Below are 221278 nucleotides of genomic sequence, written 5' to 3' on the forward strand. Positions count from 1 at the left end.
TGAGTCAAAGGGACTCAAGGAGCAGTTCTGGGACCCGATCGCGGGCTTCGGGGTGACCTTCCGGACCATGTTCAAGAAGGTCGTCACCGAGCAGTACCCCTTCGAGAAGGTGCCGACGGCGCCGCGCTTCCACGGCCGGCACCAGCTCAACCGCTGGCCCGACGGCCTGGAGAAGTGCATCGGCTGCGAGCTGTGCGCCTGGGCCTGCCCCGCCGACGCGATCTACGTCGAGGGCGCCTCGAACTCCGAGGACGAGCGGTTCAGCCCCGGTGAGCGCTACGGCCGCGTCTACCAGATCAACTACCTGCGCTGCATCCTGTGCGGGCTGTGCATCGAGGCCTGCCCGACCCGGGCGCTGACGATGACCAACGAGTACGAGCTGGCCGACGACAACCGGGCGGACCTCATCTACGAGAAGTCCGACCTGCTGGCGCCGCTGCTGCCCGGCATGGAGCAGCCTCCGCACGCGATGCTGCTCGGCGACGACGAGGGCGACTACTACCGCGGCACGTTCCGCACCGCCGACGCGGCTCCCGAGCCGGGCGCCGGCAGTCCCAACCTGAGCAAGGAGGCCGGTCGGTGACCGCTTTCTGGATCCTGGCCCCGGTCATGGTGATCGCGGCGCTGGCCATCCTCTTCGTGCGCAAGGCGGTCCACGCGGCCCTCCTGCTCGCGGTGGTGATGATCAGCCTCGCGGTGCTGTACCTGGTGCTCGAGGCGCCGTTCCTGTTCGCGGTGCAGATCATCGTCTACACCGGCGCCATCCTGATGCTCTTCCTGTTCGTGGTGATGCTGGTCGGCGTGGACGCCTCCGACTCGGTCGTGGAGACCATCCGGGGCCAGCGCGTGGTCGCCATCATCGGCGGGCTGCTGCTCGGCTCGGTGCTCGCGATCGGGCTCGCCCAGGTCTCGCTCGGCACCGCGGTCGGCCTCGAGGAGGCCAACGGCGCCGGCAACGTCCAGGCGCTGGCCAACATCCTGTTCTCCCGCTGGGTCTTCATCTTCGAGACCAGCTCGGCCCTGCTGATCACCGCCGCCGTCGGCGCCATGGTGCTCGCGCACCGCGAGCGCCTCTCGCCGAAGGAGGGGCAGATGGCGCTGGCCGCCGAGCGGATCCGCGCGTACGGCGAGAGCGGCAAGCACCCCGGTCCGCTGCCCGCGCCGGGTGTCTACGCCCGCCACAACGCGGTGGACACCCCGGCCCTGCTGCCCGACGGCAGCACCGCGCCGACGTCCATCTCGCGGGTGCTCGCCGCCCGTGGGTCGGTGCGCACGGCGCCGGCCGCCGCCGCAGAGATCGAGACCATCGAGCGCCAGCTCAAGGGCGGCTTCTCGGGCAACCCGAAGATCACCGGCCACACCGGCCCGGCCTCGGGCGAGGAGACCCCGATGAGCGCACCGCCCCAGGCCGCAGGCGCCACCGGCGACACCGCCGGCAGCATGAAGGAGGACGGTCGATGAGTGTCACGCCCTACATCGTCCTCTCGGGGATCCTGTTCACCATCGGCTGCGTCGGGGTGCTCACCCGGCGCAACGCGATCGTGGTGTTCATGTGCATCGAGCTGATGCTGAACTCCTGCAACCTCGCGCTGGTCACCTTCGCCAAGCAGCACGGCAACCTCGACGGACAGCTGGCGGCCTTCTTCGTGATGGTCGTCGCCGCCGCCGAGGTCGTGATCGGTCTCGCCATCATCATGACCATCTTCCGCACCCGCCGCTCGGCCTCGGTCGACGACGCCAGTCTGCTGAAGTACTAAAGGGAGACGGACCTTGTCGAACCTTTTCACCGAGGGCGGCCATGCCCTCGTACCGGTGATCGCACCGGGCGACCCCGAGGGCGTGCTCTCACTGATCTGGCTGGTGATCGCGCTGCCGCTGGCGGGTGCGGCGATCCTGCTGCTCGGCGGACGGCTCACCGACCGCTGGGGCCACCTGCTCGGCACGGCCACCGCGGTCGGCTCGTTCGCGGTCAGCCTCGCCATGTTCGTCGAGCTCCTCGGCCGTGACGGCGCCGACCGCCAGGTCGAGCAGCACCTGTTCACCTGGTTCGAGGCCGGCGGCCTCGAGGTGGGCATGGACCTGCTCTACGACCCGCTGGCGGCGCTGTTCCTGCTGCTGATCACCGGGGTCGGCTCGCTGATCCACGTGTACTCGATCGGGTACATGGCCCACGACCCGCGCCGGCGCCGGTTCTTCGCCTACCTGAACCTGTTCGTCGCGGCGATGCTGACGCTGGTCCTGGCGGCCAACTACCTGGTGCTGTTCCTCGGCTGGGAGGGCGTCGGCCTCGCGTCGTACCTGCTGATCGGCTTCTGGCAGCACAAGCCGTCCGCGGCCGCCGCCTCGATCAAGGCGTTCGTGATCAACCGGGTCGGCGACATGGGCATGGTGCTGGCGATCTCGCTGCTGTTCGTCACCTTCGGCACGGTCTCCTTCGCCGGCATCAGCGCGGTCTCCGCGGAGGCCTCGGAGAACACGATGACCGCGATCGGCCTGCTGCTGCTGCTGGGTGCCTGCGCCAAGTCCGCGCAGGTCCCGCTGCAGGCCTGGCTGCTCGACGCGATGGAGGGCCCGACCCCCGTCTCGGCGCTGATCCACGCCGCGACGATGGTCACCGCGGGCGTCTACCTGGTCACCCGCTCCAACTTCATCTTCGACCAGGCGCCGATCGCCCAGACCGCCGTGGTCATCGTGGGTTGCGTGACGCTGCTGTGGGGTGCGGTCATCGGCTGCGCCAAGGACGACATCAAGAAGGCGCTGGCCGGCTCGACGATGAGCCAGATCGGCTACATGATGCTCGCCGCCGGCCTCGGCCCGGCCGGCTACGCGTTCGCGATCTTCCACCTGCTCACGCACGGCTTCTTCAAGGCCAACATGTTCCTCGGTGCCGGCTCGGTCATGCACGCGATGGACGACGACGTCGACATGCGCCACTACGGCGCGCTGCGCAAGGCGCTGCCGGTCACCTTCGCGACCTTCGCGATGGGCTACCTGGCGATCATCGGCTTCCCGGGCTTCGCCGGCTTCTGGTCCAAGGACAAGATCATCGAGACCGCCTTCGCCGAGAACACCGTGGTCGGCCTGGCCGCGCTGCTCGGTGCCGGCGTCACCGCGTTCTACATGACCCGGCTGATGCTGATGACGTTCTTCACCGACAAGCGCTGGGCGCCCGAGACGCACCCGCACGAGTCGCCCAAGCTGATGACGTTCCCGCTGATCGTGCTCGCGGCGCTCTCGGTGTTCGGCGGCTTCCTGCTGCTCGGCAACTGGATCGTCGACTGGCTCTCCCCGGTCGTCGGCTCCGCGCCGCACCATGAGCCTCCGCTGCCGGCCATCGTGATGACCCTGATCGTGACCCTGGTGGTCGCGGTGGGCGTGGCCGTCGCCTGGATCCTCGTCGGGCGCCGTCCGGTGCCCCGTGAGGCTCCCCGCGACGTCTCCTTCGCGACCCGGGCGGCTCGCGCCGACCTGTACGGCGACGCCATCAACAACGGGCTGGTGGTCCAGCCGGGCCTCGCCCTGACCAGTGGCCTCGCGGTGATGGACCGCACCGTGGTCGACGGGGTCGTCGAAGGCGGCTCCGCGGCCGTCGGCGGCGTGTCCCAGCGACTGCGCCGGATCCAGAACGGCTTCGTCCGCTCCTATGCCCTCTCCCTCCTCGGCGGCGTGCTGCTCGTCGTCATGGCCCTGCTGGCGGTGACCCTCGCATGAACGACTTCCCCTGGCTCACCGCGATGATCGTGGTGCCGCTCGTCGGCGCCGGCGTCGTCGCCGTGCTGCCCCGCAAGCCGGGCGCGGCGCTGACCAAGTGGGTGGCGCTCGGCTTCTCGCTGGCCACGCTGGTCGTGGCCGCGCTGCTCACCTCGGTCTACGACGTCGGTGGGGGCATGCAGCTCACCGAGACCCACGAGTGGATCGGCGCCCTGGGCGTCCACTACGCGGTGGGTGTCGACGGCCTCGGCCTGGTGATGCTGCTGCTGACCGCGGTGCTCGTGCCGATCGTGATCGGCGCCTCGTGGAACGACGCGGACGGGCCGGTCGCCGGCCTGAGCGGCGCACGTAGCACCAACACGTTCTTCGCCTGGGTCCTCGGCCTCGAGGCGGCCGCCGTCGCGGTGTTCGCCGCGACCGACGTCTTCATGTTCTACGTCGTCTTCGAGGCGACGCTGATCCCGGCCTACTTCCTGGTGGGCGGCTTCGGAGGCGCGGGCCGGGCCCGCGCCGCGGTGAAGTTCCTGGTCTTCCAGCTCGCCGGCGGGCTGATCATGCTGGCCTCGGTGATCGGGCTCTACGTCCTCTCCGCCGACGCCGGCACCCCGTCGTACCTGCTCAGTGACCTGGCGGCGCTCGACATCGGCGTCACCGAGGGCCGCTGGCTCTTCCTCGGCTTCTTCATCGCCTTCGCGGTCAAGGCGCCGCTGTTCCCGGTGCACACCTGGCTGGCCGACACCACGGCCGCGGCGACCCCGGGCACCAGCGTGCTGCTGGTCTCGATCCTCGACAAGATCGGCACCTTCGGGATGATCCGGTTCTGCCTGGGCCTCTTCCCGGAGGCCTCGCAGTGGGCCACCCCGGTGGTCGTGGTGATCGCGCTGGTCTCGATCGTCTACGGCGCGCTGGTCGCGATCGGCCAGGACGACATGCTGCGCCTGATCGGTCTGACCTCGCTCTCGCACTTCGGGTTCATCGTGCTGGGCATCTTCGTCTTCAGCACCCAGGGCGGCTCCGGCGCGATCCTCTACATGGTCAACCACGGGCTCGGCACCGCCGCGCTCTTCCTGGCGGCCGGCTACCTGATCCGCCGTCGTGGCACCGCCTCGATCCGGGCGATCTCGGGGGTGGAGAAGACCGCTCCGGTCCTCGCCGGCCTGTTCCTGGTCGCGGGTCTGGCGACGCTGGGCCTGCCCGGCCTCTCGCCGTTCGTCTCCGAGTTCATGGTCCTGCTGTCGGCGTTCAGCTACGCCTGGTGGGCCGGCGCGATCGCGGTCACCGGCATCGTGCTGGCGGCTATCTACATCCTGTGGATGTACCAGCGCACGATGACCGGCCCCGAGCGCCCGGAGAACGTCGGGATGCCCGACCTGAACCGTCGCGAGATCGGCGCGATGGCGCCGCTGGTGGCCGCGCTGCTCGTGCTCGGCTTCTACCCGATGCCGCTGCTCGACGTGATCAACCCGGTCGTCGAGACCACCCTGGAGCACGTCGGGGTGACCGACGACGATCCGACCGTCCCCGCCGCCGACCCCTCGGTGGACAGCGGGCACAGCAAGGCTGAGGAAGGCGCTCACTGATGGAGTTCATCAAGCCCACGATCGAGTACGCCGAGCTCTGGCCGCTGCTGGTCGTCCTCGGCGCCGCCTGCCTCGGTGTCGTGGTCGAGGCGTTCCTGCCCCGGGCGCGTCGCTTCCTGGTGCAGACCCTGCTGGCCGGCGCCAGCCTCGTCGTCGCTTTCGTCGGCGTCGTGATGATCGCCGGGGACGTCGAGGAGCACGCCGACGGCGCCGCCCGGGGGATCCTCGGTGCCGGTGGCTCGCTGGTCGTCGACGGGCCCACCCTGTTCCTGTGGGGCCTGATCCTGCTGCTCGCCATCGGCGGGGTGCTGCTCTTCGCCGAGCGTCGTCTCGAGGGCGGCCTGACCGCGTTCGCCGGTCAGGCGGCCGCGCTGCCGGGCAGCGACGCGGAGCGCGAGGCGTCGGCGCGCGGCATCGAGCACACCGAGGTCTACCCGCTGCTGATGTTCTCGGTGGCCGGCATGCTGCTCTTCCCGGCCTCGGGCGACCTGGTCACGATGTTCGTGGCCCTCGAGGTCCTCTCGCTGCCGCTCTACCTGCTGACCGGGCTGGCGCGACGTCGCCGGCTGCTCAGCCAGGAGGCGGCCCTGAAGTACTTCCTGCTCGGCGCCTTCTCCTCGGCGTTCTTCCTCTACGGCGTCGCGCTGGTCTACGGCTACGCCGGGACGATGGACTTCGCCGGCATCGACGCCGCCGTGCGCGGCGGCGGGGAGAACGAGGTCCTGCTGCTGATCGGCATGGGCATGCTGGCCGTCGGCCTGCTGTTCAAGGTCGGTGCGGCCCCGTTCCACTCCTGGACCCCCGACGTCTACCAGGGTGCGCCGACGGCGCTGACGGCGTTCATGTCGGCCGGCACCAAGGTGGCCGCCTTCGGGGCGATGCTGCGCCTGTTCTACGTGGCCTTCGGGTCCGACCGCTGGAGCTGGCAGCCGATGATGTGGGTCATCGCGATCCTCACCATGGTGGTCGGCGCGGTGCTGGCGATCACCCAGAGCGACATCAAGCGGATGCTGGCCTACTCGTCGGTGGCGCACACCGGCTTCCTGCTCGCCGGCGTGCTCGGCGTGCGCGGGGCCAGCGAGATCGGCGACGGGTCGATCACCTCGCTGCAGGCGGTGCTGTTCTACCTGGTGACCTACGGCTTCGCGGTGCTCGGTGCGTTCGCGGTCGTCACGCTGGTGCGTGACGGCGGCGGCGAGACCACCCACACCGACCGCTGGGCGGGGCTGGGCAAGGAGGCTCCGGTGGTCGCCGGTGTCTTCGCGGTCTTCCTGCTCGCGATGGCGGGCATCCCGCTCACCTCGGGCTTCGTCGGCAAGTGGGCGGTCTTCGCGGCCGCCGGCTCCGCCGGCGCCTGGCCGGTCGTCATCGCCGGTGTGCTGACCAGCGCGGTGGCCGCGTTCTTCTACATCCGGGTGATCGTGCTGATGTACTTCGCCGACCCGATCGGCGACGGCCCCGCGGTCGCCGTGCCCTCCGTGCTCACCGCGGTGACCATCGGTGTCGCTGTGGCGGTCACCATCGTCCTGGGCGTGCTGCCCGGCCCGGTGTTGGATCTCGCCGGGCATGCGGGAGGATTCATCAGGTGACCGCAGATTCTGCCCTCAGTGGGACCACGTCCGGACTCGCCCTTCCTGTCGTCGACGAGGCGCTGGCCGACCGGCTGCGCGCCCGGATGGCGCAGGTCGAGAAGGCCCTCGACGCCCACGTCAACAGCCGCGCCCGGTTCGTCAGCGAGGCGGCCGGGCATCTGATGCACGCCGGCGGCAAGCGGTTCCGGCCGCTGCTGGTCCTGCTGGCCGCGGAGACCGGGGAGCACGCCGACAGCCCCGAGGTGCTGCAGGCGGCGTGCGTCGTCGAGCTGACCCACCTGGCGTCGCTCTACCACGACGACGTGATGGACGAGGCCGCGCTGCGTCGCGGTGCGGACTCGGCAAACGCCCGCTGGGACAACCACGTGGCGATCCTGACCGGCGACTTCCTCTTCGGCCGCTCCTCCGAGCTGACCGCGGGCCTGGGCCCGGAGGCCGTGCTGATCCAGGCGCAGACGTTCATGCGGCTGGTCGAGGGCCAGATCATGGAGACCGTGGAGCCCGCCCCCGGCGAGGACCCGCTGGCCCACTACCTCGACGTGGTGGCCGGCAAGACGGGCTCCCTGATCGCCACCTCCGCGCGCTACGGCGCGATGTTCGGCGGCGCGTCCGCCGAGGTCGTGCAGGCGCTGACCGAGTACGGCGAGATCGTCGGCGCCGCCTTCCAGCTCTCCGACGACATCCTCGACATCGCCTCGGAGTCCGACGAGTCGGGCAAGACCCCGGGCACCGACCTGCGCGAGGGCGTCCCGACGCTGCCGGTGCTGATGGCCAAGGCCTCCGGCGACCCGGCGGACGCCCGGCTCCTCGAGCTGCTGGACTCCGACCTCAGCGACGACGCCCGCCACGCCGAGACCCTCGGGCTGCTGCGACGCCACCCGGCGATGGCGCAGGCCCGCGAGTACGTGGTCGGCCAGGCCCAGGAGGCCAAGCGCCGCCTGGAGGTCCTCGCGCCGGGCCCGGTGCGCACCGCCCTGGAGGCGTTCGCCGACGTGGTGGCCAACCGCTCCTCCTGAGGCGGGCGCTCCGCCCGCCGTACGGGTGGGGCTGGGGGGTGGTGCGGGCTGTCGATTGGTCAGAGACGGCAGGTCGCGGGCCGGTATGGCCCCCGTTGGGGACCAAACGGTGATGGTGTCGCCCGCCGTACGTTTCGCCGGTCGGCCGCCTCGCCCGAGCGCGGTGGGGCGCTGCTCCCGGGATGGGGCGTGGTGGGTCGCCGATTGGTCAGAAACGGCATGTCCTAGGCCGGAATCGCGCCCGTTGGGGACCAAACGGCAAGCCTGGGCGCCCACCGACGCCCCACGCCCGCCGCCCACGCCCCCGGGCGCCCCCTCAGAGCGCGCTGGCCTGGGCGGCGAGGCGGAGCTGGCGGCGGCGGTGGTTGATCGCCTCCACGGTGAAGACGGCCAGCGCGACCCAGACCAGGCCGAAGCCGACCCAGCGGCCGGCGGGCATCGGCTCGTGGAAGATCAGCACCCCGAGCGCGAACTGGAGGATCGGGGCGAGGTACTGCAGCAGCCCGAGCGTCACCATGGACACCCGGGTCGCGGCCGCGCCGAAGCAGATCAGGGGTACGGCGGTGACGATGCCGGTCGAGGCCAGCAGCAGCGCGTGGCCGACTCCGTGGTTGCCGAAGGTGGAGGCGCCGGTGGCGACGAGGAACCCGATGTACGCCGCGGCGAGGGGCGAGAGCACCGCGGTCTCCACGGCCAGGCTCTCCACGGCTCCGGCGTTCGCGATCTTCTTCATCAGCCCGTAGACGCCGAAGGAGCAGGCGAGGACGAGGGCGACGTAGGGCAGCCGGCCGTAGTCGAGGGTCAGCACCACCACCGCCACGCCCGCGAGCGCGAGAGCGGCCCACTGCAGGCGGCGCAGCCGCTCGCCGAGGATCAGCACGCCCATCAGCACGGTGACCAGCGGGTTGATGAAGTAGCCCAGTGACGACTCGACGACCCGGTCGTGGGTGACCCCCCAGATGTAGGTGCCCCAGTTGACCGAGATCGTCACCGCCGCCACCGTCAGCAGCGCCAGCGTCCGGGGCCGGCGCACCAGCTCCATGACCTGGCGGCCCCGCCCGGTCAGCAGCACCAGCAGGCCCATCGTGATCGCCGACCAGAGGACCCGGTGGGCCAGCACCTCGACGGCGCCGGCCGGCTCGAGCAGCGGCCAGTAGAGCGGGAAGGCGCCCCAGAGCACGTAGGCGACCACGCCGAACAGGAAACCTCGACGCTGATCGGTCACCGACGCAGCATAGTGGCCGGTCCAGGCCACCCACGGCGCACCGTTTGTCACCGGGACACGTCGGGTAGGACCGGGCCGTTCGATCCCGAGAGTGAGAGAAGTCATCCATGAAGCGCTACCTCGTCGCCCTGCTCAGCGCGGCCCTCCTCGGCCTCGCGCCCGTCTCGATGGCATCCGGGGCGACCCCCGAGCCCCCCGCGACCCCCGGCCTGGACGCGATCACCGAGGCCGACAAGGCGCCCGGCACCGCCTGGCCGGCTCCGCAGGGCCGCTCCGCGCGGGCGGTGGCCGTCGAGACCCAGGTGGTCCTGGAGCTCAGCCAGGGCAATGCGCTGCACAACACGGCTCTCACCCTCACCGGCGGGGTGCTGGGCTGGAGCCCCGAGATCAACAACTGGGCGCCGGTGCCCAGCGGCACGGTGACGCTGCACCGACGCTGGAAGGGGACCCAGGCGTGGGTGAGTCAGGGGAGCAGGACGATCACCGGCGAGCTCTTCGTCTACTCCTTCCGCGCCGCGCGCAACGCGGACTACCGGGTGACCTACAACGGGGGCGCCTACGGCAGCTACACCTTCAACACCGCCGCGGCCACCCTCCCGCTGGGCGTCGCGCGCCGCTTCAAGGAGTCCATCACCAAGCGCACGCTGGTCTTCAAGGGCCGCATCGTCCCGTCGTACGCCCGCAAGGCCATCGTGATCCAGCGCAAGACCTGCGCCACCTGCTCGTGGAAGCGTTACGCCAAGGTGCGCACCGACAAGCGCAGCCGCTGGTCGAAGAAGCTGGCCGCCCCGCGCGCCACCGGGCAGCGCTGGTACTTTCGGGCGGTCGCGCCCGGCAGCGCGCAGTACCTCCAGTCCTACTCGCGCGTCGCGGAGACCTTCCGCCGTCGGCGCTGACGAGACCGGAGCAACTGCGTTTGGAAAGTGTCAGGAGCGGGGATCGTCCTCTCCGTCACCTCGGGCTCTGCATCCAGTCAGCAACCACACATCAGGGGAATCAATGCGGATGAATCGTGTCGTCACCGCCGCCGTCTCTGTCGCGATGCTCGGGTTCGCCCCGGCCGCGATCGCGACCACGGCCAACGCCTCCGAGCCCAAGGTCGCGCAGACCAGCAGCACGGCCGAGGCCAGTGTCGAGGCCCGCGCGGCTGCCACGCGCAAGGTCTCGATCGGCTACGGCAACCGTGGGCGTCAGGCCTTCATCAAGGGGAGGGTCGCCCCCCGCTACGGCAAGAAGCCGGTCATCGTCCAGAAGGGCAAGTGCAACGCGACCTCCTGCACCTGGAAGCGGTACAAGAAGGTCAAGACCAACAAGGCCGGCCGCTACAACGTCAACGTCTTCGTCCCGGGCAAGGGCCGAGCCAACTACCGCGTGATGGTCCCCCGCTCGGGTGGCTACAGCGTGTCGTTCAGCAAGCCGGTCAGCCTCTACTGGCGCTGATGCGGACGCGCTAGCGCGCCCCGCACACGGCAACGGGCCGCAGACCCTCAGGGTCTGCGGCCCGTTCTGCGTCTGCCGGACGGCTCAGACGACGGTCCAGGTGTCGCCGCCGCCGATCAGCGCCGCCAGCCGGTCCGCGGGGGCTCCGCTGACGCCCTCGGCGGCCGCACGGACCTGCGCACGCGCCTGGTCGTCGTACGTCGGGCGCTCGACCTGGCGGAAGATCCCGATCGGCGACTGGTTGAGGTAGCCGGAGTCGGTGAGCCGCGAGATGGCGAAGGCCAGCGTCGGGTCGGGGTTGTGGGCGTCGTGGACGAGGATGTCGCCCTCGGCCACGTCGGCGACCTGCACGACCTTCACACCGCCGGTCGCCTCGTCGCGCACGATCCCCTTGGCGCCGTTGCCGAAGAGGATCGGCTCGCCGTGCACGAGCGGGATGATCGCGTCGGCCTTGGTGTCGTTGCTCTTGATCGCGTCGAACGCGCCGTCGTTGAAGATCGGGCAGTTCTGGTAGATCTCGACCAGCGACGTGCCGCGGTGGGCGGCGGCCGCGGAGAGCACCGAGGTGAGGTGCTTGCGATCGGAGTCGATGGTGCGGGCCACGAAGCTGGCCTCCGCGCCCAGCGCCAGCGAGACCGGGTTGAACGGGTGGTCCACCGAGCCCATCGGGGTGGACTTGGTGACCTTGCCGGGCTCGGAGGTGGGGGAGTACTGCCCCTTGGTCAGCCCGTAGATCCGGTTGTTGAACAGCAGGATCGTCATGTTGACGTTGCGGCGCAGGGCGTGGATGAGGTGGTTGCCGCCGATGGACAGCGCGTCGCCGTCACCGGTGACGACCCACACCGAGAGGTCCTCGCGGGCGGTGGCGATGCCGGTCGCGATCGACGGGGCCCGCCCGTGGATGGAGTGCATCCCGTAGGTGTCGAGGTAGTAGGGGAAGCGCGAGGAGCAGCCGATGCCGGAGACGAACACGATGTTCTCGCGGCGCAGGCCGAGGTCGGGCAGGAAGCCCTGGACCGCCTTGAGCACGGCGTAGTCCCCGCAGCCGGGGCACCAGCGCACCTCCTGGTCGGAGGTGAAGTCCTTGCCGGTCTGCGGTGCCTCACCCTCACCCAGCGTCGGGACACCCTCGGTGCCCGAGCGGAGCCCGGGGAAGGGGAGCTCGGTCGAGGTGGTCATCGGACGTCCTCCATCTGCGCGCTGTTGAGATTGACTTCGATGCCCTCGGCGTCCGCGACCAGGCGGCCGATCACGTCGGCGAGCACGGCGGCCTTGAGCGGCATGCCGTTGACCTGGTTGTAGCCGATGGCGTCGACGAGGTACTCGGCGCGCAGCAGCAGGCTGAGCTGGCCCAGGTTCATCTCCGGCACCAGGACCTTGTCGTAGCGCCGGAGGATCTCGCCGAGGTCCTTGGGGAACGGGTTGAGGTGACGCAGGTGCACCTGGGCCACCTCGTAGCCGGCGCGGCGCACGCGGCGTACGCCGGCGCCGATCGGGCCGTACGTCGAGCCCCAGCCCAGCACCAGCACCTTCGCCTTGCCGGAGGGGTCGTCGACCTCCAGCGGCGGCAGCGAGTCCGCGATCCGGTCGATCTTGGCCTGGCGGGTGCGGACCATCAGCTCGTGGTTGGCCGGGTCGTAGGAGATGTTGCCGTGCCCGTCGGCCTTCTCCAGGCCGCCGATGCGGTGCTCGAGGCCGGCCGTGCCGGGGATGGCCCACGGGCGCGCCAGCGTCTCCTCGTCGCGCAGGTAGGGCCAGAACTCCTCGACGCTCTCGCCCTTGGCGTTCGTGCCGGTGTGGTTCGGGCCGGTCGCGAAGCCGGGCTCGATGCGGGGCAGGTCGTCGACGTCGGGGACCTGCCAGGGCTCGGAGCCGTTGGCGAGCATGCCGTCGGAGAGCAGGATCACCGGGGTGCGGTAGGTGACGGCGATCCGGATCGCCTCGACGGCGGCGGCGAAGCAGTCGCCGGGCGACTGCGGGGCCACCACTGGGACGGGGGACTCGCCGTTGCGGCCGAACATCGCCTGGAGCAGGTCGGACTGCTCGGTCTTGGTGGGCAGGCCCGTGGAGGGGCCGCCGCGCTGCACGTTGACCAGCACCAGCGGCAGCTCGGTCATCACCGCCAGGCCCAGGGCCTCGGACTTCAGCGCGACACCCGGCCCCGAGGTCGAGGTGACGCCGAGGTGGCCGGCGAAGGAGGCGCCGATGGCCGCGCCGATACCGGCGATCTCGTCCTCGGCCTGGAACGTGGTGATGCCGAACGACTTGTGCTTGCTCAGCTCGTGGAGGATGTCGGAGGCCGGCGTGATCGGGTAGGTGCCCAGCAGCAGCGGCAGGCCCGACTGCACGCTGCCAGCCACCAGGCCGTAGGCGAGCGCGAGGTTGCCGGTGATGTTGCGGTAGGTCCCCGGCGCCACGGTGGCGGGCTTGATCTCGTAGGAGACCGCGAACGCCTCGGTGGTCTCGCCGAAGTACCAGCCCTGACGGAACGCGGTGATGTTGGCGTCGCGGATCGCGGGGACCTTGGCGAAGCGCTTCTCCAGGAAGGCGACCGTGGTCTCGGTGGGGCGGCCGTACATCCACGAGACCAGCCCGAGCGCGAACATGTTCTTCGCGCGGGCGGCGTCCTTGCGGGACAGGCCGAACTCCTTGACCGCCTCGACGGTCATCCCGGTCAGGTTCACCGGGTGTACGGCGTACTCGGCGAGCGAGTCGTCCTCGAGGGGGTTCTCGGCGTACCCGGCCTTGGTCAGGTTGCGGCCGGTGAAGTCGTGGGTGTCGACGATGATGATCGCGCCCTTGGGCAGGTCCGCGAGGTTCGCCTTGAGGGCGGCGGGGTTCATCGCGACCAGGACGTCGGGTGCGTCGCCGGGGGTGAGGATGTCGTGGTCGGCGAAGTGCACCTGGAACGACGACACGCCGGGGATGGTGCCCTGGGGGGCGCGGATCTCGGCGGGGAAGTTGGGCAGCGTCGCCAGGTCGTTGCCGAACGACGCGGACTCCTGGGTGAACCGGTCGCCGGTCAGCTGCATCCCGTCGCCGGAGTCGCCGGCGAACCTGATGATGACGCGGTCCAGCTGCTTGACCTGCTTTGCCACCGCAGCAACCTACTTCCTTTGAACACGTGCTGGAGAGCCCGCACCGGAGGGGCGACGCCTACGCAGCGTATGCAGAAACTGAAACGTGTTCCAGTTCTCCCGGTGAGTAACACCGGCACCAGGTGTGCCGAACTACCACGATACCGGGGCCGGTGGTGCCTCCAACCTTGTCTCCCGCACTGGACTGCACCTCCTGGTGACGTGCGACACGCCTGTCGCGATTCGTGAGATCGGCTCCATTTCTCCATTAAGTCACCTATTCTTCTGGACATTGATCAGTAACGCTCCGTGTGGGCGGAAGGTGGGGTTGGGATGAGGAACGCGTTCGTGAGAGCAGCCGCGGTGGCGGTCGTCGCGTCGCTGGGACTGGCGGGGTGCAGCGCTTCGGGGGACAGCGCCGGGACCCAGCTGAGCATCGTCGGGTTCGCCGTGCCCGAGGCGGCCAACAAGGCCATCGCCAAGGAGTGGGCCAAGACCGACGACGGCAAGGACGTCACGTTCAAGACGTCGTACGGCGCGTCGGGCGACCAGAGCCGGGCCGTCGCCGAGGGGCTGGACGCCGACTACGTGCACTTCTCCCTGGAGAGCGACGTGACCCGGCTGGTCGAGGCGGGCATGGTCGCCGAGGACTGGAAGGACGGCGAGCACGCCGGCGTGGTCTCGCAGTCCACGGTCGTGCTGGTGGTGCGCGAGGGCAACCCGAAGAACATCCAGGGCTGGGACGACATCGTGAAGCCGGGCATCGGCATCATCACCCCGAACCCCGGCTCGTCCGGCTCGGCGCGATGGAACATCCTCGCCGCCTGGGGGCACGTGATCGCCAACGGCGGCACCGAGGAGGACGCCAAGGCGTTCGTCACCAAGTTCTTCGAGAACGCGGTGGCGCTGCCGGGCAGCGGTCGTGACGCCACCAGCGCGTTCACCAGCGGCAACGGCGACGTGCTGATCTCCTACGAGAACGAGGCCATCCTGGCCCGTCAGAGCGGCCAGGAGCTGGAGTACATCGTCCCCGAGGAGACGCTGCTGATCGAGAACACCGGCGCGGTCCTCGAGGACGCCGACCCGCTGGCCGCCAAGTGGCTGGAGTTCGTGCTCTCCGAGGACGGCCAGAAGCAGTTCGCGCTCAGCGGCTTCCGCCCGCTGGTCGACGTCGGCGACGTCGAGGTCAAGGGTGCCAACGACCCGAGCGACCCGTTCCCCGAGCCAGCCACGCTGTTGACCATCGACGAGGACTTCGGCGGCTGGTCCGAGGCCGCCGACAAGTTCTTCGACGAGGAGAGCGGGATCATCCCCGCCATCCAGGCGGAGACCGGGAACCAGTGACCGAACTGCTCGAGACGCCGGACCGGACGACGCGCAAGCGCCGTCCGGTCCGGCCGGTCGGTGCGCTCACCGCCACCAGCGGCCTGGGCCTGGGCGTCTCGATGCTGTGGTTCTCGCTGCTGGTGCTGATCCCGCTGACCGCGGTGATCGCGGCCACGGTCGCGGGTGGCTGGGAGAACTTCTGGATCACGCTCACCAACGACCAGACGATGGCCGCCGTGCGGCTCACGGTCACCCAGGCCGCCCTGGTCACCGTGCTCAACGTGGTGATGGGCACGATCATCGCCTGGGTCCTGGTCCGCGACCAGTTCCCCGGCAAGGTCGTGCTCAACGTCGTCATCGACATCCCGTTCGCGCTGCCGACGATCGTGGCCGGCCTGGTGCTGCTCTCGCTCTACGGCGCCGACAGTCCGCTGGGCATCGACGTCGCCAACACCGAGGCGGCCGTCTTCCTGGCGCTGGCCTTCGTGACGCTCCCGTTCGTGGTGCGCACGGTGCAGCCGGTGCTCGAGGAGCTCGACCACGACGTGGAGGAGGCGGCCGCGTCTCTGGGCGCCTCGCGGCTCACCGTGTTCCGCCGCATCATCCTGCCGAGCCTGGTGCCGGCGATCGCGGCCGGCGCGGCGCTCTCCTTCGCCCGCGGGATCAGCGAGTACGGCTCGCTGGTGCTGCTCAGCGGCAACCTGCCCTACCGCACCGAGGTCGCCTCGGTGCGGGTGCTGACCTACCTGGAGAACGGCAACCGGGCCTCCGCGGCCGCGGTCGCCTCGATCATGCTCGTCGTCGCGCTGCTGGTGATCGTGCTGCTCGACGTCCTGCAGCGGAAGGTGGCGCGTCGTGCTTCGTGAGCCTCGTCCCGTGCGCTGGGGCCTGCGGCTGCTCGCCGTCGGCTACCTGTTCCTGCTGGTCGCCTGGCCGGTCTCGCTGGTCGTCCAGCACACCTTCGCCGACGGCCTGGAGGGGATCCGGGTGGCGCTGGCCGACCCGGTGGTCACCCACGCGCTGCGGCTGACCGCGATCGTGGCGGTGATCGCGGTCGTCATCAACCTGGTCTTCGGCGTCGGCATCTCGCTGCTGCTGGTGCGCTACGAGTTCCCCGGCAAGCGGCTGCTGTCCGCGCTCATCGACCTGCCGCTCTCGGTCTCCCCGATCGTGGTCGGCCTGGCCCTGGTGCTGGTCTACAACGGCCGCGACGGCTGGTTCGGCGCACCGCTGGAGAGCGCCGGGGTGCAGGTCATCTTCTCCACCCCCGGCATCGTGATGGCCACCGTCTTCGTCGCGCTCCCGCTGGTGATCCGGGAGGTGGTCCCTGTCCTGGAGGAGATCGGCGACGACATGGAGCAGGCGGCGCGCAGCCTCGGCGCGAACGCCGTACAGACCTTCCGGCGGATCACCCTGCCCAGCATCCGCTGGGCCCTGGTGTACGGCGTGGTGTTGAGCCTGGCGCGCTCGCTGGGGGAGTTCGGCGCCGTCAAGGTCGTCTCCGGCAACGTCGTGGAGCAGACCCAGACCGCCACCCTCGTGGTGGAGCAGAAGTACCAGAACTTCGAGCAGACCACCGCCTACTCCGCGGCGTTCATGCTCGCCTTCGCCTCGGTGCTGTGCATCGTCATCGTTTCCGTCCTGCGACCCAAGGAGAAGACCTCATGAGCATCGAGATCACGGGGGTGACCAAGCGCTTCGGCGACTTCGTGGCGCTCGACGACGTCTCCCTGTCGATCCGCTCCGGCCAGCTCACCGCGCTGCTCGGCCCCTCGGGCGGCGGCAAGTCGACGCTGCTGCGGATCATCGCCGGGCTGGAGAGCGCCGACGAGGGCAGCATCTCCATCGAGGGCAACGAGGCCACCCACCTGCCCCCGCAGAAGCGCAACGTCGGCTTCGTCTTCCAGCACTACGCCGCGTTCAAGCACATGAGCGTGGCCAAGAACGTCGCCTTCGGCCTGGAGATCCGCAACCGGCCCAAGGCGGAGATCGTGCGTCGGGTCGACGAGCTGCTCGAGCTGGTGCACCTCTCGCAGTTCGCCCACCGGCTGCCCGCCCAGCTCTCCGGGGGCCAGCGCCAGCGGATGGCGCTGGCCCGCGCCCTCGCCGTGGAGCCGACCGTGCTGCTGCTCGACGAGCCGTTCGGGGCGCTGGACGCCAAGGTGCGCAAGGAGCTGCGCGACTGGCTGCGCCGCCTACACGACGAGGTGCACGTGACCACCGTCTTCGTCACCCACGACCAGGAGGAGGCCCTCGAGGTCGCCGACGAGATCGTGGTGATCAACGAGGGGCGCATCGAGCAGGTCGGGACGCCCGACCAGCTCTACGACGAGCCCGCCAACGACTTCGTGATGGGCTTCCTCGGCGAGGTCACCACCCTCGGCGGGCAGCTGCTGCGTCCCCACGACATCGACCTCTCGACCAGCCCGGTCCTGGCCGGCGCGTTCGAGGGCTCGATCTCGCGGATGCTGCGCGTCGGCTTCGAGGTCCGCCTCACCGTCCTCACCGACGACGGCGAGGAGGTCACCGTCGTGCTCACCCGCACCCAGGCCCGCTCGCTGGGCCTGGAGGTGGGGTCGAACGTGTGGGTCACCGCGGCGAACGGTGCGGTGAGCGTGCCGGTGGTGCGGGCGGCTGCGATCGCGTGAGGGCTGTCGATTGCCCGCCCAGTGCGCGCAGCAGACCCCGCGACCGAGCCGGTCGGCGGCCTGCCGCGGCCGCTGCCTAGCCTGAGGGGATGCACCCCGACCCCACCACGCAGCCCCTCGTCACCGCCGCCAGCGTCGAGGAGGCGGCCGAGCGGCTCGTGGAGACCGTCGCGGCGACGCCGCTGCAGCTGAACGCCCGGCTGAGCGCGCGCACCGGCGCCACAGTCTGGCTCAAGCGCGAGGACCTGCAGGTGGTCCGCTCCTACAAGGTGCGCGGCGCCTACAACCTCATCGTCCAGCTCGATCCCGAGGTGCGCGCCCGGGGCGTGGTGTGCGCCAGCGCGGGCAACCACGCCCAGGGCTTCGCGCTCGCCTGCGCACGCCTCGGCGTACGCGGCACGGTGCACCTGCCGCGCACCACCCCGCGCCAGAAGCGCGAGCGGATCGCGGTGCTCGGCGGCGACGCGGTCGAGGTACGGGTGGTGGGCGACACCTACGACGAGGCGGCCGAGGCAGCCAGCAAGTACGCCGCGGCGACGGGCGCGACGCTGGTGCCGGCCTTCGACGACCCGCGCACCGTCGCCGGCCAGGGGACGGTCGTCCTCGAGGCGATCGAGCAGCTCGGCCACGTCCCCGACGTGGTGGTGCTGCCGGTCGGGGGCGGGGGACTGCTGGCCGGCTCGGTGGCCTGGCTGCGCGAGCGGCACCCCGGCCTGCGCGTGGTGGGCGTGGAGCCCGCCGGGGCCGCGAGCATGGCCGCGGCGCTGGCGGCCGGGGGCCCGGTCGTGCTGGCGAGCATCGACTCCTTCGTCGACGGTGCGGCCGTACGACGGGTGGGCGACGTGCCGTTCGAGCTGGTGCGCGACGCGGGCGTCGAGCTGGTCAGCGTGCCTGAGGGCGGGGTCTGCATGGAGATGCTCGACCTCTACCAGTCCGACGGGATCATCGCCGAGCCCGCCGGAGCGCTGGCCACCGCCGCCCTGGGCACGGCGTACGTGCCGGAGCCGGGCAGCGAGGTGCTGTGCGTGGTCAGCGGCGGCAACAACGACGTCAGCCGCTACGCCGAGATCGTGGAGCGGGCGCTGATCCACGAGGGCCGCAAGCACTACTTCCTGGTGGACTTCCCCCAGGAGCCGGGCGCGCTGCGGCGCTTCCTCGACGACGTCCTCGGCCCGGACGACGACATCGCGCTGTTCGAGTACGTCAAGCGCAACAACCGGGAGACCGGCCCGGCCCTGGTGGGCATCGAGCTCGGCGACCCGGCTGACTACGCGGCGCTGTGGGAGCGGATGCAGGAGGCCCCGCCCCGCATCGAGCGGGTGCCCCCGGACAGCCCGCTCTTCGGCTTCCTGCTCTAGGAGCCCTGCGGGGAGCCGGCGGCGGGGGTCCCCTGCTCGCGCAGCAGCGCGAGCTCCTCGCTGACGGCGAGCAGGGCGAGCACCTGCGCGTGCTGGAGCTGCTGGTCGGTGCTGGCGATCTGCTTGGGGCGGATGCTGCTCAGCGCCTCGAGCGCCTGGGTCCGGAAGTTCATCGATCGCTCCCTGTCGGTCGGCTCAGCGATAGTTGGTGAACTGTACGGCGAACTCCAGGTCCTGGGACTTCACCAGCGCCTGCACCGCCTGCAGATCGTCGCGCTTCTTCGAGGAGACCCGCAGCTCGTCGCCCTGGATCTGCGCCTTGACGCCCTTGGGGCCCTCGTCGCGGATCAGCTTGGAGATCTTCTTGGCGTCCTCGGAGGAGATGCCCTCCTTGAGCGTGATCGAGATCTTCGAGACCTGGCCGGACTGGCGGGGCTCGCCGGCGTCGAGGATCTTCAGCGACTGGTTGCGCTTGATGAGCTTGTCCTTGAACACGTCGAGGACGGCGGTGGCGCGGTCGTCGGCCGAGGCGGTGATCTCGACCCCGTGCTCGCCCTGCCATTCGATGCTGGCGCCGGTGCCCTTGAAGTCGTATCGGGTGGCGATCTCCCGCGCGGTCTGCCCCAGCGCGTTGTCGACCTCCTGGCGGTCGAGCTTGCTGACGATGTCGAACGACGAGTCGGCCATGGGTTTCTCCTTCGTGCCGTCGGGGACGGCGGTTTTCGTCTGTCGGAGGTGCTGCGCTATTCTTTCGTCTTGCTGTCACCGGGCCAACTCGGCACGGAGACCGCGTGGCAGATTGCCCGAGCGGCCAATGGGAGCGGACTGTAAATCCGTCGGCTTATGCCTTCGAAGGTTCGAATCCTTCATCTGCCACAGAACGGCCCCGGTCCTGCGAGAGCAGGGCCGGGGCCTTCTACATTCCGGCCGCGCCCCCGCAGCCCCCGCGCAGCCCGGGTCGTGTGCCCCACGACGCGCCGGAGCGCGTCCTCAGGCACACGACCCCGCAGGCCGGCCGGCGCGAGGAACCCGGCCGGCCCGCGGGGTGGCTCAGGCGTTCTGCTCCACCGGTACGGCGGGCGCCGGCTGCTCGGGGGCGGTGAGCCCGGCGGTCTTCGCCCGCCAGTTGGTGAACGCGGCGAGCAGGGTGCCGATCGCCATCGCGCTGATCGTGACGCAGAACGCCGCGGTGTAGCCGTGCAGGTCCGCGAGCCGGCCGGCGGTGCTCGAGCCGAGGGCGTAGCCGATGCCGGTGGCGCCGGCCAGCAGCGTCATCGCCAGCCCGATCCGGCTCTGCGGCACGATCCGCTCGCCGAGGGTGAAGACGCCGATCATGTACGGCGCGACGCCGAAGCCGAGCAGGATGACCACCACGACCAGGCCGGCGATGGAGTCGACGAGCAGCAGCGGCAGGGAGAGCAGCAGCAGCGCGCTGGAGGCGACCAGGATCCGCTTCTCGTGGCCGATCCGGTCGGGCAGGTAGACGGTGGCCAGCCCGGCGATGACGCTGCCGATGCCGAGCATGGCGTGGATCAGCCCCGCGAGACCGGCCTGCCCGAACTCGTCGGCGAGCGCCGTCGTACCGGTCTGGGTGGCGCCGAAGAGCATCCCGATGCAGGCCTGGGAGACCAGCAGCGCGACGAACACGCTGGTCACCAGCCGGCCCGAGGAGGGGGTGTGGATGACACCGCCGGTCAGGCGCGCGGTCGGGTGCAGCGCGAACGCACAGCCGAAGATCGCGAGCAGGGCGGCGGCGGTGAGCATCGCCCCGCCGGGGGAGAACGCGACCGCGGCGATGCCGACGATGGCCGGGCCGACCATGAACGAGGCCTCGTCGGCGGCGCCCTCGTAGGAGAACGCGGCGTCGATGAGCTTGCGCTGGTGGTTGCCGGTGCCCTCGGTCATCGGCCGCCAGCGGACCCGCGCCAGCGGACCCACCTGGGGCATCACCAGGCCGGCCAGGGCGGCGGCGCCGACCAGCAGCGGGTCGGCGGCACCGGCGGTGGTCAGCATGACCAGGGTGGTCAGCGCGGCGGCGCCGACCAGGGACTGGATGAGCACGACGGGACGCTGGCCGATCCGGTCGGCCAGGACACCGGCGAACGGCGAGCCGAACGCGTTGGCGACCGCGAGGGCGCCCGCGGCGAGGCCGCCGGTGCCGTAGGAGCCGGTCTCGGTGGAGACCAGCAGCAGCGAGCCCAGCTGGGCCATCGCGAGGGGGATCCGGCCGATGAAGGCGACGAAGACGTAGAAGGGGCCGGCGAGCTGGTAGAGGCGCCGGTAGGAGGCAAGAGGGGACACGCGTGATCTTTCGGGTGCGACGGACTGCGCGTCGAACCCACCACCAAGACGCGCCTAAACCCTTTGCTCGGACCATGGTAGACAAGCCGGGTCACGATGCTCGATTCGGTGCGGGTGTCAGGTCGAGGCTCGGGGGAGCGGATGACCGCAGGACGCAGCAGGTACGGCGGGTGGCTCGCCGGCGGCGTCCTGGCCTGCTCGCTGCTCGCGCACCTGCTGGTGCTGACGACGCTGGACCGGCCCGGCTTCGTGGACCTGCACGTCTACCTCGCCGAGGGCCGCGCGGTGCGCGAGGGCATCGACCTCTACGCGCCGTTGCCCGGGCAGCACGGCCTGGCCACCTACCCGCCGTTCGCGGCGCTGCTCTTCGTGCCGGGGTCGTTCTGGCCGGAGACGGCGGCCGAGTCGGTCTCGGTGTTCCTCAACGCGGGGCTGGTGGTGCTGGCGGCGTTGCTCTCGGTGCGGCTGGTGGCGGGCGCCTGGACGCGCGACGTACTCGTGGGGTCGGCGCTGCTGGGCGCGGCGGCGCTGTGGGCCGAGCCGGTGGTGCTGACCAGCCGCTTCGGTCAGATCAACCTGGCGCTGCTGTGCCTGGTGCTGGCCGACGCGGCGCTGCCGGCGGGCTCGCGGCTCAAGGGGGTCGGGATCGGGTTGGCCGCCGCGATCAAGGTGACGCCGGCGATCTTCATCGTGCACCTGCTGCTGACCGGCCGGTTCCGGGCCGCGTTCACCGCCTGCCTGAGCGCCGCCGCGGCGGCGCTGGTCTCGCTGGCGGTGACGCCTCAGGCGACCTGGGACTACTGGACCCGGTACCTCTTCGACGCCGAGCGGGTGGGCCGGCTGGAGAACTCGATCAACCAGACCGTGCGCGGGTGGCTGGTGCGCGCCACCCATACCCGCGAGGCGAGCGCGGGCGAGCTGGTGGTGATCGCGGTGGTGCTCCTCGTCGGGCTGGCGATCGCGGCGCTGGCGCACCGCGAGCTCGGCGGGGCGTGGGGGCTGCTCGCGGCGGCGTTCACCGGGCTGGTGGTCTCGCCGATCTCGTGGAGCCACCACTGGGTCTGGTGCATCCCGGCGCTCGCGCTGTGCTGGCGCGAGTGTCGCTGGCTGGCGGTGCTGGGGGTCGCGGTGTTCGGCTCGTCCGTGGTGTGGTGGGTCCCACACGGCGACCGCGTCGAGCTGGACCTGACGCCGTGGCAGGTGGCGATGTCGGGCTGGTACGTCGTGTTCGCGCTGGCGTTCCTCGCGGTGACGGCCGCGCGGGTACGTCGCGTGCGGGCGGCGCGCAGGCAGGGGGCGGAGGCCGCTCAGCGCGCCGGCAGCATCGTCCCGCGCACCTCGCCCAGCGCGATCCGCCCCCCGGCCGACCCGGGCGCGGTGTAGCGCAGCACCACCTCGTCGCCGTCCTCGAGCGCGGTGCGGACCTCCTCGCCGACCGCGAACGGCTCGCGCCAGCCCCAGCTGAGCTCGAGCAGCGATCCGCGCTGGCCGGGCTCGGAGCCGGAGACGGTGCCGGAGGCGAAGAGGTCGCCGGGGCGGGTGGAGGCGCCGTTCACGGTCAGGTGGGCGAGCATCTGCGCGGGCGACCAGTACATCGAGCGGTATGGCGGGCGGGACACGACGTGGCCGCAGATCTCCACCTCGATCGCGATGTCCAGGCCGGCGGCGCCCTCGACGCGCAGGTAGTCCAGCGGCTCGGGGTCCTGGCCGGGCAGGTCGACCCAGGCGTGGGCGAGCGCGTCGAGCGGGGTGACCCAGGCGGAGATGCTGGTGGCGAACGACTTGCCGAGGAAGGGGCCCAGCGGCACGTACTCCCAGGCCTGCAGGTCACGCGCGGACCAGTCGTTGAGCCCGACGACGCCGAAGACGTGCTCGGCGAAGTCGGCGGTGGGGATCGCCTCGCCGAGCGCGGTGCCGGTGCCGACGACGAAGCCGAGCTCGGCCTCGAGGTCCAGGCGGGTGCTGGGGCCGAACAGCGGCGCGGCGTCGTCGGCGCCCTTGCGCTGCCCGTGCGGGCGGACGATGGCGGTGCCGGAGGGGACGACGGTGCCGGCCCGGCCGTGGTAGCCGACCGGGAGGTGGCGCCAGTTCGGCAGCAGCGGCTCCTGGCCGGGGCGCAGGATCCGCCCCACGTTGGAGGCGTGCTGCTCGGAGGCGTAGAAGTCCACGTAGTCGCCGACCTGGAACGGCATCCGCAGGCGCACCTCGCTCAGCGGCACCAGGTACGGCTCGGCGGCGTCGCGTCCGGTCTCCTCGCCGAGCAGGTCCACCAGCCAGTGCCGCACCGCGGTCCAGGTGTGGCGCCCGGAGGCGAGGAACGCGTTGAGCGAGTCCTCCTCGAACAGGTGGGCGATCTCGGGCAGGTCGGTCGCGGCGGCCGGGGCCAGGTCGAGGACGAGGTCCCCGATCCGCACCCCCACCCGGGCCGCCTCGCCCGGCGCCTCGAACACGCCGTACGGCAGGTTGTCGACGTCCCACGGCGATCCGGCCGCGCCCGGTACCCAGCTGCTCATGGCTACTCCTCGGTGGTCAGCAGGCCCAGCGCCCGCAGGTCGGCCAACGGCTCGTCGACGCTGCACGAACCGAAGGAGGTGAACCAGCGCCGGGTGCGCGCCATCGTGTCGTCGCCGTGCTCGCGCCAGCGGGTGAGCAGCGCGGTCGGGTCGCGCTCGTCGAGCAGCGCGGTCACCGCCTCGCGGGGCTCGCCGTCGAAGGCGGCGCGGGTGGCGAGCAGCAGGTTGAGGAAGCCGTGCCGGGTTAGCCCGTCGCCGCCCGGGGAGTCGTCGGTGTGGCGGACCGCGCGGTGCAGCCCGGCGGTGCACTTGAACGCCAGCTCCCGGTCCAGCGCGGCGTCGATCCAGGCGGCGAGGGTGGCGGCCGACGGGATCTGGTCGGCCGCGGCGCCGCCGGTGCGCAGCTTCAGCGAGAGCTCGGCGGAGGCGACCTCGTCGGCGGCGGCCAGCCAGGAGGGGCGCGGGTCCTGGGCGGGCAGCTCGACGTGCACGGGGGTGTCCTCGTCGAGGAGCCCCTCGGCGCGGGCGGCGTCGACGGCGGCGACGACCCGGCGCGCGTTGCCGGCGAGGTCGTCGAGGTCGCGCAGCGCGATCTCCAGCCCGGCCGGCGCGGCGGGGCTGCGCTCGAGCTGGCGCAGCGCCCCGGGGATCGCGCCGGCGCCGCCGGTGACCACGACCGAGACCGGCACCGGGGCCGTCACCTGGGAGAGCTGTACGTCGGGGACCACGAAGGAGCGCACGAACGCCGCCTCGGGGCGCTCGCCGCGCGCGACGTACGCCGCGAGCGCGTCGGGTAGCGCGGCGTCCCCGGGCGGGAACACCGCGGCGTCGTCGAGGAGGCCGCGGAAGGCGGCGGGCCACTCGGCGGACGGGGCGGAGGAGGGGGTGGGCGTTGACACGAGAGCTACTCTAACCACGAGACAGATAGCGGACGAAAGCGTTCGGTTATCGGTGTCCGGCCAGTGATCGGGAGCGACTGATGGCCCACTACCGCAGCGTCGGCGCGGTGCCGCCGAAGCGCCACACCCAGTTCCGGGACGCCGAGGGTCGGCTGCGCCGCGAGGAGCTGATGGGGGAGGAGGGCTTCTCCTCGGACTCCTCGCTGCTCTACCACCGCGGCGTGCCCTCGGCGATCACCGCGTCGCAGGTCTGGGAGCTGCCCGACCAGACCCGGGTGTCGAACCACCCGCTGAAGCCGCGCCACCTGAGGCTGCACGAGCTGAAGACCGGGCCCGACGCGGTCACCGACCGGCGGGTGGTGCTGGCCAACGCCGACGTCCGGATCGCCTACGTGGTGACCGGGACGGAGCCCTCGGCGCTCTACCGCAACGCGATCGGCGACGAGTGCGTCTTCGTCGAGCGGGGCTCGGGCGCGGTGGAGACGGTGTTCGGGATGCTGACCTACCGGGCGGGGGACTACGTGGTGATCCCGCGGGCGACGACGCACCGCTGGGAGCCGGTGGAGGAGTCCGCGCTGTACGTGGTGGAGGCCAACTCCCACATCGCGCCGCCGCGGCGCTACCTCTCGCGCTACGGGCAGCTGCTCGAGCACGCACCGTACTGCGAGCGCGACCTGCGGGGCCCGAGTGAGCCGCTGCTGGTGACCGGCGAGGGCATCGACGTGCTGGTCAAGCACCGCGTGGCCGGGCGCATCGTCGGCACCCGGATGACGTATGCGAGCCACCCCTTCGACGTGGTCGGCTGGGACGGCTGCCTGTATCCGTGGACGCTCAACGTCGAGGACTTCGAGCCGATCACCGGGCGGGTGCACCAGCCGCCGCCGGTGCACCAGGTGTTCGAGGGGCACAACTTCGTGATCTGCAACTTCGTGCCGCGCAAGGTCGACTACCACCCGCTCGCGGTGCCGGTGCCCTACTACCACTCCAACGTGGACTCCGATGAGGTGATGTTCTACGTCGCCGGCGACTACGAGGCGCGCAAGGGCTCGGGGATCGGGCGGGGCTCGATCTCGCTGCACCCCGGTGGCTACGCGCACGGCCCGCAGCCCTCGGCGATCGAGGCATCGCTGGGCGCGGAGTCGTTCGACGAGCTGGCGGTGATGGTGGACACCTTCGCGCCGCTGGAGCTGGCCGAGGGCGGGCTGGCGGTCGAGGACCCGGCCTACGCGTGGACCTGGGCGGGCGACCCCGGGTCGGCGCCCTGACCGCCGCGGGGCGGCGCGCTCTGGGCGTCTCGGGTCAAGCGGCCGGTGGCGTCCACAGCCACGGGTCGGCGACGAGCTCACCCTCGCCGTCCCTGCCGTCGGCACGCGAGCCGGTCCATCGCTGTCCGCCGAACACGAAGAGGCTGCGCCCCAGCGCCGTGCTGGAGTCGTCGTAGACGTCCTCGCGGCCGGGCGGCGCCGGGATCCGCGCGTAGTCCTGCGCGACGCTGTCGTAGACGAGCAGTTGGTGGGCAGTGGCCATCTCGCCGACGCTGTTCGGGATGTCGTAGACGGCCCGGCGGCGCTCCAGCACGCCCCTCAGGTCGACGTTCTTGCCGGCGTGCTGGGGCATCTCGGACCAGGTCCAGGTGTCGGGGTCGAGCAGCCACCCCGGTGACGTGATGAAGTGGCCGTTGAACAACGGGCCCCGGTCGGTCGCCAGCAGATGGTAGCCCGGTCCCGGAGCGTCGGGGAGCGCGGTCCACTCGCCGGTGGCGAGGTCGAGCCGCGCGAACTGCTTCGCGGAGTCCTCGCCCGTCTCCACCGAGGAGATCGACGACCCGGCGAGGACCAGCTGGTCGCCGGTCGCCACGATGGAGCGGTCGTAGCTGCGCTCCATCGGGTCGTCGGGCAGCGTCGTCCAGGCCACTGTCGCGGGGTCGTAGAGCAGGTCGGTGGCCTCCCCGCCCTCGTCGCTGTCGGAGTGGACCAGCAGGCGCTTGTCGACCCGTGCCAGGTAGCGGTGGTGCTTCGGGCCGGGCACCGCGCCGTGATCGGTCCAGCGGTCCTCGGCCAGGTCGTAGGCGAGCAACCGCGGGCGAGCGCCACACATCGGGCCGTCCGCGCAGTCGGTGAGCAGGTACGCCGACCCGTTCAGCGCGGCGGTGCCGTGCTCCTGCCGGATCAGCCCGAACGGCGGCGAGGCGATCGGCCTCCACGAGTCGGTGGCCAGGTCGAAGACGGCGCCATCGTCGAGAAGTGGCCCCTCGGGCGTCGCGCAGTCGGCCGTCGGCGGGCAGAGGAACTCCCAGCCGCCGACCACCAGCATCCGCTCGCCGACGCCGACCACCACCGCGTGGTCGCGGGGAGTCAGCGGAGCCTCCGGCAGCCGGCGCCACTGCTCGCTGGCCTGCTCGTCGGGCTTGGGCGGCGTCGCGTCTGTCGAGTTGTTCGAGCAGCCCGCGAGGGCCAGCGCCGCGAGGCAGGCGGTGAGGGCGGCGCGAAGTGGCGTCATGTCGACATGGACGGGGGCGGGGGTGAGTTGGTTCCTGAGTCAGTGGCGTTCGGTGCGTTGGGCGGGACCAGCCCGGAGGACGGACTGGTCGTGGTCGAGCAGCTCGACCTGCCCGTACCGCAACGGCAGTGGGTCCGAGGCCATGAAGATGACGACCTCGTTGAAGACCTGGTCGGTCAGCACTCGGCCGGTCATCGGGTCGACCAGCCGTGCGGCGTACGCCGACGGGTCGGTCACCCAACCTCCGAACACGGCGGGCTGTCTGGCTCCGCCCCAGCCGCCGTAGGTCGTGAGGACCTCGTCGGAGTCCACCGGGCCCGGGTCGCCGGCCCATCCACCCGAGGGCCGCCACGCTCCCTCACGGTTGCGAGTCAAGCCGAGGAACTCGAGAGCGGCAGACTCCTGGCCACGCAGTCAACCGCCGGCGCGTCCGCTCGTAGGTCGGCCGGTTCCCCGCCTGTGCAGGGCTCCTGCATGTGGGGTCATGTCGGAAGTGCGGCAACCGGGCCGCGGCATTCCACCCAGAATGCAGCGACACGTTCCGTCGTCGAGTGCGTTCGGGCGACGCTGTCCACCGCGCAGTGTTGCCAGCCGCCCGCGAGTCGACCCGTCCCGAATGGAGCCTCCGGACGGGCGATCCCGGCCGCCGGTAGGGGCGCAGCGTGAAGAGGCGTACGAGCACCGCTGTGGGGTTCCTCGACGGACTGCTCGACCGGGTCGTTTCGGGGATCTCATGTCGACACCCCGCACCCAGGGGTCACCTTTCAGCCCGGCCGGCCGACTGTCTCCACCGCCTCCATGAACGTTTGCCACTGCGTGACAAGTTCCTCGAGTTGCGTGCGTCCTGCGGCCGTGAGTTCGTAGACCTTGCGGGCCGGGCCCGACTCGCTCTGCTCCCACTGAGCCACGATCGCTCCCTCGTCCTGGAGGCGTACGAGCACGGGGTAGAGCTGCGCGCCCTTGATCGGCTGTAGTCCCGCAGCCACGAGAGCCTGCGAGATGCCGTACCCATGTCGCGGCGCGACCGCGAGCGCGCTCAGGATGAGCATCGGCAACGAGGCTCGCTGCCAGGCGGCCAGGCTCACTGCCCCTTCGCCCACGGTCGGTCGCCCCACCTGACGATCGGGGCGATGGCCCCGGCGAGCAGGAAGGCCACGGCCACCGGGATCGACATGACTCCCCAGCTCTGGTTCACGATCATGAGTGCCCCGATGGCCAGCGGAGCGCCCGTGCCGGCCACCGTGGACAGCCACCAGCGTCGCTTCCGCGCGGTGCGGTCTGCCGTGGCCACTTCGCGGGCCAGGGTCAGCGGGTGGCCGAACTCCGCAAAGGCCGCCGTCTTCCCCGTCACCAGCGACTGCTCGATCTCGGCGACGTGGCCCCGGGCGGTGGTGGCCGGCACCAGATGAGCTCGCAGGCTTCCCCGGAAGCGACGCAGCCACTGGGCGTCGTCCCAGCCCTCTTGGGATTCCCGCTGGGTCATCCGACTCGAGGCCACGAGCGCGGCGACGCCTGGAGCAAGCATCCCCAGAGCCAGGAGTGGCGTCGGCACGTCGCTCGCCGCGATGTGGCCGGCGCCCAGGCTCGCTGCGGAGGCGATGCCTGCGAGTGCGGCCGCGCCGGAGGCGATCAGCACTCCAACCGCCGCGGCCGAACGACCGGCAGCGAACAGCGCTCGACTGACGACCCAACCCACAAAGACGACCAGCACGCCGCCGGCGACCAGAACCAACGCGATGTCGATGTCGACCGACCAGCCCTCACGGACGATCAGGAGCAGCACTGCGACGATGCCGGCCCCCATCAAAGTGTTGCCGACCTCCCGCAGCGCTGGCCGCAGGCCACCACCCAGGGATCCGCGTACCTCCTCGTCCACAGTCGCAAGCTCGGCAGCGTCTTCTGCCGCGAGCACATCGGCGTCTCCGAAGAGCTCGGCCGCGGGTACCTCCGCTTCGCGCACCGCGCTGAGCAGCTCATGCTCGCGCTGCTCGAGGGCATACGCCGGAACGTGCTTGTCCGCGATCGACATCCGGTAGCGCGCCACCCACTCCTGGTCCCTCACGGGCCATGCCGTCGTGTCCTTCATTGGGGCCCCCGGTGTGTATCTAGATCGAATATGTACCTAGAGAAAACCACGACAGCCAAACTCAAGGCAAGTTTCGCCGCCGCGGTTCGGTCGTGCGCGCCTCAGGTTCGACCCACCGCCGCGTTAGACGCCCGGGTCTGCCGATGAGCGACCGTTGCGAGTGTCGACGCGATGGGGTCCGTGGGCGCGGAGGGCCGCGCCCACGGACGCTCGATCTCCCGGGCATGCTGGTGCGGTGAATATCCACGCCCTCGCTGCGGGGCCGCGCCATTCGCTGGGACTGCGGATCGATGGGGCCGTCGCCTCAGCCGGGGCAGGGGCAGCCAGCGAGTCTCGCACCGCCGATTGGGCAGAGGTGGTGGCGGTGGCGGCTGGGAATGTACATGCGGCGTCCAACACCGGGCGGTCACACAGCGTGGGTTTGATCGCGGACGGCACCGTGACCGCGGTGGGCTGGAACGGGCACGGCCAGTGCGACGTGGCCCAATGGCGCGAGATCACCGCTATCGCCGCAGGCTGGCGCCGCACGCTCGCTCTGCGGGCGGACGGCACCGTCGTCGCTGCGGGACGTCGCGACGAAGGAGCATGCGACGTCGGTTCATGGCGCCAGATCGTCGCACTCGCCTGCGGGGACTGGCACTCGGTAGGCCTGGGCAGGGACGGGACCGTCGTGGCCAGCGGAAACGAGCGCCGCGGGCAGTGCAGGATCGAAGCCTGGCGTGACGTCGTCGCTGTCGCAGCGGGTTCGGTCCACACCATCGCGCTCACCACGACCGGAACCGTCCTCGCGGCAGGAGCGAAGTCGGCAGGTGCTTGCGAGGTGGACCAGTGGTCGGACGTCATGGCCGTGGCCGCCGGCAGCCACCACACGGTGGCCGTGACCTCATCCGGCCGGGCGATGGCCGTGGGCAACAACGACGCGGGTCAGTGCGATGTCTCGACCTGGCGGGAGATCGTCGAGGTCGCTGCTGGCGCCAACCACACACTCGGGCTTCGGGCGGATGGATGCGTCCTCGCCGCCGGCGGCAATGAGTACGGCCAGAGCGACGTTGGCGGATGGGCCGCCATCGGGCGTCCAGTCTGACGCGGGCCACCTGCTGTCCATCCGGGCAACAGGGTCTCCGCATCTGCTGCTGCGATTGCGTCCGCAGGCTGCGTGTTACCGGCGCGATCGCGACGCTCTTACCTGGCGTGGAGGCCTGAGGTCCCAGAGTCGCACCCTGGCGCCCGCACGGTCCCGAAGGGGGTTCATACTACGAACGTGTCAGCCTCGTCAGAGGCTGCCTCGCGGACGTGGTGTAGTTGCAGCACGCTTCCCTTCCAGGGAAGGAGTCGAGGTTCAAATCCTCGCGTCCGCTCCATATGCCAGAGCTCGCCTAGAAGGGCAGCGGCCGCTGGTCGGGAGCGACGATCAGCAGGCCGACCACGCGTAGCTCGTTGTCCGCCGCGACGCGCCCCATGACTTCGCCGGCTTCGCAGTTCAGCGTCGTGACGCCGACGACGGTTCCGAGGATCTCCTCGTCCTCCTCGATCCTCTCCCCGCCCGGAAGCGCGACGTGGATGTCGGACTGCCTCTCCAGTGCCCCGATCTCGGCCAGCACGCTGGACCAGGGTGTCCATCACCAGGCTCTCTGGCAGTTGGCTGCGGACGTCGGGGTGGAGAAGCTCTTCGAGGCTCGCGTAGTCGCCGGCGCTGATGAGTTGGAGCACGCACTCGGTCAGCGCGCGGACCTGGTCGATGGACATGCGTCCTCCCGTGTCATGCCGAGTGCCTCGCCGATCTCGGCTTGGGCTGCGACGATCGGATCCACGCCCGCAGCCAACGTCGACGCGGACTGTCAACCAATGGATTACAACTCGTGGTGCCAGGCGCCACGGAACCGATGCCGCCACCTCCCCGTCTGCTCCACATGAAGCAAACGCCCCTGCTCCTGCTCGCCACGATGCTGGGCGTCGCCTTCGCCCCCTTCCCGCAGGCGCCGGCGGTCGCCTCCTGCGTGAGTCCGTACCTCGAGGTCACCGAGCCGCTCCTGCTCGAGCGCGGCGCGCCCACAGTGATCGAGGGCCGTGCGTTCGTCGATGGCTGCCGCGACACCATGAGCTGCTCCGGTGTCTGGGGCTGTGACAACTGCGAGTACGACGACCCGCCTCCGCAGCCGTTCGAGGACGTGACCCTGCGACTCGTGCAGGGCGACGACTCGTGGCTCCTCGACAGCACCGACGCCGAGGTCGAGGACGACCATCTGGGCTGGGCGACCTGGAGCTTCGACGTACCCCTCGACGCAGAGCCGGGCCCCGCCAGGTTGGTCTCCGAGCACACGGAGCCCGTGCGCGTCCGGATCCGATAAAAGAGCCGTGCCCTCCCGCCGACCCGCCCCTACGCTGGTGAGATCCGCCTAGCCGGAGGGTGCTCGCCATGCCGATCGACAACGACATCTACGACCGCGAGGGCGCTGGCTGGTGGGACGAGGGCAACCCGCTGAACATGCTGCACGGGAGCATGACGCCGGCGCGGGCCGCCTACTTCCACCAGGTGCTGATCGAGCGCCTGGGCCTCGACCCGGCGGGACTGCGCGCGCTCGACGTGGGCTGCGGCGGCGGGTTCCTCGCCGAGCAGTTCGCGCGGATGGGCTGTCAGGTCGTCGGCATCGACCCCTCCGCGGTCTCCATCGACACCGCACGCCGCCACGCGGCCGAGTCCGGGCTGGAGATCGACTACCGGGTCGGCCGCGGGGAGGACCTGCCCGTCTCCGACGGAGAGTTCGACCTCGTCTACTCCTGCGACGTCCTCGAGCACGTGTCCGACCTCCAGCGGGTGCTCGGCGAGATCGCCCGCGCCGCGAAGCCCGAGGGCGTGTTCCTCTTCGACACCGTCAACCGGACCCGGACCAGCAAGCTGCTCGCCATCAAGGTGATGCAGGAGTGGCCGCTGACCCGGATCGACGAGGCCAGCATCCACGACTGGGACATGTTCATCACCCCCGCCGAGCTGACGGCCGGCCTGCGCGCCGAAGGCCTGCACGTGCGCGACATCGTGGGCCTCGCCCCCCGCGCGAACCCGCTCTCGGTGCTGCGGAACACCTTCCGCGCCAAGCGAGGCAGCATCAGCTACGGGGAGCTGAGCCGTCGCCTCGAGTTCGGCGCGGTCAAGAACGACCGCATGTCGTACATGGGCTTCGCCCTCAAGTCGACCTGACGTCGCAGGCCCGCCGAGCGCCTAGACGACGTCGGGGGTGGACTCCGGAGCGGGCTGGGCCTTCCCGAGGCGGGAGTGGCGGTAGCCGTACACGGCGTACACGACCAGCCCGATGGCCATCCACACCAGGAACCGGACCCAGGTGCCGCCGGTGAGGTTCAGCATCAGGTAGGAGCACAGCAGCACCGAGGCGGTCGCGACCACGTAGACCGCCGGGGTGCGGAACGACCGGGGCAGGTCCGGGCGGCTGCGCCGCAGGATGACCACGCCGATGCTGACCAGCACGAACGCGAAGAGCGTGCCGATGCTGACCAGGTTGACCAGCGTGGCCAGGTCGACGAAGCCGCCGATGATCGCCACCGCGACGCCGGTGATCAACGTGATCACGTACGGCGTGCCGAACCGCGGGTGCACCTTGGCGAGGACGGGGGGGAGCAGCCCGTCGCGGGCCATCGCGAACGCGACCCGGGTCTGGCCGAGCATCAGGATCATCACCACCACGATCAGGCCGATGCAGGCCCCGATCGAGATCAGCCGGCCCATGAACTCCAAGCCGACGGAGTCGAAGGCGGTCGCCAGCGGGGCGGGGTCGCCGGCCTCGATCTCGGTGTAGCTCCGCATGCCGGTGACGACCAGGCTGACCGCCATGTAGAGCAGGGTGACGATGACCAGCGACCCGAGGATGCCGCGGGGGATGTCGCGCTGCGGGTTCTTGGTCTCCTCGGCGGTGGTGGCGACCACGTCGAAGCCGATGAAGGCGAAGAACACGATCGAGGCGCCGGCGATCACGCCGGCGAGGCCGTAGACGGCCGGCTCGATCCCCAGCAGCCAGCTGATCAGGGTGACGTCCATGAAGCTGCCGCTCGCCTCGGGCGCGGGCTTCGAGGGCGGGATGAACGGCGTGTAGTTGTCGGCCTTGATGTGGCCGATGCCGAAGATGATCACCGCGGCGATCACCAGCAGCTTGATCGCCACGATCACCTGGTTGATCTGGCTCGACAGCTTGATGCCGCCGATCAGGATGCCCATCACCAGCAGCGAGATCACCACCGCCGGCAGGTCGACCGTGCCGTTCGCCGCCGATCCCAGCGAGGTCGGCACCTCGAGGAACGTGCCCGCGAAGACCTCCTGGAAGTACCCGGAGAAGCTCGTGCTCAGGGCCGCGGCGCCGATGGTGAACTCGAGGGCGAGGTCCCACCCGATGATCCAGGCGATGAGCTCACCGAAGGAGGCGTAGCTGAACGTGTAGGCGCTCCCGGCGACCGGCAGCGTGGACGCGAACTCCGCGTAGCACAGCGCGGCCAGCCCGCAGGCCAGTCCCGCGATCGCGAAGGAGATCGTGATCGCCGGACCGGAGTTCGTCTTGGCCACGGTCCCGGTCACCACGAAGATGCCGGCGCCGATGATGACGCCGACGCCGAAGATCAGAAGGTCCAGGACGCCCAGGTCCTTCTTCAGCCGGTGTTCCGGCTCGTCGGTCTCGGCGATGGACTGCTCGACCGACTTCGTCCGAAAGAGTTGCATGTCAGCACCGTAATGACGCCACCGGCCGCATGTCATCAGTCAGCGTGAGCCGCGTCGCTCGGCGGCCGGTGGATCCTCGGCCCTCCGGACCGCCCGCCACGCGAGCGCCACGACCAGCAGCACGAGCAGCGCGGCACCGACGGCCGCCTCCGGATCCCGCAGCGCGATCCCGACCCCCAGCACGGTCGCGGGGACCGGAACCAGCCAGAGCCCGCTGCCCTCCGCCGCCGGCGGGCGCGGCACGACCGGTCGCCGGTTCAGGCGGAGCAAGCCGTACGCCGCCACCGCCGCGGCGCCGAGGACCGTCGAGGCGTGCTGGAGCCAGCGGTACAGCGGGACGGGGCCGTGCTCCTCGCGCAGGACCGCCAGGTCCCGCACCAGGAACCCCCAGTCGTGGGTGGCGGAGTCCCACAGCACGTGCGTCCCCGCCCCGATCGCCACGGCCAGCGGGGCCAGCAGCCACGCTCGTCGTCCGAGGCGCCCCTGCGCCGGCACCCGGTCGCGCAGGTACGGCGTCACGTCGACCACGGCGTCCCGCACCACGGCGAACCACAGGCCCAGCAGGACCAACCCGATCACCGCGTCCACGGCGACCCCCCAGCCGCTGTGCGTCGTCTGGTAGCTCACCCCCACCGGCAGGTACACCGGCGTGTCCGGCGCGACCGCCCCCACCACCAGCGCGCTCAGCGGCAGGCCGAGCCCCTGCAGCGGCAGCACTACCGCGGGGTGGGCCGGGGCCAGAGGCATCACCCGAGGATAGGGCGGGCCTCGCGCCGTGCCGACGCCTTGACGCCGTCAGGACGCGCCCGCGGACTCCTCGGTCGAGCCGGCGTGCGCCAGCGCCCAGTCGAGGGCCCGGTCGGCGACGCTCTCCCAGCCGGGCTCGGCGCAGGTCCAGTGCGAGCGGCCCTCCAGCATCACGTAGTCGGTGGTCGCCGCGGACCGGCGGTACTTGTGCGCGTTCGAGGCGTTCACCGACGCCGGCATGATGTGGTCCGCGCCGCCGGCGATGAACAGCAGCGGCGCGCGGTCGTCGTTGGCGTAGTCGACCCAGGTCTCCTGATGGCCGGGCTTGAAGTTGGCGATTAGGCCGTAGTCCCAGACCCAGCGGCCGGGGGCGGCGATCGCGTACCGCTCGTAGTCGGCCTTCGCGCTCGCCTCGTCGAGGGTGTTGGTGAAGGCGTAGTGGAACTGCTTCTCGCTGAACCCGACCGCCCGGTGCCGCTTGGCGGGGTTGTTGAGGGCCGGGAACAGCGCCTTGATCTGCGAGGGCGGGTTGCGACGGACGCCCTCGGTGGGTGCCGAGTTGATGGCCACCCCCGCCGCCCCGAGGCCGCGGGCCAGGAGCAGCTGGGTGAGCGCGCCGCCGAAGGAGTGGCCGATGATGATCGGCGGCCGCTCGACGGACTCGACCACGCTGCTCAGGTGCGCGATGGTGTCGGTGATCGAGCAGTCGGCGATGACGCTCTCATCGGCGCGCAGCGCCTCGACCTCGATCTCGAAGCCCGGGTACGCCGGGGTGAGGACCCGGAACCCGCGGGCCTCGTAGTGGGGCACCCAGTGCTCCCAGCTGCGTGGGGTGACCCACAGCCCGTGCACGAGCACGACGGTGTCGGGGGTGGTGCCGGTCGGGGCGGGGGTGGTCTCGTCGGTGCTCATGCTTCCTCCAGGTCGGCGACGGGGAGGCGGGAGAGGAGCTCGAGCGCGTCGGCGTCGATGAGCCCGACCCGGCTCCTTTCCCTCCCACGAGGAGGCTCACACGGCACGGGGCACGTCGGAACGGCCCTGCGTGCCACCCTGTCGGCTCTGCGCGACGAATCCCCGCCCCGGCAGGGCGATCGAGCCGGCGAGGGCGCCGAGGAGACAGACCACCGCAACGGTGAGGCAACCGATGCTCAGCCCGGAGAGGAACGAGTCCTGCACCGCGCCGAGCAGGGTGGGGTCACCGCCGGCGATCACGCGGGCGACGTGGACGGATTCGCCCGCCTCCTCGGCGTGGCCGGTGGCCGCGAACGCGCTCTCGGCCAGGCGCGCCCCGAAGACCGAGGAGAAGACGGCGCCGACGACGGCGACACCGAGTGTCGCCCCCAGCTCACGCGTCGCGTCGTTGACCGCCGACCCGACACCGGCGCGCGCCGGTGGCAGCACCTGCATGATCGACTCCGTCGCCGGTGTCTGGATCAGGCCGATCCCGAGGCCCATCAGCACCATCTGCGCGACGATCACCGTCGCGTACGGCGTATCGACCTCCACGACCCCGGCGATCCACAGCATCGCCGCTCCGAAGGAGACCAGCCCGCTGACCACGAGGACCTTCGTGCCGACCCGCGGCGCGAGCAGCCCTCCGATGATCGAGGCGACCGCGATCGCCCCCGCGACGGGAAGGATGCGCGCCCCCGTGGAGAGCGGCCCGTAGTCGCGGATCACCTGGAAGTACTGGGTGATCAGGAAGATGAAGCCGGACAGCGCGAAGAAGACGATGGTGACGGCGCCGGCCGCAGCGCTGAACCGGCGGTCGGCGAAGAGCGTGACGTCGAGCATCGGGTGCTCCACGGAACGCTCCACGGCGACGAAGGTGGCGACGAGGACCGCCGCACCGGCGAACCCGAGCAGCGTCGCGGTGCTTCCCCATCCCCGCTCGGGCGCCTCGATCACCGTGTGCACCAACAGGGCGAGCATCGCGACGGAGACCGTCAGCCCCCGCAGATCCAGCCCGGGCACGGCGGGATCGCGCGACTCCGGGACCAGCAGGTAGGCGAGCGCGGCGGCGAACAGCGCGAGCGGCACGAGCGCCCAGAAGATGCTGCCCCAGTAGAAGTGCTCCAGGAACGCGCCACCGGTCACCGGCCCGGCCGCGACACCGACGCCGACGACGGCACCCCACCCGCCCAGCGCCGCGGAGCGCTGCCTGCGGTCGGTGAAGGTGTTGGAGATGATCGACAGCGTCGTCGGGAAGATCAGCGCCGCGAAGGCACCCATCCCGAACCGCGCGGCGATCAGCGCCCCCGTGGTGTCGACCATGGCGCCGATCGCGTTCATGGCGGCGAAGCCGAGCAGCCCGATGATCAGCGCCGGACGCCGCCCGAACCGGTCCGACAGGCTTCCGGCGGCGAGGACCAGCGCCGCGAACGTGAGGTTGTAGGCGTCGACGACCCATTGCAGTCCACGCGTGCTGGCGTCGAGCTCGGCCGCGATGCTGGGCAGTCCGACGTTGACGATGGTGATGTCGAGGTTGATCGCGAGCGCGGCGACGTACACCGCGAGCAACGTCCCGATCTTGCGGCCCATGGACATGCCTCCAGCTGGTGTGGACAGTGTCAACATCGCCCAAGACTCGGAGACGATGTGGACGCTGTCAACACCCTTGCGGCTAGCGTGCGCCCATGAGCAGCTACCACCACGGCAATCTGCGAGCTGCCCTCGTCGAGACCGCGGTGGACCTGGCACGCAGCCGAGGTCCCGACGGAATCGCGCTGCGCGAGGTCGCCCGCCGTGCGGGGGTGTCCCACAACGCGGCGTACCGCCACTTCGCCGACCGCGACGAGCTGCTGCGCGAGGTCGCGGACGTCGGCATGGCCGAGCTCAGCGTGCGGATGGCCGAACAGATGCGACGGGTGCGCGAGGCCGACCCGCGGCAGCGCGCCGTACGCCGGCTGCGCGCGGTGGGCACGGGGTACGTCGAGTACGCGCTGGCCGAGCCGGGGCTGTTCTCGGTGAGCTTCGCGCGCGCCTCCCTCGACCGGCTGCTGGCACCCTACGAGCTGCTGTCCGGGGCTCTCGACGAGTGCGAGGCGACCGGCTTCCTCGGTGCGGCGAAGCGCGAGGGCGCCGAGCTGGTGTGCTGGTCGGCCGTGCACGGGTTCGCGATGCTGCACAGCTCGGGCCCCCTCGCCGAGAGCGCGCCCCAGGACCGCGATGCGGAGCTCACGCGGCTCCTCGACCGGCTCGAGGACGCCCTGCGCACCTGAGCCGGCCGGCGTCTCAGCACGGCAGCCAAGAACGACCTGCCCGGTTAGACTCGCCAGACGCGCCCTGTCCCTGGTGAAGGAGAGGCGCATGGCCGTCCTCCTCGACACCGCCGGCCTCGATCGACGGGACCGTCACGAGGTCTTCCGCGTCGCCATGGCCGAGGCGTCCGGCGCCACCAGCGTCGAGCTCGAGCCCGGCCCGGACGGCGTCGTGGGTCGGATGGAGCTCGCCGAGCTGGGCGAGACCCGCGTCTTCACCGCCCGCAGCACCGGCATCGCGATGCGCCGCGACCGGCGTACCGCCGAGGCCGCCTCGCCCGACGCGGTCGCCGTCGCCGTCCACGGTGACGGGGTCGGCCGCCACCAGCTGGGGGAGCGTCAGCGCCTGGTCCGCACAGGTGACCTGATGGTGGTCGACGTGACCCGGCCCTTCGAGTTCGCCTGGTCGGGCTGGGGGTCCTCGGTCTCCCTGCAGGTGCCGATCGCCCGCCTCGGGCTGCCACTGGACCTGGTCCAGCGCGCCGCGTCGCGGTTGCCGAGCAGCCCGCTGCACGGCGTCGTCAGCCGCTACCTCGTCGAGCTCACCCGCGACGCCGAGCGGCTCAGCGCCTCCGCCGCCGCGCCGCAGCTGGGGGAGGCGAGCATCCAACTGCTCCGGGCGATGCTCAGCGGCGCCGCCGACGACGGACGCGGCGACCCGGACGTCCTCGACCAGACCCTGGCCACCCAGGTCCGCGCCTACGTCCACCAGCACCTGCGCGACCCCGGGCTCAACCCCGACCAGGTCGCCGCGGCGTTGGCGGTGTCTCGGCGTCAGCTGTTCCGGGCCTGCACCGCCCAGGGGTTCAGCCTGGAGCAGTACATCATCGCGCAGCGGCTCTCCGGGGCCAGGGCCGAGCTGGCCAGCGCGCCCGCGCAGCGGCCGATCGCGGCGGTGGCTCACGCCTGGGGCTTCAAGGACCCCACGCACTTCGTGCGCAGGTTCCGCGCGGCGTACGGCGTGCTGCCGCGCGACTGGCGGGTGGAGGCCGCCGCCGAGCGCGCGGTCCGGTGAGCCACGCCCGGGTCATCCGTGCTCGGCGAGGCGCGCGAAGGTCTGCGCCTCGACCTCGACCATGCCCTGGGACTTGCGCCCGAGGAGCCGCTCGATGAGCGGGGCCAGGCGCCCGGTCCACTCCAGCGACAGGTCCAGCCTCGCTCCGTCGGCGTCCGCGCGCACCGTGTGCACGGCCGTGCTGCGGATCCCCGGGCTGCTCGACGCCCAGGTGAACGAGCGCCCCTCCTGCCAGTCGGTCACCTCCCAGATCGCCTTGGGCAGGCCGGGCTGGCGGACCTCGAAGCGCGACCCGACCCCGGTCGCGCCGGTGCCCAGCGGCCGCACCGCAGCCACCGTCGGCAGGCGCTCGGCCCAGCGCTCCACGTCGCTGGCCAGCGACCACAGCCGGGCGGGGCTGCCCGCGGACCGGGCCGACGCACGGATCATCTGGCCATGATGCTCGCCTCGTGCGGGTCTGGCCAGGCCTCGCCTAGGGTCGCGTCATGGAGACCGAGACGCCGGACGACACCCCTGCCCTTAGGGCGCTGGCCGAGTCCGGGATCGCGCACACCGTCACCCGGCACGGCCGGGTCCGGTCCCTGGCGGAGGCGGCCGAGATCCGAGGCGTGCCCGCCGGGGCGATCGTCAAGACGATGGTGGTACGCCGCGGAGCCGGCGACCACCTGTTCGTGCTGGTGCCCGGCGACCGGGAGATCTCCTGGCCCAAGCTCCGGGCGCTGCTGGGGGTGAACCGCATCTCGATGCCCGATGCGGAGGTCGCGCGCGAGGTGACCGGCTACGAGCGCGGCACGATCACGCCGTTCGGCTCGGCGACCAGGCTGCCGGTGATCGCCGACGAGCGGGTCCGCGGCACGATCTCGATCGGAGCCGGCGCCCACGGCGTCGCGGCGACGCTGGCCGCCGAGGACGCGATCGTGCACCTCGGCGCGCAGGTGGCGGACGTGACCGACCCGGCCTGAGCCGGCCTCAGTACTCGCTGATCCCCGGGCGCTGCTCCTCGTTGCGCTCACACCCGGGCGGCCCGTGCTCGTCCCACTGCGCCACGGTGCAGTCGGCCGGGAGCGCCTCGATCACGCCGCGCAGCAGCCAGGGCGCGACGAGCGAGGCGAGCAGCAGGGGCAGCAGTGCGGCCAGGCGCCGGGTCCGGGCCCAGCTGACCAGCGCGGCGAGCGTGAGCACCACCGGGACCGCGAACGGCCCGAACAGCACCAGCCCGCTCTCGGTGATCTCTCCGCTCGCCGAGACCCGGCACAGCAGCATGCCCTGGTAGGACCTCGGGGCCACGATGGTGTCCTCGCTGTAGTCCGCCTGGCAGGCCGGGGAGGGCATCGTCGTGACGTAGATGACCATGGCGAGACCGCCCAGCGCGGTGAGGATCACGAGCAGGCCGGCGAGCACGTGCGCGCCGCGGGTACGCCGCGGCTTGCGCTTCGTGCGGGGCCGGGTGGTGCTCACAGGCTGATCCAATAGCGGCGCTTCCCGGTCACGCTGCTCTCGAACGCCCCGCCCTGGCTCTCGATGGTGCGGGCCGAGGCGGCGTTGGCCTCATCGCAGGTGAGCAGGACCCGGTTCAGGCCGAGCTGGCGCGCCCGGTCGAGGGCCAGGCCGAGCGCACGCGAGGCGTGGCCGCGCCGTCGCTGCGAGGGGCAGATGCTGTAGCCGATGTGGCCACCCTGGGTGCGCAGGAACTCGGTGTCGATCGAGTGGCGCAGCGCCAGGAACCCGATCATCTCCTCGTCCTGCGTCACCCAGTAGTAGTCGCCGTGCACGTGGCCCGCGGGCAGCACCCAGGTCGGGTCGGACTCCCGTGCGATCACCTCGAGCAGGGCCGCGAACGACGCCGCGTCCGGGCCGAGACCCGGCACCTGCCAGTCCCCCGAGCCGTCGCGGGGGCCGTCGGCGAAGTCGCGGACGCAGTCCAGCCACGCGTCGTACAGGTCGGGCGAGGGGAGGGTCAGCGTGGTCATGAGCCCTATGGGATCACCCGAGCGCGGATACCGGGATTTCCCTACCGCCGACGCGCCGTCGCTCCTAGATTGAGCCGACGAGAATCGAGGAGCCCCATGACGATGAACCCGAGCGCGGCACACACCGGTGGCTGGCGCGGCATCCTGGCCCGGTTGGCGCCTCTGGCGCTGGTGGCCGGCGGCCTGGCCGGGCCGCCGGCGGGAGCGGCCCAGGCCGCCGAGCCGGTGGACGGCGCGCAGACCTCCGGGGACGCGATCTTCCCCGGCGTCGGCAACGGCGGCTACGACGCCCAGCACTACGACCTCGATCTGCGCTGGTCGCCGACCGGCGGAGTCGCGGGGACCGACGGCGGCGTCTTCGACGAGGCCAGCCTCCGGATGGTCGCGCGGACCACCGGCGAGGACCTGCGCTCCTTCTCCCTGGACTTCGAGGGGCTCGACGTCGACTCCGTGCTGGTCGACGGGAAGTCGGCCGCGTTCACCCGGGTCAGCGACCCGTCCCCGACGACGCCCAAGCACAAGCTGGTGGTCACCCCCGCGTCGCCGGTGAGCGGCGAGTTCACCGTCGAGGTCGACTACCACGGCCGCCCGGTCACCCACGTCGACGCCGACGACGCCTGGGAGGGATGGGTCGGCACCGCGGATGGCGCGACGTTCCTCGGCCAGCCGATCGGCGCGATGGCCGGGTACCCGCACAACAACACCCCCGGGGACAAGGCCACCTACACCATCGACGTCAACATCCCGAGCACCCTCACCAACGCCGCCGGCGAGGGTGCGGCGGCCGCCGCCAGCAACGGTGAGCTGGTCGCCCGGGTGCCCGACGCCTCCGGCGCCCGGACCACGTGGCGCTGGCGCCAGCGCGAGCAGATGGCCAGCGAGCTCGTGGTCATCTCGATCGGCAAGTACGACGTGCAGACCGGCGAGGTCCAGCTCAGCGACGGGCGCACCATCCCCGAGTGGTCCTTCGTGGACTCCGCGCTGAGCGAGGCCCAGAAGACCACGTTCACCAACCGACGCGCGGCGATCCCCACCATCACCCGCAACCTCGAGTCGATCTTCGGTCCCTACCCGGGCAACAGCACCGGCGCGATCGTGGACGTCGTCCCCGCCGGCATCAACTACGCCCTGGAGACCCAGGACCGGTCCTTCTTCCCGTCGGTGAACTCCTTCAACGGCAACACCCTGATCCACGAGCTGGCCCACCAGTGGTACGGCGACCACGTCGCGCCCGCGGTGTGGACCGACATCTGGATCAACGAGGGCATGGCCTCGTGGTCCCCGACCTGGCACAACCAGGTGCTGGCCCCGGCCACGCCCAACCCGGCGGCCGTCGAGACGACCTACTTCAACTCCTGGAACAACAAGGCGGCCAGCAGCGCCGACTGGGCGACCCCGCCGGGCGCCCAGACCGACTCGGCGAACCTCTACGGCTACCAGACCTACACCCGCGGCGCCCAGTTCTGGGAGGCGCTGCGCACGGCCCTGCGCGACGAGGACTTCTTCGAGGTCGTCGAGCAGTGGCAGGTCCGCTACGGCGGGACGAGCGTGCGCGGGGACCGGCTCCGCGAGCTCGCCGAGGAGATCTCCGGGCGCGACCTGGCCGGCTTCTGGCAGGACTGGATCTACGACGCCGACAAGCCGGCCTGGCCCGAGAAGCTCGACCTGACGCTGTCCGCCGTGCCCGCCTCGGGCGACGTCGAGCCGGGTGACACGGTGACCTACCGGCTCTCCGCGGCCAACGTGGGCAAGGTCGAGCTGACCGGCGGGCGCGCGGAGGTCGACCTCGCCGACGTGCTGGGCGACGCCAGCCTGGGCGCCCTGCCCGCCGGGCTCACCCTCGACGGGACCACGCTGACCTGGACGGTGCCACAGACGCCCCTCGCGGCGACGGCGACCACCTCGTTCGACGTGGTCCTCGACGACGACGCCGAGAGCGGCGCCCTGCGCGCCACGGCCGCAGCGACGTCGCTGGGTGGCCTGTGCGTCGAGTGCGACACCGAGGTGCCGGTGGCCGCCCAGACGCTGACCCCGACCCCGACCATCGCGGGGCCGGCCCGGTACGGCGCGACGCTGAAGGTCGTCACCGGCACCTGGGACGAGGACGTCGTGCTCACCACCCAGTGGCTGCGCGACGGGACCCCGGTCGCGGGTGCCACCGGCCCGACGTACGAACTGGGGCGCCGCGACGTCGGACGCGCCATCTCGGTGCGGGTCACCGGCACCCGGCCCGGCTACACACCGGTCGAGCGGGTCAGCCGTCCCACCGCGCCGGTGACCTGGCGGGCGTTCCCGGCGAAGGCCCGGGTCACCGTGCGCGGCGCCGCGGTCGTCGGCCGCAGCCTCGTCGCCGACCTGCGCGGCTGGGGCCCGGGGGTCCGGGTCACCCACACCTGGCGCGCCGGCGGTGAGCAGGTGGGCCGCAAGGCGCGACTGCGGCTGACCCGCGCCATGGTGGGGGAGCGGGTCACGCTCACCGTGACCGTCACCAAGCCGGGCTTCGCGAAGCGCACGGTGACGACCAGGCCCACGGCGAAGGTGCGTCCGCGGGGGTAGGGGCGCCGGCGGCCTAGCCGTTGCCTGGCCGTTCCCGCGCGGGGCCCTCAAGAAGCCGCCGGGGCCCGCCGAAGGTGCTGGTGATCCGCCCGTGGTCGCTCTGGAGACCGGCCGCGGGGGGATCGCTCACACTGGGGTGGGCGGGCCCTGACCAGAGCCCGACAGGACGGAGACGCGTGGCGGGTGTGACGATCGGCGAGGACGGCGTCGCGCGGTGCCCCTGGGCAGGCGGCGCGGGACCGATGCGCGCCTACCACGACGAGGAGTGGGGCCGTCGGGTCGCCGGAGAGGCGGCCCATCTCGAGCGGCTCACCCTCGAGGCGTTCCAGTCCGGGCTGTCCTGGTCGACGATCCTCGCCAAGCGCCCGGCCTTCCGTGAGGCCTTCGCCGGCTTCGACGCCGACGTCGTCGCGACGTACGACGAGCACGACGTCGCCCGTCTCCTCGGCGAGCCCCGCATCGTGCGTAACCGCCGCAAGATCGAGGCCGCCATCGCCAACGCCCGCGCCACCGTCGCCCTGCGCGAGGACGGGGGGCTCCAGGCGCTGATCGAGTCGTTCGCCCCCGACGTCGCGCCGGCCCCGGCCACCACCGAGGAGCTCGCCACCACCTCCCCGGAGTCGCTCGCCCTGTCCAAGGAGCTGAAGCGCCGCGGGTTCGCGTTCGTCGGGCCGACCACCATGTACGCGCTGATGGAGGCGATCGGGATCTTCGACCCGCACCTGGTCGGCTGCCACCGCCGGGGACAGGCGCCCACCGTCGCCGGGCGCGGATGAAGACCCAGCTCGCGGCCGTCGGCGTCGCCGTCCTGCTCGCCCTGTTCGGCAACTGGACCACGTCCGAGGACAACCCCGGCGCCGCCCGTCCCGGTGCCCGGGAGCCGCGCGCGCAGGGACCTGGCCCCACCCCGATGCCCACCCCGATGCCGCTGGCCGGGAGTGACAGCGCCGACGGCGACCACGCTCAGGGCGACCCGGTCGGTGCGCTCCCCGGACGCAGCGGCGCCACCCTGGGGGCGAGCGACGCGGTGCTGGCCGACGACCCGGTGCCGCCGGCCGGCACGCACCCCGCCTGGGACGGCGAGACGCCGCTGAGCGCGGCTCCGCCCGGGAGCTGGGACGTCGCACCGCCGCCCGAGACGCCGACCGAGACGCCGACCGAGACGCCATCGGAGGCGCCGCCGGTCGAGCCGGCCCTGCCCGGCGAGACGCTGCTCGACCCGCTGGTCCCCGGGCCCGAGCTCATCCCCGCCCCGGCCCCGGAGGCGGCTCCCACCGACGAGACCGGCACGCCGGTCGAGCTCGACCCCGTCACCGGCGAGCCGCTGCCCTCCGGCTGCCCGACCGCCGTACCGGCCGACGCGAGCGCGGCCACCTCCTGATGTAGTTGGGGCCCCACCCCGCTTCCCACGGAGGACACGCATGCGCACGACCCCGCCCTGGCGCTCGCTGCCGGGCTGGCCCTGACCGGCTGCTCCGAGAGCGACGACTCCGCAGCCGAGGGAGGCGATCCCGCCGCCGAGGCGTCGCAGAGTGACGAGCGAGAGCCGGTCGAGGTGGTCCACGACGCGGTCGACGCCTCGCTCGCCGCGTCGTCGTTCAGCATCGACAACCGCGCCGACCTCGAGGTCGGCTCCGACCGCCTGATGCTCGACATCGACGGGGCGGTGGACTACGAGGAGCTGATCACCGACGTCACGATCGGCATCGACCAGTCCGGCACCACCGGCGAGATGGAGATGCTCTCCGACGGCGAGCTGCTCTGGGTGCGCAGTGAGGGACAGGGCGTCTCCGGGTTCCCCGAGGGCGCGACCTGGATCGAGGGCGACGCCGAGCGACTGCCCGAGAGTGGGAGCTTCGAGCAGGCCGGGCTGATGGGCGTGGTGATCGTGCTGCGCGGTGCCGAGGACGTCGAGGAGGGTGACACCAAGGAGCTGGACGGCGTCACCGTGCGCCAGTTCACCACCACCATCCCCTACCAGGACGCGGTCGACGCCGCCGGCGCCGACGCCGACGCGCTGGCCAGCTCCTTCAGCCTCACCGGGGGAGCCACCGTCGCCGACCTGGACGTCGAGGTGTGGATCGGCGAGGACGACGTGGTCCGTAGCTTCGACATGGAGATCGACGGCGGCGACCTGCCCGTCGGTGGGACCTACGCGTTCACCCTGGAGGACGTCGGCGGCGACGTCACGCCCCCCGAGGCCCCGGCCGACGAGGACGTCCTGCGGGGCCCGGAGGCCGACACGTTGCTCGACCAGCTGATGCCGCAGGCCTGACCGGTCAGGCTCAGTGGGCCGTCTCGGCGACCACCACGCGCGCGCCGGTGCGCTCGGTGATCTCCTCGACGCTGACCCCGGGCGCCCGCTCCACGAGCCGGAACGCACCGGCGTCGACGTCGAGGACGCCCAGGTCGGTGATCACGCGCTGCACGACCGCCTTGCCGGTCAGCGGCAGGTCGCAGTGCGCCAGCAGCTTGTGGCCGCCGGTCTTGGTGGTGTGGTCCATCAGCACCACCACCTTGCGGGCGCCGTGCACCAGGTCCATCGCACCGCCCATCCCCTTGACCATCTTGCCGGGGATCATCCAGTTGGCCAGGTCGCCGGTCGCCGAGACCTGCATCCCGCCGAGCACCGCGACGTCGAGGTGCGCGCCGCGGATCATCGCGAAGCTGGTCGGGGAGTCGAAGAACGACGCGCCCGGCAGCACCGTGACGGTCTCCTTGCCGGCGTTGATCAGGTCCGGGTCGACCTCGTCGTCGTAGGGGTAGGGCCCCACACCGAGGATGCCGTTCTCGGCGTGCAGGACCACCGAGTGGCCCTCGGGCAGGAAGCCGGGGATCAGTGTGGGCAGGCCGATGCCGAGGTTGACGTACTGGCCGTCGCGGAGCTCCGCGGCCGCGCGGGCCGCCATCTCCTCATGGGTCCAGGCCATGTCAGCTCCCTTCCGGGGAGGAGTCGGGGCGCGGGCGGGTGGTGCGCTTCTCGATGCTCTTCTCCGCGACCTGCTCGGGGGTGAGCGCGACCACGCGCTGCACGAAGACCCCGGGCAGATGCACGTCCTCAGGAGCGATCTCGCCGGCCTCGACGACCCGCTCGGCCTCGACGATCGTCAGCCGGCCGGCCATCGCGGCCGCCGGGTTGAAGTTGCGCGTGGAGGCGCCGAAGACGCAGTTGCCGTGCGTGTCGGCGACGCTCGCGCGGACCAGGGCGACGTCGGTGACGATCGACTCCTCCAGGACCATCTCGCGGCCGTGGAAGGTGCGGACCTCCTTGGGCTGGGAGGCGACCAGCACCGTGCCGCTCTCGTCGTAGCGCCAGGGCAGCCCGCCCTCGGCGACCATCGTGCCCACGCCGGTCGGGGTGAAGAAGGCGCCGATGCCGGCGCCGCCGGCGCGCAGCCGCTCGGCGAGGGTGCCCTGCGGGGTGAGCTCGACCTGCAACTCGCCGGCGAGGTACTGGCGGGCGAACTCCTTGTTCTCCCCGACGTAGGAGGCGATGACCCGCGAGATCCGGCGCTGCTCCAGCAGCAGGCCCAGGCCGGCGCCGTCCACGCCGCAGTTGTTCGACACCACCGTCAGGTCGTCGGCGCCCTGCTCGAGCAGGGCGGCGATCAGCGTCCAGGGGATGCCGACCAGCCCGAAGCCGCCGACGGCGATGCTGGCCCCGGACCTGATGTCGGCGACCGCCTCGGCGGCGGAGGCGACGCGCTTGTCCAGCCCGGCGCTCATCGGACGGCCTCGAACACCGCGGCCAGGCCCTGGCCGCCGCCGATGCACATCGTCTCCAGGGCGTAACGGCCCTCGCGGCGCGCCAGCTCGTGCGCCATCGTGGCGAGGATCCGGGCGCCGGTGGCGCCGACCGGGTGGCCCAGCGAGATGCCGGAGCCGTTGGGGTTGAGCCGCTCGTCGGCTGCGTCGAGCTTCCACTCCTGCAGGCAGGCCAGCACCTGCGAGGCGAACGCCTCGTTGAGCTCGATCAGGTCCAGGTCGGCCAGGCTCAGGCCGGCCCGCTCCAGCGCGGCGGCGGTGGCCGGGACCGGGCCGATGCCCATCACCTCCGGGCCGACGCCGGCGAGCGCCCAGGAGCGCAGCGCGAGCAGCGGGCGCAGGCCGCGGCGCTCGGCCTCGGCGCGGGTGGTCACCACGCACATCGCCGCACCGTCGTTCTGGCCGCTGGCGTTGCCCGCGGTGACGGTGGACTCGGGGTCCAGCTTGGCCCGGATCGGGCGCAGCGCGGCGAGGCTCTCCGCGGTGGTGCCGGGGCGGGGGTGCTCGTCGCGGTCGACGACCACGTCGGCCTTGCCGCGGCGCCCGGGCACGGTGACCGCGACCAGCTCGGCGGCGAAGCGGCCCTCCTCGTGGGCCGCCACTGCGCGCTGCTGGGAGCGGGCGGCGAGCTCGTCCTGCTCCTCGCGGCCGATGCCGTAGTCGCGGCGCAGGTTCTCGGCGGTCTCGAGCATCCCGCCCGGCACCGGGTGGAACCGGCCGCCGGCGGTCTCGCGGGCCCGGTCCAGGCGGTCCATCAGCTGCACGCCGCCGCCGCGCACGCCGGTGCGCAGCGTGGCGTAGTGCTCGACCTGCGACATCGACTCCGCGCCTCCGGCGACGACGAGGCGGGCGGCACCGGTGGAGATCATCCCCGCGGCGTAGAGCACCGCCTGCAGGCCGGAGCCGCAGCGGCGGTCGATCTGGAGACCGGGGACACCGGTGCCCAGGCCGGCGTCGAGCGCCGCGATCCGGCCCAGGGCGGGGTTCTCGCCGCTGGGGTAGCAGTTGCCGAGGATGACGTCGTCGACGTCCCCCTCGCCGAGCCCGGTGCGGCGGACCAGCTCGGCCAGCAGGCCCGAGGCCAGGTCGACGGAGGTCAGCGACGCGAGCGCGCCGCCCTGGCGGCCGACCGGGGTGCGGATCGGCTCGCAGACCACGATGTCGGAGGAGTTGTCGCTCATGGCTCCACGGTAGGTGCGCCCGGTGATATCGGGAAGTATCCATTCGGCGCCCTGTTCAGACGTGGGAGATATCAATCCCCGTGTCACCATGACGGCATGGAGCTTCGTCACCTGCGCTACTTCGTCGCGGTCGCCGAGGAGCGGCACTTCGGTCGCGCCGCCGAGCGGCTGCACATGGCCCAGCCGCCGCTCTCGCAGCAGATCCGCCAGCTCGAGGGTGAGCTGGGGGTCACCCTGCTGCGCCGTACGACGCGGCGCGTGGACCTCACCGACGCCGGGCAGGCCTACCTGACCCGGGCGCGCGAGATCCTGGCCGGCGTCGAGGAGGCGGGCCTGGAGGCCCAGCGGGTGGCCGCGGGGCTCACCGGCCGGCTCGCCATCGGCTGCGTCGGCTCCGCGACGTACAGCCTGCTGCCGGCGCTGGCCCGGCGCCTGCGCGAGGAGCTGCCCGGCATCGACTTCGCGTTCCGCGGGGAGATGCTGGTGCCCGACCAGGTGCGCGCGCTGCTCGACGGCGAGATCGACCTCGCGCTGCTGCGCCCGCCGGTGGAGGACCCCCTGCTCCGGGTGGCCACGCTGCGCCGCGAGCGCCTGGTGGCCGTGCTGCCCGACGGGCACCGGCTGGCGGCCCGCAAGCGGCTGCGGGTGCGCGACCTGCGCGACGAGGACTTCATCGTGCACACCGCGCGACGTCGCTCGGTGATGCACGCCACCGTGCTCGAGGTGTGCCGCGAGGCCGGCTTCGAGGCGCGGGTGCGCCACGAGGTCGCGGAGACCTCGACGATGGTGACGCTGGTCGCCGGCGGCCTCGGGGTGGCGCTGGTCCCGGAGCCGGTGGCGCGGCTGGGCATCGCCGGCGCGACGTACCGCCCGCTGACGGGGCTTGCCGCGCGCGTGGAGCTCGCGGTGGCCACCCGCGCCGACGACGACGCGCCGCACCTGGCCCGCGCCCTCGACGTGGTCGCGCGGCTCGCCCGAGCCCGCGAGGTCCCCACCGGGCGCTGAGCGGGAGCGATGGCATCGTTCTCCCGGGCACGCGAGGTGCCCGCGGACGCAAGGAGGGGCGCGTGCTGGTCGGACTGACCTGGTTGCTGGCGTGCCAGCTGGCCGGCGAGCTCGTGGTCCGGCTCACCGGGCTCCCGGTCCCGGGGCCGGTGCTGGGCATGGTGCTGCTGTTCGTGGTCCTGCAGGTCCACGCGCCGCGCCCCGAGCACCCGGTCTTCGCCGCTTCCGACCGGCTGCTGCGCCACCTGCAGCTGCTGTTCGTGCCCGCCGGCGTCGGCGTCGTCACCGTGCTGTCGGTGCTCGCCGAGGACGCGCTGCCGATCACCGCCGGGCTCGTCGGCTCGTGGCTGCTCGGCCTGGTCGTCGTCGGCGGCACCGTGCAGCTGTTGCTGCGCCTGCGCTCCGGACGCGACCCCGGCGCCGACCCGGCCGGCGCCGAGGGCGGGGGAGCGGTGTGAGCGAGACCCTCGACTGGCTGCGCTCCTCCCCGCTGGCCTTCCTGGTGCTGACCCTGCTCGCCTACCGGGTGGGCCTGTGGGCGCGCGAGCGGACCGGGGGCCACGCCCTGGCGCAGCCCTCGCTGATCGCGATCGCGCTCGTCGCCGCCGTGCTCCTGGCCGTCGACGTGGACTACGCCGACTATTTCTCCGGCACCGCGCTGATCACGTTCCTGCTGGGCCCCGCCACGGTCGCACTCGCCGTACCCCTGCATCGCCACGCGGGCCGCCTGCGCGGCCTGCTCGGCCCGATGCTCGTCGCGATCCCGCTCGGCGCCGTGGTGTCGGTCAGCAGCGCGCTGCTGCTGGTGCGGGCCCTCGGCGGCGACGAGACCCTGGCGCTGACGATGTCGCCGCGCGCGGCGACCACCCCGGTGGCGATCGCGCTGGCCGAGGAGGCCGGTGGCGTCGCCTCGCTGACCGCGGTCCTGGTCATCGTCAGCGGCGTGCTCGGCGCCATCGCCGGCCCGGCGCTGCTCAGCCTGCTGCGGGTCCGCGACCCGCGCGCCCGCGGGCTGGCGATGGGCGCCTCGGCGCACGGCATCGGCACCTCCCGCTCGCTCGCCGACGACGAGACCGAGGGCGCCTTCGCCGGCCTCTCGATGGGGCTGACCGCGCTCGCGCTCAGCGCCCTGCTCCCCGTCATCGTGCTCGTGCTCACCTGAGGCGCCCGGCGAGTCGGTAGCGTGCCGACATGTCCCACTCCCGCCGCGTCCACGCCTTCACCGACGACGCCCTCGGCGAGCTCGACGCGGTCGGTGTCGCCGACGCGCTGCGCGCGCGCCAGGTCTCACCGCGTGAGGTCGTCGACGCCGCCATCGCCCGCGCCCGCCGCATCGAGCCCGAGCTCAATGCGCTCGCCTTCACCGACTTCGAGCGCGCCCGGGCCCGGGCGGCCCTGGGGTTGGCCGAGAACGCCCCCTTCCTCACCGGGGTGCCGAGCTTCGTCAAGGACAACGTCGACGTGGCCGGGATGCCCTCGCTGCACGGCACCGACGCCTTCGTGGGCACGCCGCGGCGCCGCGACGGCGACCTCGCGCGGATGTGGCGCGGCACCGGCCTGAGCGTGCTGGGCAAGACCCAGCTCAGCGAGTTCGGGTTCAGCGCCGCCGCCGAGCACCCCCGGCTCGGTGCCGTGCGCAACCCCTGGGACACCGACCGTACGGCGGGAGCGTCGTCGGCGGGCTCCGCGGCGATGGTGGCCGCGGGCGTCGTCCCGATCGCCCACGCCAACGACGGCGGCGGCTCGATCCGCATCCCCGCCTCCGCCACCGGGCTGGTCGGGCTCAAGCCGACCCGGGGGCGGCTGGCCCAGGACGCGATGATGCGCCAGATGCCGATCCGGATCGTCTCCGACGGTGCGCTGACCCGCTCGGTGCGCGACACCGCGACGTTCCTGCGCGAGGCCGAGCTGGTCTATCGGGCGCTGGAGCTGCCGCCGATCGGGGACGTGACCCGGCCCGGGCGCCAGCGGCTGCGCGTCGCGGTCGCCGTACACGCCCCGAACCGGCCGGCGAGCCCGGAGGTGGAGCGGCTCACCCGAGCCACCGCCGAGCTCCTCGCGGGCCTGGGGCACCACGTCGAGGAGGTGCAGCTGCCGATCGCGGACGGGTTCGCCGCCGACTTCGTCCGGTACTGGGCGCTGCTGGCCACCGCCAGCATGCGCACCGGTCGGCTGTCCTACGGGCGCACCTGGGACCGCAGCCGGCTCGACGAGCTGACCCTGGGACTGGACCGGCACAGCCTGCGCAGCCTGCACCGGCTGCCGGGCACCCTGCGCCGGCTGCGCGCGGCCCAGGCCCGCAGCGAGGAGCTCTACCGCCACCACGACGTGCTGCTGACCCCGACGGTCGCCCACGAGACGCCGCTGGTCGGGCACTTCGCGCCCGCCCAGGGCTACGACGAGCTGATCGAGCTGCTGCAGGACTGGGTCGCCTTCACCCCGGTGCAGAACGTCACCGGGGAGCCGGCCGTCTCCCTGCCGCTGGCGCACACCGCGCAGGGCCTGCCGCAGGGGATGATGTTCGCGGCCGGAGCCGGCCGCGAGGCGCTGCTGCTGGGACTGGCCTACGAGCTCGAGCAGGCCCACCCGTGGCCGCTGCTGTGCGCCCCCGACGAGCTCGCGCCGACGCGGTCTGCCGAGGGTGCGAAGTAGCGCCGACCCGGCGCGGCAGGGGGATGTGGGGGACCCGATTTCTCTTTCTCGGGGAGGGCTGTGTAGCCTTCCTTCGTCGCTGGCCCCTTTAGCTCAGTCGGCAGAGCGTCTCCATGGTAAGGAGAAGGTCTACGGTTCGATTCCGTAAAGGGGCTCTGGGTTGGGGTTTCGTCGGCCGGTATTCTGGTCGGCGAAGCACCTCGTCCCGGTGGCGGGGTAGCTCAGGTGGTTAGAGCACACGACTCATAATCGTGGTGTCGCGGGTTCAAGTCCCGCTCCCGCTACTACTCAGACCTGACGCACACAGCATCACCAATCATCGAAGGACATCCCGTGGCCAGCAAGAGCTCTGACGTTCGCCCGAAGATCACGCTCGCGTGCGTCGAATGCAAGGAGCGCAACTACATCACCAAGAAGAACCGGCGCAACGACCCCGACCGGCTCGAGCTGGCGAAGTTCTGCCCCCGCTGCCGCAAGCACACCGCTCACCGCGAGACCCGCTGAGCGCAGCGCACACGCCTCACGAGGGCGGCCTCCCGTCACGGGAGGCCGCCCTCGTTGCGTTCGTGGCCCCCGGCGAGCCCGGCGGGCGCACCCGTTAGTTTGGACGCCATGCCAGTCGATGCCTCCTTGCTCGGGCGGACCTACCCGCCGACCAGGCCCTACGCCGTCTCCGAGGAGAAGGTCCGCGAGTTCGTCGCCGCGACCGGCGACACCTACGACGGCGGGCCCGCCCCGGCCACCTTCCCGATCGTGCTGGCCTTCGAGGCGATGAACGCCTTCCTCGCCAGCGAGCAGATCGACCTCTCGCGCATCGTGCACGGCGAGCAGCGCTTCGCCTACCGCCGCCCGGTGCTGCCCGGGGACGTGCTGAGCACCAGCCTGACGATCGCGTCCCTGCGCCAGATCGGGGGCAACGACATCATCGGCACCCGCAGCGACATCACCGACGCCGCCGGCGAGGTCGTCTGCTCCACCTCCGCCACCCTGGTCCACCGGGGCGCGCCGGAGCACGAGACGACCGAGCAGAGCGAGGAGGCGCGCGGATGAACGTCGGAGACGCCCTCGAGCCGCAGCGCTACGTCGTACGCCGCGCGGACCTGGTCCGCTACGCCGGCGCCAGCGGAGACTTCAACCCGATCCACTGGTCCGACCGGGTGGCGAGCGCGGTCGGCCTGCCCGGGGTGATCGCGCACGGCATGTACACGATGGCGCTGACCGCGCGCGCGGTGCGCACCTGGACCGACGGCGCCGAGGTCGTCGAGCTCGGCTGCAAGTTCTCCAAGCCGGTGATCGTCCCCGACGACGACGAGGGCGTCGAGATCGTGGTCGCGGGCACGGTCAAGGCCAGTGCGGACGGGCTCACCACGCTCGCCCTCGAGGTGACCAGCGGCGCCCAGAAGGTCCTCGCGATGCCCAAGGCCGTCGTCCGTGCCTGAGCTCCCCGACCAGCTGCTGAGCGCACACACCACCCTGCGCCTGGGCGGCCCGGCCGGCCGCTTCGTCCAGGCCGAGACCGAGGACGAGCTGCTCGACGCGATCCGGGAGGCCGACGGCGCCGGGACCCCGCTGCTGCTGCTCTCCGGAGGCAGCAACCTCGTGGTCGCCGACGACGGGTTCGCCGGCACGGTCGTGCACGTGGCGACCCGCGGCGTGCTGCCCGACGTCGAGGACGGCGTCTCGTGCGGCGGTGTCGTGGTCCGGGTCGCGGCGGGCGAGGACTGGGACCGGTTCGTCGCGCGCGCGGTGGCCTCGGGCTGGGTCGGTGTGGAGGCGCTCTCCGGCATCCCCGGCGCGGTCGGTGCCACCCCGGTGCAGAACGTCGGCGCCTACGGCCAGGAGGTCGCCGACACGATCGCCTCGGTGCGGACCTGGGACCGCGTCGAGCAGCGCGTGCGGACCTTCGCCGCCGGCGACTGCGGCTTCGGCTACCGCAGCAGCCGCTTCAAGGCCGAGCCCGGCCGCTACGTCGTGCTCGAGGTGTCCTTCCAGCTGCGCCAGGGCGACCTCGGCGCGCCCGTGGCCTACGCCGAGCTGGCCCGCCGCCTCGGCGTCGAGCAGGGCGCTCGCGCGCCGTTGAGCCAGGTGCGCGAGACCGTGCTCGCGCTGCGCGCCGGCAAGGGGATGGTGCTCGACCCCGGCGACCACGACACCTGGAGCGCCGGCTCGTTCTTCACCAACCCGCTGCTCAGCGCCGAGGAGTCCGCGGCACTGCCCGCCGAGGCGCCGCGCTGGCCGCAGCCCGACGGCCGGGTGAAGACCAGCGCGGCCTGGCTGATCGAGCGCGCCGGCTTCACCAAGGGCTACGGCGCGGGCCGGGTGAGTCTGTCCACCAAGCACACGCTGGCCCTGACCAACCGTGGCGGTGCGGCCACCGAGGAGCTGCTTGCGCTCGCCCGTGAGGTCCGCGACGGCGTGCAGCGCGCGTTCGGGGTGCGCCTGGTCAACGAGCCGGTGCTGGTCGGCTGCGCGCTGTGAGCCCACGCGCGCAGCCGACGGCCCGAGGTCAGTAGCCGGCGGCGTTGGTGCTGGTGTCCACGCTGAGGCCGATGACGAGAGCCACGATCAGCAGCAGGACCATGAGCACCAGCAGCACGGTGCCGACGATGCCCAGGATCATCCCGACCTTGGCCTGGTCACGCCCGCCGAGCTGGCCGCCACTGGCGTCGATCGAGCGGACGGTGCGCGCACCCAGCACCCAGGCCACCGGGCTGGCCAGGATCGGCAGGCCGCAGAACAGCCCACCGACCAGACCGACGATCCCCAGCACCATCGCGAGGGTGGCGTTGGGGGCGTTGGGGGCCGGGGCGCCGTAGCCGTAACCCGGCGCCTGCCCGTAGCCGGGCTGGCCGTAGCCCGGCGCCTGCCCGTAGCCGGGCTGCCCGTAACCCGGCGCCTGCCCGTAGCCGGGCTGGTCGTAACCGGGGGCCTGTCCGTAGCCGGGCTGGTCGTAACCGGGGGCCTGTCCGTAGCCGGGGTGGCCGTAGCCCGGCTGGTCCCCGGACTGCGGCTGGGAGGGCTGGTCGCCGCCCTTGCGCAGGTAGTCGTCGGGAAGTCGGTTCGGGTCCTCGTCGCTCATGGCTCCATCCTCTCAGGCGCCCTCACCTCAGTGGCTGGACCACTCGGTCGGGGCCGGCTCGGCCAGCCAGGCGTCGATGTCGCGCAGCGCGGCGTCGCGCAGGTCGGTGGGGGCACGCGAGGCGCGCAGCGACATCCGCGCCAGCTCCGCGAGCGTGGCGTCGTCGAGGTCGTGTGCGGCGCGCATCGTGGCGTACTGCGCGGCCAGGCGCGAGCCGAACAGCAGCGGGTCGTCGGCTCCGAGCGCCACGGTCGCGCCGGCGTCCAGGAGCTGGGGGAGGGGGACCGAGGTGAGGTCGGAGTAGACGCCCAGCGCCACGTTCGAGACCGGGCAGACCTCCAGCGCGATCCCGGCGTCGACCACCCGCGCCAGCAGGTCCGGGTGCTCGACGCTGCGCACGCCGTGGCCGAGCCGGCCCGGGTGCAGGTGGTCCAGGCAGGTGCGCACGTGCTCGGGCCCGCGCAGCTCCCCGCCGTGCGGCACGAGCAGCAGCCCGGCGCGCTCGGCGATCGCGAAGGCCGGCGCGAACTCCGCGGTGCTGCCGCGGCGCTCGTCGTTGGACAGCCCGAACCCGACGACGCCGCGGTCGACGTACTGCGCGGCGAGGCGGGCCAGGGTGCGCGCGTCCAGCGGGTGGCGGGTGCGGTTCGCGGCGATCACCACCGCGATGCCCAGGCCGGTCTCCGCCGACGCGACCCGCGTCGCGTCCAGGACGAGGTCGGTGAACGCGGTGATCCCGCCGAAGCGTGCGCCGTAGCCGCTGGGGTCCACCTGGATCTCCAGCCAGCGCCCACCGTCGCGCACGTCGTCCTCGGCGGCCTCGAGCACCAGGCGCCGTACGTCGTCCTCGGTGCGCAGGACCGAGCGCGCCACGTCGTAGAGCCGCTGGAAGCGGAACCAGCCCTTCTCGTCGGCGGCCGAGAGCTGCGGCGGCCAGTCCTCGACCAGCGAGTCGGGCAGCACGATGCCGTCACGCGCGGCGAGCTCCTGCAGCGTCCGGTGGCGCATCGACCCCGTGAAGTGCAGGTGCAGGTGCGCCTTCGGCAGCAGGCGCAGGTCCCGCACCGCCCCCGCCTGCCCGGACACCGCAGCGTCCGTGCTCAGCCGAAGAGCCTCTGCAGGCGGCTGACGCCCTCGACGAGGTCGTCGTCACCCAGGGCGTAGGACAGTCGCAGGTAGCCCGGCGAGCCGAACGCCTCGCCGGGGACCACGGCCACCTCGGCGCGCTCGAGGATCAGCTCCGCCAGCTCGGCGGAGGTGTGGGCCACCGGGCCGTCCGGCCCGCCGATCGGCTTGCCCAGCAGGCCCTTCACCGACGGGTAGGCGTAGAAGGCGCCGTAGGGCATCGGGCAGAGCACCCCGGGGATTTCGTTGAGCATCGAGACGATCAGCCGGCGCCGGCGGTCGAAGGCGACCTTCATCTCGTCGACCGCGGCGAGGTCTCCCGAGACCGCCGCGAGCGCGGCGCGCTGGGCGACGTTCGAGACGTTCGACGTCGCGTGCGACTGCAGGTTGGTGGCGGCCTTGACGATGTCGGTGGGGCCGATCACCCAGCCGACCCGCCAGCCGGTCATGGCGTAGGTCTTGGCCACGCCGTTGACCACGACGCAGCGGTCGGCCAGACCCGGGCAGAGCACAGGGAGGGAGCCGGTCTCCACGCCGTCGTAGACCAGGTGCTCGTAGATCTCGTCGGTGAGCACCCACAGCCCGTGATCCTGGGCCCAGGCGCCGATCGCGCGGATCTCGTCGGCGGTGTAGACCGCGCCGGTGGGGTTGGACGGGGACACGAAAAGCAGCACCTTGGTCTGCTCGGTCAGCGCGCCCTCGAGCTGGGAGACGGTGACCTTGTAGTCCTGGGTCTCGTCGGCGAGGACCTCGACGGGTACGCCGCCGGCCAGCTTGATCGACTCCGGGTAGGTCGTCCAGTAGGGCGCCGGGACGATGACCTCGTCGCCCGGGTCGATCATCGCGGCGAAGGCCTCGTAGATCGCCTGCTTGCCGCCGTTGGTGACCAGTACCTGGCTCGGCTCGACCGACCAGCCGCTGTCGCGCAGCGTCTTCTCGGCGATGGCCTGCTTCAGCTCGGGGAGCCCGCCTGCGGGGGTGTAGCGGTGGTTCGCGGGCTGGCTGCACGCCTCGATCGCGGCCTGCACGATGTAGTCGGGGGTGGGGAAGTCCGGCTCGCCGGCGCCGAAGCCGATGACCGAGTGACCCTGCGCCTTGAGCGCCTTGGCCTTGGCGTCGACCTTGAGCGTCGCGGACTCGGCGATGGAGCCGACCCGCAGCGACACGCGCCGCTCACGCGGGCGGACGGGGCGAGGGGACGAGCTGTCGGGCGTCGTAGCGGTCATAGGGCCATCGTAGGCGCGGCCGGCCGACGACCTCGTGCCCGTTCCACGTCCAGCCCACCGGGGCGCGTTTGGACGCGGCATCGGTTCTCCCCGTACACTTCCCCGATGTGGTTCTCCACCTGCTGAGGCGTGCCCTCGGCGCCCGGTCAGACCGGGTGGTGGGAAGCGACTGAAGGGCACTAGCTCAACTGGCAGAGCATCGGTCTCCAAAACCGAAGGTTGGGGGTTCAAGTCCCTCGTGCCCTGCAAGGACAACTGGTCGATCGACGACGACAAGGTGGAAGAACGTGTCGGACAGCAGCGCGGTTCGCAACCAGCGCGGCAGTACGCCCGGCGATGAGGGCGGCAAGCGCACCAGCCCCCTCACGTTCTACCGCCAGGTCGTCGCCGAGCTTCGCAAGGTCGTCTGGCCGACACGGCCCCAGCTGGTCACGTACTTCATCGTGGTGCTGGTGTTCGTGCTGGTGATGATCGCGATCGTCTCGCTGCTCGACCTCGGGTTCGGAAAACTCGCCTTCGAGGTCTTCGGCGGCAGCGGCACCCAGTGACCGCCGGCCGGCGATCACGAGTCGCTCGGCCCTCAGTCCTGACCGTCCGGCACAAGCCGGGCGCGTAACGCACATCGAAGTGACGGAGCATCACGTGTCGGAGCAGTACGAGCCGGTCGAGGCCGAGGAGACGCAGGCCGTCGCCGGCGACTCCCTCGAGGAGACCGCCGCGTCCGCAGAGGACGCCGTCGAGGACGCCACCGAGCCCGTTGAGGCCGAGTCCGCGTCCCCCGAAGAGGACGACGACGCCGAGGACGACGACGCCGCCAGCGACGAGACCGAGGGCGACGAGACCGAGGGCGACGACCCGCTCGAGGACTTCCGCCGCGAGCTCTGGGCCAAGCCCGGTGACTGGTTCGTCATCCACACCTACTCCGGCATGGAGAACAGGGTGAAGGCGAACCTCGAGAACCGCATCATCTCGTTGAACATGGAGGACTACATCCACGAGATCGTGGTCCCCACCGAGGAGGTCGCGGAGATCAAGAACGGCCAGCGCAAGCTGGTCCGCCGCACCGTGCTCCCCGGCTACGTCCTGGTCCGGATGGACCTGACCGACGAGTCCTGGGCGGCCGTGCGCCACACCCCCTCGGTCACCGGCTTCGTCGGCCACAGCCACCAGCCGGTGCCGCTGAGCATGACCGAGGTCGAGAACATGCTGGCCCCGGCCATCGTCGCCAAGGCGGCGGCCGACGCGCAGGCGTCCGGCCAGCCGGCCCCCGCGGGCGCTCCGGCCAAGAAGCAGATCGAGGTCGCCGACTTCGACGTCACCGACTCGGTGATGGTCGTCGACGGGCCGTTCGCGACGCTGCACGCCACGATCACCGAGATCAACGCGGAGTCCCAGAGGGTCAAGGCCCTCGTCGAGATCTTCGGCCGGGAGACCCCGGTCGAGCTGAGCTTCAGCCAGATCCAGAAGGTCTAGCTCAGCACGGTGGCCGGGGAGGTCGGCTGACGCCCTCCCCGCCATCACGCAACAACCAGGTGGCAGAGCCCCACCGGTCCGCACCGGCACCGGGCTCGTCGAGACCACGACGCACAAGCAAAAGGACCCGAAGTCATGCCTCCCAAGAAGAAGAAGATCGCTGCCCTGGTCAAGGTGCAGCTCCAGGCCGGGGCGGCTACTCCTGCTCCGCCGGTCGGTACCGCTCTCGGTCCGCACGGCGTGAACATCATGGAGTTCTGCAAGGCGTACAACGCGCAGACCGAGTCGATGCGCGGCAACGTCATCCCGGTCGAGATCACGGTCTACGAGGACCGCTCGTTCACCTTCGTCACCAAGACCCCGCCGGCCTCCGAGCTGATCAAGAAGGCTGCCGGCCTGCAGAAGGGCTCGGGCGTCCCGCACAAGGAGAAGGTCGGCAAGCTGACCAAGGACCAGGTGCGCGAGATCGCCACGACGAAGCTCCCCGACCTCAACGCCAACGACGTCGAGGCCGCCATGAAGATCGTCGAGGGCACCGCCCGCTCGATGGGCGTCACGACCGACTGATCTGAGTCCGGGGCCTCGCGCCCCTGACCGCCAGCACACTGAATCTGTGGCAGGGCCGCGCTGGCCCACCAGACCACGACTGGAAGAGAAGAGAACCAGACATGCAGCGCAGCAAGACCTACCGCGCGGCGGCGGAGCAGTTCGACCAGGACGAGCTCTACGCCCCGCTGACGGCGATCAAGATCGCCAAGAGCGCCAGCAAGAAGAAGTTCGACGAGACCCTGGACGTGGTGATGCGTCTCGGCGTCGACCCCCGCAAGGCCGACCAGATGGTCCGCGGCACCGTCAACCTCCCGCACGGCACCGGCAAGACCGCTCGGGTCCTGGTCTTCGCCAACGCCGAGAAGGCTGACGCCGCCCGTGAGGCCGGCGCCGACGTCGTCGGTGGCGACGAGCTCATCGAGAAGGTGGCCGGCGGCTGGCTCGACTTCGACGCCGTCGTCGCGACCCCCGACATGATGGGCAAGGTCGGTCGCCTCGGTCGCGTGCTCGGCCCCCGTGGCCTGATGCCGAACCCGAAGACCGGCACCGTCACCCCCGACGTGGCCAAGGCCGTCTCGGACATCAAGGGCGGCAAGATCGAGTTCCGTGTGGACCGTCACGCGAACCTGCACTTCATCATCGGCAAGGCCTCGTTCTCCGAGGAGCAGCTGGTGGAGAACTACGCCGCCGCCCTCGAGGAGGTGCTGCGGCTCAAGCCCAACAGCTCCAAGGGCCGCTACATCAAGAAGGTGACCGTCTCGACGACCATGGGCCCCGGCATCCAGGTCGACCCGAACCGCACCAAGAACGTCACCGTGGAGGACGAGGGTCAGGCCTGAGCCGACCCTCGCCGTACCCCGGCAGCCACCGGCCCGTCGTCCTCGGACGACGGGCCGGTGTCGTCTTCGGCGGCGATTTGGTCCGGGCGCCGGATGCGCCTACAGTTCACGACTGAAGCCAGAGACCGCCGGTTGTCGCCCCCCTGGGGTGACCGAAGGTTCGCAGACGCGGATGCCAGCGCAGGTGACACAGAGCAAGAGTTCCGCCTCGTGCGGCCTCCCACGCCCCGTGCGCCTCGCGCCGGGGCGTTCGTCGTCTCCGCGCCAGGACCGGCATCTCGACAAGAGAAGTCCGGAAGGAGACCCATGGCGCGGCCAGAGAAGACAGCAGCCGTGGCGGAGATCGTTGAGTCCTTCAACGGTGCCGCTGGCGCTGTGCTGACCGAGTACCGCGGTCTCACCGTGAAGCAGCTGCAGGACCTGCGGCGCTCCCTCGGCGAGAACGCCAACTACGCCGTGGTCAAGAACACGCTGGCCAAGATCGCCGCCACCGAGGTGGGGATCGACGGCTTTGAGGACCTGCTGACCGGCCCGACCGCCATCGCCTTCATCAGCGGTGACGTCGTCGAGGCGGCCAAGGGTCTGCGTGACTTTGCCAAGGCCAACCCCGCCCTTGTCATCAAGGGTGGCGTGCTCGACGGCAAGCCCCTCGACGCCTCGGAGATCGCCAAGCTGGCGGACCTCGAGTCGCGCGAGGTGCTCCTGGGCAAGATGGCGGGCGCGATGCTCGCCTCGCTGAGCCAGGCCGTCTACCTCCTCAACGCCCCGCTCGCTCAGGCTGCCCGGCTCGCCGGCGCCCTGCAGGCGAAGGCGGAGGAGGACCCCTCGATCCTCGCAGGTGGTGCCGGCGTGCCGGCCGCTGCCGAGGAAGCCCCGGCCTCGGCCGAGGGCGCCCCGGAGGCCGACGAGGCCGCCGAAGCCGCCGACGCCTGATCCAAGGCTGACGCACACACCACCTGAAACCCCGGTCCGCCCGCGAAGCGGCGCGGACCACGAATGGAAGGAACCGCCACCATGGCGAAGCTCACCACCGACGAGCTGCTCGACGCGTTCAAGGAAATGACCCTCATCGAGCTCTCCGAGTTCGTGAAGCAGTTCGAGGACACCTTCGGCGTGACCGCTGCCGCTCCGGTCGCCGTCGCCGCTGCCCCCGCCGCCGGCGGTGGCGCTGCCGAGGCCGCTGCCGAGCAGGACGAGTTCGACGTCGTCCTCGAGTCGGCCGGCGAAAAGAAGATCAACGTCATCAAGGAGGTGCGCGCCCTCACCTCGCTCGGCCTCAAGGAGGCCAAGGAGCTGGTGGAGTCCGCCCCCAAGGCGATCCTGGAGAAGGTTGCCAAGGACGCCGCGGAGAAGGCCAAGGAGGCCCTCGAGGGCGCCGGGGCCACCGTCACCCTCAAGTGATCCCCGGCGCGGACACTCTCCGCGCCTGATCGCTGCACGACCCGCAAGGAGGCATCGCCTCCTCGCCGCCCAGGGCGGCCACCGATATCGGTGGCCGCCCTTTGTCGTTTGTCCACGACCAGGATGCGGCTCTTGTCACAGTAGGTGTACCTATGAGTAACATTCCGTGTCCGGTTTGGACGGATCGTCGGCGGGGGAGTGTCGAGGGCCGATCCGGCGTAACCTCCCGCATCGCTCGCCGTTGAGTGTGGCAGCGATCACGTCGGGGGGCCGGGTCGAACAACACGAGGGTGGTCGAGGCGTGCCACGACCCAAGAGGGAGAGTGCCAGATGGGCGTCGAGATCCAGGTCGATGGTCTGACCAAGTCGTTCGGCAAGCAGCTCATCTGGGGCGACGTGACCCTGACCATCCCCGCGGGCGAGATCTGCGTGATGCTCGGCCCCTCCGGCACCGGCAAGTCGGTCTTCCTGAAGACCCTGATCGGGCTGCTCAAGCCCGACAAGGGCTCGATCATGATCGAGGGCACCGACATCGCCTCCTGCTCGGAGAAGGAGCTCTACGAGATCCGCAAGCTCTTCGGGGTGCTCTTCCAGGACGGCGCGATGTTCGGTTCGATGACCCTCTACGACAACGTCGCCTTCCCGCTGCGCGAGCACACCAAGAAGTCGGAGTCGGAGATCCGTCAGATCGTGATGGAGAAGATGGACCTCGTCGGCCTGGTCGGCACCGAGGACAAGCTCCCCGGCGAGATCTCCGGCGGTATGCGCAAGCGCGCGGGCATCGCGCGCGGGCTGGTCCTGGACCCCGAGATCATCCTCTTCGACGAGCCCGACTCCGGTCTCGACCCGGTGCGCACGGCCTTCCTCAACCAGCTCATCGTCGACCTGAACGCGCAGATCGACGCGACGTTCCTGATCGTCACCCACGACGTCAACACCGCGCGCACCGTGCCCGACAACATCGGTCTGCTCTACCACAAGCACCTGGCCATGTTCGGTCCCCGGGAGATGCTGCTCAGCTCCGAGGAGCCGGTGGTGCGCCAGTTCCTGAACGCCCAGCGGGTCGGCCCGATCGGCATGTCCGAGGAGAAGGACGCCGACGAGCTGGCCGCCGAGGAGGACCAGGAGCTGCCCCCGCTGCCGCCGATCCCGCTGCAGCAGGAGCCCTCGAACGGCGTCCCGCGGCGCAGCCAGCGCGCGCCGGGGGAGTGGTGCCGCCTCAACGGCGTGACGCCGCCGCCTGGGTCGTTCCAGGACCAGTACGCCGGCATCGTCACGGGGGCCTGATCCTCGGTGGCAGGCATCACCGCATCGCGAGCACTGGCTCCGATCGGGACCGCTGGAAAGCTCTTCGCGTTCGGTCTCGACGTCGGCCGCGGACTGTTCCGCCGGCCGTTCCAGTTCCGCGAGTTCATCCAGCAGGCCTGGTTCGTCGCCTCGGTCACGATCATCCCCACCGCGCTGGTGGCCATCCCCTTCGGCGCGGTCATCGCGCTGCAGGTCGGCGGCCTGGTCAAGCAGCTCGGCGCACAGTCCTTCACCGGCTCGGCCGCGGTGCTGGCCGTCGTGCGTGAGGCGGGACCGATCGCCACGTCGTTGCTGATCGCGGGCGCCGGCGGGTCGGCCATCGCGGCCGACCTGGGCGCGCGGAAGATCCGCGAGGAGCTCGACGCGATGATGGTGCTGGGCATCGACCCCATCCAGCGCCTGGTGGTTCCCCGGGTCCTGGCCTGCATGCTGGTCGCCGTCTTCCTCAACGGCCTGGTCAGCGTGGTGGGGGTGAGCGGCGGCTACGTCTTCAACGTCATCCTCCAAGAGGGCACACCAGGGGCCTATTTAGCGAGCTTCACCGCGTTGGCACAGCTACCGGACCTCTGGCAGGGGATGGCCAAGGCCCTGATCTTCGGCCTGATCGCCGCGATCGTCGCCTGCTACAAGGGCATGAACGCCGGCGGTGGCCCCAAGGGCGTCGGGGACGCGGTGAACGAGTCCGTGGTGATCACCTTCATGTTGCTGTTCATCGTCAACTTCGTGATGAGCGCGATCTACCTGCAGCTCGTCCCACCGAAGACAGGCTGACGCCCATGTCCTCCATCAAGGCCGTCTACGAGCGGCCCATGAAGATGCTCGACAAGCTCGGTGAGGAGCTTGCCTTCTACGTGCGCGCCCTCTCCTGGGCCCCGCGCACCGTGCGCCGCTACAAGAAGGAGATCCTGCGCATCCTGGCCGAGATCACCCTCGGCTCCGGAGCGCTCGCCGTGATCGGCGGCACCGTCGGGGTGATCGCCGCGATGTCCTTCTTCACCGGCACCGAGGTGGGGCTCCAGGGCTACGCGGCGCTCAACCAGATCGGCACCGCGGCCCTGTCCGGGTTCGTCTCCGCCTACTTCAACACCCGCGAGATCGCGCCCCTGGTGGCCGGCATCGCGCTCGCCGCGACGGTCGGCTGCGGCTTCACCGCGCAGCTCGGCGCGATGAGGATCTCCGAGGAGATCGACGCCCTGGAGGTGATGGCGATCCCGTCGCTGCCCTTCCTGGTGACGACCCGGATCATCGCCGGGCTGATCGCGATCGTGCCGCTCTACGTCGTGGGCCTGTTCTCGTCGTACTTCGCGACCCGGCTGACCGTGACCGCGTTCTACGGGCAGAGCACCGGCACCTACGACCACTACTTCAACCTGTTCCTGCCACCGGGAGACGTGCTGTGGTCCTTCGGCAAGGTGCTGGTCTTCGCGGTCGTGGTGATCCTGATCCACTGCTACCACGGCTACAACGCCTCGGGCGGTCCGGCCGGGGTGGGCGTGGCCGTGGGGCGTGCGGTGCGTACCAGCATCGTGGCGATCAACGTCATCGACCTCTTCCTCTCGATGGCCATCTGGGGCGCCTCGACGACCGTGAGATTGGCGGGGTGAGGCGGCGATGAAGACGCTGAAGCTCAAGACCCTCGGCGTGGTCTTCCTGTGCCTGCTGCTCACCGGCGTCTGGCTGACCTACGCGGTGTTCACCAAGAAGTTCACCGACTACGACAAGGTCACCCTGCAGACCAGCAGCATCGGCCTGCAGCTGCCCACCCGCGCGGACGTGAAGATCCGCGGCGTCATTGTCGGCGAGGTGCTGGCGTTCGAGTCGGTGAGCGACGGCGCCGAGATCACCCTGGGCCTCTACCCCGACCAGGTCGAGACCATCCCGGCCAACGTGACCGGCTCGATCGTCCCCAAGACCCTGTTCGGGGAGAAGTACGTCTCGCTCGAGGTGCCGCCGGAGCCGGCCGCGAAGGCGATCAGCGCCGGCGACACGATCACCCGCACCGAGGTGTCGATCGAGGTCGAAAAGGTGCTCTCCGACCTGAACCCGCTGCTGCGCACCGTGCAGCCGGCGGACCTGAACAAGACCCTCAACGCGCTGGCCACCGCGCTCGGCGGCCGCGGCGAGCAGATCGGCGAGAGCCTCGAGACCCTCGACGGCTACCTCACCAAGATCAACCCGGAGATCCCGGCCCTGGTCGAGGACCTGCGGCTCACCGCCCAGGTCTCCGACCTCTACGCCGGCGTGGTGCCGGAGATCGCCGAGATCCTGCGCAACACGATCAAGACCACCGGGACGCTGGAGGACCGTGAGAAGGAGGTGCAGACGCTGTTCGCCGACGTCTCCTCCTTCGCCGACACCGCCGACGCGTTCCTCGAGGAGAACGGCGACAACCTGATCCGCCTCGGCGAGGTGGGTGCGCCGGTGACCCGGGTGCTGGCCAAGTACGCGCCGCAGTACCCGTGCCTCACCGAGGGCATCGTCGGCGCCGGCAAGCGCCAGGCGGAGGCGTTCCGCGGCTTCACCCTGCACATCAACCTCGAGCTGCTCCCCAACCAGCCCCGGGGGTACAACATGAACGACAAGCCTCGCTTCGGCGCCAAGAACGGGCCCTACTGCGGCCAGCTGCCCGAGCCGTCGTACTCGCAGGCGAACCCCTTCAACGACATCCCCAACTTCGACGATGGGGTCGACGAGCCCACCGGCAAGGGCACGATGCGCACCCAGCCCGGCTTCGGGAGCCAGGGCACGCCGGGCGTGTACGCCGGCAGCCCGGCCGAGGCGGGCCTGCTCAAGTCGCTGCTCGCGCCGGCGCTCGGCACCGGGGTGCGCGACGTCCCGGACCTCGGTGTGCTGCTGCTCGGCCCGATGGCCCGCGGGAAGCAGGTGAGTCTGCGATGAAGATGCTCGACCGGACCACCGCCTCGGCCGGCGCCAAGCTGCTGGTGTTCATCGTGATCACCACGCTCGCCACCGGCCTGCTGGCCATCGTGATCGGCAACATCAGCTTCGGGGACAAGCGCGAGTACAAGGCCGTGTTCGTCGACGCGACCGGCGTGGTCAAGGGCGACGACGTGCGGGTCGCGGGTGTGAAGGTCGGCACCGTCGACGACATCGACATCGTCGACCGCACCCGGGCCCGGGTCACCTTCAGCGTGGACGCGGGCAGCCCGGTCACCGACGCCACCAACGTCGCCATCCGCTACCGCAACCTGGTCGGCCAGCGCTACCTCGCCCTGACCACCGAGGTCGGCGACACCAAGCCCCTCGAGGAGGGGGCGACGATCCCGGCCGCGAAGACCACCCCGGCGCTCGACCTCACCGTCCTGTTCAACGGCTTCAAGCCGCTGTTCCAGGCGCTCTCGCCCTCGGACATCAACAAGCTCTCCTACGAGATCGTCCAGGTCTTCCAGGGCGAGGGCGGCACGCTCGAGAGCCTGCTGGGGCACACCGCCTCGGTCACCTCGACCATCGCCGGACGCGACGAGCTGATCGGGGACCTCATCGACAACCTCAACACGGTGCTGGTCACGGTCGGCGACCGCGACGACCAGCTCTCCAAGCTGATCGTCAACTTCCGCCAGCTCGTGCGCGGGCTCAAGAACGACAGGAAGGCGATCCTCGGGTCGCTGGAGGGCATCTCGGACCTGTCGGTGGAGACCGCCGACCTGGTGTCGGGGATCCGCAAGCCCTTCGTCGACGACGTCCGCGGCCTGCGCCGCCTGGCCGGCAACCTCGACCGGGGCAAGGGCGAGATCGACCGGGCCCTGCAGGTCCTGCCGCTCAAGCTCGAGAAGGTGGGGCGCACCGCGACGTACGGCTCCTGGTTCAACTTCTACCTGTGCTCCTTCAAGGCGCGAGTGAACCTCCCGCTGAACGTGAGCCTTCCGGTCAACTACGACGTCGGGTCCTCAAGGTGTGATCTCGGATGATCCCGTTTCGCGAGCGCAACCCCGTCATCGTCGGCGCGATCAGCCTGGCGATGCTGGTGGCCATCCTGGTCGCGGCCTTCCGGGCCGGTGACCTGCCGATCGTGGGCGGCGGCGACATCTACCACGCGTCCTTCGCCGAGTCCGGCGGGCTCAAGGCCGACGACGAGGTCCGCATCGCCGGGGTCCGGGTCGGCAAGGTCGAGAAGGTCGAGCTGGTCGACGACCGCGTGCGGGTGCGGTTCCGCGTCGAGAAGGGCGCCGACTTCGGCACCGAGACTCGGGCGGCGATCAAGGTCAAGACCCTGCTCGGGGCGATGTATCTGTCCCTCGAGCCGGCCGGCGGCGGCCAGCTCGACACCGACGACGAGATCCCGTTGGCGCGCACCAGCTCGCCCTACGACGTGATCGACGCGTTCGAGGGGCTCGGCGAGACCACGGGCGACATCGACACCGGCCAGCTGGCCGCGTCGCTGACCACGCTCTCGGAGCTGACCCGCAACACCCCGCAGGAGTTCCAGGCCGCGCTCAAGGGCGTCTCCGCGCTGTCGTCGAACATCGCGGCGCGCGACCGGCAGATCAACACGCTGCTGAAGAACCTGGAGAAGGTCAGCACCACCCTCGACGAGCGCGACCAGGACATCGTCTCGCTGATGCGCGACTCCGAGGTGCTCTTCCGTGCCGTGGTGCGCCGACGTGCCGCGGTGCACCGGCTGCTGGTCTCCACCAGCACCCTCTCGCGCGAGCTGACCGCGATCGTCCGGGAGAGCCGGGCCGACCTGAAGCCCGCCCTGACCAGTCTCGAGAGCGTCGTGAAGGTGCTGAACAAGAACGAGGACAACCTCGACAACAGCCTGCGGCTGATGGCGCCCTTCTACCGTGTCTTCGCGAACACGCTGGGCTCCGGCCCGTGGTTCGACACCTACATCCAGAACATCCCGCCGCTCCCGGAGGTGGGCTGAGATGAACCAGGTCAAGAAGCTGCTCGTCCCGGGGATCGTGCTGATCCTGGTCGTCGCCGCCGGCATCGCCATGTTCGGCGGCGAGGAGCGCAAGTACCTCACCGCGCACTTCCCGCGCACGGTGTCGGTCTACGAGGGCAGCGACGTGCGGGTGCTCGGCGTGCCGGTCGGCGAGGTGGAATCGGTGACGCCCTCGGGCACCGACGTCGAGGTGCGGATCGCCTACGACGCCGACGTCAAGGTGCCGGTGGACGCCAAGGCCCTGATCGTGGCGCCGGCGATCGTGGGGGACCGCTACATCCAGCTGGCCCCGGTCTACAAGAAGGGCGAGGTGCTCGCCGACGACGCGGAGCTGAGCACCGAGCAGACGAGCATGCCGCTCGAGCTCGACCAGATCTACCAGAGCATCGACGACCTGACCGTCGCCCTGGGGCCGACCGGAGCCAACAAGGACGGCGCCCTCTCGGACCTGCTCACCACGACCGCGGCGAACTTCGGGGGCCAGGGCGCTGCGCTCAACCAGACGATCAAGGACTTCGGGAAGTTCAGCGGCACGCTGGACGACAACAAGGAGGAGCTCTTCGGCGCCGCCGAGAAGCTCGAGTCGTTCCTCAAGACCCTGGCCGACAACGACGAGACGGTCCGCGACTTCAACACCTCGGTCGCCGACGTCTCCGAGCTGCTCTCCGGCGAGCGACGCGAGCTCTCCTCCGCCCTGCGCAACCTCTCGGTGGCGATGGAGACGGTCTCCACGTTCGTCAAGGACAACCGCCAGCTGCTGGGGCGCAACATCAAGGGGCTGAACCGGGTCTCCAAGGTGCTGGTCAAGCAGCGCGGCGCGCTGGAGCAGATCCTCGACGTCGCCCCGCTCGCGCTCAACAACCTCGCGCTGACCTACAACCCGCAGTCGGGCACGCTCGACACCCGGGCCAACCTGGGCGAGATCCTCAACCAGGTGCGCAACGACCCCGGTGTCCTGCTGTGCGGGCTGGTCAACCAGATCGACACGAAGGGCCGCATCTGCGACCTGATCAGCACGATCCTGCCGCGCTCCGCGGCGTTCGGACAGGGCGGTGTGGCGAGCTCCGCGGAGCGCTTCGACGCCACGCTCGCAGGCTTGGTGGAGGGACGCCGATGACCCGCACGACTCTCCCGCGACGCGCACGCCTCTCCGCGCTGCGCTCGGCGGTGCTGGTGCTGTTCACCACCCTGCTGCTCTCCGCCTGCGACTTCAGCATCTACCAGATGCCGCTGCCCGGTGGCGCCGACACCGGCGACGACCCGATGACGCTGAGCGTGGAGTTCCACGACGTGCTCGACCTGGTGCCGCAGTCGACGGTGAAGGTCAACGACGTCAACGTCGGCATGGTGAAGCAGATCGACCTCGACGGCCAGACCGCCGTGGTTGAGCTCGAGATCCGTGGCGACACCGAGCTGCCCGCCAACGCGGTGGCCGAGATCCGCCAGACCAGCCTGCTGGGGGAGAAGTTCGTCCAGCTGGCCGCGCCCGAGGAGGGGGGCAGCGACGAGCCCCTCGCGGAGGGGGCCCGGATCCCGCTGGAGCGCTCCGGTCGCAACCCCGAGGTCGAGGAGGTGCTCTCCGCGCTCAGCCTCGTCCTCAACGGTGGCGGCATCGCCCAGGTGAAGACCATCGCGAACGAGCTGAACCTCGCGCTGGAGGGCCGGGAGGGCACGGCCCGGTCGGTGCTGCGCCAGGCCAACACCCTGGTCACCACCCTGGACGAGAACCGCGACGACATCGTCGACGCGATCGACTCCCTCAACGACCTCTCCAAGTCGGTCAACGCCCAGGAGCGCACGATCGAGCGGACGCTCGACGAGCTGCCCTCGGCGGTGGCCTCACTGGACACCCAGCGCGACGACCTGATCAAGGCGCTGCGTGCGCTGAACCGCCTCAGCAGCACCGGCGTCCGGGTGATCAAGGCGTCCAAGAACGCCACGATCACCACGCTGCGCCAGCTCACTCCGGTGATCAACAAGCTCGCCGAGAGCGGCGACCACCTGGTCAACTCCGTCCAGGTCCTCCTGACCTACCCGTTCGTGGACGAGGTCATCGGCCGGGACCCGCAGGTGGCCCGCAACCTGCACATGGGCGACTACACCAACCTCTCGCTCCAGCTCGACCTCAACCTCGACGGCACGGCCGTCACGGTCCCCGGTCTGCCGGAGGAGGTCTGCGTGCCGTTCCACCTGATCGACGACAACCTGGCCGACCTCGACCTCACCGAGCTCTGCAACGGTGCGCGCGAGCGGCTCAGCGCCTGCCTCAACGACCTCGTCGACGGCACGCCCGACCTGGCCGGCTGCGGCCGGTTCCTGACCGGCACGCTCAAGGACCTCACGAACGTCGTGTGCGCCACCCCGCTGGGGCTGCTGGCCGGCGCGCTGTGCCCCAAGCGCCCCCGTGGCGGCGCTGCCGGCGCCGGCGGTGGAAGCAGCGGGGAGGGCGGCAGCGGCAGCGGCCTGCTCGGCGGCCTCGGCGCGCTGCTCGGCCTCAACCGGGCGCCGCTGGGGCAGAGCCCCCAGCCGCCCACCAGCGGAACTGGAGCCACGATGGGTGAGCTGATGCAGACCTACGACCCGGACCTCGTCTCGCTGATGGTGCGCGGGACGGTGATCCGATGATCACCCGTCGCACCAAGGTGCAGCTGGTCATCTTCGTGGTGATCACGCTCGTCGGGGTGAGCTTCGTCGGAGCGCGCTACGCCCGCCTGGACCGGCTGCTCTTCGACGACGCCTACACGGTCGTCGCGCACTTCGGCGAGTCCGGCGGCATCTTCGCCGGCGCCGAGGTCTCCTACCGCGGTGTGCGCATCGGCGAGGTCGAGAAGATGGTGCTCACCGAGGACGGCGTCGACGTCCACCTGGGCATCGACAACGACCACGACGAGATCCCGGCCGAGACGCTGGCCGTGGTCGGCAACCGCTCCGCGGTCGGTGAGCAGTACGTCGAGCTCCAGCCGGAGGTCGACGACGGGCCGTTCCTCGAGAACGACTCCGAGATCCCGGCCGAGATGACGCGCACCCCGATCGCCACGCAGACCCTGCTGACCGACCTGTCCAACACGGTCAACTCCGTGGACCGCGACGACCTGCAGACCGTGGTGCGCGAGCTCGGCGTCGCCTTCGACGGCACCGGCGAGGACCTGCAGCAGATCATCGACACCAGCACCTCCTTCATCGACACCGCCGACGCCAACTTCGAGCTCACCACGGACCTGATCCGCGACAGCAACACGGTGCTGAGCACCCAGCTCGACTCCGCCGACTCGATCCGCTCGTTCGCCCGGGACCTGAGCCTGTTCACCGGCGCGCTGGCCGGCTCCGACGAGGACCTGCGCTCGGTGATCGACAACGGCAGCGCCACGGCCAACCAGCTGCGCCGGTTCCTCGAGGACAACGAGGTCGACCTGGCGTCGCTGATCAACAACCTGGTCACCACCGGCGACATCGTCCTCCAGCGCCTCGACGGCATCGAGCAGCTCCTGGCGATCTACCCCTACGTGGTGGAGGGCGGCTTCACGGTCGTCGCCAAGGACCCGCGCACCCAGCTCTACGACGCCCACTTCGGGCTGGTGCTGACGACCACGCCCGAGGTCTGCCACGAGGGCTACGAGGTCACCGACACCCGGCCTCCGCAGAACCTCGAGAACCGGCCGATGGTGATGAACGCCCAGTGCACCGAGCCCCCCTCGAAGACCAACTCCCGCGGCGCCTCGCAGGTCCCGCGCGCGGGGGCCGACTACGGCGCACCGATCGTGGCCGAGGTCGACGCCGCGACGGGTCGGGTCCGCTGGCAGGACGCTGCCGAGACGGCGGAGGAGGGCACTGCCACCAGCCCCGGTACGTTGGCCCCCCGAAGTCTTGGAGAGGAGTCGTGGAAGTGGTTGCTGCTTCGCCCGCTGACGCAGACGCGGAAGTGACCGACACCCGACCCGACCCCGATCCCGCGGGTGAGGAGGCGTCCCCCGAGACGCCGCTCGCGCCCCGGCCCGGCCGACTGCGGCGGGCCCTGCTCCCGGTCCTCGCGCTGGCCGTGCTGCTCGCCGGTGCGGCGCTGGCGTGGACGCTGGTGCGCGCCGACGGCGAGGGCGGCGTGCAGCGCACCCGCGACGAGGTGATGGCCCAAGCCGAGCAGTTCGTGCTCCGCGTCAACAACTTCGGCCCCGAGGACCTCGACAAGCAGGGCAAGCTGAGCGAGTACCAGGCGCTGGTCGAGGAGGTGATCACGCCGAAGCTCCAGGAGTCCTTCGCCGAGGGCGTCCCGATGAACGAGACGCGCGTGGCCCAGCTCGGCGAGACCAACATCGGCGACGTCTACGCGACGGGCGTCTCCAAGCTCGACGACGACTCCGCGACCGTGCTGGTCGCCGGGGGAGTGCGGGTCACCTACGACCCGCCGGCCGGCACCAAGCGCAAGGGGGTGCCGACGTCCTTCCAGTTCCGGATCCAGGCCGAGCTGGTCAAGGTCGACGGCACGTGGCTCGTCGACGAGTACACCCCCCTGGCCCAGGAGTCGTGATGCGAGCCAACTGGTACGACCTCCTCGACGTCGACCCGGGCGCGTCCCCGGCCGAGGTCAAGGCGGCCTGGAAGGCCGCGATCGCCGACCTCGACCCCACCGACCGCCGGTTCCGGGTGTTCAACCAGGCCGCCGAGGTGCTGCTCGACGACGAGCGTCGCGCGACGTACGACGCCGAGCTGGCCGCCGAGGCGGCCGAGGTCGAGGCCGAGGAGCCCGGGCCCGCGCCGGAGCCCGACACCACCCCGGAGCCCGAGAGCGCGGTGCCTGAGCCGCTGCAGCCCGACGAGGCGCCGGAGAAGGAGCGAGCGCCGGAGCAGGACGAGGCCGAGCCGGGGGAGGACTCCGAGAAGGTCTCCCTGGACAAGCCGGTCAGCGACGACGCGAGCGCCGCCACGGACTCGTCGACCCGCCGTCCCGCACCCGTGCTGCTGCTGGTCGCGCTCGGCGTGCTCGCCGTCGCGCTGGCCGCCGGCGCGGTCGCCGTGCACCTGTTCCGCCCGTCCACCGACGCGGTGGAGAAGGCGGCCGAGGAGGCCGAGCGGGCTGCTCAGCAGGCTGCCACCATCGTCTTCGCCTACGACCACACCCGGATGGCCGCGGACCGGGAGGCGGCCTCGGCGCTGCTGACCGGGGACTACCGCAAGGACTACCAGGAGCTGTTCTCGCTGCTCGAGGAGAACGCTCCGCGGCTGGGGATCAAGGTCGATGTGGAGTTCATCTCATCGGGCGTGGTGCGCAACGGCTCCGGGGACGAGGCCGACGACCGGGTGCAGGTCTTCGTCGCCTTCGACCAGCTGACCACCGACAAGCAGCGCACCGAGCCGGCCCGCACCGCGGCGTACGCCACGTTGACGATGGAGAAGGTCGACGGCGACTGGCTCGTCGCCGACGTCCAGGGCCCGCCGGTCGAGGAGGCGCCCGAGGCGGACTCCCCGGCGGCGCCGAGCGACGGTGGCGGCGACACGCCGGAGCAGGACTAGGCGGGAGCGGGCGCGACTGACCCGGCCTGTCCCCAACACGGGACGGTTGCGCTTGACCTTGGCCGCTGCGACGTCCAAGATGATCGCCATGGTCGCGACGCTCGTCGTCGCTTGACCCCCGCGATGGGTTGTCGCGCGCCCGCGGCTGCGCTAGTCTTCTTCTTTGCGCCCGCTCTCAAATACTCTTCGGCCTGCCCGGTGGCCGGTTTGTGGTGGGCCGGCGCCACACAACCTTCAGCGATCCCTTCGAAGGAAATCTCTTGGCCGCGCGCACCAACGCTGGTAACTCCCGTCGAATCTCTTTCGCAAAGATCAGCGAGCCTCTCGAGGTTCCACAGCTCCTCTCCCTGCAGACCGACAGCTTCGACTGGCTGGTCGGCAACGACAAGTGGCAGGCCGTCGTCGAGCGTCGCCTCGCCGCCGGGGAGGACGTGTCCCGCAAGTCGGGGCTGACCGAGATCTTCGAGGAGATCTCGCCGATCGAGGACTTCTCCGAGACGATGTCCCTGTCGTTCGAGAACCCGGTCTTCTACGACCCGAAGTACACCGTCGACGAGTGCAAGGAGAAGGACTTCACCTACTCCGCTCCGCTGTACGTCTCGGCGGAGTTCACCAACAACGACACCGGTGAGATCAAGGGCCAGACGGTCTTCATGGGCGACTTCCCCCTGATGACCGACAAGGGCACCTTCGTCATCAACGGCACCGAGCGCGTCGTGGTCTCCCAGCTGGTGCGCTCCCCGGGCGTCTACTTCGAGCGCTCGGCCGACAAGACGTCCGACAAGGACATCTACACCGCCAAGCTGATCCCCTCGCGTGGCGCGTGGCTGGAGTTCGAGATCGACAAGCGCGACCTCGTCGGCGTCCGTCTCGACCGCAAGCGCAAGCAGAACGTCACGGTGCTGCTCAAGGCCCTCGGCTGGACCAACGAGCAGATCCGCGAGGAGTTCGGCGAGTACGAGTCGATGATGCTGACCCTGGAGAAGGACCACACCCAGGGCCAGGACGACGCGCTGCTCGACATCTACCGCAAGCTGCGCCCGGGCGAACCGCCCACGCGTGAGGCGGCGCAGACGCTGCTGAACAACTACTACTTCAACCCCAAGCGCTACGACCTCGCCAAGGTCGGTCGCTACAAGATCAACAAGAAGCTCGGGCTGACCGAGGCCTTCGACCAGCAGACGCTGACCGTCGACGACATCGTCGCCGCGATCAAGTACATCGTCGCGCTGCACGACGGCCGCGAGCAGATGGACTCGCCCCAGGGCGAGCTCAGCGTCTCCTCCGACGACATCGACCACTTCGGCAACCGTCGCATGCGCACGGTCGGCGAGCTGATCCAGAACCAGCTCCGCACCGGCCTGGCCCGGATGGAGCGGGTGGTCCGCGAGCGGATGACGACCCAGGACGTCGAGGCGATCACGCCGCAGTCGCTGATCAACATCCGACCCGTGGTGGCGGCGCTGAAGGAGTTCTTCGGCACCTCCCAGCTGTCGCAGTTCATGGACCAGACCAACCCCATCGCGGGCCTGACGCACAAGCGTCGCCTCTCCGCGCTGGGTCCGGGTGGTCTCTCCCGTGACCGCGCCGGCATGGAGGTCCGCGACGTCCACCCGTCGCACTACGGCCGGATGTGCCCGATCGAGACGCCGGAAGGCCCGAACATCGGCCTGATCGGCTCGCTGGCCTCCTACGGCCGGATCAACCCGTTCGGCTTCGTGGAGACGCCGTACCGCAAGGTCGTCGACGGTCAGGTCACCGACCAGATCGACTACCTCACCGCCGACGACGAGGACCGCTACGTCATCGCGCAGGCCAACGCCGTCCTCGACGACGACCTGCGCTTCGTCGAGGAGCGGGTGCTGGTGCGCCAGCGCGACGGCGAGGTCTCGGAGATCCTGGCCGGCGAGGTCGACTACATGGACGTCTCGCCGCGCCAGATGGTGTCGGTCGCGACCGCGCTGATCCCCTTCCTCGAGCACGACGACGCGAACCGCGCGCTGATGGGCGCCAACATGCAGCGTCAGGCCGTGCCGCTGGTGGTCAGCGACTCGCCGATCGTCGGCACCGGCATGGAGTTCCGCGCCGCCGTCGACGCCGGTGACGTGGTCACCGCGGAGAAGGCCGGCGTCGTCAAGGACGTCTCGGCCGACGCGGTCGAGACCATGAACGACGACGGGACCTACCAGACCTACCGGCTGGCCAAGTTCCGCCGCTCCAACCAGGGCACCTGCATCAACCAGCGTCCGCTGGTCAGCGAGGGCGACCGGCTCGAGGTCGGTACGCCGATCGCCGACGGCCCCTGCACCGACCAGGGCGAGATGGCGCTGGGCACCAACCTGCTGGTCGCCTTCATGCCGTGGAACGGTCACAACTACGAGGACGCGATCATCCTCAGCCAGCGCCTGGTGCAGGAGGACGTCCTCACCTCGATCCACATCGAGGAGCACGAGGTCGACGCCCGCGACACCAAGCTCGGCCCCGAGGAGATCACCCGGGACATCCCGAACGTCTCCGAGGAGATGCTGGCCGACCTCGACGAGCGCGGCATCATCCGCATCGGCGCCGAGGTCACCACCGGTGACATCCTGGTCGGCAAGGTGACGCCCAAGGGCGAGACCGAGCTGACGCCGGAGGAGCGGCTGCTGCGCGCGATCTTCGGTGAGAAGGCGCGCGAGGTGCGCGACACCTCGATGAAGGTGCCGCACGGTGAGTCCGGCACGGTCATCGGCGTGCGGGTCTTCGACCGCGAGGACGGCGACGAGCTGCCCCCGGGCGTCAACCAGCTGGTCCGCGTCTACGTCGCGCAGAAGCGCAAGATCTCGGTGGGCGACAAGCTCGCCGGTCGCCACGGCAACAAGGGCGTCATCGCCAAGATCCTGCCGATCGAGGATATGCCGTTCATGGAGGACGGCACCCCGGTCGACGTGATCCTGAACCCGCTGGGCGTCCCGCGACGGATGAACATCGGCCAGATCCTCGAGCTGCACCTCGGCTGGCTGGCCAAGCAGGGCTGGGACCTCAACCTGCACGCCGACCCGGCCGACGCCGAGTGGAAGCAGCGCCTGATCAAGATCCACGCCGAGTCCGCGGAGCCCAACTCCAAGGTCGCGACGCCGGTCTTCGACGGTGCCCGCGAGGACGAGATCACCGGCCTGCTCGGCTCCACGCTGCCCAACCGTGACGGCGTGCGGATGATCGGCGAGAAGGGCAAGGCCGACCTGTTCGACGGCCGGTCCGGCGAGCCGTTCCCCGAGCCCGTCTCGGTCGGCTACATGTACATCCTGAAGCTGCACCACCTGGTGGACGACAAGATCCACGCCCGCAGCACCGGCCCCTACTCGATGATCACGCAGCAGCCCCTGGGCGGTAAGGCCCAGTTCGGTGGCCAGCGGTTCGGCGAGATGGAGGTCTGGGCGATGGAGGCGTACGGCGCCGCCTACGCCCTGCAGGAGCTGCTGACGATCAAGTCCGACGACGTCCCCGGACGCGTCAAGGTCTACGAGGCGATCGTCAAGGGCGAGAACATCCCCGACTCGGGCATCCCCGAGTCGTTCAAGGTGCTCGTCAAGGAGATGCAGTCGCTGTGCCTCAACGTGGAGGTGCTGTCCCAGGACGGCACCGCCATCGAGATGCGCGACGCGGAGGAAGACGTCTTCCGCGCCGCCGAGGAGCTCGGGATCGACCTGTCGCGTCGCGAGCCCAGCTCGGTTGAAGAAGTCTGAGTGACGCGGGAGGCGCACCCACCGGTGCGCCTCCCGGCCCTCGGTCCACACATTTTTCAAGAATCAAACGAAGGACAGCAGCCACCGTGCTCGATGTGAACTTCTTCGACCAGCTTCAGATCGGCCTGGCCACCGCGGACGACATCCGCACGTGGAGCCACGGCGAGGTCAAGAAGCCGGAAACCATCAACTACCGCACGCTGAAGCCCGAGCGTGACGGCCTCTTCTGCGAGAAGATCTTCGGTCCCACCCGGGACTGGGAGTGCTACTGCGGCAAGTACAAGCGCGTGCGCTTCAAGGGCATCATCTGCGAGCGCTGCGGCGTCGAGGTGACCCGCTCCAAGGTGCGCCGTGAGCGGATGGGCCACATCGAGCTCGCCGCCCCGGTCACCCACATCTGGTACTTCAAGGGTGTCCCGAGCCGGCTGGGCTACCTGCTCGACCTGGCGCCGAAGGACCTCGAGAAGGTCATCTACTTCGCGGCCTACATGATCACCTCGGTCGACGAGGACGCGCGTCACCGCGACCTGTCCTCGCTCGAGGGCAAGGTGCAGCTGGAGCGCGAGCGTCTCGAGAAGCGTCGCGACACCTCCATCGAGGACCGCGCCCGCAAGCTCGAGGAGGACCTCGCCACCCTCGAGGCCGAGGGTGCCAAGGCCGACGCGCGCCGCAAGGTCAAGGACGGCGCCGAGCGGGAGATGAAGCAGCTGCGCGACCGCGCCCAGCGCGAGATCGACCGCCTCGACGAGGTGTGGAGCCAGTTCAAGTCGCTCAAGGTCCAGGACCTGATGGGCGACGAGATGCTCTACCGCGAGATGAAGACCTGGTTCGGCAAGTACTTCGAGGGCCACATGGGCGCGATGGCGATCCAGAAGCGCCTGCAGGACTTCGACGTCGAGGCCGAGGTCGAGTCGCTGCGCGAGACCATCGCCACCGGCAAGGGCCAGAAGAAGGTCCGCGCCCTCAAGCGCCTCAAGGTCGTCGACGCGTTCCGCAAGACCGGCAACCAGCCGCAGGGCATGGTCCTCGACGCCGTCCCGGTGATCCCGCCGGACCTGCGCCCGATGGTCCAGCTCGACGGTGGCCGCTTCGCCACCTCGGACCTCAACGACCTCTACCGTCGCGTGATCAACCGGAACAACCGCCTCAAGCGGCTGCTCGACCTGGGCGCTCCGGAGATCATCGTCAACAACGAGAAGCGGATGCTGCAGGAGGCCGTCGACTCGCTGTTCGACAACGGCCGCCGTGGCCGTCCCGTCACCGGCCCGGGCAACCGGCCGCTGAAGTCGCTGTCCGACATGCTCAAGGGCAAGCAGGGTCGCTTCCGCCAGAACCTGCTCGGCAAGCGCGTGGACTACTCCGGTCGCTCGGTGATCGTGTCGGGTCCGCAGCTGAAGCTGCACCAGTGCGGTCTGCCCAAGCAGATGGCGCTGGAGCTCTTCAAGCCGTTCGTGATGAAGCGGCTCGTCGACCTGTCGCACGCGCAGAACATCAAGTCCGCCAAGCGGATGGTCGAGCGCGCCCGCCCGGTCGTGTGGGACGTCCTCGAAGAGGTCATCACCGAGCACCCCGTGCTGCTCAACCGTGCGCCCACCCTGCACCGTCTCGGCATCCAGGCCTTCGAGCCCCAGCTGATCGAGGGCAAGGCCATCCAGATCCACCCGCTCGTCTGCTCGGCGTTCAACGCCGACTTCGACGGCGACCAGATGGCGGTGCACCTGCCGCTGTCCGCCGAGGCCCAGGCCGAGGCGCGGATCCTGATGCTGTCGACGAACAACATCCTCAAGCCGTCCGACGGCCGCCCCGTGACCATGCCCACCCAGGACATGATCATCGGCCTGTTCTTCCTCACCACCGACCGGACCGGCGAGCCGGGCGAGGGCCGCGGCTTCTCGACCCCCGCCGAGGCGATCATGGCTTTCGACCGCGGCGAGATCTCGCTGCAGAGCAAGGTCAAGATCCGCCTCGACGACGTCGTCCCGCCGCTGGGCCAGGGCGGCGACTGGGAGACCGGTCGCTCGTTCACCCTGGAGACCACGCTGGGCCGGGTCATCTTCAACGACACCCTGCCGGCCGACTACCCCTTCGTGAACTACGAGGTGGGCAAGAAGGCCCTGGGCGCGATCGTGAACGACCTCGCCGAGCGCTACACCAAGGTCGAGGTCGCGGCCTCGCTGGACGCGCTCAAGGACACCGGCTTCACCTGGGCCACCCGCTCCGGTGTGACGGTCTCGATCGACGACGTCACCACGCCCGACGACAAGAAGGCGATCCTGTCGGGCTACGAGGCGCAGGCCGCCAAGGTGCAGAAGCAGTTCGAGCGCGGTCTGGTCACCGACGAGGAGCGCCGCCAGGAGCTCATCGAGATCTGGACCCAGGCCTCGGCCGAGGTCGGTAAGGCGATGGAGGCGAACTTCGACCGCGCCAACCCGATCTACATGATGGTCGACTCGGGTGCCTCCGGAAACATGAACCAGATCCGGCAGGTCGCGGCCATGCGTGGTCTGGTGGCCAACCCGAAGGGCGAGATCATCCCGCGCCCGATCAAGTCGAACTTCCGTGAGGGCCTGACCGTCCTCGAGTACTTCATCGCCACCCACGGTGCCCGTAAGGGCCTCGCCGACACCGCGCTGCGCACCGCCGACTCGGGCTACCTGACCCGTCGTCTGGTGGACGTCTCGCAGGACGTCATCATCCGTGAGGACGACTGTGGCACCGAGCGCGGTCTGCCCAAGCGGATCGGCGAGCGCACCGCGGACGGCAACGTGGTCAAGGCGGAGAACGCCGAGACCGCTGCCTACGCACGCTCGGCGGCCGTGGAGGTCGTCCACCCGGTGACCGGCGACGTGCTCGCCGCCGCCGGCGAGGACCTCGGCGACGTCAAGATCGGCGAGCTGATCGCCGCCGGCATCGAGATCGTCAAGGTCCGCTCGGTGCTGACCTGCTCGGCTCGCACCGGCACCTGCGCGAAGTGCTACGGCCGCTCGCTGGCCACCGGCAAGCTGGTCGACATCGGCGAGGCCGTCGGCATCATCGCGGCCCAGTCGATCGGTGAGCCCGGCACGCAGCTGACGATGCGTACCTTCCACACCGGTGGTGTGGCCTCGGCCGACGACATCACGCAGGGTCTGCCCCGCGTGGTCGAGCTCTTCGAGGCCCGCTCGCCCAAGGGTCGCTCGCCGATCGCCGAGGCCGCCGGCCGCGTGGAGATCGAGGAGACCGACAAGGCCCGCAAGGTCCTGGTCACCCCCGACGACGGCTCCGAGGTCCAGGAGTACCCGGTCTCGAAGCGCTCGCGCCTGATGGTCGAGGACGGCCAGCACATCGAGGTCGGCCAGATGCTCACGAACGGCACGCCCGACCCGCAGGACGTCCTGCGGATCCTCGGTGTGCGCCGTGCGCAGGAGCACCTGGTGGACGAGGTGCAGACCGTGTACCGCAGCCAGGGCGTGGCGATCCACGACAAGCACATCGAGATCATCGTGCGCCAGATGCTGCGTCGGGTCACGGTCATCGAGTCGGGCGACACGAACCTGCTGCCCTCCGACCTCGTCGACCGGGTGCGCTTCGAGGAGGAGAACCGCCGCGTGGTCTCCGAGGGCGGTCAGCCCGCCTCGGGTCGTCCGGTGCTGATGGGCATCACCAAGGCCTCGCTGGCGACCGAGTCGTGGCTGTCCGCGGCCTCCTTCCAGGAGACCACCCGCGTCCTCACCGACGCGGCGATCCACGGCCGCTCCGACTCGCTGCTGGGTCTGAAGGAGAACGTGATCATCGGAAAGCTGATCCCGGCGGGTACCGGTCTCGAGCGGTACAAGAACATCCGGGTGGAGCCCACCGAGGAGGCCCGCGCCGCGGCGTACTCCGTCACCGGCTACGACTCCTACGACTACGAGTTCGGCAACACCGCAGGCGGTGCTGCTGTCGCTCTGGACGACTTCGACTTCGGGTCCTACCAGAACTGACGCTCGTCGTCGGCACAGACGGCCTCGTCTCCCACGGGAGGCGGGGCCGTCTCGCATTTGCCGCGCTGAGCGGCTCACGGGCGGTCCTCGGCCGGGCCGGATTGCGGGGCTGATGGTGGCGCCTGTCAGAATTGGCCGGTGAGCACACTCCCCGCCCAGACTGATCTGCTGGTCGTCGGCGCCGGCCCGGCGGGCTCGGCGGCGGCCGCCTGGGCCGCCCGCAGCGGCCTCGACGTCCTGCTGGTGGACGCCGCGGTCTTCCCCCGTGACAAGACCTGCGGAGACGGGCTCACCCCCCGCGCGATCAGCGAGCTGGTCAAGCTCGGCCTGGAGGACTGGCTGCGCGCGCACACCGTGAACCAGGGCCTGCGCGCACACGGCTTCGGCCAGACGCTGCACCTGCCCTGGCCCGGCGGCACGCTGCCGGACTGGGGCTCCGCGGTGGCGCGCACCGAGCTCGACGACCACCTGCGCACGACCGCCATCAAGTCCGGCGCCGCAGCCGTCGACGGCGCCCGCGCGGTGGACGTGCGGATGGACGGCGACCGGGTGGCCGCGGTCGTGCTCGAGCACGAGGGCGAGCGCGTCGAGGTGGCCTGCCGGCGCCTGGTCGTGGCCGACGGCGTGCGCTCGCCGCTGGGCAAGATGCTGGGCCGGGTGTGGCACCGCGACACCGTGTACGGCGTGGCCGGGCGCTCCTACATCGCCTCGGCGCGCTCCGACGACCCGTGGATCAGCAGCCACCTCGAGCTGCGTGGCGAGGAGGGCGAGATCCTCTCCGGCTACGGCTGGATCTTCCCGCTCGGCACCGGTGAGGTGAACCTCGGCGTCGGCACGCTGGCGACCTCCAAGCGCCCGGCCAACGTGGCGCTGCGCCCGCTGATGAAGCACTACGCCGAGCAGCGCCGTGAGGAGTTCGAGCTCTCCGGCGACCTGCGCGCCCCGACCTCGGCGCTGCTGCCGATGGGCGGCGCCGTCTCGCACGTGGCCGGTCGCAACTGGGCGCTGATCGGCGACGCGGCGGGCTGCGTGAACCCGCTCAACGGCGAGGGCATCGATTACGGCCTGGAGAGCGGCCGGCTCCTGGTGGAGCTGCTCGACGGCGGCGTGGAGGACCTCTCCGTCGCCTGGCCTGCCCTCCTGCGCGAGCACTACGGTGAGGCGTTCTCGATCGCCCGCCGGCTTGCCGGCCTGGTCACCGTGCCGCGGCTGCTGCCCGCCCTCGGGCCGATCGGGATGCGTTCGGACGCGCTGATGACGCTGGCGCTGCGCTGGATGGGCAACCTGGTCACCGAGGAGGACCGGGACCGGGCCGCGCGGTTGTGGACGTGGGCCGGACGCCGCTCGCTGGCGCGCGACGCGCGCCCGCCGTTCACGTGAGCCGGCTCCGCGCCGGACTCGTCGCGGGCGCTGTGCCCGGGTGAGCACCGGTGCCTACCGGCTGACCGCCGCGCTGGGCCACACCCTGGTGCGTGGACTGGGGGTCCGGACCCGCTGGCAGGGGCTCGAGCACGTCGCGGCCTCCGGGCCGGTGCTGCTGGCGGCCACCCACGTGTCCTACCCCGACTTCGTGTTCATCGGCCAGGCGGCGCTGCAGCGTCGGCGCCACGTCCGGTTCATGGCCCGCCACGATGCCTGGGGCCACCCGGTGGCCGGGCGGGCGCTCTCCGCGATGCAGCACATCCCCGTGGACCGGCAGGCCCCCGCCGCGGCGTACCTGCGGGCACGCCGGATGCTGGGCGAGGGGGAGGCGGTCTGCGTCTTCCCCGAGGCGGGGATCTCCTACTCCTACACCGTCCGGCCGCTGATGCGCGGGGTGGCGTCGCTGGGCCGTGAGACCGGGGTGCCGGTGGTGCCCGTGGCGCTGTGGGGCAGCCAGCGCATCTACAGCGTCGGCCGCCCGGTCGCCGGCCGCGAGCCCGGCCCCGACTGGACGCGCGGCCGCCTGGTCGACGTGCGCTTCGGGGCGCCGATGGCCGTGGCGCCCACCCAGGACCTGACCGAGTTCACCCACCGGCTGGGGGCCCGGCTGACCGAGATGCTCGAGGATCTGCAGCGCCTGCCCGAGCACCGCCCGCGGCCCGGTGAGCACGCCCCGTGGCACCCCCACCACCTGGGCGGTCAGGCGCCGGATCGCCGCGAGGCGCTCGGCCTCGACGAGGTGCCCCGCTCGGCGGTGCTGCCGTCCTGGGGGCCGTCGCCGGAGGTCTTCTCCGAGGTCGCGGGACCGTCGCCGGCCCTGTCCTCGGTAGCTGAGGAGGCGTCCGCCGGGTGAGCCGAGCGCCGGCGGACGGCGCGCGCGAGGGTGTTCACCGGGTCGACGAGGGGGGTCAGCACCCGCGCGACCGGTTCCCAGGCGATCAGGCAGGCCAGCGCGATGCCGAGCACGATGGTGATCAGCACCTGGGCGAGCGGGTCGGCGGGCAGCCACTCGTCGTAGCCGGCGTAGGTCGCCCCCTTCACCGCGAACCCGTGCAGCAGGTAGACCACCATGCTGTAGCGGCCGGCGTCGGTCAGCCAGAAGCGTCCGTGCGGGATCAGCGTGAGCACGCCGAAGGCGCTGACGATGCCGATCAGCAGGAGCAGGCCCCGGTCGGCGAAGGCGCCGGGCAGCGTCGCGCCCAGGTCGTCGTACGACGAGCGCTGGTAGAGCCACTCCGTGCTGATCCAGTCGTCGGTGCGCCCCGCCAGCCACCACAGGCCGAGCACCGTGAGCCCGCCCACCACCCAGGCCCCGCGGCGGCGTACCTGCTTGAGCTCCCAGCCGGTCAGGTGCAGCCCGAGCACGTAGAACGGGAGCAGGGCCAGCGCCCGGTTCAGGTCGAGGACGTCGAGCGAGACCAAGGGGGCGAGCAGGCTGATCACCAGTGAGATCGGGATCGCCACCCAGTGCCGCTTGAGCAGCGGGGTGGCCAGGCGCCAGACCATCAGCACCGCCAGGTACCACATCGGCCAGTGCGGATCGAGCCAGAGCCGCTCCAGCGGCTCCTCGCCTCCCGCCTCCCGGCGGAACAGCGCGAAGAGTCCCTCGAAGACCAGGTAGGGCACCAACAGCGTGGTGACCAGGGAGCGGAAGTGCCGGCGGGTCCACTCGAAGCTGCGGGAGAGGTACCCGGTGATCAGCACGAACGCCGGGATGTGCACGTAGTAGATCGCGTCGTAGACGCGACCCGACAGGTCACTGGTCGGGATCAGGACCAGGGCGTGACCGACCACGACGGCGGTCACCAAGAGCATCTTGGCGTTGTCGAGCCAGGGGTCACGAGGCTTGACGGGCACGGCCCCAAGGTACCCAGGAGATAGGTTGGGACACATGGGGAACCTTCCACGCCGGCAGCGCGTCGCGGCCTACGCCGTCATCGTGCGCCGTGGTCGGATCCTGCTCTCGCGCCTCGCGCCGCACATCTCCGCCGACGAGCTCTGGACGCTGCCCGGCGGTGGCATCGACCACGGCGAGGACCCGCGCGACGCGGTGGTGCGCGAGATCTACGAGGAGACCGGGCTGCACGCCCGCGTCGGCGACCAGGCGCGGGTCTACTCGGCCCACCTGCCCGGCGCCTGGCGGGACGGCAGGCGTGTCGACGCCCATGCGCTGCGGATCGTCTACGAGGGGTGGGTGCCGGTGGACGCCCCCGCGCCGCGGGTGGTGGAGGTCGACGGCTCCACCGTGGAGGCGGCCTGGCAGCCGGTGGCCGGGGTGCTCGACGGGACCGTGCCGGTGGTGCCGATGGTGCTCGAGGCGCTCGCCGACCACAGTCCCTCGCGCCACCAGCGGGTCGCGGCGTACGCGCTGGTGCGCCGCGCCGAGCCGGTGCCGGCCGTGCTGCTGACGCGGCTCTCCGCGCGGGCCGCCCACCCCGGCGCCTGGACCCTGCCCGGCGGTGGCATCGAGCACGGCGAGCCGCCGGCGAAGGCGCTGGCTCGCGAGGTGAGCGAGGAGTGCGGCGTGGAGTGCACGGTCGGCGCGCTGCTTGACGTGCACGACGTGCACTTCACCGGCACCGCGCCCTCGGGTCGCACGGAGGACTTCCACGGGGTGCACCTGATCTACACCGCGACGGTGCCCGAGGGGGAGGAGCCGCGGGTGAGCGAGGTCGACGGCACCACCGACCGGGTGGCCTGGGTGCCGCTGAGCGAGCTCGGGCGTCCGGGCTGGCCGGTGCTCGACGTCGTCGTGCACGCCCTCGAGGCAGCGGCGAGCCAGCAGGGCTGAGCGCACAACGCTCGAGCCCGCGCGAGACGCCCGCTCCGGCCTCGCCGCCAACGGGCGCCGCCATGGCTATCGTGACGCCATGCGCGAGACGGTGTTCACCTATGCGGCGCCCGCCCTGAAGTTCGGCCCCGGCGCCTCCAGCGAGATCGGCTACGACCTGACCCAGTACGGCGCGCGACGCGCGCTGCTGGTCACCGACGCGGGGGTGGCCGCCACCGGCCACCCGGCCCGGATCGCCGAGGAGATCACCGGCTTCGGCGTGGAGGTGACCACCTACGACCGGGCGCACGTCGAGCCCACCGACGAGTCGCTGGACGAGGCCATCGCGTTCGCCCGCGACGCCGGTCCCTTCGACGCGATCGTCGCGGTCGGTGGCGGCAGCGCCATCGACACCGCCAAGGCGGTGAACCTGCTGACCACCAACCCCGGCGAGCTGATGGACTACATCAACGCGCCCGTCGGCAAGGCCCGCGCGCCCGAGCACCCGCTGCTGCCCCTGGTCGCGGTGCCCACCACGACCGGCACCGGCAGCGAGAGCACCACGATCTGCGTGCTCGACGTGCTCGCCCTGCACGTGAAGACCGGCATCAGCCACCCCCGGCTGCGCCCGACGCTGGCGGTCGTCGACCCGCGGCTGACGATGTCGCAGCCCACGATGGTGACGGCCGCCTCGGGGATGGACATCCTGTGCCACGCCCTGGAGAGCTGGACGGCGCAGTGGTACGCCGACTTCGACGCCAAGCGGCCCGAGCAGCGGGTGCCCTACTGCGGCGCCAACCCGGTGGCCGACATGTGGGCCGAGAAGTCGCTGCGCCTGCTGGCCGGGGCGTTCCGCACCGCCGTGCGCGACGGCGACGACGCCCCCGCGCGCGAGCAGATGGCGCTGGCGGCGACGTTCGCGGGCCTCGGCTTCGGCAACGCCGGCGTGCACATCCCGCACGCCAACGCCTACCCGATCGCCGGCCGGGTGCGCGACTACCGCCCCGCGGGCTACCCGCAGGACGAGGCGATGGTGCCGCACGGGATGGCGGTCTCGCTGACGGCTCCCGCCGCGTTCGCATTCACCTTCGAGGCGGACCCGGCCCGGCACCTGGCCGCGGCCCGGCTGCTGGACCCCGACGTCGCCGAGGACGGTGCCGACACCCTGCCCGGGGTGCTGCGTGCGCTGATGCGCGACATCGGCATCCCCAACGGTCTCACCGAGGTCGGCTACTGCGAGAGCGACGTCGACGCGCTGGTGGAGGGCGCCCTCAAGCAGCAGCGGCTGCTGGCCACCGCGCCCCGACCCGTCACCGGCGAGGACCTGGCCGGCGTCTTCCGGGGCTCGATGCAGCACTGGTGAGCCCGCGGGCGTGGACGTGGCCGCCCTCCCGGGCGTGGGAGGATGGGCGCGGCCGATCCGGGCCGCGAGAGGAGACGTGACGACGGTGACTGGCGCGAGCCCCGGCAGCACGATCCCAGGCGGCGCGGCCCCGGGCGGCACGGGCCTGACCGGCGCGGACCTGACCGCCGAGCTGCGCCGGCGCGACGTGCTCGACGTGGACGACTCCACCCTCTCGCGGGCGCTGTACTCCTCGGACGCCTCGCTGTACCGGATCGTCCCGCAGGCGGTCGTGCGGCCCCGCCACACCGACGAGCTGCTCGCCGTGCTCGACGTCGCCCGCAGCCTGGGCACGTCGGTCACCATGCGTGGGGCCGGCACCTCGATCGCCGGCAACGCGATCGGGCCCGGCATCGTCGTGGACACCCTGCGCCACCTGAACAAGGTCGTCTCCCTCGACGTCGAGAGCGCCACCGCGCGGGTCCAGCCGGGCACCGTGCACGCCACCCTGCAGCGCGCCGCCACCGCGCACGGGCTGCGCTTCGGTCCCGACCCCTCGACCCACACCCGCTGCACCGTCGGCGGGATGATCGGCAACAACGCCTGCGGCTCCCGGGCCCTGGGCTACGGCCGCAGCTCCGACAACGTGGCCGGCCTCCAGGTCGCCTTCGGCAACGGCGAGCAGGCCGCGCTGGGCTCCTTCGCGGGAGCGGGCGTCGGCGACGGGGCCACCGCGGAGCGGCTCCGTGCGCTGGCCGGGGACCACCTCGGCCACGTGCGCACCCAGTTCGGGCGCTTCACCCGGCAGGTCAGCGGCTACTCCCTCGAGCAGCTGCTGCCCGAGCACGGCGGGCGCGTGGACCGGTTCCTGGCGGGCTCGGAGGGCACCCTGGGCCTGATCCTCGAGGCGGACGTCCGGCTGGTCCGCGACGCCCCGGTGCGCACGCTGGTGGTGCTGGGCTACCCCGACATGTTCGAGGCCGCGGACGCGGTGCCGGCGCTGCTCGACCAGCCGCTGGTGGCCTGCGAGGGCCTCGACGCGCGGATCGTCGACATCGTCCGCGCCACCGGGGGAGCGGTCCCCGACCTGCCGCGCGGCGCCGGCTGGCTCTTCGCCGAGGTGACCGCGGAGACCTCCGCCGAGGCCGACGCGCTGGCCAGGCGGGTGGTGGCCGCCGCCGGCGCCCTGGAGCACCGCGTCGTCGCCGACCCGGCCGAGGCCGCCGCGCTGTGGCGCATCCGCGAGGACGGCGCCGGTCTGGCCGCGCGCAGCCTCAGCCGCCCGGCGTACTCCGGCTGGGAGGACGCCGCCGTGCCGCCGCAGCACCTCGGCGCGTGGCTGCGCGACTTCGATGCGCTGCTCAAGGACCACGACCTCGACGGCGTCCCCTACGGCCACTTCGGGGACGGTTGCGTGCACGTGCGCATCGACTTCCGCTTCGAGGACCAGGGACGCGGCTTCCGGGCGTTCCTGCTCGACTCGGCGCGGGCCCTGCAGAAGTACGGCGGGTCGCTCTCGGGTGAGCACGGCGACGGGCGGGCCCGCTCCGAGCTGCTGCCGCTGATGTACGACGAGGACTCGATGCGGCTGTTCGGGGCCGTCAAGGCGATCTGCGACCCCGACGACCTGCTCAACCCGGGCGTGCTCGTCGACCCCGACCCGCTGGACGGGGCCCTGCGCCCCGGGCGCCCGCGCCACGAGCCGCTGCCGATGCTGCGGCTGACCCACGACTCCGGGTCGCTGGCGAACGGCGCGCACCGCTGCACCGGCGTCGGCAAGTGCATCGCCGGGCCGGGCGGCGGCGTGATGTGCCCGTCGTACGACGCGACGCGTGAGGAGAAGGACTCGACCCGCGGTCGCGCCCGGGTCCTGCAGGAGGCGCTCGACGGCGAGCTGGTCCACGGCCTGGACGACCCGGCGGTCCACGAGGCGCTCGACCTGTGCCTGGCCTGCAAGGGCTGCGGACGCGACTGCCCGACCGGTGTCGACATGGCGACCTACAAGTCCGAGGTCCTCCACCAGCAGTACCGGGGCAAGCGCCGGCCCCGCACCCACTACACCCTCGGCCGGCTGCCGACCTGGGCCCGGCTGGCCCAGCCGGTGAGCCCGCTGGCCAACCGCGCGCTCAAGCTCGGCCCGCTGGCCCGCGCGGCCAAGGCGACCGCCGGGCTGGACCAGCGTCGCTCGATCCCGACGTTCGCGCCCAAGTCGCTCAAGCAGCAGGCGAAGGCGCGCGCGAAGGCTCGGACGAAGGCCGGTGCACCGGGCCCCACGCAGACCCCGGACGTGTGGATCTGGGCGGACTCCTTCACCAACCACTTCCTGCCCGGTGGCGCGATGGCCGCGATCGAGGTGCTCGAGGCGGCCGGTCTGCGGGTCGAGGTGATCCCGGAGCCGGCGTGCTGCGCGCTGACCTGGATCACCACCGGCCAGCTGGACAAGGCCCGCTCGATCATGGCGCGCACCGTCGCCACCCTCGCGCCGTACGTGGCGAGCGGCGTGCCGATCATCGGCCTCGAGCCGTCGTGCCTGGCCACCCTGCGCAGCGACGCCGTCGAGCTGCTCGACGACCCGCGCGCGGTGGAGGTGTCGCGCGGCGTGCTCACCTTCGCCGAGCTGCTCGAGCGTCAGGGCTGGACCCCGCCGGACCTCACCGGCGTGGAGATCGTCGCCCAGCCGCACTGCCACCACTCCTCGGTGCTCGGCTGGGAGGCCGACGAGCGGCTGCTGCGCCGGGCGGGCGCCAGCGTCACGAAGGTCGGCGGTTGCTGCGGGCTGGCCGGCAACTTCGGGGTCGAGAAGGGGCACTACGAGGTGTCGGTGGCGGTCGCGGAGACCCAGCTGCTCCCGGCCGTGCGCTCCCACCCGGACGCGATCGTGCTCGCCGACGGGATGTCGTGCCGCATCCAGCTCGACGACCTCGCGGACGTCCCGGCGATGCACTTGGCCGAGCTGCTCGCGTCTAGGATCGAAGGGTGAACCCCCGCCATCGCAGACTCGTGATCCCCCTCGCGCTGGCGGCGCTGATCGTCATCGTCGTCATCGCCTCGTTCCTCTAGACCGTCACCCGGAGCACCGTGTCCGAGCCTCTTCTCCGCGTCCTGGCCCGCATGCGCGGGCACCTGCTCGACCCCGAGGGGCTGGTCCGCGCCGTGGCGACCGGCCGCCAGAAGGGCCAGCAGCCACGCTGGAAGCGTGTCGAGCTGCGCTACGTCGACCTCAAGGCCGGACGGCACCTGCAGGTCACCGCGTACGACGACACCCAGGCGCACACCAGCAACCACCTCGCCGGTGACGCCGCCCGCGACGCCGTCGACGACCTGCTCGACGAGCCCTTCGCCAACTGGCACGTCGAGACCACCACCCAGACCCACCAGGTCCGGGTCACCAAGAAGCTCGAGGCGCTCGTGCACACCGCGGACCGGGCCGCCGAGGTCGAGATCGACCGCGGGCACGACCGCGACAAGCCACGGCTGCTGGCCGAGGACGACCCGGTCCTCCGGGCACTGGGGATCTCCGACGCCCAGGGCCGGATCAAGCCCACCCGGCAGGCCAAGTACCGCCAGGTCGAGGAGTTCCTCCGGCTGCTCGACAGCTCGCTGACCGAGGCCCTGGACGGCGGCCACCTGCGCAAGCCGACCGCCGAGGAGCCGCTGCGCATCGTCGACCTCGGCTGCGGCAACGCCTACCTGACCTTCGCCGCGCAGCACTACCTCTCCGCCGTCCGCGGGCTGCCCGTCGCGCTCACCGGAGTCGACGTCAAGGAGCAGTCGCGCGAGCACAACAGCTCGGTCGCCGCGGACCTCGGCGTGGACGCGACGTTCGTGGTCGGCACCATCGCCGGCGCACAGCTCCCGGAGCCGCCCGAGGTGGTGCTGGCGCTGCACGCGTGCGACACCGCGACCGACGAGGCGCTGGCCCGCGCGGTCGGCTGGGGGGCGTCGCTGGTGCTGGCCGCCCCCTGCTGCCACCACGACATCGCCGCGCAGCTGCGTCGCAACCCCACCCCCGCGCCGTACTCGCTGCTGACCCGGCACGGCATCCTGCGCGAGCGGTTCGCCGACACCCTCACCGACGCGCTGCGAGCCTCGTTGCTGCGGCTGCAGGGCTACCGCGTCGACGTCGTGGAGTTCGTCGGCAGCGAGCACACCCCGCGCAACACGATGTTGCGGGCGATCCGCACCGGCAGCCCGGTCAAGGGCGGCGGCGTGCGCAAGGAGTACGACGAGCTGGTCGCCACCTGGGCCGTCCAGCCGAAGCTGGCGCTGCTGCTCGAGGAGCATGTGGACGCGTGAGGCGGCGGGGGCTCTGCTGCTGACCGTCCCCTTCGTCGTCGGGCTGAGCGCCGAGAGCGGGTCCGGTGCGCCGCCGGACGTGCTGTTCTCCTTCGCCGATCCCGAGATCGTCGAGTCCAGCGGCCTGGTCGCGGGCGACGGGCTGGTCGTGACCGTCAACGACTCCGGTGACGCGGCCCGTGTCTTCACCGTCGACGCGAGCACGGGGGAGACGGTGGGAGTGACCCGGTGGGACCCGGGGACCGACGACGGGGAGCCCGAGGACATCGAGGCGCTCGCCCCCGGACCGGGCGGTGACGGCGAGCGCACGGTGTGGGTGGGCGACATCGGCGACAACGGCTCGTCGCGCGAGGTGGTCCGGGTGGTGCAGGTGCCGCTCGGTGCAGGCGAGCTGCAGGGCTCGCAGCCGACGATCGACCTGGTCTACCCCGACGGCGCGCGCGACGCGGAGACGCTGCTGGCGCACCCCGGGACGGGGCGGCTGTTCGTGGTCAGCAAGTCGGTCTTCGGGGGGACGCTCTACGCCGCGCCGGAGGAGCTCGACGCCTCGGGGAGCAACCAGCTGGAGGCGATGGGGCCGGTGCTCGGGGTCGCCACCGACGGCGCCTTCTTCCCCGACGGGCGGCACGTGATCGTGCGCAGCTACACCCGGGCGGTGGTCTACACGTTCCCCCAGCTGGCGGAGGTGGCGTCGATGGACCTGCCCGAGCAGCAGCAGGGCGAGGGCATCGCCGTCGACGAGCGCGGGCGCGTGCTGCTGAGCTCGGAGGGGCTGAAGGCGCCGGTCCTGGAGCTGAAGCTGCCCGCGGAGGTACGCGACCTGGTCAAGGCGAGGCCGGCGCCCGGGGGTGCCGATGACGCCGAGGCGGGAACGCCGTCCGGGGGAGCGGACACGAGCGGTGCGCCCTCCTCGGACATCGCCGGGCTGCCTCGGGAGGCCTGGGGCTGGCTGGCCGGTGCCGGAGCGCTCGCGTTGCTCGCCCTCGTGGTCGGGAGAGCCAGGCGGCGCGGACGCGGATGGTGACGGACTACGAGCCGATCGCCTCGGCCGCCCGGATGACGTAGCGCAGGTCGCGTCACGGACATGGAGTCGACCAGCAGGACGAGCTCGTGCTCGGAGGACACCTCGCCCGTGGTCAGTTGAGGTCTATTCGCGGCGTGGTCGGTGGCGGGTCCAGTCGGGTGGCGGCGGGTCCGGCCAATCGGCGCGGTGACCGTCCTGGTGCTGGCCGTGGCTGTGGTGAGGCCGTCTGCGGCCCGGGGGTGGCAGGAACTCCGGTAGTCGGTCGTGGGCGTTGAGCCGGACCCGCCAGGGGCTGTGGTGCAGCGTGCGGTGGTGGTGGCCACAGAGAAGGACCAGGTTGTCGAGTGACGTGGCCCCGCCGTCGGCCCAGTGGACGAGATGGTGGGCATGACACATCACCGGGGGCCGGGTACAGGCCGGGAACGCACAGTGCCGGTCGCGAACGACGAGCGCGCGCCACAGGGCCGGGGTGACCAGGCGGTGGGCGCGGCCGACGTCGAGTTGTTCACCGGGCCCGCCGAGGGCGACGGGGATCAGGTCGGCGTCGCAGGCCAGCCGGCGTGCGGTGGCCGCGGACAGGGTGAGGCCTTCGTCGGTCACTCCCAGCCCGGCGGCCAGGTCGTCGGGCAGCGCGGTCCCGAGGAGCGACCAGTCGATGCCACCCTCCGAAGCGGCGAAGTTGCCCTCAGCAGTGGTGGGCGCCTTGCAGTCCAGGTGACGGGTCAGGGGCGTGTAGTCGATAGTGACCGTGACCCGCGGCCGAGCGCCATGCGACTCCGGTGCCTGGTCGGTGTCCAGGGCGTGCTGGGCGGTCTGGATCAGCGCATCCCACAACCGCGCACCATGATCACGCGGATCCAGCACCTCCCCCGAGCACCCCTCACCCTCGGCGTCCTCGCTCAACGCCGGCTGGGGCTTCGTCAGCGGGAGCAGCGCGGCCTTGAGAACCGCGGCGTCCTCCACTGACCCACGGCCCTTGAGGCGGATCCCGCCGGCGCCGTCGTCGACCAGGGACAGGAACCGGTCCAGGTGCGCGGCCCGTTCGGCGCGGTCCAGCGCCTTCTCCAGGTCCCGCTCGGTGCGCTCGGGGTCGACGACGTGAACCAGGTGCCGCGCGGCCTTGGTCAGCTCCGAGGCATCCAGGCGCTCGGCCTCACCCAGCAACAGCGCCTCAGCGTCCTCGCGCAGGCGCGGGTTGCGGGGCAACTGCTCGACCGCATCCAGGATCACCGCGGCCTGCTCGGGTGAGACCCGGCCCGCGCGCAGCGCCGCCAACGTCGCGTGCCGGTCTCCGCACAACAGCCCCGCATGGTCGACCGCCCGCTTGCCCTGAGCACGGCGCAGCCCACCCAGGTGGGTGAGCCAGTCCCCGGTGGAGGCCCAGGCCCGTTCGGTCTTGGCTGCGGCACGGGCGTGGATCTCGCCCAGCAGTTCGGCCTCGACCGCGGCCAGGTGCGCCCGCAGCCCCTCCAAGGCAGCAACCCCGTCCATCAGCTCCTCGGAGGTCCTGCTGGCCCACAGCACCGAGTCCAACCCGGCCAGGGCCTCCTCGGCGCAGGAGATCACCGCGACCGCGCCACCAGCGGCACCGTCACCGGTGCCATCTGCGAGGCCGAGTGTGATCTCCATGACACTCACTCAAGCAGGCGCCACCGACAATCCCCTCCCCGCTGACCTGCCTCGATCCGAATCTGTGGACAACAATCGAAATGGGACTCCCCAGCCCAGAGACTCTCCACAGCTGTGGCACCGCCAGCACCAGCGGCTTCTTCTGCCCCACCGGTGACACGACCCGTCGGGACGTTTGCCCCTGCCCACATGGGTACCGTGCGCCGGATACTGGGCAGTAGGACCCCACCTGGAGGCGACATGGCGAACAGGCACAACGGACTCGTGGTCGCCCTCAACGGCCGACCAGCGCTCCTCGAGGCCCGGCACCGACTCGCGATGGTCTACGGCGGGGGTGGCGTCTTCGGCATCGCCTTCACCGCCGGCGTCGCAGCGGGCCTCGCCGCGACCGGCGTCCCCGTGCGGAGCGCGCCCTCGCTCGGCACCTCCGCAGGGTCATGGACCGCGTCGGCGATCGCGCTCGGGATGACCTACGAGGAGATGGGTCGCGCCCCGGTCACGCCGGTGCCCAACAGCCGCTCGGGAATCCTGGCGGACGCCGCCCGGATGCTGTTCGGTGAGACCACCCATCCGCTCGTCTCCGTCTCCGCGGTGGCGCTGCGCAGCGGCCGGCGGCACATCCTGGACGGGGGACGCTATCCGCTCGCCGACCTGGTGGCGGCCTCGTCCGCCGTACCCGGGCTGCTGCCGCCGCACCGGGTCGACGGACGGCTCTACATCGACGGTGGGATGTGGTCGGCGACCTCGGTCGACGCGGCGGCGCAGGCCGACCACGTGATCGTCGTGGCGCCGCTCGCCGGGACCGTGATGGGGCCGATGGGGCGCACCGCCGGGTTCCTGCTCCAGCGTGAGCTGAGCCGGTGGCGGTCGCGGCACCCGGACAGCACCGTCACCCTCATCCGTCCCACCCGCGCGATGGCCGAGATCGCCGGTGTCCGCCCGCTCGCGCTCTTCGACGGTGAGCGGGCCCGCGCGGTCTACCCGCTGGCAGTGAAGCTGGGGCGCCGGCGCGGCGAGCAGCTGCGGGCGCAGCTCGAGGCCGGCCCGGCGGCCTGACGCACGGGGTTTGACGCGCCCCCCTCGTGGCAACCTGCACCGGCATGGTGCGGTTGCGCAGGACCTCGCCCGACCAGCCGGGCTGGACCCGGCGACGGGCGGGGCGTGGGTTCGTCTATCTCGATCAGTCCGGGGACCGGCTTCCGGACGAGGCCGTCGAGCGCATCCGGGGCCTGGTCATCCCGCCGGCGTGGCGCGACGTGTGGATCACGCCGTACGCCAACGGCCACCTCCAGGCCGTCGGCACCGACGACGCCGGAAGGCGCCAGTACCTCTATCACGACGACTGGCGAACCCGGCGCGACGCGGAGAAGTTCGAGCGCGTGCAGGCCTTCGGCGAGGCCCTCAGCAAGGCGCGAGAGCTGGTCGTGACCGACCTCGGCCGCCAGGGGATGCCCCTCGAGCGCGCCTGCGCGGCCGCGGTCCGGCTGCTCGACCTCGGCTACTTCCGGATCGGCAACGACGTCTACGCCGACACCAACGGCAGCTTCGGGCTGACCACGCTCGAGCGACGCCACGTGCGCCGCCGCGACGGGAGGCTGGTCTTCATGTTCACCGGCAAATCCGGTGTCGAGCACCGCATCGAGATCGACGACGAGGTGGTGGCCGAGGCGATCCAGGTGATGCGGCGCCGGCGCCACGAGGACCCGCGGCTGCTCGCCTACAAGAACGGCCGCTCCTGGCGTGGGGTGCTGCCGGTACTGGTCAACGACTACGTACGCGAGACCACCGGCCTGGACGGGTCGGCCAAGGACTTCCGCACCTGGCACGCGACCGTGCTGGCGGCGGCGGCCCTGGCCGAGACCCAGGAGCACGGCGAGAGCGCGGCCTCGCGCAAGCGGGCGGTCTCGGGGGCCATGAAGGAGGTGTCGTCGTTCCTCGGCAACACCCCGACGCTGGCCCGCTCCTCGTACGTCGATCCGCGGGTGATCGAGGCCTACGAGCACGGGCAGACCATCGACCTGAGCACGGCGCACGTCGCCGAGGGCGCCGACGCGCGGCAGGTCGCAATGGAGCGAGCGGTCCTCGACCTGCTGCGCGAGGAGTGAGCCGGTGCGGATCAGCGTGGTGGAGGGCGACATCACCCGCCAGGACGTCGACGCGGTGGTGAATGCCGCCAGCCGGGCGGTGCGCGGGGGCGGGGGAGTCGACGGCGCCATCCACGCTGCGGGCGGCCCGGCGATCCTCGAGGACTGCCGGCGTCGCCTGCCCGACGGGCTGGCGACCGGCCGGGCCGGCTGGACCACGGCCGGGGAGCTGCCCGCGCGCTGGGTCATCCACGTCGTCGGACCGAACTACCGCGCGGGGGAGACCGACCGCTCGCTGCTCACCTCCTGCTACGCCGAGGCGCTGCGGGTCGCCGACGAGCTCGGGGCGCGCACGGTGGCGTTCCCGCTGGTCAGCGCCGGGATCTACGGCTGGCCCCGGGACGACGCGATCGCCGCCGCGCTGGAGACGCTGCGCGACACACCCACCCAGGTCGAAGAGGCCCGCATCGTCGCCTTCGGGCGGGCGGCGTACGGCGAGCTGCTGGCGGCCCTGCGCGCCGCGGGTCTCGGCTAGGAGATCAGCCCAGCCGCTCCACCACGTAGTCGATCGACGCGGTGAGCGCCTCGACGTCGGCGGGGTCGACGGCGGGGTACATCGCGATCCGCAGCTGGTTGCGCCCCAGCTTGCGGTAGGGCTCGGTGTCGACGATGCCGTTGGCGCGCAGCACCGCGGCCAGGGCGGCGGCGTCGACGGAGTCGGCGAAGTCGATGGTGGCGATCACCAGCGAGCGGTGCGCGGGGTCGGTGACGTACGGCGTCGCGACGGCGCTGCGCTCGGCCCAGCCGTAGAGCGCGCTGGAGGAGGCCGTGGTCCGCTCGACCATCCCGGCCAGCCCGCCGCGAGCGTTCATCCAGTCCAGCTGCTCGGCCATCAGGAACAGGGTGGCGACCGACGGGGTGTTGTAGGTCTGGTTCTTGGCGGAGTTGTCGATCGCGGTGGGCAGGTCGAAGAAGGCCGGGATGAACCGGTCCGACGCGGCGATCTCGGCGGCCCGGTCGAGGGCGCGCGGCGACATCGTCGCGAGCCACAGGCCGCCGTCGGAGGCGAAGCACTTCTGCGGGGCGAAGTAGTAGACGTCGGTCTCGGCGAGGTCGACGGGCAGCCCGCCCGCCCCCGAGGTGGCGTCGATCAGCACCAGCGCGTCGTCGTCGGCGCCCGCGGGACGTGCCACCGGCGCCATCACCGCGGTGGACGTCTCGTTGTGCGCCCAGGCGTAGGCGTCCACGCCCGGCTCGCCGACCGGGTCGGGTCGGGAGCCCGGGTCGGCGGCGATCACCGACGGCTCGTCGAGCCACGGCGCCCGCCGGGCGGCCTGGGCGAATTTCGAGGTGAACTCGCCGAACGTGAGGTGCTGGCTGCGGCGCCGGATCAGGCCGTAGGTCGCGATGTCCCAGAACGCCGTGGCCCCGCCGTTGCCGAGCACGACCTGGTAGCCCTCGGGCAGCGAGAACAGCTCGGCGAGCCCTTCGCGGACCCGGCCGACGACCTGGCGCACCGGGGCCTGCCGGTGCGACGTCCCCATCAGCGCGGTGCCGGTGGCGGCGAGCGCGTCGAGCGCGGCGGTGCTGACCTTCGACGGGCCGGCGCCGAAGCGCCCGTCCACCGGCCTCAGCTCGGCGGGAATCGTGATCGCGTCCGTCACCTTGTCGCTCACGGGCAACCTTTCGGGGGTCGAGGTGGTCGTGGGTGACGACGCTGTCAGCCACCCCTATTGTGACAGCCGGCGCGAGCGCGGGCACAGCCGACGCCGCGCCGGCGCAGGCACAGGCGCACGCATGGACGCACGCACGGGAACACACGCGGGAAAGAGAAGGGACCAGGATGGCGGACAGGCTCGCCGGGGAGCTGGAGATCCGACGGGTGGGCTTCGGCCACCCCGACGCGCTGCGGCTCGTGGACGAGGTCCAGGCCGAGTACGTCACCCGCTACGGCGGCCCGGACGACACCCCGCTGGAGCCGGCCATGTTCGAGCCGCCGACCGGGTCCTTCTTCGTCGGCTACCTCGACGGTCGGGCCGTCGCCACCGGCGCCTGGCGCCGCCGCAGCGACCTCGAGGTCCTCGGAGCCCGCGAGAGCGCCGAGATCAAGCGGATGTACGTCGCGCCCGAGGCGCGCGGGCGCGGCCACGCACGGCGGATGCTCGCCCACCTCGAGCAGACGGCCGCCGAGGCCGGGGCGGGCGTGCTGGTGCTGGAGACCGGGATCCGCCAGCCGGAGGCGATCGCGCTCTACGTCAGCTCCGGCTACGTCGAGGTGGAGAAGTTCGGCTACTACGCGGACTCGCCGATCTCGCGGTGCTTCGGCAAGGCCCTGGCCGCAGATGCCGGCTCCGCACATGCCGGCTCCGCGCAGGAAGCGCGGACGGGGCGCGACTGAACCTCCTAGCGTCGGCGGGGTGATCTCCTCTGCGCCCTCCCGGCCCCGCTCCGCGCTGTCCGCCGCCCCGTCGCCCGCCGCCCTCGGTCGGGCGCTGGTGAGCGTGCTGGCGCTGGTCCTGCTGGTCCCGGCGCTCGCGGCCGGGCCCGCGCACGCGGCGATCGAGGACTACGCGTCGTACCAGCCTCAGCAGCGCTGTGCGCCGCACGCCAAGCCCGGCACCCGGGTGCTCGCCGGCTGGCTGGTGCGCAGCTTCGGCGGAGCCGGCGGCCCGCTGTCGCGCAGCTGCACGGGCGGGGGCGTCTCGGAGCACAAGGAGGGGCGGGCCGTGGACTGGACCCTGGACGCCACCGACCCCGCCGACGCGGCCCGGGCCCAGCGCTTCCTGGCCCGTGCCTTCGCCACCAACGCCTGGGGCAAGGAGCACGCGCTGGCCCGGCGGATGGGGGTCATGTACGTCATCTTCGACGACCGGATCTACTCCAGCTACGACCGGTTCGCCGGGCGGCCCTACCTCAACTCCTCGTGCAAGCGCCGGGCCCGCTGCTCGGTGACGCTGCGCCACCGCGACCACATGCACATCTCACTGAGCCGGGCCGGGGCGCGCGGGGCGACCAGCTGGTACCGCAACCGGCTGCCCCGCTGACACGCTGAGACGCTGCCCCGCTGACACGCCTCAAACGCACCGGGCCGGCACGGACGAGGTCCGTGCCGGCCCGATGCCGGGGGTGTGAGCGGGCTACTTGCTCCAGGCCTCGTTCCAGCCGTCGATCGAGTCGGCCGGTCGCGAGGAGGGGCCAATGTAGATCGCGGAGGGCCGGATCAGCCGTCCGGTGCGCTTCTGCTCCAGGATGTGCGCCGACCAGCCGGCCGTGCGCGCGCAGGTGAACATCGAGGTGAACATGTGCGGGGGCACCTCGGCGAAGTCGAGCACGATCGCGGCCCAGAATTCGACGTTGGTCTCCAGCACGCGGTCGGGACGACGCTCGCGCAGCTCGGCGAGGGCCGCCTTCTCGAGCGCCTCGGCGACCTCGTAGCGGGGCGCGTCGAGTTCCTTGGCCGTGCGGCGCAGCACGCGGGCACGGGGGTCCTCGGCGCGGTAGACGCGGTGGCCGAAGCCCATCAGCCGCTCGCCGTTGTCGAGCAGCTGCTTGACGTAGGCCTCCGCGTCGCCGCTCTCCTCCACGTCGCGGATCATCCCGAGCACCCGGGACGGGGCGCCCCCGTGCAGCGGACCGCTCATCGCGCCGATCGCGCCGGAGAACGCCGCGGCCACGTCGGCCCCGGTGGAGGTGATCACCCGGGCGGTGAACGTCGAGGCGTTCATCCCGTGCTCGGCGGCCGAGCTCCAGTAGGCGTCGATCGCCTTGACGTGCTTGGGGTCGGCCTCACCCTTCCAGCGGATCATGAACCGCTCGGCGAGCGTGGCGCCCTTGTCGACCTCGCGCTGGGAGACGACCGGCTGGTCGAGCCCGCGGGCGGCCTGAGCGGCGTACGAGAGCACCATCACGGCGACCCGGCTGAGGTCCTCGCGGGCCTGCTCGTCGGAGATGTCGTAGGTCTGGCGCATCCCGAAGGCGGGGGCCAGCATCGCCACGGCGGCCTGGACGTCGACGCGGATGTCACCGGTGTGCACCGGGATGTTGTACGGCTCGGCGGGGGGCAGCCCGGGCTCGTAGGCCCCGTCGATGAGCAGGCCCCAGACCTTCTCGAACGGGACGCGGCCGACGATCTCTTCGATGTCGACGCCGCGATAGCGCAGCGCGGAGCCCTCCTTGTCGGGCTCGGCGATCTCGGTCTCGAAGGCGACGACGCCCTCCAACCCGTGGTGCACCTCGGTCATGAGGCTCCTCTGCTGTGAATTGCTGCCTGAATGCTGTGGGGGTGGTGCCGATCGGCGAGGGCCGGGCGCGTGTGCGCGCCGCGGTCGCCCCACGCATTCTGCACCCCGGTGGCCTGTGGTGAAACACGCGAGCGCCCCGGGGCCCGGCTGGCTAGGCTCGGGACATGACCGACGGCGCCCGTTCCCCGAGGCCGGCGCCCGGCCTCACCCCCGCTCTGGCCGCGCTGCGCGAGGAGTACACGCGCGGCGGTCTCGAGGAGGGCGACCTCGCCGAGGACCCGGTCACGATGTTCGCGCGGTGGTTCGCCGACGCCCGATCCGCGGGGCTCTACGAGCCCAACGCGATGGTGCTCTCCACGGTCTCCGCGCAGAGCAGAGCCTCCTCGCGGATGGTGCTGCTCAAGGGCGTCGACGCCGAGGGGTTCGTCTTCTTCTCCCATCGCGGCTCGCACAAGGGGCGGGACCTGGTCGCGAACCCCTCCTGCGCGCTGCTCTTCCCCTGGCACCCGCTCGAGCGCCAGATCCGCGTCGAGGGGACCGCGAGCGAGCTGTCGCGCGACGCGGTGCAGGACTACTTCGCCCAGCGCCCGCGCGGCTCCCAGTTGGGTGCCTGGGCCTTGCCGCAGTCGCGCGAGGTGGCCGGCCGCGCCGCCCTCGCCGCGTCGTACGACGAGGTCGCGGCGCGCTTCCCCGACGACGAGCCGGTGCCGGCGCCCCCCGAGTGGGGCGGCTGGCGGGTCTCCCCGGAGTCCGTCGAGTTCTGGCAGGGCCGGCCCGGCCGGATGCACGACCGGCTCGTCTACGAGCGGGCCGGCGCGGGCTGGCGCACGTTCAGGCTGGCGCCGTGAGTCTCCTGTCGGTTTCCCCGGTCGACCGGGGAAGCCTGAACTTGTCGGCCGAAATTTCGCCGGACAACATCAGCGATACCCGGCCGGCCGGGGAAACCACCACCCCCAGGAGTGCCCCCTGATGCTGCTGAGACTCCTGCGCCTGCACCTGGCGCCGTACCGCTCCTGGCTGGGCGCGGTCCTGGTACTGCAGTTCGTCGGGGTGGTGGCGATGCTCTACCTGCCGAGCCTGAACGCCGACATCATCGACGACGGCATCGCCCAGGGGGACACCGGCTACATCCTGCGCGCCGGTGGGCTGATGCTCGCCGTCTCGCTGGTGCAGATCGCCTGCTCGGTGGGGGCGGTGTGGTTCGGCGCGCGCAGCGCGATGGCCTTCGGTCGCGACGTGCGCGCCGCGCTGTTCCACCGGGTCACCACGTTCTCGGCGCGTGAGGTGGCCGAGTTCGGCTCCGCGTCGCTGATCACCCGCGGGACCAACGACGTCCAGCAGGTGCAGATGCTGGTGCTGATGACCTGCACGGTGGCGATCTCCGCGCCGATCATGATGGTCGGCGGCGTGGTGATGGCGCTGCGCGAGGACGTCGGTCTCGGCTGGATCCTGGCCGTGGTGGTGCCCGCGCTGTTCCTCGCGGTCGGGCTGGTGGTGAGCCGGATGGTGCCCAGCTTCCGGCTGATGCAGGAGCGCATCGACGCGGTCAACCGGGTGCTGCGCGAGCAGATCACCGGGATCCGGGTGGTGCGAGCCTTCGTGCGCGAGCCGGAGGAGGTACGGCGCTTCGCGGTTGCCAACGCCGAGCTGACCGAGGTCGCCGTCCGCGCGGGGCGGTGGATGGCGACGCTCTTCCCGCTGGTGATGCTGGTCGTCAACGTCTCCAGCGTCGCGGTGATCTGGTTCGGTGGGCATCGCGTCGACTCCGGCGAGATGGAGGTGGGGGCGCTGACCGCGTTCCTGTCCTACCTGATGCAGATCCTGATGTCGGTGATGATGGGCACCTTCATGCTGATGATGCTGCCGCGCTCCGCGGTCTGCGGCGAGCGGGTGCTGGAGGTGCTGCAGACGCCCTCGTCGGTGGTGAGCGCCGCCGACCCGGTCACCCCGGACCCGGGCAGGCGCGGCTGGCTCGACCTGGACGGCGTCGCCTTCGCCTACCCCCGCGCGGAGGCGCCGGTGCTCTGCGACGTCACGTTCTCGGCGCGGCCGGGCCAGACGCTGGCCGTGGTGGGCTCGACCGGTGCCGGCAAGACCACGCTGGTCAACCTGGTGCCGCGGCTCTTCGACGCCACCGCGGGCGTGGTGCGCGTGGCGGGCGTCGACGTGCGCGACCTCGACCCCGAGGCGCTGTGGAGCCAGATCGGGCTGGTGCCGCAGAAGGCGTACCTGTTCAGCGGCACCGTCGCCAGCAACCTGCGCCACGGCCGACCCGAGGCCACCGACGAGGAGCTCTGGGCCGCGCTCGAGGTGGCGCAGGCGGCCGACTTCGTCCGGGCGCTGCCCGACGGGCTCGACGGTCCCGTCAGCCAGGGCGGCACGAACTTCTCCGGCGGCCAGCGCCAACGGCTGGCGATCGCCCGGGCGGTGGTGCGCCGACCGGGGATCTACCTGTTCGACGACTCCTTCTCCGCGCTCGACCTGGCGACCGACGCCCGGCTGCGCGCCGCCCTGCGACCGGTCACCCGCGACGCCACCGTGGTGATCGTGGCCCAGCGGATCGCGACGATCCGCGACGCCGACCTGGTGCTGGTCCTGGAGGGCGGGCGCATCGTGGGACGGGGCACCCACGACGAGCTGCTGCGCGACTGCGCGACGTACCAGGAGATCGTCAGCTCCCAGCTCGCCACCGAGGACGTCGCATGAGCACCCGCGACGCCCAAGCCCCCGGCAGCCAGCCCGCCGGCGACCAGCCCGCCAACGGAGGCAGCCAGCCCGCCAAGGGCAAGGCGTTCCAGGCCACCGAGCGCATCGACGCCGGCCCCGGCGGCCCCGGCGGCCCGGGCCGCGGACCGCACGGCGCGATGGTCGCGCAGAAGGCGATGACCTTCGGCCCCTCGGCCAAGCGCCTGGCAGCGCGGATGCGCCCCGAGCGGCTCAAGGTCGCCGCGGTGGTGCTCCTCGGCGTGCTCAGCGTCGCGCTGATGTCGATCGCGCCGCGCATCCTGGGCCACGCCACCGACCTGGTCTTCGCCGGGTTCATCGGCCGCAGCCTGCCCGCCGGCACCACCCGCGAGGAGGTCGTCGACGGGCTGCGCGCGCGTGGTGACGACACCCGCGCCGACATGATCGCCGCGATGTCCGACCTGGTCCCCGGGCAGGGGGTCGACTTCGACGCGGTGGGCCGGGTGCTGATGCTCGTGCTGGCCGTCTACGTCGTCGCGTCGCTGCTGGCCTGGCTGCAGGGCTACATCCTCAACGAGGTCGTGCAGCGCACCGTCTACCGGATGCGCGAGGACGTCGAGACGAAGATCAACCGGCTGCCGCTGGGTTACTTCGACCGCTCGCCGCGCGGAGAGCTGCTCAGCCGCGTCACCAACGACATCGACAACGTCAGCCAGACCCTGCAGCAGACGATGAGCCAGCTGCTGACGTCGCTGATGACGGTGCTGGCGGTGCTGGGGATGATGTTCTGGATCTCCCCGCTGCTGGCCCTCGTCGCGCTGGTCTCGGTGCCGGTCTCGCTGCTGGTGACCCGCGCGATCATGCGGCGCTCCCAGGGGCTGTTCGTCGCCCAGTGGCGCGGCACCGGCCGGCTCAACGGCCACGTCGAGGAGGCGTTCTCCGGGCACGCGCTGGTCAAGGTGTTCAACCGCCGCGAGGAGGTCGAGCGGACCTTCGCCGAGCACAACGACGAGCTGTTCGACGCCAGCTTCGGAGCCCAGTTCGTCTCCGGGCTGATCATGCCGGCGATGATGTTCATCGGGAACGTCAACTACGTCCTGATCGCGGTCATCGGCGGTCTGCGGGTGGCCAGCGGTTCGCTGTCGCTGGGCGAGGTGCAGGCGTTCGTGCAGTACACCCGCCAGTTCACCCAGCCGCTGACCACGCTCGCCTCGATGATGAACCTGCTGCAGTCCGGCGTCGCCTCGGCGGAGCGGGTCTTCGAGCTGCTCGACGCCGATGAGGAGCCGGCCGACCCGCCGCCCCTTCCCACGCCCGCCGTACGGCGCGGCGAGGTGGCCTTCGAGCACGTCTCGTTCCGCTACGAGCCGGACACCCCGCTGATCGAGGACCTGTCGCTGGTGGCGCGGCCCGGCCAGACGGTGGCGATCGTCGGACCGACCGGGGCGGGCAAGACGACGCTGGTCAACCTGGTGATGCGCTTCTACGACATCGACGCCGGGCGGATCACCCTGGACGGCGTGGACATCACCACGATGCCGCGCGGGGAGCTGCGCGGCCAGGTGGGGATGGTGCTGCAGGACACCTGGCTGTTCGCCGGCACGATCCGCGACAACATCGCCTACGGGCGTCCCGGCGCCAGCGAGGAGGAGATCCTGGCCGCGGCGCGAGCGACGTACGTCGACCGCTTCGTGCACGCGCTGCCCGACGGTTACGACACGCTCCTCGACGAGGAGTCCGGCAGCCTCAGCGCGGGCGAGCGGCAGCTGGTCACCATCGCGCGCGCGTTCCTGGCCGATCCGGCGCTGCTGATCCTCGACGAGGCGACCAGCTCGGTGGACACCCGCACCGAGCTGCTGGTCCAGCACGCGATGGCCGCGCTGCGCCGCGACCGCACCTCGTTCGTGATCGCCCACCGGCTCTCGACCATCCGCGACGCCGACCTGATCCTGGTGATGGAGGACGGCGCGATCGTCGAGCAGGGCACCCACGAGGAGCTCCTGGTGCGCGACGGCGCGTACGCCGCGCTGCACCGCTGGCAGTTCGCCGCCGCGGTCGACTAATCGCTTGTCGGCTCCCGGCGCCGGGCGTAATTTGGAAGGACACGGGAAAGGAGGTGGTCCGAAAGATGAAGTCTTCGAGGACGCGTGAGGTGGCTGCTCGCTAGCAGCTCCACCGCCGACGGCAGTGTCGATGCCGCTGGCAATTCCAGGGCAGTCACCCGGCCCGCAGGCGAACCGGTCAGTCCTCCGGTTCGGGCGATACGTCGCCGAGCCTGCGGGCCGTTCCCGTTCCCGTCTCCGGCGCCGTCCTGGGCGCCCACCGCGACATCCGGGCGGCCAGGCTGAGCACCGCCCAGAGCGCCAGCAGGCACAGCAGCCAGCGCTGCACCGCCACGTCGGCCGACAGCGTCCGGTCCACGTGCACCGCCCACCAGGCCGGGGCGGTGAGCAGGGACCCGGTGACGACGGCGACCGCGAAGGGGTTCACGCCAGCACCGCCAGCCGGTCCTCAGCGCTGACGACGCCCTCGGAGTGGATCTGCTCGGCGCCGGTGAGCTCCTGGTAGGAGAGCACCGGCAGCTTGGGCAGCATCGTCTCCACCAACCGGCGCACCGCCGGACGGACCTGCGGCGCGCAGACCAGCACCGGCGGCAGGTTGCGGTTCTCGGCCTCGGTGACGAGCTGCGCCAGGTGGGTCAGCATGGCCTGACCGATGTCGGGGGAGATGGCGATGGTCGCCCCGGTGTCGGTGACGCGCAGCGACTCCAGGAGCTGTTGCTCGAGGCGCGGCTCGAAGGTGATCACGTGCAGCGACTTCTCGACCAGGTACGGCGCGACGATGCCGGGCCCGAGCGCGGCGCGCGCGGCCTCGACCAGGGCGTCGGCGTCCTTGGTGCGCGCGGCCCGCAGGGAGAGGGCCTCGAAGATCCGGACCAGGTCGCGGATCGCGACACCCTCGCTCAGCAGGGCCTGCAGCACCCGCTGGACCTCGCCGAGGCTGAGCTGCGCCGGGGTGAGCTCCTCGACCACCACCGGGTGCGAGCGCTTGACCACCTCGGTGAGCATCTTGACGTCCTCGCGGCCCAGCATGCTCGCCGCGTGCTGGGTGATCACCTCGGCCAGGTGGGTGGTGATCACCGAGGCGCGGTCCACGACGGTGGCGCCGCTGAGCTCGGCCTGGCTGCGCAGCTCGGCGGGGATCCACTTCGCCTCCAGCCCGAAGACCGGCTCACGGGTGGGCTTGCCGGGCAGCGAGCCCAGGAAGTCGCCGATCGCGAGCACGGTGCCCGAGGGTGCCTCGCCGCGGGCCACCTCGGTGCCGAAGAGCATGATCGCGTAGGTGTGCGGTGGCAGGTCCAGGCTGTCGCGGGTGCGCACCGGGGGAGCGACCACCCCGAGCTCGCCGGCGATCTTGCGGCGCAGCGCCTTGACCCGGTCCAGCAGGTCGCCGCCGACGCTGGGATCGACCAGGTCGATCAGGTCGACGGCCAGCTCGAGACCGAGCGGGTCCACCTGGATCTCGGCCACCAGCTGCTCGGGCGACTCCGCGGTGGGCAGCGCCTCGGGGGCGGTCTTCGCCATCTCGACCGGGACGCTCTCGCGGGGGATCCGCGAGGAGGCCAGCAGCATGATCCCGCCGGCGAAGAGGAAGGGGATCTTGGGCAGCCCGGGGATCAGGCACAGCCCGAACGCCGCGAAGCCGGCCACCCGCAGCGGCGTCCGGTTGGCGGTGATCTGCCGGACGATGTCGGAGCCCATGTCCTCGTCGGCGGTGGAGCGGGTCACGATCAGGCCGGTGGCCACCGACAGCAGCAGGGCGGGGATCTGCGAGACCAGCCCGTCGCCGACGGTGAGCAGGCTGTAGGTCTGCACCGCCTCGCCGAAGGGCATGCCCAGTTGGGCCACCCCGACGGCGAAGCCGCCGAGCAGGTTCACGATCGTGATGATGATGGCGGCGATCGCGTCGCCCTTGACGAACTTGGACGCGCCGTCCATGGCGCCGTAGAAGTCGGCCTCGCCGTGCACCTCGGCGCGCCGGCGGCGCGCCTCCTCCTCGTCGATGAGCCCGGAGTTGAGGTCGGCGTCGATGGCCATCTGCTTGCCGGGCATCGCGTCGAGGGTGAACCGGGCGCCGACCTCGGCGACCCGGCCGGCGCCATTGGTGATGACCACGAACTGGATGACGAGCAGGATCACGAAGACGATCAGACCGACGATCAGCGAGCCGCCGACGACGAAGTGGCCGAAGGTGTCGATCACCTTGCCGGCGTAGCCGTCGAGCAGCACCAGGCGGGTGGCGCTCACGTTGAGCGCCAGCCGGAACAGCGTCATCACCAGGATCACCGCGGGGAAGGCGGCGAAGTCCAGCGGCTTGTGGACGAACATCGCGACCATCAGCACCAGCAGCGCGCCGGTGATGTTCAGCGCGATCAGCATGTCCAGCACCACCGCGGGCAGCGGGACGACCAGCATGACCACGATCATCACGATGCCGACGGGCACGCCGAGCTGGGTCAGACGCTTCATGGGGACCTTTCGGAGGGTCGCTGCAGCCAGTGCCCTCCGTGGCACCTCACCTGCGCCATCCTGGCGTCCGCCTGCTCATCGGCTCGCCCGCGCGACAACTGAAGGGCTCGCCGTCGCGGCGGTCGGCCGGCGGCGCCGGATCGGGCTGGTCTCGAGCAACGTCTCGAGGCCGCGGGGGGTGTCGTGGCTGCCCCCGCGCTGACCACGGGTGCGCCGGCTGATCACGAAGGCCAGCACCTGGGCCACGGCGCCGAAGAGCTCGGTGGGGATCTCCTGGCCGACCCGGGTGGAGGAGTAGAGCGCGCGGGCCAGCGGCACGTCGCGCACCAGCGGCACCTCGGCCTCGCCGGCGGCCTCGCGGATCCGGGCGGCCACCACCCCGGCACCCCGGGCCACGACCCGCGGCGCGCCGTTCTCCGGGTCGTAGCGCAACGCCACGGCCACGTGGGTGGGGTTGACCAGCACCACGTCCGCCGTCGGCACGTCGGTCATCATCCGGTTGCGGGCAGCGGCCAGCTGACGCGAGCGGATCGCGCTCTTCACCAGCGGATCGCCCTCGCTCTGCTTGTGCTCGCGCTTGACCTCGTCCTTGGTCATCCGCGCCGACTTGCCGACCTTGCGGCGCTGGAAGGCGTAGTCGGCCACCGCCAGCACCACGCCGGCCACCGACACGTTGATGACCAGCGACCTGGCGTCGTCGGCGACCGTCTCCAGCACCATCGGCACCGGCGCCAGCGTGCCGACCATGGGCATCAGGCCCTTGATCGAGAGGTAGCCGAGGTAGGTGACCACGCTGGCCTTGAGCAGCATCTTGGCGCCCTCCCAGAGCGCCTGGAGACCGAAGACGCGCTTGGCGCCCTTGATCGGGTCGAGCTTGGACAGCTTGGGCTTCAGGGACTTGGTGGCGAGGTAGAAGCCGCCCTGGGAGAGCGCGCCGGCGACCCCGACGACCATCACCGCGACGCCGAGCAGCAGCAGCGCCAGCGCGATGTGCTTGGCGCCGCCGGCGGCGAGCTGCAGGGCGAGCGCGGGGCTGGCGCTCTCACCCGCCCGGAGGCTGGCGATCATCAGCTCGCGCAGGCTCTCCAGCTCCAGGCCCAGGAGCTTGGGCAGGAACGCCCCGACCAGCAGCATCGAGGCCCAGGCGCCGAGCTCCTGGGTGCGGGGGACCTGGCCCTCCTTGCGGTTCTCCTTGTTCTTCTTCGGTGTCGGCTTCTCGGTCTTCTCCTCGCTCATGACACCCCCGCCAGCGTGGCCATCGCCTCGTTGGCCAGATCGACCAGCCGGGAGAGCACCTCGGGCAGCACCGGGAAGGAGAGGCCGAGCAGGAGCAGGGTGAGCGCGATCTTGACCGGGAACATCACGTTGATCGCGTTGAGCTGGGGCGCCACCTTGGTCAGCAGGGCGAGGGCCAGGTCGGAGACGAACAGCACCGCGATCATCGGCAGCGCGATCTGAACCGCGGTCACGAAGAACATGCTGAACGCGGTGGTGACCACGACGTGGATCCGGTCGAAGTCCGGGCTCGCGCCGAGGGGGAGGAAGTCGAAGGTCTTCAGCAGCCCGCCGATCACCAGCAGGTGGCCGCCGGTCACGAAGAGCAGCGTGGTGGCCAGCAGCTGGTGGACCTTGCCCATCACGGTGCTCGAGTTCATGGACAGCGGGTCGAAACCCTGGGCCAGCGAGAAGCCGCCGAAGACGTCGATCAGGGCGCCGGCGGCCGCGATCGCCGCGAAGAGCAGGTGGGTGACGAAGCCCATCGAGAGCCCGATCATCACCTGGGTGGCGATGCCGACCGTCAGGTCCACCGCCCCGGTGGAGATCCCGGCGGCCGACGGCGTCGCCGCCAGCCCCAGGCCCAGCGCGATCACCATCTTGGCCATGCCGGGCACCGAGCGGCCCGCGAACGGCGGGACCACGGCCAGCCAGGCGAGGATCCGCACGGAGGCCAGCAGGTAGGCGATGAGCGGCTCGCCGGCGATCGTCAGCGTCATGGCGGGCGCCTAGCCGAGCAGAGCCGGGAGGCGCTCGAAGAGATCGACGGTGAAGTTGATCATCGTGGCCAGCATCCAGTTGCCGCAGACCAGCAGCGCGACGCCGACGGCGAGCAGCTTGGGCACGAAGGCCAGGGTGAACTCCTGGATCTGCGTCATCGACTGGAACAGCGAGATGACGAAGCCGACCACCAGCGAGGTCAGCAGGATCGGCGCGGAGAGCTTGAGCGCGACCATCATGGTCTGCATGGCGATCTCGATGATCGCGGTGTCGGTCATCTTCCCGCGCCCTATCCGTAGCTCGCGACGAGGGACTTGATGACCAGCGCCCAGCCGTCCACCAGGACGAAGAGCAGCAGCTTGAACGGCAGCGAGACCATCACCGGCGGCATCATCATCATGCCCAGCGCCATCAGCGCTCCGGCCACGACGATGTCGATGACCAGGAACGGGATGAAGATGATGAAGCCGATGATGAAGGCCTGCTTGATCTCGCTGAGCACGAAGGCCGGGGCCAGGGTGGTGAGGCCGACCTCGTCGCGGTTGGCCGGGAGCTCGCGGTCGGCGACGTTGGTGAGCAGCCGCAGCTCCTCGTCGCCGGTGTTGTCGAGCATGAACTCGCGCAGCGGCTCCACGCCCTCGGTGAACGCCTGGCTCGAGGTCTTGTCGCCGTCGAGGTAGGGCTGCACACCGAGCTCGTTGATGTCGGAGAGCACCGGTCCCATGATGAAGAGGCTGAGGAACAGCGCGAGCCCGGCGAGCACCTGGTTGGGCGGCGTCTGCTGCAGCCCCAGCGCGTTGCGGGTCAGGCCGAGCACGATCAGGATCTTGGTGAAGCTGGTGCAGGTCAGCACGATCGCCGGGAGCAGCGAGAGCAGCGTGAGGCCGATCAGCGCGGTCACCGACGTGCCGGGGTCGTCGGTCAGCCCGTCGAGCTCGATCGTGACGCTGGAGCCCTCGCTGGGACCGCCCGGTCCGCTCGGCCCGTCGGGAGCGGCGTACGCCGTGCCGACGGCCGTGAGCAACCAGAGTGAGACGACGAGCAGGACCAGGGCCAGAGCCCGGCGCCCGGTGCCAGACAGGGTCACGGGGTCCGCCTGCTGGCGGCGGTGAAGGCCTGGCGCCAGGTCTGCGGGCTGAGCACCGACCCGACCAGCGGGCCGGTGCCCGCGGAGGTGGGCACGGACGCCCGGGCGCGGTCGGAGCCGGCGCGGTCGGAGCTCGCGCGGTCGGATCCGGGAACGCCGAGCAGCGCCAGCGCGGCCACGTCGGCCTCGGTGTCGACGTCCTCGATCTCCTCGGGCTCGAGCTCGGCGAGCACCCGGACCTGCTGCTCGGTCACGCCCAGCACCAGCACCCGGGACCCGACCGTCACCACCGACACCGAGGACGAGCGGCTCAGCGCCTGGCGCTGGACGACCCGGATCAGTGCGTCCCGGTTGCCCCGGAAGCGCCGCGAGGTGAAGCGCGCCAGCAGCATCAGCAGGCCGATGACCGCCGCCAGTGAGAAGGCCAGGCGGAGGCTGAGCTCGAGCAAGCCTCAGCCCGCCGACGAGTCGGTGACGATCTCGGTGACGCGCAGGCCGAAGTCCTCGTCGACGACGACGACCTCGCCCCGGGCGATCAGCCGGCCGTTGACCAGCAGATCCGCCGGGCTGCCGGCCGCGCGGTCGAGCTCGAGCACGGCGCCGGGGGAGAGTGCGAGCAGGTCGCGCACGGTCATCCGGGTGCGGCCCAGCTCGACGGTGACCTCCATGTCGACGCCGTGCAGCATCTCGATGCCGCGACGCGGGACCGAGGCGCTGCCGCTCTGGGGGGTGCTGCCGGTCATCGGGAGCGCGTCGTAGGCGGCCGGGCTCACCTGCTGCGTCTGCGCGGAGGCAGGCGAGGCGGTGGCGGTGGGCTCCGCGCCGGTCCGCTCGGCGGCGGCCAGCGCGTCGTGCAGGGTGGCGTCCTGGAGCAGGACGGCGGCCGCGAAGCCGCTGCCGAGCAGCGGCACGACCGTGAAGTGGGGCCCGAGATCGCCGATCACCAGGGTCAGGTCGACCGCCCGAGCCGGGCCCACCTGGGTGCCCAGTGCTCCGGCGACCACGTCGAGCGTCGGCTGCACCGCGGCGGCCAGGTCGAGCCCGCCCAGCGGGCTGGACTCCAGCGCGGACACCAGGTCCTGGGCCACCAGGAGTCCCAGGCGACCGGTGACCGGTCCCTGCAGATCGGCCGTCACCGCGGCGGCGAAGGCGGCGGTGACGTGCGCGGTGCCGGGCTGGGCGCCCATGGCGACCAGCGGGTCGGCGGACGGCAGCACCTCGGCCGCGGCGGTGGCCGCGGCGGTCGCCAGCTCGGTCAGCCGGTCGGCGAGGGGGGCGGTGGTCATTGGTTCTCCTTGGGGGTGCCCACGATGAGGGCGGCGAGGCGGGGGCCACGGGCCCCGGCGGTGGCGTGGGCGAAGGTGGTGCCGTCGACCACGACGTCGAGGGGGGCGGAGGCGGGATGTCCCAGGCGCAGCACGTCGCCCTGGCGGAGGTCGCCGAAGTCGTCGGGGGACAGCCGGGTGGGACGGAAGCGGACCGCGATGTCGACCGGGACGCTCTGGAACTGGGTGGCGAGCTCCTCGGCGGCACGGGCGCGGTGCTGACGCTCGCGCTCGGAGACCGGCGAGGGAGCCGCCGCCCGCACCAGGTGCGGGAGCAGCTCCTGGAACGGCAGGCACACCGTGAGGGGGTGGCTCTGCTCGTTGATCTTCAGCTCGAGCGAGGCCACCACCATCACGTCGGAGGCGCCGGCGACCTGGGCGAACTGCGGGCTGTACTCCACCCGGCTGACGCTGGGCTCCAGGGTGAGGATGCCGGCCAGCGAGTAGCGCATCTCTCCGAGCAGCCGCTCGACGAGCCCGGCGACGACGCTGGCCTCGATCTCGCTGAGCGGGCGCCGCGGCTGCTGGGGGCCGCCGTGCCCGCCGAGCATGTGGTCGACGCACGACATGGTGGCCAGCAGCGGCAGGTTGAACACGCACTGGGAGCTCAGCGGGTCCGCGCTGAAGATCGTCAGGTACGACGAGGCGTCCAGCGAGTCGATGTACTCGGCGTAGCTGCGCTGGTCGATCGAGGTGAGGTAGACCGACGAGACCATCCGCAGCGACGAGGTGAACACCGTCGTGGCCTGGCGCGCGAAGCCGTCGAAGGCCAGCTGCAGCATCCGCGAGTGCTCGCGCGAGAGCTGGATGGGGCGGCGGAAGTCGTAGGGCACCGGCTCGCTGCGGGTACGCCGACGCGCACGACCGGACTGCGGGGCCGATCGGGGTGGCAGATTCGTTGCCGCGGAGGGGAGCACGATCCATGCATCGGCCCTACCCCAGGGGATCTGAAGGGGTCGCCGAAGATCGTTCCCGCTCGGGGCGGGCGCTGCGCTATGTCACTGCGTCCCGAGGCTCACGTCACTGCGTGACGAAGTCGGTGAAGTACACCCCCATCACGTCGCCGTGGTAGCTCTCGTGCAGCTTCTGGACCAGCTTCTCCTTCAGCTGCGCACGCTGTGCCGGGTCGCCCAGCCGCTCGACGTCCTGACCGCTGAACAGGGCGATCGTGGCGTCCAGGGCCTTGCTCCCGTCGGCCTCGTGCGCGTCGGCGGTGAGCTGCAGCGCGATCCCGACCTTGAGGTAGTGCCCGCCGGTCAGGTTGACCTGGATCGGCTCCATCGAGATCACCTCGCCCGGCTCGGGCGGTGCGTCGGCGGCGTTGCTGGGGCGCAGCAGGACCCACCAGGCCGCGGCGGCGACGAGCACCACGACGACCAGGGCCAGCAGCAGCTTCCTCCTCCTGCCGCCGGCGGCGGGCTCCTCGCCCGCGGAGCCGGGGGAGGACCCCTTCCGGTTGGCACCGGCGGAGCTCGGGGCCCCGGGGTTGATGGCTGACACGATCATCCCTCTTCTCCCTGGTGGGCGCGTTGCTGGGTGACGACGTCGTCCAGCAGGTTCCGGCTCTCGGCGGGGATGCCGGAGAGCACCACGATGTCGACGCGCTTGTTGATCGCCTGGGACCCGGGCGTGGCGGGGTCCCGCAGCGGTTTGGTGTTGCCGAAGGCCGAGGCCGAGAGACGGTCCATCGAGACCCGCCCGACCTCGCTGAGCCGGCGCAGCACGGTGATGGAGCGGGCGGCCGAGAGGTCCCAGTCGGTGGCGTAGTACTTGGGACGCACCGGCACCTGGTTGGTGTGCCCGTCGACCCGCAGCGGGTCGGAGATCTCGCGCAGCACCGGTGCCAGCACATCCACGACCCGCGTCCCGCGCGGGCTGAGCGTGGCCAGGTCGGCGTTGAACACGACGTGCTGGGAGACCAGGCTGACGACGAGACCGCGGTCGTCGATGGAGGTGAGCACGTCGTCGGCCAGACCGGCGCGGGCCAGCGCGGCGCGGACCCGGCGGGCCACGGCCTGCAGCCGGCGCACCTCGGCGGCGGCGGCGTCGTACTGCGCCTGCACCCGGGCCCGGTCGTGCTGGGTGATCGCGTCCTGGACCTGCTGGCGCTCCTCGGCCGGGAGCCCCTCCACCGACTGCGCGGTGACCAGCTCAGGCGTCAGGTTGCTGCCGGCCTGCTCGAGCACCGTGTCGGCGCCCTCCATGAAGGAGTTCGTCTGGCCGCCGAACCCGACGGCGAGGCCGGACCTGAGCGCGTTGTACTTCTCCTGGTCGACCTGGCTCATCGCGAACATGACGATGAACAGCACCATCAGCAGGGTGACCATGTCGGCGTAGGTCACCATCCAACGCTCGTGGTTGTCGTGCTCCTCCTCGGGCTGCCGCTTGCCCCGGCCCCGCCCGGGGCCCCCGCCGGACATCAGGCAGCCTCGTCCTGGTGCTGCGAGGCGGGCAGCAGCGACTTCAGCTTCTGGGCGATGATCCGGGGGTTGGCGCCGGCCTGCAGGGCGGCGATGCCCTCGATGGCGAGCTCCATGCGCGCCACCTCGAGATCGCTGAGCCGCCGCAGCCGGCTGGCGATGGGCAGGAAGACGACGTTGGCCGACATCACGCCCCACAGCGTCGCGACGAACGCGCCGGCGATGAGGTGACCGAGCTCCTCGGGGGCGCCGAGGTTCTCGAGGACGTGGACGAGCCCCATCACGGTGCCGACGATGCCGATGGTCGGCGCGTAGGCGCCCGCGTCGGCGAAGAACTTGGCCGCCTGCTTGTCGGCGAGCTTCTTGGCGTACACCTCCGACTCCAGGATGTCGCGCAGCTCCTCGGGGTCGGTGCCGTCGATGGCCATCGTCACGCCCCGGACCAGGAACGGGTCGTCGATCTCGGCGAGCGAGTCCTCCAGCGACAGCAGCCCCTCGCGACGCGCCTTGTCGGCCAGGGTGACGATGGACGGGACGAGGTCGCCGGCCGTCTGGGCCTTGCCCAGGAAGGCACGCTTGAGCGCCTTCATCGAGGACTTGAAGTCCTCGATGGTGCCGCCCGCGATGCTGATGCAGATCGTGCCGCCGAGGACGAGCAGCATCGGCGGGAAGAGCAGCAGGCTCATCGGGCTGCCGCCCTCGAGGATGTTCGCGATGATGATGACGACGAAGGCCAGGCCGATGCCGAGCAGGGTTGCCGGATCCATCAGGACTCCCGGAGGTCCGCGTTGAGCGCCGGGTGCGCGCTGACGGTGCCCAGCGGCCGGGGCCACTCGGGCGGGGAGGGGGCGAGGTCGAGGCGGGTGCTGATCGCGATCACCTCGCCGCGGTGCTCGCGGATGCTGTCGACCACGTCCTGGAGGGGCTCGGTCACGACGTACTTCTTGCCGTCGACCAGCGTGACGACCGTGTCCGGGGTCGCGTCGATCCGCTCGATCAGGTCGGAGTTCAGCGCGAACACCGAGCCCGAGAGGCGTGTCAGATAGATCATCGCGCACCGTCCTTGTGCTCACTGAGAGCGGCCGTCCGTGGCCGCTCCATGGATAGGTTCGGCAGCGCCGAGTCGGACCTGAGTGGTTGCCGCGGCGAAGTGCCGCGCAGCCGGCCCGGCGCCGGGTGGCGGGCCCGGGGTCGCCGGCACCGGAGGCCGACGACCCGCGAGCTCAGCGCTTGATGTTGACGAGCTCCTCGAGCACCTGGTCGGAGGTGGTGATCACCCGCGAGCTGGCCTGGAACCCGCGCTGGGCCAGGATCAGGTTGGTGAACTCGGCGGCCAGGTCGACGTTGGACATCTCCAGGGCGCCGCTGACCAGGGTGCCGAGACGGCCCTCGCCGGAGACGCCGAGGATCGCCTCGCCGGAGTTGGCCGAGACGCGGTAGCTGGTGCCGCCCACCTTCTCCAGGCCCAGCACGTTGTTGAAGTCGGCCATCGCCACCTGGGCGATGTCACGCTGCACCCCGTCGGAGAAGAGGCCCCGGATCTTGCCGTCGGAGCCGATGTTGTACGACGTGAGCTTGCCGTCCGCGGGGACCGGCGGGGTGAGCCCGGTGGTGGTCAGGGTGATGTCGACCAGGCCGCCGGTGCGGACTCCGGCGGCGTCGACGGCGTAGCCCTGGACGCGGTTGCCCTCGGGGTTCACCAGCGTGCCGCTCTCGTCGAAGTTGAACGCGCCGGCGCGGGTGTACAGCGCCTCGTTGCCCTTGCGCACGACGAACATGCCGTCGCCCTGGATCATCAGGTCGGTGACCTTGCCGGTGGTCTGGTTGGCGCCCTGGCCGAAGTTGGTGCTGGTGGCCCCCACCTGCACGCCCAGGCCGACCTGGATCGCGTTGGTGCCGCCTCGGGCCGCGTTCTGGCCGGAGGAGGCGGTGAGCATCTGGCTCAGGGTGTCGGAGAAGACGGTGGTGCTGGACTTGAAGCCGGTGGTGTTGGCGTTGGCGATGTTATTGCCGGTGACGTCGAGCATGGTCTGGTTGACACGAAGGCCGCTGATGCCGGCGAAGAGTGAGCGAAGCATGGTGGGTTCCTCTCGGGAGGGTCAGGCAGTGGGGTCGGGAGTGGGGGTCGCGGGCGGGGTGGTCCCGACCGGCGGGGTGGCGGGGAGGGTGGCGAGCACGGCCTGGACCTGGCTCAGGCCGACCCGCACGCCGCCGACGTCGAGCATCGGGCCGTCGGCGCCGAAGGAGACCGAGCCGACCAGGCCGGAGACGGCCACCCCCTTCTCGTCGAGGTAGGTGACGTTCTTGCCGACCAGGCCGCTGGCCCCGAAGGTGACCTGCGCGTTGACGAGCGCGGCGGTCTGGTCGGCCACCTCCTGCATCTTCTCCAGCGCCGTGAACTGCGCCGACTGGGCCAGGAACTCCCCGGAGTCGGCCGGGTTGAGCGGGTCCTGGTAGCGCAGCTGCGCGACCAGGAGCTCGAGGAACATCTGCTTGTCCTCGCCGTTGGCCGCGGTGGACGCCGACGAGCCGGCGACGTACATGCCCGGGGTGACGGCCTCGGTTGGGGTGACTGACACTTCTTCTCCTCAGACGGTCACGTCGAGGCCCGCGCCGCGGGCTCCGGTGACCGTGTCGACTCGATGGGGCGAGATCGCCGCACCGCGGGTGCCGTCCGTGGCCGTGCTGCTCCCACGCGTCCCTGCGTGCTCGCTGGTGTCCGGGTCCCGCTCGGGGTGGCCGCTGCCCGAGGCCGACGCGTCGGCCCCGAGATCGCTGGTCGGCAGCGCCGAGCCGGGTTGCTGGCTGCTGGCCGGCTGTCCGACCTGCGTGCCGGTGCCGGCCAGGTCGCGGACCACGATCCGGGCGTCGCCGTTGCCGACGACCTCGAGCAGGCGGCGCAGCTCGGAGCTGCCGTGCAGCAGCGACTCCTGCGCCTGCGCGCCGGCGGCCAGGCTGATCACCAGCTGTTCGCCGGGCCGCGAGATCAGCACCACCCGCACCTCGCCGAGGTTCTCCGGCTGCAGGCGCAGCGTCAGCCGCTGCAGGCCGTGGCCGTTGCCGGCCAGCCGGACCACCTCGGGGAAGACCTGCTCGACCACCCGGACCGGGACGGGCTGTCCGGTGTCGCCGACCGGGGCGCCGGCGCCGGGAGCGCCGGGGCCGGTGAGCCCGGTGAGCCCGGCGAGGCCGGCGGGACCTGCCAGGCCGCTGGGGGCGGGACTGGTCCCGGACGGCGGGGCGGGAGCGTTCGCGCCGGTGGCGGCCGCGTCCGGCCCAGCAGCCGGGGTCGCGTCGAGCGCCTCGCCCGTCCCGGTCGCGGGCAGCGCGACCGGCGCGGGCGCTGCCGCCCGGGACTCGCTACTCGCGCCTGCCGGCGGGACGCTCGGGTCCCCGGCGCCAGGGGCAGTCGCCGTGTCGGCCCCGCTCGGCTCGGTGTGGTCGACCGCGGCAGCGGCGGGCGGCGTGGGCAGAGCGAGGGCCAGGGGGAGTGGCGCCGGGGCCCAGGGGGAGGCGGAGCCGGTCTGCGCCGACGGGTCGGCGTGCTGCTGCTCGTCCCCGAGCACCCGCGCCTCCTCGCCGGTGCCGGGGAGCGCCGCTCCGTCCAGCAGCTGCTGGACCAGCGCGAGGAACTCCTCGCCGGCCGGCGGCGAGGACGCGGTGGACTCGCTGCTCGCGCCGGCTCCCGGTGCCGGCGCCACCGGCATCGGGCCGACGGGCAGTGCGGTCGAGGTCATGACTGTCTCACCATCGCTAGCACGGAACGGACGTAGTTCTGGGTCTCGGGGTAGGGCGGGATGCCGTCGTAGCGGATGACCGCGCCGGGCCCTGCGTTGTACGCCGCGAGGGCCAGGTCGGTGCGCCCGAAGCGGTCGAGCAGCGTGTCGAGGAGCCGGGCGGCGCCGTCGACGGCCTGGGCGGGGTCGAAGGAGTTGCGTACCCCCAGGCCCGCGGCCGTCGCCGGCATCAGCTGCATCAGGCCGCGGGCACCGGCCGGGCTGACCGCGTTCGGGTCGTAGCCGGACTCCTGCTTGGCGACCGCGGCGAGCAGCGTGGCGTCCACGCCGTAGGTGGCCGAGGCGCGGTTGAAGAGGTCGGCGTACGGCGTGGAGGCCGGGACCCGGGACCCGCCGGCCGGTGCTCCGGCGGTGCCCGCGACCGGCGCGGACGGGTCGCTGACGATGCGGCGGATCGCGGTCGGGGTCTCGTAGACCGGGGAGATCTGGACGTTCTTGCCCGGGCGCGGCGCCTCGATCATCTGGTTGTCGCCGAGGTAGATCGCCACATGGTTGACCGGGGACTTGAAGGCCAGGATGTCGCCGGGCTGGGCCTGGGCCAGGCTCGGCACGGCGGTGCCCGCGGTCGCCTGTTGGTAGGAGACCCGGGGCAGCTCGTGGCCGAGGTTGCGGTAGACCAGCTGGACCAGCCCCGAGCAGTCGAGCCCCTTGTCGGGGTCGGTGCCACCCCAGACGTAAGGGACTCCGAGGTACTTCTTCGCCTCGGCGACCACCTGCTCGCCCTTCGTGGTCCCGCCCGTCGCGCCGCCCCCGGAGAGGGCGTCGGTGCTGGCCTGCAGAGCGGTGGCGAACTGGGCCCCGCCCGTGGCCGTCGTCGCCGGCGCCAGCGCCGCGAGCTGCGCCTGGATCTGACCGATCCGGGACGTCACGTCCACCACGCTCATCGCAGCGCCTCCATCCGGGCCAGCCGCTGGGCGCGACCGCGGCGCCAGACGTCGATGGCCGTCTCGTCGAGGGCGTGGTCCTCACGCCGCTGGCGCTCGGCACGACGCTCGGCGGCCCGGCGCTCGAGCAGGGTCTCCACGGCGGCGAGCCGGGTCTTGTCGCCGGTCCACCGCTCCCGCGCCGAGAGCGTGAGCAGCTCGGCGGACTCCAGGGCCGCCCGCGTCTCCAGGGCAGTCTGCGACCAGGCGACGACGTCGCGCTGGCGCTGCTGGAACCCAGCCCGGTCTCCGGTGGTGTACGGCGCGAGCGAGGTGAGGTGGTCGTGGATCGCGCAGAGCCGGTCGGCCAGGACCCGCTCCTCGGCGAGGGCCTGGACCAGGCCGATCCGGCTGTCCCGCTCACGCACCGAGCGAACCCGGCCGACCGCGTGCAGGCCGGCGTCGTGGACGGCGCTCATCGGGCCACCAGCTCGGCCAGGCGCCGCCAGGTCTCCTGGGTGGGCGTCGCGTCGTCCATGTCCTGGCGCAGGAAGGCGTTGATCTGCGGCAGCAGCGCCAGCGCGGTGTCGGCGTCGGCGTCGGCACCGGCCACGTAGGCGCCGATCTCGACGAGCTCGCGCACGTTGCGGTGGGCGGCCATCAGCTGACGCAGGCGAATCGCAGCGGCCTTCTGCTCGGGGGAGCAGATCGCCGAGGCGACGCGGGAGATGGACTCCAGCACGTCGATGCTCGGGAAGTGGCCCGAGGTCGCCAGCGACCGGGACAGCACGACGTGGCCGTCGAGGATCGAGCGGGCCGCGTCGCCGATCGGGTCCTGCATGTCGTCGCCCTCGACCAGCACCGTGTAGAGGCCGGTGATGCTGCCGGACGGCGAGGTGCCGGCGCGCTCGAGGATCTGGGGCAGCAGCGTGAAGACGCTCGGCGGGTAGCCGCGGGTCGCGGGAGGCTCCCCGGCGGAGAGGCCGATCTCGCGCTGGGCCATCGCCACCCGGGTGAGGCTGTCCATCATCAGCACGACCTCACGGCCGCTGTCGCGGAACCACTCGGCGATGCGGGTGGCCACCAGCGCGGCGCGCAGCCGGACCACCGGCGGCTCGTCGGAGGTGGCGACCACGACCACGGAGCGGGCCAGGCCCTCGGGGCCGAGGTCGTTGTCGAGGAACTCGCGGACCTCGCGGCCGCGCTCGCCGACCAGGGCGATCACCGAGACCTCGGCGTCGGTGCCGCGCGCGATCATCGACAGCAGGCTCGACTTGCCGACGCCGGAGCCGGCCATGATGCCCAGGCGCTGGCCGCGCCCGCAGGCGGTCAGGGCGTCCATGGCCCGGACCCCGAGCCCGAGCTGGGTGTCGATGCGCGGACGGCTCATCGCCGCCGGCGGGGTGTTGTCGACGCACACGCTGGCCAGGCCCAGCAGCGGCGGACCGCCGTCGAGGGGGCGGCCCAGGCCGTCGAGCACCCGGCCGCGCAGCGCGTCGCCGACGGCGATGCGCAAGGGGCCGCCAGTGGGCCGGACGTGGTCGCCGATGCGCAGCCCCGTGGTCGAGGCGAGCGGGAGGCAGACCAGGCCGGTGGGGCCGCTGGCAACCACCTCGACCGGCACGGTGGTGGGACCGACGACCTCGAGCAGGTCGCCGACGGCGGCCGGCACCCCGGTGATCCGCACGGAGAGACCCAGCAGCTCCGCGACCCGGCCGAGGGTGCGCGGACGCACCGCCTCCAGGGCGCGCCGCCGCAGGTCGCGCGGGTCGGGGCCGGCGGATCGGCGGCGCACGGACAGCGGGGAGGCCGTCATCGCAGCACCTCCGCGAGCCGCTCCAGCGCGGTGCTGATCCGCAGGTCGATCACGGACTCGTCGGTCTCGACCAGCGCCTCGCCGGCCGACAGCGCGTGGTCGGCGACGACCTCGACGCCGCGAGCGGCCAGGTCCGCGACGGTGGTCGAGCCCAGCGCCTCGGCGGGCAGACGGACCCGCACCGGGCAGCCGGTCGGCAGCACGCCCAGCGCTCGCCGTACGGCGTCGGCGCCGGGGTCGGCGGCCAGCACCAGCTCGCGTCCGAGCACCTCGTGGGTGACGCTGAGCGCCAGGTCGGTGGCGTCGTCGGCCAGCTGGGCGCAGACCTCGGCGGCCGCGTCGCGCAGCTGCTCGGCGGCGAGCGCCAGTGCCGCCAGCGAGGTGCGGTGCTCGGTCTCGCGGCGCTCGGCGTCCTGGCGGTGTCGCAGGGCGGTCTGCTCGGCCTGGAGGGTCGCCTCCTCCTGTGCCTCGCGGCGTCCCTGCGCCCAGCCGACCGCGTAGCCCTGAGCGCGCGCGGCGGTGCGGGTCTGCTCGGCCAGGCCGTTGAGGAAGTGCTCGGTCACGTCGTCCCCGAGGACGGTGGACTGGCCGAGCCGGGTCCAGGTGCCGGTGCGCAGGTCCGGGCTGGTGGACGGCGTCACCACCCGGGCCGCCTGGTCACCGCGCAGCACGGCGTCAGAGGACGAGCTCATCGTCGTTGCCCCTTCGAACCATGATCTGGCCCTGCTCCTCGAGCAGGCGGATCGTGCGGATGATGGCCTGCTGGGCCTCCTCGACCTGGGCCAGGCGGACCGGGCCGAGCAGGTCGATCTCCTCGAGCAGCGTCTCGGAGGCGCGCTCGGAGATGTTGCTGGTGATCTTGTTGCGCACGATCTCGGTGACGCCCTTGAGCGCCAGCGCCAGCGAGGCGCCGTCCACCTGACGCAGCACCAGCTGCACGGAACGGTCGTCGAGGTTGACGATGTCCTCGAACATGAACATCTTGTTGCGGACCTCTTCGGCCAGCGTCGCGTCGAGTGCCTCGAGACCTTCCACGATCTGCCGCTCGGTGGAGCGGTCGGAGCGGTTGATGATGTCCACCAGTGGGTCGACGCCCCCGACCCGCGACAGCTCGGCCGGCTGGAGCACCGAGGACAGCTTGCGCTCGAGCACCGTCTCGACCGAGCGGATGACCTCGGGGGAGGTCCGCTCCATCACCGCGATCCGGTGCGCCACCGCGGCCTGCTGGCCGGCGGGCAGCCCGGAGAGCACCAGCGAGGCCTTGTCGGGCGGCATGTGCGCCAGCACCAGCGCGATCACCTGCGGGTGCTCGTCGACGATGAACGAGCGCAGCTGCGCCGGGTCGGCGCGGTGCAGGAACTGGAACGGCATCTTCACCGCGGCGGCTTGGAGCCGGGCCATGATCTCGGCGGCCTTCTCGGCGCCGAGCGACTGCTCGAGCATGTTGCGCGCGAAGGTCAGGCCGCCCTGGGTCATGTTGACCCGGGCCTTGGCCATCTCGGTGAACTCGGTCAGCACGGCGTCGGTCTCGATGGCGCTGACGGCGTCGAGCTGGGCGATCTCCGCGGAGATCGCCTCGACCTCGGCGTCGGAGAGGTGGCTGAGGACGGCGGCGGCCCGGTCCTTGCCGAGCTGGATCAGCACGATGGCGGCCTTGCGGACGCCGAGGGTGGCGAGGGAGCCCATCATGGCCGCTCCACCAGCCATCCGCGCAGCAGCGCCGCGACGTCCTCGGGCTGACGCTCGACCAGCGCGGCGAGCTCGTCGCGCACGTCGTTGCCGGCCTTGTCCTCGGCCTGCTCCAGGGCGGCCAGGGCCGGGATCGGCTCGGCCAGCTCGGCACGCGCGGCCGACTCCTGGCGCAGCTGCTCCACGACGTACGACGTCGCCTCGGCGCGGGCCTTGGCCCGCTTGCGGGACTTGAGCCAGGCGAGCAGCAGGGCCAGCAGGACGACGACCACGATGGCGAGGTTGCGCAACATCTCGCGCTGCTCGGCCTTGGCCTTGGCGGCGGCGGCGGCCGCGAGCTCCTCGGCGGCAGCCTCGTCGGCGGTGCGGTCGAAGGGCATCACCGCGACCCGGATGGTGTCACCGCGGCCGGCGTCGATGCCGATTCCGGCGGCGAGCAGGTTGCGGATCTCGGCAGGGTCCACGGCCACCGCGGACTCGGAGTCGAGGGTGACGGCCACGTGCTGGGAGTTGACGCTGCCCGGTGCCGCCTCGCGGGTCTCCTTGACGGTGTCGAAGGGGTTGTCCTCGGTCACCGACTCCTTGTCGTACTGGGAGTCGCCGCCGGTGACGCCGACGTCGTCCATCTGGCCGTCCGGGCCGACGACGCCCTGGGCGGCACCGGCACCGGCCGGGCCGGTGTAGGTCTCGGTGGTGCGCGAGGACGACAGCGGCGGGTCGTCGGGGTCGGCCTCGAAGGTGGTGGACTCCGAGACGGACTTGTCGAAGTCGAGGTCCGCGGTCACCTGGACGGTGGAGTTGCCGGGGCCGACGACCTTGTCGAGGGTCGCCTGGATCCGGGCGCTCATGTCCTTCTGGTACTCCTCGACCTGCTGGGCGCGGGTGCTGGCCGCCGCTCCGCTGGTCCCGTCGTTGCTGGAGAGCACCCGGCCCTCGGCGTCGGCGACGGTGACCTTGTCGGGGTCGAGGCCGTCGATGCTGGAGGCGATCAGGTGGACGACGGCCTGGACCTGCTCGGGGCCGAGGTCGGTGCCGGGGGCGGTCTCGAGGAGAACCGAGGCGGTGGCCGGCTCCTGCTCGTCGGCGAAGACCTGCTTGGCCGGCAGCGCCAGGTGCACGATGGCGGTGTTCACGCCGGAGATGGCCTCGACGGTGTTGGCCAGCTCGGCCTCCATGGCGCGCTTGAAGTCGGTCTGCTCCTTGAACTGCGAGGTGCCCAGTCCCTGGTCGTCGAGGATCGAGTAGCCCTCGTCGCTGCTGCCCGGCAGGCCCTCGCCGCTGAGCGCGATGCGGGTCTCGTAGACCTGCTCGCGCGGCACCATGATCGTGGCGCCGCCGTTGGTGAGCTTGTGCGGCACACCCTGGGCGTCGAGCTCCTCGATGACCGCCGAGGCGTCCTCGGAGGCGAGGTCGCTGAAGAGCGGGGTGTAGTTGGGCGTCGAGACCCAGCGCACCACCAGGAAGCCGCCCAGCAGCACGGCCACGACGCCGATGACCGCGATCGTGCGCTGGCCGACTGTGAACGACGCGACGCTGTTGCGCAGGCGGTCCAGCGTGCGCGTGAGGTTGTCCTTCATCCGATCGGGATCCGCATGATCTCGTTGAACGCCTCGAGCGCGCGGTTACGCACGGCGACGGTCAGCTGGGTGGTCACGGCGGCCTCGGTGGCGGCGGTCGTGTAGTCGTGGATGTTGTCGAGATCACCGGTGGCGGCCTGGACCGCGAGCTTGTCACTGCGGTCCTGCACCGACTCCAGGCGCTCGATGCCGTCGAGCAGCAGCTCCCCGAACTCGCCGTTCACCTTCGAGGCGCCGCTCGCCCCGGCGACGCCGCCGCCGGCGGTGAGCCCGTCGAGGCGGTCGGTGGCGCCGACCTGCGGGGGGACGTACGGCGTGAAGCCGACGGCCTCGATGCCGGAGACGCTCATCAGGCACGCCCGATCTGCAGGGCGCTGCCGTAGATCTCTTGGGCGTTCTTGGTCACCTGGACCGAGGCCTGGTAGCCGCGCTGGGCCATCACCAGCTGGGTCATCTGGCTCGACATGTCCATCTCGGGGAGCCGGATGTAGCCCTCCTCGTCGGCGAGCGGGTGGTCCGGGCTGTGCACCATCCGGCCCTCGGGGTCGCTCAGCGCCATCCCGCTGACGGCGACGCCGCCGCCGTCGGCCTCGGCCCGCACCATCAGCATCTGGGCCTGGAAGGCGTCCTGGTCGGTGCTGGTGGCGGTGTTGGCGTTGGCGATGTTGTGGGCCAGCGCGTCGAGCCAGGTCTGGTGCACGCCCAGCGAGGAGCCGGCGATGTTGAGCAGGTTGAAGGCACTCATCACTGGCCCCCGGCCACGGTCTTGAGGAGCGCGAAGCGGTCGGAGACCGCGCGGCTGATCACCTGGTACTGGTACTGCGACTGCACGGCCGCGAGCGTCTCCTTGCGGAGGTCGACGTTGTTGCCGTTGGCGCCGACGGGGGTCTGCGTGGCGGTCGTCGCGACGCCGGGCTCGGAGCCGAGGCTGTCGTTGTCGATCGCGCTGCGCAGGGAGCTCTCGAAGTCGACGCTGGTCGCGCGGAAGCCGGGGGTGTCGACGTTGGCGATGTTGTCCGCGATCACCTGCTGACGGGTGGAGAGCCCGTCCAGGGCGTAGTTGAGGACGGCACCGACGGAGTCGGGGATGGCAAGAGACACGCTTTGCTCGCCCTTCCAGGAGGAATGCGAAGTCGATGCCAGTCCGTGGCGAGATGCGAGCGATCCGTGCTCGCCTCTTCCTTCGGCCCTGCCGGGAGGCTTCTTGAGGGCTGGCCCGAAAGACACGAAGAACCCGCCCCGTGTGGGGCGGGTTCTTGGCTGGTGCCCAGCGTGGAGGTGGGGCTCGCAGATCCTTCAGCTGAGGATCACCGAGAGCCGGCCCGTGCCGTAGCCGGGGATGTCGAGCACCGCGTCCTCGCGGCGTCCCAGCGTGAGGGCGCGCACGAGGAGGTCCTGGGGGAGGGGGGCCCCGGCCGGGTGCATGCCGTAGAGGCGAACGTGGACGGCGCCGTCGACGTTGAAGATGGAGGCCGCGATGTTGAGCGCCTCGGAGAGGTTCTCGGTGAGGACCTCGTCGAGGGCGCCACCGGCGATCACCTCCTCGGCCTCGCGTGCCGGCGCCAGACCGAGCGCCGCGCCCAGGTAGGCCGAGAGGGGCAGGTCGCAGACGAGGACGCCGGTGACGCGGAGCATGTCGTCGACGTACGTCGCGATGCTGGCCGGGGTCGCCGGGCCGGGGACGAGCGGCGCTCCGGGGCTGAGCGTGACCGGCTTGTCCAGGAGATCGGTGAGCAGCTCGCGGATCTGCTTGGGGGTGGGCAGGTGCGTGGTCGCGGTCACTGGTGAGCCCCCACGGCGGTGCTCAGCACCTCGTCGAGCGCCTCGGGGGTGAACGGCTTGGCGATCAGGAACGAGGCGCCGGTGGCGGTGGCCCGGGCGCGCATCTCCGCGGAGCCCTCCGAGGTGACGAAGCCGAACGGCACGGTGGAGCCGGCCGCGCGCAGCGCCGCGAGGCAGTCGATGCCGGTCATCTCCGGCATGTTCCAGTCCGAGAGAATCAGGTCGGGCGCTGCGGCCAGCGCCTGCTCGAGGCACTCCCTGCCGTTGGTGGCCTCGACGATCTCGTGTCCGCCCCATCCGGCCTGGCGCAGGGTGCGGACGACGATCTGGCGCATCACGCGGCTGTCGTCGGCGACGATGATCTTCACAGGGGCGTTCCTTCTGTTGTGGTCGTCCGGCTGCCCTGCGGGGGCGGGCAGCGCCCGGGTCAGGCCTGGACGTCGAGGTAGAGCGCGGGTCCCGTGCCGCGTCCGGTGGCGCGGTCGACCCGGTCGGCGAAGGCATGCTGCTGGCGCGCGGCGTCCAGCCGGTGGCGCAGGGCATCCTCGGCGCGGCGCTGGCGATCGAGCAGGGCCAGTGCACGGTCGACGAGGTCGTCGGGGATGGGGCCGTCGAGCTCGGGCTCGTCCCAGGGCGCCGGGGCGACGACGGGCGACTCGTCGAGCAGCATCCGCTCGGCGCGCAGCGCGTCGAGCTCGAGACGGTCCAGCGCCGTCTCCCAGACCAGGTGACGCCGCGTCTCGGGGGAGAGTCGGCGGTTCATGCGCTTGCGGAGACCGTGGCCATCGCCGCGTCCCGCCAGGCGTCGCGCAGCTGGCTGACCAGGTGCAGGCAGAACGTGGCGATCTCGAGGTCCTTGGTCATGTTGGCGCGGACCAGCTCGGTGTGCAGGTAGTCGTAGAGCGCCCCGAGCGCCGGGCCGCCGGACCACTGCTCGGGCTTCAGGCTCGCGCGCAGCTCGAGGACGATGTCCTGGGCGTGCAGGAGCTGCTCGTGGGCCACCGACACGGAGCCGTCCTCCAGCGCCTTGCTGGCGCGCTGGAGGTCCAGGACCAGGCGCTCGTAGAGCATCACGAGCAGTGAGGCGGAGCTGGCGGTGGACACCGACGCGTTGAGGTAGGTGCTGCGTGCGTTCGGGATCATCATGGGCCTTCCGTGATCTGACTCTGGGGGCGGCGTGGCGGTCAGGAGTTGTTGTAGTTCGGCAGGGAGGCGATCTGGCCGCTGAGCCAGGAGCTCTGGCTGTTCATGTCGTTCAGGGCGACCTCGAGGGCGTTGAACTGGCGCGACAGCGTGGAACGGCGAAGCTCCAGGCGCATGTTCCAGGCCTCGATGCTGTCGTCGAGGCGGTCGATCTGGTCCTTGCGCCCGGTGATGGCGGCCGTGATGCGTCCGTCGCGGGTGTGGCTCGCGTCCTCGGCCGCGCTCTGCAGCCGCGCCGCCCACCCGTTGCCCTCACCGGAGGTGAAGCGGGTGGCGACAGCGGCCGGGTCGGCGGCGTACGCCTTCTCGAACGTCGGCTGGTCGAAGACGACCTTGCCGTAGCGGTCGGTCTGGATGCCGAGGTCGGCCATCGTGGTGTTGCCGCTGCCGAAGACGGACTCGAGCAGTGAGGCGCGCACCCCGCGGATGGCGCTGTCGCCGACGAGCGCGCCGCCCTTGCCGTCGGCTCCGACCGCGGTCTGGGCGTCGAAGGCGCTGAGTGCGGTGTTGAGCTGGTCGACCAGGGACTTTACCTTGCCGGCGATGTCGACGGAGTCCTGCCGGACGGTGACGTCGCTGACCGTGGCGGAGGTGCCGGCCGGAGCGGTGAGCGAGCCCACCGCCGCGGGGGAGAGGGTGAGCGAGACACCGGGCACGAGGTCGGTGAACGTGTTGCTCGCCGAGGTCGCGGTGATGCCGAGGCCCAGGCTGATCTGGGCGTCGGCGCCGGTCCGGGCGACCGCGCCGCCGAGCAGATCGGTGCCGTCGGTGTTGGTGAGGGTGAAGTCGGAGGCCGCCCCGGTCGCGTCCGAGGTCACCAGGAGGCGGTAGGCGCCGTCGCTCGTGCGGACCGCGGTGGCGGTCAGGCCGGTCTTCGCGGCCGGGTCGTTGATCGCGTCGATCAGACCCTCGAGGGTGCCGTCGCCGGTGTCCAAGTCGACCGTGGTGCCGTCCAACCTGTCGAGTCGGACCACATCGGAGCCGGAGGTGACCGTGTCGGTCAGGGCGGCCGGGCTCGCGAAACCGAGCTGGTGCGCCATCGCGACCCGGTCCACGGTGACGGAGAAGCTGGAGGGACCCGCCGCGGCGCCGGTGCTCACGGTGACCAGCGGGCTGCTGGAGGAGCCCTTGAGGGTCTGCCAGGTGGCCGGGTCGGCGAGGCTCTTGGCGGCGGTCGCCAGCGAGGCGACCTGGGTGTTCAGCTTCTGCAGCGCGGTGACCACCGACTCGTGCGTGGTGCGCTGGGTCTTGAGGCGGTTCTGCGAGAAGGCCTCGACCTGCATCAGCTGGTCGACGATCGAGGCGCCGTCGAAGCCGGTGAGCCCGCTGATGCTGGCCATCTGAGGTTCTCCTGGTTCGGGACGGCAGAGTCGGAGCCCCGGGGCCCGGTGGGATGCGGGTGGGGCATCCCACCGGGGCCGGGACTGCTGGTGGCTCAGCCGTCAGCCGGCGGAGCCAGGCGGATCAGCGCAGCAGGGACAGGACGCCCTGGGGGGCCTGGTTGGCCTGCGCGAGCATGGCGGTACCGGCCTGGGAGAGGATCTGCGAACGGGTGAAGTTCATCATCTCGGAGGCCATGTCGGTGTCGCGGATGCGGCTCTCGGCGGCGGTGAGGTTCTCGGAGGCCACGTTGAGGTTGTTGATCTTGTGCTCGAGGCGGTTCTGGGTGGCACCGAGGGCGGAGCGCTGCTCGGAGACCGTCGCGATGGCCGAGTCGACGTTGGTCAGCGCGGTCTGCGCGTTGGCCCTCGACGTCAGGTCGCCGACACCGCCGGTGATGGTGGCGGCAGACATGTCATCGATGGTCACCGTGAGGACTTCGGCGGTGTTGGCGCCGACCTGGAAGTTCTTGTTGGCGTAGCTGCCGTCGAGCAGGTTGGTGCCGTTGAAGGTGGTCTTGCCGGCGATGTCGTCGAGCTCCTTGGCGAGCTCCTGGTACTCGGCGTCGGCCTTGGCCTGGTCGGTGCCCTTCATCGCGCCCTCGTTGGAGGACTGGACGGCGAGGTCGCGCATCCGCTGGAGGATGGAGTGGGTCTCGGTCAGGGCGCCTTCGGCGGTCTGGACGACGGAGATGCCGTCCTGGGCGTTGCGGACGGCGACCTTGAGGCCGCCGGTCTGTGCGCGCAGGCCCTCGGAGATGGCCAGGCCGGCGGCGTCGTCGGCGGCGCGGTTGATGCGGAAGCCGCTGGAGAGCTTCTCCAGGGACTTCGACATCTGGCCCTGGGTCACCGACAGGTTGCGGTAGGAGTTGATCGCGTCGATGTTCTGGTTGATGCGCAGGCTCATGATGGGTTCCTTCCCAAGGTGGCTGATCGTTCGTCGGGAGTCCGTCCGTGGGCTCCGTCGAGAGACCTATCGGCCCTCGTCCGCGCGACCTGAAGAGAAAAGCCAGAAAAAGTCGGACACGGGTGGAGTGGCCGGAAATGCCGACGGCACCGGCGTCGCCGACGCCGGTGCCGTGGCTTGCCCGTCCACGCGAGGTGGCCGAGCGGGGTGGATCAGCGCAGCAGGGACAGGACGCCCTGGGGGGCCTGGTTGGCCTGCGCGAGCATGGCGGTACCGGCCTGGGAGAGGATCTGCGAACGGGTGAAGTTCATCATCTCGGAGGCCATGTCGGTGTCGCGGATGCGGCTCTCGGCGGCGGTGAGGTTCTCGGAGGCCACGTTGAGGTTGTTGATCTTGTGCTCGAGGCGGTTCTGGGTGGCACCGAGGGCGGAGCGCTGCTCGGAGACCGTCGCGATGGCCGAGTCGACGTTGGTCAGCGCGGTCTGCGCGTTGGCCCTCGACGTCAGGTCGCCGACACCGCCGGTGATGGTGGCGGCAGACATGTCATCGATGGTCACCGTGAGGACTTCGGCGGTGTTGGCGCCGACCTGGAAGTTCTTGTTGGCGTAGCTGCCGTCGAGCAGGTTGGTGCCGTTGAAGGTGGTCTTGCCGGCGATGTCGTCGAGCTCCTTGGCGAGCTCCTGGTACTCGGCGTCGGCCTTGGCCTGGTCGGTGCCCTTCATCGCGCCCTCGTTGGAGGACTGGACGGCGAGGTCGCGCATCCGCTGGAGGATGGAGTGGGTCTCGGTCAGGGCGCCTTCGGCGGTCTGGACGACGGAGATGCCGTCCTGGGCGTTGCGGACGGCGACCTTGAGGCCGCCGGTCTGTGCGCGCAGGCCCTCGGAGATGGCCAGGCCGGCGGCGTCGTCGGCGGCGCGGTTGATGCGGAAGCCGCTGGAGAGCTTCTCCAGGGACTTCGACATCTGGCCCTGGGTCACCGACAGGTTGCGGTAGGAGTTGATCGCGTCGATGTTCTGGTTGATGCGCAGGCTCATGATGGGTTCCTTCCCAAAGTGACTGATCGTTCGTCGGGAGTCCGTCCGTGGGCTCCGTCGAGTTGCCTATCGGCGCCGAGCACCCGGGCTGAAGGAAAGCCTGGGTAAAATCCTGGCGGCTGGCTGTGGCGCTCAGGCGCTCGCGTCCAGCGCGTCCCGCAGCGGGCGGCGCAGACCGGCCGCGTGCCGGGCGGCGACGGCGGCGAAGTAGGACTCGCGGCGCTTGGTGGCGCACCCCGCGGGACGTGCGGCCTCGGCGACCAGGTCGGGGTCCAACTCACGGTTGAGGGCGTCGCGCAGCAGCACCAGCGCCTCGGCGCGCATCTGCGAGATCCGCGACTCCGAGACACCCAGGGTGGCGGCGATCTCGGCCATCGGCCGCTCGGCGAGGAAGTACTGCTCCACCACGAGCCGCAGCCGCTCGGGTAGCTCGGCGACCGCCTCGGTGAGGTAGATCAGGCGCTCGCGGTGCTCGGCCGCCTCCTCCGGGCTCGGTGCGGAGCTCACCAGCAGCTCGGCCATCGGCGTGTCCTGCGAGGCCTGCAGTGAGAGGACCTGGGCGCGGGTGACGTCCTCGTCGTTGCCGGCGATCTCCGCCAGGCTCAACCCGGTCGCCGTGGCCACCTCCTGCTCCGTCGCCGGCCGGCCGTACGTCGTGGCCAGGGCGGTGCGGGTGTCGGAGAGGTCGCGGGCCCGGCGCCGTACCGAGCGGGAGGCCCAGTCGATGCTGCGCAGCTCGTCGACGATCGCCCCCCGCACGCGGGTGGCGGCGTACCGGGCGAAGGGGACCCCGCGGGCGGCGTCGTAGGCGTGACCGGCCTGGACAAGCGCTGCGAGACCGGCCGAGGTCAGGTCGTCGCGGTTGACGTGGGCGGGCACCCGGCTCATCGTCTCGCGGACGATGTGTCCCACGAGCGCCACGTGGGAGCAGATGAGGTCGTCGGCGGAGCTGCTGGCCAGGTGCTGGTCGGTCACGTGGAGGATCTTGGCCAACGGTCGCCGGCTTGTCCGAAGTTCAGGCGGAAGTGCCCGCGTCCCCGCGGCCGACCAGCGGTGAACCTGGAGCGCGCAGCCCATTTCCGACACGCCGCCGGGGCCGGCGGCCTCGCCGGATTCGGTCAAGAAAACACTCAGGTCTCCCATGCCCCCCGCCGATGCTCTCTCTCGACAGGCTTCGCAGCGGAGCCTGCGCACCAACGTGAGGAGCCGAGCGGATGGAGAAGCTGTCGCTCATCCTGTGGCGCGAGCGGGAGCTGCTCGAGACCCTGCACTACAAGCTCGAGGTCGAGCAGCTCGTGATGTCCGCAGGAGAGACGCGCTGGCTGGCCAGGGCTGCCCGCGAGGTGGAGGAGCTGCTGGAGGTGATCCGCGAGACCGAGATGCTGCGTGCCATCGAGGCCGACGCCGTCGCCGCCGCGATCGGGCTCGAGCCCAACCCCAGCCTGAGCGAGCTGATCGCCGCCGCCACCGAGCCGTGGTCGGGCATCCTCACCGAGCACCGGGAGGCATTCGCCCGTGTCACCGAGAGCATCATCCGCGCCGCTGAGCTCAACCGCACCCTGATCGCCGCGGGCTTCCGCTCCGCGCGAGAGACCCTGCTCAACCTCGGCGGCGGCATCGCGACGTACACCCCCGACGGGGCCGCAGTCACCGAGCCGCTGCGCGCCGCCCGCCTGGACCGGAGCCTGTGAGATGAGCGGATCCTTCTCCTCCATCAACACCGCGCTGAGCGCGATGCGCTTCCAGCAGATCGCGCTGGACGTGGCCGGCAGCAACACCGCCAACGTCAACGCCGACGGCTACGTGCGCCGCCGGGTCGTCGGCGAGACGATGGGCGCCGCCGCCCAGCCGGCGATGTGGTCGCGTGCGGGGGAGACCGGCACCGGCGTCCGCTCCACCGGCGTCGAGCGGATGGTCGACCCGTTCCTCGACGCGCGCTCCCGCGTCGAGCACGGCAACCAGTCCTACCTCGACCTGCGCGCCAGCACCCTGGCCCGTGTCGAGACCGGGCTCGCCGAGCCCGGCGACAAGGGCGTCGCGGCCGCCCTGGCGGACTTCAAGAAGACTCTCGGCGACCTGGCCAACGCTCCGGGTAGCGACGCCGCGCGCGTCCAGATGCTGGCCGGGGCGGACACCGTGGCCGACGCCATCCGGCTGCAGGCCCGCAACATCACCACCGAGCAGAGCGACCAGCGCCAGCAGCTGCTCACGGTCCGCGACGAGGTCAACACGCTCGCCGCCGACCTCGCCGACACCAACCGGGCCATCGTCGCCGCCTCGAACGCCGGGCTGGACGCCAACGTCCTCCTCGACTCCCGCGACGCGATGTCGCTGCGATTGGCCGAGCTCACCGGCGCCACCGGCGCCATCCAGGGCGACGGCACCATGAAGGTCACCGTGAACGGCGTCGACCTGGTCAACGGCAGCTCCGCCGGCCGCCTGCAGGTCAGCGGCGGGGTGGACGCCGACGGGGGCCCGCTGGCCGGCGACATCACGTTCGCCGTCCAGAGCAGCGGCGGCGCCACCACCGCGGTGAGCGGGGGCCTGACCGGTTCGGCGGGCGCCATCCAGAGCCTGCTCAACGACACGCTCCCGGACTACCTGGCCGACCTGAACGAGGTCGCCACGACGTTCGCGAACGCCGTCAACGCCCAGCACGCGCTGGGCTTCGACGCCGACGGCAACGCCGGCGGCAGGCTGTTCGACATCGGCGACGGCACCCGGGTGGCCGAGGTGCTCAAGGTGCACGCGGACATGTCCGGGCCCGGCAAGGTGGCGGCCTCGAGCACCGCGGGCACCCGCGACTCCGGCAACACCGAGGCGATGATCGAGGCGATCGGCACCGCCCGCGTCGAGGACAGCTACCAGCGGCTGGTCAACGGGTTCGGCAGCGAGGTGGCCTCGATCAAGCGGCTGGCCGCCAACCAGAGCACGCTGACCCGCCAGGTCGACAACTCGCGCGAGCAGATGGCCGGGGTCAGCCTCGACGAGGAGATGGTCAACATGCTCACCGCGCAACGCGCCTACGAGGCGGCCGCGCGGGTGATGACCACGATGGACTCGGTCCTGGACACGCTGATCAACCGGACGGGGCTGCGCTGATGAGCATGGGACGCATCACCCAGCGGATGATGTCGGAGGGGTCGATGTCCGGGCTGCAGGCGAGCCTCGCCCGCTCGGCCAAGATCCAGGAGCAGCTCTCCACCGGCCGCATCATCAACCGGCCCTCGGACTCCCCGACCGACACCACCTCGTCGATGCGGATCCGCTCCGCCCTGGCCGAGCAGAGCCAGTACGTCCGCAACGCCGACGACGGAATCGCCTGGCTCAACCAGGCCGACGGGACGCTGGCCTCGATCGGCGACCGGGTGCGGCGCGCGCGCGAGCTGGCCCTGCAGGGCGCCAGCACCGGCTCCGTGGGGCCGCAGGCACGCCAGGCGCTGGCCACCGAGGTGGACCAGATCCGCGAGGGCCTGGTCTCGCTGGGCAACGCCACCTACCTCGACCGCCCGATCTTCGGGGGCGTCACCGCGGGAGCGAAGGCCTACGGCCCCGAGGGTGTCCTGCTGGATCCCGCCTCGGCGAGCGGCAAGGTCGAGCGGACCGTGGCCGACGGGGTGCGGGTGCAGGTGAACATCAGCGGCGCCGCCGTGTTCGGCGAGGGCGCCACCTCGCTGTTCCAGCAGCTGAGCGACCTCGCCGCGGACCTGCGCGCCGGTGACGGGGACGGCATCCAGGCCGGGATCCAGGCGCTCAAGGACGCCGGGGACCGGATCGCCACCGCCCAGGCGGAGATCGGCACGCGTACGACGCGCGTCGAGGCCGCCCGTCAGGCAGCCGACGACACCACGATCACGATGACGTCGTCGATCTCGGAGCTGGAGAACGCCGACCTGGCCGAGACCGTGATGGCGATGCAGATGCAGGAGGTGGCCTACCAGGCCGCCCTGGCCTCCACGGCGCGGGTCATGCAGCCCAGCCTGCTGGACTTCCTGCGATGAGCGCCACCTTGCTGGCCTGCGATGATGACGTCGTGTCCCGACCCACAGGAGAAGCCGTGAGCCCCCAGCCGGTGACCGACCAGGCGGTGGAGCTCCCGGTGATCGAGCTGGTGCGCCCGATGCCGGGCTTCCCCGAGCACCGCCAGTTCGCGCTGGTGCGGATGGACGAGCAGAGCATGTTGGCCAGCCTGCGCTCGCTGGAGGACCCCGAGCTGCGGTTCCTGGTGGTACCGCCGGGACGGTTCTTCCCCGACTACGCCCCCGAGGTCGGCCTCGACGTGGCCGCCGAGCTGGGCGTCACGTCGGCCGACGACGTGCTGCTGCTGGTCGTGCTCACCGCCGGGGCGTCGCTGGCCGAGACCACCGCGAATCTCGCGGCCCCGATCCTGGTCAACACCGTCACCCGGCGCGCCGCGCAGGTCATCCTGGACGCCGCCCAGCTGCCGGTCGCCGCGCCGCTGCTCGGCTGACCCGACCCCGCCGCATCCCAGGACAGGTAGCCTTCCCCCATGCTGGTACTGAGTCGTCGCGCTGGCGAGAGCATCGTCATCGGTGACGACGTCACCCTCACCATCCTCGACGTCCGCGGCGACGTGGTCCGGGTGGGCATCGAGGCCCCGCGCTCGGTCAAGGTGCACCGCGCGGAACTGCTGCGCGCGCTGGAGGCGAGCAACCGTCAGGCCGCCTCGCCCAGCGAGGACGCCGTCGCCTCGCTGAGCCGCGCGCTGCGTGAGCGCACGGACTGAGCGGGTTCTTGGCGTAGCGGCGGCGGCCCGGACGGCGCCGTTTGGTCCCCAACGGCGTCCGGGGACGCCATTTCGTCGCCGTTAGTGACCAAACGGCGGCCCTTGTCGCTGTCCTGATCGCGGCGGCGCTGGTGAGCGCGCCGATTGGGCGGAGACGGCATGCGCTGAGGCGATTACGCGCCCGTTGGGGACCAAACGGCGACGCCTCCGGACGCGGGGCACGTCACACCGACACTTAGTTGTTTAAAGCAACCAATCGAGCGTATCGTGGAGGAGAACCCCGACTCCACGAACCGAAGGTCATCCCTTGGCAGACTCCACCCGCTCCGACAGCGTGACCCGCGCTGAGGCGACGCCGCCCACTGACAGCGCGCCGGTCGACACCGCCGCTGCTCCCGCGATGACCCACCGCGAGGTGCTCGAGGCGCTCTCCGGCCTCCTGCTCGCGATGTTCGTCGCGATGCTCTCCTCGACGGTCGTCTCCAACGCGCTGCCACGCATCGTCACCGAGCTCGAGGGCACGGAGTCGGGCTACACCTGGGTCGTCGTGGCCACGCTGCTGACGATGACCGCCTCGACGCCGGTGTGGGGCAAGCTCGCGGACCTCTTCAACAAGAAGATGCTGGTGCAGGCCGGCCTGGTCATCTTCACCGCCGGATCGCTGTGGGCCGGGCTCGCCGGAAGCATGAGCGAGCTGATCGCGGCCCGCGCGGTCCAGGGTCTCGGCGTGGGCGGTCTGACCGCCCTCGTCCAGGTGGTCATCGCCTCGATCGTCTCGCCGCGCGAGCGCGGTCGCTACTCGGGCTACATCGGCGCGGTCTTCGCCGTGGCCACGGTCTCCGGGCCGCTGATCGGCGGCGTCATCGTCGATACGTCCTTCCTGGGCTGGCGCTGGTGCTTCTTCGTCGGCATTCCCGTCGCGGTGGTGGCCTTCCTGGTGCTGCAGAAGACGCTGCGCCTGCCCACGATCAAGCGTGAGGTCAAGGTCGACTACCTCGGCGCGCTGCTGATCGCCGGCGGTGTCTCCCTGCTGCTGGCCTGGGTCTCCTTGGCCGGCCACGAGTTCGAGTGGGTCTCGAAGGAGACCGCGGCACTGGTCGGCGGCGGCCTGCTGCTGATCGCGCTCGCCGGCCTGGTGGAGGCCAAGGTCGCGGAGCCGATCATCCCGCTGCGACTCTTCCGTGACCGCACGGTCGCGCTGGCCACCCTCGCCTCGGTGATGATCGGCATCGCGATGTTCGGCTCCACGGTCTACCTCTCGCAGTACTTCCAGACCGCGCGGGGGATGACCCCGACCGAGGCCGGCCTGATGACGATCGCGATGGTCGGGGGTCTGCTCCTCTCGAGCATCGCCACCGGCCGGCTCATCTCGAGCTCCGGGCTGTGGAAGCGCTACCTGATCGGCGGGATGGTCTTCGTCATCGGCGGTCTCTCCCTGCTCGCGACCATCGACGCGACGACCTCGCTCGTCGCGGTGGGCATCTACATGGCCCTGCTGGGGGTCGGCATCGGTGCCACCCAGCAGAACCTCGTCCTCGCCGTGCAGAACACCGCCGCGCAGAGCGAGATGGGCGCGGTCAGCTCCCTGGTCGCGTTCTTCCGCTCGCTGGGTGGCTCCGCGGGTGTCGCCGCGCTGGGTGCCGCACTGAGCCACCAGGTGGTCGACGGCGTGCAGAGTGGCCTGGCCGAGCTGGCTCGGCGCACCGGCAAGCCGATCGAGCTGGAGGGAAGCGCGAACACGGTCCCGGACATGGACACGCTGCCGCCCGCCGTACGGGCGGTCTTCGAGGCGGCGTACGCCGACGGTACGGCGCACCTGTTCCTCATCGCGGTGCCCTTCGCCGTGGCCGGCCTGGTGTGCGTGCTCTTCCTCAAGGAGGTTCCGTTGCGCACCACCATCCACCGCGAGGACGAGCTGAAGAAGAGCCCGTGAGCGGCCTCGAGGCGGAGCCCGTCGAGGAGGAGTCGGTGACGCCCGCCGACGCGCAGGCACGCGATCGGCGCAACGAGGAGCTCCGCGCCGTCGAGACGCAGATGTGGCTGCTCGGGCGGCGCCTGCGTCGCAAGGTCGCCCAGCAGGCCCATGACATCTCGCCCGGACTGGGAGTGGTCAGCTACGCCGTGCTGGAGGCGCTGGCGTACGGCGGCGAGCTTAGGCAGGGTGAGATCGGCCAGCGGATCGGCTGTGAGAAGGGGGCGCTGAGCCGGGCGGTCAACGAGGTCATCGAGCTCGGCCTGGTGTCCCGGCACCCCGACCCCGACGACGGTCGGGCCTACCTCGTCGGCCTCACCCCGGAGGGCCGGGAGCGGATGAACGAGCTGCGCCACGCGCGTCACGACCGGTTCCGCGACCGGATGGACGAGTGGTCGCTGGAGGAGCTGCGGGACCTCTCCTCGGCGCTGGCCCGCTACAACGCCACCTGGGGCGTCTGACCCTCGCCCCGGCGCCGTACTCACCCTCGCCGTTTGGTCCCCAACGGAGGGAAATCGGCGCCGCGGCATGCTGTCTGTGACCAATCGACGTCCCCGACGCCCCTCGACGCCAGCCCCCCGCTCAGCGCTGAGCGGTGCGCAACCAGACGGCCGTGTCCGGGGCGCCGGGGGTCTCGCCGCTGCACAGCAGGAGCTCGCCGGGGGGCAGGTCGAGGCGTTCGGAGCCGCAGTTGACCACGCAGAGCAGGTCGCCGCGCGCGAAGGCCAGCACGTCCTCACCCAGGTCGAGGAGGGCGACGTCGTCGCCCGCGCTGGTGGCGAAGGTCCGGCGTACGGCGAGGGCGCGACGGTAGAACTCCAGCGTGGAGGTCTCGTCACCGTGCTGGGCCTCCACGCTGAGTGCCGACCAGTCGTCGGGCTGGGGGATCCACGGCTGCTCGGTGCCGGGGGAGAAGCCGTACGGCGGGCGCTCGCCCGACCACGGGATCGGCACCCGGCAGCCGTCGCGGCCGACCTCTCCGGTGCGCAGCCAGCTGGGGTCCTGGCGGTGATCGGGCGCGACGTCGACCTGCTCCAGGCCGAGCTCCTCACCCTGGTAGACGTAGGCAGAGCCGGGCAGCGCCAGCATCGCCATCGTCGCGGCCCGGGCGCGGGCCCGCCCGGCCCGGCCCCCGCCGTACCGGGTGGCGTGCCGGACCACGTCGTGGTTGCTCAGCACCCAGGTGGGCGAGGCGCCCACGGCGGCGGTCTCGGCGAGCGTGGCGCGGATGACGTCGGCGAACGCGGCGGCCGACCACGGCGCCAGCAGCCAGTGGAAGTTGAACGTCTGGTGCAGCTCGTCGGGCCGCACGAACCGGGCCATCGACTCCGAGGTGGCCGTCCACGCCTCGCCGACCGCCATCCGGTCCCCGTCGTACTCCTCGAGCACGCGCCGCCAGCGCCGGTACACCTCGTGCACCTCCGGCTGGTCCCACATCGGCTCGTCGCTCACCACGCGCTCGACCATCGACTCCGGCAGCGCGGTGCCGGGGACCTCGACGTCGGCGGGCACGACCTGGTCGCGCAGGCTCTCCTCCTTGAACAATCCGTGCGCCACGTCGATGCGGAAGCCGTCGACGCCCCGGTCGAGCCAGAAGCGCAGTACCTGCTCGAACATGTCGCCGACCTCGGGGTTGCGCCAGTCGAGGTCGGGCTGGCTGGAGTCGAAGAGGTGCAGGTACCACTGCCCGTCCGCGGCCCGGGTCCACGCGGAGCCGCCGAAGACCGACTGCCAGTTGTTGGGCGGCTCGTCGCCGCCGGGGCCCCGGCCCTCGCGGAAGACGTAGCGCGCACGTTCGGGGCTGCCGGGCTCCGCGGCCAGCGCCGCGCGGAACCACGGGTGCTCGGCCGAGGTGTGGTTGGGGACCAGGTCGATGATCGCGCGCAGGCCCAGCTCGTGGGCGCGCTCGACCAGGGCGTCGAGGTCGGCCAGCGTCCCGAAGCGCGGGTCGACATCGGTGTAGTCGGCGACGTCGTAGCCGTGGTCGAGCTGCGGCGAGGGGTAGAACGGCGTGATCCACAGCGCGTCGACACCCAGGTCGGCCAGGTGGGGCAACCGCGCCGTGATCCCCGGCAGGTCGCCCAGGCCGTCGCCGTCGGAGTCGGCGAAGCTGCGCACGTAGATCTGGTAGCAGACCGCGTGCTTCCACCACGGAGCGGTTGGATCGTTCAAATCAGCCATGCCGCCCAGTCTCCCAAACCGCGTCAACCCCACCGCACCCGGTCAGCGTGCGGCGAACACTGCCGCGTCCACCTCGATCCACACCTGCTCGGCCCGCGCCACCACCCGCCCATCGGGGTCGTAGAGGGTGCTCGCCGTCGCGGTACGGCGCCCCTCGGTGCCCCGGGCCTCGCCGACCACGACGTGCGGCTCGCCCAGCACCGGCAGCGCGTCCACCTCGGCGGTCATCCGGCCGAGCACCATCACCCGTTCGGCGATGCCCCCGGCCCAGCCGCTCACGCAGTCCAGCGCGGCCCAGGTGACGGCCAGCGAGGAACGGGGATGCTCGTCGAGGTGGGCGTGCTGGTCCTGGACCGCACCTCCCAACGGGCGCCAGAGCGCCGCCCACCGGATGCCGCCCTCGACCTGCCGGGCACCGGCGTGACTCGCCACCGGGCCGGGGAAGATCCGCAGCCCGTCGCCCTCGGCCCGCTCCGGACCGCACGAGAAGCAGCCCGGGAAGGGGTGCCGGGTGAACCCGGGGAAGCCGGCCTGCGCGGCCCGCGCCTCCTCGGGCGTGACCGGCTCCACCGGGAGCGGGTCGTGACCGGCGAGCCGGGCCTCGGCGACCAGCTGCTCGCCGTCGGAGGCGAGCGTGGGCTCGTCCTCAGCGCCTGCCGGCCCGCCGCCTGCCGGTCCGCCGCCTGCCGCCCCGCCGCGCGTCGTCACCGTCATCGCCACGTCCAGCGGCGGCGGCCGGCGCAGCGTCACCTCGACCGCCGGCCAGGCGTCGCCCCGGCGCCGTGCCCGGGCCGCGGCCGGCACCAGCGCGGCCAGCGCGCCCGACGTCCAGCCACCGTTGCCCGAGCCGGGCGGGCCGCAGAAGCGGCCGGGGACGACCAGGGTGCTCTCCTGGGGTGGGTGCTCACTCACGTGCGGATCCTCTCCCATCGCCTCAGCGCCTCGCGCCGCTCCTCGGCATGGTCCACCAGCGGAGCCGGATATCCCGGCACCCCGGCCGGGGCGTGCGGGTCGGCGGCCTCGCGCAGCTCGGGCACCCACCGCCGCACGTAGCGGGCGTCGGGGTCGAACGCCCGCGCCTGGGTCGTCGGGTTGAACACCCGGAAGAACGGCGACGCGTCGGTCCCGGAGCCGGCCACCCACTGCCAGTTGTGCTGGTTCGAGGCGAGGTCGGCATCCACGAGCCACTGCATGAAGTGGCGCGCTCCGTGACGCCAGTGCAGGTGCAGGTCCTTGACCAGGAAGCTCGCCACGATCATCCGGACCCGGTTGTGCATCCAGCCCGTGGCCCGCAGCTGACGCATCCCGGCGTCGACGATCGGGAAGCCCGTACGCCCCTCGCGCCACGCGTCCAGGTCACCGGCCGGCTCGTCCCACTGCATCCGGGCGAACTCCGCGCGCAACGGCTCGCGGGCGGTCTCGGGGCGGGCGTGCAGGACGTCGGCGTAGAACTCGCGCCAGGCCAGCTCCCGGCGGTACGTCGCCGCCGCCGCCCCACCGCCGCCGGGCAGCCCGGCCAGATCGGCGAGCATGGTCCGGGGGTGGATCTCGCCCCACTTCAGGTGCGCCGACATCCGTGAGCTGCCGTCGTGGCCGGGGACGTCGCGCGCGGTGTCGTAGCCGGTGACCGCCTCGTCGAGGAAGTCGCGCCAGCGCTGCTGGGCGGCCGCCTCCCCGGCGCGGGGGAGCGTCAGGCCCGCCGGCACCGGCGGATCGGGGATCGGCTCGCCCTCCAACGACAGCCAGCCGACGTCGGCGGGTGCCTGGACGGGGGCCCGCCAGCCGTGCGCGGCCCACGCCCTGGCGAACGGCGTGTAGACCCGGAACGGCGTCCCCGCGCCCGAGCGCAGCCGCCCGGGCGCCACCGCGTACGGCGAGCCGGTGCGGACCAGCTCGACGTCGTCGGCCGCCAGCGCCCGCGCGACCGCGGCGTCGCGCGCCGCGCCGTACGGACCGAAGTCGGCGGCGACGTGGACCCGCCCCGCGCCTACCGCACGCGCCGCCGCGGGCACCTCGCGCACCGGGTCGCCGCGCCGCACGCACAGGGCCCCGCCTCGGGCGCGCAGGTCGGCGTCCAGGGCCCGCAGCGAGGCCGCCAGATAGGCGCGCCGGGGAGCTCCGGCGGCCTCCCAGAGCACCGGGTCCAGCACGAACAGCGCCAGCGCGCCCTCGCCGACCAGGGCGTCGAGCAGGGCCGGATTGTCGGCGAGACGAAGGTCTCGTCGAAACCATGCCACCCCCCGCGCAGCCGCGCCGTGACCACGCTCCTCAGGCGGGGACGGGGCGTTCTCGGGGGCCTCAGCGGAGGGTGTCATCGACTTCCACGATGCCAGCCTGCACGCGAAGTGCGTAAGAATGGAGGAGTGAGCGACCTGATCGACACCACAGAGATGTACCTCCGGACCGTCTACGAGCTGGTCGAGGAGGGGATCGTTCCGCTGCGAGCGCGGATCGCCGAGCGGCTGCACCAGTCCGGTCCCACCGTCTCCCAGACCGTGGCGCGGATGGAGCGCGACGGCCTGCTGACGGTCGAGGGCGACCGTCACATCGAGCTCACCGACGAGGGCCTGCGGCTCGCCACGCGGGTGATGCGCAAGCACCGGCTCGCCGAGCGCCTGCTCACCGACGTGATCGGCCTGGACTGGGAGCTGGTCCACGCCGAGGCCTGCCGCTGGGAGCACGTGATGTCCGAGACCGTCGAGCGCCGGCTGATCGAGCTGCTCGACCACCCCACGTCCTCGCCCTACGGGAACCCGATCCCGGGCCTGGACGAGCTCGGCCAGTCCGGCGTGGGCGAGGACTTCATGACCGGCGTCGAGCCGCTCTCGAAGGCCGCCACCGGCGAGGACTCCCGGGTGCTGATCCGCCGCATCTCCGAGGAGATGCAGAAGGACGAGGTGCTGATGGCTGCGCTTCGCCGCGTCGGTGCGGTGCCCGACCAGACCGTGTCGATCGTCGCCACCCCGGACGGGGTGCTGCTCGGCTCCGGCGGCGAGAGCGCCGAGATCGTGCTCGAGGCGGCCGACCACATCTTCGTGCGTCGCCTCTGAGGCACACCCCATGGAGCTCATCGACGTGCCGCACCGGCTCACGCGCGGCCGAGGCGAGGTCATCGTCAGCCACGTCGCCACGACCCTGACCCGCGGGCTGGAGCTCGGCGAGGTCGTCGTCCTGCGCGACGAGGACGGCCGGTGCCGTGCGGCCGAGGTGGCTGAGCTGGAGTTCACCGCGACCGACACCCGCTACCGGATGGTGCTCGGCGCGCCGCTGGCAGAGCCCGGCGCCGAGCAGGAGGCCGACGACCGCCCGGCCGGCCGGGTCGAGGTGGACGACGTAGTCGACCTGCTCGAGGAGCTGCGCCGGCTGCGCCGTACCGACGAGGGGCGGCTCGACCCGCTCGCCCGCATCCTGATGGGCGCCTGAGCCCGACCGTGCGCTAGCCGCGCCGGGCCATCAGCTCGGCGAGGAACTCGCTGCACCCCGTCTCCACGGCGTACGTCGCGAGCTCGTCGCCGCGGGTGGCGCCACGGTTGGCGATCACCACCGGCACATCCGCCTTGGCCGCGCGCCGGACGAACCGCAGGCCGCTCATCACGCTCAGCGACGTGCCCACGCAGACCAGCGCCCCGCCGGCGACGGTGAGCGCGTCGACGGCGTCGAAGCAGCGTTGCACGCGGGGTGCCGGGACGTTCTCGCCGAAGAAGACCACATCGGGCTTGAGCAACCCTCCGCAGGCGCAGTCCGGCACCACGAAGCCGGCGGTGTCGTCGAGGTCGACGTCCCCGTCGGGGCGCACCTCGACCGCCGCGTGCTGCTCGGCGTAGCCCGGGTTGAGCACGGCGAGCCGCTCCTGCAGCGCCGCGCGGGCGGTGACCGCCCGGCAGCTCAGGCAGACGACGTCGCCGATGCGCCCGTGCAGCGCCACCAGCCGCGGCGTGCCGGCGCGCTCGTGCAGGCCGTCGACGTTCTGGGTGATCAGCAGCTCGGGCGCCAGCCGGGCGGCCGCGTGGTGTCCGGGGTTGGGCTCGGCGCGGCGCATCCGGGTCCAGCCGACGTGGCTGCGGGCCCAGTAGCGTCGCCGCGCGTCGGGACCCGAGACGAACTCCTGGTAGGTCATCGGGCGCCGGGCCGGGGCCTGGGGCCCGCGGTAGTCGGGGATCCCGGAGTCGGTGCTGAGCCCGGCTCCGGTGAGCAGCACCAGGGGCCGCTCGGCGAGCAGGTCCAGGGCGGGCTCGAGGACGTCGGCGCGCCGTTCGGTGGGGGTGAGGGTCATCGTCCGTAGCGCAGGGCGGCCCGAGCCCGGGCCTTCTCGGCCTCGACGGCCCGGTCCTTGGGGGGCGCGGCGCTGACCAGCTGCTCCAGCATCCGGTGGGTGGCCGCGGTGACGTCGGCGACGGCGGCGTCGAACGCCGCCTGGTTGGCCTGGGACGGCTTGGTCGTGCCGCTCACCTTGCGCACGTACTGCAGGGCGGCGGCCGCGACCTCGTCGTGGGTCGCGGGCGGCTCGAAGTTGTGGAGCGTGCGGATGTTTCGGCACATGCGCTCGAGCGTACGCCGCGCTCAGGCCTCGAAGAAGCGTGCGTCGTCGCCGGTGACCAGCAGCACCCGCCCGTCGGGCAGCGGCAGCAGCCGGACCCGCGCGACGTCGTGGCCGTGCTCCACCTCGACCATCCGGTGGCCCAGCGACCCCTGGCGCGGGCGCAGCACCGAGACCCACCCGGTCGGGTTGGCCCAGCCCCGGGCCACCACGGTCAGCGCGGTGCGGCTCTCGGGGAGCCAGACGAACTGGCGCGGGTCCTCGCCGGCCAGGGCTCGCGACCGCGCGCCGTACTCCACCTGCGAGACGCGGCGCGGGCTGCTCAGGTCGGTGAGGTTGAACAGCGCCGCCTGGGCGCCCCGGGTCCGGCCGGTGGCGTCCCCGGCGACGCCCATCCCGATCATCCGGTGCGGGCCGAGCGGGTGCAGGTAGTCGGAGAAGCCGGGCATCTTCAGCTCGCCCAGCGTGCGCGGCTGCGCGACGTCGCTCAGGTCGACCGCGTAGAGCGGGTCGATCTGGCGGTAGGTGACCAGCACGGCCAGGTCGGCGAACCAGCGCACGGACTGGATGTCCTCGTCCACGCCGAGCCGGTCCAGCCGGCCGGCCTCGACCAGCTCGCCGTCGCGCTCGGTGAGCGTGACGACGGAGTTGAAGTTCCCGGTCGCGGCGCTGCGTCCCAGCGCCAGGCGCAGGGTGCCGTCGTGGAAGTCCATCGCCCACCGGTCGGCGACGGCCCCGTCCACCTCGCCGGAGGCGACGTACGACGTGCGGACGCCGTCGAGGGTGAACGCGTGCACGTGGGTCACGCCCTCGTCCTCGTCGCGGTGGCGGCGCACGACGCTGTCCCAGCCGAACCACGGCCACTGCCCGGTGGCCACGAAGATCCGGTCCGCGGCCACGTAGGCCACCGAGCTGTCGGTGGCGAGCGCGGTGGCCGAGCCCGGCGCGTCGGGGGACTCGGCGAGGTCGACCGCGACCACCGCCAGCGTGCCCAGCCCGCCGTCGGTGGGCAGCCCGATGTCCGGGCACTGCGCCAACAGCTCGGTGCGGGCCGCGCCCTGGCCCTCCTCGACGGTCACCGTGGGCAGCCAGTCGTCGATCGTGGTGGAGCGCACCACCTGCTGGTTGCGGCGCAGGGCCTGCAGCCGGGTGCGCGCGCGCCCGGGCCCGACGAAGTCGAGCTGCGGCAGGCCGCTCTGCAGCACCAGCCGGACCACCTCGCCGTGCTGACGGGCCTCGACCAGGGCGCTGGCGTAGAGCCGCTCGTCGACGATCGCCGGCGCGGCCGGGTCCGAGAGGTCCACCCGCAGGGTGCGGGTCCGCGGCACGTCCCAGGGGCTGCCCTCGTCGGCGCCGACGACCAGCGCCTCGTCGCCGACCAGCAGCACCTCGGCGCCCTGCACGTCGCGCAGCGCCAGCCGGGCGAGCGGACGGACGCTTTCGCCGGAGACGTCGTAGGTCACCAACCGGTCGTCCTCGACACGGACCAGCAGCTCGCCGTCGGTCTTGGCCAGGTCGGGCTCGTCGACGCCCTGCTCCTGGACGTTGGTGCCGGTGGCGCTGGAGGTGCTCTTCTGCATCGTCGGGGCGGGCGCGGCGGCGCGGGAGCTGAGCGCGGTGTCGGCGGCCCAGCCCTGCTCGAGGTAGCCGCTGGACTGCTCCCAGCCCCACGGGCCGACCAGGTCCACCGCACGCTCCACGTACGCCGTCAGCACGTCGTCGCACGAGCGCGCCGCGGTGAGCGCGCCGCTCGGCTGCGCGCGCCAGCCGGCGCCCGCGTCGTAGGCGGCCGGCGACGGGTCGCCCGCGCCCGCCGCGCCCGGGTCGCGGCCGGCCGGGCCGTCGGCTCCGCCGGTGGGACCGACGATCGCCCCGGCGGCGAAGGCGCCGCCGAGGCCCAGCGCGACGAGGCCGACGAGGCGCACGCGTCCACGTCCGCGTCCGCGGGGACGCCGGGGGAGGGGGTCGCGCTCGTGGTCCATGGGGCGCTCCTGGTCGCAGGGATCTCGGGTCGTGGGGTGGGACGCGCGCCGAGACACCTCGGTTCCGCTGGTGGTGGCCTGTCACGATGGGGCGCATGGCTGACGAGCGCGACTTCGACATCGTCCTTCTCGGGGCGACCGGCTTCACCGGTGCCCTGACCGCCGCCTACCTGGCCCGCCACGCCCCGGACGGGCTGCGCTGGGCGCTGGCCGGACGCAACCCGGACAAGCTGGAGGGGGTCCGGCGTGACCTGGCCGAGCTCGACCCCCGGCTCGCCGAGCTGCCGCTGCTGCCCGCCGACGTGACCGACGCGGCGTCGCTGGCCGACCTGGCGCGGCGTACCCGGGTGGTGGCCACGACCGTGGGGCCCTACCTGACCCACGGCGAGCCGCTGGTCGCCGCCTGCGCGGAGGCCGGCACCGACTACGTCGACCTGACCGGCGAGCCGGAGTTCGTGGACCGGATGTGGCTGGCCCACCACGCGACCGCCGAGCGCAGCGGCGCGCGGATCGTGCACGCCTGCGGCTTCGACTCCATCCCGCACGACCTGGGCGCTTACTTCACCGTGCAGCAGCTGCCCGAGGACGTGCCGATCACGGTGCGCGGCGTGGTCCGTGCCGGCGCGACGTTCTCGGGTGGGACCTTCCACTCGGCGATGACGGCGATGTCGCGGCCGCGGGAGATGAAGGCGGCCGCCTCGGCCCGGCGCCGGGCCGAGCAGGGTCCTGCCGGGCGCTCCTCGCGGGCCGTGGCCGGCAAGCCCCAGCGTGACCGGGAGCTGGGCTTCTGGCTGCTGCCGCTGCCCACCATCGACCCGCTCGTGGTGGCCCGCAGCGGCGCCGCGCTTGCGGCGTACGGCCCGCGGTTCCGCTACTCCCACTACGTCGGCACCAAGACGCTGCCGTTCGCGGCGGGTGGGGCGCTGGGGGTGGGCGCGCTCGGGCTCGCGGCGCAGGTCAAGCCGCTGCGCAACCTGCTGCTGGACCGGATGAAGCAGGGCGAGGGCCCCGACGCCGAGCGCCGCGCGAAGTCGTGGTTCAGCGTCGACTTCGTCGGCGAGGGCGGCGGCAAGACCGTGCACACCCGGGTCAGTGGCGGCGACCCCGGCTACGACGAGACCGCGAAGATGCTGGCCGAGTCGGCGCTGTGCCTGGCCCTGGACGACAACCCGCCGAGCGCGGGCCAGGTGACGCCCGCGCAGGCGATGGGCGACAACCTCACCGCGCGCCTGGAGCGCGCGGGGATGCGCTTCGAGATCCTCTGAGGTCGAGGTGTCCGGGTGGTGCCCCAGGCCAGAGTCGAACTGGCGACCTTTCGCTTAGGAGGCGGCTGCTCTATCCACTGAGCTACTGGGGCGAGCCAGGTGGACATTCGTGCGGTCGACCGTCCGCTGGCGGTGCACATTCTGTCAGCGGATGGCGGACGTGACGAATGCGGCCCCGCCCTTCCGGACACCCCACCCGTCCGGACGCCTCCCCGCGGTCGCCGCCCCCGCCCCCCGCCCCCGGCTGTAACGCGGGGTTATGCCCACTACCTCAGCGTTATTTCGCTGGGGTAGTGGTGATAACCCCGCGTTACAAGCGGGCGTGGGCTGCGGGGCGGGGCGGCGCGGGGCGGGCGTGGGGCGGTCAGAGGGCGGTCATCGCCCCGACCTGCTCGGGCTGGAAGCCGGGGAAGACCTGGGCGGTGGAGGCGCCGAAGCGGGAGACGACGACCTCGCTGAGCACGCTGCGGTAGTCGGTGGTGACCAGCAGGTCGGCGTCGGCGGTATTGGCCAGCCCCGGCCAGGTGCCGTAGTAGCGCCCGCCCTTCACCCCGGCGCCGATCAGGAACATCACGTTGCCGTGCCCGTGGTCCAGGCCCTGGTTCGCGTTCTCCACGACGCGCCGGCCGAACTCGCTGACCGTCACCAGCGTGACCCGGTCGGCCAGCGGCCCGAGGTCGGTGAAGAACGCCGCCACGGAGCCGGCGAGCTGGTCGGCCATGTTCTTCAGGTTGCCGCTGGTCGGGGTGCCGATCCAGGTGTGGTGGTCCCACGAGCCGTGGTCGACGGTGATGATCTCCGCCCCCACGTCGGCGCGGATGGTGCGGGCGGTGGCGCGCAGCGCGTCGGTCAGGTCGCCGCCCGGGTACGCCGCGCCGTGGGCGGGCACGTCGGCGGTGGCCCGCACCCGCGCGAAGTCGGCGACCACGTCGAGGGCCGCGCGGGCCCCGTCGGCGAGAGCGCCGGGGGTGTCGGCCCACGCCGTGGCCAACGCCTTGCGGCGCGCCGCCTGGTCGGCGGCGCCGTTGGAGCCGGCGAGGCGCACCTTGTCCACCCCGGAGGTGACCAGGACCGGCTGAGGACCTGAGATCGCCATCGACGGCACCCCGCCGCCCATCTGGATCGCCTCGATCGGCGAGCCCGTCCCATCGCGCCCGACCAGCCGGTTGAGCCAGCCGACCCGGGCCTCGGAGCCGGGGTCGGCGTCCTCGAGCTCCTCCATCGCCGAGAAGTGCGAGCGGTTCGGAGCGGGCAGGCCGGTGGCGTGCACGGCGGCCATCTTGCCGGCCTTCCACAGCGGGAGCAGCGGAGCGAGGCTGGGGTGCAGCCCGAACATGGCGTCCTTGGCCAGCAGCCGGTCGGAGGCGACGCTGATCGCGGGCCGCGCGGCGTAGTAGACCGGGTCGGCGTGCGGGACGACCAGGCTCAGCCCGTCCGCGGCGCCCCGCAGGGAGAGCACCACGATCACCCGGTCGGCGCTGCCGGCCGCGGCGTACGACGTGTGGGTGGCGACGCTGCCGTGGAGCGCCGCCGCGCCACCCAACGTCAGGGCGCCGCGCAGGAACCCGCGCCGGGAGGCGCCGCGGTAGTCCTCGCAGCAGTCGTGGGTCGGGTTCTCGCTCATCGCTGGCCTCATCGGTGCATGTGCTCGGGGCTGTCGAGCACGGTCGTCAGCAGGATCGGCATCCGCCACCGCACGAGCGGATGGCTGGCGGTGATGGTCTCGCCGCGGGGAAGCGACAGCGCCTCGCAGCACGAGCGCACCATCCGGGCCGAGGCGGGGCGCCCGAGCAGCGTGCGCGAGAGGTGCTCGATCAGCGCGTCGAAGCGCAGGCTCTTCGCCGGCAGGCGCGAGAGGTGCGTCGGGTAGGCGATCTCCTTGCTGGGCCACCACTGCCCCGACATCGAGTAGTGCACGTCGAAGGAGGCCAGCAGCCGCGAGGCCGAGGACCAGGACCGGTTGGTCTGCGGCTGGCCGTCGGCTCGCGGCCAGTCGAAGGGCATCTGCCCGATCGAGGAGGTCTGCCACAGGATCTGGTTGGCCGCGGAGCTGCTGGAGACGGGCCGCTTCACGCTCGTGCCCAGCGCCCGGTACGTCGCGACCACGTCGTCGGTGGGCGTGCGCACCTTCATCCCGGCCGAGGCGCGGAACTCCTTGCTGGCCACCAGGGCGCGCAGCACCGGCTTGATCGCGGTGCCGGCGTCGAGGTAGACGCGCGCCAGCTCGGTGACCAGCGCCGCGGACGGCTCGTCGGCCACGAAGCGCACCGCGAGCTTGCGGGCCAGCCGCTCGGCGGTGCGCGGATGACGCGCCAGGTAGGTCAGGTAGGCCGCGGCGACGGGGCGGCCGTCGGCGGCGGTGTTGGCGTGGCTGAAGCCGAGGACCTTCACCGCGCCGGTCCAGTGGCTGGGTGCGTCGTACCAGGAGCGCCAGGTGCGCCAGGTGTCGACGCGGTAGCCGGTGAGGATGCGCGCGGAGGCCTTCACGTCGTTCTCGGTGTGGTGGCCCCGACCGACGGTGTGCAGCTCGAGCAGCTCGCGGCCCAGGTTCTCGTTGGGCGCCCGCTTGGTCGACGAGGAGTTGTCCAGCGACACCCCCATCGCCGGGTGGGTGATCGCGGCGACCAGCATCTCGTCGAAGCGGCCCAGCGCGTGGGCGCGGATGGTCTTGCCGTAGTCGGCGCGGAACGGGAAGACCGCGTCGTCGTGGATCGGGACGTGCAGGTGGTGCTCGAAGAACTCCGTCATCACCTCGAGCACCTGCCGCTCGGAGCGGATGCGGCGCAGCAGACACCAGCGGGCGTAGTTCGCCGTCGCCTCCCAGGCCGCCTCGACCTCGTCGACGTTGCGCTGCGCGATCGTGGTGGCGTCCAGGTCGATCGAGGTCCACCAGCGCTGCATCTCCTGGGCCGGGTCGCTGATCCGGGCCGGGTCGAGCTGAGCCTCGAACCACGCCGCGGGGCCGCCGGCGGCTCGGACCCGGGCGTGCAGTGCCGGGGTGAAGCCGTAGGAGAACCGGTTGATCAGGTGCAGCGCCTCGGCGGTGGGGAGCGTGGACCCGGCACCCGGTGCCGGCGCGGGCGCGGGCGCTGGGGTGGCGGGCGCCGCCGGTGCCGCGCGGTGGTGCTGGTGCTTGCAGCGGTGCCGGTGCCGGCAGGTGTGCCGGGGGTGGCGGGGGCAGCGGTGGAAGTGCCGGCAGCGTTTGCGGTGGCCGCTCGCACGCCGGGCGTCCTCGGCCGCACCGGCCGCCGGCGCGGGCAGCAGCGGCGTCGTGGCCGCCGCGGCCAGCCCGGCCAGCGCGCCGCGCTGCAGCAGGCGCCGGGCCAGCGGCGCGTCCGGCGCGGCGAGCGCGCCGGTGGGGCTGGAGGCGGGGCTTGAGGCGGGGGTGGCAGGTGGCACGGCGATGCTCCCGGGTGCGTTCGTCGGCTGGCCCTGAGGCCATCGGTACCGCGGTGCCGGATCTTGAGGCCCACCCGAACCGGAGGCCTGGTCCGGTGGGGGCCCGTTTTGCCTGATCAGATCGCGAAGCAGCACACTTTGTACTGGTCGAATAGATTTCTCCTTGCCTGCCGGGGGGTATCGATTCGATCCTGGACCCGTTGACAGGGAGACACAGTTGTCCGACACGCCGCCTTCGAGCCCCGACCCGTCGCCTTCGGACGAGCCGGGCGGCGCGAGGCGGCGCCTGGAACCGGGCCGGCGCGCTGAGCGCCGCAAGCGGCACACGGTCCTGCGCGTGCTGGGCTCCACCGTCGTGGTGCTGTCGCTGATCACCGGCCTCGCCGTGGTCTACGCCTGGCGTCACCTGGAGGGCAACCTCGAGACCCTCAGTGACGACGTGTTGACCAACCGGCCCGAGAAGGTCGAGGTCGAGGGTCCCAAGGACCCGCTCAACATCTTGGTGATGGGCTCGGACTCCCGCGAGGGCGCCAACAACATCGACGGGCTGGCCGGTGGCGGCGAGCGCTCGGACACCACGATCCTGATGCACGTCTCGGCCGACCGGGAGACGGCGTACGGCGTGAGCCTGCCGCGCGACGCGATCGTCGACCGCCCGGAGTGCCAGGTCAAGGGCAAGGGCAAGGACCCGGTGCCGGCCGAGGACGACGTCATGTTCAACACCGCCTTCCAGCTGGGCGGTGCGCTGTGCACCGTGCAGATGGTGGAGCAGCTGACCGACATCCGCATCGACCACTTCGTCGTCGTCGACTTCAACGGCTTCAAGGACATGGTCGACGCCGTCGACGGGGTCGAGGTGTGCATCCCCAAGACCGTGGACGACCCGGCGCACGGCATCTACCTCAAGGAGGGCACCCGGGAGATCTCGGGTCAGGAGGCGCTCAACTACGTGCGTGAGCGCACCGTGCTCTCCAAGAACTCCGACATCGGCCGGATGAAGCGCCAGCAGGCCTTCATCGCCTCGATGATCAACAAGGTCGTCTCCGCCGACACCCTGGCGCGGCCCGACCGGCTGTTCAAGTTCCTGGACGCGGCGACGAAGTCGATCGTCCTCGACGAGGACCTGGCCAGCCTGACCAACCTCGCGGACCTCGGCATGCAGTTCAAGAACACCGGGCTCGACAAGATCAAGTTCATCACCGTGCCGTGGGAGTTCTGGGAGGTCGACCCCAACCGCCTGGTGTGGACCGAGGACGCAGAGCTGCTCTGGCAGAAGATCCGCAAGGACCAGCCGTTGGGCCGCCAGCTCAGCGACGGGGTGATCTCGGCCGCCAAGCCGCCGGGCAAGAGCGAGTCCCCGGGCTCGGGCCCGTCCGGTTCGCCCAGCAAGCCGCCCACCGAGGGCGGCGAGGGTAACGGCGGCGAGGGCAGCACCACCGCCGACGAGCTGGCCGAGGCCGAGGCCCTCGAGAACGGGCTGTGCGCCTAGTGGCGGCTCCGGCTGGTGACGGGTCGCGCGGCGAGCAGCCGCGCGAGGAGACCGCCTGGCAGCGTCGTCGGCGCCTCGCCGAGGTGTTCGGCGAGGTCCTCCCGCAGACCACGAGTGACGAGCGCGAGCCGTCCGCGGAGGGCACCCGCGAGGGCGGCAACGACGCCTGGCTGCGCTCCCAGGTCCCGCCCCACCACGGCACCTGACCCCCGAGTCGGCGTGAACTCACGTCGTACGGCGCCCGAGTCGGCGTGAACTCACGTCGTACGGCGCCCGAGTCGGCGTGAATTCCCGAATTCGCGCCGACTCGGCGGGTCTGGGGTGCGAGTTCGCGCCGACTCGCGCTATCGGGGGGTCAGAGGTGCTTGGCGTCGGGGTGGGGAGCGGTGGGGCCGCCGGCGAGGATGTCGCGGATCTCCTGCAGCAGCATGACGTCCTCGGGGGTGCCGGGCTCCTCGGAGGGGAAGAACCGCTCCTTGGCGACCGTGTAGGGCCTGACGATGAAGAAGTAGACGACCGCGGCGAGGATCAGGAACGACACGACGGCGGTGATCCAGGCGCCGACGTGCACGCCCCCGGGCTCGTAGTTGGAGAAGTCGGGCGTGCCCCCGATCTTCCCGACCACGTCCATGATGATGGCGACGGTGGCGGTGACCACCGTGGCGAAGGCGCCGCCCATGATGAAGGCGACGGCGAGCTCGACGAGATTGCCGCGCAGGATGAAGTTCTTGAAGCCGGTCATGTGGTGCTCCTCTGTCGGAGATCCGGGCCGCGCCCCGATGACGTCGCGGACCCCAGCACGCTAGCGACTGAACGCCAGGGTCAGAAAGTGTCGCACCGCGGCATCGGAGACCGTCGTCGCCTCCAGTGAGGACACGCCGATCACCACCAGCCGCCCCGGCAGGGCGTCACCCTCCTCACCCGGCGCCGGCACCGCCAGCACCGGCACGTCGTGGGCCACCACCCGCGCCCCCTCGCCACCCGGGTCGGCGGCGAGCACGTCGATGCGGTCGCCGACCTGCACGAGCCCGACCATGCCGGCGTCCGGCAGACGCACCGGCAGCGCGCTCAGGCCCGGGTAGCCCGCGAGCAGCGACGGCGCCACCAGACGTACGTCGGTCAACGGCTCGCCGCGCGTCAGCGGGGAGGCCAGCGTGCGGCCCTCCGGGTTCTCGGAGCGGCCCGCCGGCACGCTCTCGGGGGTGAACGGCTCCTCGACCAGGTCAGCCGGGCCGAGCACCTCCCCGGCGGGCAGGTCGCGCGCGGCCACCAGCACGCCGACCCGGGCCGGCTCCGGCGCGGCCGCGGCCTGCACCCCGGCGGCCACGGCGACCGCGGCGAAGAGCGCAGCGAGCAGCCGGCGTCGGATCAGCACCGCGCGCCGCATCCGCAGCCGCAGCCTCCTCAGCCGGCCGCGGGCGGCTGAGGGGGCGGGTGGAACGGGGGAGTGCGTCATCCCCCGACGCTAGGCGAGAGCGGCCGATGCCCGCGGCGTCTCTCCACAGCCCCCCGAAGACCCGGGGCGTGCCCGCGAGCGCGTGGGTCAGGAAGCGGCGGCAGGGGTGGCGGAGCTCGAGGAGCTCGAGCCCTCAGACTTCGCCGCCGTGCCAGACGTGCCGGAGGTGGACGAGCCAGTCGAGCTCGACGAGGCGGGCTCGGAGCTCGAGGACGCCGAGCGGCTGTCGGTGCGGTAGAAGCCGGACCCCTTGAACACCACGCCGACGGCGTTGAAGAGCTTGCGCAGGCGACCCTGGCACTCGGGGCACTCGGTCAGCGCGTCGTCGCTGAAGCTCTGGAACTGCTCGAAGCCGTGGCCGCACTCGGTGCAGGCGTACTGGTAGGTCGGCACGCTGGGTCCTCCGGATGTCACTTTGTCAGGGATCGGGCCGGGGCGATTGGCACTCGCCGCGGCCGACTGCCAATGGTACGGCACAATGGGCGGGCGATGACTGATCAGTCCGCTGCCCCCGGCAGCACCTCACCGGACACCGCCAGGCCCGCTCCGGCACCCGTGCGGTGGTGGCGGGCGGTGCGGCGCTGGCCGGTCGCGGCCCGCTGGGCGCTGTGGGTGGCGCTGCTCCTGGTGCTCGTGCTGCTGGCCACCGCCGCGACCGGCGTGGTGCTGGTCCGCCGTCCGTTCCCGCAGACCACCGGCGAGGCCGACCTGCCCGGGCTGGACGCCCCGGTCGAGGTCGTGCGCGACGAGCACGGGGTCCCGCAGATCTACGGCGACACGGTCGCCGACCTGCTGCGCGCCCAGGGCTACGTCCACGCCCAGGAGCGCTTCTTCGAGATGGACGTGCGCCGCCACCTCACCGCCGGGCGGCTCAGCGAGCTGTTCGGCGAGGCCGGGCTCGCCTCGGACAAGTTCACCCGCACCATGGGCTGGCGCCGGGTCGCCGAGCAGGAGGTCGCCCTGGTCGAGCCGGAGACCCGGGCCGCGCTCACGGCGTACGCCGGGGGTGTGAACGCCTACCTCGAGAGTCGCGGCACCAGCCAGATCGCCGTCGAGTACACGCTGCTGCGCGCCGACGGGCTGGACTACGACCCCGAGCCCTGGACCCCGGTCGACTCGCTGGCCTGGCTCAAGGCGATGGCCTGGGACCTGCGCGGCAACATGGGCGACGAGATCGCGCGGACCCTGCTCGCCGTGGACCACGGACCCGAGCAGGTCGCCGAGCTCTACCCCGAGTACCCCTACGAGCAGCACGCGCCGATCGTGGAGTCCGGCCGGGTGGTGGACGGTGTCTTCGAGCAGCACGCCGAGGAGGGCGGCACCCGCAAGCCGCAGCGTCCCTCCTTCCTCGAGCGCAGTCCGCGCGGCGCCGCCCAACGCGACGCCCTGGCCCGCCTGGGCGGTCTCCTCGACGGGCTGCCGGCCCTGCTCGGTCGCGGCGACGGGCTGGGCAGCAACAGCTGGGTCGTCGACGGCGACCACTCCGCCACCGGCGAGCCGCTGCTCGCCAACGACCCGCACCTCGGCGTCGGCCTGCCGGGGGTGTGGATGCAGACGGGGCTGCACTGCCGTGAGGTCTCCGAGGCCTGCCCCCTCGACGTCTCCGGCTTCACGTTCTCCGGGCTGCCCGGCGTCGTGATCGGGCACAACGCCGACATCGCCTGGGGCTTCACCAACCTCGGCCCCGACGTCACCGACCTCTTCCTCGAGCGCCTCAGTGGCGACCGCTGGCGCTACGACGGCGGCTGGCGGCCGCTGAAGGTGCGCACCGAGACGATCCGGGTCCGCGACGGCGAGGACTTCGAGCTCACCGTCCGCGAGACCGCGCACGGCCCGCTGCTCTCCGACGTCTCCGCCGAGCTCAGCACGGTGGGGGCCAACGCGCAGGCGCGGGGGGACAACGGCGAGGCGGGCGAGGCGGACAGCGGCTACGCGGTCGCGCTGGCCTGGACGGCGCTGGAGCCGACGACCACCGCCGACGCGATCCTCGCGCTGAACACCGCCGAGGACTGGGGCGACTTCCGTGCCGCTGCCGAGGACTTCGCGGTGCCCGCGCAGAACCTCGTCTACGCCGACCGCCAGGGCCACATCGGCTACCAGGCGCCGGGCCGGATCCCGATCCGCAAGTCCGGCAACGACGGCTCGCTGCCCGCCGAGGGCTGGGAGCCCGAGAACGACTGGACCGGCGACCACGTCCCCTTCGACGCGCTGCCGAGCGTGCTCGACCCCGAGGAGGGGTTCGTGGTGAGCGCGAACCAGGCGGTGGCGGGGGAGGACTACCCCTACTTCCTCACCGACGACTGGGACCGCGGCTACCGCTCCCAGCGGATCCGGGACCTGCTCGAGGCCCAGGACCGGCTCTCGGTGGACGACATGCTCGACCTGCAGCGCGACGACCACAACCCGATGGCGCCGGTGCTGGTCCCGCGGCTGCTCGACGTCGACCTGCCGGGCGGCTACTACCGCGCCGGGCGCCGGCTGCTGTCCTCCTGGGACTTCTCCCAGCCGGCTGACAGCGCCGCGGCGGCCTACTACAACGTCGTCTGGGACAACCTGCTCGAGCTGACCTTCCACGACGAGATGCGCCCCTCGCTGTGGCCCGACGGCGGCCAGCGCTGGTTCGCGGTCGTCCAGCGGCTGCTCGAGGACCCGCACAACGACTGGTGGGACGACCGCGAGACCGAAGGCATCGTCGAGTCGCGCGACGACATCCTGGCGGCGGCGATGATCGCGGCGCGCGACGAGCTCACCCGCCGCCAGTCCCTGCACCCCGAGGAGTGGGAGTGGGGCCGGCTGCACACCCTCGACCTGCGCAGCCAGACGCTCGGGGCCTCGGGCAACCCCCTCGCCGAGCTGGTGGTCAACCGGGACGGCTTCCGGGTCGGCGGCGGGTCCAGCGTGGTGGACGCGACCGCCTGGAACGCCGCGGAGGGCTATGCGGTGACCAGTGCGCCCTCGATGCGGATGGTCGTCTCGCTGGCCGATCTCGACGCGTCGCGCTGGATCAACCTGAGCGGCGTCTCCGGGCATCCCTTCCACGCCCACCACACCGACCAGACCGAGCTATGGGTGGACGGCGAGACGCTGGCCTGGCCGTTCAGCCGCGAGGCGGTCGACGCCGCGGCCGCCGACCGACTGACGCTGCGCCCGGTCACCGAAGACGAGTGAGGCCCGACGGCGTCACCACCGCGCCCACCGCGCGGTCGTGCGCCTCGACGGGCACGGCGAGGCCGACCTCCTCGTCGTAGAGCAGGACGCAGCTGAACGTGCCCGCCGGCACCCGCCCCAGCGCCCGGTCGTAGGAGCCCCCGCCGCGCCCCAGCCGCACCCCGCTGCGCGACACCGCGAGGCCGGGGACCAGCACCGCGTCGGCGCCGGCGACGGCCTCCACCCCCAGGCGAGGCCCGGCCGGCTCGAGCAGCCCGCGGCGGGCCGGCACCAGCGTGCCCGGTCCCCGGTACGGCGCCCAGTCCAGGTCGCCGTCGGGCAACAGCACGGGCAGCAGCACCCGGCGCCCCTCGCCGTGCAGCCGGTCCAGGAGCAGTCCGGTGCCCGGCTCGGTGCCGAGCGCGACGTACGCCGCGACGGTGGCGGCGCGGCGTACCTCCTCGGCGGCCAGCAGGTGCTTCGCGATCCCCGCGGCCGCCGCGCCCACCGAGGTCAACGACCGGCGGCGACGCGCGGTCAGCAGCCTGTCTCGCAGAGCGGTCTTCGCCGCGGACAGGTCCGCCGGGGCGCCGTCCGAGGGGCGGGATTCGAAGGGGGATTGCGGTGCGGCCACGCGGCCAGCCTACGATCGGCAGCATGGGTAGTGCAGCGTTGAAGCGAGCCGTCGAGAAGATGCGCGGCGCAGGGGTGGACGAGGTCGCCGTCGAGGTGTTCGCCCATTATTTCCGGCTGCTCGAGCACGGGGAGACCGGGATGGTTCCCGAGTCGACGATCGACCCGCTCGACATGGAGTCGCTGGCGGACGTCGAGGTGTCGGACGCGGTCGCCGCGAAGGCGATCGGTGAGACCGCGGTGATCAAGCTCAACGGCGGGCTCGGCACGTCGATGGGGATGGACCGCGCCAAGTCGCTGCTGTGCGTGCGCCGCGGGCTGTCGTTCCTGGACATCATCGCCCGCCAGGTGCTCCACCTGCGCAAGGAGTACGGCGCGACGCTGCCGCTGATCTTCATGAACAGCTTCCGCACCTCCGCCGACACGATGGCGGCCCTCGAGCGCTACGAGGACCTCCCCGTCGAGGGCCTGCCGCTGGAGTTCTGGCAGAACAAGGAGCCGAAGCTGCTGGCCAGCGACCTGTCGCCGGTGAGCTACCCCAAGGACCCCGACCTCGAGTGGTGCCCGCCCGGCCACGGCGACCTGTACACCGCACTGCGCGGCAGCGGGCTGCTCGACCAGCTCATCGACGCCGGCTACCGCTACGCCTTCGTCTCCAACTCCGACAACCTCGGCGCGGTCCCCGACGCCCGGGTCGCCGGCTGGTTCGCGGCCTCCGGCTCGCCGTTCGCGATCGAGGCGACGCGCCGTACCCCCAGCGACCGCAAGGGCGGCCACTTCGCCCGCCGCAAGAGCGACGGCCGGATCGTGCTGCGCGAGACCGCGCAGACGCTCGAGGCAGACAAGCCGGCGCTGGCCGACCTCGAGCGGCACAAGTTCACCTCCACCAACAACCTGTGGTTCGACCTCGTCGCGATGCGCGAGGCGCTGGTCGAGCGGGAGGGGATCCTCGGGCTGCCGCTGATCCGCAACGTCAAGACCGTCGACCCCTCCGACAAGTCGACGCCCGAGGTGATCCAGATCGAGACCGCGATGGGCGCGGCGATCGAGGTCTTCGACGACGCCCGCACCATCGCGGTGGGGCGCGAGCGGTTCATCCCGGTGAAGACCACCAACGACCTGCTGGTGCTCCGCTCGGACATCTACGACCTCGGTCAGGACTTCACCCTGGACCCGGTCGCGCCGGTGCCCTTCGTCGACCTCGACAGCGACCACTACAAGCTGGTCAGCAACTTCGACCAGCGTTTCCCCGAGGGTGCGCCGTCGATGCGCGAGGCGACCGCGCTGCGCGTCGCGGGCGACTGGACCTTCGGCAAGGGCGTCAAGGTGGTCGGCGACGTCGAGCTCGCCAAGCCGCCGTCCGCGCAGCGGGTGGAGGCCGGCGCCGTGCTGGCCGGGGAAGGGGCCGACGGGGCGCAGCATGGCTGAGCGCCACGACGCCGGCCCGCTCACGCCCGTCGACGAGCACGTCGCGCGGATCCTGGACGCGGTCTCCCCGCTGCCGGACTACCCGCAGCCGCTGATGGAGGCCCTCGGCCTCGCCGTGGCCGAGGACGTCGTCTCCCCGATCGCCCTGCCCAGCTTCGACAACTCCGCGATGGACGGCTACGCGGTCGTGGCCGCCGACGTCGCCAGCGCCTCGCCGGAGTCGCCGGTGCACCTGCCGGTGGTCGGCGAGATCGGCGCCGGCCAGGCGCGGATCCTGGCGCTCTCCCCGGGCACGGCGGTCAAGATCATGACCGGCGCGCCGGTCCCCGCAGGCTGCGACGCGGTCGTGCCCTACGAGTGGACCGACCGTGGTGTCGCCCAGGTCCGCGTCACCGCGGCGCCCGCGCCCGGCCAGCACATCCGCCGGGCGGGGGAGGACGTCGCGAAGGGCGACCTGCTCGTCACCCACGGGACCGTGCTGGGCCCGCGCCACCTGGGCCTGCTCGCCTCGGTCGGACGGGACCGGGTCCGCTCGCGCCCGCGTCCGCGCGTGGTCATCCTCTCCACCGGCTCCGAGCTGCGCGAGCCCGGCACCGCGCTCGGCCACGACACCATCTACGACGGCAACTCGTGGCTGCTGGCCGCCTCGGCACGGGCCGCCGGCGCCATCGCCTACCGGGTCGGGATCGTGCCCGACGACCCGCGCCGGTTCCTGGAGTCGCTCAACGACCAGCTGGTCCGCGCCGACCTGGTGGTGACCAGCGGCGGCGTCAGCCAGGGCGACTTCGACGTGGTCAAGGAGGCGCTCTCCGAGCTCGGGACCGTCTGGTTCGGTGGCGTGGGGATGCAGCCCGGCAAGCCGCAGGGCTTCGGCACCGTGGGCGAGGACGAGACCCCGATCTTCACGCTGCCCGGCAACCCGGTCTCGGCGTACATCTCCTTCCAGACCTTCGTGCTGCCCGCGCTGCGCAAGATGATGGGCAAGCTGCCCTACGAGCGGCCCACCCGCCGCGCGCTGCTCACCCAGGCGGTGAGCTCGCCGGCGGGCAAGCGGCAGTTCGTGCGCGGCGCGTACGCCGTGGACGGCGGTGGCGGGCACGTCGCGCCGGTCGGTGGGCACGGCTCGCACCTGATCGGCGACCTCGCCGCCTCGAACGCACTGATCGTGGTGCCCGAGGACGTGACGTCCCTCGCGGCCGGCGAGCAGGTGCAGGTGCTGCTGCTCGATGAGGACTTCTAGCCCGATGACTTCTTGCCCGATGACTTCTGCACCGTTGGGGGACCCATGGACCGGCTGACCCATGTCGACGAGACGGGCGCGGCCCGGATGGTCGACGTCTCCGCCAAGGACGTCACCGCACGTACCGCCTCGGCGTCGGGACGGGTCCTGGTCTCGCCGGTCGTCGTCGCGCTGCTGCGGGGGGAGGGCGTGCCCAAGGGCGACGCGCTCGGGGTGGCCCGGGTCGCCGGGATCATGGGCGCCAAGCAGACGCCTTCGCTGATCCCGCTGTGCCACCCGCTGGCCGTCTCCGGGGTCACCGTCGACCTCACCGTCGCCGACGACGCGGTGGAGATCCTGGCCACCGTGCGCACCACCGACCGGACCGGCGTCGAGATGGAGGCGCTGACCGCGGTCTCCGTGGCCGCTCTGACCGTGGTCGACATGGTCAAGGCCGTCGACAAGGGCGCGGTGATCACCGACGTCCGGGTGGAGACCAAGACCGGGGGCAAGAGCGGGGACTGGGCCCGATGAGCGCGCAGGGCGGCACCGGGCCGGCCGCCGGGCCGGCCGCCGGTCTGTCGGCGGCGGTGGTGGTGGCGTCCAACCGTGCCGCGGCCGGGGTCTACGAGGACACCACCGGTCCGCTGATCGTGGCGGCGCTCGCCCGTCTCGGCTTCGCCGTGGACGCCCCCCGGGTGGTGCCGGACGGCGCGCCGGTCGGGGAGGCGATCCGGGCTGCCGTCGACGCCGGGGCACGCGTCGTACTGACCACGGGTGGGACGGGCCTGACGCCCACCGACCGCACCCCGGAGGCGACCGCCGGGCTGTTGGACCGGCAGGTGCCCGGCATCGCCGAGGCGATCCGAGCCGCCGGGGTGGCCAAGGGGGTGCCCACCGCGATGCTCTCGCGCGGCCTGGCGGGGATCGCCGGGAACTGCCTGGTCGTCAACCTGCCCGGCTCGCGCGGCGGGGTGAAGGACGCGCTGACCGTGCTCGAGGGAGTGCTCGTGCACGCCGCCGAGCAGGTCGTCGGGAGCGACCATTGAGCCAGGGCCCGGAGGGCGGGCAGCACTCCTGGCCGGTGCGCCTGGCACACGGCTCGGTGGTCCTGCGCCCACTGGTCCAGGGCGACGCCGACGCCTGGCGTGAGGCGCGCCGGCGCAACGCCGACTGGCTGCGCCCCTGGGACGCCACCGTCCCGCCGGGCACCAGCACCCGGCCCACCACGTTCCGCCAGCTCGTCCGCCGGCTGCGGCGGATGGCCAGGTCGGGCACGACGCTGCCGTTCGCGATCGAGGTCGAGGGCCGCTTCGCCGGCCAGGTCACCGTCAACAACATCGTCCGCGGCTCCGCGCAGTTCGCCTCGATCGGCTACTGGATCGACCGGCAGTACGCCGGGCGCGGGGTGGTGCCGCTCGCGGTCGCGCTGGTCATCGACCACTGCTTCACCACCGCCGGCCTGCACCGCATCGAGATCGCGATCCGCCCCGAGAACACCAACTCCCTGCGCGTCGTGGAGAAGCTCGGGGTGCGCGAGGTCGGCTACGCCCCGAGGTACCTGCACATCGACGGCGCCTGGCGCGACCACCGGCTCTACGCCGTCACCGTGGAGGAGTGCCCCGAGGGGATGCTGGCTCGGCTGGGCTGAGGCCGGGTGCGGCGCCCTGTCGGTTTCCCCGGTCGGCCGGGGATCGCTGAACTTGTCGGCTGAATTTTCGCCCGACAACATCAGCGATTGACGGTTCAACGACCCTTGGCGACCGGATTTGGCGACCCCGATCACGCCTCAGTCACACCAGTCACATCAGTTGTTTTGCGACACACCTATGGACATGGGCCTCAAAAATCGCTAGGCCTCCTAATCTCTGAGCGTGGACCTGAGCGCTGTCATCTTCGTAGCCCTAGCCGTGGCGTGGGCTGTGTACCTCGTGCCCAAGGCCCTCAAGCACCATGACGAGGCGGTGCGTGGCGGGTCGGTCGACCGGTTCTCGCACACGATGCGGGTGCTGGCGCGCCGAGAGCCTGCCGCCACGACGCCCGGGCGGGTCCCCTCCGCCCCGGTCGTCGAGACGCCGGCGGCCCGCCCCACGCCCGCCCAGCTCAGGGCACGCCGCGAGGCCTCGCGCCGCGCCACCCAGCGCCGTCGCCGCGTGCTGAGCGTCATCCTCGCCCTCAACCTGGTCGTGGTCGCGCTCGCCGCCACCGTATCGATCAGCTGGTGGTACGTCGCGATCCCGGCCACGCTGCTGGTGGCCTGGCTGGTCACCTGCCGGGTGATGGTCAAGAGCGAGCGCCGTCCGTTCGAGGTGCAGGTCACCGCGCCGGTCGCGGAGATGAACGAGGAGACCGGCGAGATGGAGTTGGTCCCGGCGAGCTTCCAGGTCGCCCGCAACGAGCAGGGCTTCGACGAGGTCGCCGCCGAGGCCGAGACCTCGATCTCGATGGCCGCCGCGACCGTGGACCCGACCCTGTGGGACCCGCTGCCGGTGACCCTGCCGACGTACGTCACCAAGGCGCCGGCCGCGCGCCGCAGCGTGCGCACCATCGACCTGGACTCGACCGGGGTGTGGTCCTCGGGCCACGCCGAGGGCGACTCCCGCATCGCCCGCGAGGCCGACGAGGCCGCGCAGGCGGCTCGCGCCACGCGTGGCGACGAGGACGGACGGCGCGCCGTCGGGTCCTGACCGGACCTGATTCGGTCGCCGCCGCAACGGGTGCTAACGTTTCCTCTCGCGTCGGCCTGGCCGGCGCACTGGGGCTGTGGCGCAGTTGGTAGCGCGTCTCGTTCGCAATGAGAAGGTCAGGGGTTCGAATCCCCTCAGCTCCACCAGTGCACACCAAGCGGCAGGTCTGCGGACCTGCCGCTTCGTGCATTTCACGGGTCGGGGCCAGTCGGCCTCGGCTGGCGGCGCCGACCCGTCATCGACGCCGGGACACGCCGACGAACACGTCGAGGCAGTGACGGGTCGCGAGGTCCGGGGGTCAGATCCAGCCTCGTGCCAGGGCGGTGCGGGCGGCTTCGGCCCGGGTGGCCGCTCCGGTCTTGCCGATCGCGGCGGAGAGGTGGTTGCGCACCGTGCCCTGGCTGAGGTGGGCGGAGCGCGCGATGGCCGCGACCGGGGAGCCGTTCACGCTCAGCCGCAGGATCTCCGCCTCCCGGTCGGTGAGCGGCGAGGGGCCGGTGATCAGCGACTCCGCGGCCAGCGCGGGGTCGACGACGCGCAGCCCCGCGTGCACCCGGCGTACGGCGTCGGCGAGCTCGCGGGCCGGGGTGTCCTTGACGACGAACCCGGCCGCGCCGGCGTCCAGCGCCCGGCGCACGTAGCCGGGCCGTCCGAACGTCGTCACGATCAGCGAGCGCACCTCGGGCAGGTCCTGGCGCAGTCGCTCGAGCACCTCGAGCCCGGTCAGCCCGGGCATCTCGATGTCGACCAGGCAGACCTGCGCCGCCGAGGCCCGCGCCGCCTCGACGACCTCGTCGCCGCGGCCGACCTGGGCGACGACCTGCAGGTCCGACTCCAGGTCGAGCAGGGCGGCGAGGGCGCCGCGGACCAGGGCCTGGTCGTCGGCCAGCAGCAGCCGGATCATCCGAGCACCACCTCGACGCGGGTGCCGGGAGCCGCGTCGGCCACCGACAGCGCTCCGCCGGCGTCACGGACCCGCTCGCGCATCCCACGCAGCCCGTTGCCCTCGGGGCCGCGCAGCCCGTCGCCGTCGTCGGTGACCGTGACGCCACGCGCCGTGAGCTCGACAACCACGTGCCGGGCGCCGGCATGGCGCACCACGTTGGTGACCGCCTCGCGCAGCACCCACGCCAGCAGGGTGCGGTGGCGCGGGTCGGTGTCGGCCACCGAGCCGACCACCCGGGTCTCGATGCCGGCATCGGCCAGCACCAGCGGCGCGGCCGCCAGCTCGGCCTCGAGGTTCCCGGCGCGCAGCCCGCCGACGGTGGCGCGGATCTCGGCGAGCGCCTGACGAGCCGTCACCTGGATCGAGTCCAGCTCGGCCCGGGCGCGCTCGGCATCGACGTCGATCAGCCGCCCGGCCAGCTCGGCCTTGATGCTGAGCGCGGTGAGCGAGTGGCCGAGCACGTCGTGGACGTCGCGCGCGACCCGCTCGCGCTCCGCGGCCAACGCCAGCATCGAGCGGGTCTGGTCGAAGCGCCGCTCGCCCTGGATGAAGAGCCGCAGCAGCACCATCGCGACGATGATCGGCCACACCATCAGGAAGAAGAACGTCGGGAACCCGCTGTCGGTGAGCGCCGGGATCAGCGGCAGCAGCGCGACGGCGAAGGTCACCCGCGGCCACCAGGGAGCCGGCAGCAGCAGCGCCGCGGCGGCGCCCAGGTACGGCGTCAGGTCGATCGCCCGCATCCCGATGATCGGGGTCGTCGCGGCGGCGAGGGCCACCAGCGTCGCGAACACCGGCCACGGCCGGTCGTCGAGCGCTCCGAAGCCGACCATGTACACGGCCCCGAACGCCGCGAGGAGCCCGAGACCGATGCCGATGACGAGCGGCGAGTGCCCGCTCTCGAGCGTCGCGAAGACCGGGTAGACCAGGAAGACCAGCCAGATCCCGGCGAAGACCCAGGTGAAGCGCTCCCAGGGCGAGACCGGCGAGACCGGCGAGGCGGGCGAGACCGGGAGGGGCGGGCTGGCGGTGCTCACGCCCGCTCCCGGCTGCGTCGTACGCCCCACAGCGCCAGGCCCACCAAGATCACCGTCCACACGAGCACGTTAGCGACCGGGAGCCACACCGTCTCGTGCGAGCCGTCGCTGAGCCGTCCCTCGGTGATCGGATAGCGCGCCAGGGCCGCGTAGCCGTAGAGCGGGGAGAAGCGGCCCACCTCGAGGATCAGCCCGGACATCGGGGTGAACACGTTGCCCAGGAAGGCCATGATCACGATCAGCCCCGAGGCGATGGAGACGGCGTTCTCGCTGCGGAAGAACAGGCACACCGCCAGGCCGTAGACCGCGAACAGCGCCGAGCCCGCCCACACCACGAGCGCGGACAGCACCCAGTCGGAGGCCGAGCCCTCCGCACCGGTGAGCGCGCCGAGCGCGTAGATGGCCGCGATCGGGACCGCGGCGACGACCATCGCCAGCGCGGCCTTGAGGGAGACGAACGAGAGGGGCCGCAGCGGGGTGAGCGCGAGCTGGCGGCCCCAGCCCATGGTCCGCTCGGTGGCGGCGCCGCCGGCGACGTGGGTCGTCGCGGTCACCGCGCCGTACGCCGCCATCGACACCATCACGTACATCGAGACGTTGCCGCTGCCCACGGAGTCCTCCGAGCCGAGCCCGAACACCACGTACATGAACGTCGGCAGGCCGACGACGAAGAACATCGAGACCCGGTCGCGCAGCTGGCGGCGCAGGTCGAGCAGCGCGTAGCCGGTGAGCGCGCCGGACGTCCGGGGGGAGGGGAGGGCGACGGTACTGGTCATCGGAGGGCTCCGGTCAGGTCGTGGGCGGGGCTGGGGGTGCCGGTGGTGGGCGGGTCGCCGGCGGTCAGGCTGAGGAACGCCGCCTCCAGGCTGGCGCTCGACACGGTCACCTCGTCGACGCCCAACGGGCCCAGGGCCTCCCGGACCCGGGCCAGCCAGGCAGGAGCCACGCCGTCCCGGTCGAGGGCGGCGGGCGGCGGAGTGAAGGTGATCGTTCTGCTGCCGAACGCCGCCCGGACGTCGGCGGTCGGCCCGTCCTCGACGATCCGGCCGGCCCGCATCAGCACCGTCCGCTCGGCGAACTCGTCGGCCTCGGCGAGGTAGTGGGTGGCGAAGACGATCGTGCGCCCGCCGGCGGCGTCGGCGCGCATCGCCTCCCAGAACGACTGGCGGGCGTGAACGTCCATGCCGGTGGTGGGCTCGTCGAGCAGGATCAGGTCGGGGTCGGGCAGCAGGGCGAGGGCGAACCGCAGCCGCTGCTGCTCGCCACCGGAGCAGGCGCCCACCCGGCGGCCCGTGAGCGAGGCGAGCCCGGCCCGTTCGACGGCGTCGTCGACCCGGTCGCGGCGCCGGTGCAACGCGGCGATGGCGCGCACGGTCTCCAGCACGGTGAAGTCGGGCAGCAGGCCGCCGCTCTGCATCACCGCGCTGACCCGCCCCTCGGCCACCGCACGCCGCGGCGCCACGCCGTACATCTCGACGCTGCCGGAGGTGGGCGAGGTGAGCCCGAGCAGCATGTCGACGGTGGTGGTCTTGCCGGCGCCGTTCGGGCCGAGGAAGGCCACGATCTCACCGGGCTGGACGGTCAGGTCGACGGAGTGGACGGCGGTCACGGTGGAGCCGTCGGCGAGGGAGAAGGCCTTGCTCAGGCCACAGGTGCGGATCGCTGGGATCGTCATGCATCCAGCATCGGCCGACGAGCGCGGCCGGCCCTGGCTCACCTGTCACGACCTGGCCATGACGGGTGTCATGCCTGGCTCACCCGTTGCTGGTCGACCCGTCAGTGGCGCCGCGACACCCCGTCTAGACGGTCGAGGCATTGACGGGTCGCGAGGTTTGTGGGGGGAGGGGGCGTGGAAGGTTCAGCCGGGAGATCGGCGAGTTCTCGACGCCGTCGGGGCGGCGATCTCAGCTTTCTCAGAGGGGGAATGCACTTCATGCGCTCGACTCGTTCCGTCCGGATGGCCGTCGCGGCCGTCGCCACCGTCAGCCTGCTGGGGCTCAGCGCCTGCTCGGACGACTCCGAGGAGCCGAAGGCGGAGAACAGCTCCGCCGCCGAGGAGTCGCCGTCCGCAGACGAGGCAGCCGAGTCCGAGGAGCCCGAGGAGTCCGAGGAGTCCGAGTCGATGTCCGGGGGAGGACAGCCGGACTGGGCGTACCCGGTCGTCACCGACGGCGAGCTGATCTCCACCATCGAGGCCGGCGACGTCACCGTCGAGGTCTACCAGGTCGGCACCGCGAAGGCGACGAGGGACGGCCAGTTCGCGGACCCGAAGACCAACAAGCCGCTGCTGGCCAAGGGCGACGAGATCGTCTTCGTCAACTACGTCGTCACCAACAACGGCGACCCCATCGACCTCAGCATCAGCCTGGTCAGCATCTCCGCCCGCTACGACGACTGGGAGTGGATGCAGGGCATGGACGCCGTCGTCGACGAAGCGCTCTTCGAGGAGAAGGGGCTGAACGACGACGCCACGGTGCCGGGCTCCTTCCGGGAGCCCGGGGTGTACACGCTCGGCTCCGGCCAGCAGTACTCCTACGCCGAGAACTTCAAGCACCAGCCGAACTCGCCGATCACCTTCGACGTGTCGATCACCCCGGTCGACGCCGAGGGCGAGCTGCTCCATGACGACCGGGTCGAGGCCGAGGGCACCGGCACCATCGCCTGACCCGATCACCTGTCCCGCTCCATCCCGAGAGCCCCGAGCGCCCCGTGCCTCGGGGCTCTCGCCGTTGAGGCCGTTCGGCCCTACTTCGCCGGCGCCCTCGCCCGGGACCCTGGGCTGGTGGAGTCCGACGAGCTACGCACCCGCGCCCGCGCCCTGATCGACGACGAGACGCTGACCTACCACCAGCGTGTGCAGCGGCTGGCCGCCCTGGCCGAGAGCGCGCTGGCGCCGCCGCCGGTCTCCGCGGCGTGTGCGCGGGCGCTGGACAAGCGCGTCATCTGCGACATGTACGAGGGCAACGCGCCCTTCCGTCCGCGCTACGTGCTGCCCGACTACGCCAAGCTGCTGCGCGACGGCTCGGCGTTCCTCGAGCTCGGCCCGGCCACCGACCTGGACGAGGCGCTCAGCACGCTGCTCATCGCCTACTCCCAGGTCCCCTCCATCACCGGCTACCCGGTCTGGCTGGGGGACCTCGATGCGCTCCTGGAGCCCTTCGCCGCGGGTGTCGAGGACGAGCGGCTGTACCGGAGCCTGCGGCTGTTCTGGATCTCGCTGGACCGGATGTTCCCCGACGCCTTCACCCACGCCAACCTCGGCCCGGCCGAGACCCGGGTCGGCCGGACGGCCCTGCGCCTGGAGCGCGAGCTGCTGCAGGTGGTCCCCAACCTCACCCTGAAGGTCGACCCCGAGCAGACCCCCGACGACTACGTGCGCGATGCGGTGGAGACCGTGTTCGCGTGCGCGAAGCCGCACTTCGTCAACCATCCGATGATGGTCGCCGACCTGGGCCCGGCGTACGGCGTGGCGTCGTGCTACAACTCGCTGCGCGCCGGCGGGGGCGCCCACACGCTCGTGCGGCTGAACCTGCGCGAGGCGGCGCTGCGCCACCGGGGCTCGCGCGAGTCGTTCCTCACCGAGGTGCTGCCCCGCTACGTCGAGCTGGCCGCGGAGCTGATCGAGGCCCGCACCCGCCACCTGGTCGAGCAGGCGCGCTTCTTCGAGCACTCCTGGCTGGTCGCCGAGGGGCTGGTCCACCTGGACCGGTTCTCGGCGATGTTCGGCATCTACGGCCTGGCCGAGGCGGTCGGGTTGGTGCTCGAGCACGAGGGGTCCGCGGGACGCTACGGCCACGACGCCGCCGCCGACGAGCTGGCGCTGCAGATCCTGCAGACCGTGCACCGCCTCGTCGCCGAGCGCCCGCTGCCCTACTGCGAGGGGTTCGGTGCCCGGGCGATGCTGCACAGCCAGTCGGGCATCGACAGCGACGTCGACGTCACCGCGGGAGCTCGGATCCCGATCGGGGAGGAGCCCGGGCTGCTGCGCCACCTGCGGACCGTGACCCCCAACCACCGGCTCTTCGCCGCGGGCGTCAGCGACATCCTTGCCTTCGACGAGACCGCCCGGCGCAACCCCGCGGCCGTCGTCGACGTGATCCGCGGCGCCTTCCGCACCGGGATGCGCGACATCACCTTCAACCTCGACAGCAACGACTTCATCCGGATCACCGGCTACCTGGTGCGCAAGTCCGACCTGGCGCGCATCGAGGAAGGCGCCCGGCACGCGAGCACGTTCCTCGGCGCGGGCTCGGTGGAGCAGTCCCATGTCGAGCGGCGCGCGCCCAAGCGGGTGCTCGCCCGGGAGCTCGGCGAGGGGTGAGCCGATGCTGACCACGACCGGGCGGCTCGCGGACGTGATCGACTTCTCCTGGGTCGACGGCCCGGGCAACCGCTACGTGGTCTTCGTGCAAGGCTGCTCCTTCGACTGCATCGCCTGCCACAACCCCGAGACGATCCCGCGCCGGTGCCCCACCGCCCGCCGGGCGAGCGTGGCGGAGCTGCTCGCCGAGATCCGGGTGGCGGCGCCCTACCTGAGCGGGGTGACGGTCTCCGGTGGCGAGGTGACCACGCAGTACCCCTTCGTCCGCGAGCTGTTCGCCGCAGTGCGTGCCGACCCCGCGTGCGCGCGGCTGACCACGTTCGTCGACTCCAACGGCTTCGCGGTGCGCAACGTGTGGGACCGGCTGCTGCCGGTGCTGGACGGGGCGATGATCGACCTCAAGGCACTGGACCCCGAGGTCCACCAGCGGCTCACCGGGCGCCGCAACGACCTGGTCCTGGACTCCATCCGGCACCTGCATGCCCACGGGCGGCTGCACGAGGTGCGGCTGCTGCTGGTGCCCGGGCTCAACGACAGCGCCGAGCAGCTGGAGCGCACCGCGCAGTGGCTCGCGGCGCTGGACCCGGCGCTGCGGGTGGTCGTCCTCGGCTTCCGCCGCCACGGGGTGCGCCCCGAGCACCAGCACCTTCCCGAGGCGACCCCCGAGCTGCTGGCCGGCGCCCGCGAGCTGCTCGAGCGGGCCGGGCTGCGGGAGGTGAGCACCGTCTGAGGTAACCCTTACTGGAATGGTTCCAGAAAAGGTGGCATGGTTGCCCGAAGCGCCTACAGGAGGAGAAGAACCATGACCGAGACGACCCAGAGCACCACCCAGCACGTCGCCCGCCCGCCGTTCCAGGCGTCCGAGCAGCTGGCGTCCCACCTCCAGCAGCTCCACGTGGACCTGGTCGACCTGCACGTGCAGGGCAAGCAGGCCCACTGGAACGTGGTCGGCCTCAACTTCCGCGACCTCCACCTGCAGCTCGACGAGGTCGTCGACGCCGCGCGCGAGTTCTCCGACCAGGTCGCCGAGCGGATGCGCGCCATCTACATCACCCCCGACGGGCGCGCCCAGGCCGTCGCGGAGCAGAGCAGCCTGCCGCAGTTCCCGGCCGGCGAGGTCAACACCGCCGAGTGCGTCGACCTGATCACCGCCGCGCTGTACGCCGTGTGCGGCACCGCGCGCCGTATCCACGACGAGGTGGACGCCGAGGACCCGACCACGGCCGACATCCTGCACACCATCCTCGAGCGCCTCGAGCAGCTCGCCTGGATGATCGACTCCGAGAACCGGGTCGCCAACAAGAGCCTGCCGCGCCCGATCCACCGCTGAGCCGACCGGCCGGCCCGGCCTCGCCCGGCCCTCAGCCGAGCAGGCTCGGCGAGGCCAGGAACCTGTCCACGTCGACCCGCAGCGCCACGCGCTGCGGGTTGACGCGCGGGGCCCGGTAGCGCGCGGCGTACATCTGCTCGGCGCGACGCACCGACGCCGGGTCGTCGAGCAGCACCGCGCGTCCCTCCAGCGTCGACCACCGTCGCCCGTCCACCTGGCAGGCGGCGACCACCGCCCCGCCGGCTCCGGCGGCGCGCACCTGGCGGGCCTTGTGCGAGGTCGCCGAGGTGATCACCCACCCGCAGCGCCGCTCGTGGTCGAGCGCCACCCCGACCGGCACCACATGCGGGGTGCCGTCGGCGCGCAGCGTGGTCAGCGTGCACAGGTGCCGCTCGGTCCAGAAGGCCAGCAGCGCCGCCGGGAAGGCCTCCCAGCCGGGCCGGAAGCCGCTCATGCCCGGACCGCGCAGGTGGCCACGCACACCCAGCCCAGAGAGACCACCGACCAGATCGAGAACGCCCGCCCGGCCGGGGCCGGGAGCGTGGGGTCGGAGTCGAGCGTCACGGTGATCTGGCGGGCGCGGTCCGCGGCGGGGGCAGTCACCCGACCGAGCGTAGCCAGCGCGGCAGCGCCGGGCTCAGATCCAGCGGGAGAACCAGATCCGGTCGATCCACTCGGAGTGGGTGAGCAGCTCGTCGGTCCAGATCGGCCAGAACCACGCGAAGTTCACCAGCACCAGCATGAAGAACGACCCGGCCGCGACCACTCCCGCCGTACGCCGCGGGGTCGCGGCCGCCGCGCCGCCGGCGGGGCGTGAGCCGATCAGCCTGCCCATCGTCAGGGTGAGCGCGAGCACCAGGAAGGGCAGCGTCGCGATCGCGTAGAAGAAGAAGATCGGCCGGTCCGCGTTGGGCACCCACGGCAGCCAGGTGGACAGCGTGCCGACCACGCACAGGCCGAAGCGCCAGTCGCGCTGGCCGACCCACACCACCGCCGAGAAGATCAGCGCGAGCACCCCGCCCCACCACAGCACCGGCGTGCCGAGCAGCAGCACCTGGCGCAGGCAGTCGCTGCCCTCGGGGGCGTCGCAGCCCTGGTCACCGGGCTGGATGTCGAGCTGGGCGTCGACGCCGACGGGCCGGTTGAGCAGCAGCCAGCCCCACGGCGAGGAGGCGTAGGTGTGCTCGCTGTCGTCGAGGAACTGGGTGTGGAAGGTGAAGACGTCGCGGTGGTAGTAGGCCAGCGAGCGCAGCGACTGGACGACCTCGCCGAGGCCCTCGGCGTCGGGCTCGGTGGCGGTCGGCCACTGCTCGCCGCCGTCGTGGGTCGTGTACTGGGTCTGCGAGAGCGCCTGCTCGTACTCCTCGGCGTGCACCAGCCAGCCGGTCCAGGTGGCCACGTAGACCACGAAGGCCACGCCGACCAGCTGCAGGAAGGCCGGCACGCCGTCGACCAGCGCCGAGCGCAGGATCGGCAGCCGGACCCCGAAGGAGCGGCGCGCCCCGGCGCTCCACAGCCAGACCAGCAGCCCGAAGGCGGCCATCGGGAACAGCGCGGTCCACTTGGTGCCGACGGCGAGCCCGAAGCACACCCCGCCGGCGACCAGCCAGGGCCGCCAGAGCATCGCCCGCACCGGCCCCCAGCCGCCGCTCACCTGGCCCGGCACCAGCCGCGCCAGCCGGGCCCGTGAGGACTGCCGGTCGGCCACCAGGCAGTGCACGGCGCAGAGCAGGAAGAAGGCCAGGAAGATGTCGAGCAGGGCGAGCCGGGAGAGCACCAGCTGCAGCCCGTCGAAGCACAGCAGCAGCCCGGCCAGCAGACCGAGCGCCGTGGAGCCGGTGAGGCGCCGCGCGAGGCGCACCATCACCACGACCATCAGCGCGCCGACCACCGCCGAGGCGATGCGCCAGCCGAACGGGTCCATCCCGAACGCCTTCTCGCCCAGCGCGATCAGCCACTTGCCCACGTCGGGGTGGACGATCATCGACGGGTCCTCGAGCCAGTGGCCCCCGGTTTCGCCGGCCAGGATCGCCTCGTCGGCGCCGTCGTCGTACTCGCGGACGTAGCCGTGCTTGAGCAGCGACCAGGCGTCCTTGGCGTAGTAGGTCTCGTCAAAGGAGAACTGGTGCGGCGTGTCGAGGCGCCAGACGCGCAGGAACAGCGCGAGCAGCCCCGCCCCGAGTGCGGCCACCCAGCCGAGCAGCCGCTCGCGGGGGCTGCCGCGCAGCGCCCGCAGCGGCGCCTCTGCCCGCTCCTGGGCGGTCGGGACGACGTCGCCGGTGGCGGTGCGGGAGAGACCGGTCGTCGTCACGCTCGGAACTGTACTGAGTGCGCCTGCGATGATCGGGCCATGACAGCAGACGCGACCGCTCCCGGTGTCCTGGTCCTGGCGGGCACTCCGATCGGCCGGGTGGAGGACGCTCCGCCGCGCCTGGCCAGCGAGCTGGCCGGCGCCGACGTGGTCGCCGCCGAGGACACCCGCCGGCTCAGGCGGCTGACCTCCGAGCTGGGCGTGAGCGTGACGGGGCGGGTGGTGTCCTACTTCGAGGGCAACGAGGCGGCGCGGACCCCGGTGCTGCTCGAGGCGCTGCTCGAGGGCAAGCGGGTGCTGCTGGTCACCGACGCTGGGATGCCGAGCGTCTCGGACCCCGGCTACCGGCTGGTCGCCGCCGCCGTCGAGCACGACGTCACCGTCACCTCGGTCCCCGGGCCCTCGGCGGTGCTCACCGCGCTGGCCGTCTCCGGGCTGCCGGTGGACCGCTTCTGCTTCGAGGGGTTCCTGCCCCGCAAGGCCGGCGAGCGCGGCCGGCGGCTCGCCGCGCTGGCCGGGGAGGAGCGGACGATGGTGTTCTTCGAGGCGCCGCACCGCACCGAGGCGGCCCTGGCCGCGATGCGCGACGCGTTCGGCGAGGACCGCGCGGGCGCGGTCTGCCGCGAGCTGACCAAGACCCACGAGGAGGTACGCCGCGGCGCGCTCGCCGACCTGGTCGAGTGGGCCGCGGAGGGGGTGCGCGGGGAGGTGACGATCGTGGTCCGCGGCGCCGAGGTCGGGCACGACGTCGCCTCGGACCCCGACAGCCTGCGCGCCGCGGTGCTGGAGCTGGAGCAGGTGGGTACCTCCCGCAAGGACGCGATCGTCGAGGTGGCCCGGCGCGCCGGTGTCCCCAAGCGCGAGGTCTACAACGAGGTGCACAGATCCTGACCCGTCAGCCCGGAACGACCCCCCACGGAGGACACATGCCCATCAGCGACCGACTCACGACGTACACCCGCGACGGGCTGACCTTCGACGTCACCGACTCCGGCCCGCTGCCCGCGGACAGGACCGCCGCCGGCTCCGGCGAGATCGCGGTGCTCCTGCACGGCTTCCCCGAGCGCGCCAGCTCCTGGGCGCAGGTCTCCGCGGCCCTCAACGCGGCCGGGGTGCGCACCTTCGCCCCCGACCAGCGCGGTTACTCCCCGGGCGCCCGCCCGCGCGGGCGCGCGGCGTACCGGCTGAGCAACCTGGTCGCCGACGTCGAGGCGCTGATCGAGGAGATCCGGCTGCTGACCGGCACCGAGCGCGTCCACCTCGTCGGCCACGACTGGGGGGCGATGGTCGCCTGGGGCCTGGCCGCCACCCGACCCGAGCTGTGCCGCTCGCTGGTGACGGTCTCGGTGCCGCACCCGGCGGCGTTCCTCGGCTCGATGGTGCGCTCCACCCAGGCGCTGCGCTCGTTGTACATGGGCCTGTTCCAGACTCCGATCCTGCCCGAGGTGCTGGCCCGGACCAGCCCGGGCCGCGTCGAGGACGCGCTGCGCGCCGCGGGCATGGACGCCGACGGCGTGGCCCGGTTCCGCCGCGAGATCCTCGAGTACGGCGCGCTGCCGGGCGGGCTGGCCTGGTACCGGGCGCTGCCCCTCTCTCTGGCCGGCGCGTCGGTCCTGCGCCGTCCGGTCACGGTGCCGACCACCCACGTGTGGAGCGACGGCGACGTGGCGCTGGCCCGCAAGGGCGCGGAGCTGACCGAGGCGTGCGTGAAGGCGCCCTACGAGCTGCGGGTGCTCGAGGGCGTCTCGCATTGGATCCCGGCGCAGGCACCCGAGCTGCTGGCGCCGATCGTCCTGGAGCGCATCGCCTCCGTCGGTACGCGGGCCGCCAGCTAGCCTCGCGGGCCGCGGGTTAGCCTCGGTGGCGTGACCGAGCAGCCCACCCGAGCCCGCGCCGAGACAGACGAGCAGGGCAGCCGACGCGACCGGACCCGTCCGCCCGCACCCGAGCCGCTGCCGCACCCGGTGGTGGACAACCACTGCCACCTCGACATCGCCGACGGACCCGAGGGCGAGCACTGGCTCGGCACCGACCGGGCGCTGGCCGCGGCGGCCGAGGTGAACGTGACCCGGATCGTGCAGATCGGCTGCGACCTGCCCGGCGCGCGCTGGGCGGTGGAGGCGGCCGAGCGCTACGACGCGCTGGTGGCGGGCGTTGCGCTGCACCCCAACGAGGCTCCGCGGCTGGCCGCCGAGGGCCGGCTGGAGGAGGCGCTGGCCGAGATCGAGCGGCTCGCCGGCGCCCACGACAAGGTGCGCGCGGTGGGGGAGACCGGCCTCGACCACTTCCGCACCGGCGAGGAGGGCCGCGCGGCGCAGGTCGAGAGCTTCCGGCGCCACATCGACCTGGCCAAGCGGCTGGACAAGACCCTGGTCATCCACGACCGCGACGCCCACGCGCAGGTGCTGGAGGTGATCGACAGCGAGGGCGCCCCGCAGCGGTGGGTGATGCACTGCTTCTCCGGCGACGCCGACTTCGCCCGGGCCTGCCTGGACCGCGGCGCGCACCTGAGCTTCTCCGGGACGGTCACCTTCAAGAACGCCCAACCGCTGCGCGACGCGCTGGTGGTGGCGCCGCAGGACCGGCTGCTGGTGGAGACCGACGCGCCGTACCTCACGCCCCACCCGTACCGGGGCCGGCCCAACGCGTCGTACCTGATCCCGCTCACGCTGCGGGTGATGGCCGAGACCCGGGGCGAGGACCTGGAGGCGCTGTGCGCAGCCGTGGACGCCACCACGACGGCCGTCTTCGGGGGCGCCTGGTAGCCGTCGGCGGGGCTCGGGAGCCGGGTGAATCGCGTCACCACCCCGATGTGCGGGTCCCGGCGGAGTTTGATATGGCGGGATCCGCCGTTACTGTCGTGTGACTGACAGCCGGAATCGGGACTCCCGACCGGAGCAAGAGGTGGCCCCCAACGGGCAGCCGTCCGCAGCTGAGCGGGCGAAGCGGACGTCTTCCCCTGGCGTCCAGGCCGCCGAGACCCACGCACGCAGCTCGACGTCACCAGCGCCACCGGTGTCACGTGCGGGGATGCCCCGGCACCCGAGAACCGGACAGGACGACGTTCGGAGAATCGTGCAGAGCACGCTGACTAGCAAGCTGGCCCGCCTGGGTCGGAACAGAGCCATTCTGGTGACCGTGGCGACCCTGGTGGTGCTGGCTGTGGCCGGCAGCACGGTCGGATACTCCATGCTGACCAAGAAGGTCACCCTCTCCCTGGACGGCGAGGCCCGCAGCGTCTCCGCCATGGCCGGGACCGTCGGCGAGGTCCTCGAGGACGAGGGCATCGAGGTGGGCGAGCACGACATCGTCGCCCCCGACCCCGACCAGAAGGTGAGCGACGGGGACCGGATCACCGTCCGCTTCGGCCGGCCGCTCGAGCTGAGCGTCGACGGCGAGACGAAGACCCACTGGGTCAACTCCACCGACGTGCAGGGCGCGCTCGACGAGATCGGGCGCCGCTTCGGCGGCGCCGACCTCTCGGTGAGCCGCAGCGCCGACATCAGCCGCGAGGGCCTGGCCCTCGAGGTGGTCACGGCGAAGAAGCTGACGGTCCTGGTCGCCGGCAAGAAGGTCAAGGCCGACAAGGTCCACGCGCTCACCGTGCAGGAGGCTCTCGAGGAGCTCGGCGTCAAGCACGACGACGACGACGAGGTGAAGCCGCGGCTCAAGGCCCAGGTGGAGAGCGGCGACAAGATCGTCGTCACCAAGGTCAGGGTCGTCACCAAGCAGGCGCGCGGCGAGAGCATCGACTTCGACACCGTGAAGAAGAAGGACCCCTCGATGTACGAGGACGAGGACGAGGTCCAGCGCGAGGGCGTCCCCGGCAAGCGCGACGTCACCTACCGGCTGACCTACCGCGACGGTGAGCTGGTGCGCACCGAGGTGGTGCGCTCCAAGGTCGTCAAGCGTCCGGTCGACGAGATCGTGCGGGTCGGTACCAAGGAGCGTCCCGCCGAGCCGGCGGCGCCGAGCACCAACTACGCCTCCGGCAACAGCGTGTGGGACCGGCTCGCGCAGTGCGAGTCCGGCGGCAACTGGGCCATCAACACCGGCAACGGCTACTACGGCGGACTGCAGTTCTCGCTGTCCACCTGGCAGGCCTACGGCGGCACCGGGCTGCCCAGCTCGCACAGCCGCGAGACCCAGATCGCCGTCGCCACGAAGCTGCGCGACGCCTCCGGTGGCTACGGCGCCTGGCCGCACTGCTCCGCGCAGCTGGGTCTGCCCCGCTGACCACGCAGCGCGCCGACTACGCTGGTGGAATGCCTGACCAGGGCCCACCGGCCGCCTCCACCTCCGCCGGGCCGAGACTTCTCGGCCCGGCGGAGGTGCGTTCGCTCGCCGCGCGACTCGACGTGCGCCCCACCAAGCAGCGCGGGCAGAACTTCGTCATCGACCCCAACACGGTGCGCCGCATCGTGCGCGACTCCGGGATCGGCCCCGACGACGTGGTCATCGAGATCGGCCCCGGGCTCGGCTCGCTGACGCTGGCCCTGCTCGCGGTCGCGCGGCGGGTGGTGGCCGTCGAGCTCGACGAACGGCTCGCCGACGAGCTGCCCGCGACGATCGCGACCTACGCCCCCGACCACGTGGACGCCTTCGAGGTGGTCCACGCGGACGCGCTGCGGGTGCGCGAGATCCCGGGCCCGGCGCCCACCGCGCTGGTGGCCAACCTGCCCTACAACGTGTCGGTCCCGGTGCTGCTGCACATGCTGGAGCTGCTGCCCTCGCTCGAGCGCGGGCTGGTGATGGTGCAGGCCGAGGTGGCCGACCGGCTCGCCGCCGGTCCCGGCTCCAAGGTGTACGGCGTGCCGTCGGTGAAGGCCGCCTGGTACGCCGAGGTGCGCCGCGCCGGGGCCGTGGGACGCAACGTGTTCTGGCCCGCGCCCAACGTCGACTCCGGCCTGGTCGCCTGGACCCGGCGCGAGCCGCCGGCGACCACCGCCACCCGCGAGCAGGTCTTCGCGGTGGTGGACGCGGCGTTCGCGCAGCGGCGCAAGACCCTGCGCGCGGCGCTGCGTGGCCTGGCGGGCTCGGCCGAGATCGCCGGGGCCGCGCTGGCCGCGGCGGGCGTCGAGCCGAACACCCGCGGCGAGCAGATCGGGGTCGTCGAGTTCGCGCGGATCGCCGAGGGCCTGGCGCTGGCCCAGGCCGCCTGTGTCGAGGACGCCGGTGCCGAGGACGGCGTGACGCCGGCCGGGGAGGGCGCCCGGTGACCGCGGCGGTCCACGTCCCCGCCCCTGTCACCGTCCGAGCCCCCGCCAAGATCAACCTCCACCTGGGCGTCGGTGCGCCACGGCCCGACGGCTTCCACCCGCTGGTCACCGTCTACCAGGCGGTCGGGCTGCACGACGATCTGAGCGCCGCGCCGGGCCAGGGGCTGAGCATCGCCGTCGAGCCCGCGCCGTACGTCGACGCGGGCGCGGTCCCGCTGGACGGGTCGAACATCGCGTGGAAGGCGGCCCGGCTGCTGGCCGCGCACCACGGCATCGAGCCGCACGCCGCGCTCAGCGTCACCAAGGCCATCCCGGTGGCCGGCGGGATGGCCGGCGGCTCGGCCGACGCGGCCGCGGCGCTGGTCGCCCTGGACCGGCTGTGGGACCTCGGCACCTCCGACGCCGACCTGCTGCGGATCGCGGCCGAGCTGGGCAGCGACGTCCCGTTCGCGCTGGTGGGCGGCACCGCGCTGGGCACCGGGCGCGGCGAGGTGGTGGAGCCGCTCGCCGACGAGGGGCCCTGGTGGTGGGTGGTCGTGCCCTCGGACCGGGGCCTGTCCACCCCCGAGGTCTACCGGCACTACGACCGGCTCTTCCCCGACGCCGGCCCCACCCCGGCTCCGGCGCGGGCGCTGCTCGGGGCGCTCGCGGCCCGGGACCCGGCCCTGCTGGCGGCCACGCTGCACAACGACCTGCAGGCCCCCGCGATCGACCTGCGCCCCGACCTGGGCGAGGTGATCGCCCGCGGCGAGGAGGCCGGGGCCCTGCGCGGCATGGTCTCCGGGTCCGGGCCCACCGTCGTCTTCCTCTGCTCCTCCGGCCCCCACGCCCGCGCGGTCGCGGGCGAGCTGGAGACCGTCTCCCCTGTCGTCCTCGTCGCCAACGGCCCTGTCGCCGGCGCACACCTCGTGAGGTACTCCTGATGTCCAACCTGATCAACCTCGAGAAGGTCTCGAAGTCCTACGGCATCCGGCCGTTGCTGACCGACGTCTCGCTCGGCATCGCCGCCGGCGAGCGGATCGGCATCGTCGGGCGCAACGGCGACGGCAAGACCACGCTGCTGGAGGTGATGGCCGGCCTGGAGGAGCCCGACAGCGGCCGGGTCTCCCGCTCGCGCGGGCTGCACATCGGCTACCTGCACCAGGGCGACGAGCTGGTCGACACCCACACCGTGCGCGAGGCCGTCCTCGGCGGTCGCGAGGACCACGAGTGGGCGGCCGACTACGCGATGCGCGAGGTCGTCGAGGTGCTGCTCGCGGGCGTCTCGCTGGACCGCCCGGTGCTCGGGCTCTCCGGCGGCGAGCGCCGACGCTGCTCGCTCGCGGCGCTGCTGCTGGGCGACCACGACCTGATCATCCTCGACGAGCCGACCAACCACCTGGACGTGGAGGCGGTCGCGTGGCTGGCCCAGCACCTGGTGAACCGCCCCTCGGCGATGGTCGTTGTCACCCACGACCGGTGGTTCCTCGACGAGGTCTGCCAGTGGACCTGGGAGGTGCACGACGGGGTCGTGGACGCCTACGAGGGCGGCTACGCGGCGTACGTGCTGGCCAAGGCGGAGCGCACCCGGCAGGCCTCGGCCAGCGAGACGCGCCGCCAGAACCTCGCCCGCAAGGAGCTCGCCTGGCTGCGCCGCGGCGCCCCGGCGCGGACCGCGAAGCCGAAGTTCCGCATCGACGCCGCCAACGCGCTGATCGCCGACGTGCCCCCGCCGCGCGACCGCCTGGAGCTGCAGAAGTTCGCCACCCAGCGCCTCGGCAAGGACGTCATCGACCTCGAGGACGTCGACCTGGTGCGCGGCGAGCGCACGCTGCTGCACCACGCCACCTGGCGGCTGGGTCCCGGCGACCGGGTGGGCATCGTCGGGGTGAACGGGGCCGGCAAGACCTCGGTGCTGTCGCTGATCGGCGGCCTGCTCGAGCCGGCCTCGGGGCGGGTGAAGACCGGCAAGACCGTCTCCCTGCAGCACCTCACCCAGCAGCTCGACGACCTCGACCCCACCGAGCGGGTGCTGCCGTCGGTGGAGCGGATCCGCCGGGTCACCAAGACCGCCGACGGCGAGATCACCGCGATGTCGCTGCTGGAGCGGTTCGGGTTCACCGGCGACCGGCTCACGGCGCGCATCGGCGACCTCTCCGGTGGCGAGCGGCGCCGCTTCCAGCTGCTGCGCCTGCTGCTGCTCGAGCCGAACGTGCTGCTGCTCGACGAGCCCACCAACGACCTGGACATCGACACCCTCAACGTCCTCGAGGACTTCCTCGACGGCTGGCCGGGCACCCTGATCGTGGTCTCCCACGACCGGTACTTCCTGGAGCGGGTCACCGACTCGGTCTGGGCGCTGCTGGGCGATGGCCAGATCGCGATGCTGCCGCGCGGCGTCGACGAGTACCTGGAGCGCCGCGCGGCCGACCTGGCCGCCGAGGACGCCGCGCTGGCGGCAGCGGCCGCCGTACCGGCGTCGGGCTCGGCCGGGGCGTCTTCGACCGCGGGCGCTGCGGGCGGGAACGCTCCAGGGTCGAAGAAGGCCAAGGCCGGCAGCGCCGAGGAGCGGGCCGCGCGCAAGACCGTCGCCCGCCTCGACAAGCAGCTGGCCAAGCTCACCGCTCGCGAGGCCGAGATCAACGCCGAGCTCGCCACGCATTCCGAGGACTACGAGCGGATGGCGAAGCTGACCAAGGAGCTGGGCGAGCTGGCCGGCACCCGCGCGGACATCGAGCTGGAGTGGCTGCAGGCGGCAGAGCTGCTGGAGTGACGGGTGGGGCGGCCGGCGCGGTGTCGGTTTCCCCGGTCGGCCGGGTATCGCTGAACATGTCGGGCGAAATTTCGGCCGACAACATCAGGCTTCCCCGGTCGACCGGGGATTCCCACACGGCCGAGGGCGCCGATCAGGCCGGCGGGCTCAGCTGAACGACGACAGCAGCGCCCGCAGGCTGTCGGCCAGCTCCTGGCGCTGCGCCTCGGGGAGTACGGCGAGCAGGTCGCGCTCGGCGGCGACCAGGGCCTCGAAGGCGGCGTCGACGCGGGTCTTGCCCTCGGCGGTGAGGCGGACCAGGACCCCGCGGCGATCGCGCGGGTCGGGCAGCCGCTCGACGAGCCCGCGGGCGGCGAGCCGGTCGACCCGGTTGGTCATCGTGCCGCTGGTCACCAGGGTCTCGCGCAGCAGCCGGCCGGGGGAGAGCTCGTAGGGGGTGCCGGCGCGGCGCAGCGCGGCCAGCACGTCGAACTCCCACAGCTCGATCGCCTGGGCGGTGAACGCCGCGCGGCGGGCCAGCTCCAGCTGGCGCGCGAGACGGCTGATCCGGCTGAAGACCTCCACCGGACCCAGGTCGAGGTCGCCGCGCTCACGCGCCCACGCCTCGACGAGCTCGTCCACCTCGTCGCGCATGCGCCCATGCTAGCGCCCCGGTCGAGAATCTTGACATCGAGATAAGTCCGCCTGCAAACTGTCTTGACGTCGAGACAATTGGAGGCGACATGCAGAGCTGGGACCCCGGGCAGTACCTGACCTACGCCGATGAGCGCGGTCGGCCCTTCGTCGAGCTGCTCCAGCGGGTGGGCGCGCAGGCCCCGGACCGGGTCCTCGACCTGGGCTGCGGCCCCGGGAACCTGACCCGGCTGCTGGCCGAGCGCTGGCCGGGCGCGCAGGTGCGCGGCCTGGACAGCTCCACCGAGATGATCACCCGAGCCCGACGCGACGCGCCCGGCATCGATTTCGTCGTCGCGGACCTGCGCGACTGGCTCGCGCAGGAGCCGGAGCCGGCGCTGGACGTGCTGGTCTCGAACGCCACCCTGCAGTGGGTGCCCGGCCACCTCGAGCTGCTGCCCGCGCTGGTGAGCCGGGTGGCGCCCGGCGGCTGGCTGGCGCTCCAGGTGCCCGGCAACTTCGAGGAGCCCAGCCACACCATCCGCCGTGACCTGGCCGCCGACCCGCGGTTCGCGCCGTACACCGCGGACGTGGCGACGCCGCAGGCGCACGACGCCGCGACCTACCTGGAGGCGCTGAGCGGGCTGGGCTGCCGCGTCGACGCCTGGGAGACCACCTACCTGCACGTGCTGGCGGGGGAGGACCCGGTCTTCGCGTGGGTCGCGGCCACCGGGGCCCGGCCCACGCTGCAGGCGCTGCCCGAGCGGCTGCGTGCGGAGTTCGAGGGCGAGTTCAAGGAGCGTCTGCGGGCGGCGTACCCGGCGCGGGAGGGCCGGGTGGTGCTGCCGTTCCGTCGGGTCTTCGCGGTGGCGCAGGTGGCCGGCGGCGCGGAGGCGGGCCGATGAGGCTGCACCACGTCCAGGTGGCGTGCCCCCAGGGCGGGGAGCCGCTGGCACGCCGCTTCTACGCAGAGGGGCTGGGCCTGAGCGAGGTGGCCAAGCCCGAGGAGCTGGCCGCGCGCGGCGGCGCCTGGTTCCGGGCCTACGACGCGCGCGGCGCGGTAGCCGCGGAGATCCACGTCGGCGTGGAGGCGCCGTTCGCCCCCGCCCGCAAGGCGCACCCGGCGCTCGTCGTGGACGGGGTCGCCGAGCTGGAGGAGGTGGGGGAGCGGCTGCGCCGGCTGGGCTTCGAGGTCGACTGGACGCAGCGGTACAGCTTCACCGGCTACCAGCGCCTCCACAGCTTCGACGGACACGGCAACCGGGTCGAGGTGCTGGCCGCGCAGCCGGCCGGGTGAGTCAGGTGACGCGCAGGGCGCGCGGTGCCGCCTCCAGCGTGGACAGGCCGTTCCAGGCCAGGTTGACCAGGTGCGCGGCCACCTCACGCTTCTCGGGGGCGCCGAAGTCGAGCCACCACTGGCCGGTCGAGGCGACCATGCCGACCAGCATCCGCGCGTACATCGGCGCCAGCGCCGCATCCAGCCCCAGCCGGGCGAACTCGTTGACGAGGATGCCCTCGACCCGCCCCACGACGTCGCCGATGATCGTCTGGAACGTCGAGGACCCGATCGGGCTGTCGCGGGTGATGATCCGGAAGCCGTCGGGCGAGGACTCGATGTAGTCGAGCAGCGCCATCGTCGCGCCCTCCAGGATCTGGCGCGGGCCCCCCACCAGCGAGGCCTGCATCACCGTCAGCAGCTGGGTGACCTCGCGGTCCACGACGACCGCGTAGACGCCCTCCTTGCCACCGAAGTGCTCGTAGACCACCGGCTTGGACACCCCGGCCCGGGCCGCGATCTCCTCGATCGAGGTGCCGTCGAAGCCGCGCTCGGCGAACAGCGCCCGCGCCACCCCGAGCAGCTGCGCGCGGCGCTCCCCGCTGGTCATCCGGCTGCGGGTCCTGGGCGTGCTCACGCCAGCATCCTCGCAGACGCCCCGAGCAGGTGATGCCGGCGTTCGCTCCGCTCCGGCCGCCGTTTGGTCCCCAACGGAGAGAAATCCGGGCATCGCGCTGCCGTCTCTGCCCAATCGGCGACCCCGCACGCACGGCGGACGACGTCAACGGCGCGGTGCCCCGGCAGACGGGCGGCGCGGACGCCGATTGGTCAGAGACGGAGGGCTACGGGCGGAAATCCTCGCCGTTGGGGACCAAACGGCGCGTCAGGGAGACCGCCGAGGCCGGCGCGTTCAGACCGCCCGGCCGTCGGTGTTCCCGGCGCCCGGCACGACCAGCTTCTTCTCGCCCACGTACTTCTTCTGGACCCAGGTCGCGGCGCCGGTCAGGATCAGGTTGACCGTGACGTAGATCGCGGTGACGATCAGCGCGGCCTGGACCTGGTTGGCGAACTCGCCGTAGATCTGCTTGCCGACGAAGGTGAGGCCGGGCGCGCTGATGGCGTAGCCGAGGCTGGTGTCCTTGAGGGCCACGACGCACTGGCTGATGATCGAGGGCAGCATGATCTTCACGGCCTGCGGCATCAGCACGATCCGCATCACCTGCGACTTGCGCATCCCGATCGCATAGGCAGCCTCGGCCTGTCCGGCGGGAACGGCGAGCACCCCGGCGCGGAAGATCTCGGCGAGCACCGAGCCGTTGTAGAGCGTCAGCGCGATCACGACGCTCCAGTAGGCGCCGATGCCGCCCTCGCCGACGCCGTAGGCGAAGAACAGGAAGATCATCAGCAGCAGCACCGGGACGGCCCGGAAGAACTCGACGACCAGCCAGCACGGCCAGCGCACCCACGCGTGGTCGGAGAGCTTGCCGATCCCGAAGAAGGCGCCGAAGACCACGGCGAAGAGGATCGACAGACCTGCCATCTGCAGGGTCTTGAGCAGCCCGTCCACGAGGAGCGCTTGGACGTACTGCGGAGTCACGAAGGGCTCCCACAGGGAGTACTCGAGCTGCCCGTAGTCGTAGAAGCGCTTGATCACCAACGCCGCCGCGGCCAGCACCAGCAGGGTGCCCGCGATCGTGTAGATCCGGTGCCGGGCCTTGGTGCGGGGTCCCGGCGCATCGAAGAGGACGCTGTGGCTCATCGCGCGGCCACCGCCCATCGCTTCTCGAGTCGGTTGGCCGCCAAGGAGACGACCTCCACGATGACGATGTAGCCGATCGCGAACATGATGAAGACAAGCTCCCGTTCGTCGGCGTTGCGGTTGGAGAAGTACTTCATCCGGGCGGTGGCCTCCAGGATCCCGAAGACCCCGGCGATGGAGGTGTTCTTGATCAGGGCGATCTGGACACTGGCCAGCGGCGGCAGCGTCGCGCGCAGCGCCTGCGGCAGCACGACGTGGCGCATGGAGCCCAGGAAGGTGAGGCCGATGGCCCGCGACGCCTCGGCCTGGCCGAGGGGGACCGAGTTGATGCCCGAGCGGAAGGCCTCGCACACGAACGCCGCGGTGTAGAGACTCAGGGCCAGGCATGAGCGGAAGAAGAAGCCGGAGACGTACCAGTCGCCGGGGGTCAGCCGGTCGGTGATCTCCTCCACGGAGTTGAACGTCAGGCCCAGCTTGGGTGCCGCGATCGCCATGAAGATGAAGATCATCAGCAGCGGGGTGTTGCGCACCACGGTCACGTAGACCCCGGCCGCGCGGGCGAGCACCTTGACCGGTCCCACCCGCATCGCCGCGAGCGCGACGCCGAGGATCAGCGAGGCGATCCCGGAGATGACGAACAGGGCGATGACCATGCCGAACGCGCGCAGGTAAAGATCGAAGTTGGAGAGGATGTCGTCCACTCAGCTCACCGCCTTCCGTTCGTAGGGGACATGAGCGTGGGCCGGGCGCTCGCCCGGCCCACGCTCATGCAGGGGTCGTGATCAGGCCTGGCACTCGTCCAGGGTGGGCGGCTCGGGGGCCTCGGCGCCGGACTTGCCCAGCGTCGCGTCCCACGCGGCCTCCCAGTCGCCGTTCTCGAAGGACTCCTCGAGCACGCCGTTGATCCACTCGCACATCTCGGGGGTGGTCTTGGAGTAGCCGACGCCGATGCGCTCCTCGGAGAACTCCTCGCCGACGACCTCGAGCTCCTCGGGGTTGATGGCGGCGTATCCGAGCAGGATCGAGCCGTCCGTGGTCATCGCGTCGACGGTGCCGTTGAGGACCTGGTCGCGGCACTCGGAGTAGGTGTCGAAGCCGCGCGGCTTGGCGCCCTCGGCCTCGACGTTCTCCAGCGAGGTGGAGCCGGTCACCGAGCAGACCTCGGTGCCCTTGATGTCCTCGACGCCCTGGATGTCGCCGCCCTTCTTCACCAGCAGCTGCTGGCCGGTGATCATGTACGGCCCGGTCTGGCCGACCACCTGGCGGCGCTCGTCGGTCATCGAGTACGACGCGAGCACGAGGTCGACCTCGCCGGCCTCGAGGAAGGGCTCGCGGTTGTCGGAGATGGTCTCCTTCCAGGTCACCTTGCTGGTGTCGCTGGGGTCGATCCCGAGGTCGGCGACCAGGAGCTTGGCGATCTCGATGTCGAAGCCCGACGGCATGTCGTCGGTGGCGCCCTTGAAGCCGAGGCCGGGCTGGTCGTACTTGACGCCGACGGTGATCTTGCGGGCCTCGGCCAGCTCCTTCATCCGGGTGCCGGCGTCGAAGTTCTCCGCGGCGTTCTCCTTGGCATCGACCTTCGGCGCGTCGCTCTCCTCGTCGCCGGCGTTGCCGCACGCGGCGAGGGAGAGGGCGAGTCCGGCTGCCGCCAGCACCGCCTTCGTCTTGATGAGTCGCATGAGCTGTCTCCTTCTGTCGCGAGCCGGTCGGCCCCGTGGTGCTGGTGGTCGGTGCGGGTCAGTGCAGGGGGGGTGGTGCGCGCGGCTCAGTGCTTGAGGATCTTGCCGAGGAAGTCCTTGGCCCGCTCCGAGCGCGGGTTGGTGAAGAACTCCTCGGGGGTGTTCTCCTCCACGATCGCCCCGTCGGACATGAAGATCACCCGGTCCGCGGCGGTGCGGGCGAAGCCCATCTCGTGGGTGACCACGACCATGGTCATCCCGCGCTTGGCGAGATCGACCATCACGTCGAGGACCTCCTTGATCATCTCCGGGTCCAGCGCGGAGGTGGGCTCGTCGAAGAGCATCACCTTGGGGTCCATCGCCAGCGCACGGGCGATCGCGACGCGCTGCTGCTGGCCGCCGGAGAGTTGGGCGGGGTACTTCTCGGCCTGGTGGGCGATGCCGACGCGCTCGAGCAGCTCGCGGCCCCGCTTCTCGGCGTCGGCCTTCTTCTGGCCGCGCACCTTGATCGGGCCGAGCGTGACGTTCTCGAGGATCGTCTTGTGCGCGAAGAGGTTGAAGCTCTGGAAGACCATGCCGACCTCGGCACGGAGCTTGGCCAGGGCCTTGCCCTCCTGCGGCAGCGGCTTGCCGTCGAGGGTGATCGTGCCCTTCTCGATCGTCTCGAGACGGTTGATGGCCCGGCACAGGGTGGACTTGCCCGACCCGGAGGGGCCGATGACCACGACGACCTCGCCGCGGTGGACGGTCAGGTCGATGTCCTGCAGGACGTGCAGGTCGCCGAACCACTTGTTCACACCGTCGAGCACGACGAGCGGCTCTCCCTGGCCCGTCGGGGCAGGGTTCTTCTCCAGCGCTGTCATGGCGAGAAAGGTAGCGGCATGCGGGCTCTCCGGCCATCTCTGATGCTGGACAGAGGTCAACCGGAACCGTCTCGTGACCTTCTCGGGTCGCCGAACCGCCCGGCTCAGGTGGGTCCGGGCAGGTCGCTTCCCTGCTGGGAGCCGCCGGCGGAGATGCTCTCCAGGTAGCCCGCCATCTTCTCCTGCGCCGACGCGTTCTCGCGGCCGTGCGTCTTGGCCCAGTCCTCCGCTGCGGCCGTCATCGTGTCGCCGCGCTGTTCGTCGGCCATGCTTCCGTGCAGCTGGGTGGTCTCGTCGCCGGTCAGTGCCTCGTCGCTCATGGTCGAGCCCGTACCCGTTATCGCCGCGCGCCGAACGGGTACTCCCGCGCCATGGACACCTCGCCGCGACCTCCCTCGAAGGCCGCGGGCCTGCTCTACGGCCTCGGCCTGGGCGGCTTCGTCGACGGCATCGTGCTGCACCAGATCTTCCAGTGGCACCACATGATCAGCCACACCGAGGAAGCGCCGATGAACACCCTGGCCGGGCTGGAGCTGAATACGGTGGCCGACGGCTTCTTCCACCTGGCCACCTGGTTCCTGGTCCTGGCGGCGTCGATCACGACGCTGGCGATGTGGCGCCAGGGGCGCCTGGCGCCGTCCTGGGGCTTCCACTTCAGCCTGGTCCTCGCCGGCTGGGGGATCTTCAACCTGGTCGAGGGCCTGATCGACCACCAGATCCTGGGCATCCACCACGTCCGCGACGACCTGGGCGGCCCGCTGTCGTGGGACCTCGGCTTCCTGGCCCTGGGGGCGCTACAGCTGGGCGTCGGCTGGTGGTGGCACAAGCGGGCGGCGCGTGCGCTCGAGGAGCGACACCCGGCGCGCGCGCTCGCTTAGGAGCCGCGCCGCCGCGCCGTCAGCGCGCGACCACCCGGTAGTCGTCGCCGAGGACCTGCTGCAGCTCCCGGGCGATGGCGAAGCCCTCGTCCTCCCACGCGAAGATCGCTGCGTTGTTCTCTGCGGTTGCCACCTGGTACCTCCCGGCATCCGCAACCCAGGCAAGGACCCTGTTTCTCAACGCGTCGGGCGTCGTGGGGAGCGCCTTCGGTTCGCCGGCATCGCCCGCATGCTCGTCGGACAAGATCAGGTCGCCGCTCGTGGCATCGGCGTTCAGCCTGCTCAGCTGGACCAGCGTGCGCGGTTCGCGACGCGGTGCCTCGACCTCGATGCCGGGGTGGACCTCACTCGAGAGTCGCCGCAGGAGGTCCTGCTGTCGCTCGAAGTGTCGGCGCTTCCAGTCGTCACTGGGCTCGGCTCTCAGCGAGGCTGATTCCTCGCACCAGGCGGTCGCGTCATCGAAGAGCTCTCGCGAGATGCCGATCCACTCATGGAGCTCGTCGAAGTCGTCGCTGATGAAGACGCCGCCCTCCCAGAAGGGGCCGATCTCCGGGTCGCCGTCCCAAAGCCTCACCGAGCGGACCGGGTCGTCGGTGTCGTCACCCTCAGCGAACCCCGCAGGCGGGTGCGCATACCAGCCGAACCGCTCGCCCTCGTCACTCATGACCTGACTCTTCCAGACCGAGCCGGCGCGCATGGGCCACTTTGCTGCGCCACGGCGGGAACCTCCGAGTTCTCCGATGAGCCTCCACGCTCGTACTCTTGACCGGTCATGACTGCCACGCCACGCACCTACGAGGTCCGCACCTACGGGTGCCAGATGAACGTCCACGACTCCGAGCGCCTGACCGGGCTGCTGGAGGACGCCGGCTACGCCCCGGCCGACGACGGCGAGCAGGCCGACGTGGTCGTCTTCAACACCTGCGCGGTGCGGGAGAACGCCGACAACAAGCTCTATGGCAACCTCAGCCACCTGGCGCCGGTCAAGGCGGCCCGGCCCGGCATGCAGATCGCGGTCGGCGGCTGCCTGGCGCAGAAGGACCGCGCCACGATCACCAGCAAGGCGCCCTACGTCGACGTCGTCTTCGGCACCCACAACATCGGCTCGCTGCCGGTGCTGCTGGAGCGGGCCCGGGTCCAGGAGGAGGCGCAGGTCGAGATCCTCGAGTCGCTCGAGGTCTTCCCCTCCACGCTGCCCACCAAGCGCGACTCGGCGTACGCCGCGTGGGTGTCGATCTCGGTCGGCTGCAACAACACCTGCACGTTCTGCATCGTCCCCGCGTTGCGCGGCAAGGAGAAGGACCGCCGCCCCGGCGACATCCTGGCCGAGGTCCGCGCGCTGGTCGACGAGGGCGTCACCGAGGTGACCCTGCTGGGCCAGAACGTGAACGCCTACGGCGTGGAGTTCGGCGACCGGCAGGCATTCAGCAAGCTGCTGCGCGCCTGCGGGGAGATCGAGGGCCTCGAGCGGGTCCGGTTCACCTCGCCGCACCCCGCGGAGTTCACCGACGACGTGATCGAGGCGATGGCGCAGACGCCCAACGTGATGCCCAGCCTGCACATGCCGCTGCAGTCGGGCTCGGACAAGGTGCTGCGCGACATGCGCCGCTCCTACCGCCAGTCGAAGTTCCTCGGCATCATCGAGCGGGTCCGCGCCGCGATGCCGGAGGCGGCGATCACCACCGACATCATCGTCGGCTTCCCCGGCGAGACCGAGGAGGACTTCCAGGCCACCCTCGACGTGGTCCGGGCCGCCCGGTTCTCCAGCGCCTTCACCTTCCAGTACTCCAAGCGCCCCGGTACCCCCGCGGCGATCCTGGAGGACCAGATCTCCCCGGAGGTCGTCAAGGACCGCTACCAGCGCCTGGTCGACGTGGTCACCGAGGTCGCCTGGGACGAGAACAAGCGCCAGGTCGGGCGCCGCGTCGAGCTGATGGTCGCCGAGGGGGAGGGGCGCAAGGACGCCGCCACCCACCGGCTCACCGGCCGGGCCCCCGACAACCGCCTGGTGCACTTCGAGGCCGACTTCTCCGCGCTCGGTGCCGACGCGCCCGCGGTCCGGCCGGGGGACATGGTCACCGTCCAGATCACCTACGCGGCCCCGCACCACCTGGTCGCCGACGGCCCCGTCCTCGCCGTACGCCGCACCCGCTCCGGCGACGCCTGGGAGTCGCGCCACGCCGCCCCGCCCGCCCCCAGCGGCGTCTCGCTGGGCATGCCGGGCCTGGGCGTCCCCGCCCCGCTGCCCCAGGCGCCCGCCTGCGGCTGAGCCCACCCGGAGACGACAGTGCGGTCGATCCGGAGCACTGGGTGCGTGCGATCGACCGCATTCCGCGCCTCGCTCATCCACAGGACCCCGAAGTCCCCTGGATCGCGTCGGCCGTGGCCGCCAGGATCGGCCGATGACCGACTCCGTGACCGGCCTGCTGGCGGACCAGGACGGAGTCGTGGCGCGCCGCCAGGTGAGAGAGCTCGGTCTGACCCAGGCGGACGTGGATCGCTTGCTCAGACGCCGGCAGTGGGCACGGGTGCACCCCGGCGTGTACGTCGAGCACACCGGTCCGCTGACCTGGCAGCAGCGCGCATGGGCGGCCGTCCTCTTCTCGTGGCCCGCGGCCTTGTGTCACTCCTCGGCGTTGCGAGCCGCCGAGGGACCCTCCGGCGTCGGTGCCCGGGGTCTCGGATCGCCGGAGCGGATCGTCCACGTCGGAGTCGACCGTCAGCGTCACCTGGTCGCCCCTCCCGGGGTCCGCGTCCATCGGATCACCGGGCTGACTGAGCGGGCGCTGTGGAGCCTCGGCCCACCCCGGCTGCGCTATGAGGATGCGGTCCTGGACGTGGCATGTGGCGAGCCCGGTGAGCTGGACGCGCTCGGAGTACTCGCCGGGGCGTGCGGCTCGCGTCGCACGACCGCGCCCCGGCTTCTCGAGTGCCTCGCCGGGCGGTCGCGGATTCCGCGCCGGGCCTGGTTGGAGGCCGTTCTCACCGACGTGGCCCAGGGGACCAGCTCGGTGCTCGAGCACGGCTACCTCACCCGGGTGGAGCGCCCGCACGGCCTGCCGCGGGCGAAGCGACAGTCGCGCGAGGTCACGGCGTTCGGCGTCGTCTACCGCGACGTGACGTACCACCAGGGCGTCGTCGTCGAGCTCGACGGACGGCTCTTCCACGACGGGGTGCATCAGCGAGACGCCGACCACCAGCGCGATCTCGTGGCCGCGCTGGACGGCCGGATCACCGTGCGGCTGTCCTACGGGCAGGTCTTCGACCGTCCTTGCCACACGGCCCGCGCCGTGGCGCACCTGCTGCAGCAGCGGGGCTGGCGCGGCTCACCGAGGCGGTGTGCGCCCGCCTGCGGCTGAGCCCACCCGGAGACGACAGTGCGGTCGATCCGAAGCACCACGTGCTTCCGATCGACCGCACTAATCCGATTGATGCCTGCTGAGCCGAGGGCTCAGACCTCGTCGTCCTCGGAGACGACCTCGTCCTCGGGCGTCGCCTCAGGCTCGCCGTCGGGGGCGTAGCGGGTGCCGGTGTCGTCGGAGACCGTCGTCTCGTCGGCCTCGTAGTCACCGGCGGAGCCGGCGCCGTCCTCCTGCTCGATCGGGTCGTCGGTCCCCGGCTGTACGTCGAACTCGCTCACTCGCGTCCACCTCCCGCGCTGTCGTCCTCGCCCGTGCCCGGCATCGTGTTGAACTCCGGACCGCCGGTCGCCTGCTCGGGCGGCGCCTCGCCGGCAGCGGGGTCGTCCGGGGTCAGCGTGGGCCGGGTGCCGTCGGTGTGCGCGGGCTGCCCGGGGCCGGCATGGCCCTGGCGCTCGCTGCTCACCCCCATGTCCCCGGCGAGACCGTCGCGGCCTCCGGCGTTGGGCAGTGACTCGCGTGCTTCCTCGTCGGGCTCGAAGGGCTTCGGTTCACTCATGCCCTCCCGGGTTCCCCGGCGCCGCCGGGCCAAACCGGTCAGGCCGGCGGCTCGTCGGGCTGGTGCGCCTCGGCGGTGTCGTCGTCGGTCTCGGTGCCGGAGTCGACGTCGGGCTCCTGCTGCTTGTCGTCGGCCTCGGTGACGCCCGCCGGGGCCTTGTCCTCCAGAGCGGGGTTGCTCGCCGGCGACGGGTCGGGGATCACCGGGGCATCGGGGATCACGCCGTACTTCTCCTGGTCCTGCACCGAGTCGGCGCCGCCCGGGTACAGCTCCGGCTCCTCGGTGAAGCCGGCCGGCTTCGGGCCCAGCTTGGCCTCCACCGGGTCGGTGCTGGTCTGCTGGTCGGTGTCCTGCTCGGTCATCGCGTTCCCTCCGGGTGGATTCCTCTGCCGCCGAGTCGGTTCCCCACATCGGCGCCGGCCAATCAGCCGGGCCGACTCAGAACCCGTGCGTCAGGTACCGCTCGTGGCCGAAGAGCGCGCCCAGCGCCTTGCGCTCGTGCGGAACCACCGGCTCGGGCAGCGCGTCGAGGGCGTCCAGGCGCACCCAGCGCAGGGCGGCGCACTTCTCCGGCTCGATGATCCGCGGCTCGCCGTGCCAGGAGCGGGCGGTGAAGAAGAAGTCGACCCGCTCGTCGATGGGCTCGCCGCTGGCCGTGCGCTGCATGGTGAACTCGAAGTGCAGGTCCACGTCGGTGACGCCGAGCTCCTCCAGCGCCTCGCGATGCGCCGCGTCGTACGCCGTCTCGCCGCGCTCGACGTGCCCCGCGGCGGCCGCCGCCCAGTGGCCGTCCATGTAGCCGGTGCCCTGCCGCAGCTGCAGCAGCACCTCGGGTCCGGCGACCCCGTCGCGCAGCAGGAACACGTAGGACGCGGGCACGACGACGAAGCGTCCGTGATCGGGGGAGTTCACGTTTGGGACACTATCGGCCATGCCCCCCACCCCCGACGCCCCGCCCACGACCCGGGTGCCGATCGTGGCGATCGTCGGGCCGACCGCCTCCGGCAAGACCGAGCTCTCCCTCGACCTCGCCGAGCGGCTGGGCGGCGAGATCGTCAACACCGACGCCATGCAGCTCTACCGCGGGATGGACGTCGGCACCGCCAAGCTCGCCCCGCAGGAGCGCCGGGGGATCGCCCACCACCTGCTCGACCGGCTCTCGGTGCGCGAGCCGGCGAGCGTCGCGGAGTTCCAACAGTGGGCACGCGAGCTGATCGGCGTGCTGCGCGCGCGCGGCACCACGCCGGTGCTGGTGGGCGGCTCGGCCCTCTACACCCGCGCCATCCTGGACCGCTTCGAGTTCCCCGGCACCGACCCCGAGGTACGACGCGCGCTCGAGGCCGACCTGGCCGAGCACGGGTCCGGCGTGATGCACCACCGGCTGCGCGAGGCCGACCCGGAGGCGGCCGATCGGATCCTGGTGGAGAACGGGCGCCGGATCGTCCGCGCCCTGGAGGTGGTGACGATCACCGGGCGGCCCTACAGCGCCTCGCTGCCCGAGCTCGCCTACGCCGACCCGGCCACCGTGCAGATCGGGGTGGAGATCGACCGGCCCACCCTCGACGCGCGCATCGAGCGACGCGTCGAGGCGATGTTCGAGGCCGGCTTCGTGGCGGAGGTGGAGCGGCTGCTCGGTGAGGGGCTGGCCGAGGGCCGTACCGCCGGGCGCGCGATCGGCTACCGCGAGGTGGCCGCGCACCTGGCCGGGGAGATCAGCCTCGACGAGGCGCGCGAGCGCACCGTGGTCGCGACCCGGCGCTTCGCGCGCCGCCAGGACTCCTGGTTCAAGAAGGACCCGAGGATCGTCTGGGTCCGCTTCGACGACCCCGAGCGGGTGCACAATGCGCTGAGAGCAGTGAAGGAGCACACGTGACCCGCACCCTGTACTACACGGCCAGCTCGATCGACGGCTTCATCGCCGACCCCGACAACTCGCTGTCGTGGCTGCTGTCGCGCGACGTCGACGAGCACGGTCCGATGGGCTACGCCGACTTCATCTCCCGGATCGGGGCGCTGGTGATGGGCGCCACGACCTACCAGTGGCTGCTGGACCACCACGCCGAGGCCGGCACCACCACCTGGGACTACGAGGTGCCGTGCTGGGTGCTCACCCACCGCGACCTGGCGCCGTTCGGGGACGGCGACATCCGCTTCGCCCACGGTGAGGTGGCTCGGCTGCACCCCGAACTGGTGGCGTCCGCGCAGGGCCGCGACGTGTGGGTGGTCGGCGGCGGGGACCTGGCCGGGCAGTTCGCCGACGCCGGCCTGCTCGACGAGGTCTGGGTGCAGTACGCCCCGGTCACCCTCGGCGCGGGCGCGCCGCTGCTGCCGCGTCGCCTCGAGCTGAGCCTGGCCGAGGTCGGCCGGAACCGGGAGCTGGCCTGCGCGCGCTACGACGTGGTGAGCGGCGGCTGAGGGTCCTCTCGGACTGCCCCTCGACAACGGGCTCCCCGGCAGAGCAGGCTGTCCCTCACTTTCCCTCCGCCTGATCTCGGGAGCATCGACATGCGCGCTTCTCGTCCCCTCGCCGCACTGGTTCTGAGCACGTCGCTGGCCACCGCGGCGACCGCGACGCTGGCCCCCGGCGCGGCCACCGCGGCCACCGCAGTCACCACCACCTCCGCGAGCACCGCCGCCGCGGCGCCCACCCGGGAGGCCAGGCCGACGCTGCCCCCGCGCAGCGCCGTACGCCGCGGCTTCGGCGGCGCGGTCAGCACCGTCGACCCCGAGGCCTCCCGGGCCGCGTTGCGGGTGCTGCGCCGCGGCGGCAACGCCACCGACGCCGCGGTGGCCGCGGCCGCCGCCCTGGGCGTGACCGAGCCCTACAGCGCCGGGATCGGCGGGGGCGGCTACTTCGTCCACTACAACGCCAAGACCGGCAAGGTGCAGACCATCGACGGCCGCGAGACCGCGCCGGCGGGGATCCGCTCCGACGCCTTCGTGGACCCCAGCACCGGCGAGCCCTACCGGTTCACCCCCGAGCTGGTCACCAGCGGCGTCGCGGTCGGCGTGCCCGGCACCCCCGCCACCTGGCAGCGGGCGCTGCAGCGCTGGGGGAGCATGCCGCTGCGCGACGCGCTGGAGCCCGCCATCGGGCTGGCCGAGGACGGCTTCGTCGTGGACGACACGTTCCGCGAGCAGACGCTGGACAACAAGGAGCGCTTCGCCGCGTTCCGCTCCACCCGGCGGCTGTTCCTGCCCAAGGGCGACGCGCCGCGGGTCGGCTCGGTGTTCCGCAACCCGGGACTGGCCCGCACCTACCGGCTGCTGGCCCGCAAGGGGGTGAGCGCCTTCTACCGCGGCGACCTCGCCGGCGACATCGTCCGCACCGTGCGCAAGCCCCCGAAGACGAAGGGCACCACGCTCCCGGTGCCCCCGGGGTCGATGACCCGGCGCGACCTGGCGCGCTTCCAGGTCCGCGACCAGGCGCCGACCAAGATGCGCTACCGCGGCTACGACGTGTACGGGATGGCGCCCTCCTCCTCCGGCGGGACGACCGTCGGCGAGGCGCTGAACATCCTCGAGGCGGCCGTGCCGGCGCCGCGCAGCACCGAGCTGCCGGACCTGCTGCACCGCTACCTCGAGGCCAGTGCGCTGGCCTTCGCCGACCGCGCCGCCCACCTGGGCGACCCCCGGTTCGTCGACGTGCCGGTCGGTGACCTGCTCAGCGATCGCTGGGGAGCCGAGCGCGCCTGCCTGATCGACCCGGACACGGCGATGACCAAGCCCACCGCCGCCGGCGACATCACCTCCTACGACGGGAAGTGCGCGGCCGGGCCGACCGCCGGGCAGCGGGCCGAGGACACCGAGAACGTCTCCACCACCCACCTGACCGTGGCCGACCGCTGGGGCAACGTGGTGGCCTACACGCTCACCATCGAGCAGACCGGCGGCTCGGGGATCGTGGTCCCCGGGCGCGGGTTCCTGCTCAACAACGAGCTGACCGACTTCTCCACCGTCTACGACCCGGCGGACCCCAACCGGATCCAGCCCGGCAAGCGCCCCCGCTCGTCGATGTCGCCGACGATCGTGCTGCGCAACGGCAAGCCGTACGTCGCGCTCGGCTCACCCGGCGGCTCCACGATCATCACCACCGTCCTGCAGATCCTGGTCAACCACCTCGACCGCCGGATGGGGCTGCCCGCGGCGCTCGCGGCGCCGCGCGCCTCGCAGCGCAACACCGCGGCGGTGACCGCGGAGCCGGAGTTCATCGAGGCCTACGGCGACCTGCTCGAGGCCTACGGCCACGTCCTCACTCCGGCCGGCGACGCGTTCACCAGCCAGGCGCAGATCGGCGCGGCGACCGGGATCTCCTTCGGCCCGCGCAGGCTGATGACGGCGGTGGCCGAGCCCACCCGGCGCGGCGGCGGGGCCGCGATGGTGGTGCGGCCCCAGGGCACGCGGGGCAGGTGACGGACGCGACGGGGGTCGGGACGGAGTAATCTCCGCGCATGAGCGAGACCGTCCTGACCTCCGTCGACGACCTCGTCGCGCTGCTCGGGGAGCCCCTCCCGCGGGTGCGCGACAAGGTGCGTGGGGCGCTGGTGGACCTCGACCGGGACTGGCTCGCGGCCTCGCCGCTCTGCGTGCTGGCGACCTCGTCGTCGGACGGCACGTGCGACGCCTCGCCCAAGGGGGACCCGGCCGGTGGCCTGGTCCATGTCATCGACGACCGCACGATCGCGCTCGCCGAGCGCCCCGGCAATCGGCGTGCCGACGGCTACCGCAACATCCTCGAGAACCCCCACGTCGGCCTGCTCTTCGTCATCCCCGGCCGCGGCGACACGCTGAGGATCAACGGCCGGGCCCGGCTGGTGACCGACGCGCCGTTCTTCGACGAGATGGTCGTGCGCGGGCACCGCCCGGTGCTGGCCGTGGTCGTCGACATCGACGAGGTGTACCACCACTGCGCCAAGGCGTTCCTGCGTGCGCAGCTGTGGGACCCTGAGACCTGGGACCCGAACGGCTCCGTGCCGCCCCGCGCCGTCCTCGCGCACCGCCTCGACGTGCCCGACCGGAGCATCGAGGAGCTCGAGGCCTACTACGGTCCCGCCTACGCCGAAGGGATCTACGGCTGATGAGCTACCCCTTCCTCAAGGGCCACGGCACCGAGAACGACTTCGTGCTGCTCCCGGACCACGACGGCACCGTGCACGGCGACCTGCCCGCCGAGCGGGTGGTCGCCCTGTGCGACCGGCGCGCCGGCCTCGGCGCGGACGGCGTGATCCGGGTGATCCGCACCGCCGCGATGCCCGCGCCGTACCGCGAGCGCGCCGACGAGGCCGAGTGGTTCATGGACTACCGCAACTCCGACGGCTCGCTCTCGGAGATGTGCGGCAACGGCGTGCGCGTGCTCGCCCGGCACCTGATCGACGAGGGGCTCGTCGACGCACGGGCCCCGTTCGCGGTCGCCACCCGGGACGGGGTCAAGGGCCTCTCGGTCGACCGGGCGGGCCTGCTCACCGTCGACATGGGCACGCCGCGGGTGCTGGGGGAGTCGAAGGTGGCCGTGGGGGAGCGCTCCTGGGCCGCCCGCAACGTCGACATGGGCAACCCGCACGCGGTCGCCTTCGTCGACCACCTCGCCGACGCCGGTCGGCTCCTCGCCGAGCCTGCCTACGACGCGAGCGTGTACCCGCGCGGGGTCAACGTCGAGTTCGTGGTCCGCCGCGGCGAGCGCCACGTCGCGATGCGGGTCCACGAGCGCGGCTCGGGCGAGACCCGCTCGTGCGGGACCGGAGCCTGCGCGGTGATGGTCGCCGCGGCCCTGGCCGACGGCGCGCAGGAGCCGCCGCGCCACGACACCCGCTACCGCGTCGACGTGCCCGGCGGCGAGCTCGCAGTGACCTGGACCTCGACGGACCGGGTGCTGCTCACCGGTCCCGCCGTGATCGTGGCCCGAGGCGCCAGCGTGCTGTGAGTCCGCTGGTCCAGTCCGCAGGTTTGGAACTGGCCCGCACAGAGCAGAAGGCCCCCGCAACCACCTGAGCAAGGAGCAGCATGTCCGACGACCAGTCCCGTGGGGACGACAACCTGGGCGAGAACCCGAGCCCCCAGGCGCCCCCGCCCTGGATCCCCTCCGCAGACGAGGCACCGACGCGACGTCCCGGGATGGGAGGCGCGCCCGGCAACCCCGGCGCCGCCGACCCCGGGATCCCCGGGATCCCCGGGATCCCCGGGCAGCCGGCACAGCCGTCCTTCGGCAAGCCCGCCTACGGCCAGCCCTCCTACGACCAGCCGCAGGCGCCGTACGGCCAGCAGCAGCCCCCCGCCTACGGCCAGCAGGCGCCCTACGGCGCCCAGCCGCCGTACGGCCAACCGGGCCAGCCGGGCCAGCCCGGTCAGCCCGGCTACCCCCAGCAGCCCTACGGCCAGCAGGGTCAGCCGCCGTACGGCCAGCCCGGATACGGCGGCGGCTACCCCGGTGCCCCGTCGGGCCCCGGCGGGTACGGCGGCGGACCCGGCGGTGGCGGCCCCAAGAAGAACCGGACCGTCCTCTACGTCGCGGTCGCGGTGCTCGTGGTCCTGCTCGGGGTGGGCGGCACGGCGCTCGCCGTCGCGATGAGCGGCGACGACAAGGACACCAAGGCCAAGGGCGGCGACACCAGCGAGAAGGCCGACCCCAGCGAGGACGCCTCGGCCGACGAGCCGAGCGAGGACGCCTCTGAGGACGCCGAGGGCGAGGGCGAGGGCGCCGGCGCGGAGGGCACCGACGGCGAGCCCGCGTTCACGGTGACGCCCAACGGCGACAAGTTCACCGCCGAGGAGAGCTACGAGGTCCCCGAGGTGTGCAACGGCGACGCGATGAACAACGCGGCCGCCTACGACGCCGCCAGCCCGAAGGTGTGGGTCTTCCAGTACAACGAGACGGCCGACTACTGGCGCGCCACCGGAGCCAACTCCAACTACCGCAACGACTGGGCGCCCGAGTACGACAAGTTCAAGGAACTGAGCGTCATCGGGTGCATGAAGGTCATCGAGGGCACCCAGGAGACGATCAAGCAGTGCACGGCCGAGGACTACGAGGGCGAGAAGTTCACCTACGACTACCAGTCGGCGAAGTTCCAGCTGGTGTTCGTGGAGGCCAAGACCGCCGAGCAGATCCACGACGGCGGGGTGGTCACCGCGACGGCCGGCAACTGCCCCAGCTACGTCGCCTCGGACACCAAGACCGAGATCGCGCTGCCTGACGACGGCGAGATCGAGGCACTGGTCGACGAGTTCGTCGAAGCGGGTTCCTGACCCAGCGGCGCACGCGCAGCCATCGGGGCTGGGTGCAGGTGGCACTAGACCATCGGCACCCAGCCCCTATGCTTCGGCCCATGATGGACATCACAGGAGCCAGCGCAATCGTCACCGGCGGAGCCTCGGGGATCGGCGCAGCCGCCGCCCGTCAGCTCGCCGCCCGGGGAGCCAAGGTCGTCGTCGCCGACCTGCAGGCCGACAAGGGCGAGGCACTCGCCGCCGAGATCGGGGGCGAGTTCGCCAAGGTCGACGTCACCGACACCGCCCAGATCCAGGCCGCGGTGGAGAAGGCCGTCGAGCTCGGCCCGCTGCGCGCGGTGGTCAACTCGGCCGGGATCGGCTGGGCCCAGCGCACCATCGGCCGCGACGGCCAGTTCTCCTCCGCTCACGACCTCGCGGCGTTCAGCAAGGTCATCGCGATCAACCTGATCGGCACCTTCGACTGCGTGCGGCTGGCCGCCACCGCGATGGGCCGCAACGAGCCGACCGCCACCGGTGAGCGCGGCGCCATCGTCAACCTCGCCAGCGTCGCGGCGTTCGACGGCCAGATCGGGCAGGCCGCGTACTCCGCCTCCAAGGGCGGCGTCGTCGGGATGACCCTGCCCGTCGCCCGCGACCTGGCCGCGGCCGGGATCCGCCTCAACACCGTGGCGCCGGGCCTGATCGACACCCCCATCTACGGCGAGGGACCCGACTCCGAGGCGTTCAAGGCCAAGCTGGGGGAGAGCGTGCTGTTCCCCAAGCGGCTCGGTGACGCCGACGAGCTGGCCAGCATGGTCGTGGAGTGCCTGCTCAACACCTACATGAACGGCGAGACCGTCCGCGTGGACGGCGGGATCCGGATGCCCCCGAAGTGAGGCGTCACAGCCCCCGCAGGTGAGCCAGCGCCCCCCGCTCGAAGGTGCGCACCTCGGCGAGCTCCAGGTGGGGCAGCCGGGGGGCGAGCTCGGCCCAGAGCTCGTCCATCTGGGCCGAGCTGCCGAGCTGGAGCACGGCGTGCCCGCCGGGGGCCAGGTGGGCGTCGGCGACAGCCAGACAGGAGCGGGCGAGGTCGAGGCCGAGGTCGCCGCCGTCGATCGCGAGCACCGGGTCCCCGGGGAAGTCGGTGACCTCCGCGCGTCGTACCCACGGCGGGTCGGCCAGGATCAGCGCGAACCTCTCCTCGGGGGCGAGCGCCTCCTGCATCGGCGCGCAGCGCAGGTCGACGGCGATGCCGGCGTCCGCGGCGTTCTCGCGGGCGAAGGCGCAGGCCACCGGGTCCACGTCGACCTGGACGAGATCGCGGCCCGTCAGCCTGGCCAGCGCCAGCCCCATGTGCCCGGCGCCGCTGCAGATCTCCAGCGCCGGGCCGGCCGGGGCGCTCGCGGACAGCTCGGCGAGCCACTGCGGCTGGGCCAGGGTCCAGGGCCTCGGCTCGAGGATCCGCTGGTCCCACCGGATCCGCAGCCCACCGAACTCGAGCTCGCGGGTGTCCGGACGGGTGCTCTGCTGCATCGACGCTCCTAGCTGGAATGGCGTCCGGTACGTCGGGTACCGGACCCCGGTGACTGTCCCCGTGTCTGCCCTCGGCGAAACCGCGTCGCTTTCCGGCGCGCGCCGATCTACCCTGGTGAGCGTATGACTAACGCACACGACTTCAACCTTGACGCCGAGCTCGCCGCCACCCAAGCGTGGGAGCGCGAGGACCACGACGACGACACCGGCCCCGACGACTTCGAGTCCGGGTACGCCGACCCGGACGAGACCGACGAGAACGCCGACGCGGACCGTGTCTCCCTCGACGGCCCCGACCCCGAGGAGCTCACCCTCGGCGCCCAGGAGCTGGCCGAGCGCCACGCCCTGCGCCGGGTGGCCACGCTGCGCACCGAGCTGGAGGACATCAGCGAGGTCGAGTACCGCCAGCTGCGCCTGGAGCGCGTGGTGCTGGTCGGCGTGTGGACCGACGGCAGCGTCGAGGACGCCGAGAACTCGATGGCCGAGCTCGCGCTGCTCGCCGAGACCGCCGGCTCGGAGGTCCTCGACGCGATCTATCAGCGCCGTCAGCGCCCCGACCCGGCCACCTACATCGGCCGCGGCAAGGTCGACGGACTGCGCGAGATCGTGCAGGCCAACGGCGCCGACACCGTCATCCTCGACGGCGACCTGGCGCCCAGCCAGCTGAGGAACCTCGAGGACAAGCTCAAGGTCAAGTGCGTCGACCGGACCGCGCTGATCCTCGACATCTTCGCCCAGCACGCGAAGTCGCGCGAGGGCCAGGCACAGGTCGAGCTCGCCCAGCTGCAGTACATGAAGCAGCGGCTGCGCGGCTGGGGTGGCAACCTCTCGCGCCAGGCCGGCGGCCGCGCCGCCGGCGGCGAGGGCATCGGTGGCCGTGGCCCCGGTGAGACCAAGATCGAGACCGACCGGCGTCGGATCAACACCAAGATCGCCAAGCTGCGCCGCGACCTGCGCGACATGAAGGGCACCCGCGACACCAAGCGCGCCGAGCGGGTGCGCCACTCGGTCCCCAGCGTCGCCATCGCGGGCTACACCAACGCCGGCAAGTCGAGCCTGCTCAACCGGCTCACCGACGCGGGCGTGCTGGTCGAGGACTCGCTGTTCGCCACCCTCGACCCCACCACCCGTCGTACGACGACCTCGGACGGGCGCATCTACACGATGTCCGACACCGTCGGCTTCGTGCGCCACCTGCCCCACCAGCTCGTCGAGGCGTTCCGCTCCACGCTGGAGGAGGTCGCCCAGTCCGACCTCGTGCTCCACGTCGTCGACGGCTCGCACCCCGACCCGGAGGGCCAGATCGCCGCGGTGCGCGAGGTGCTCGCCGAGATCGGCGCCGACAAGGTGCCCGAGCTGATCGTGGTCAACAAGGCCGACGCCGCGGACCCGATGGTCCTCGCGCGCCTGCGTCAGCGCGAGCCGCACTCGGTCGTGGTCAGCGCCCGCACCGGTGAGGGCATCGCCGAGGCGCTCGCGGTGATCGAGTCCGAGCTGCCCCGACCCGAGGTGGAGTTCTCCGTGCTGCTGCCCTACGAGCGCGGCGACCTGGTGAACCGGATCCACCAGCAGGGTGAGATCGGCTCCCTGGAGCACACCGCCGACGGCACCCTGGTCAGCGGGCGCGCCCACGAGGACCTGGCCGGTGAGCTGGCGGCTTACGCGCTCTAGCCTCCGGACGGGGTCAGGCGCCCCGGCGTGTCGGACCCGGATTCGGTGACTCAGGGCACGTCAGGGAAGATGGCGCACATGTCACGTGGTGTTGTCGTACGTCTGCTGCTTGTCCTCGGCCTGTTGGCCGGCTGTGCGGCCATCGCCATCAAGGTCGAGCCCCGTCTGGGCCTCGACCTGCGTGGCGGTGCCCAGTACATCCTCCAGGTGGAGGACTCCGACAAGGCCGAGGCCAACGAGGAGAACGTCGACAAGGTCATCGAGGTGCTGCGCGGGCGCGTCGACGCGCTCGGTGTCGCCGAGCCGACCCTGGTGCGCCAGGGCGAGGACCGGATCCTGGTGGAGATGCCCGGCATCTCCGCGGAGGACGCCACCTCGGCCGAGGAGGTGCTCGGGCAGACCGCCCAGCTGACCATCAACCCGGTGATCGCCACGGTGGCCCCGCCGGCGGAGGACCAGCCCGCGCCCAAGCCCAAGAAGGGCAACTTCATCTACCCCGAGGCCGACACCGAGGGCGCCTCGCTGCTCGAGGTCGGCCCGGCCGCGCTGCAGGGCGACGAGATCAAGAACGCCGAGGCGGCGATGCGCGAGATCCAGTGGGTGGTGAACATCGACTTCACCAGCCAGGGCTCCAAGGCGTTCGGCGAGCTCAGCGCCGCGGCCGCCTGCGCCACCGGCGACCCGAACCGGATCGCGATCGTCCTGGACGGTCAGGTCATCTCCTCCCCGACGGTCAACGTGGGCTGCGGCAGCCGGATCACCGGCAGCACCGAGATCAGCGGCGACTTCAACGCCGAGACCGCCAAGGAGCTCGCGATCCTGATCGAGGGCGGCTCGCTGCCGCTGCCGGTCGAGTTCATCTCCGAGCGCCAGGTCGGCCCCACCCTGGGTGACGCCGCCATCGACGCCTCCATCGAGGCGGGCATCATCGGCCTGATCCTGACCGGGCTCTTCATCATCATCGTCTACCGCCTCGTCGGCTTCCTGGCCACGCTCGCGCTGACCACCTACGCGCTGCTCTCCTTCGCGCTCCTGCTCGCCTTCGGTGCCACGCTCACCCTGCCCGGCCTGGCCGGCTTCGTGCTGGCCATCGGCATGGCGATCGACGCCAACGTGCTCGTCTTCGAGCGAGCCCGCGAGGAGTACGCCGCCAACCGGGCCGCCGGCATGCGCAAGGCGCTCAAGGTCGGCTTCGACAAGGCGTGGAGCGCGATCATCGACTCCAACGTCACCACGCTGCTCGCCGCCGGGCTGCTGTTCTTCCTGGCCTCGGGCCCGGTCAAGGGCTTCGGCGTGACGCTGTCCATCGGCGTCGTGGCCTCGATGGTCTCCGCGCTGATCATCGCCCGGGTGCTCACCGAGGTCGGCGTGAGCGTCCCCTTCGTCCGCAAGCGCCCGGCGATCACCGGGCTCGCGGACACCGGTCGCGCCCGCAAGTGGCTCGAGCGCAAGAACCCCGACCTGATGTCGCGCAGCAAGCTGTGGCTGGGCATCTCCGGCGCGGCGCTGGTGTTCGCCCTCGCCGGCATCGTCACCCAGGGGCTGAACCTCGGCGTGGAGTTCACCGGCGGGCGCACCATCGACTACTCGCTGAGCCAGGAGGTCTCGGTCGACGAGGCGCGCGACGCCGTCGCCGACGCGGGCTTCCCCGAGGCGGTCGTCCAGGGCGCCGACACCGGCGACATCACCGTGCGCACCGGCAAGATCACCGACGCCGAGGCCGACTCGATCCAGGCGGCCCTCGCCGAGATCGGCGGCGAGGTCACCGTCGAGGACAGCCAGGAGATCGGTGCCAGCCTCGGCAGCGAGCTGCGCGACAAGGCGCTGATCGCCTTCGGCATCGCGCTGCTGGCCCAGATGCTCTACCTGGCGATCCGGTTCAAGTGGACGATCGGTCTCTCCGCGGTGGCCGCGATGGCCCACGACGTGCTGATCGTGGTCGGCGTCTTCGCCTGGCTCGGCAAGCCCATCGACGGGGTCTTCCTGGCCGCCGCGATGACGATCATCGGCCTCTCGGTCAACGACACCGTGGTGGTCTTCGACCGCATCCGCGAGCGCTGGTACGCCTCGCGCGACGAGAAGTACGAGACCGTCGCCAACACCGCCTGCCTGGAGACCATGCCGCGCACGATCAACACCGGCCTCGGCACGATGTTCATCCTCGCCGCCCTGGCCGTGCTCGGCGGCGACTCGCTGCGCGACTTCTCCATCGCGCTGCTGCTGGGTCTGATCATCGGCACCTACTCGTCGGTGTTCACCGCGACGCCGCTGTCGATCATGCTGCAGCGCAAGTGGCCGATGTCGCGGGCCGCGAAGGTCAAGGTCGTGCGCGCCCCCGAGGACTCCGGAGCGGTCGTCTGAGCCGTCCGTCCCCAGCCCGCCGACGGCCGTGTCCGGCTGTCGGCGGGCGCGGTTAGGGTTCTCGGGTGCCCGCAGCGACCTCCCCGTCCGATCCGAGCCCGCACGCCCCCGAGCGGCCCGCGGCGTCGGCGGGCGCCCAGCGGGTCCGTGAGCTGCTCGCCTCGGCCGTCTCGGCCCTCGGCGGCAGCGAGCGCACCGGCCAGATCCAGATGGCCGAGGCCGTCGCCGACGCGATGGAGCAGGGCCAGCACCTGCTCGTCCAGGCCGGCACCGGCACCGGCAAGTCGCTGGGCTACCTGGTGCCCAGCCTGCTGCACGAGAGCCGCGTGGTCGTCGCGACCGCCACCCTGGCCCTGCAGCACCAGCTCGTCGAGCGCGACCTGCCGCGGCTGATGGAGGCGGTCGGCGACCTCGTCGACGACACGTCGTACGCCGTGCTCAAGGGCCGCTCCAACTACGCCTGCCTGCACCGCATCCGCGAGGGCGTGCCCGACGACCAGGGGGCGCTGGTCGACCTCCCCGAGTCCTCCCAGGGCGCCGAGGTGCTCCGGCTGCGGGCCTGGGCCGAGGAGGAGGCGGAACGGGCCGGCACCGGCGAGCGCGACGCCGCGCCCCGGCACACCGAGCGGATCTGGCGCCAGGTCAGCGTCAGCGCCCGGGAGTGTCTCGGCGCCACCCGGTGCGCGTACGGCGCGGAGTGCTTCGCCGAGCGGGCCAAGGAGCGGGCGGCAAAGTCCCAGCTGATCATCACCAACCACTCGCTGCTCGCCATCGACGCCATCGAGGGCGTGCCGATGATCCCTGACTACGACGTCGTGGTCATCGACGAGGCCCACGAGCTGACCGCGCGGGTGACGCAGGCCGCCACCGACGAGATCACCGTCAGCGAGATCGAGCGGGCCTCGCGGCGCGCCCAGCGCCACGTGGACGGCGACCAGGCCGACGAGCTCGGCGACGCCGGCGAGGCCCTGGCCGACGCGCTGGCCGGCATCGACGCCGGGCGGATCCAGCGGATGCCCGAGGCGCTCTCCGACGCCCTCGTCCTGGTCCGCGACGCCGCCCGTGCCTGCATCTCGGCCTTTCCCAAGGACGGCGAGGGGGAGGCCGACGCCGGCAGGACCCAGGCCAAGGGGATGGTCCAGGAGCTGTTCACCCACGCCGAGCGGATGGCGGCCGACCTCGAGTCCGACGTGCTGTGGCTCTCCGAGGCCCGCGACCGGATCCCCGCCCGGCTCTGCGTGGCCCCGCTGCAGGTGTGGGGCCAGATGCGCGACAAGCTGCTGCGCGAGAAGACGGTGGTGTTCACCAGCGCCACCCTGATGCTGGGCGGCGACTTCAACTCGGTGGCCACCAGCGTCGGGCTCAAGCCCTCCGAGCGCGACACGGTGCTCGGCGAGCGGGCCGCGTCACCGCCCGAGGGGGTGCTCCCGTGGCGCGGGCTCGACGTCGGCTCGCCCTTCGACTACGGCCGCCAGGGCATCCTCTATGTCGCGCGCCACCTGCCGCCCCCGGGTCGCGACGGGCTGGGCGAGCGTCAGCTCGACGAGATCGTGGAGCTCATCGACGCCTCCGACGGGCGCGCGCTGGGGCTGTTCTCCTCGCGCCGCGCCGCCGAGGCGGCCGCGGAGGCGGTCCGGGCCCGGCTGCCGCACCTGACCACGCTGGCCCAGGGGGACGCCCAGCTGCCGGAGCTGGCCAAGCAGTTCGTCGAGGACCCGCACACCTGCCTGTTCGGCACGCTCAGCCTGTGGCAGGGCCTCGACGTGCCCGGCGACACCTGTCAGCTGGTGCTGATCGACCGGATCCCGTTCCCGCGCCCCGACGACCCGCTGATGTCGGCGCGCCAGCAGGCGGTCGACAAGTCCGGCGGCAACGGCTTCATGCAGGTGGCCGCCACCCACGCCGCGCTGCTGCTGGCCCAGGGGGCGGGCCGGCTGATCCGGACCACCTCCGACAAGGGCGTCGTCGCGATCCTGGACCCACGGCTGGCCACGGCCCGCTACGGCGGCTTCCTCAAGGCGAGCCTGCCGGCGATGTGGCCGACCACCGACCCGGCCGTGGTCCGCAAGGCGCTCAAGCGCCTCTCCGAGAGCGAGTGAGCCCGGGCCTCAGATGAACGCCGAGGCCACCACGAACGCCACCAGCGAGATCACCAGGATCAGCGCCGTCAGCCGCGCCCAGGCCGGGGGACCGGACGGGCGGAGGTGGGTGGTCGGCAGGTCGGCCCCGCGCAGCTCCGGAGGCAGGCTCGGGTCCTGTCCCGGCGACGCGGGCCTGCCCCGCTGGCGGCTGCGCAGGTAGTGGAGCATCGAGGCGACCCAGTCGTCGACCTGGGCCATGTCGTAGGACGCCTCCTGGCGGCGCACCGTGAAGCGGACGTCGAGGAGGTCGTCGGTCGACACGGCCGGTGGCGACTGCGCGATCGCGGCCTGCACCCGGGCGATGAACGCGTCGACCTCCGCGGGGTCGTAGCCCTCGCGGAACCTGCGAGCGGTGAAGCGGGGCGCGAGATCCATGTGCAGACGCTAGCGCGCCGTGCGGTGCCCTCGTCGGGCGCTCCAGCGATCCCCGACCCAGAAGCCGATCAGCACCACCAGCCAGCCGACGACCACGTCGAGGACCCAGTGGTTGCCGGTGCCCACGATGACGACCGCGGTGACCAGCGCGTAGGCCCAGCCCAACGACCTGATCCACACTCCGCGGACCTCACGGTGCACCGCGAGCGCCACCCAGAGCGCCCAGCCGGCGTGCAGCGACGGGAACGCGGCCAGCTGGTTGGTGAGGTCGCCGAACCCCTTGGGTGCCGAGGCCTCGCCACCCCACCAGCCGTCGGCGGCGTGCAGGTGCAGGACGTCGACGTAGCCGTCCACCAGCCGCGGGGGAGCGGTGGGGAGCAGCAGGTACATCGCCAGGCCCAGGACGGTGGCGACGAGCAGCGCCGTACGCGCCGGGACGTAGGCGGCGCGGCCCCGTAAGTAGAGCCAGACCAGCGCGACGAGCGTGACGACGTAGTGGGTGGTGGCGTACCAGTAGGAGGCGGCCAGGCCCACCCAGGAGACCGCGACGAACCACTGGTTGAGGCCGGCCTCGACGTCGAGGCCGACCAGGCTCTCCAGGTGCAGCAGCTGGACCGCGCGCTCTCGCGCCGGCTCGAAGGAGTCGTCGGCCACCAGGCGACTGGCGCTGTAGGCGACGTAGAGGCTGGCCAGCACCGCGAGCTCGAGGAGCCCGCGCCGCAGACGCGGCCGGGTCGCGAGGGTGGAGCGCCCTGCCGTCCGGTGGGCGGCGGCGGTCGGGGGCTGTCTCGCGATCGTCACTTCCCCATTCTCCCGCGAGCTCGTCGGATCCGCATCAGGAATGACCCTGAGCGGGCCCGTGCCCGATCCGAGGGTCACATGCGGCGCAGGACCGCCGTGACCTTACCGAGGATCGTCGCATGGGTCCCGTCAATAGGGTCGTACGCCGTGTTGTGCGGGAGCAGCCACACCTGGCCGTCCTTGCGCTGGAACGTCTTCACCGTGGCCTCGCCGTCGATCATCGCCGCCACGATCTCCCCGTTGTTGGCGGTCGGCTGCTGGCGGATCACGACGTAGTCCCCGTTGCAGATGGCCGCGTCGATCATCGAGTCACCGGCCACCTCGAGCAGGAACAGCGTGCCGTCGCCGACGAGCTGCTTGGGCAGCGGGAACACGTCCTCGACGCGCTCCTCGGCCAGGATCGGCCCGCCGGCGGCGATCCGGCCGACCATCGGCACGTTGATCGCCGCGGGCATCGCGTCGCCGATGCCGGTCGGGTCGAAGTCCTCCTCGGCGACCGGGTCCGGCGCCGACATGGAACGGCGTGCGGCCATCACCTCGGGCAGGAAGACCTCGATGGCCCGGGGGCGGTTGGGGTCGCGCTTGAGGAAGCCCTTCTCCTCGAGCACCTTCAGCTGGTGCGCCACCGACGAGGAGCTGGTCAGCCCGACCTTCTCGCCGATCTCGCGCATGCTCGGCGGGTAGCCGCGCATCTCGATGGAGTCGCGGATGACGTTGAGGACCCGCTGCTGGCGCGGGGTCAGGCCGGTGGCGTCGGGGGGCCCGTCCGGCAGCACCGCGACCTTGGCGCCGCCCTTGCCGGCGCCCTTGGTGCGCGCCTTGGCGGGAGTGGACGCGCTGGTGCGGCCCCCGTCGTCCGAGCCCGTTCCTCTGGCCATCTGTGTGCCTCTCTGCTTCGGGGCGGTGTGAGCGCCGGCCGCGCCGTCGCGTCCGCCGATGCTCCCTACCGTAGACCGCCGACACCGGCAGGTTCAAACATCTGTTCGAAGGGCGTGTCGCCCTCGCCAGGCTGAGGAACTCGAACGCATGTTCGGCGTTTCTCTTGCCCTATTCGAACACATGCTCTAAGTTCGCTCGTATGTTCGATCGAACACCTGATCGAACGGATGCCTTTCAAGCGACATGCCCGATCAGGTGACTCGGAGACGCTTCCTCACGCGGCCGGCGACAGCGGCTCGCAGCGGGACTGTCGGTGGTCGCTTGTAGACACAGACCGACACGGCAGCACTGCCGGGCAACCGCCCGGCCCTGACGCCGCCTTCCCCTGGAGGTCCCCATGAGCAGCACCGCAGTCCACTTGGCCGCACAGCCCGTTGCCCGCCCCGCCTCGCGTCCCGCCCGCCCCGTGGCCGGGCCGGTGCGGCTGACCCGTCGCGGGAGGGCGGTGATCCTGGGCGGCGCCGTCTCGCTGCTGCTGGCGGTAGGGGTGGTGCTCGGTGACGGCTCCGTCGCCACGCAGAGCGCCGGGCAGGCACCGGACACCCGGATCGTCGCGGTCGGGCCCGGTGACACGCTGTGGGGGATCGCCAGCGAGATCGCCTCGCCGGGGGACACCCGCGAGGTGGTCGACGAGATCCAGCGGCTCAACGCCCTCGACTCGGCCGCGGTGATGTCCGGTCAGCGGTTGCGCGTGCCCGTGCGCGACTGAGCGATCAGCGCGCTGCCCGTCGGCCCCCGGTGGGGCGCGGCGCCTCGTCGGGGCGTCGAGTGACGCCGAGCTCGCGCAGGGCGTGGCTGCCGAGCAGCAGGGCGGCGAAGAGACAGGCGATGGCGCCGAGGCAGGCCAGTGCCAGGAAGCCCCAGGCGGCGGAGTCGCCGGCCCGTGCCGTGCTGCCGAAGTCGATGGCAGCGCTGACGAGGTAGCCCCACGCCACCACCGTCACCGTGATCCCCAGTGCCAGCGCCATGAGCAGGCCGCGCCGCCTGCGCGGCGCGGCCATCGCACGACGGGCCCCTGCTCGCTTGCCGCCACTGCCCGTGCTCACGCTCACGATTCTCCTCTGAGTTCCGCTGGCAAGGGTAAGGCTCCTCCCCGCGGGCCCAGCGGTCAGCCGTCCGGGGAGGTCCGATGGCTACTGCGTGACGAGGTTGTAGCTGACCAGCTCGGTGCCGTTGCCGTCGATCGACTCGATGATCGCGGTGTCGGGGCCCTTGACCAGGACGTGCGCCGAGCTGCCCGGCGTGGTGTTGTCCTGCCAGCCCTTCTCCACGAACCGCGCCACCGCCTCGCCGGCGGCGTCGGCGCCCTCGCTGTCGGGGGCGACGAGGATGCTGAAGCTGGTTCCGTCGTCGGCCTTCTCCGAGTTCGTCGAGACCAGCTCGCCCTCGATCAGCGGCGCGTCCTGCTCCGGGTAGCCCTCCGGCAGTGCGTCCGGGTCCGGCACCTCTCCGGTGCCGCTGGGGGACTCCAGGCTCGAGGGCTCCTGCTCGGAGTCTCCCTCGGAGCTGCAGGCGGCCAGGCTCAGGCCGGGGAGCAGCAGCAGGGACAGGGCCAGGGCTCCGGTGCGCGACGTACGACGACTCATAGGGTCACCTTCGGGTTAGGGATCGGTGTCGGGAGTCAGTCAAGCAGGTCGCCGCGCCGGGGCCGGAGTCTCTGGCCCGCGGGGCACGCAACCCCGCTGACCTGCGCTTTCGCGCCTGGTGATTCGCGGCCCGGAGACTGGTCCGGACGACACGCCGGGCCCGCTTGCCTTAACTCCGGCCCGGGCGTACGGTTCCACTACATCTAGTAGTTACACCGTTGTGCTTATCCACATCTAGTTCACAGTCGGCTAGGGGATGGTCCACAGGTAACCGCATGTTGTCCACAGAAGAAGCCGATTTCTCCACAGCCATGACCACACCCTCCGGGTGCCTCGTGGCATGCCCACGAGAGGAGCACCCGCGATGCACTGTCCCTACTGCCGGAACACCGACACCAAGGTGCTCGACTCCCGGGTCGCAGATGACGGCGGCTCGATCCGCCGTCGCCGTACCTGCTCGGCATGCAAGAAGCGGTTCACGACCGTGGAGCAGATGCAGCTGACCGTGCTCAAGCGGTCGGGTGCCACCGAGCCGTTCACCCGGGAGAAGGCGATCTCCGGTGTCCGCAAGGCCTGCAAGGGCCGGCCGGTCACCGCGGACCAGCTCGACTGTCTGGGACAGACGGTGGAGGACACCCTGCGCAGCGACGGCTGGGCCGAGGTGCCCGCACACGAGGTCGGCCTGGCCATCCTCGGGCCCCTGCGCGAGCTGGACGAGGTCGCCTATCTCCGCTTCGCGAGCGTCTACCGGGCCTTCGAGTCCGCCGACGACTTCGTCGCCGAGATCGAGCGGCTGCGCACGGAGCGGGAGCCGCTCAGCGACGCCACTGTCGGTGGCGTGCGCGATCCTCAGCCCACGGGCTGACCACAGACCGCCCGGCACGTAGTGGGGAAGCTGCGTGCCGGGCGCACCACTCAGTACCACCCCTCGCGGGAACCACCAGGCCCGCGAGGACGACGAAGAAGTCACCAGGAACAAGGAGAGCCCCATGACGGAGACTGTCAGCGGATCCAGGCGCAAGGCCGGAGCAGCATTGAAGATCGAGCGAGTCTTCAGCACCAAGGGCGTGCACCCCTACGACGAGATCACCTGGGAGCGGCGCGACGTCGTCCAGACCAACTGGAAGACCGGCGCGGCCGTCTTCGAGCAGCGCGGGGTCGAGTTCCCCGACTTCTGGAGCGTCAACGCCTCCACGATCGTCACCACCAAGTACTTCCGCGGCGCCGTCGGCACCGACGCCCGCGAGACCAGCCTCAAGCAGCTCGTCGACCGGGTGGTGAAGACCTACACCAAGGCCGGCCTCGAGCACGGCTACTTCGCCTCCGCCGCGGACGCCGAGATCTTCGAGCACGAGCTGACCTGGCTGCTCGTGCACCAGTACTTCTCCTTCAACTCTCCTGTCTGGTTCAACGTCGGCACCCCCTCCCCGCAGCAGGTCAGCGCGTGCTTCATCCTGTCGGTCGACGACTCGATGGACTCGATCCTGAACTGGTACAAGGAAGAGGGCTTCATCTTCAAGGGCGGCTCCGGAGCCGGCCTCAACCTCTCCCGGATCCGCTCCTCCAAGGAGCTGCTCTCCTCGGGCGGTACGGCGAGCGGCCCGGTCTCCTTCATGCGCGGCGCCGACGCCTCCGCCGGCACCATCAAGTCCGGTGGCGCGACCCGCCGCGCGGCCAAGATGGTCGTGCTCGACGTGGACCACCCCGACATCGTGGAGTTCGTCGAGACCAAGGCGCGCGAGGAGGACAAGATCCGCGCGCTGCGCGACGCCGGGTTCGACATGGACCTCGGTGGCAAGGACATCACCTCGGTGCAGTACCAGAACGCCAACAACTCGGTGCGGGTCAGCGACGAGTTCATGCGCGCGGTCGAGGAGGGCACCGAGTTCGGCCTGCGCTCGCGTGGCACCGGCGAGGTCATCGAGACCGTCGACGCCCGCGAGCTGTTCTCGAAGATCTCGACGGCCGCCTGGGAGTGCGCCGACCCGGGTCTGCAGTACGACGACACGATCAACGACTGGCACACCAACCCCGAGACGGGCCGGATCACCGCGTCCAACCCGTGCTCGGAGTACATGTCGCTGGACAACTCCTCGTGCAACCTCGCCTCGCTGAACCTGCTGAAGTTCCTCAAGGACGACGACACCTTCGACGGTGAGCTGTTCGGCAAGGCGGTCGAGCTGATCATCACCGCGATGGACATCTCGATCTGCTTCGCGGACTTCCCGACCGAGTCGATCGGCGCCACCACCCGCGACTACCGCCAGCTCGGCATCGGCTACGCCAACCTCGGCGCGCTGCTGATGGCGATGGGGCTGGGCTACGACTCCGACGGCGGGCGCGCGATGGCCGCGGCGATCACCTCGCTGATGACCGGCACGTCGTACAAGCGCTCGGCCGAGCTGGCCGGGATCGTCGGCCCCTACAACGGCTACGCCCGCAACGCCGAGGCCCACAAGCGCGTGATGCGCAAGCACCAGGCCGCCAACGACACGCTGCGTCCGCTGCACCTCGCCGACGAGCAGGTGCACAAGCTGGCGACGAAGGCCTGGGACGCGGTCATCAAGTCGGGCGAGAAGCTCGGCTTCCGCAACGCGCAGGCCTCGGTGCTCGCGCCGACCGGCACCATCGGCTTCATGATGGACTGCGACACCACCGGCATCGAGCCGGACTTCTCGCTGGTGAAGTTCAAGAAGCTCGTCGGTGGCGGCTCGATGCAGATCGTCAACCAGACGGTGCCGCGGGCGCTGCGCAAGATGGGCTACCAGCCCGAGCAGGTCGAGGCGATCGTCGCCTACATCGCCGAGCACGGTCACGTCGTCGACGCGCCGAGCCTCAAGGCCGAGCACTACGAGGTCTTCGACTGCGCGATGGGCGCCCGCGCCCTCAAGCCGATGGGCCACGTCCGGATGATGGCGGCCTGCCAGCCGTTCCTCTCCGGGGCCATCTCCAAGACCGTGAACCTGCCCGAGTCGGCCACCGTCGAGGAGGTCGAGGACATCTACCTGCAGTCCTGGAAGCTGGGGCTGAAGGCGACCGCGATCTACCGCGACAACGCCAAGGTCGGCCAGCCGCTGTCGGGCGGCAAGGGCGACAACAAGGGCGAGGACTCCAACAAGTCCGCGGTCGTGGAGACCAAGGTCGTGGAGAAGGTCGTCTACGCGCCGACCCGCAAGCGCCTGCCGAAGTCGCGCGCCTCGCGCACCACGTCGTTCACCGTCGGCGGCGCCGAGGGCTACATGACCTCGGGTGCCCACGACGACGGCGAGCTCGGCGAGGTCTTCCTCAAGCTCGGCAAGCAGGGCTCGACCCTGGCCGGCGTGATGGACGCGTTCTCGATCGCGGTCAGCATCGGCCTGCAGTACGGCGTGCCGCTGGAGACCTACGTCTCGAAGTTCACCAACCTGCGCTTCGAGCCGGCCGGTCTGACCGACGACCCGGACGTGCGGATGGCGCAGTCGATCATGGACTACATCTTCCGTCGCCTGGCGCTGGACTACATGACCTTCGAGGACCGCTCCGCGCTCGGCATCTACTCCGCCGAGGAGCGTCAGCGCCACCTCGAGACCGGCTCCTACGAGCCGATCGTGGAGACCGGCTCCGCCGCCGAGCTCGTCGACGAGCCCGCCACCGGCCTGCCCGAGGTGCCCGTCGAGACCAAGGACACCCACGGCGGCGAGCAGCGTGAGATCCCGGCGCAGCCCGCCCAGGAGGCGCACACCTCCACCGAGCTGATGGAGAAGATCACCGGCACCGCCATCGACAGCCCGCTGTGCTTCACCTGCGGGACCAAGATGCGCCCGGCCGGCTCCTGCTACGTGTGCGAGGGCTGCGGCAGCACCAGCGGCTGCAGCTGACCCGAGACACACAGACACGCACGAGGGCTGCCATCCCGACCGGGGTGGCAGCCCTCGTGCGTGGTGGTGGGACTTCCTAGGATTCCACTTTCCGTCGGCGACCTGCGGGAGGAGCCTCCTTGCCGTGCAGGTGCCGTGGCAACAGCAGCGCAGGGAGGATGATGAGCACCGTCAGGCCGAAGGCCACCCAGAAGGCGTACCCGTAGGAGTCGGCCATCAGCGGCCCGACGATCGGCATCTCCCGGCTCGGGATGGAGTGCAGCTCGGTGGCCCCGCCACCACTGCCCTTGCTGGCGGAGTCGAGGCCCCGCGAGGTGAGCTGGCCGGTGAGGTGGTGGGTCAGGACGGTGACCAGGATGGCGCTGCCGAAGGACGCGCCGACCTGCTGGATGGCGGACAGCGTGGGGGCTCCCTTCGTCGCCTGGGCCTTGCTGAGCGTGCTGTACGCCGAGGAGATGGTCGGCATCATCACCGAGCCGATGCCGATGCCGCGCACGAAGAGGGCGACCGAGAGCCACGTGTAGGAGGTGTCGACGCCGACCTGGGTGAACGGGTAGGTGCCGGCGAGGGCGAGCACCACGCCGACCGGGACGACGTACCCGGCCCCGATCCGGTCCGTGAGGCGACCGGTGAGGAGCACCGCCACGATCGCGCCGAGGCCCTGCGGGGCGAGCAGCAGGCCGGCGCCGAGCGCGCCCTCGCCGCGGACGGTCTGGTAGTACAGCGGCAGCAGGATCATCCCGCCGAACATGGCGACCGCCACCAGGAACACCGCTGCCGTGCTGCTGGCGAAGACGCGGTTGCCCAGCAGGCGGACGTCGATGAGGGAGTCCGCCCCGCGGTGGAGGCTGTGCGCGACGTAGAGCGCCATGCCGACGCCGCCGGCGATGAGCCAGCCCAGGACCCCCCGCTCCGCGAACCCGCCGCGGGAGCTGGCCTCGGACAGGCCGTAGAGCAGCATGGCGAGGCCGCCCGAGAGCAGGACCAGGCCGAGCACGTCCAGTCGTCCGGGAGCCTCGGCAGCGCCGCCGGAGGGCAGCTTCCAGAGCGCCAGGGCGATCGCGATGATGCCGACCGGCACGTTGACCACGAAGATCCAGTGCCAGGTCGTGTACTCCACCAGCAGGCCGCCCAGCACCGGCCCGAACACCGGTCCCAGCAGCATCGGCACGCCGAGGATGGACATGGCCCGTCCCATCCGGTCGGACCCGGCGGCCGTGGCGATCATCGCCTGCCCGGCCGGCGTCAGCATGCCGCCGCCGAGGCCCTGGAGGATCCGGAAGCCGATCAGGCTCTCCATGTTCCAGGCGGTCGCGCACAGGGCGGAGCCGAGCATGAACATGGTCACCGCGGTGATCCAGATCCGCTTCGATCCGAACCGGTCCATGGCCCAGCCGGTGATCGGGATGACGATGGCGACGGCGAGCAGGTAGCCGGTGACGACCCACTGGGTCTTGGCCAGCGACGCGTCGAGGTCGGAGCTCAGTGTGTCGAGCGCGACGTTCACGATCGTGCTGTCGAGGACCGCCATGATCATGCCGGAGACGACGACCAGGCCGGTGACGATCACCTTGCGCTCGAGTCGGTCGTTGGGGGTGGTTGCCATCTGTCTGACTCCAACCGTGGGGAGTTCCGAGAACGACGCAGACGGACCGAGACCGGCCTTGGGGACGCGCAGAGATCTCTCTCCACGCTAACCCCAACCGGCTCAGAACACCGCCACCCGCGGTGGGAGCGTCACTGGCGGCGCCCGGTGAGCAGCAGGTACTCCCAGTCCATCGCGCCCTCGCCCAGGTCGTGGCGCTGCATGAGCTCGGCCAGCTCGAGATCCAGTGCCTCCACCTTCTCCGGGTCCTCGGCGATGGCGCGGTAGACCGCGATGGTGGGGCCGTAGGTGGCCTTGAAGAAGTCGCGGAACTGCGCGCCGTCGGCGAACCGGTCGACGCGCAGGCTCTCGGTGCTCGCCTCGACGTCGCCGACCCGCTCGCCGAACAGCGAGCGGACGTGCTGCTCGTCGCCCCACAGCGGCGGCGGCTGCGCGCCGGCCGGCGGCGGCGGGGCGTACGGCTTCATCGTCGCGAACATCTGCCCGATGAACCCGGCCGGCGTCCAGCTGAGCAGCCCGATGGTGCCGCCGGGGCGACACACCCGGGCCAGCTCGTCGGCGGCCACCTGGTGGAACGGCGCGAACATCGCGCCCACGCACGACATCACGGTGTCGAACGAGGCGTCCTCATAGGGCAGCGCCTCGGCGTCGCCCTCGTGCCAGTCGAGCTGGACTCCGCGGGACTCGGCGTCGCGGCGCCCCGCCGCCAGCAGCTCCGGGGTCAGGTCCGAGGCGACCACGTCGGCGCCCGCCTCGGCCGCGGGGATGGCGGCGTTGCCGGACCCGGCGGCCACGTCGAGGACGCGTTGGCCCGGACGGACCCCGCACGCCTGCACCAGGCGCGGTCCCAGGGTGGGGATCACGTCGGTGGCCACCGAGGGGTAGTCGCCCAGTGCCCACATGGCGCGGTGCTTGGCCTTGATGTCGGGTGCGGCGGTGCTCTGGTCGGTCATGGTTTCCTCCCGAAGGTCGAGTCTTCCCTCGAGACTGGCCCCGCCGGGCAGCTGAGGGCCAGTGCCGGATCTGTACCACCCAGTTCGCGCCGGGCACTGGTGCGGCGGGTCCGGGACGCGCTCTACTGGAAGATCCGCATCCAGGAGGAGCCATGTCGTCCTACGGCCAGTTCTGCCCGGTGGCGAAGGCCATGGAGCTGCTCGACGAGCGGTGGACGCTGCTCGTCGTACGCGAGCTGCTCGCCGGGAGCACCCACTTCAACGACCTGCGCCGGGGGAACCCGAAGATGTCGCCGGCCCTGCTGTCCAAGCGCCTGCGCACCCTCGAGCGCGCCGGCGTCGTACGCCGCGAGGTGCGGCACGGGCGCAGCGGCTACCTGCTGACCCCCGCCGGCGAGGAGCTGCGCCCCGTCGTCGAGCAGCTCGGCGCCTGGGGGGTGCGCTGGATCGCCCGGCTGGGCGAGGAGGACCTCGACCCGCACCTGCTGATGTGGGACCTGCGCCGCACGGTGCCGGTCGCGCTCTGGCCGCCCGGGCGCACGGTGGTCTCGTTCGCGTTCCACGACGTCCTCGCCGCCCGGTGGTGGCTGTGCGTCAACGCCGGCGAGGCCGACGTGTGCGACGTCGACCCCGGCCACGAGGTGGCCGCACGCGTCGCCACCGGCCTGCGCACGCTCACCGAGATCTGGCGCGGCGACCGCACCTGGGGCCGGGCGCTGCGAGCTGGGCTGGTCGAGATCACCGGCCCCTGCGCCCGTGAGGTGCCCGGCTGGCTCGGGCAGGCCACGCTCGCGGCGGTGCCCCGACCCGCCTGAGGCCGGCCCCCACCGATCGCGCGCTCGTCAATCAGAAGGCTCGTGGCCCTCGCGGCGCTCCTGCAGCCGGCGCTGGGCCTCGGGCAGGAACTCCAGGCACGGCGCCTCGGCGCCCGGGTGCTTCTCGGCGAGATGGAAGATCCAGCGGTCCATCGCGGCCATGAACCCGTTGTCGGCGCCGGGCCGGTACGCCGACCACTTGCGCTCGCCCTTCGCGACGCACTGCGAGCAGCTGATCTTGTAGACGAACTGCTGCTGCGCGTCGAGGTCGATCTTCACTCTCGCGAGGGGGCCGGCCTGGGCGGCGGCCTTCCGCTCGCGAGCCGAGCGGCTCGCCGTCATGTCACACACCTCTGCGGGGGAAGGGGAGGCCCGAGCATACCGGCCGGGACCCCGAGGACGGCGGTCCGCGTTGCCGCACTCACCGAGACTGCCCACCCGCTCGGGGGTGGCGAGCGGGCACACTCCGGACGTGACGACTTCGCCTGTGCCTCGTTCCCCGCGGTGAGCGAGGAGCTCCTCCTCGGCGTGGTCCTGCTCGGCGTCCTCACCGGCGCGCTCGCCCAGGCAGCCACCGGCATGGGCTTCTCGCTGGTGGCCGCTCCCGTCCTGGTGCTCGCCCTGGGCCCCCGCGAGGGCGTCGCCGCCACGCTGGGCCTCGCCACGCTGGCCTCGGCGATCCCGCTAGCGCGCGAGGTGCGTCAGGTGCAGCCCGGCGCCGTGCTGCGGCTGCTGGTCCCCACCCTGCTGTGCACACCGCTGGTGGCCTGGGCCGTGGCCGGGGCCGACACCCGGTGGCTGGCCCTCACTGGCGGGGTCGGGGTCATCGCGGCCGTGCTGCTGCTGGCCGGCGGCCTGCGGTCGCTGTGGTTCCGCACCCCGCAGGCCGTCGTCCTCACCGGCGCGACCAGTGCGCTGCTGAACGTCGTCGGCGGTGTCGGCGGGCCCCCGATCGGGCTCTACGCGGCGAACACCGACTGGGAGCCCCGCGTGCTACGCGCCAACCTGCATGCCTTCTTCGTCGTCCAGAACGCCGTCACGGCCCTGCTGCTGGGCCTGCGCCTGCCCGGCCCGGGGGAGCTGGCGGCCCTGGCCGCCGGCACGGTCGGGGGACTCTGGCTCACCGCCCGGATGGCGCCGGCGGCCGCGCGCGCCGGTGTGCTCGTGGTCTCCCTGGTCGGCGGGATCGGCCTCGTCGCGGGAGCGGCGGTGAGCGGCTGAGGTCGCTCAGCCCGTCTCCGCCAGCCACTCGTGGCACAGCCACCAGGCGTCCACGGCGGCGAAGGTGTCGAGCGGGTCGAGACCGGTGACCTGGGTGAAGCGCTGCACCCGGTTGCGCACGGTGTTGGCATGCACGAACAGCTCGCCGGCGGCTCGGGCCGTGTCCCGGTCGCACTCCAGCCAGCGGCGCACCGCCCGCGCCACCGGTACGACGTGCTCGCCGAGCCGGGCACGCGCGTCGCGGTGACGCGCGACGAGACCGGTCGCCAGGTCGCGCCGCACGAGCACGGCGGCGACGCTCGCCACATCGGCCACGTGCACCAGCCCGCGCCGTCCGATGGCCTCGGCGGCGGCCACCGCCGCGGTGGCGAACCGGTGCGCCGCGCCCACCTCCTCGGGGCCGACCGGGCCGGCCAGCCCGACCACGCCGGTCTCCGAGGTGCGCCCGGCCGGACGACGGGCCACCACGGCGACGACCACGTCGCCGACCCGGGCCGCGCAGGCGGGGGAGTGCTCGCGGGCCAGCCGCTCGAGCGCCGAGGTGGCCGCCTGGTCGCTGCCCCGGGCCACCAGCACCCACAGCGCCCCGCCGGTCGGCAGGCCCGCCTCCGCCGCGGCCAGCACCGCGGCCGACCCGCCCTCGAGCAGCCGGCGCAGCAGCTCGGTGTCGCGGGTGCGCTGCGACCCGCCGCGGCCGCCCGGGTCGCGGTCGTTGCGGTCCCGGGCGTCGCGCGCCTCCCGGTGGGCCCGGATCAGCCGTCCGCGCACCGCCTCGGCCCAGTCGTCGTACAGCTCGCGGGCATCGAGCAGCCGCACCGGATCCAGGCCGCGCGCCTGGGCGAGCTCCCGGGCGCGCGCCCAGATCGCCCGCTCCGCGACGTGGATCGCGCCCAGGACCCCCTCGATCGGGATGCCCTGGCCGGCCCGGGTCACCGCGAGCTCCTCGACGAAGGCGAGCTCGGCCTCGGTGGGGCCGCGGCGCCCGGCGAGCGCTCGGGTAGAGGCGGTGAGCAGCGCCCGAGTGTGCCCGGCGATGTCGGCCGACGGCAGCGACGACACGTCCTGCACGGCCGTGCGCACCCCGGCCACCACCGACGTCATCAGGTCGTCCTCGACAAGGACCTGCTCGATCAGGTCGACGACGCCGGACCAGTCCGCGGACGAGGTGGGGTGCATGGCGACATCGTGACAGCCGCCGGTTGTGGCGCGCCACAACGCGACGCCCCCAGGCGGTGCCTCGGGCCATGTTCAGTGCCGCGACGGGCCTCTACGGTTGTGCGGCCGGACAGCCCCGTGTCCACGGACGGCTCTCGCCCCACCCGGCGCCATCCCCCAAGGAGGACGCATGCCCTCGCCCGCGCGCGTGGCGGTGATCGGTGCCGGAGCCGCCGGCCTGGCCGCCACGAAGGCCCTGCTCGACGTCGGCGCCGACGTGGTGGCCTATGAGAAGGGCGACCGGCCCGGCGGGCTCTGGGTCCGCGACAACAGCAGCGGCCTCTCGCCGGCGTACGCCTCGCTGCACCTGAACACCAGCCGGGGCCGCACCGAGTTCGCCGACTTCCCGATGCCGACGCAGTGGAGCGACTACCCCTCCGCGGACCTCGTCGCCGGCTACCTCGCCGACTACGCCCGCACCTTCGGCGTGCTCGAGCGCATCCGCTTCCACACCACGGTGACCTCCGTCAGCCGCGAGGACGGCGGCTGGCAGGTCGCGGTGGACGGCGCGCGGACCGAGCGCTTCGACGCGGTCGTCGTCGCCAACGGGCACAACTGGGACCCGCGCTGGCCCTCGCCGGCGTACCCGGGCACCTTCGCCGGCGCCCAGCTGCACGCCCACGACTACCGCGAGGCCGATGTGTTCGCCGACAAGCGGGTGCTCGTCGTCGGGATGGGCAACTCCGCGATGGACATCGCCGTCGACGCCTCGCACGTCGGCAGCGGGCCGGTGCTGCTCTCGGCGCGGCACGGTGTCCACATCGTGCCCAAGTACCTCTTCGGTCGCCCCTCGGACGCCACCGGAGCCGCGCTGTCCGCCCTGCCCTGGCGGGTGCGACAGGTCGTCGCGCAGACCATGCTGCGCCTGGCCGTCGGCACCCCGCAGCGCTACGGCCTGCCGGCGCCGGCCGGCGGGCTCTTCCAGAACCACCCGACGATCAGCGACACGATCCTGCACCGGCTCACCCACGGCGAGGTCGTGGCCCGCCCCGGCATCGAGCGCCTCGACGGCTCCCGGGTGGTGTTCACCGACGGGAGCAGCGACGAGGTCGACGTGATCGTCTGGGCCACCGGCTACCGCGTCACGATCCCCTTCCTGTCCGCGCAGTGGCTCGGCGAGGACCCGGAGTCGCTGCTGCTGCACGAGCGTGTCTTCCACCTCGACGAGCCGACCCTCGGCTTCGTCGGGCTGATGCAGTCCACCGGAGCCGCGCTGCCCGTCGTCGAGGCGCAGGCCAAGCTCTTCGCCGCCCACATCGGCGGCCACTACGCCCTGCCCGATCCGGCCGCCCGGCGCCGCGCGGCCGAGCGGGCCCTGGCCGCAGCCCGCGGTCGCTGGGGCGACAAGCGCCCGGCGATGCGCATCGACTTCGACGAGTACGTCGCCCGGATCCCGCGCGAGATCGAGGCCGGCCGGCGCCGCCTCGCCGAGGGCGCCCCCGGATTCGCGGACGGGAAGGTGCCCGCATGAGCCGCCGAGACGCCACCGGCCTGCGGGTCCTGGTCACCGGCGCGTCCGGGACCTTCGGGCGCGCGATCTGCGCCGAGCTGAGCGCCCTGGGGGCAGAGGTCGTCGGCCTCGACGTCGCACCTCGCCCCGACGACCCGGTCCGGGTGCTGGCCTGCGACCTCACCGACGACGACGCGGTGCCCGTCGCGGTCGCCGAGGCCATCGCCACGCTGGGCGGCCTCGACATCCTGATCAACAACGCCGGCATCGGCGGGCCGGCGCCCGCCGAGCTCGCCCCCGGCGCCGAGGTGCGCCGCCAGCTCGACATCAACCTGCTCGGCACCTGGCGGGTCAGCGCCGCCTGCG

Annotated in this window: 223 protein-coding genes, 7 tRNA genes and 1 pseudogene (1 of these 231 cut by a window edge); 126 read left to right on the plus strand and 105 right to left on the minus strand. The window is 71.9% G+C overall.

Annotated features, from left to right (window positions below):
* The 7 genes from nuoI to AC6EH9_RS03580 form a co-directional block, all read left to right on the plus strand.
* On the plus strand, positions 1–583 hold a 583-nt coding region (nuoI, locus tag AC6EH9_RS03550), incomplete at its 5' end, for an NADH-quinone oxidoreductase subunit NuoI (RefSeq protein WP_498420629.1).
* Positions 580–1461 carry an NADH-quinone oxidoreductase subunit J gene (locus AC6EH9_RS03555; protein WP_498420631.1) on the plus strand — a complete coding sequence of 294 codons (882 nt, stop codon included), beginning with the start codon at positions 580–582 and terminating at the stop codon, positions 1459–1461. The genes nuoI and AC6EH9_RS03555, both read left to right, overlap by 4 nt.
* Positions 1458–1757 (plus strand): NADH-quinone oxidoreductase subunit NuoK, encoded by a 300-nt coding sequence (nuoK, locus tag AC6EH9_RS03560; protein WP_498420632.1) that lies wholly within the window; start codon positions 1458–1460, stop codon positions 1755–1757. Before AC6EH9_RS03555 ends, nuoK begins: the two co-directional genes overlap by 4 nt.
* Before the next feature lie 55 nt (positions 1758–1812).
* Positions 1813–3711: an NADH-quinone oxidoreductase subunit L gene (nuoL, locus tag AC6EH9_RS03565; RefSeq protein WP_498421678.1), complete on the plus strand. Its 1899-nt coding sequence runs from the start codon at positions 1813–1815 to the stop codon at positions 3709–3711.
* A complete protein-coding gene (locus AC6EH9_RS03570; protein ID WP_498420633.1) occupies positions 3708–5291 on the plus strand; it encodes an NADH-quinone oxidoreductase subunit M in 1584 nt (527 codons plus the stop codon). Before nuoL ends, AC6EH9_RS03570 begins: the two co-directional genes overlap by 4 nt.
* The gene (gene nuoN, locus AC6EH9_RS03575) at positions 5291–6880 is read left to right on the plus strand and encodes an NADH-quinone oxidoreductase subunit NuoN (protein ID WP_498420635.1); all 1590 of its coding nucleotides are present in this window, start codon (positions 5291–5293) and stop codon (positions 6878–6880) included. Before AC6EH9_RS03570 ends, nuoN begins: the two co-directional genes overlap by 1 nt.
* Positions 6881–6966: 86 nt before the next feature.
* Positions 6967–7899 carry a polyprenyl synthetase family protein gene (locus tag AC6EH9_RS03580; protein WP_498421679.1) on the plus strand — a complete coding sequence of 311 codons (933 nt, stop codon included), beginning with the start codon at positions 6967–6969 and terminating at the stop codon, positions 7897–7899.
* Between the two features lie 316 nt (positions 7900–8215).
* On the opposite strand, the gene rarD is transcribed toward AC6EH9_RS03580, so the two are convergent.
* The gene (rarD, locus tag AC6EH9_RS03585; RefSeq protein ID WP_498420637.1) at positions 8216–9124 is read right to left on the minus strand and encodes an EamA family transporter RarD; all 909 of its coding nucleotides are present in this window, start codon (positions 9122–9124) and stop codon (positions 8216–8218) included.
* A gap of 107 nt (positions 9125–9231) precedes the next feature.
* On the opposite strand from rarD, the gene AC6EH9_RS03590 reads away from it, so the two are divergent.
* Together AC6EH9_RS03590 and AC6EH9_RS03595 are read left to right on the plus strand one after the other, a co-directional pair.
* Positions 9232–10020, plus strand: a complete 789-nt coding sequence (locus AC6EH9_RS03590) for a hypothetical protein (protein ID WP_498420639.1) — start codon at positions 9232–9234, stop codon at positions 10018–10020.
* Positions 10021–10123: 103 nt separating this feature from the next.
* Positions 10124–10564, plus strand: a complete 441-nt coding sequence (locus AC6EH9_RS03595; RefSeq protein ID WP_498420640.1) for a hypothetical protein — start codon at positions 10124–10126, stop codon at positions 10562–10564.
* Between the two features lie 84 nt (positions 10565–10648).
* Here the strand turns inward: AC6EH9_RS03595 and AC6EH9_RS03600 are convergent, their stop codons facing one another.
* Together AC6EH9_RS03600 and AC6EH9_RS03605 are read right to left on the minus strand one after the other, a co-directional pair.
* The gene (locus tag AC6EH9_RS03600; protein ID WP_498420641.1) at positions 10649–11743 is read right to left on the minus strand and encodes a 2-oxoacid:ferredoxin oxidoreductase subunit beta; all 1095 of its coding nucleotides are present in this window, start codon (positions 11741–11743) and stop codon (positions 10649–10651) included.
* Entirely contained in the window at positions 11740–13662 is a 1923-nt protein-coding gene (locus AC6EH9_RS03605; protein ID WP_498420643.1) for a 2-oxoacid:acceptor oxidoreductase subunit alpha, read from the minus strand. The genes AC6EH9_RS03600 and AC6EH9_RS03605 overlap by 4 nt, the downstream gene beginning before the upstream one ends.
* A gap of 312 nt (positions 13663–13974) precedes the next feature.
* Here AC6EH9_RS03605 and AC6EH9_RS03610 point away from each other — a divergent pair, with 312 nt between their 5' ends.
* The 5 genes from AC6EH9_RS03610 to ilvA all read left to right on the plus strand — a co-directional run bounded on the left by AC6EH9_RS03610 (position 13975) and on the right by ilvA (position 18973).
* Positions 13975–14985: a sulfate ABC transporter substrate-binding protein gene (locus tag AC6EH9_RS03610; protein ID WP_498420646.1), complete on the plus strand. Its 1011-nt coding sequence runs from the start codon at positions 13975–13977 to the stop codon at positions 14983–14985.
* Complete coding sequence (gene cysT / locus AC6EH9_RS03615) at positions 14982–15833, plus strand: sulfate ABC transporter permease subunit CysT (RefSeq protein ID WP_498420648.1); 852 nt, start codon at positions 14982–14984, stop codon at positions 15831–15833. The genes AC6EH9_RS03610 and cysT overlap by 4 nt, the downstream gene beginning before the upstream one ends.
* Positions 15823–16635: a sulfate ABC transporter permease gene (locus AC6EH9_RS03620; protein ID WP_498420650.1), complete on the plus strand. Its 813-nt coding sequence runs from the start codon at positions 15823–15825 to the stop codon at positions 16633–16635. Before cysT ends, AC6EH9_RS03620 begins: the two co-directional genes overlap by 11 nt.
* The gene (locus AC6EH9_RS03625; RefSeq protein ID WP_498420652.1) at positions 16632–17615 is read left to right on the plus strand and encodes a sulfate/molybdate ABC transporter ATP-binding protein; all 984 of its coding nucleotides are present in this window, start codon (positions 16632–16634) and stop codon (positions 17613–17615) included. Before AC6EH9_RS03620 ends, AC6EH9_RS03625 begins: the two co-directional genes overlap by 4 nt.
* Before the next feature lie 89 nt (positions 17616–17704).
* A complete protein-coding gene (gene ilvA, locus AC6EH9_RS03630; protein ID WP_498420653.1) occupies positions 17705–18973 on the plus strand; it encodes a threonine ammonia-lyase IlvA in 1269 nt (422 codons plus the stop codon).
* Here the strand turns inward: ilvA and AC6EH9_RS03635 are convergent.
* Together AC6EH9_RS03635 and AC6EH9_RS03640 are read right to left on the minus strand one after the other, a co-directional pair.
* Positions 18970–19146, minus strand: coding sequence for a hypothetical protein (locus AC6EH9_RS03635; protein ID WP_498420654.1), 177 nt, complete (start codon positions 19144–19146; stop codon positions 18970–18972). The two genes, ilvA and AC6EH9_RS03635, sit on opposite strands and share 4 nt — an antisense overlap.
* A 22-nt stretch (positions 19147–19168) precedes the next feature.
* Complete coding sequence (locus AC6EH9_RS03640; protein WP_498420657.1) at positions 19169–19660, minus strand: YajQ family cyclic di-GMP-binding protein; 492 nt, start codon at positions 19658–19660, stop codon at positions 19169–19171.
* A 106-nt stretch (positions 19661–19766) separates the two neighbouring features.
* Between AC6EH9_RS03640 and AC6EH9_RS03645 the strand changes: the two genes are divergently transcribed.
* Positions 19767–19849: transfer RNA gene (locus AC6EH9_RS03645), tRNA-Tyr, on the plus strand.
* Between the two features lie 174 nt (positions 19850–20023).
* On the opposite strand, the gene AC6EH9_RS03650 is transcribed toward AC6EH9_RS03645, so the two are convergent.
* Positions 20024–21274, minus strand: a complete 1251-nt coding sequence (locus tag AC6EH9_RS03650) for an MFS transporter (RefSeq protein ID WP_498420659.1) — start codon at positions 21272–21274, stop codon at positions 20024–20026.
* Between the two features lie 141 nt (positions 21275–21415).
* On the opposite strand from AC6EH9_RS03650, the gene AC6EH9_RS03655 reads away from it, so the two are divergent.
* A complete protein-coding gene (locus tag AC6EH9_RS03655) occupies positions 21416–22657 on the plus strand; it encodes a glycosyltransferase 87 family protein (protein WP_498420661.1) in 1242 nt (413 codons plus the stop codon).
* Here the strand turns inward: AC6EH9_RS03655 and fahA are convergent.
* Together fahA and AC6EH9_RS03665 are read right to left on the minus strand one after the other, a co-directional pair.
* Entirely contained in the window at positions 22582–23787 is a 1206-nt protein-coding gene (gene fahA, locus AC6EH9_RS03660; RefSeq protein ID WP_498420664.1) for a fumarylacetoacetase, read from the minus strand. The two genes, AC6EH9_RS03655 and fahA, sit on opposite strands and share 76 nt — an antisense overlap.
* A gap of 2 nt (positions 23788–23789) precedes the next feature.
* A complete protein-coding gene (locus tag AC6EH9_RS03665) occupies positions 23790–24686 on the minus strand; it encodes a hypothetical protein (protein ID WP_498420667.1) in 897 nt (298 codons plus the stop codon).
* Positions 24687–24766: 80 nt separating this feature from the next.
* On the opposite strand from AC6EH9_RS03665, the gene AC6EH9_RS03670 reads away from it, so the two are divergent.
* Positions 24767–25951 (plus strand): homogentisate 1,2-dioxygenase, encoded by a 1185-nt coding sequence (locus tag AC6EH9_RS03670; protein ID WP_498420669.1) that lies wholly within the window; start codon positions 24767–24769, stop codon positions 25949–25951.
* A gap of 34 nt (positions 25952–25985) precedes the next feature.
* Here AC6EH9_RS03670 and AC6EH9_RS03675 read toward each other — a convergent pair whose 3' ends face one another.
* The 4 genes from AC6EH9_RS03675 to AC6EH9_RS03690 all read right to left on the minus strand — a co-directional run bounded on the left by AC6EH9_RS03675 (position 25986) and on the right by AC6EH9_RS03690 (position 29271).
* Positions 25986–27185 (minus strand): Kelch repeat-containing protein, encoded by a 1200-nt coding sequence (locus AC6EH9_RS03675; protein WP_498420671.1) that lies wholly within the window; start codon positions 27183–27185, stop codon positions 25986–25988.
* Between the two features lie 39 nt (positions 27186–27224).
* Positions 27225–27560 carry a hypothetical protein gene (locus tag AC6EH9_RS03680; protein ID WP_498420672.1) on the minus strand — a complete coding sequence of 112 codons (336 nt, stop codon included), beginning with the start codon at positions 27558–27560 and terminating at the stop codon, positions 27225–27227.
* Between the two features lie 389 nt (positions 27561–27949).
* Positions 27950–28234: a PadR family transcriptional regulator gene (locus AC6EH9_RS03685; RefSeq protein WP_498420674.1), complete on the minus strand. Its 285-nt coding sequence runs from the start codon at positions 28232–28234 to the stop codon at positions 27950–27952.
* Between the two features lie 32 nt (positions 28235–28266).
* A complete protein-coding gene (locus AC6EH9_RS03690) occupies positions 28267–29271 on the minus strand; it encodes a hypothetical protein (RefSeq protein WP_498420676.1) in 1005 nt (334 codons plus the stop codon).
* 235 nt (positions 29272–29506) lie between these two features.
* Here AC6EH9_RS03690 and AC6EH9_RS03695 point away from each other — a divergent pair, with 235 nt between their 5' ends.
* Positions 29507–30355 (plus strand): RCC1 domain-containing protein, encoded by an 849-nt coding sequence (locus AC6EH9_RS03695; protein WP_498420679.1) that lies wholly within the window; start codon positions 29507–29509, stop codon positions 30353–30355.
* A 203-nt stretch (positions 30356–30558) separates the two neighbouring features.
* Positions 30559–30632: transfer RNA gene (locus AC6EH9_RS03700), tRNA-Gly, on the plus strand.
* A gap of 15 nt (positions 30633–30647) precedes the next feature.
* On the opposite strand, the gene AC6EH9_RS03705 is transcribed toward AC6EH9_RS03700, so the two are convergent.
* Positions 30648–30872, minus strand: a complete 225-nt coding sequence (locus tag AC6EH9_RS03705; RefSeq protein WP_498420680.1) for a hypothetical protein — start codon at positions 30870–30872, stop codon at positions 30648–30650.
* A gap of 309 nt (positions 30873–31181) precedes the next feature.
* Here AC6EH9_RS03705 and AC6EH9_RS03710 point away from each other — a divergent pair, with 309 nt between their 5' ends.
* A complete protein-coding gene (locus AC6EH9_RS03710; RefSeq protein WP_498420682.1) occupies positions 31182–31619 on the plus strand; it encodes a hypothetical protein in 438 nt (145 codons plus the stop codon).
* A gap of 68 nt (positions 31620–31687) precedes the next feature.
* Positions 31688–32467, plus strand: a complete 780-nt coding sequence (ubiG, locus tag AC6EH9_RS03715; RefSeq protein WP_498420683.1) for a bifunctional 2-polyprenyl-6-hydroxyphenol methylase/3-demethylubiquinol 3-O-methyltransferase UbiG — start codon at positions 31688–31690, stop codon at positions 32465–32467.
* A 21-nt stretch (positions 32468–32488) separates the two neighbouring features.
* On the opposite strand, the gene AC6EH9_RS03720 is transcribed toward ubiG, so the two are convergent.
* The 4 genes from AC6EH9_RS03720 to AC6EH9_RS03735 all read right to left on the minus strand — a co-directional run bounded on the left by AC6EH9_RS03720 (position 32489) and on the right by AC6EH9_RS03735 (position 37279).
* Positions 32489–33991, minus strand: coding sequence for an amino acid permease (locus tag AC6EH9_RS03720; RefSeq protein WP_498420684.1), 1503 nt, complete (start codon positions 33989–33991; stop codon positions 32489–32491).
* Positions 33992–34030: 39 nt separating this feature from the next.
* Positions 34031–34738, minus strand: coding sequence for a DUF4184 family protein (locus AC6EH9_RS03725; RefSeq protein WP_498420686.1), 708 nt, complete (start codon positions 34736–34738; stop codon positions 34031–34033).
* Positions 34739–34786: 48 nt separating this feature from the next.
* Positions 34787–35650, minus strand: coding sequence for an alpha/beta hydrolase (locus AC6EH9_RS03730; protein WP_498420689.1), 864 nt, complete (start codon positions 35648–35650; stop codon positions 34787–34789).
* 96 nt (positions 35651–35746) lie between these two features.
* Entirely contained in the window at positions 35747–37279 is a 1533-nt protein-coding gene (locus AC6EH9_RS03735) for an MFS transporter (protein WP_498420692.1), read from the minus strand.
* A gap of 95 nt (positions 37280–37374) precedes the next feature.
* On the opposite strand from AC6EH9_RS03735, the gene AC6EH9_RS03740 reads away from it, so the two are divergent.
* Both AC6EH9_RS03740 and AC6EH9_RS03745 read left to right on the plus strand, forming a co-directional pair.
* Positions 37375–37959 carry a TetR/AcrR family transcriptional regulator gene (locus AC6EH9_RS03740; RefSeq protein ID WP_498420695.1) on the plus strand — a complete coding sequence of 195 codons (585 nt, stop codon included), beginning with the start codon at positions 37375–37377 and terminating at the stop codon, positions 37957–37959.
* Positions 37960–38047: 88 nt separating this feature from the next.
* Positions 38048–39013, plus strand: coding sequence for a helix-turn-helix domain-containing protein (locus tag AC6EH9_RS03745; protein ID WP_498420697.1), 966 nt, complete (start codon positions 38048–38050; stop codon positions 39011–39013).
* A 12-nt stretch (positions 39014–39025) separates the two neighbouring features.
* Here the strand turns inward: AC6EH9_RS03745 and AC6EH9_RS03750 are convergent, their stop codons facing one another.
* Positions 39026–39442, minus strand: coding sequence for an SRPBCC family protein (locus tag AC6EH9_RS03750; RefSeq protein WP_498420699.1), 417 nt, complete (start codon positions 39440–39442; stop codon positions 39026–39028).
* Positions 39443–39498: 56 nt separating this feature from the next.
* Here AC6EH9_RS03750 and AC6EH9_RS03755 point away from each other — a divergent pair, with 56 nt between their 5' ends.
* Positions 39499–39975, plus strand: a complete 477-nt coding sequence (locus AC6EH9_RS03755; RefSeq protein WP_498420703.1) for an aminoacyl-tRNA deacylase — start codon at positions 39499–39501, stop codon at positions 39973–39975.
* 7 nt (positions 39976–39982) lie between these two features.
* On the opposite strand, the gene AC6EH9_RS03760 is transcribed toward AC6EH9_RS03755, so the two are convergent.
* Complete coding sequence (locus AC6EH9_RS03760) at positions 39983–40471, minus strand: hypothetical protein (RefSeq protein ID WP_498420705.1); 489 nt, start codon at positions 40469–40471, stop codon at positions 39983–39985.
* Entirely contained in the window at positions 40468–40983 is a 516-nt protein-coding gene (locus AC6EH9_RS03765) for a GNAT family N-acetyltransferase (protein ID WP_498420707.1), read from the minus strand. Before AC6EH9_RS03765 ends, AC6EH9_RS03760 begins: the two co-directional genes overlap by 4 nt.
* A 96-nt stretch (positions 40984–41079) precedes the next feature.
* Here AC6EH9_RS03765 and AC6EH9_RS03770 point away from each other — a divergent pair, with 96 nt between their 5' ends.
* The 4 genes from AC6EH9_RS03770 to AC6EH9_RS03785 all read left to right on the plus strand — a co-directional run bounded on the left by AC6EH9_RS03770 (position 41080) and on the right by AC6EH9_RS03785 (position 45814).
* Positions 41080–43539 (plus strand): M1 family metallopeptidase, encoded by a 2460-nt coding sequence (locus AC6EH9_RS03770; RefSeq protein ID WP_498420710.1) that lies wholly within the window; start codon positions 41080–41082, stop codon positions 43537–43539.
* Between the two features lie 176 nt (positions 43540–43715).
* Positions 43716–44315 carry a DNA-3-methyladenine glycosylase I gene (locus AC6EH9_RS03775; RefSeq protein ID WP_498420713.1) on the plus strand — a complete coding sequence of 200 codons (600 nt, stop codon included), beginning with the start codon at positions 43716–43718 and terminating at the stop codon, positions 44313–44315.
* Positions 44312–44920 carry a hypothetical protein gene (locus tag AC6EH9_RS03780; protein WP_498420715.1) on the plus strand — a complete coding sequence of 203 codons (609 nt, stop codon included), beginning with the start codon at positions 44312–44314 and terminating at the stop codon, positions 44918–44920. Before AC6EH9_RS03775 ends, AC6EH9_RS03780 begins: the two co-directional genes overlap by 4 nt.
* A 57-nt stretch (positions 44921–44977) precedes the next feature.
* Positions 44978–45814, plus strand: a complete 837-nt coding sequence (locus tag AC6EH9_RS03785; RefSeq protein WP_498421680.1) for an SCO4651 family lipoprotein — start codon at positions 44978–44980, stop codon at positions 45812–45814.
* 10 nt (positions 45815–45824) lie between these two features.
* Here the strand turns inward: AC6EH9_RS03785 and AC6EH9_RS03790 are convergent, their stop codons facing one another.
* The 3 genes from AC6EH9_RS03790 to AC6EH9_RS03800 are packed head-to-tail and all read right to left on the minus strand — an operon-like array spanning position 45825 to position 48485.
* Complete coding sequence (locus AC6EH9_RS03790; RefSeq protein WP_498420717.1) at positions 45825–46469, minus strand: 3-oxoacid CoA-transferase subunit B; 645 nt, start codon at positions 46467–46469, stop codon at positions 45825–45827.
* 1 nt (position 46470) lies between these two features.
* Complete coding sequence (locus tag AC6EH9_RS03795) at positions 46471–47265, minus strand: CoA transferase subunit A (protein WP_498420719.1); 795 nt, start codon at positions 47263–47265, stop codon at positions 46471–46473.
* Positions 47262–48485: an acetyl-CoA C-acetyltransferase gene (locus AC6EH9_RS03800; RefSeq protein WP_498420721.1), complete on the minus strand. Its 1224-nt coding sequence runs from the start codon at positions 48483–48485 to the stop codon at positions 47262–47264. The genes AC6EH9_RS03795 and AC6EH9_RS03800 overlap by 4 nt, the downstream gene beginning before the upstream one ends.
* A 96-nt stretch (positions 48486–48581) precedes the next feature.
* Between AC6EH9_RS03800 and AC6EH9_RS03805 the strand changes: the two genes are divergently transcribed.
* The 10 genes from AC6EH9_RS03805 (at position 48582) to AC6EH9_RS03850 (ending at position 54620) form a co-directional block, all read left to right on the plus strand.
* A complete protein-coding gene (locus AC6EH9_RS03805; protein ID WP_498420723.1) occupies positions 48582–49490 on the plus strand; it encodes a LysR substrate-binding domain-containing protein in 909 nt (302 codons plus the stop codon).
* Between the two features lie 62 nt (positions 49491–49552).
* Positions 49553–49948, plus strand: a complete 396-nt coding sequence (locus AC6EH9_RS03810) for a CidA/LrgA family protein (protein ID WP_498420725.1) — start codon at positions 49553–49555, stop codon at positions 49946–49948.
* Entirely contained in the window at positions 49945–50652 is a 708-nt protein-coding gene (locus tag AC6EH9_RS03815; protein ID WP_498420727.1) for an LrgB family protein, read from the plus strand. Before AC6EH9_RS03810 ends, AC6EH9_RS03815 begins: the two co-directional genes overlap by 4 nt.
* A gap of 29 nt (positions 50653–50681) precedes the next feature.
* Positions 50682–52142: an amidase gene (locus AC6EH9_RS03820; protein ID WP_498420729.1), complete on the plus strand. Its 1461-nt coding sequence runs from the start codon at positions 50682–50684 to the stop codon at positions 52140–52142.
* Positions 52143–52224: 82 nt separating this feature from the next.
* Positions 52225–52297 (plus strand) — tRNA-Thr (locus tag AC6EH9_RS03825).
* A gap of 55 nt (positions 52298–52352) precedes the next feature.
* Positions 52353–52426 (plus strand) — tRNA-Met (locus AC6EH9_RS03830).
* 49 nt (positions 52427–52475) lie between these two features.
* Positions 52476–52646, plus strand: a complete 171-nt coding sequence (rpmG, locus tag AC6EH9_RS03835) for a 50S ribosomal protein L33 (protein WP_137294372.1) — start codon at positions 52476–52478, stop codon at positions 52644–52646.
* 108 nt (positions 52647–52754) lie between these two features.
* Positions 52755–53192: an FAS1-like dehydratase domain-containing protein gene (locus tag AC6EH9_RS03840; RefSeq protein WP_498420731.1), complete on the plus strand. Its 438-nt coding sequence runs from the start codon at positions 52755–52757 to the stop codon at positions 53190–53192.
* A complete protein-coding gene (locus tag AC6EH9_RS03845) occupies positions 53189–53581 on the plus strand; it encodes a MaoC/PaaZ C-terminal domain-containing protein (RefSeq protein WP_498420733.1) in 393 nt (130 codons plus the stop codon). Before AC6EH9_RS03840 ends, AC6EH9_RS03845 begins: the two co-directional genes overlap by 4 nt.
* Positions 53574–54620, plus strand: a complete 1047-nt coding sequence (locus AC6EH9_RS03850; protein WP_498420735.1) for a UDP-N-acetylmuramate dehydrogenase — start codon at positions 53574–53576, stop codon at positions 54618–54620. The genes AC6EH9_RS03845 and AC6EH9_RS03850 overlap by 8 nt, the downstream gene beginning before the upstream one ends.
* A gap of 28 nt (positions 54621–54648) precedes the next feature.
* Here the strand turns inward: AC6EH9_RS03850 and AC6EH9_RS03855 are convergent, their stop codons facing one another.
* From AC6EH9_RS03855 to AC6EH9_RS03865, 3 genes are read right to left on the minus strand one after another with little or no spacing between them, the layout of a single operon-like run.
* Positions 54649–55221 (minus strand): DUF4190 domain-containing protein, encoded by a 573-nt coding sequence (locus AC6EH9_RS03855; protein WP_498420737.1) that lies wholly within the window; start codon positions 55219–55221, stop codon positions 54649–54651.
* 27 nt (positions 55222–55248) lie between these two features.
* Positions 55249–56286: an adenosine deaminase gene (locus AC6EH9_RS03860; protein ID WP_498420739.1), complete on the minus strand. Its 1038-nt coding sequence runs from the start codon at positions 56284–56286 to the stop codon at positions 55249–55251.
* 35 nt (positions 56287–56321) lie between these two features.
* Positions 56322–57572, minus strand: coding sequence for a pyridoxal phosphate-dependent aminotransferase (locus tag AC6EH9_RS03865; protein ID WP_498420741.1), 1251 nt, complete (start codon positions 57570–57572; stop codon positions 56322–56324).
* A gap of 173 nt (positions 57573–57745) precedes the next feature.
* Here AC6EH9_RS03865 and AC6EH9_RS03870 point away from each other — a divergent pair.
* The 22 genes from AC6EH9_RS03870 to AC6EH9_RS03975 all read left to right on the plus strand — a co-directional run bounded on the left by AC6EH9_RS03870 (position 57746) and on the right by AC6EH9_RS03975 (position 83518).
* Positions 57746–57818 (plus strand) — tRNA-Trp (locus AC6EH9_RS03870).
* 41 nt (positions 57819–57859) lie between these two features.
* A complete protein-coding gene (gene secE, locus AC6EH9_RS03875) occupies positions 57860–58120 on the plus strand; it encodes a preprotein translocase subunit SecE (RefSeq protein WP_498420743.1) in 261 nt (86 codons plus the stop codon).
* Between the two features lie 94 nt (positions 58121–58214).
* Positions 58215–59045, plus strand: coding sequence for a transcription termination/antitermination protein NusG (nusG, locus tag AC6EH9_RS03880; RefSeq protein ID WP_498420745.1), 831 nt, complete (start codon positions 58215–58217; stop codon positions 59043–59045).
* 135 nt (positions 59046–59180) lie between these two features.
* Entirely contained in the window at positions 59181–59612 is a 432-nt protein-coding gene (gene rplK / locus AC6EH9_RS03885) for a 50S ribosomal protein L11 (protein WP_498420747.1), read from the plus strand.
* Positions 59613–59713: 101 nt separating this feature from the next.
* Positions 59714–60433 (plus strand): 50S ribosomal protein L1, encoded by a 720-nt coding sequence (gene rplA, locus AC6EH9_RS03890; protein WP_498420749.1) that lies wholly within the window; start codon positions 59714–59716, stop codon positions 60431–60433.
* 306 nt (positions 60434–60739) lie between these two features.
* Positions 60740–61366 (plus strand): 50S ribosomal protein L10, encoded by a 627-nt coding sequence (gene rplJ, locus AC6EH9_RS03895; protein ID WP_498420751.1) that lies wholly within the window; start codon positions 60740–60742, stop codon positions 61364–61366.
* Between the two features lie 81 nt (positions 61367–61447).
* On the plus strand, positions 61448–61834 hold the full coding sequence (gene rplL, locus AC6EH9_RS03900) for a 50S ribosomal protein L7/L12 (RefSeq protein ID WP_498420753.1): 387 nt from the start codon (positions 61448–61450) through the stop codon (positions 61832–61834).
* Between the two features lie 330 nt (positions 61835–62164).
* Positions 62165–63121, plus strand: a complete 957-nt coding sequence (locus AC6EH9_RS03905) for an ABC transporter ATP-binding protein (RefSeq protein WP_498420756.1) — start codon at positions 62165–62167, stop codon at positions 63119–63121.
* Between the two features lie 15 nt (positions 63122–63136).
* On the plus strand, positions 63137–63913 hold the full coding sequence (locus AC6EH9_RS03910) for an MlaE family ABC transporter permease (protein ID WP_498421681.1): 777 nt from the start codon (positions 63137–63139) through the stop codon (positions 63911–63913).
* Between the two features lie 5 nt (positions 63914–63918).
* On the plus strand, positions 63919–64746 hold the full coding sequence (locus AC6EH9_RS03915; protein ID WP_498420758.1) for an MlaE family ABC transporter permease: 828 nt from the start codon (positions 63919–63921) through the stop codon (positions 64744–64746).
* A 7-nt stretch (positions 64747–64753) separates the two neighbouring features.
* Entirely contained in the window at positions 64754–66040 is a 1287-nt protein-coding gene (locus tag AC6EH9_RS03920) for an MCE family protein (protein ID WP_498420761.1), read from the plus strand.
* Positions 66037–67071, plus strand: a complete 1035-nt coding sequence (locus AC6EH9_RS03925; protein WP_498420764.1) for an MCE family protein — start codon at positions 66037–66039, stop codon at positions 67069–67071. Before AC6EH9_RS03920 ends, AC6EH9_RS03925 begins: the two co-directional genes overlap by 4 nt.
* Complete coding sequence (locus tag AC6EH9_RS03930) at positions 67068–68030, plus strand: MCE family protein (RefSeq protein WP_498420766.1); 963 nt, start codon at positions 67068–67070, stop codon at positions 68028–68030. The genes AC6EH9_RS03925 and AC6EH9_RS03930 overlap by 4 nt, the downstream gene beginning before the upstream one ends.
* Before the next feature lies 1 nt (position 68031).
* Positions 68032–69168: an MCE family protein gene (locus AC6EH9_RS03935; RefSeq protein ID WP_498420768.1), complete on the plus strand. Its 1137-nt coding sequence runs from the start codon at positions 68032–68034 to the stop codon at positions 69166–69168.
* Entirely contained in the window at positions 69165–70676 is a 1512-nt protein-coding gene (locus tag AC6EH9_RS03940; RefSeq protein WP_498420771.1) for an MCE family protein, read from the plus strand. Before AC6EH9_RS03935 ends, AC6EH9_RS03940 begins: the two co-directional genes overlap by 4 nt.
* Entirely contained in the window at positions 70673–71974 is a 1302-nt protein-coding gene (locus AC6EH9_RS03945; RefSeq protein ID WP_498420773.1) for an MCE family protein, read from the plus strand. Before AC6EH9_RS03940 ends, AC6EH9_RS03945 begins: the two co-directional genes overlap by 4 nt.
* Positions 71971–72573 carry a hypothetical protein gene (locus AC6EH9_RS03950; RefSeq protein ID WP_498420775.1) on the plus strand — a complete coding sequence of 201 codons (603 nt, stop codon included), beginning with the start codon at positions 71971–71973 and terminating at the stop codon, positions 72571–72573. The genes AC6EH9_RS03945 and AC6EH9_RS03950 overlap by 4 nt, the downstream gene beginning before the upstream one ends.
* On the plus strand, positions 72573–73556 hold the full coding sequence (locus AC6EH9_RS03955) for a J domain-containing protein (RefSeq protein WP_498420777.1): 984 nt from the start codon (positions 72573–72575) through the stop codon (positions 73554–73556). Before AC6EH9_RS03950 ends, AC6EH9_RS03955 begins: the two co-directional genes overlap by 1 nt.
* Positions 73557–73816: 260 nt before the next feature.
* Positions 73817–77281 carry a DNA-directed RNA polymerase subunit beta gene (gene rpoB / locus AC6EH9_RS03960; RefSeq protein ID WP_498420779.1) on the plus strand — a complete coding sequence of 1155 codons (3465 nt, stop codon included), beginning with the start codon at positions 73817–73819 and terminating at the stop codon, positions 77279–77281.
* Positions 77282–77367: 86 nt separating this feature from the next.
* Positions 77368–81243, plus strand: coding sequence for a DNA-directed RNA polymerase subunit beta' (locus AC6EH9_RS03965; RefSeq protein ID WP_498420781.1), 3876 nt, complete (start codon positions 77368–77370; stop codon positions 81241–81243).
* Positions 81244–81381: 138 nt separating this feature from the next.
* Positions 81382–82623, plus strand: coding sequence for a geranylgeranyl reductase family protein (locus AC6EH9_RS03970; RefSeq protein WP_498420783.1), 1242 nt, complete (start codon positions 81382–81384; stop codon positions 82621–82623).
* A gap of 40 nt (positions 82624–82663) precedes the next feature.
* Positions 82664–83518: a lysophospholipid acyltransferase family protein gene (locus AC6EH9_RS03975; protein WP_498420785.1), complete on the plus strand. Its 855-nt coding sequence runs from the start codon at positions 82664–82666 to the stop codon at positions 83516–83518.
* An 89-nt stretch (positions 83519–83607) separates the two neighbouring features.
* On the opposite strand, the pseudogene AC6EH9_RS03980 reads toward AC6EH9_RS03975, so the two are convergent.
* A pseudogene (locus tag AC6EH9_RS03980) lies at positions 83608–84558 on the minus strand (acyltransferase family protein); the annotation flags it as partial.
* Between AC6EH9_RS03980 and AC6EH9_RS03985 the strand changes: the two are divergent.
* The 5 genes from AC6EH9_RS03985 (at position 84557) to AC6EH9_RS04005 (ending at position 92097) form a co-directional block, all read left to right on the plus strand.
* Complete coding sequence (locus AC6EH9_RS03985) at positions 84557–85456, plus strand: NUDIX hydrolase (protein ID WP_498420787.1); 900 nt, start codon at positions 84557–84559, stop codon at positions 85454–85456. The pseudogene AC6EH9_RS03980 and the gene AC6EH9_RS03985 sit on opposite strands and share 2 nt — an antisense overlap.
* 79 nt (positions 85457–85535) lie before the next feature.
* The gene (locus AC6EH9_RS03990) at positions 85536–86798 is read left to right on the plus strand and encodes a hydroxyacid-oxoacid transhydrogenase (protein ID WP_498420789.1); all 1263 of its coding nucleotides are present in this window, start codon (positions 85536–85538) and stop codon (positions 86796–86798) included.
* Between the two features lie 85 nt (positions 86799–86883).
* Positions 86884–89757 (plus strand): FAD-binding and (Fe-S)-binding domain-containing protein, encoded by a 2874-nt coding sequence (locus AC6EH9_RS03995; protein WP_498420792.1) that lies wholly within the window; start codon positions 86884–86886, stop codon positions 89755–89757.
* A gap of 131 nt (positions 89758–89888) precedes the next feature.
* Complete coding sequence (locus tag AC6EH9_RS04000; RefSeq protein WP_498420794.1) at positions 89889–91073, plus strand: class I SAM-dependent methyltransferase; 1185 nt, start codon at positions 89889–89891, stop codon at positions 91071–91073.
* Positions 91060–92097 (plus strand): hypothetical protein, encoded by a 1038-nt coding sequence (locus tag AC6EH9_RS04005; RefSeq protein WP_498420796.1) that lies wholly within the window; start codon positions 91060–91062, stop codon positions 92095–92097. Before AC6EH9_RS04000 ends, AC6EH9_RS04005 begins: the two co-directional genes overlap by 14 nt.
* A gap of 123 nt (positions 92098–92220) precedes the next feature.
* Here the strand turns inward: AC6EH9_RS04005 and AC6EH9_RS04010 are convergent, their stop codons facing one another.
* Positions 92221–93726 (minus strand): HNH endonuclease signature motif containing protein, encoded by a 1506-nt coding sequence (locus AC6EH9_RS04010; protein ID WP_498420798.1) that lies wholly within the window; start codon positions 93724–93726, stop codon positions 92221–92223.
* Between the two features lie 240 nt (positions 93727–93966).
* Between AC6EH9_RS04010 and AC6EH9_RS04015 the strand changes: the two genes are divergently transcribed.
* The 3 genes from AC6EH9_RS04015 to AC6EH9_RS04025 are packed head-to-tail and all read left to right on the plus strand — an operon-like array spanning position 93967 to position 96345.
* Positions 93967–94782, plus strand: coding sequence for a patatin-like phospholipase family protein (locus AC6EH9_RS04015; protein WP_498420800.1), 816 nt, complete (start codon positions 93967–93969; stop codon positions 94780–94782).
* 44 nt (positions 94783–94826) lie between these two features.
* A complete protein-coding gene (locus tag AC6EH9_RS04020) occupies positions 94827–95831 on the plus strand; it encodes a DNA topoisomerase IB (protein ID WP_498420802.1) in 1005 nt (334 codons plus the stop codon).
* A 4-nt stretch (positions 95832–95835) separates the two neighbouring features.
* Positions 95836–96345, plus strand: a complete 510-nt coding sequence (locus AC6EH9_RS04025) for an O-acetyl-ADP-ribose deacetylase (protein ID WP_498420804.1) — start codon at positions 95836–95838, stop codon at positions 96343–96345.
* Between the two features lie 4 nt (positions 96346–96349).
* On the opposite strand, the gene serC is transcribed toward AC6EH9_RS04025, so the two are convergent.
* Entirely contained in the window at positions 96350–97474 is a 1125-nt protein-coding gene (gene serC, locus AC6EH9_RS04030; protein WP_498421682.1) for a phosphoserine transaminase, read from the minus strand.
* 179 nt (positions 97475–97653) lie between these two features.
* Between serC and AC6EH9_RS04035 the strand changes: the two genes are divergently transcribed.
* Both AC6EH9_RS04035 and AC6EH9_RS04040 read left to right on the plus strand, forming a co-directional pair.
* Complete coding sequence (locus AC6EH9_RS04035) at positions 97654–98208, plus strand: GNAT family N-acetyltransferase (RefSeq protein WP_498420807.1); 555 nt, start codon at positions 97654–97656, stop codon at positions 98206–98208.
* Between the two features lie 19 nt (positions 98209–98227).
* Positions 98228–98854, plus strand: coding sequence for a VldE C-terminal domain-containing protein (locus tag AC6EH9_RS04040; protein ID WP_498420809.1), 627 nt, complete (start codon positions 98228–98230; stop codon positions 98852–98854).
* Between the two features lie 93 nt (positions 98855–98947).
* On the opposite strand, the gene AC6EH9_RS04045 is transcribed toward AC6EH9_RS04040, so the two are convergent.
* The gene (locus tag AC6EH9_RS04045) at positions 98948–100051 is read right to left on the minus strand and encodes a citrate synthase 2 (RefSeq protein WP_498420811.1); all 1104 of its coding nucleotides are present in this window, start codon (positions 100049–100051) and stop codon (positions 98948–98950) included.
* A 164-nt stretch (positions 100052–100215) separates the two neighbouring features.
* On the opposite strand from AC6EH9_RS04045, the gene pdxH reads away from it, so the two are divergent.
* From pdxH to AC6EH9_RS04060, 3 genes are all read left to right on the plus strand, one after another.
* Positions 100216–100899, plus strand: a complete 684-nt coding sequence (gene pdxH, locus AC6EH9_RS04050; RefSeq protein ID WP_498420813.1) for a pyridoxamine 5'-phosphate oxidase — start codon at positions 100216–100218, stop codon at positions 100897–100899.
* A gap of 121 nt (positions 100900–101020) precedes the next feature.
* Positions 101021–102757: an ABC transporter ATP-binding protein gene (locus AC6EH9_RS04055; protein ID WP_498420815.1), complete on the plus strand. Its 1737-nt coding sequence runs from the start codon at positions 101021–101023 to the stop codon at positions 102755–102757.
* Positions 102754–104799: an ABC transporter ATP-binding protein gene (locus AC6EH9_RS04060; protein ID WP_498420818.1), complete on the plus strand. Its 2046-nt coding sequence runs from the start codon at positions 102754–102756 to the stop codon at positions 104797–104799. The genes AC6EH9_RS04055 and AC6EH9_RS04060 overlap by 4 nt, the downstream gene beginning before the upstream one ends.
* A gap of 178 nt (positions 104800–104977) precedes the next feature.
* Here the strand turns inward: AC6EH9_RS04060 and AC6EH9_RS04065 are convergent, their stop codons facing one another.
* The 33 genes from AC6EH9_RS04065 to AC6EH9_RS04225 all read right to left on the minus strand — a co-directional run bounded on the left by AC6EH9_RS04065 (position 104978) and on the right by AC6EH9_RS04225 (position 131114).
* On the minus strand, positions 104978–105226 hold the full coding sequence (locus tag AC6EH9_RS04065) for a hypothetical protein (RefSeq protein ID WP_498420821.1): 249 nt from the start codon (positions 105224–105226) through the stop codon (positions 104978–104980).
* A complete protein-coding gene (flhA, locus tag AC6EH9_RS04070) occupies positions 105223–107265 on the minus strand; it encodes a flagellar biosynthesis protein FlhA (RefSeq protein WP_498420823.1) in 2043 nt (680 codons plus the stop codon). Before flhA ends, AC6EH9_RS04065 begins: the two co-directional genes overlap by 4 nt.
* A gap of 75 nt (positions 107266–107340) precedes the next feature.
* Positions 107341–108501, minus strand: a complete 1161-nt coding sequence (locus tag AC6EH9_RS04075; protein ID WP_498420825.1) for an EscU/YscU/HrcU family type III secretion system export apparatus switch protein — start codon at positions 108499–108501, stop codon at positions 107341–107343.
* Positions 108498–109259: a flagellar biosynthetic protein FliR gene (locus AC6EH9_RS04080; RefSeq protein WP_498420827.1), complete on the minus strand. Its 762-nt coding sequence runs from the start codon at positions 109257–109259 to the stop codon at positions 108498–108500. The genes AC6EH9_RS04075 and AC6EH9_RS04080 overlap by 4 nt, the downstream gene beginning before the upstream one ends.
* Positions 109260–109268: 9 nt before the next feature.
* On the minus strand, positions 109269–109538 hold the full coding sequence (fliQ, locus tag AC6EH9_RS04085; protein ID WP_498420830.1) for a flagellar biosynthesis protein FliQ: 270 nt from the start codon (positions 109536–109538) through the stop codon (positions 109269–109271).
* 11 nt (positions 109539–109549) lie between these two features.
* On the minus strand, positions 109550–110347 hold the full coding sequence (fliP, locus tag AC6EH9_RS04090) for a flagellar type III secretion system pore protein FliP (protein WP_498420832.1): 798 nt from the start codon (positions 110345–110347) through the stop codon (positions 109550–109552).
* Positions 110344–110796 (minus strand): flagellar biosynthetic protein FliO, encoded by a 453-nt coding sequence (fliO, locus tag AC6EH9_RS04095; protein WP_498420835.1) that lies wholly within the window; start codon positions 110794–110796, stop codon positions 110344–110346. Before fliO ends, fliP begins: the two co-directional genes overlap by 4 nt.
* Positions 110797–110799: 3 nt before the next feature.
* Positions 110800–111633 carry a flagellar motor switch protein FliN gene (gene fliN / locus AC6EH9_RS04100; protein ID WP_498420837.1) on the minus strand — a complete coding sequence of 278 codons (834 nt, stop codon included), beginning with the start codon at positions 111631–111633 and terminating at the stop codon, positions 110800–110802.
* Positions 111630–112505, minus strand: coding sequence for a flagellar motor switch protein FliM (locus tag AC6EH9_RS04105; RefSeq protein ID WP_498420839.1), 876 nt, complete (start codon positions 112503–112505; stop codon positions 111630–111632). The genes fliN and AC6EH9_RS04105 overlap by 4 nt, the downstream gene beginning before the upstream one ends.
* Positions 112506–112692: 187 nt before the next feature.
* Complete coding sequence (locus tag AC6EH9_RS04110; RefSeq protein WP_498420840.1) at positions 112693–113178, minus strand: flagellar basal body-associated FliL family protein; 486 nt, start codon at positions 113176–113178, stop codon at positions 112693–112695.
* Positions 113175–114092 (minus strand): OmpA/MotB family protein, encoded by a 918-nt coding sequence (locus AC6EH9_RS04115; protein ID WP_498420842.1) that lies wholly within the window; start codon positions 114090–114092, stop codon positions 113175–113177. The genes AC6EH9_RS04110 and AC6EH9_RS04115 overlap by 4 nt, the downstream gene beginning before the upstream one ends.
* A complete protein-coding gene (locus tag AC6EH9_RS04120) occupies positions 114092–114859 on the minus strand; it encodes a flagellar motor protein (protein WP_498420843.1) in 768 nt (255 codons plus the stop codon). The genes AC6EH9_RS04115 and AC6EH9_RS04120 overlap by 1 nt, the downstream gene beginning before the upstream one ends.
* Complete coding sequence (locus tag AC6EH9_RS04125; RefSeq protein WP_498420844.1) at positions 114859–115143, minus strand: flagellar FlbD family protein; 285 nt, start codon at positions 115141–115143, stop codon at positions 114859–114861. The genes AC6EH9_RS04120 and AC6EH9_RS04125 overlap by 1 nt, the downstream gene beginning before the upstream one ends.
* A 172-nt stretch (positions 115144–115315) precedes the next feature.
* Positions 115316–116170 (minus strand): flagellar hook-basal body complex protein, encoded by an 855-nt coding sequence (locus AC6EH9_RS04130; protein ID WP_498420845.1) that lies wholly within the window; start codon positions 116168–116170, stop codon positions 115316–115318.
* A gap of 21 nt (positions 116171–116191) precedes the next feature.
* Entirely contained in the window at positions 116192–116671 is a 480-nt protein-coding gene (locus AC6EH9_RS04135; RefSeq protein WP_498420847.1) for a flagellar hook capping FlgD N-terminal domain-containing protein, read from the minus strand.
* 9 nt (positions 116672–116680) lie between these two features.
* Positions 116681–117829, minus strand: coding sequence for a flagellar hook-length control protein FliK (locus AC6EH9_RS04140; protein ID WP_498420848.1), 1149 nt, complete (start codon positions 117827–117829; stop codon positions 116681–116683).
* Positions 117826–118773 carry a transglycosylase SLT domain-containing protein gene (locus AC6EH9_RS04145; protein ID WP_498420849.1) on the minus strand — a complete coding sequence of 316 codons (948 nt, stop codon included), beginning with the start codon at positions 118771–118773 and terminating at the stop codon, positions 117826–117828. Before AC6EH9_RS04145 ends, AC6EH9_RS04140 begins: the two co-directional genes overlap by 4 nt.
* Positions 118770–119231, minus strand: coding sequence for a flagellar FliJ family protein (locus tag AC6EH9_RS04150; protein ID WP_498420851.1), 462 nt, complete (start codon positions 119229–119231; stop codon positions 118770–118772). Before AC6EH9_RS04150 ends, AC6EH9_RS04145 begins: the two co-directional genes overlap by 4 nt.
* Complete coding sequence (locus AC6EH9_RS04155) at positions 119228–120568, minus strand: FliI/YscN family ATPase (protein ID WP_498420853.1); 1341 nt, start codon at positions 120566–120568, stop codon at positions 119228–119230. Before AC6EH9_RS04155 ends, AC6EH9_RS04150 begins: the two co-directional genes overlap by 4 nt.
* Positions 120565–121260: a FliH/SctL family protein gene (locus tag AC6EH9_RS04160; RefSeq protein WP_498420854.1), complete on the minus strand. Its 696-nt coding sequence runs from the start codon at positions 121258–121260 to the stop codon at positions 120565–120567. The genes AC6EH9_RS04155 and AC6EH9_RS04160 overlap by 4 nt, the downstream gene beginning before the upstream one ends.
* Positions 121244–122257, minus strand: a complete 1014-nt coding sequence (gene fliG / locus AC6EH9_RS04165) for a flagellar motor switch protein FliG (protein WP_498420856.1) — start codon at positions 122255–122257, stop codon at positions 121244–121246. Before fliG ends, AC6EH9_RS04160 begins: the two co-directional genes overlap by 17 nt.
* Positions 122254–123834, minus strand: coding sequence for a flagellar basal-body MS-ring/collar protein FliF (gene fliF / locus AC6EH9_RS04170; RefSeq protein WP_498420858.1), 1581 nt, complete (start codon positions 123832–123834; stop codon positions 122254–122256). The genes fliG and fliF overlap by 4 nt, the downstream gene beginning before the upstream one ends.
* The gene (gene fliE / locus AC6EH9_RS04175) at positions 123831–124184 is read right to left on the minus strand and encodes a flagellar hook-basal body complex protein FliE (RefSeq protein ID WP_498420859.1); all 354 of its coding nucleotides are present in this window, start codon (positions 124182–124184) and stop codon (positions 123831–123833) included. Before fliE ends, fliF begins: the two co-directional genes overlap by 4 nt.
* Positions 124184–124579: a flagellar basal body rod protein FlgC gene (locus AC6EH9_RS04180; protein WP_498420861.1), complete on the minus strand. Its 396-nt coding sequence runs from the start codon at positions 124577–124579 to the stop codon at positions 124184–124186. The genes fliE and AC6EH9_RS04180 overlap by 1 nt, the downstream gene beginning before the upstream one ends.
* Complete coding sequence (locus AC6EH9_RS04185) at positions 124579–124935, minus strand: flagellar basal body rod protein FlgB (RefSeq protein WP_498420862.1); 357 nt, start codon at positions 124933–124935, stop codon at positions 124579–124581. Before AC6EH9_RS04185 ends, AC6EH9_RS04180 begins: the two co-directional genes overlap by 1 nt.
* Positions 124936–125130: 195 nt before the next feature.
* Entirely contained in the window at positions 125131–125616 is a 486-nt protein-coding gene (locus AC6EH9_RS04190; protein ID WP_498420863.1) for a hypothetical protein, read from the minus strand.
* Positions 125613–125984, minus strand: coding sequence for a response regulator (locus AC6EH9_RS04195; RefSeq protein WP_498420865.1), 372 nt, complete (start codon positions 125982–125984; stop codon positions 125613–125615). The genes AC6EH9_RS04190 and AC6EH9_RS04195 overlap by 4 nt, the downstream gene beginning before the upstream one ends.
* 59 nt (positions 125985–126043) lie before the next feature.
* Positions 126044–126379: a hypothetical protein gene (locus AC6EH9_RS04200; protein WP_498420866.1), complete on the minus strand. Its 336-nt coding sequence runs from the start codon at positions 126377–126379 to the stop codon at positions 126044–126046.
* Positions 126376–126762, minus strand: a complete 387-nt coding sequence (fliS, locus tag AC6EH9_RS04205; RefSeq protein ID WP_498420868.1) for a flagellar export chaperone FliS — start codon at positions 126760–126762, stop codon at positions 126376–126378. Before fliS ends, AC6EH9_RS04200 begins: the two co-directional genes overlap by 4 nt.
* Positions 126763–126800: 38 nt before the next feature.
* Entirely contained in the window at positions 126801–128159 is a 1359-nt protein-coding gene (gene fliD / locus AC6EH9_RS04210; protein WP_498420870.1) for a flagellar filament capping protein FliD, read from the minus strand.
* 124 nt (positions 128160–128283) lie between these two features.
* Positions 128284–129105 carry a flagellin N-terminal helical domain-containing protein gene (locus AC6EH9_RS04215; RefSeq protein WP_498420872.1) on the minus strand — a complete coding sequence of 274 codons (822 nt, stop codon included), beginning with the start codon at positions 129103–129105 and terminating at the stop codon, positions 128284–128286.
* Between the two features lie 212 nt (positions 129106–129317).
* Positions 129318–130139, minus strand: coding sequence for a flagellin N-terminal helical domain-containing protein (locus tag AC6EH9_RS04220; protein WP_498420872.1), 822 nt, complete (start codon positions 130137–130139; stop codon positions 129318–129320).
* A gap of 132 nt (positions 130140–130271) precedes the next feature.
* Positions 130272–131114, minus strand: a complete 843-nt coding sequence (locus AC6EH9_RS04225) for a sigma-70 family RNA polymerase sigma factor (RefSeq protein WP_498420874.1) — start codon at positions 131112–131114, stop codon at positions 130272–130274.
* 239 nt (positions 131115–131353) lie between these two features.
* On the opposite strand from AC6EH9_RS04225, the gene flgN reads away from it, so the two are divergent.
* The 7 genes from flgN to AC6EH9_RS04260 all read left to right on the plus strand — a co-directional run bounded on the left by flgN (position 131354) and on the right by AC6EH9_RS04260 (position 137319).
* Positions 131354–131830 carry a flagellar export chaperone FlgN gene (gene flgN / locus AC6EH9_RS04230; RefSeq protein ID WP_498420876.1) on the plus strand — a complete coding sequence of 159 codons (477 nt, stop codon included), beginning with the start codon at positions 131354–131356 and terminating at the stop codon, positions 131828–131830.
* A 1-nt stretch (position 131831) separates the two neighbouring features.
* Complete coding sequence (gene flgK / locus AC6EH9_RS04235; RefSeq protein ID WP_498420878.1) at positions 131832–133241, plus strand: flagellar hook-associated protein FlgK; 1410 nt, start codon at positions 131832–131834, stop codon at positions 133239–133241.
* The gene (gene flgL / locus AC6EH9_RS04240) at positions 133241–134140 is read left to right on the plus strand and encodes a flagellar hook-associated protein FlgL (RefSeq protein WP_498420881.1); all 900 of its coding nucleotides are present in this window, start codon (positions 133241–133243) and stop codon (positions 134138–134140) included. The genes flgK and flgL overlap by 1 nt, the downstream gene beginning before the upstream one ends.
* A gap of 56 nt (positions 134141–134196) precedes the next feature.
* Positions 134197–134610 carry a flagellar assembly protein FliW gene (gene fliW / locus AC6EH9_RS04245; RefSeq protein WP_498420882.1) on the plus strand — a complete coding sequence of 138 codons (414 nt, stop codon included), beginning with the start codon at positions 134197–134199 and terminating at the stop codon, positions 134608–134610.
* Between the two features lie 39 nt (positions 134611–134649).
* A complete protein-coding gene (csrA, locus tag AC6EH9_RS04250) occupies positions 134650–134886 on the plus strand; it encodes a carbon storage regulator CsrA (RefSeq protein ID WP_498420884.1) in 237 nt (78 codons plus the stop codon).
* A 307-nt stretch (positions 134887–135193) separates the two neighbouring features.
* Positions 135194–136819, plus strand: coding sequence for an MDR family MFS transporter (locus tag AC6EH9_RS04255; RefSeq protein WP_498420886.1), 1626 nt, complete (start codon positions 135194–135196; stop codon positions 136817–136819).
* The gene (locus tag AC6EH9_RS04260) at positions 136816–137319 is read left to right on the plus strand and encodes a MarR family winged helix-turn-helix transcriptional regulator (protein WP_498420887.1); all 504 of its coding nucleotides are present in this window, start codon (positions 136816–136818) and stop codon (positions 137317–137319) included. The genes AC6EH9_RS04255 and AC6EH9_RS04260 overlap by 4 nt, the downstream gene beginning before the upstream one ends.
* A 121-nt stretch (positions 137320–137440) precedes the next feature.
* Here the strand turns inward: AC6EH9_RS04260 and AC6EH9_RS04265 are convergent, their stop codons facing one another.
* From AC6EH9_RS04265 to AC6EH9_RS04275, 3 genes are read right to left on the minus strand one after another with little or no spacing between them, the layout of a single operon-like run.
* Complete coding sequence (locus tag AC6EH9_RS04265; RefSeq protein ID WP_498420889.1) at positions 137441–139039, minus strand: glycoside hydrolase family 13 protein; 1599 nt, start codon at positions 139037–139039, stop codon at positions 137441–137443.
* A gap of 42 nt (positions 139040–139081) precedes the next feature.
* On the minus strand, positions 139082–139951 hold the full coding sequence (locus AC6EH9_RS04270; protein WP_498420891.1) for a hypothetical protein: 870 nt from the start codon (positions 139949–139951) through the stop codon (positions 139082–139084).
* Positions 139948–141354, minus strand: a complete 1407-nt coding sequence (locus AC6EH9_RS04275; protein WP_498420894.1) for a cryptochrome/photolyase family protein — start codon at positions 141352–141354, stop codon at positions 139948–139950. The genes AC6EH9_RS04270 and AC6EH9_RS04275 overlap by 4 nt, the downstream gene beginning before the upstream one ends.
* Before the next feature lie 48 nt (positions 141355–141402).
* Here AC6EH9_RS04275 and AC6EH9_RS04280 point away from each other — a divergent pair, with 48 nt between their 5' ends.
* Positions 141403–142089 carry an iron-dependent transcriptional repressor DtxR gene (locus tag AC6EH9_RS04280; RefSeq protein WP_498420896.1) on the plus strand — a complete coding sequence of 229 codons (687 nt, stop codon included), beginning with the start codon at positions 141403–141405 and terminating at the stop codon, positions 142087–142089.
* A gap of 10 nt (positions 142090–142099) precedes the next feature.
* Entirely contained in the window at positions 142100–142462 is a 363-nt protein-coding gene (locus AC6EH9_RS04285; protein WP_498420898.1) for a hypothetical protein, read from the plus strand.
* 13 nt (positions 142463–142475) lie between these two features.
* Here AC6EH9_RS04285 and AC6EH9_RS04290 read toward each other — a convergent pair whose 3' ends face one another.
* Genes AC6EH9_RS04290 through AC6EH9_RS04300 form a run of 3 tightly spaced genes read right to left on the minus strand, consistent with a single transcriptional unit; the run spans position 142476 to position 145558 of the window.
* Positions 142476–143312, minus strand: coding sequence for a Sir2 family NAD-dependent protein deacetylase (locus tag AC6EH9_RS04290; protein WP_498420901.1), 837 nt, complete (start codon positions 143310–143312; stop codon positions 142476–142478).
* Complete coding sequence (locus AC6EH9_RS04295; protein WP_498420904.1) at positions 143309–143578, minus strand: DUF2277 domain-containing protein; 270 nt, start codon at positions 143576–143578, stop codon at positions 143309–143311. The genes AC6EH9_RS04290 and AC6EH9_RS04295 overlap by 4 nt, the downstream gene beginning before the upstream one ends.
* Positions 143579–143599: 21 nt before the next feature.
* Positions 143600–145558, minus strand: a complete 1959-nt coding sequence (locus tag AC6EH9_RS04300; RefSeq protein WP_498420905.1) for a beta-propeller domain-containing protein — start codon at positions 145556–145558, stop codon at positions 143600–143602.
* A 95-nt stretch (positions 145559–145653) separates the two neighbouring features.
* On the opposite strand from AC6EH9_RS04300, the gene AC6EH9_RS04305 reads away from it, so the two are divergent.
* Positions 145654–146823, plus strand: a complete 1170-nt coding sequence (locus tag AC6EH9_RS04305; RefSeq protein ID WP_498420907.1) for a saccharopine dehydrogenase family protein — start codon at positions 145654–145656, stop codon at positions 146821–146823.
* A 16-nt stretch (positions 146824–146839) separates the two neighbouring features.
* On the opposite strand, the gene AC6EH9_RS04310 is transcribed toward AC6EH9_RS04305, so the two are convergent.
* From AC6EH9_RS04310 to AC6EH9_RS04320, 3 genes are all read right to left on the minus strand, one after another.
* Positions 146840–146915: transfer RNA gene (locus AC6EH9_RS04310), tRNA-Arg, on the minus strand.
* Positions 146916–147187: 272 nt separating this feature from the next.
* Positions 147188–148447, minus strand: coding sequence for a DUF1501 domain-containing protein (locus AC6EH9_RS04315; protein WP_498420909.1), 1260 nt, complete (start codon positions 148445–148447; stop codon positions 147188–147190).
* A gap of 8 nt (positions 148448–148455) precedes the next feature.
* Entirely contained in the window at positions 148456–150222 is a 1767-nt protein-coding gene (locus AC6EH9_RS04320) for a DUF1800 domain-containing protein (RefSeq protein ID WP_498420911.1), read from the minus strand.
* A 337-nt stretch (positions 150223–150559) separates the two neighbouring features.
* Here AC6EH9_RS04320 and AC6EH9_RS04325 point away from each other — a divergent pair, with 337 nt between their 5' ends.
* Together AC6EH9_RS04325 and AC6EH9_RS04330 are read left to right on the plus strand one after the other, a co-directional pair.
* On the plus strand, positions 150560–151711 hold the full coding sequence (locus AC6EH9_RS04325) for an LCP family protein (RefSeq protein WP_498420913.1): 1152 nt from the start codon (positions 150560–150562) through the stop codon (positions 151709–151711).
* Positions 151711–151917 (plus strand): hypothetical protein, encoded by a 207-nt coding sequence (locus AC6EH9_RS04330; RefSeq protein ID WP_498420915.1) that lies wholly within the window; start codon positions 151711–151713, stop codon positions 151915–151917. Before AC6EH9_RS04325 ends, AC6EH9_RS04330 begins: the two co-directional genes overlap by 1 nt.
* A gap of 149 nt (positions 151918–152066) precedes the next feature.
* Here AC6EH9_RS04330 and AC6EH9_RS04335 read toward each other — a convergent pair whose 3' ends face one another.
* The 3 genes from AC6EH9_RS04335 to AC6EH9_RS04345 all read right to left on the minus strand — a co-directional run bounded on the left by AC6EH9_RS04335 (position 152067) and on the right by AC6EH9_RS04345 (position 153560).
* Entirely contained in the window at positions 152067–152453 is a 387-nt protein-coding gene (locus AC6EH9_RS04335) for an MscL family protein (protein ID WP_498420916.1), read from the minus strand.
* 60 nt (positions 152454–152513) lie between these two features.
* Positions 152514–153167: an SAF domain-containing protein gene (locus tag AC6EH9_RS04340; RefSeq protein ID WP_498420918.1), complete on the minus strand. Its 654-nt coding sequence runs from the start codon at positions 153165–153167 to the stop codon at positions 152514–152516.
* A gap of 87 nt (positions 153168–153254) precedes the next feature.
* On the minus strand, positions 153255–153560 hold the full coding sequence (locus AC6EH9_RS04345; protein WP_498420920.1) for an FmdB family zinc ribbon protein: 306 nt from the start codon (positions 153558–153560) through the stop codon (positions 153255–153257).
* Between the two features lie 96 nt (positions 153561–153656).
* Between AC6EH9_RS04345 and AC6EH9_RS04350 the strand changes: the two genes are divergently transcribed.
* A complete protein-coding gene (locus AC6EH9_RS04350; RefSeq protein ID WP_498420923.1) occupies positions 153657–156335 on the plus strand; it encodes a penicillin acylase family protein in 2679 nt (892 codons plus the stop codon).
* On the opposite strand, the gene AC6EH9_RS04355 is transcribed toward AC6EH9_RS04350, so the two are convergent.
* On the minus strand, positions 156319–156948 hold the full coding sequence (locus AC6EH9_RS04355) for a 5-formyltetrahydrofolate cyclo-ligase (protein ID WP_498420924.1): 630 nt from the start codon (positions 156946–156948) through the stop codon (positions 156319–156321). The genes AC6EH9_RS04350 and AC6EH9_RS04355 overlap by 17 nt on opposite strands.
* Positions 156949–156971: 23 nt before the next feature.
* On the opposite strand from AC6EH9_RS04355, the gene AC6EH9_RS04360 reads away from it, so the two are divergent.
* From AC6EH9_RS04360 to AC6EH9_RS04390, 7 genes are all read left to right on the plus strand, one after another.
* Positions 156972–158375, plus strand: coding sequence for a UTP--glucose-1-phosphate uridylyltransferase (locus tag AC6EH9_RS04360; RefSeq protein ID WP_498420926.1), 1404 nt, complete (start codon positions 156972–156974; stop codon positions 158373–158375).
* Entirely contained in the window at positions 158368–159615 is a 1248-nt protein-coding gene (gene glp, locus AC6EH9_RS04365) for a molybdotransferase-like divisome protein Glp (protein WP_498420929.1), read from the plus strand. Before AC6EH9_RS04360 ends, glp begins: the two co-directional genes overlap by 8 nt.
* A 45-nt stretch (positions 159616–159660) precedes the next feature.
* The gene (moaC, locus tag AC6EH9_RS04370) at positions 159661–160128 is read left to right on the plus strand and encodes a cyclic pyranopterin monophosphate synthase MoaC (protein ID WP_498420933.1); all 468 of its coding nucleotides are present in this window, start codon (positions 159661–159663) and stop codon (positions 160126–160128) included.
* Positions 160125–160643 (plus strand): MogA/MoaB family molybdenum cofactor biosynthesis protein, encoded by a 519-nt coding sequence (locus AC6EH9_RS04375; protein ID WP_498420934.1) that lies wholly within the window; start codon positions 160125–160127, stop codon positions 160641–160643. The genes moaC and AC6EH9_RS04375 overlap by 4 nt, the downstream gene beginning before the upstream one ends.
* A complete protein-coding gene (locus AC6EH9_RS04380) occupies positions 160640–161245 on the plus strand; it encodes a GNAT family N-acetyltransferase (protein WP_498420937.1) in 606 nt (201 codons plus the stop codon). The genes AC6EH9_RS04375 and AC6EH9_RS04380 overlap by 4 nt, the downstream gene beginning before the upstream one ends.
* Positions 161246–161468: 223 nt before the next feature.
* Positions 161469–162281, plus strand: a complete 813-nt coding sequence (sepX, locus tag AC6EH9_RS04385) for a divisome protein SepX/GlpR (protein ID WP_498420939.1) — start codon at positions 161469–161471, stop codon at positions 162279–162281.
* A gap of 70 nt (positions 162282–162351) precedes the next feature.
* Positions 162352–162427 (plus strand) — tRNA-Ala (locus AC6EH9_RS04390).
* Positions 162428–162579: 152 nt separating this feature from the next.
* On the opposite strand, the gene AC6EH9_RS04395 is transcribed toward AC6EH9_RS04390, so the two are convergent.
* From AC6EH9_RS04395 to AC6EH9_RS04410, 4 genes are read right to left on the minus strand one after another with little or no spacing between them, the layout of a single operon-like run.
* A complete protein-coding gene (locus AC6EH9_RS04395; RefSeq protein ID WP_498420940.1) occupies positions 162580–163185 on the minus strand; it encodes a response regulator transcription factor in 606 nt (201 codons plus the stop codon).
* Positions 163182–164264, minus strand: a complete 1083-nt coding sequence (locus tag AC6EH9_RS04400; protein ID WP_498420942.1) for a sensor histidine kinase — start codon at positions 164262–164264, stop codon at positions 163182–163184. Before AC6EH9_RS04400 ends, AC6EH9_RS04395 begins: the two co-directional genes overlap by 4 nt.
* Positions 164261–165040, minus strand: coding sequence for an ABC transporter permease (locus tag AC6EH9_RS04405; protein ID WP_498420944.1), 780 nt, complete (start codon positions 165038–165040; stop codon positions 164261–164263). Before AC6EH9_RS04405 ends, AC6EH9_RS04400 begins: the two co-directional genes overlap by 4 nt.
* Positions 165037–165939, minus strand: coding sequence for an ABC transporter ATP-binding protein (locus AC6EH9_RS04410; protein ID WP_498420945.1), 903 nt, complete (start codon positions 165937–165939; stop codon positions 165037–165039). The genes AC6EH9_RS04405 and AC6EH9_RS04410 overlap by 4 nt, the downstream gene beginning before the upstream one ends.
* Before the next feature lie 258 nt (positions 165940–166197).
* Between AC6EH9_RS04410 and AC6EH9_RS04415 the strand changes: the two genes are divergently transcribed.
* The 4 genes from AC6EH9_RS04415 (at position 166198) to AC6EH9_RS04430 (ending at position 169915) form a co-directional block, all read left to right on the plus strand.
* The gene (locus AC6EH9_RS04415; RefSeq protein ID WP_498420947.1) at positions 166198–166929 is read left to right on the plus strand and encodes a hypothetical protein; all 732 of its coding nucleotides are present in this window, start codon (positions 166198–166200) and stop codon (positions 166927–166929) included.
* 117 nt (positions 166930–167046) lie between these two features.
* Positions 167047–168585 carry a YjjI family glycine radical enzyme gene (locus AC6EH9_RS04420; RefSeq protein ID WP_498420949.1) on the plus strand — a complete coding sequence of 513 codons (1539 nt, stop codon included), beginning with the start codon at positions 167047–167049 and terminating at the stop codon, positions 168583–168585.
* Positions 168586–168589: 4 nt separating this feature from the next.
* Positions 168590–169315, plus strand: a complete 726-nt coding sequence (locus tag AC6EH9_RS04425) for a radical SAM protein (RefSeq protein WP_498420951.1) — start codon at positions 168590–168592, stop codon at positions 169313–169315.
* A 72-nt stretch (positions 169316–169387) separates the two neighbouring features.
* The gene (locus AC6EH9_RS04430) at positions 169388–169915 is read left to right on the plus strand and encodes a Dps family protein (RefSeq protein ID WP_498420952.1); all 528 of its coding nucleotides are present in this window, start codon (positions 169388–169390) and stop codon (positions 169913–169915) included.
* A 31-nt stretch (positions 169916–169946) separates the two neighbouring features.
* Here AC6EH9_RS04430 and AC6EH9_RS04435 read toward each other — a convergent pair whose 3' ends face one another.
* Genes AC6EH9_RS04435 through AC6EH9_RS04445 form a run of 3 tightly spaced genes read right to left on the minus strand, consistent with a single transcriptional unit; the run spans position 169947 to position 172226 of the window.
* Entirely contained in the window at positions 169947–170369 is a 423-nt protein-coding gene (locus AC6EH9_RS04435; RefSeq protein ID WP_498420954.1) for a pyridoxamine 5'-phosphate oxidase family protein, read from the minus strand.
* Positions 170366–170518 carry a hypothetical protein gene (locus tag AC6EH9_RS04440; RefSeq protein WP_498420956.1) on the minus strand — a complete coding sequence of 51 codons (153 nt, stop codon included), beginning with the start codon at positions 170516–170518 and terminating at the stop codon, positions 170366–170368. Before AC6EH9_RS04440 ends, AC6EH9_RS04435 begins: the two co-directional genes overlap by 4 nt.
* A 34-nt stretch (positions 170519–170552) precedes the next feature.
* Entirely contained in the window at positions 170553–172226 is a 1674-nt protein-coding gene (locus AC6EH9_RS04445) for a dolichyl-phosphate-mannose--protein mannosyltransferase (protein WP_498420957.1), read from the minus strand.
* Positions 172227–172265: 39 nt separating this feature from the next.
* Between AC6EH9_RS04445 and rsmI the strand changes: the two genes are divergently transcribed.
* The 7 genes from rsmI to AC6EH9_RS04480 all read left to right on the plus strand — a co-directional run bounded on the left by rsmI (position 172266) and on the right by AC6EH9_RS04480 (position 180197).
* Positions 172266–173117: a 16S rRNA (cytidine(1402)-2'-O)-methyltransferase gene (rsmI, locus tag AC6EH9_RS04450; protein ID WP_498420959.1), complete on the plus strand. Its 852-nt coding sequence runs from the start codon at positions 172266–172268 to the stop codon at positions 173115–173117.
* A gap of 35 nt (positions 173118–173152) precedes the next feature.
* On the plus strand, positions 173153–174061 hold the full coding sequence (locus AC6EH9_RS04455) for an alpha/beta fold hydrolase (protein WP_498420961.1): 909 nt from the start codon (positions 173153–173155) through the stop codon (positions 174059–174061).
* A gap of 30 nt (positions 174062–174091) precedes the next feature.
* Positions 174092–174991: a TatD family hydrolase gene (locus AC6EH9_RS04460; protein WP_498420962.1), complete on the plus strand. Its 900-nt coding sequence runs from the start codon at positions 174092–174094 to the stop codon at positions 174989–174991.
* A gap of 367 nt (positions 174992–175358) precedes the next feature.
* Positions 175359–176462 (plus strand): resuscitation-promoting factor, encoded by a 1104-nt coding sequence (locus AC6EH9_RS04465; protein ID WP_498420964.1) that lies wholly within the window; start codon positions 175359–175361, stop codon positions 176460–176462.
* 29 nt (positions 176463–176491) lie between these two features.
* Complete coding sequence (gene rsmA / locus AC6EH9_RS04470) at positions 176492–177445, plus strand: 16S rRNA (adenine(1518)-N(6)/adenine(1519)-N(6))-dimethyltransferase RsmA (RefSeq protein ID WP_498420966.1); 954 nt, start codon at positions 176492–176494, stop codon at positions 177443–177445.
* The gene (locus AC6EH9_RS04475) at positions 177442–178368 is read left to right on the plus strand and encodes a 4-(cytidine 5'-diphospho)-2-C-methyl-D-erythritol kinase (RefSeq protein ID WP_498420967.1); all 927 of its coding nucleotides are present in this window, start codon (positions 177442–177444) and stop codon (positions 178366–178368) included. Before rsmA ends, AC6EH9_RS04475 begins: the two co-directional genes overlap by 4 nt.
* On the plus strand, positions 178368–180197 hold the full coding sequence (locus AC6EH9_RS04480) for an ABC-F family ATP-binding cassette domain-containing protein (RefSeq protein WP_498420968.1): 1830 nt from the start codon (positions 178368–178370) through the stop codon (positions 180195–180197). Before AC6EH9_RS04475 ends, AC6EH9_RS04480 begins: the two co-directional genes overlap by 1 nt.
* A 147-nt stretch (positions 180198–180344) precedes the next feature.
* Here AC6EH9_RS04480 and AC6EH9_RS04485 read toward each other — a convergent pair whose 3' ends face one another.
* The gene (locus tag AC6EH9_RS04485; protein WP_498420972.1) at positions 180345–180830 is read right to left on the minus strand and encodes a MarR family winged helix-turn-helix transcriptional regulator; all 486 of its coding nucleotides are present in this window, start codon (positions 180828–180830) and stop codon (positions 180345–180347) included.
* A gap of 89 nt (positions 180831–180919) precedes the next feature.
* Here AC6EH9_RS04485 and AC6EH9_RS04490 point away from each other — a divergent pair, with 89 nt between their 5' ends.
* The gene (locus tag AC6EH9_RS04490) at positions 180920–181714 is read left to right on the plus strand and encodes a trans-aconitate 2-methyltransferase (RefSeq protein ID WP_498420974.1); all 795 of its coding nucleotides are present in this window, start codon (positions 180920–180922) and stop codon (positions 181712–181714) included.
* Positions 181711–182106 (plus strand): VOC family protein, encoded by a 396-nt coding sequence (locus AC6EH9_RS04495; protein WP_498420976.1) that lies wholly within the window; start codon positions 181711–181713, stop codon positions 182104–182106. Before AC6EH9_RS04490 ends, AC6EH9_RS04495 begins: the two co-directional genes overlap by 4 nt.
* A gap of 1 nt (position 182107) precedes the next feature.
* Here AC6EH9_RS04495 and AC6EH9_RS04500 read toward each other — a convergent pair whose 3' ends face one another.
* The 6 genes from AC6EH9_RS04500 to AC6EH9_RS04525 all read right to left on the minus strand — a co-directional run bounded on the left by AC6EH9_RS04500 (position 182108) and on the right by AC6EH9_RS04525 (position 186706).
* Positions 182108–182695 carry a TetR/AcrR family transcriptional regulator gene (locus AC6EH9_RS04500; RefSeq protein ID WP_498421683.1) on the minus strand — a complete coding sequence of 196 codons (588 nt, stop codon included), beginning with the start codon at positions 182693–182695 and terminating at the stop codon, positions 182108–182110.
* Positions 182696–182995: 300 nt separating this feature from the next.
* On the minus strand, positions 182996–183844 hold the full coding sequence (locus AC6EH9_RS04505) for an amino acid ABC transporter permease (protein ID WP_498420978.1): 849 nt from the start codon (positions 183842–183844) through the stop codon (positions 182996–182998).
* The gene (locus AC6EH9_RS04510; RefSeq protein WP_498420980.1) at positions 183841–184545 is read right to left on the minus strand and encodes an amino acid ABC transporter permease; all 705 of its coding nucleotides are present in this window, start codon (positions 184543–184545) and stop codon (positions 183841–183843) included. The genes AC6EH9_RS04505 and AC6EH9_RS04510 overlap by 4 nt, the downstream gene beginning before the upstream one ends.
* A gap of 81 nt (positions 184546–184626) precedes the next feature.
* Positions 184627–185523, minus strand: a complete 897-nt coding sequence (locus AC6EH9_RS04515) for a glutamate ABC transporter substrate-binding protein (RefSeq protein ID WP_498420982.1) — start codon at positions 185521–185523, stop codon at positions 184627–184629.
* Between the two features lie 86 nt (positions 185524–185609).
* The gene (locus AC6EH9_RS04520) at positions 185610–186386 is read right to left on the minus strand and encodes an amino acid ABC transporter ATP-binding protein (protein WP_498420984.1); all 777 of its coding nucleotides are present in this window, start codon (positions 186384–186386) and stop codon (positions 185610–185612) included.
* A 104-nt stretch (positions 186387–186490) separates the two neighbouring features.
* Positions 186491–186706, minus strand: a complete 216-nt coding sequence (locus AC6EH9_RS04525; RefSeq protein WP_498420986.1) for a hypothetical protein — start codon at positions 186704–186706, stop codon at positions 186491–186493.
* Positions 186707–186757: 51 nt separating this feature from the next.
* On the opposite strand from AC6EH9_RS04525, the gene AC6EH9_RS04530 reads away from it, so the two are divergent.
* Entirely contained in the window at positions 186758–187264 is a 507-nt protein-coding gene (locus AC6EH9_RS04530) for a DUF2243 domain-containing protein (RefSeq protein ID WP_498420988.1), read from the plus strand.
* A 19-nt stretch (positions 187265–187283) separates the two neighbouring features.
* Here AC6EH9_RS04530 and AC6EH9_RS04535 read toward each other — a convergent pair whose 3' ends face one another.
* Positions 187284–187928, minus strand: coding sequence for a hypothetical protein (locus AC6EH9_RS04535; protein ID WP_498420990.1), 645 nt, complete (start codon positions 187926–187928; stop codon positions 187284–187286).
* A 108-nt stretch (positions 187929–188036) separates the two neighbouring features.
* On the opposite strand from AC6EH9_RS04535, the gene miaB reads away from it, so the two are divergent.
* Together miaB and AC6EH9_RS04545 are read left to right on the plus strand one after the other, a co-directional pair.
* Positions 188037–189533: a tRNA (N6-isopentenyl adenosine(37)-C2)-methylthiotransferase MiaB gene (gene miaB / locus AC6EH9_RS04540; RefSeq protein WP_498420991.1), complete on the plus strand. Its 1497-nt coding sequence runs from the start codon at positions 188037–188039 to the stop codon at positions 189531–189533.
* A 133-nt stretch (positions 189534–189666) separates the two neighbouring features.
* Positions 189667–190623, plus strand: a complete 957-nt coding sequence (locus tag AC6EH9_RS04545) for a hypothetical protein (protein ID WP_498420993.1) — start codon at positions 189667–189669, stop codon at positions 190621–190623.
* Positions 190624–190715: 92 nt separating this feature from the next.
* Here AC6EH9_RS04545 and AC6EH9_RS04550 read toward each other — a convergent pair whose 3' ends face one another.
* From AC6EH9_RS04550 to AC6EH9_RS04565, 4 genes are all read right to left on the minus strand, one after another.
* Entirely contained in the window at positions 190716–190904 is a 189-nt protein-coding gene (locus AC6EH9_RS04550) for a hypothetical protein (protein ID WP_498420994.1), read from the minus strand.
* Positions 190901–191182, minus strand: a complete 282-nt coding sequence (locus AC6EH9_RS04555; RefSeq protein ID WP_498420995.1) for a hypothetical protein — start codon at positions 191180–191182, stop codon at positions 190901–190903. Before AC6EH9_RS04555 ends, AC6EH9_RS04550 begins: the two co-directional genes overlap by 4 nt.
* A 38-nt stretch (positions 191183–191220) precedes the next feature.
* The gene (locus AC6EH9_RS04560) at positions 191221–191544 is read right to left on the minus strand and encodes a hypothetical protein (protein ID WP_498420997.1); all 324 of its coding nucleotides are present in this window, start codon (positions 191542–191544) and stop codon (positions 191221–191223) included.
* Positions 191545–191620: 76 nt separating this feature from the next.
* Positions 191621–192094 carry an NUDIX domain-containing protein gene (locus tag AC6EH9_RS04565; RefSeq protein ID WP_498420999.1) on the minus strand — a complete coding sequence of 158 codons (474 nt, stop codon included), beginning with the start codon at positions 192092–192094 and terminating at the stop codon, positions 191621–191623.
* Positions 192095–192113: 19 nt separating this feature from the next.
* On the opposite strand from AC6EH9_RS04565, the gene miaA reads away from it, so the two are divergent.
* The 7 genes from miaA (at position 192114) to AC6EH9_RS04600 (ending at position 199284) form a co-directional block, all read left to right on the plus strand.
* Entirely contained in the window at positions 192114–193055 is a 942-nt protein-coding gene (gene miaA / locus AC6EH9_RS04570) for a tRNA (adenosine(37)-N6)-dimethylallyltransferase MiaA (RefSeq protein ID WP_498421000.1), read from the plus strand.
* Positions 193052–193597: a dihydrofolate reductase family protein gene (locus AC6EH9_RS04575; RefSeq protein ID WP_498421001.1), complete on the plus strand. Its 546-nt coding sequence runs from the start codon at positions 193052–193054 to the stop codon at positions 193595–193597. Before miaA ends, AC6EH9_RS04575 begins: the two co-directional genes overlap by 4 nt.
* A gap of 90 nt (positions 193598–193687) precedes the next feature.
* Positions 193688–195595, plus strand: a complete 1908-nt coding sequence (gene ggt / locus AC6EH9_RS04580) for a gamma-glutamyltransferase (RefSeq protein ID WP_498421002.1) — start codon at positions 193688–193690, stop codon at positions 195593–195595.
* A gap of 38 nt (positions 195596–195633) precedes the next feature.
* Entirely contained in the window at positions 195634–196260 is a 627-nt protein-coding gene (locus AC6EH9_RS04585) for an MSMEG_1061 family FMN-dependent PPOX-type flavoprotein (protein WP_498421004.1), read from the plus strand.
* Positions 196260–197102, plus strand: coding sequence for a diaminopimelate epimerase (gene dapF, locus AC6EH9_RS04590; protein ID WP_498421005.1), 843 nt, complete (start codon positions 196260–196262; stop codon positions 197100–197102). The genes AC6EH9_RS04585 and dapF overlap by 1 nt, the downstream gene beginning before the upstream one ends.
* An 80-nt stretch (positions 197103–197182) precedes the next feature.
* On the plus strand, positions 197183–198424 hold the full coding sequence (locus AC6EH9_RS04595; protein WP_498421006.1) for a hypothetical protein: 1242 nt from the start codon (positions 197183–197185) through the stop codon (positions 198422–198424).
* An 83-nt stretch (positions 198425–198507) separates the two neighbouring features.
* Positions 198508–199284: an SDR family NAD(P)-dependent oxidoreductase gene (locus tag AC6EH9_RS04600; RefSeq protein WP_498421684.1), complete on the plus strand. Its 777-nt coding sequence runs from the start codon at positions 198508–198510 to the stop codon at positions 199282–199284.
* A gap of 4 nt (positions 199285–199288) precedes the next feature.
* Here AC6EH9_RS04600 and AC6EH9_RS04605 read toward each other — a convergent pair whose 3' ends face one another.
* Complete coding sequence (locus tag AC6EH9_RS04605; protein ID WP_498421009.1) at positions 199289–199921, minus strand: methyltransferase domain-containing protein; 633 nt, start codon at positions 199919–199921, stop codon at positions 199289–199291.
* 123 nt (positions 199922–200044) lie between these two features.
* On the opposite strand from AC6EH9_RS04605, the gene hflX reads away from it, so the two are divergent.
* The 3 genes from hflX (at position 200045) to AC6EH9_RS04620 (ending at position 206052) form a co-directional block, all read left to right on the plus strand.
* The gene (hflX, locus tag AC6EH9_RS04610) at positions 200045–201592 is read left to right on the plus strand and encodes a GTPase HflX (protein ID WP_498421010.1); all 1548 of its coding nucleotides are present in this window, start codon (positions 200045–200047) and stop codon (positions 201590–201592) included.
* A 78-nt stretch (positions 201593–201670) separates the two neighbouring features.
* Positions 201671–203953 (plus strand): protein translocase subunit SecD, encoded by a 2283-nt coding sequence (gene secD / locus AC6EH9_RS04615; protein ID WP_498421012.1) that lies wholly within the window; start codon positions 201671–201673, stop codon positions 203951–203953.
* A gap of 65 nt (positions 203954–204018) precedes the next feature.
* Positions 204019–206052, plus strand: coding sequence for an ATP-dependent DNA helicase (locus tag AC6EH9_RS04620; RefSeq protein ID WP_498421014.1), 2034 nt, complete (start codon positions 204019–204021; stop codon positions 206050–206052).
* A 9-nt stretch (positions 206053–206061) separates the two neighbouring features.
* On the opposite strand, the gene AC6EH9_RS04625 is transcribed toward AC6EH9_RS04620, so the two are convergent.
* The 3 genes from AC6EH9_RS04625 to lexA form a co-directional block, all read right to left on the minus strand.
* Positions 206062–206469, minus strand: coding sequence for a DivIVA domain-containing protein (locus AC6EH9_RS04625; protein ID WP_498421015.1), 408 nt, complete (start codon positions 206467–206469; stop codon positions 206062–206064).
* A gap of 9 nt (positions 206470–206478) precedes the next feature.
* Positions 206479–207270: a phosphatase PAP2 family protein gene (locus AC6EH9_RS04630; protein WP_498421018.1), complete on the minus strand. Its 792-nt coding sequence runs from the start codon at positions 207268–207270 to the stop codon at positions 206479–206481.
* Between the two features lie 74 nt (positions 207271–207344).
* Positions 207345–208148 (minus strand): transcriptional repressor LexA, encoded by an 804-nt coding sequence (gene lexA / locus AC6EH9_RS04635; protein ID WP_498421020.1) that lies wholly within the window; start codon positions 208146–208148, stop codon positions 207345–207347.
* A 398-nt stretch (positions 208149–208546) separates the two neighbouring features.
* On the opposite strand from lexA, the gene AC6EH9_RS04640 reads away from it, so the two are divergent.
* The gene (locus tag AC6EH9_RS04640) at positions 208547–208918 is read left to right on the plus strand and encodes a LysM peptidoglycan-binding domain-containing protein (RefSeq protein WP_498421022.1); all 372 of its coding nucleotides are present in this window, start codon (positions 208547–208549) and stop codon (positions 208916–208918) included.
* A 4-nt stretch (positions 208919–208922) separates the two neighbouring features.
* Here AC6EH9_RS04640 and AC6EH9_RS04645 read toward each other — a convergent pair whose 3' ends face one another.
* Positions 208923–209255: a hypothetical protein gene (locus AC6EH9_RS04645; RefSeq protein ID WP_498421023.1), complete on the minus strand. Its 333-nt coding sequence runs from the start codon at positions 209253–209255 to the stop codon at positions 208923–208925.
* Positions 209256–209342: 87 nt separating this feature from the next.
* Positions 209343–209795, minus strand: a complete 453-nt coding sequence (locus AC6EH9_RS04650; RefSeq protein ID WP_498421026.1) for a hypothetical protein — start codon at positions 209793–209795, stop codon at positions 209343–209345.
* A gap of 364 nt (positions 209796–210159) precedes the next feature.
* Here AC6EH9_RS04650 and nrdR point away from each other — a divergent pair, with 364 nt between their 5' ends.
* Entirely contained in the window at positions 210160–210660 is a 501-nt protein-coding gene (gene nrdR / locus AC6EH9_RS04655; protein ID WP_498421028.1) for a transcriptional regulator NrdR, read from the plus strand.
* Between the two features lie 124 nt (positions 210661–210784).
* Positions 210785–213652: a vitamin B12-dependent ribonucleotide reductase gene (locus AC6EH9_RS04660; RefSeq protein ID WP_498421030.1), complete on the plus strand. Its 2868-nt coding sequence runs from the start codon at positions 210785–210787 to the stop codon at positions 213650–213652.
* Between the two features lie 76 nt (positions 213653–213728).
* Here the strand turns inward: AC6EH9_RS04660 and AC6EH9_RS04665 are convergent, their stop codons facing one another.
* On the minus strand, positions 213729–215258 hold the full coding sequence (locus AC6EH9_RS04665; protein ID WP_498421032.1) for an MDR family MFS transporter: 1530 nt from the start codon (positions 215256–215258) through the stop codon (positions 213729–213731).
* Positions 215259–215389: 131 nt separating this feature from the next.
* Positions 215390–216211 carry a class I SAM-dependent methyltransferase gene (locus tag AC6EH9_RS04670; protein WP_498421034.1) on the minus strand — a complete coding sequence of 274 codons (822 nt, stop codon included), beginning with the start codon at positions 216209–216211 and terminating at the stop codon, positions 215390–215392.
* A gap of 152 nt (positions 216212–216363) precedes the next feature.
* On the opposite strand from AC6EH9_RS04670, the gene AC6EH9_RS04675 reads away from it, so the two are divergent.
* Entirely contained in the window at positions 216364–217026 is a 663-nt protein-coding gene (locus AC6EH9_RS04675) for a winged helix-turn-helix transcriptional regulator (protein WP_498421037.1), read from the plus strand.
* 27 nt (positions 217027–217053) lie between these two features.
* Here the strand turns inward: AC6EH9_RS04675 and AC6EH9_RS04680 are convergent, their stop codons facing one another.
* Entirely contained in the window at positions 217054–217368 is a 315-nt protein-coding gene (locus AC6EH9_RS04680) for a hypothetical protein (RefSeq protein WP_498421040.1), read from the minus strand.
* 162 nt (positions 217369–217530) lie between these two features.
* Between AC6EH9_RS04680 and AC6EH9_RS04685 the strand changes: the two genes are divergently transcribed.
* Positions 217531–218247 carry a TSUP family transporter gene (locus AC6EH9_RS04685; RefSeq protein WP_498421042.1) on the plus strand — a complete coding sequence of 239 codons (717 nt, stop codon included), beginning with the start codon at positions 217531–217533 and terminating at the stop codon, positions 218245–218247.
* A gap of 6 nt (positions 218248–218253) precedes the next feature.
* On the opposite strand, the gene AC6EH9_RS04690 is transcribed toward AC6EH9_RS04685, so the two are convergent.
* Positions 218254–219423, minus strand: coding sequence for a helix-turn-helix domain-containing protein (locus tag AC6EH9_RS04690; protein WP_498421044.1), 1170 nt, complete (start codon positions 219421–219423; stop codon positions 218254–218256).
* 169 nt (positions 219424–219592) lie between these two features.
* Here AC6EH9_RS04690 and AC6EH9_RS04695 point away from each other — a divergent pair, with 169 nt between their 5' ends.
* Entirely contained in the window at positions 219593–220933 is a 1341-nt protein-coding gene (locus tag AC6EH9_RS04695; protein WP_498421046.1) for a flavin-containing monooxygenase, read from the plus strand.
* A protein-coding gene (locus AC6EH9_RS04700; RefSeq protein ID WP_498421048.1) for an SDR family NAD(P)-dependent oxidoreductase crosses the window boundary here: on the plus strand, positions 220930–221278 show its beginning. Its footprint extends 491 nt past the window's final position; the window shows 349 of its 840 coding nt (coding positions 1–349); the start codon lies at positions 220930–220932; its stop codon lies off the right edge, out of view. The genes AC6EH9_RS04695 and AC6EH9_RS04700 overlap by 4 nt, the downstream gene beginning before the upstream one ends.

It is taken from the genome of Nocardioides sp. Z21_20 (assembly GCF_059766585.1).

What these genes read in the sequence shown, in the direction of transcription:
- AC6EH9_RS04150 (WP_498420851.1), bottom strand. Translation starts at nt 119,231, where the DNA reads ATGAGCGCCGTCCACGACGCCGGCCTGCACGCGGTCGGCCGGGTTCGC.
- AC6EH9_RS03925 (WP_498420764.1), top strand. Translation starts at nt 66,037, where the DNA reads ATGAAGATGCTCGACCGGACCACCGCCTCGGCCGGCGCCAAGCTGCTG.
- AC6EH9_RS03725 (WP_498420686.1), bottom strand. Translation starts at nt 34,738, where the DNA reads ATGCCTCTGGCCCCGGCCCACCCCGCGGTAGTGCTGCCGCTGCAGGGG.
- AC6EH9_RS04530 (WP_498420988.1), top strand. Translation starts at nt 186,758, where the DNA reads ATGGACACCTCGCCGCGACCTCCCTCGAAGGCCGCGGGCCTGCTCTAC.
- miaB (WP_498420991.1), top strand. Translation starts at nt 188,037, where the DNA reads ATGACTGCCACGCCACGCACCTACGAGGTCCGCACCTACGGGTGCCAG.
- hflX (WP_498421010.1), top strand. Translation starts at nt 200,045, where the DNA reads ATGACTAACGCACACGACTTCAACCTTGACGCCGAGCTCGCCGCCACC.
- AC6EH9_RS03625 (WP_498420652.1), top strand. Translation starts at nt 16,632, where the DNA reads ATGAGCATCGAGATCACGGGGGTGACCAAGCGCTTCGGCGACTTCGTG.
- AC6EH9_RS04650 (WP_498421026.1), bottom strand. Translation starts at nt 209,795, where the DNA reads ATGAGTCGTCGTACGTCGCGCACCGGAGCCCTGGCCCTGTCCCTGCTG.
- AC6EH9_RS04115 (WP_498420842.1), bottom strand. Translation starts at nt 114,092, where the DNA reads ATGTCCGGCGGGGGCCCCGGGCGGGGCCGGGGCAAGCGGCAGCCCGAG.
- AC6EH9_RS04605 (WP_498421009.1), bottom strand. Translation starts at nt 199,921, where the DNA reads ATGCAGCAGAGCACCCGTCCGGACACCCGCGAGCTCGAGTTCGGTGGG.
- flgL (WP_498420881.1), top strand. Translation starts at nt 133,241, where the DNA reads ATGAGCATGGGACGCATCACCCAGCGGATGATGTCGGAGGGGTCGATG.
- AC6EH9_RS04315 (WP_498420909.1), bottom strand. Translation starts at nt 148,447, where the DNA reads ATGAGCGAGAACCCGACCCACGACTGCTGCGAGGACTACCGCGGCGCC.
- moaC (WP_498420933.1), top strand. Translation starts at nt 159,661, where the DNA reads ATGGACCGGCTGACCCATGTCGACGAGACGGGCGCGGCCCGGATGGTC.
- AC6EH9_RS04515 (WP_498420982.1), bottom strand. Translation starts at nt 185,523, where the DNA reads ATGCGACTCATCAAGACGAAGGCGGTGCTGGCGGCAGCCGGACTCGCC.
- nuoK (WP_498420632.1), top strand. Translation starts at nt 1,458, where the DNA reads ATGAGTGTCACGCCCTACATCGTCCTCTCGGGGATCCTGTTCACCATC.
- AC6EH9_RS03745 (WP_498420697.1), top strand. Translation starts at nt 38,048, where the DNA reads ATGGCCGTCCTCCTCGACACCGCCGGCCTCGATCGACGGGACCGTCAC.
- AC6EH9_RS03985 (WP_498420787.1), top strand. Translation starts at nt 84,557, where the DNA reads ATGGGGAACCTTCCACGCCGGCAGCGCGTCGCGGCCTACGCCGTCATC.
- rplL (WP_498420753.1), top strand. Translation starts at nt 61,448, where the DNA reads ATGGCGAAGCTCACCACCGACGAGCTGCTCGACGCGTTCAAGGAAATG.
- AC6EH9_RS04160 (WP_498420854.1), bottom strand. Translation starts at nt 121,260, where the DNA reads ATGAGCTCGTCCTCTGACGCCGTGCTGCGCGGTGACCAGGCGGCCCGG.
- AC6EH9_RS04395 (WP_498420940.1), bottom strand. Translation starts at nt 163,185, where the DNA reads ATGATCCGGCTGCTGCTGGCCGACGACCAGGCCCTGGTCCGCGGCGCC.
- AC6EH9_RS04140 (WP_498420848.1), bottom strand. Translation starts at nt 117,829, where the DNA reads ATGACCTCGACCGCACTGCCCGTCGGCCCGATGCCGGTGGCGCCGGCA.
- AC6EH9_RS04430 (WP_498420952.1), top strand. Translation starts at nt 169,388, where the DNA reads ATGACCGAGACGACCCAGAGCACCACCCAGCACGTCGCCCGCCCGCCG.
- AC6EH9_RS03795 (WP_498420719.1), bottom strand. Translation starts at nt 47,265, where the DNA reads ATGAGCGCCGGGCTGGACAAGCGCGTCGCCTCCGCCGCCGAGGCGGTC.
- AC6EH9_RS04520 (WP_498420984.1), bottom strand. Translation starts at nt 186,386, where the DNA reads ATGACAGCGCTGGAGAAGAACCCTGCCCCGACGGGCCAGGGAGAGCCG.
- AC6EH9_RS03640 (WP_498420657.1), bottom strand. Translation starts at nt 19,660, where the DNA reads ATGGCCGACTCGTCGTTCGACATCGTCAGCAAGCTCGACCGCCAGGAG.
- AC6EH9_RS04585 (WP_498421004.1), top strand. Translation starts at nt 195,634, where the DNA reads ATGAGCGAGACCGTCCTGACCTCCGTCGACGACCTCGTCGCGCTGCTC.
- AC6EH9_RS03635 (WP_498420654.1), bottom strand. Translation starts at nt 19,146, where the DNA reads ATGAACTTCCGGACCCAGGCGCTCGAGGCGCTGAGCAGCATCCGCCCC.
- AC6EH9_RS03740 (WP_498420695.1), top strand. Translation starts at nt 37,375, where the DNA reads ATGAGCAGCTACCACCACGGCAATCTGCGAGCTGCCCTCGTCGAGACC.
- AC6EH9_RS04120 (WP_498420843.1), bottom strand. Translation starts at nt 114,859, where the DNA reads ATGGATCCGGCAACCCTGCTCGGCATCGGCCTGGCCTTCGTCGTCATC.
- AC6EH9_RS03670 (WP_498420669.1), top strand. Translation starts at nt 24,767, where the DNA reads ATGGCCCACTACCGCAGCGTCGGCGCGGTGCCGCCGAAGCGCCACACC.
- AC6EH9_RS03790 (WP_498420717.1), bottom strand. Translation starts at nt 46,469, where the DNA reads ATGGCCTGGACCCATGAGGAGATGGCGGCCCGCGCGGCCGCGGAGCTC.
- AC6EH9_RS03720 (WP_498420684.1), bottom strand. Translation starts at nt 33,991, where the DNA reads ATGCAACTCTTTCGGACGAAGTCGGTCGAGCAGTCCATCGCCGAGACC.
- AC6EH9_RS03675 (WP_498420671.1), bottom strand. Translation starts at nt 27,185, where the DNA reads ATGACGCCACTTCGCGCCGCCCTCACCGCCTGCCTCGCGGCGCTGGCC.
- AC6EH9_RS04300 (WP_498420905.1), bottom strand. Translation starts at nt 145,558, where the DNA reads ATGGACCACGAGCGCGACCCCCTCCCCCGGCGTCCCCGCGGACGCGGA.
- AC6EH9_RS03765 (WP_498420707.1), bottom strand. Translation starts at nt 40,983, where the DNA reads ATGACCACGCTGACCCTCCCCTCGCCCGACCTGTACGACGCGTGGCTG.
- flgN (WP_498420876.1), top strand. Translation starts at nt 131,354, where the DNA reads ATGGAGAAGCTGTCGCTCATCCTGTGGCGCGAGCGGGAGCTGCTCGAG.
- AC6EH9_RS03920 (WP_498420761.1), top strand. Translation starts at nt 64,754, where the DNA reads ATGAAGACGCTGAAGCTCAAGACCCTCGGCGTGGTCTTCCTGTGCCTG.
- flhA (WP_498420823.1), bottom strand. Translation starts at nt 107,265, where the DNA reads ATGAAGCGTCTGACCCAGCTCGGCGTGCCCGTCGGCATCGTGATGATC.
- pdxH (WP_498420813.1), top strand. Translation starts at nt 100,216, where the DNA reads ATGACCGACGGCGCCCGTTCCCCGAGGCCGGCGCCCGGCCTCACCCCC.
- AC6EH9_RS04035 (WP_498420807.1), top strand. Translation starts at nt 97,654, where the DNA reads ATGGCGGACAGGCTCGCCGGGGAGCTGGAGATCCGACGGGTGGGCTTC.
- AC6EH9_RS04410 (WP_498420945.1), bottom strand. Translation starts at nt 165,939, where the DNA reads ATGACGATCCCAGCGATCCGCACCTGTGGCCTGAGCAAGGCCTTCTCC.
- AC6EH9_RS03940 (WP_498420771.1), top strand. Translation starts at nt 69,165, where the DNA reads ATGACCCGCACGACTCTCCCGCGACGCGCACGCCTCTCCGCGCTGCGC.
- AC6EH9_RS04595 (WP_498421006.1), top strand. Translation starts at nt 197,183, where the DNA reads ATGTCCGACGACCAGTCCCGTGGGGACGACAACCTGGGCGAGAACCCG.
- AC6EH9_RS04110 (WP_498420840.1), bottom strand. Translation starts at nt 113,178, where the DNA reads ATGATCGTGTCAGCCATCAACCCCGGGGCCCCGAGCTCCGCCGGTGCC.
- csrA (WP_498420884.1), top strand. Translation starts at nt 134,650, where the DNA reads ATGCTGGTACTGAGTCGTCGCGCTGGCGAGAGCATCGTCATCGGTGAC.
- AC6EH9_RS03710 (WP_498420682.1), top strand. Translation starts at nt 31,182, where the DNA reads ATGAAGCAAACGCCCCTGCTCCTGCTCGCCACGATGCTGGGCGTCGCC.
- fliN (WP_498420837.1), bottom strand. Translation starts at nt 111,633, where the DNA reads ATGACCACCGCCCCCCTCGCCGACCGGCTGACCGAGCTGGCGACCGCC.
- fliD (WP_498420870.1), bottom strand. Translation starts at nt 128,159, where the DNA reads ATGGCCAGCATCAGCGGGCTCACCGGCTTCGACGGCGCCTCGATCGTC.
- AC6EH9_RS03690 (WP_498420676.1), bottom strand. Translation starts at nt 29,271, where the DNA reads ATGAAGGACACGACGGCATGGCCCGTGAGGGACCAGGAGTGGGTGGCG.
- AC6EH9_RS04200 (WP_498420866.1), bottom strand. Translation starts at nt 126,379, where the DNA reads ATGAACCGCCGACTCTCCCCCGAGACGCGGCGTCACCTGGTCTGGGAG.
- AC6EH9_RS03595 (WP_498420640.1), top strand. Translation starts at nt 10,124, where the DNA reads ATGCGGATGAATCGTGTCGTCACCGCCGCCGTCTCTGTCGCGATGCTC.
- AC6EH9_RS04145 (WP_498420849.1), bottom strand. Translation starts at nt 118,773, where the DNA reads ATGAGCGTGGTGGACGTGACGTCCCGGATCGGTCAGATCCAGGCGCAG.
- AC6EH9_RS04405 (WP_498420944.1), bottom strand. Translation starts at nt 165,040, where the DNA reads ATGACCAGTACCGTCGCCCTCCCCTCCCCCCGGACGTCCGGCGCGCTC.
- AC6EH9_RS04675 (WP_498421037.1), top strand. Translation starts at nt 216,364, where the DNA reads ATGTCGTCCTACGGCCAGTTCTGCCCGGTGGCGAAGGCCATGGAGCTG.
- glp (WP_498420929.1), top strand. Translation starts at nt 158,368, where the DNA reads ATGGCTGAGCGCCACGACGCCGGCCCGCTCACGCCCGTCGACGAGCAC.
- AC6EH9_RS04375 (WP_498420934.1), top strand. Translation starts at nt 160,125, where the DNA reads ATGAGCGCGCAGGGCGGCACCGGGCCGGCCGCCGGGCCGGCCGCCGGT.
- AC6EH9_RS04670 (WP_498421034.1), bottom strand. Translation starts at nt 216,211, where the DNA reads ATGACCGACCAGAGCACCGCCGCACCCGACATCAAGGCCAAGCACCGC.
- AC6EH9_RS03685 (WP_498420674.1), bottom strand. Translation starts at nt 28,234, where the DNA reads ATGCTCATCCTGAGCGCGCTCGCGGTCGCGCCGCGACATGGGTACGGC.
- AC6EH9_RS04130 (WP_498420845.1), bottom strand. Translation starts at nt 116,170, where the DNA reads ATGCTTCGCTCACTCTTCGCCGGCATCAGCGGCCTTCGTGTCAACCAG.
- AC6EH9_RS03955 (WP_498420777.1), top strand. Translation starts at nt 72,573, where the DNA reads ATGCGAGCCAACTGGTACGACCTCCTCGACGTCGACCCGGGCGCGTCC.
- AC6EH9_RS04005 (WP_498420796.1), top strand. Translation starts at nt 91,060, where the DNA reads ATGTGGACGCGTGAGGCGGCGGGGGCTCTGCTGCTGACCGTCCCCTTC.
- AC6EH9_RS04000 (WP_498420794.1), top strand. Translation starts at nt 89,889, where the DNA reads ATGCGCGGGCACCTGCTCGACCCCGAGGGGCTGGTCCGCGCCGTGGCG.
- AC6EH9_RS04535 (WP_498420990.1), bottom strand. Translation starts at nt 187,928, where the DNA reads ATGAGTGACGAGGGCGAGCGGTTCGGCTGGTATGCGCACCCGCCTGCG.
- AC6EH9_RS03770 (WP_498420710.1), top strand. Translation starts at nt 41,080, where the DNA reads ATGACGATGAACCCGAGCGCGGCACACACCGGTGGCTGGCGCGGCATC.
- AC6EH9_RS04625 (WP_498421015.1), bottom strand. Translation starts at nt 206,469, where the DNA reads ATGGATCTCGCGCCCCGCTTCACCGCTCGCAGGTTCCGCGAGGGCTAC.
- rsmA (WP_498420966.1), top strand. Translation starts at nt 176,492, where the DNA reads ATGCCTGACCAGGGCCCACCGGCCGCCTCCACCTCCGCCGGGCCGAGA.
- AC6EH9_RS04010 (WP_498420798.1), bottom strand. Translation starts at nt 93,726, where the DNA reads ATGGAGATCACACTCGGCCTCGCAGATGGCACCGGTGACGGTGCCGCT.
- fliE (WP_498420859.1), bottom strand. Translation starts at nt 124,184, where the DNA reads ATGAGCGTCTCCGGCATCGAGGCCGTCGGCTTCACGCCGTACGTCCCC.
- AC6EH9_RS04545 (WP_498420993.1), top strand. Translation starts at nt 189,667, where the DNA reads ATGACCGACTCCGTGACCGGCCTGCTGGCGGACCAGGACGGAGTCGTG.
- secD (WP_498421012.1), top strand. Translation starts at nt 201,671, where the DNA reads ATGTCACGTGGTGTTGTCGTACGTCTGCTGCTTGTCCTCGGCCTGTTG.
- rplK (WP_498420747.1), top strand. Translation starts at nt 59,181, where the DNA reads ATGCCTCCCAAGAAGAAGAAGATCGCTGCCCTGGTCAAGGTGCAGCTC.
- AC6EH9_RS03990 (WP_498420789.1), top strand. Translation starts at nt 85,536, where the DNA reads ATGCGCGAGACGGTGTTCACCTATGCGGCGCCCGCCCTGAAGTTCGGC.
- nuoN (WP_498420635.1), top strand. Translation starts at nt 5,291, where the DNA reads ATGGAGTTCATCAAGCCCACGATCGAGTACGCCGAGCTCTGGCCGCTG.
- AC6EH9_RS04220 (WP_498420872.1), bottom strand. Translation starts at nt 130,139, where the DNA reads ATGAGCCTGCGCATCAACCAGAACATCGACGCGATCAACTCCTACCGC.
- fliS (WP_498420868.1), bottom strand. Translation starts at nt 126,762, where the DNA reads ATGATGATCCCGAACGCACGCAGCACCTACCTCAACGCGTCGGTGTCC.
- AC6EH9_RS03655 (WP_498420661.1), top strand. Translation starts at nt 21,416, where the DNA reads ATGACCGCAGGACGCAGCAGGTACGGCGGGTGGCTCGCCGGCGGCGTC.
- AC6EH9_RS04080 (WP_498420827.1), bottom strand. Translation starts at nt 109,259, where the DNA reads ATGACGCTGACGATCGCCGGCGAGCCGCTCATCGCCTACCTGCTGGCC.
- AC6EH9_RS04505 (WP_498420978.1), bottom strand. Translation starts at nt 183,844, where the DNA reads ATGAGCCACAGCGTCCTCTTCGATGCGCCGGGACCCCGCACCAAGGCC.
- AC6EH9_RS03570 (WP_498420633.1), top strand. Translation starts at nt 3,708, where the DNA reads ATGAACGACTTCCCCTGGCTCACCGCGATGATCGTGGTGCCGCTCGTC.
- AC6EH9_RS04690 (WP_498421044.1), bottom strand. Translation starts at nt 219,423, where the DNA reads ATGCACCCCACCTCGTCCGCGGACTGGTCCGGCGTCGTCGACCTGATC.
- ggt (WP_498421002.1), top strand. Translation starts at nt 193,688, where the DNA reads ATGCGCGCTTCTCGTCCCCTCGCCGCACTGGTTCTGAGCACGTCGCTG.
- miaA (WP_498421000.1), top strand. Translation starts at nt 192,114, where the DNA reads ATGCCCCCCACCCCCGACGCCCCGCCCACGACCCGGGTGCCGATCGTG.
- AC6EH9_RS03730 (WP_498420689.1), bottom strand. Translation starts at nt 35,650, where the DNA reads ATGAGCACCGACGAGACCACCCCCGCCCCGACCGGCACCACCCCCGAC.
- AC6EH9_RS04455 (WP_498420961.1), top strand. Translation starts at nt 173,153, where the DNA reads ATGCCCATCAGCGACCGACTCACGACGTACACCCGCGACGGGCTGACC.
- AC6EH9_RS04660 (WP_498421030.1), top strand. Translation starts at nt 210,785, where the DNA reads ATGACGGAGACTGTCAGCGGATCCAGGCGCAAGGCCGGAGCAGCATTG.
- AC6EH9_RS04305 (WP_498420907.1), top strand. Translation starts at nt 145,654, where the DNA reads ATGGCTGACGAGCGCGACTTCGACATCGTCCTTCTCGGGGCGACCGGC.
- AC6EH9_RS03590 (WP_498420639.1), top strand. Translation starts at nt 9,232, where the DNA reads ATGAAGCGCTACCTCGTCGCCCTGCTCAGCGCGGCCCTCCTCGGCCTC.
- AC6EH9_RS03600 (WP_498420641.1), bottom strand. Translation starts at nt 11,743, where the DNA reads ATGACCACCTCGACCGAGCTCCCCTTCCCCGGGCTCCGCTCGGGCACC.
- ilvA (WP_498420653.1), top strand. Translation starts at nt 17,705, where the DNA reads ATGCACCCCGACCCCACCACGCAGCCCCTCGTCACCGCCGCCAGCGTC.
- rplA (WP_498420749.1), top strand. Translation starts at nt 59,714, where the DNA reads ATGCAGCGCAGCAAGACCTACCGCGCGGCGGCGGAGCAGTTCGACCAG.
- AC6EH9_RS04180 (WP_498420861.1), bottom strand. Translation starts at nt 124,579, where the DNA reads ATGAGTGCCTTCAACCTGCTCAACATCGCCGGCTCCTCGCTGGGCGTG.
- AC6EH9_RS03935 (WP_498420768.1), top strand. Translation starts at nt 68,032, where the DNA reads ATGAACCAGGTCAAGAAGCTGCTCGTCCCGGGGATCGTGCTGATCCTG.
- fliF (WP_498420858.1), bottom strand. Translation starts at nt 123,834, where the DNA reads ATGAAGGACAACCTCACGCGCACGCTGGACCGCCTGCGCAACAGCGTC.
- AC6EH9_RS04155 (WP_498420853.1), bottom strand. Translation starts at nt 120,568, where the DNA reads ATGACGGCCTCCCCGCTGTCCGTGCGCCGCCGATCCGCCGGCCCCGAC.
- AC6EH9_RS03905 (WP_498420756.1), top strand. Translation starts at nt 62,165, where the DNA reads ATGGGCGTCGAGATCCAGGTCGATGGTCTGACCAAGTCGTTCGGCAAG.
- lexA (WP_498421020.1), bottom strand. Translation starts at nt 208,148, where the DNA reads ATGGCCAGAGGAACGGGCTCGGACGACGGGGGCCGCACCAGCGCGTCC.
- AC6EH9_RS04350 (WP_498420923.1), top strand. Translation starts at nt 153,657, where the DNA reads ATGACTGATCAGTCCGCTGCCCCCGGCAGCACCTCACCGGACACCGCC.
- AC6EH9_RS04415 (WP_498420947.1), top strand. Translation starts at nt 166,198, where the DNA reads ATGCGCTCGACTCGTTCCGTCCGGATGGCCGTCGCGGCCGTCGCCACC.
- AC6EH9_RS04695 (WP_498421046.1), top strand. Translation starts at nt 219,593, where the DNA reads ATGCCCTCGCCCGCGCGCGTGGCGGTGATCGGTGCCGGAGCCGCCGGC.
- AC6EH9_RS04360 (WP_498420926.1), top strand. Translation starts at nt 156,972, where the DNA reads ATGGGTAGTGCAGCGTTGAAGCGAGCCGTCGAGAAGATGCGCGGCGCA.
- AC6EH9_RS04500 (WP_498421683.1), bottom strand. Translation starts at nt 182,695, where the DNA reads ATGACCAGCGGGGAGCGCCGCGCGCAGCTGCTCGGGGTGGCGCGGGCG.
- AC6EH9_RS03930 (WP_498420766.1), top strand. Translation starts at nt 67,068, where the DNA reads ATGATCCCGTTTCGCGAGCGCAACCCCGTCATCGTCGGCGCGATCAGC.
- AC6EH9_RS04600 (WP_498421684.1), top strand. Translation starts at nt 198,508, where the DNA reads ATGGACATCACAGGAGCCAGCGCAATCGTCACCGGCGGAGCCTCGGGG.
- fliQ (WP_498420830.1), bottom strand. Translation starts at nt 109,538, where the DNA reads ATGACCGACACCGCGATCATCGAGATCGCCATGCAGACCATGATGGTC.
- AC6EH9_RS04680 (WP_498421040.1), bottom strand. Translation starts at nt 217,368, where the DNA reads ATGACGGCGAGCCGCTCGGCTCGCGAGCGGAAGGCCGCCGCCCAGGCC.
- AC6EH9_RS03800 (WP_498420721.1), bottom strand. Translation starts at nt 48,485, where the DNA reads ATGAGCGACAACTCCTCCGACATCGTGGTCTGCGAGCCGATCCGCACC.
- fliG (WP_498420856.1), bottom strand. Translation starts at nt 122,257, where the DNA reads ATGATGGGCTCCCTCGCCACCCTCGGCGTCCGCAAGGCCGCCATCGTG.
- AC6EH9_RS04055 (WP_498420815.1), top strand. Translation starts at nt 101,021, where the DNA reads ATGCTGCTGAGACTCCTGCGCCTGCACCTGGCGCCGTACCGCTCCTGG.
- AC6EH9_RS04290 (WP_498420901.1), bottom strand. Translation starts at nt 143,312, where the DNA reads ATGACCCTCACCCCCACCGAACGGCGCGCCGACGTCCTCGAGCCCGCC.
- AC6EH9_RS03865 (WP_498420741.1), bottom strand. Translation starts at nt 57,572, where the DNA reads ATGACCGCTACGACGCCCGACAGCTCGTCCCCTCGCCCCGTCCGCCCG.
- nrdR (WP_498421028.1), top strand. Translation starts at nt 210,160, where the DNA reads ATGCACTGTCCCTACTGCCGGAACACCGACACCAAGGTGCTCGACTCC.
- AC6EH9_RS03945 (WP_498420773.1), top strand. Translation starts at nt 70,673, where the DNA reads ATGATCACCCGTCGCACCAAGGTGCAGCTGGTCATCTTCGTGGTGATC.
- AC6EH9_RS03755 (WP_498420703.1), top strand. Translation starts at nt 39,499, where the DNA reads ATGGAGACCGAGACGCCGGACGACACCCCTGCCCTTAGGGCGCTGGCC.
- AC6EH9_RS03855 (WP_498420737.1), bottom strand. Translation starts at nt 55,221, where the DNA reads ATGAGCGACGAGGACCCGAACCGACTTCCCGACGACTACCTGCGCAAG.
- AC6EH9_RS04075 (WP_498420825.1), bottom strand. Translation starts at nt 108,501, where the DNA reads ATGAGCGAGGAGAAGACCGAGAAGCCGACACCGAAGAAGAACAAGGAG.
- AC6EH9_RS04215 (WP_498420872.1), bottom strand. Translation starts at nt 129,105, where the DNA reads ATGAGCCTGCGCATCAACCAGAACATCGACGCGATCAACTCCTACCGC.
- AC6EH9_RS03845 (WP_498420733.1), top strand. Translation starts at nt 53,189, where the DNA reads ATGAACGTCGGAGACGCCCTCGAGCCGCAGCGCTACGTCGTACGCCGC.
- AC6EH9_RS04060 (WP_498420818.1), top strand. Translation starts at nt 102,754, where the DNA reads ATGAGCACCCGCGACGCCCAAGCCCCCGGCAGCCAGCCCGCCGGCGAC.
- AC6EH9_RS04265 (WP_498420889.1), bottom strand. Translation starts at nt 139,039, where the DNA reads ATGGCTGATTTGAACGATCCAACCGCTCCGTGGTGGAAGCACGCGGTC.
- AC6EH9_RS04490 (WP_498420974.1), top strand. Translation starts at nt 180,920, where the DNA reads ATGCAGAGCTGGGACCCCGGGCAGTACCTGACCTACGCCGATGAGCGC.
- AC6EH9_RS04640 (WP_498421022.1), top strand. Translation starts at nt 208,547, where the DNA reads ATGAGCAGCACCGCAGTCCACTTGGCCGCACAGCCCGTTGCCCGCCCC.
- dapF (WP_498421005.1), top strand. Translation starts at nt 196,260, where the DNA reads ATGAGCTACCCCTTCCTCAAGGGCCACGGCACCGAGAACGACTTCGTG.
- AC6EH9_RS04560 (WP_498420997.1), bottom strand. Translation starts at nt 191,544, where the DNA reads ATGACCGAGCAGGACACCGACCAGCAGACCAGCACCGACCCGGTGGAG.
- AC6EH9_RS04275 (WP_498420894.1), bottom strand. Translation starts at nt 141,354, where the DNA reads ATGACACCCTCCGCTGAGGCCCCCGAGAACGCCCCGTCCCCGCCTGAG.
- AC6EH9_RS04480 (WP_498420968.1), top strand. Translation starts at nt 178,368, where the DNA reads ATGTCCAACCTGATCAACCTCGAGAAGGTCTCGAAGTCCTACGGCATC.
- AC6EH9_RS04340 (WP_498420918.1), bottom strand. Translation starts at nt 153,167, where the DNA reads ATGACGCACTCCCCCGTTCCACCCGCCCCCTCAGCCGCCCGCGGCCGG.
- ubiG (WP_498420683.1), top strand. Translation starts at nt 31,688, where the DNA reads ATGCCGATCGACAACGACATCTACGACCGCGAGGGCGCTGGCTGGTGG.
- rplJ (WP_498420751.1), top strand. Translation starts at nt 60,740, where the DNA reads ATGGCGCGGCCAGAGAAGACAGCAGCCGTGGCGGAGATCGTTGAGTCC.
- AC6EH9_RS04485 (WP_498420972.1), bottom strand. Translation starts at nt 180,830, where the DNA reads ATGCGCGACGAGGTGGACGAGCTCGTCGAGGCGTGGGCGCGTGAGCGC.
- AC6EH9_RS04555 (WP_498420995.1), bottom strand. Translation starts at nt 191,182, where the DNA reads ATGAGTGAACCGAAGCCCTTCGAGCCCGACGAGGAAGCACGCGAGTCA.
- AC6EH9_RS03805 (WP_498420723.1), top strand. Translation starts at nt 48,582, where the DNA reads ATGGAGCTTCGTCACCTGCGCTACTTCGTCGCGGTCGCCGAGGAGCGG.
- AC6EH9_RS03820 (WP_498420729.1), top strand. Translation starts at nt 50,682, where the DNA reads ATGTCCCACTCCCGCCGCGTCCACGCCTTCACCGACGACGCCCTCGGC.
- flgK (WP_498420878.1), top strand. Translation starts at nt 131,832, where the DNA reads ATGAGCGGATCCTTCTCCTCCATCAACACCGCGCTGAGCGCGATGCGC.
- AC6EH9_RS03735 (WP_498420692.1), bottom strand. Translation starts at nt 37,279, where the DNA reads ATGGGCCGCAAGATCGGGACGTTGCTCGCGGTGTACGTCGCCGCGCTC.
- AC6EH9_RS04020 (WP_498420802.1), top strand. Translation starts at nt 94,827, where the DNA reads ATGGTGCGGTTGCGCAGGACCTCGCCCGACCAGCCGGGCTGGACCCGG.
- AC6EH9_RS04285 (WP_498420898.1), top strand. Translation starts at nt 142,100, where the DNA reads ATGGAGCTCATCGACGTGCCGCACCGGCTCACGCGCGGCCGAGGCGAG.
- AC6EH9_RS03580 (WP_498421679.1), top strand. Translation starts at nt 6,967, where the DNA reads ATGGCGCAGGTCGAGAAGGCCCTCGACGCCCACGTCAACAGCCGCGCC.
- AC6EH9_RS04425 (WP_498420951.1), top strand. Translation starts at nt 168,590, where the DNA reads ATGCTGACCACGACCGGGCGGCTCGCGGACGTGATCGACTTCTCCTGG.
- AC6EH9_RS03750 (WP_498420699.1), bottom strand. Translation starts at nt 39,442, where the DNA reads ATGATCCGTGCGTCGGCCCGGTCCGCGGGCAGCCCCGCCCGGCTGTGG.
- AC6EH9_RS04335 (WP_498420916.1), bottom strand. Translation starts at nt 152,453, where the DNA reads ATGACCGGCTTCAAGAACTTCATCCTGCGCGGCAATCTCGTCGAGCTC.
- AC6EH9_RS04295 (WP_498420904.1), bottom strand. Translation starts at nt 143,578, where the DNA reads ATGTGCCGAAACATCCGCACGCTCCACAACTTCGAGCCGCCCGCGACC.
- AC6EH9_RS03610 (WP_498420646.1), top strand. Translation starts at nt 13,975, where the DNA reads ATGAGGAACGCGTTCGTGAGAGCAGCCGCGGTGGCGGTCGTCGCGTCG.
- rsmI (WP_498420959.1), top strand. Translation starts at nt 172,266, where the DNA reads ATGACAGCAGACGCGACCGCTCCCGGTGTCCTGGTCCTGGCGGGCACT.
- AC6EH9_RS04045 (WP_498420811.1), bottom strand. Translation starts at nt 100,051, where the DNA reads ATGACCGAGGTGCACCACGGGTTGGAGGGCGTCGTCGCCTTCGAGACC.
- AC6EH9_RS04435 (WP_498420954.1), bottom strand. Translation starts at nt 170,369, where the DNA reads ATGAGCGGCTTCCGGCCCGGCTGGGAGGCCTTCCCGGCGGCGCTGCTG.
- AC6EH9_RS04525 (WP_498420986.1), bottom strand. Translation starts at nt 186,706, where the DNA reads ATGAGCGACGAGGCACTGACCGGCGACGAGACCACCCAGCTGCACGGA.
- AC6EH9_RS03840 (WP_498420731.1), top strand. Translation starts at nt 52,755, where the DNA reads ATGCCAGTCGATGCCTCCTTGCTCGGGCGGACCTACCCGCCGACCAGG.
- AC6EH9_RS04495 (WP_498420976.1), top strand. Translation starts at nt 181,711, where the DNA reads ATGAGGCTGCACCACGTCCAGGTGGCGTGCCCCCAGGGCGGGGAGCCG.
- AC6EH9_RS03915 (WP_498420758.1), top strand. Translation starts at nt 63,919, where the DNA reads ATGTCCTCCATCAAGGCCGTCTACGAGCGGCCCATGAAGATGCTCGAC.
- AC6EH9_RS03780 (WP_498420715.1), top strand. Translation starts at nt 44,312, where the DNA reads ATGAAGACCCAGCTCGCGGCCGTCGGCGTCGCCGTCCTGCTCGCCCTG.
- AC6EH9_RS04125 (WP_498420844.1), bottom strand. Translation starts at nt 115,143, where the DNA reads ATGATCTATCTGACACGCCTCTCGGGCTCGGTGTTCGCGCTGAACTCC.
- AC6EH9_RS04015 (WP_498420800.1), top strand. Translation starts at nt 93,967, where the DNA reads ATGGCGAACAGGCACAACGGACTCGTGGTCGCCCTCAACGGCCGACCA.
- AC6EH9_RS04665 (WP_498421032.1), bottom strand. Translation starts at nt 215,258, where the DNA reads ATGGCAACCACCCCCAACGACCGACTCGAGCGCAAGGTGATCGTCACC.
- fahA (WP_498420664.1), bottom strand. Translation starts at nt 23,787, where the DNA reads ATGAGCAGCTGGGTACCGGGCGCGGCCGGATCGCCGTGGGACGTCGAC.